The 230,686-nt window shown below is 55.1% G+C and carries 211 protein-coding genes, 6 tRNA genes and 2 riboswitches (2 of these 219 running past the window's edge); of the genes, 165 read left to right on the top strand and 52 right to left on the bottom strand.

The window, feature by feature from the left end; translation table 11 throughout:
- Window positions 1-237, top strand: the 3' portion of a protein-coding gene (locus BN4275_RS15895) for an MBL fold metallo-hydrolase (protein WP_066460002.1). Its footprint begins 645 nt before the window's first position; 237 of the gene's 882 nt are visible here — the last part of the coding sequence; the start codon falls outside the window, past its left edge; its stop codon occupies window positions 235-237.
- Between the two features lie 50 nt (window positions 238-287).
- Here BN4275_RS15895 and BN4275_RS15890 read toward each other — a convergent pair whose 3' ends face one another.
- From BN4275_RS15890 to dapF, 3 genes are all read right to left on the bottom strand, one after another.
- A complete protein-coding gene (locus tag BN4275_RS15890) occupies window positions 288-689 on the bottom strand; it encodes a PH domain-containing protein (protein WP_066460001.1) in 402 nt (133 codons plus the stop codon).
- Between the two features lie 21 nt (window positions 690-710).
- On the bottom strand, window positions 711-1,907 hold the full coding sequence (locus tag BN4275_RS15885; RefSeq protein ID WP_066460000.1) for an LL-diaminopimelate aminotransferase: 1,197 nt from the start codon (window positions 1,905-1,907) through the stop codon (window positions 711-713).
- A gap of 74 nt (window positions 1,908-1,981) precedes the next feature.
- Window positions 1,982-2,806, bottom strand: coding sequence for a diaminopimelate epimerase (gene dapF / locus BN4275_RS15880; protein WP_066460535.1), 825 nt, complete (start codon window positions 2,804-2,806; stop codon window positions 1,982-1,984).
- A gap of 244 nt (window positions 2,807-3,050) precedes the next feature.
- Between dapF and cimA the strand changes: the two genes are divergently transcribed.
- The 4 genes from cimA (at window position 3,051) to hflC (ending at window position 7,147) form a co-directional block, all read left to right on the top strand.
- Window positions 3,051-4,628 carry a citramalate synthase gene (cimA, locus tag BN4275_RS15875; RefSeq protein ID WP_066459999.1) on the top strand — a complete coding sequence of 526 codons (1,578 nt, stop codon included), beginning with the start codon at window positions 3,051-3,053 and terminating at the stop codon, window positions 4,626-4,628.
- Between the two features lie 12 nt (window positions 4,629-4,640).
- The gene (locus tag BN4275_RS15870; RefSeq protein ID WP_066459998.1) at window positions 4,641-5,069 is read left to right on the top strand and encodes an FmdB family zinc ribbon protein; all 429 of its coding nucleotides are present in this window, start codon (window positions 4,641-4,643) and stop codon (window positions 5,067-5,069) included.
- A 140-nt stretch (window positions 5,070-5,209) separates the two neighbouring features.
- Window positions 5,210-6,172: an FtsH protease activity modulator HflK gene (hflK, locus tag BN4275_RS15865; RefSeq protein ID WP_066459997.1), complete on the top strand. Its 963-nt coding sequence runs from the start codon at window positions 5,210-5,212 to the stop codon at window positions 6,170-6,172.
- Window positions 6,173-6,175: 3 nt separating this feature from the next.
- Window positions 6,176-7,147: a protease modulator HflC gene (hflC, locus tag BN4275_RS15860; RefSeq protein ID WP_341423457.1), complete on the top strand. Its 972-nt coding sequence runs from the start codon at window positions 6,176-6,178 to the stop codon at window positions 7,145-7,147.
- A 55-nt stretch (window positions 7,148-7,202) separates the two neighbouring features.
- On the opposite strand, the gene BN4275_RS15855 is transcribed toward hflC, so the two are convergent.
- Both BN4275_RS15855 and BN4275_RS15850 read right to left on the bottom strand, forming a co-directional pair.
- Window positions 7,203-8,582, bottom strand: a complete 1,380-nt coding sequence (locus BN4275_RS15855) for an NAD(P)/FAD-dependent oxidoreductase (protein WP_066459996.1) — start codon at window positions 8,580-8,582, stop codon at window positions 7,203-7,205.
- Complete coding sequence (locus tag BN4275_RS15850) at window positions 8,579-9,799, bottom strand: glycosyltransferase (RefSeq protein WP_066459995.1); 1,221 nt, start codon at window positions 9,797-9,799, stop codon at window positions 8,579-8,581. The genes BN4275_RS15855 and BN4275_RS15850 overlap by 4 nt, the downstream gene beginning before the upstream one ends.
- A gap of 179 nt (window positions 9,800-9,978) precedes the next feature.
- Between BN4275_RS15850 and BN4275_RS15845 the strand changes: the two genes are divergently transcribed.
- The 5 genes from BN4275_RS15845 to BN4275_RS15825 all read left to right on the top strand — a co-directional run bounded on the left by BN4275_RS15845 (window position 9,979) and on the right by BN4275_RS15825 (window position 17,933).
- A complete protein-coding gene (locus BN4275_RS15845) occupies window positions 9,979-11,433 on the top strand; it encodes a nicotinate phosphoribosyltransferase (protein ID WP_423719471.1) in 1,455 nt (484 codons plus the stop codon).
- Between the two features lie 272 nt (window positions 11,434-11,705).
- The gene (locus BN4275_RS15840) at window positions 11,706-12,920 is read left to right on the top strand and encodes a hypothetical protein (RefSeq protein WP_154018904.1); all 1,215 of its coding nucleotides are present in this window, start codon (window positions 11,706-11,708) and stop codon (window positions 12,918-12,920) included.
- 485 nt (window positions 12,921-13,405) lie between these two features.
- Window positions 13,406-15,073: an AMP-binding protein gene (locus BN4275_RS15835; RefSeq protein ID WP_066460530.1), complete on the top strand. Its 1,668-nt coding sequence runs from the start codon at window positions 13,406-13,408 to the stop codon at window positions 15,071-15,073.
- A 27-nt stretch (window positions 15,074-15,100) separates the two neighbouring features.
- Window positions 15,101-17,071 carry a PASTA domain-containing protein gene (locus BN4275_RS15830; protein ID WP_066459993.1) on the top strand — a complete coding sequence of 657 codons (1,971 nt, stop codon included), beginning with the start codon at window positions 15,101-15,103 and terminating at the stop codon, window positions 17,069-17,071.
- 46 nt (window positions 17,072-17,117) lie between these two features.
- A complete protein-coding gene (locus tag BN4275_RS15825) occupies window positions 17,118-17,933 on the top strand; it encodes a sugar phosphate isomerase/epimerase family protein (RefSeq protein ID WP_066459992.1) in 816 nt (271 codons plus the stop codon).
- 38 nt (window positions 17,934-17,971) lie between these two features.
- On the opposite strand, the gene BN4275_RS15820 is transcribed toward BN4275_RS15825, so the two are convergent.
- Together BN4275_RS15820 and BN4275_RS15815 are read right to left on the bottom strand one after the other, a co-directional pair.
- On the bottom strand, window positions 17,972-18,964 hold the full coding sequence (locus tag BN4275_RS15820) for an ATP-binding protein (protein ID WP_066459991.1): 993 nt from the start codon (window positions 18,962-18,964) through the stop codon (window positions 17,972-17,974).
- Window positions 18,965-18,984: 20 nt separating this feature from the next.
- Window positions 18,985-20,004, bottom strand: coding sequence for a DnaD domain protein (locus BN4275_RS15815; protein ID WP_066459990.1), 1,020 nt, complete (start codon window positions 20,002-20,004; stop codon window positions 18,985-18,987).
- 147 nt (window positions 20,005-20,151) lie between these two features.
- On the opposite strand from BN4275_RS15815, the gene BN4275_RS15810 reads away from it, so the two are divergent.
- From BN4275_RS15810 to BN4275_RS15795, 4 genes are read left to right on the top strand one after another with little or no spacing between them, the layout of a single operon-like run.
- Window positions 20,152-20,982, top strand: a complete 831-nt coding sequence (locus BN4275_RS15810) for a PHP domain-containing protein (RefSeq protein WP_066459989.1) — start codon at window positions 20,152-20,154, stop codon at window positions 20,980-20,982.
- Between the two features lie 39 nt (window positions 20,983-21,021).
- Complete coding sequence (locus tag BN4275_RS15805; protein WP_066459988.1) at window positions 21,022-22,206, top strand: NAD(P)-dependent malic enzyme; 1,185 nt, start codon at window positions 21,022-21,024, stop codon at window positions 22,204-22,206.
- Between the two features lie 15 nt (window positions 22,207-22,221).
- Window positions 22,222-22,470: a TIGR03905 family TSCPD domain-containing protein gene (locus BN4275_RS15800; protein ID WP_118478347.1), complete on the top strand. Its 249-nt coding sequence runs from the start codon at window positions 22,222-22,224 to the stop codon at window positions 22,468-22,470.
- Between the two features lie 35 nt (window positions 22,471-22,505).
- Entirely contained in the window at window positions 22,506-23,066 is a 561-nt protein-coding gene (locus tag BN4275_RS15795; protein WP_066459987.1) for a hypothetical protein, read from the top strand.
- Window positions 23,067-23,107: 41 nt separating this feature from the next.
- On the opposite strand, the gene BN4275_RS15790 is transcribed toward BN4275_RS15795, so the two are convergent.
- Window positions 23,108-23,827, bottom strand: coding sequence for a TVP38/TMEM64 family protein (locus tag BN4275_RS15790; RefSeq protein WP_066459986.1), 720 nt, complete (start codon window positions 23,825-23,827; stop codon window positions 23,108-23,110).
- A gap of 147 nt (window positions 23,828-23,974) precedes the next feature.
- Here BN4275_RS15790 and BN4275_RS15785 point away from each other — a divergent pair, with 147 nt between their 5' ends.
- The 5 genes from BN4275_RS15785 (at window position 23,975) to BN4275_RS15765 (ending at window position 27,330) form a co-directional block, all read left to right on the top strand.
- Window positions 23,975-24,580, top strand: coding sequence for a DUF4364 family protein (locus BN4275_RS15785; protein WP_066459985.1), 606 nt, complete (start codon window positions 23,975-23,977; stop codon window positions 24,578-24,580).
- Between the two features lie 100 nt (window positions 24,581-24,680).
- Complete coding sequence (locus BN4275_RS15780; protein ID WP_066459984.1) at window positions 24,681-25,073, top strand: hypothetical protein; 393 nt, start codon at window positions 24,681-24,683, stop codon at window positions 25,071-25,073.
- A 79-nt stretch (window positions 25,074-25,152) separates the two neighbouring features.
- Window positions 25,153-25,350, top strand: a complete 198-nt coding sequence (locus tag BN4275_RS17600) for a hypothetical protein (RefSeq protein WP_066459983.1) — start codon at window positions 25,153-25,155, stop codon at window positions 25,348-25,350.
- A 127-nt stretch (window positions 25,351-25,477) separates the two neighbouring features.
- Window positions 25,478-25,570 (top strand) — tRNA-Ser (locus BN4275_RS15770).
- 317 nt (window positions 25,571-25,887) lie between these two features.
- Window positions 25,888-27,330, top strand: coding sequence for a TrkH family potassium uptake protein (locus BN4275_RS15765; RefSeq protein ID WP_066459982.1), 1,443 nt, complete (start codon window positions 25,888-25,890; stop codon window positions 27,328-27,330).
- 67 nt (window positions 27,331-27,397) lie between these two features.
- On the opposite strand, the gene BN4275_RS15760 is transcribed toward BN4275_RS15765, so the two are convergent.
- The 11 genes from BN4275_RS15760 to BN4275_RS15710 all read right to left on the bottom strand — a co-directional run bounded on the left by BN4275_RS15760 (window position 27,398) and on the right by BN4275_RS15710 (window position 39,773).
- Window positions 27,398-28,744, bottom strand: a complete 1,347-nt coding sequence (locus BN4275_RS15760) for an MATE family efflux transporter (protein ID WP_066459981.1) — start codon at window positions 28,742-28,744, stop codon at window positions 27,398-27,400.
- Between the two features lie 210 nt (window positions 28,745-28,954).
- Window positions 28,955-30,862 carry a molecular chaperone HtpG gene (htpG, locus tag BN4275_RS15755; RefSeq protein WP_066459980.1) on the bottom strand — a complete coding sequence of 636 codons (1,908 nt, stop codon included), beginning with the start codon at window positions 30,860-30,862 and terminating at the stop codon, window positions 28,955-28,957.
- Window positions 30,863-31,043: 181 nt separating this feature from the next.
- Window positions 31,044-31,718, bottom strand: coding sequence for a V-type ATP synthase subunit D (locus tag BN4275_RS15750; protein WP_066459979.1), 675 nt, complete (start codon window positions 31,716-31,718; stop codon window positions 31,044-31,046).
- A 41-nt stretch (window positions 31,719-31,759) separates the two neighbouring features.
- Window positions 31,760-33,160, bottom strand: coding sequence for a V-type ATP synthase subunit B (locus BN4275_RS15745; RefSeq protein WP_066459978.1), 1,401 nt, complete (start codon window positions 33,158-33,160; stop codon window positions 31,760-31,762).
- Window positions 33,160-34,935: a V-type ATP synthase subunit A gene (locus BN4275_RS15740; RefSeq protein ID WP_066459977.1), complete on the bottom strand. Its 1,776-nt coding sequence runs from the start codon at window positions 34,933-34,935 to the stop codon at window positions 33,160-33,162. Before BN4275_RS15740 ends, BN4275_RS15745 begins: the two co-directional genes overlap by 1 nt.
- 23 nt (window positions 34,936-34,958) lie before the next feature.
- Window positions 34,959-35,282, bottom strand: coding sequence for a V-type ATP synthase subunit F (locus BN4275_RS15735; protein ID WP_066459976.1), 324 nt, complete (start codon window positions 35,280-35,282; stop codon window positions 34,959-34,961).
- Window positions 35,275-36,252 (bottom strand): V-type ATPase subunit, encoded by a 978-nt coding sequence (locus BN4275_RS15730; protein WP_066459975.1) that lies wholly within the window; start codon window positions 36,250-36,252, stop codon window positions 35,275-35,277. Before BN4275_RS15730 ends, BN4275_RS15735 begins: the two co-directional genes overlap by 8 nt.
- 35 nt (window positions 36,253-36,287) lie before the next feature.
- On the bottom strand, window positions 36,288-36,875 hold the full coding sequence (locus BN4275_RS15725; protein ID WP_066459974.1) for a V-type ATP synthase subunit E: 588 nt from the start codon (window positions 36,873-36,875) through the stop codon (window positions 36,288-36,290).
- Window positions 36,876-36,919: 44 nt separating this feature from the next.
- Window positions 36,920-37,414 (bottom strand): V-type ATP synthase subunit K, encoded by a 495-nt coding sequence (locus BN4275_RS15720; RefSeq protein ID WP_066459973.1) that lies wholly within the window; start codon window positions 37,412-37,414, stop codon window positions 36,920-36,922.
- Window positions 37,407-39,425, bottom strand: coding sequence for a V-type ATP synthase subunit I (locus BN4275_RS15715; RefSeq protein ID WP_066459972.1), 2,019 nt, complete (start codon window positions 39,423-39,425; stop codon window positions 37,407-37,409). Before BN4275_RS15715 ends, BN4275_RS15720 begins: the two co-directional genes overlap by 8 nt.
- Before the next feature lie 39 nt (window positions 39,426-39,464).
- On the bottom strand, window positions 39,465-39,773 hold the full coding sequence (locus BN4275_RS15710; protein WP_066459971.1) for a hypothetical protein: 309 nt from the start codon (window positions 39,771-39,773) through the stop codon (window positions 39,465-39,467).
- Window positions 39,774-40,427: 654 nt separating this feature from the next.
- Here BN4275_RS15710 and BN4275_RS15705 point away from each other — a divergent pair.
- The 5 genes from BN4275_RS15705 to fba all read left to right on the top strand — a co-directional run bounded on the left by BN4275_RS15705 (window position 40,428) and on the right by fba (window position 48,797).
- A complete protein-coding gene (locus BN4275_RS15705; protein WP_066459970.1) occupies window positions 40,428-43,457 on the top strand; it encodes an MBG domain-containing protein in 3,030 nt (1,009 codons plus the stop codon).
- A gap of 507 nt (window positions 43,458-43,964) precedes the next feature.
- The gene (locus tag BN4275_RS15700; RefSeq protein ID WP_066459969.1) at window positions 43,965-45,647 is read left to right on the top strand and encodes an efflux RND transporter periplasmic adaptor subunit; all 1,683 of its coding nucleotides are present in this window, start codon (window positions 43,965-43,967) and stop codon (window positions 45,645-45,647) included.
- Entirely contained in the window at window positions 45,644-46,375 is a 732-nt protein-coding gene (locus BN4275_RS15695; protein ID WP_278276527.1) for an ABC transporter ATP-binding protein, read from the top strand. The genes BN4275_RS15700 and BN4275_RS15695 overlap by 4 nt, the downstream gene beginning before the upstream one ends.
- Entirely contained in the window at window positions 46,368-47,651 is a 1,284-nt protein-coding gene (locus BN4275_RS15690) for an ABC transporter permease (RefSeq protein ID WP_066459967.1), read from the top strand. The genes BN4275_RS15695 and BN4275_RS15690 overlap by 8 nt, the downstream gene beginning before the upstream one ends.
- A gap of 207 nt (window positions 47,652-47,858) precedes the next feature.
- Window positions 47,859-48,797 carry a class II fructose-1,6-bisphosphate aldolase gene (gene fba, locus BN4275_RS15685; protein ID WP_066459966.1) on the top strand — a complete coding sequence of 313 codons (939 nt, stop codon included), beginning with the start codon at window positions 47,859-47,861 and terminating at the stop codon, window positions 48,795-48,797.
- A 56-nt stretch (window positions 48,798-48,853) separates the two neighbouring features.
- On the opposite strand, the gene hydG is transcribed toward fba, so the two are convergent.
- The 4 genes from hydG to BN4275_RS15665 all read right to left on the bottom strand — a co-directional run bounded on the left by hydG (window position 48,854) and on the right by BN4275_RS15665 (window position 52,763).
- Window positions 48,854-50,266 (bottom strand): [FeFe] hydrogenase H-cluster radical SAM maturase HydG, encoded by a 1,413-nt coding sequence (hydG, locus tag BN4275_RS15680; protein ID WP_066459965.1) that lies wholly within the window; start codon window positions 50,264-50,266, stop codon window positions 48,854-48,856.
- A 75-nt stretch (window positions 50,267-50,341) separates the two neighbouring features.
- Window positions 50,342-51,397: a [FeFe] hydrogenase H-cluster radical SAM maturase HydE gene (gene hydE, locus BN4275_RS15675; protein WP_066459964.1), complete on the bottom strand. Its 1,056-nt coding sequence runs from the start codon at window positions 51,395-51,397 to the stop codon at window positions 50,342-50,344.
- A complete protein-coding gene (locus BN4275_RS15670) occupies window positions 51,385-51,663 on the bottom strand; it encodes a TM1266 family iron-only hydrogenase system putative regulator (RefSeq protein ID WP_066459963.1) in 279 nt (92 codons plus the stop codon). Before BN4275_RS15670 ends, hydE begins: the two co-directional genes overlap by 13 nt.
- A 227-nt stretch (window positions 51,664-51,890) precedes the next feature.
- A complete protein-coding gene (locus BN4275_RS15665; RefSeq protein WP_242863734.1) occupies window positions 51,891-52,763 on the bottom strand; it encodes a polysaccharide deacetylase family protein in 873 nt (290 codons plus the stop codon).
- Between the two features lie 234 nt (window positions 52,764-52,997).
- Here BN4275_RS15665 and BN4275_RS15660 point away from each other — a divergent pair, with 234 nt between their 5' ends.
- Together BN4275_RS15660 and BN4275_RS15655 are read left to right on the top strand one after the other, a co-directional pair.
- A complete protein-coding gene (locus BN4275_RS15660; RefSeq protein WP_066459961.1) occupies window positions 52,998-54,353 on the top strand; it encodes an alanine/glycine:cation symporter family protein in 1,356 nt (451 codons plus the stop codon).
- A 102-nt stretch (window positions 54,354-54,455) separates the two neighbouring features.
- Window positions 54,456-55,214: a 4Fe-4S binding protein gene (locus BN4275_RS15655; protein WP_161940211.1), complete on the top strand. Its 759-nt coding sequence runs from the start codon at window positions 54,456-54,458 to the stop codon at window positions 55,212-55,214.
- A 42-nt stretch (window positions 55,215-55,256) separates the two neighbouring features.
- Here the strand turns inward: BN4275_RS15655 and BN4275_RS15650 are convergent, their stop codons facing one another.
- Window positions 55,257-55,469, bottom strand: coding sequence for a hypothetical protein (locus BN4275_RS15650; RefSeq protein ID WP_066459959.1), 213 nt, complete (start codon window positions 55,467-55,469; stop codon window positions 55,257-55,259).
- A gap of 222 nt (window positions 55,470-55,691) precedes the next feature.
- Here BN4275_RS15650 and BN4275_RS15645 point away from each other — a divergent pair.
- The 5 genes from BN4275_RS15645 (at window position 55,692) to BN4275_RS17595 (ending at window position 56,486) form a co-directional block, all read left to right on the top strand.
- Window positions 55,692-55,767, top strand: a tRNA-Val gene (locus BN4275_RS15645).
- Between the two features lie 5 nt (window positions 55,768-55,772).
- A tRNA-Asp gene (locus tag BN4275_RS15640) sits at window positions 55,773-55,849 on the top strand.
- 36 nt (window positions 55,850-55,885) lie between these two features.
- Window positions 55,886-55,961, top strand: a tRNA-Phe gene (locus BN4275_RS15635).
- Between the two features lie 3 nt (window positions 55,962-55,964).
- Window positions 55,965-56,040, top strand: a tRNA-Gly gene (locus BN4275_RS15630).
- 269 nt (window positions 56,041-56,309) lie between these two features.
- A complete protein-coding gene (locus tag BN4275_RS17595; protein WP_195376549.1) occupies window positions 56,310-56,486 on the top strand; it encodes a hypothetical protein in 177 nt (58 codons plus the stop codon).
- A gap of 60 nt (window positions 56,487-56,546) precedes the next feature.
- Here the strand turns inward: BN4275_RS17595 and BN4275_RS15625 are convergent, their stop codons facing one another.
- Window positions 56,547-56,924 carry a ComEA family DNA-binding protein gene (locus BN4275_RS15625; RefSeq protein WP_066459958.1) on the bottom strand — a complete coding sequence of 126 codons (378 nt, stop codon included), beginning with the start codon at window positions 56,922-56,924 and terminating at the stop codon, window positions 56,547-56,549.
- A gap of 63 nt (window positions 56,925-56,987) precedes the next feature.
- Window positions 56,988-57,641, bottom strand: a complete 654-nt coding sequence (trhA, locus tag BN4275_RS15620) for a PAQR family membrane homeostasis protein TrhA (protein WP_066459957.1) — start codon at window positions 57,639-57,641, stop codon at window positions 56,988-56,990.
- Window positions 57,642-57,783: 142 nt separating this feature from the next.
- On the opposite strand from trhA, the gene BN4275_RS15615 reads away from it, so the two are divergent.
- On the top strand, window positions 57,784-58,320 hold the full coding sequence (locus BN4275_RS15615) for a DUF1836 domain-containing protein (protein ID WP_066459956.1): 537 nt from the start codon (window positions 57,784-57,786) through the stop codon (window positions 58,318-58,320).
- Between the two features lie 59 nt (window positions 58,321-58,379).
- Here BN4275_RS15615 and BN4275_RS15610 read toward each other — a convergent pair whose 3' ends face one another.
- A complete protein-coding gene (locus BN4275_RS15610; RefSeq protein WP_066459954.1) occupies window positions 58,380-58,748 on the bottom strand; it encodes a zinc ribbon domain-containing protein in 369 nt (122 codons plus the stop codon).
- 146 nt (window positions 58,749-58,894) lie between these two features.
- Between BN4275_RS15610 and BN4275_RS15605 the strand changes: the two genes are divergently transcribed.
- From BN4275_RS15605 to hslO, 26 genes are all read left to right on the top strand, one after another.
- A complete protein-coding gene (locus tag BN4275_RS15605; protein ID WP_066459951.1) occupies window positions 58,895-60,217 on the top strand; it encodes a glycoside hydrolase family 10-like protein in 1,323 nt (440 codons plus the stop codon).
- Between the two features lie 81 nt (window positions 60,218-60,298).
- Window positions 60,299-64,420, top strand: coding sequence for an N-acetylmuramoyl-L-alanine amidase (locus BN4275_RS15600; RefSeq protein WP_066459949.1), 4,122 nt, complete (start codon window positions 60,299-60,301; stop codon window positions 64,418-64,420).
- Window positions 64,421-64,631: 211 nt separating this feature from the next.
- Window positions 64,632-65,480 carry a sulfide/dihydroorotate dehydrogenase-like FAD/NAD-binding protein gene (locus tag BN4275_RS15595; protein WP_066459947.1) on the top strand — a complete coding sequence of 283 codons (849 nt, stop codon included), beginning with the start codon at window positions 64,632-64,634 and terminating at the stop codon, window positions 65,478-65,480.
- On the top strand, window positions 65,473-66,861 hold the full coding sequence (gene gltA, locus BN4275_RS15590; protein ID WP_066459945.1) for an NADPH-dependent glutamate synthase: 1,389 nt from the start codon (window positions 65,473-65,475) through the stop codon (window positions 66,859-66,861). Before BN4275_RS15595 ends, gltA begins: the two co-directional genes overlap by 8 nt.
- A 185-nt stretch (window positions 66,862-67,046) precedes the next feature.
- Window positions 67,047-67,922 carry a M23 family metallopeptidase gene (locus BN4275_RS15585; protein WP_066459943.1) on the top strand — a complete coding sequence of 292 codons (876 nt, stop codon included), beginning with the start codon at window positions 67,047-67,049 and terminating at the stop codon, window positions 67,920-67,922.
- Window positions 67,912-68,478, top strand: a complete 567-nt coding sequence (locus BN4275_RS15580; protein WP_066459941.1) for a site-2 protease family protein — start codon at window positions 67,912-67,914, stop codon at window positions 68,476-68,478. Before BN4275_RS15585 ends, BN4275_RS15580 begins: the two co-directional genes overlap by 11 nt.
- Window positions 68,479-68,550: 72 nt before the next feature.
- Window positions 68,551-70,395 (top strand): TIGR03960 family B12-binding radical SAM protein, encoded by a 1,845-nt coding sequence (locus BN4275_RS15575; protein WP_066459939.1) that lies wholly within the window; start codon window positions 68,551-68,553, stop codon window positions 70,393-70,395.
- Window positions 70,388-71,065, top strand: coding sequence for a TIGR03936 family radical SAM-associated protein (locus tag BN4275_RS15570; protein WP_161940210.1), 678 nt, complete (start codon window positions 70,388-70,390; stop codon window positions 71,063-71,065). The genes BN4275_RS15575 and BN4275_RS15570 overlap by 8 nt, the downstream gene beginning before the upstream one ends.
- Before the next feature lie 30 nt (window positions 71,066-71,095).
- Window positions 71,096-71,443: a cupin domain-containing protein gene (locus BN4275_RS15565; RefSeq protein ID WP_066459936.1), complete on the top strand. Its 348-nt coding sequence runs from the start codon at window positions 71,096-71,098 to the stop codon at window positions 71,441-71,443.
- A 206-nt stretch (window positions 71,444-71,649) separates the two neighbouring features.
- Complete coding sequence (gene rplS / locus BN4275_RS15560; protein WP_066459934.1) at window positions 71,650-71,994, top strand: 50S ribosomal protein L19; 345 nt, start codon at window positions 71,650-71,652, stop codon at window positions 71,992-71,994.
- Window positions 71,995-72,136: 142 nt separating this feature from the next.
- On the top strand, window positions 72,137-72,766 hold the full coding sequence (lepB, locus tag BN4275_RS15555) for a signal peptidase I (RefSeq protein WP_079988318.1): 630 nt from the start codon (window positions 72,137-72,139) through the stop codon (window positions 72,764-72,766).
- A gap of 48 nt (window positions 72,767-72,814) precedes the next feature.
- A complete protein-coding gene (gene ylqF, locus BN4275_RS15550; protein ID WP_066460518.1) occupies window positions 72,815-73,687 on the top strand; it encodes a ribosome biogenesis GTPase YlqF in 873 nt (290 codons plus the stop codon).
- Between the two features lie 26 nt (window positions 73,688-73,713).
- Window positions 73,714-74,313, top strand: a complete 600-nt coding sequence (locus BN4275_RS15545) for a ribonuclease HII (protein WP_066459932.1) — start codon at window positions 73,714-73,716, stop codon at window positions 74,311-74,313.
- 5 nt (window positions 74,314-74,318) lie between these two features.
- The gene (locus tag BN4275_RS15540; RefSeq protein WP_066459925.1) at window positions 74,319-74,720 is read left to right on the top strand and encodes a YraN family protein; all 402 of its coding nucleotides are present in this window, start codon (window positions 74,319-74,321) and stop codon (window positions 74,718-74,720) included.
- Window positions 74,707-75,651 (top strand): dipeptidase, encoded by a 945-nt coding sequence (locus BN4275_RS15535; protein WP_066459924.1) that lies wholly within the window; start codon window positions 74,707-74,709, stop codon window positions 75,649-75,651. Before BN4275_RS15540 ends, BN4275_RS15535 begins: the two co-directional genes overlap by 14 nt.
- Window positions 75,652-75,687: 36 nt before the next feature.
- The gene (locus tag BN4275_RS15530) at window positions 75,688-76,380 is read left to right on the top strand and encodes a metallophosphoesterase (protein ID WP_079988317.1); all 693 of its coding nucleotides are present in this window, start codon (window positions 75,688-75,690) and stop codon (window positions 76,378-76,380) included.
- A gap of 156 nt (window positions 76,381-76,536) precedes the next feature.
- Entirely contained in the window at window positions 76,537-77,928 is a 1,392-nt protein-coding gene (gene tig / locus BN4275_RS15525; protein WP_066459920.1) for a trigger factor, read from the top strand.
- Between the two features lie 133 nt (window positions 77,929-78,061).
- Window positions 78,062-78,643 (top strand): ATP-dependent Clp endopeptidase proteolytic subunit ClpP, encoded by a 582-nt coding sequence (gene clpP / locus BN4275_RS15520; protein WP_066460517.1) that lies wholly within the window; start codon window positions 78,062-78,064, stop codon window positions 78,641-78,643.
- A gap of 78 nt (window positions 78,644-78,721) precedes the next feature.
- The gene (clpX, locus tag BN4275_RS15515; RefSeq protein WP_066459918.1) at window positions 78,722-80,035 is read left to right on the top strand and encodes an ATP-dependent Clp protease ATP-binding subunit ClpX; all 1,314 of its coding nucleotides are present in this window, start codon (window positions 78,722-78,724) and stop codon (window positions 80,033-80,035) included.
- Between the two features lie 254 nt (window positions 80,036-80,289).
- Entirely contained in the window at window positions 80,290-82,746 is a 2,457-nt protein-coding gene (gene lon / locus BN4275_RS15510) for an endopeptidase La (protein WP_066459916.1), read from the top strand.
- A 37-nt stretch (window positions 82,747-82,783) separates the two neighbouring features.
- On the top strand, window positions 82,784-83,389 hold the full coding sequence (gene yihA, locus BN4275_RS15505; protein ID WP_066459914.1) for a ribosome biogenesis GTP-binding protein YihA/YsxC: 606 nt from the start codon (window positions 82,784-82,786) through the stop codon (window positions 83,387-83,389).
- 81 nt (window positions 83,390-83,470) lie between these two features.
- Window positions 83,471-84,772 carry a diaminopimelate decarboxylase gene (gene lysA / locus BN4275_RS15500; protein WP_066459912.1) on the top strand — a complete coding sequence of 434 codons (1,302 nt, stop codon included), beginning with the start codon at window positions 83,471-83,473 and terminating at the stop codon, window positions 84,770-84,772.
- A 65-nt stretch (window positions 84,773-84,837) separates the two neighbouring features.
- The gene (locus BN4275_RS15495; protein ID WP_066459910.1) at window positions 84,838-85,602 is read left to right on the top strand and encodes an AAA family ATPase; all 765 of its coding nucleotides are present in this window, start codon (window positions 84,838-84,840) and stop codon (window positions 85,600-85,602) included.
- A 207-nt stretch (window positions 85,603-85,809) separates the two neighbouring features.
- Entirely contained in the window at window positions 85,810-86,097 is a 288-nt protein-coding gene (locus BN4275_RS15490; RefSeq protein ID WP_066459908.1) for a YerC/YecD family TrpR-related protein, read from the top strand.
- Window positions 86,097-86,849 carry a class I SAM-dependent DNA methyltransferase gene (locus BN4275_RS15485; RefSeq protein ID WP_066459906.1) on the top strand — a complete coding sequence of 251 codons (753 nt, stop codon included), beginning with the start codon at window positions 86,097-86,099 and terminating at the stop codon, window positions 86,847-86,849. The genes BN4275_RS15490 and BN4275_RS15485 overlap by 1 nt, the downstream gene beginning before the upstream one ends.
- Before the next feature lie 3 nt (window positions 86,850-86,852).
- Window positions 86,853-87,725: an Hsp33 family molecular chaperone HslO gene (gene hslO, locus BN4275_RS15480; RefSeq protein WP_066459904.1), complete on the top strand. Its 873-nt coding sequence runs from the start codon at window positions 86,853-86,855 to the stop codon at window positions 87,723-87,725.
- 39 nt (window positions 87,726-87,764) lie between these two features.
- Here the strand turns inward: hslO and nth are convergent, their stop codons facing one another.
- From nth to BN4275_RS15465, 3 genes are read right to left on the bottom strand one after another with little or no spacing between them, the layout of a single operon-like run.
- Window positions 87,765-88,409 (bottom strand): endonuclease III, encoded by a 645-nt coding sequence (gene nth / locus BN4275_RS15475; protein ID WP_066459902.1) that lies wholly within the window; start codon window positions 88,407-88,409, stop codon window positions 87,765-87,767.
- A gap of 13 nt (window positions 88,410-88,422) precedes the next feature.
- Window positions 88,423-89,010: a chromate transporter gene (locus BN4275_RS15470; protein WP_066459900.1), complete on the bottom strand. Its 588-nt coding sequence runs from the start codon at window positions 89,008-89,010 to the stop codon at window positions 88,423-88,425.
- Window positions 89,007-89,645 carry a chromate transporter gene (locus BN4275_RS15465; RefSeq protein ID WP_242863695.1) on the bottom strand — a complete coding sequence of 213 codons (639 nt, stop codon included), beginning with the start codon at window positions 89,643-89,645 and terminating at the stop codon, window positions 89,007-89,009. Before BN4275_RS15465 ends, BN4275_RS15470 begins: the two co-directional genes overlap by 4 nt.
- 327 nt (window positions 89,646-89,972) lie before the next feature.
- On the opposite strand from BN4275_RS15465, the gene BN4275_RS15460 reads away from it, so the two are divergent.
- The 4 genes from BN4275_RS15460 (at window position 89,973) to BN4275_RS15445 (ending at window position 95,452) form a co-directional block, all read left to right on the top strand.
- Window positions 89,973-90,449: a TspO/MBR family protein gene (locus tag BN4275_RS15460; RefSeq protein WP_066459897.1), complete on the top strand. Its 477-nt coding sequence runs from the start codon at window positions 89,973-89,975 to the stop codon at window positions 90,447-90,449.
- 326 nt (window positions 90,450-90,775) lie between these two features.
- Window positions 90,776-92,803 carry a hypothetical protein gene (locus BN4275_RS15455; RefSeq protein WP_202614998.1) on the top strand — a complete coding sequence of 676 codons (2,028 nt, stop codon included), beginning with the start codon at window positions 90,776-90,778 and terminating at the stop codon, window positions 92,801-92,803.
- 162 nt (window positions 92,804-92,965) lie between these two features.
- Window positions 92,966-94,627: a phosphoenolpyruvate--protein phosphotransferase gene (gene ptsP, locus BN4275_RS15450; RefSeq protein ID WP_066459895.1), complete on the top strand. Its 1,662-nt coding sequence runs from the start codon at window positions 92,966-92,968 to the stop codon at window positions 94,625-94,627.
- 73 nt (window positions 94,628-94,700) lie between these two features.
- Window positions 94,701-94,798, top strand: a riboswitch (THF riboswitch).
- Window positions 94,799-94,861: 63 nt separating this feature from the next.
- Entirely contained in the window at window positions 94,862-95,452 is a 591-nt protein-coding gene (locus BN4275_RS15445) for a folate family ECF transporter S component (protein WP_066459893.1), read from the top strand.
- An 83-nt stretch (window positions 95,453-95,535) separates the two neighbouring features.
- Here BN4275_RS15445 and BN4275_RS15440 read toward each other — a convergent pair whose 3' ends face one another.
- The gene (locus tag BN4275_RS15440; RefSeq protein WP_079988316.1) at window positions 95,536-96,006 is read right to left on the bottom strand and encodes a GNAT family N-acetyltransferase; all 471 of its coding nucleotides are present in this window, start codon (window positions 96,004-96,006) and stop codon (window positions 95,536-95,538) included.
- A gap of 248 nt (window positions 96,007-96,254) precedes the next feature.
- Between BN4275_RS15440 and BN4275_RS15435 the strand changes: the two genes are divergently transcribed.
- The 20 genes from BN4275_RS15435 to BN4275_RS15340 all read left to right on the top strand — a co-directional run bounded on the left by BN4275_RS15435 (window position 96,255) and on the right by BN4275_RS15340 (window position 117,551).
- Window positions 96,255-96,539: a co-chaperone GroES gene (locus BN4275_RS15435; protein WP_066459889.1), complete on the top strand. Its 285-nt coding sequence runs from the start codon at window positions 96,255-96,257 to the stop codon at window positions 96,537-96,539.
- A 48-nt stretch (window positions 96,540-96,587) separates the two neighbouring features.
- Window positions 96,588-98,210: a chaperonin GroEL gene (groL, locus tag BN4275_RS15430; RefSeq protein ID WP_066459886.1), complete on the top strand. Its 1,623-nt coding sequence runs from the start codon at window positions 96,588-96,590 to the stop codon at window positions 98,208-98,210.
- A 147-nt stretch (window positions 98,211-98,357) separates the two neighbouring features.
- Window positions 98,358-98,783, top strand: coding sequence for an RrF2 family transcriptional regulator (locus BN4275_RS15425; protein WP_066459884.1), 426 nt, complete (start codon window positions 98,358-98,360; stop codon window positions 98,781-98,783).
- A 166-nt stretch (window positions 98,784-98,949) separates the two neighbouring features.
- A complete protein-coding gene (cysK, locus tag BN4275_RS15420; protein WP_066459882.1) occupies window positions 98,950-99,882 on the top strand; it encodes a cysteine synthase A in 933 nt (310 codons plus the stop codon).
- 476 nt (window positions 99,883-100,358) lie between these two features.
- A complete protein-coding gene (gene purE / locus BN4275_RS15415; RefSeq protein WP_066459879.1) occupies window positions 100,359-100,856 on the top strand; it encodes a 5-(carboxyamino)imidazole ribonucleotide mutase in 498 nt (165 codons plus the stop codon).
- 58 nt (window positions 100,857-100,914) lie between these two features.
- Window positions 100,915-101,625 (top strand): phosphoribosylaminoimidazolesuccinocarboxamide synthase, encoded by a 711-nt coding sequence (gene purC / locus BN4275_RS15410; RefSeq protein ID WP_066459877.1) that lies wholly within the window; start codon window positions 100,915-100,917, stop codon window positions 101,623-101,625.
- Window positions 101,626-101,659: 34 nt separating this feature from the next.
- Window positions 101,660-103,093 (top strand): amidophosphoribosyltransferase, encoded by a 1,434-nt coding sequence (gene purF, locus BN4275_RS15405; RefSeq protein WP_066459875.1) that lies wholly within the window; start codon window positions 101,660-101,662, stop codon window positions 103,091-103,093.
- Window positions 103,094-103,109: 16 nt separating this feature from the next.
- Entirely contained in the window at window positions 103,110-104,150 is a 1,041-nt protein-coding gene (purM, locus tag BN4275_RS15400) for a phosphoribosylformylglycinamidine cyclo-ligase (protein WP_066459873.1), read from the top strand.
- Window positions 104,147-104,743, top strand: a complete 597-nt coding sequence (gene purN / locus BN4275_RS15395) for a phosphoribosylglycinamide formyltransferase (RefSeq protein ID WP_066460512.1) — start codon at window positions 104,147-104,149, stop codon at window positions 104,741-104,743. Before purM ends, purN begins: the two co-directional genes overlap by 4 nt.
- 20 nt (window positions 104,744-104,763) lie before the next feature.
- A complete protein-coding gene (locus BN4275_RS15390) occupies window positions 104,764-105,465 on the top strand; it encodes an IMP cyclohydrolase (RefSeq protein ID WP_066460514.1) in 702 nt (233 codons plus the stop codon).
- Window positions 105,466-105,477: 12 nt separating this feature from the next.
- Window positions 105,478-106,653 (top strand): phosphoribosylaminoimidazolecarboxamide formyltransferase, encoded by a 1,176-nt coding sequence (locus tag BN4275_RS15385; RefSeq protein WP_066459871.1) that lies wholly within the window; start codon window positions 105,478-105,480, stop codon window positions 106,651-106,653.
- Window positions 106,654-106,702: 49 nt separating this feature from the next.
- A complete protein-coding gene (gene purD / locus BN4275_RS15380) occupies window positions 106,703-107,974 on the top strand; it encodes a phosphoribosylamine--glycine ligase (RefSeq protein WP_066459869.1) in 1,272 nt (423 codons plus the stop codon).
- 28 nt (window positions 107,975-108,002) lie between these two features.
- Window positions 108,003-108,087, top strand: a riboswitch (ZMP/ZTP riboswitch).
- Window positions 108,088-108,168: 81 nt separating this feature from the next.
- Window positions 108,169-110,394: a formate C-acetyltransferase gene (gene pflB, locus BN4275_RS15375; protein WP_066459867.1), complete on the top strand. Its 2,226-nt coding sequence runs from the start codon at window positions 108,169-108,171 to the stop codon at window positions 110,392-110,394.
- Window positions 110,391-111,104: a pyruvate formate-lyase-activating protein gene (gene pflA, locus BN4275_RS15370; protein WP_066459866.1), complete on the top strand. Its 714-nt coding sequence runs from the start codon at window positions 110,391-110,393 to the stop codon at window positions 111,102-111,104. Before pflB ends, pflA begins: the two co-directional genes overlap by 4 nt.
- Window positions 111,105-111,169: 65 nt before the next feature.
- Complete coding sequence (locus BN4275_RS15365) at window positions 111,170-112,129, top strand: calcium/sodium antiporter (protein WP_066459864.1); 960 nt, start codon at window positions 111,170-111,172, stop codon at window positions 112,127-112,129.
- 105 nt (window positions 112,130-112,234) lie between these two features.
- Window positions 112,235-113,242: a PTS sugar transporter subunit IIC gene (locus BN4275_RS15360; RefSeq protein ID WP_066460511.1), complete on the top strand. Its 1,008-nt coding sequence runs from the start codon at window positions 112,235-112,237 to the stop codon at window positions 113,240-113,242.
- Window positions 113,243-113,290: 48 nt separating this feature from the next.
- On the top strand, window positions 113,291-113,608 hold the full coding sequence (locus BN4275_RS15355) for a hypothetical protein (RefSeq protein ID WP_066459862.1): 318 nt from the start codon (window positions 113,291-113,293) through the stop codon (window positions 113,606-113,608).
- Between the two features lie 166 nt (window positions 113,609-113,774).
- Window positions 113,775-114,302: an RNA polymerase sigma factor gene (locus BN4275_RS15350; protein WP_066459860.1), complete on the top strand. Its 528-nt coding sequence runs from the start codon at window positions 113,775-113,777 to the stop codon at window positions 114,300-114,302.
- 19 nt (window positions 114,303-114,321) lie between these two features.
- Window positions 114,322-117,036, top strand: a complete 2,715-nt coding sequence (locus BN4275_RS15345) for a beta-propeller domain-containing protein (protein ID WP_066459859.1) — start codon at window positions 114,322-114,324, stop codon at window positions 117,034-117,036.
- Window positions 117,037-117,098: 62 nt separating this feature from the next.
- Complete coding sequence (locus BN4275_RS15340; RefSeq protein WP_066459857.1) at window positions 117,099-117,551, top strand: YaiI/YqxD family protein; 453 nt, start codon at window positions 117,099-117,101, stop codon at window positions 117,549-117,551.
- Window positions 117,552-117,598: 47 nt separating this feature from the next.
- On the opposite strand, the gene rpsR is transcribed toward BN4275_RS15340, so the two are convergent.
- From rpsR to rpsF, 3 genes are all read right to left on the bottom strand, one after another.
- Window positions 117,599-117,859 (bottom strand): 30S ribosomal protein S18, encoded by a 261-nt coding sequence (gene rpsR, locus BN4275_RS15335; RefSeq protein ID WP_066459852.1) that lies wholly within the window; start codon window positions 117,857-117,859, stop codon window positions 117,599-117,601.
- 65 nt (window positions 117,860-117,924) lie between these two features.
- Complete coding sequence (locus BN4275_RS15330) at window positions 117,925-118,380, bottom strand: single-stranded DNA-binding protein (RefSeq protein WP_066459851.1); 456 nt, start codon at window positions 118,378-118,380, stop codon at window positions 117,925-117,927.
- 21 nt (window positions 118,381-118,401) lie between these two features.
- Window positions 118,402-118,719 carry a 30S ribosomal protein S6 gene (rpsF, locus tag BN4275_RS15325; protein ID WP_066459850.1) on the bottom strand — a complete coding sequence of 106 codons (318 nt, stop codon included), beginning with the start codon at window positions 118,717-118,719 and terminating at the stop codon, window positions 118,402-118,404.
- Window positions 118,720-118,941: 222 nt separating this feature from the next.
- Between rpsF and BN4275_RS15320 the strand changes: the two genes are divergently transcribed.
- The 4 genes from BN4275_RS15320 to BN4275_RS15305 all read left to right on the top strand — a co-directional run bounded on the left by BN4275_RS15320 (window position 118,942) and on the right by BN4275_RS15305 (window position 122,319).
- Window positions 118,942-120,477, top strand: coding sequence for an NAD(P)H-hydrate dehydratase (locus BN4275_RS15320; protein ID WP_079988314.1), 1,536 nt, complete (start codon window positions 118,942-118,944; stop codon window positions 120,475-120,477).
- 41 nt (window positions 120,478-120,518) lie between these two features.
- A complete protein-coding gene (locus BN4275_RS15315; RefSeq protein WP_066459849.1) occupies window positions 120,519-121,055 on the top strand; it encodes a hypothetical protein in 537 nt (178 codons plus the stop codon).
- A gap of 241 nt (window positions 121,056-121,296) precedes the next feature.
- Complete coding sequence (locus BN4275_RS15310) at window positions 121,297-121,674, top strand: type II toxin-antitoxin system PemK/MazF family toxin (protein WP_066459847.1); 378 nt, start codon at window positions 121,297-121,299, stop codon at window positions 121,672-121,674.
- A 162-nt stretch (window positions 121,675-121,836) separates the two neighbouring features.
- The gene (locus BN4275_RS15305) at window positions 121,837-122,319 is read left to right on the top strand and encodes an acyl-CoA thioesterase (protein WP_066459845.1); all 483 of its coding nucleotides are present in this window, start codon (window positions 121,837-121,839) and stop codon (window positions 122,317-122,319) included.
- Here BN4275_RS15305 and BN4275_RS15300 read toward each other — a convergent pair.
- A complete protein-coding gene (locus tag BN4275_RS15300; protein ID WP_066459843.1) occupies window positions 122,316-122,510 on the bottom strand; it encodes a hypothetical protein in 195 nt (64 codons plus the stop codon). The genes BN4275_RS15305 and BN4275_RS15300 overlap by 4 nt on opposite strands.
- A 139-nt stretch (window positions 122,511-122,649) precedes the next feature.
- Between BN4275_RS15300 and BN4275_RS15295 the strand changes: the two genes are divergently transcribed.
- The 8 genes from BN4275_RS15295 (at window position 122,650) to fucO (ending at window position 129,972) form a co-directional block, all read left to right on the top strand.
- A tRNA-Pro gene (locus BN4275_RS15295) sits at window positions 122,650-122,726 on the top strand.
- Window positions 122,727-122,983: 257 nt separating this feature from the next.
- The gene (locus BN4275_RS15290; protein WP_066459842.1) at window positions 122,984-123,670 is read left to right on the top strand and encodes a FadR/GntR family transcriptional regulator; all 687 of its coding nucleotides are present in this window, start codon (window positions 122,984-122,986) and stop codon (window positions 123,668-123,670) included.
- 52 nt (window positions 123,671-123,722) lie between these two features.
- Window positions 123,723-124,868: a mandelate racemase/muconate lactonizing enzyme family protein gene (locus BN4275_RS15285; RefSeq protein ID WP_066459841.1), complete on the top strand. Its 1,146-nt coding sequence runs from the start codon at window positions 123,723-123,725 to the stop codon at window positions 124,866-124,868.
- A 20-nt stretch (window positions 124,869-124,888) separates the two neighbouring features.
- Window positions 124,889-125,953 (top strand): TRAP transporter substrate-binding protein, encoded by a 1,065-nt coding sequence (locus BN4275_RS15280; RefSeq protein ID WP_066459839.1) that lies wholly within the window; start codon window positions 124,889-124,891, stop codon window positions 125,951-125,953.
- 53 nt (window positions 125,954-126,006) lie between these two features.
- Window positions 126,007-126,489 carry a TRAP transporter small permease gene (locus BN4275_RS15275; RefSeq protein WP_066459837.1) on the top strand — a complete coding sequence of 161 codons (483 nt, stop codon included), beginning with the start codon at window positions 126,007-126,009 and terminating at the stop codon, window positions 126,487-126,489.
- Window positions 126,486-127,784 carry a TRAP transporter large permease gene (locus BN4275_RS15270; protein WP_079988313.1) on the top strand — a complete coding sequence of 433 codons (1,299 nt, stop codon included), beginning with the start codon at window positions 126,486-126,488 and terminating at the stop codon, window positions 127,782-127,784. Before BN4275_RS15275 ends, BN4275_RS15270 begins: the two co-directional genes overlap by 4 nt.
- 300 nt (window positions 127,785-128,084) lie before the next feature.
- Window positions 128,085-128,669, top strand: a complete 585-nt coding sequence (locus tag BN4275_RS15265) for a TetR/AcrR family transcriptional regulator C-terminal domain-containing protein (RefSeq protein ID WP_066459834.1) — start codon at window positions 128,085-128,087, stop codon at window positions 128,667-128,669.
- Between the two features lie 157 nt (window positions 128,670-128,826).
- The gene (gene fucO, locus BN4275_RS15260) at window positions 128,827-129,972 is read left to right on the top strand and encodes a lactaldehyde reductase (protein WP_066459832.1); all 1,146 of its coding nucleotides are present in this window, start codon (window positions 128,827-128,829) and stop codon (window positions 129,970-129,972) included.
- A gap of 120 nt (window positions 129,973-130,092) precedes the next feature.
- Here the strand turns inward: fucO and BN4275_RS15255 are convergent, their stop codons facing one another.
- Entirely contained in the window at window positions 130,093-130,953 is an 861-nt protein-coding gene (locus BN4275_RS15255) for a MurR/RpiR family transcriptional regulator (RefSeq protein ID WP_066459830.1), read from the bottom strand.
- Between the two features lie 295 nt (window positions 130,954-131,248).
- Between BN4275_RS15255 and BN4275_RS15250 the strand changes: the two genes are divergently transcribed.
- From BN4275_RS15250 to BN4275_RS15205, 10 genes are all read left to right on the top strand, one after another.
- Window positions 131,249-132,673, top strand: coding sequence for an FAD-binding oxidoreductase (locus BN4275_RS15250; protein ID WP_066459828.1), 1,425 nt, complete (start codon window positions 131,249-131,251; stop codon window positions 132,671-132,673).
- 18 nt (window positions 132,674-132,691) lie between these two features.
- A complete protein-coding gene (locus BN4275_RS15245; protein ID WP_066459825.1) occupies window positions 132,692-133,798 on the top strand; it encodes a (Fe-S)-binding protein in 1,107 nt (368 codons plus the stop codon).
- A 14-nt stretch (window positions 133,799-133,812) separates the two neighbouring features.
- Window positions 133,813-135,321 carry a xylulokinase gene (locus BN4275_RS15240; RefSeq protein ID WP_066459820.1) on the top strand — a complete coding sequence of 503 codons (1,509 nt, stop codon included), beginning with the start codon at window positions 133,813-133,815 and terminating at the stop codon, window positions 135,319-135,321.
- A gap of 21 nt (window positions 135,322-135,342) precedes the next feature.
- Window positions 135,343-136,146, top strand: a complete 804-nt coding sequence (locus BN4275_RS15235; RefSeq protein ID WP_147349441.1) for an electron transfer flavoprotein subunit beta/FixA family protein — start codon at window positions 135,343-135,345, stop codon at window positions 136,144-136,146.
- Window positions 136,143-137,105 carry an electron transfer flavoprotein subunit alpha/FixB family protein gene (locus tag BN4275_RS15230; protein ID WP_066459816.1) on the top strand — a complete coding sequence of 321 codons (963 nt, stop codon included), beginning with the start codon at window positions 136,143-136,145 and terminating at the stop codon, window positions 137,103-137,105. The genes BN4275_RS15235 and BN4275_RS15230 overlap by 4 nt, the downstream gene beginning before the upstream one ends.
- A gap of 104 nt (window positions 137,106-137,209) precedes the next feature.
- On the top strand, window positions 137,210-138,283 hold the full coding sequence (locus BN4275_RS15225) for a TRAP transporter substrate-binding protein (RefSeq protein ID WP_066459815.1): 1,074 nt from the start codon (window positions 137,210-137,212) through the stop codon (window positions 138,281-138,283).
- A gap of 74 nt (window positions 138,284-138,357) precedes the next feature.
- A complete protein-coding gene (locus BN4275_RS15220) occupies window positions 138,358-139,197 on the top strand; it encodes an SDR family NAD(P)-dependent oxidoreductase (RefSeq protein ID WP_066459813.1) in 840 nt (279 codons plus the stop codon).
- Between the two features lie 15 nt (window positions 139,198-139,212).
- Window positions 139,213-139,710: a TRAP transporter small permease gene (locus BN4275_RS15215; protein WP_066459811.1), complete on the top strand. Its 498-nt coding sequence runs from the start codon at window positions 139,213-139,215 to the stop codon at window positions 139,708-139,710.
- On the top strand, window positions 139,707-140,993 hold the full coding sequence (locus BN4275_RS15210) for a TRAP transporter large permease (RefSeq protein ID WP_242863694.1): 1,287 nt from the start codon (window positions 139,707-139,709) through the stop codon (window positions 140,991-140,993). Before BN4275_RS15215 ends, BN4275_RS15210 begins: the two co-directional genes overlap by 4 nt.
- 28 nt (window positions 140,994-141,021) lie before the next feature.
- Window positions 141,022-142,137 (top strand): glycerol dehydrogenase, encoded by a 1,116-nt coding sequence (locus tag BN4275_RS15205; protein WP_066459808.1) that lies wholly within the window; start codon window positions 141,022-141,024, stop codon window positions 142,135-142,137.
- Window positions 142,138-142,247: 110 nt separating this feature from the next.
- Here BN4275_RS15205 and BN4275_RS15200 read toward each other — a convergent pair whose 3' ends face one another.
- On the bottom strand, window positions 142,248-144,668 hold the full coding sequence (locus BN4275_RS15200) for an ATP-binding protein (RefSeq protein WP_066459806.1): 2,421 nt from the start codon (window positions 144,666-144,668) through the stop codon (window positions 142,248-142,250).
- Window positions 144,669-145,069: 401 nt separating this feature from the next.
- A complete protein-coding gene (locus tag BN4275_RS15195) occupies window positions 145,070-145,723 on the bottom strand; it encodes a GntR family transcriptional regulator (RefSeq protein ID WP_066459804.1) in 654 nt (217 codons plus the stop codon).
- A 307-nt stretch (window positions 145,724-146,030) separates the two neighbouring features.
- On the opposite strand from BN4275_RS15195, the gene BN4275_RS15190 reads away from it, so the two are divergent.
- The 6 genes from BN4275_RS15190 (at window position 146,031) to BN4275_RS15165 (ending at window position 150,953) form a co-directional block, all read left to right on the top strand.
- On the top strand, window positions 146,031-147,050 hold the full coding sequence (locus BN4275_RS15190; RefSeq protein ID WP_066459803.1) for a zinc-binding alcohol dehydrogenase family protein: 1,020 nt from the start codon (window positions 146,031-146,033) through the stop codon (window positions 147,048-147,050).
- A gap of 46 nt (window positions 147,051-147,096) precedes the next feature.
- Entirely contained in the window at window positions 147,097-147,360 is a 264-nt protein-coding gene (locus BN4275_RS15185; RefSeq protein ID WP_066459802.1) for a glutaredoxin family protein, read from the top strand.
- A gap of 37 nt (window positions 147,361-147,397) precedes the next feature.
- Window positions 147,398-148,006, top strand: coding sequence for a glycerol-3-phosphate acyltransferase (locus BN4275_RS15180; protein WP_242863692.1), 609 nt, complete (start codon window positions 147,398-147,400; stop codon window positions 148,004-148,006).
- Between the two features lie 105 nt (window positions 148,007-148,111).
- Window positions 148,112-149,395: a LysM peptidoglycan-binding domain-containing protein gene (locus tag BN4275_RS15175; protein WP_066459798.1), complete on the top strand. Its 1,284-nt coding sequence runs from the start codon at window positions 148,112-148,114 to the stop codon at window positions 149,393-149,395.
- 224 nt (window positions 149,396-149,619) lie between these two features.
- Window positions 149,620-150,426 (top strand): amidohydrolase family protein, encoded by an 807-nt coding sequence (locus BN4275_RS15170; RefSeq protein WP_066459793.1) that lies wholly within the window; start codon window positions 149,620-149,622, stop codon window positions 150,424-150,426.
- A gap of 152 nt (window positions 150,427-150,578) precedes the next feature.
- Complete coding sequence (locus BN4275_RS15165; RefSeq protein WP_066459791.1) at window positions 150,579-150,953, top strand: helix-turn-helix domain-containing protein; 375 nt, start codon at window positions 150,579-150,581, stop codon at window positions 150,951-150,953.
- Window positions 150,954-151,027: 74 nt separating this feature from the next.
- On the opposite strand, the gene BN4275_RS15160 is transcribed toward BN4275_RS15165, so the two are convergent.
- The 3 genes from BN4275_RS15160 to BN4275_RS15150 all read right to left on the bottom strand — a co-directional run bounded on the left by BN4275_RS15160 (window position 151,028) and on the right by BN4275_RS15150 (window position 156,825).
- Complete coding sequence (locus tag BN4275_RS15160) at window positions 151,028-152,017, bottom strand: class B sortase (protein ID WP_154018897.1); 990 nt, start codon at window positions 152,015-152,017, stop codon at window positions 151,028-151,030.
- Window positions 151,987-155,301: an InlB B-repeat-containing protein gene (locus BN4275_RS15155; protein ID WP_066459786.1), complete on the bottom strand. Its 3,315-nt coding sequence runs from the start codon at window positions 155,299-155,301 to the stop codon at window positions 151,987-151,989. Before BN4275_RS15155 ends, BN4275_RS15160 begins: the two co-directional genes overlap by 31 nt.
- A gap of 81 nt (window positions 155,302-155,382) precedes the next feature.
- Window positions 155,383-156,825, bottom strand: a complete 1,443-nt coding sequence (locus BN4275_RS15150) for an Rrf2 family transcriptional regulator (protein ID WP_066459783.1) — start codon at window positions 156,823-156,825, stop codon at window positions 155,383-155,385.
- 405 nt (window positions 156,826-157,230) lie between these two features.
- Here BN4275_RS15150 and BN4275_RS15145 point away from each other — a divergent pair, with 405 nt between their 5' ends.
- The 6 genes from BN4275_RS15145 to BN4275_RS15120 all read left to right on the top strand — a co-directional run bounded on the left by BN4275_RS15145 (window position 157,231) and on the right by BN4275_RS15120 (window position 164,412).
- Entirely contained in the window at window positions 157,231-158,751 is a 1,521-nt protein-coding gene (locus BN4275_RS15145; protein ID WP_066459780.1) for a hypothetical protein, read from the top strand.
- 192 nt (window positions 158,752-158,943) lie between these two features.
- On the top strand, window positions 158,944-160,260 hold the full coding sequence (locus BN4275_RS15140; RefSeq protein WP_066459778.1) for a bifunctional diguanylate cyclase/phosphodiesterase: 1,317 nt from the start codon (window positions 158,944-158,946) through the stop codon (window positions 160,258-160,260).
- Window positions 160,261-160,503: 243 nt separating this feature from the next.
- Window positions 160,504-161,553, top strand: coding sequence for an ABC transporter ATP-binding protein (locus tag BN4275_RS15135; RefSeq protein WP_066459776.1), 1,050 nt, complete (start codon window positions 160,504-160,506; stop codon window positions 161,551-161,553).
- Window positions 161,550-162,362, top strand: a complete 813-nt coding sequence (locus BN4275_RS15130; protein ID WP_199719769.1) for an ABC transporter permease — start codon at window positions 161,550-161,552, stop codon at window positions 162,360-162,362. The genes BN4275_RS15135 and BN4275_RS15130 overlap by 4 nt, the downstream gene beginning before the upstream one ends.
- A complete protein-coding gene (locus tag BN4275_RS15125; RefSeq protein WP_066459774.1) occupies window positions 162,362-163,174 on the top strand; it encodes an ABC transporter permease in 813 nt (270 codons plus the stop codon). Before BN4275_RS15130 ends, BN4275_RS15125 begins: the two co-directional genes overlap by 1 nt.
- Window positions 163,171-164,412: an ABC transporter substrate-binding protein gene (locus BN4275_RS15120; RefSeq protein WP_066459772.1), complete on the top strand. Its 1,242-nt coding sequence runs from the start codon at window positions 163,171-163,173 to the stop codon at window positions 164,410-164,412. The genes BN4275_RS15125 and BN4275_RS15120 overlap by 4 nt, the downstream gene beginning before the upstream one ends.
- Before the next feature lie 76 nt (window positions 164,413-164,488).
- Here the strand turns inward: BN4275_RS15120 and BN4275_RS15115 are convergent, their stop codons facing one another.
- On the bottom strand, window positions 164,489-164,710 hold the full coding sequence (locus BN4275_RS15115) for a hypothetical protein (protein WP_066459771.1): 222 nt from the start codon (window positions 164,708-164,710) through the stop codon (window positions 164,489-164,491).
- Between the two features lie 183 nt (window positions 164,711-164,893).
- Between BN4275_RS15115 and BN4275_RS15110 the strand changes: the two genes are divergently transcribed.
- The 17 genes from BN4275_RS15110 (at window position 164,894) to BN4275_RS15030 (ending at window position 189,142) form a co-directional block, all read left to right on the top strand.
- Window positions 164,894-167,347: an ATP-dependent Clp protease ATP-binding subunit gene (locus BN4275_RS15110; RefSeq protein ID WP_066459770.1), complete on the top strand. Its 2,454-nt coding sequence runs from the start codon at window positions 164,894-164,896 to the stop codon at window positions 167,345-167,347.
- A 91-nt stretch (window positions 167,348-167,438) separates the two neighbouring features.
- Complete coding sequence (locus BN4275_RS15105) at window positions 167,439-168,107, top strand: HAD family hydrolase (RefSeq protein WP_202614997.1); 669 nt, start codon at window positions 167,439-167,441, stop codon at window positions 168,105-168,107.
- A 344-nt stretch (window positions 168,108-168,451) separates the two neighbouring features.
- Window positions 168,452-169,042, top strand: a complete 591-nt coding sequence (locus BN4275_RS15100; protein ID WP_066459769.1) for a helix-turn-helix domain-containing protein — start codon at window positions 168,452-168,454, stop codon at window positions 169,040-169,042.
- On the top strand, window positions 169,042-170,697 hold the full coding sequence (locus BN4275_RS15095; RefSeq protein WP_242863690.1) for an AMP-binding protein: 1,656 nt from the start codon (window positions 169,042-169,044) through the stop codon (window positions 170,695-170,697). The genes BN4275_RS15100 and BN4275_RS15095 overlap by 1 nt, the downstream gene beginning before the upstream one ends.
- Before the next feature lie 118 nt (window positions 170,698-170,815).
- On the top strand, window positions 170,816-171,544 hold the full coding sequence (gene yunB, locus BN4275_RS15090) for a sporulation protein YunB (RefSeq protein WP_066459767.1): 729 nt from the start codon (window positions 170,816-170,818) through the stop codon (window positions 171,542-171,544).
- Between the two features lie 95 nt (window positions 171,545-171,639).
- A complete protein-coding gene (gene ligA, locus BN4275_RS15085) occupies window positions 171,640-173,622 on the top strand; it encodes an NAD-dependent DNA ligase LigA (RefSeq protein ID WP_066459766.1) in 1,983 nt (660 codons plus the stop codon).
- Window positions 173,623-173,758: 136 nt separating this feature from the next.
- The gene (locus BN4275_RS17485; RefSeq protein ID WP_066459764.1) at window positions 173,759-175,948 is read left to right on the top strand and encodes a hypothetical protein; all 2,190 of its coding nucleotides are present in this window, start codon (window positions 173,759-173,761) and stop codon (window positions 175,946-175,948) included.
- Window positions 175,875-181,106 carry a GH36-type glycosyl hydrolase domain-containing protein gene (locus tag BN4275_RS15075; protein ID WP_066459763.1) on the top strand — a complete coding sequence of 1,744 codons (5,232 nt, stop codon included), beginning with the start codon at window positions 175,875-175,877 and terminating at the stop codon, window positions 181,104-181,106. Before BN4275_RS17485 ends, BN4275_RS15075 begins: the two co-directional genes overlap by 74 nt.
- 94 nt (window positions 181,107-181,200) lie before the next feature.
- A complete protein-coding gene (gene yfmF / locus BN4275_RS15070) occupies window positions 181,201-182,484 on the top strand; it encodes an EF-P 5-aminopentanol modification-associated protein YfmF (RefSeq protein WP_066459762.1) in 1,284 nt (427 codons plus the stop codon).
- Window positions 182,485-182,486: 2 nt separating this feature from the next.
- Window positions 182,487-183,773 carry an EF-P 5-aminopentanol modification-associated protein YfmH gene (gene yfmH, locus BN4275_RS15065; protein WP_066459761.1) on the top strand — a complete coding sequence of 429 codons (1,287 nt, stop codon included), beginning with the start codon at window positions 182,487-182,489 and terminating at the stop codon, window positions 183,771-183,773.
- A 40-nt stretch (window positions 183,774-183,813) separates the two neighbouring features.
- Window positions 183,814-184,893 carry a prolipoprotein diacylglyceryl transferase gene (gene lgt, locus BN4275_RS15060; RefSeq protein WP_066459759.1) on the top strand — a complete coding sequence of 360 codons (1,080 nt, stop codon included), beginning with the start codon at window positions 183,814-183,816 and terminating at the stop codon, window positions 184,891-184,893.
- A complete protein-coding gene (gene folD / locus BN4275_RS15055; RefSeq protein WP_066459757.1) occupies window positions 184,874-185,716 on the top strand; it encodes a bifunctional methylenetetrahydrofolate dehydrogenase/methenyltetrahydrofolate cyclohydrolase FolD in 843 nt (280 codons plus the stop codon). The genes lgt and folD overlap by 20 nt, the downstream gene beginning before the upstream one ends.
- Before the next feature lie 149 nt (window positions 185,717-185,865).
- On the top strand, window positions 185,866-186,162 hold the full coding sequence (rplU, locus tag BN4275_RS15050) for a 50S ribosomal protein L21 (protein ID WP_066459755.1): 297 nt from the start codon (window positions 185,866-185,868) through the stop codon (window positions 186,160-186,162).
- Window positions 186,163-186,192: 30 nt separating this feature from the next.
- Complete coding sequence (gene rpmA, locus BN4275_RS15045; RefSeq protein WP_066459753.1) at window positions 186,193-186,450, top strand: 50S ribosomal protein L27; 258 nt, start codon at window positions 186,193-186,195, stop codon at window positions 186,448-186,450.
- Between the two features lie 113 nt (window positions 186,451-186,563).
- On the top strand, window positions 186,564-187,835 hold the full coding sequence (gene obgE / locus BN4275_RS15040; protein WP_066459752.1) for a GTPase ObgE: 1,272 nt from the start codon (window positions 186,564-186,566) through the stop codon (window positions 187,833-187,835).
- A gap of 11 nt (window positions 187,836-187,846) precedes the next feature.
- Window positions 187,847-188,245 carry a Mini-ribonuclease 3 gene (locus BN4275_RS15035; protein ID WP_066459750.1) on the top strand — a complete coding sequence of 133 codons (399 nt, stop codon included), beginning with the start codon at window positions 187,847-187,849 and terminating at the stop codon, window positions 188,243-188,245.
- A 24-nt stretch (window positions 188,246-188,269) separates the two neighbouring features.
- Window positions 188,270-189,142: a YitT family protein gene (locus tag BN4275_RS15030; protein WP_066459748.1), complete on the top strand. Its 873-nt coding sequence runs from the start codon at window positions 188,270-188,272 to the stop codon at window positions 189,140-189,142.
- Window positions 189,143-189,216: 74 nt separating this feature from the next.
- On the opposite strand, the gene BN4275_RS15025 is transcribed toward BN4275_RS15030, so the two are convergent.
- Window positions 189,217-189,411, bottom strand: coding sequence for a hypothetical protein (locus BN4275_RS15025; protein WP_066459746.1), 195 nt, complete (start codon window positions 189,409-189,411; stop codon window positions 189,217-189,219).
- A 209-nt stretch (window positions 189,412-189,620) separates the two neighbouring features.
- Between BN4275_RS15025 and BN4275_RS15020 the strand changes: the two genes are divergently transcribed.
- From BN4275_RS15020 to BN4275_RS15005, 4 genes are all read left to right on the top strand, one after another.
- Complete coding sequence (locus BN4275_RS15020) at window positions 189,621-190,169, top strand: NADH peroxidase (protein ID WP_066459745.1); 549 nt, start codon at window positions 189,621-189,623, stop codon at window positions 190,167-190,169.
- 179 nt (window positions 190,170-190,348) lie between these two features.
- On the top strand, window positions 190,349-191,188 hold the full coding sequence (locus BN4275_RS15015; protein ID WP_066459743.1) for a MerR family transcriptional regulator: 840 nt from the start codon (window positions 190,349-190,351) through the stop codon (window positions 191,186-191,188).
- Window positions 191,189-191,247: 59 nt separating this feature from the next.
- Window positions 191,248-192,738, top strand: coding sequence for a UbiD family decarboxylase (locus tag BN4275_RS15010; protein WP_066459741.1), 1,491 nt, complete (start codon window positions 191,248-191,250; stop codon window positions 192,736-192,738).
- 17 nt (window positions 192,739-192,755) lie between these two features.
- Window positions 192,756-193,349, top strand: coding sequence for a UbiX family flavin prenyltransferase (locus BN4275_RS15005; protein ID WP_066459739.1), 594 nt, complete (start codon window positions 192,756-192,758; stop codon window positions 193,347-193,349).
- A gap of 75 nt (window positions 193,350-193,424) precedes the next feature.
- On the opposite strand, the gene BN4275_RS15000 is transcribed toward BN4275_RS15005, so the two are convergent.
- Genes BN4275_RS15000 through BN4275_RS14990 form a run of 3 tightly spaced genes read right to left on the bottom strand, consistent with a single transcriptional unit; the run spans window position 193,425 to window position 196,967 of the window.
- Window positions 193,425-194,810, bottom strand: a complete 1,386-nt coding sequence (locus BN4275_RS15000; protein WP_079988307.1) for a cytosine permease — start codon at window positions 194,808-194,810, stop codon at window positions 193,425-193,427.
- Window positions 194,811-194,856: 46 nt separating this feature from the next.
- Window positions 194,857-196,233 (bottom strand): dihydropyrimidinase, encoded by a 1,377-nt coding sequence (gene hydA, locus BN4275_RS14995; protein WP_079988306.1) that lies wholly within the window; start codon window positions 196,231-196,233, stop codon window positions 194,857-194,859.
- Window positions 196,234-196,256: 23 nt separating this feature from the next.
- Window positions 196,257-196,967: an aspartate/glutamate racemase family protein gene (locus BN4275_RS14990; RefSeq protein WP_066459737.1), complete on the bottom strand. Its 711-nt coding sequence runs from the start codon at window positions 196,965-196,967 to the stop codon at window positions 196,257-196,259.
- 227 nt (window positions 196,968-197,194) lie between these two features.
- Between BN4275_RS14990 and BN4275_RS14985 the strand changes: the two genes are divergently transcribed.
- From BN4275_RS14985 to BN4275_RS14935, 11 genes are all read left to right on the top strand, one after another.
- The gene (locus BN4275_RS14985; RefSeq protein WP_158572811.1) at window positions 197,195-197,758 is read left to right on the top strand and encodes a TetR/AcrR family transcriptional regulator; all 564 of its coding nucleotides are present in this window, start codon (window positions 197,195-197,197) and stop codon (window positions 197,756-197,758) included.
- Window positions 197,759-198,010: 252 nt separating this feature from the next.
- The gene (locus BN4275_RS14980; protein ID WP_066459733.1) at window positions 198,011-198,553 is read left to right on the top strand and encodes a 2-oxoacid:acceptor oxidoreductase family protein; all 543 of its coding nucleotides are present in this window, start codon (window positions 198,011-198,013) and stop codon (window positions 198,551-198,553) included.
- Window positions 198,507-198,812 carry a 4Fe-4S binding protein gene (locus tag BN4275_RS14975; RefSeq protein ID WP_066459731.1) on the top strand — a complete coding sequence of 102 codons (306 nt, stop codon included), beginning with the start codon at window positions 198,507-198,509 and terminating at the stop codon, window positions 198,810-198,812. The genes BN4275_RS14980 and BN4275_RS14975 overlap by 47 nt, the downstream gene beginning before the upstream one ends.
- 2 nt (window positions 198,813-198,814) lie before the next feature.
- Entirely contained in the window at window positions 198,815-200,029 is a 1,215-nt protein-coding gene (locus BN4275_RS14970; protein ID WP_066459729.1) for a transketolase C-terminal domain-containing protein, read from the top strand.
- A complete protein-coding gene (locus BN4275_RS14965) occupies window positions 200,029-200,907 on the top strand; it encodes a thiamine pyrophosphate-dependent enzyme (RefSeq protein ID WP_066459728.1) in 879 nt (292 codons plus the stop codon). Before BN4275_RS14970 ends, BN4275_RS14965 begins: the two co-directional genes overlap by 1 nt.
- Window positions 200,908-200,919: 12 nt before the next feature.
- Window positions 200,920-203,031 (top strand): acetate--CoA ligase family protein, encoded by a 2,112-nt coding sequence (locus tag BN4275_RS14960; protein ID WP_066459727.1) that lies wholly within the window; start codon window positions 200,920-200,922, stop codon window positions 203,029-203,031.
- 37 nt (window positions 203,032-203,068) lie between these two features.
- Window positions 203,069-204,127 (top strand): Leu/Phe/Val dehydrogenase, encoded by a 1,059-nt coding sequence (locus BN4275_RS14955; protein ID WP_066459726.1) that lies wholly within the window; start codon window positions 203,069-203,071, stop codon window positions 204,125-204,127.
- 49 nt (window positions 204,128-204,176) lie between these two features.
- On the top strand, window positions 204,177-205,370 hold the full coding sequence (locus tag BN4275_RS14950) for a M20 family metallopeptidase (RefSeq protein ID WP_066459724.1): 1,194 nt from the start codon (window positions 204,177-204,179) through the stop codon (window positions 205,368-205,370).
- Window positions 205,371-205,450: 80 nt separating this feature from the next.
- A complete protein-coding gene (locus BN4275_RS14945; RefSeq protein ID WP_066459722.1) occupies window positions 205,451-206,782 on the top strand; it encodes an NCS1 family transporter in 1,332 nt (443 codons plus the stop codon).
- Between the two features lie 69 nt (window positions 206,783-206,851).
- A complete protein-coding gene (hydA, locus tag BN4275_RS14940; protein ID WP_066459720.1) occupies window positions 206,852-208,285 on the top strand; it encodes a dihydropyrimidinase in 1,434 nt (477 codons plus the stop codon).
- A 150-nt stretch (window positions 208,286-208,435) separates the two neighbouring features.
- Entirely contained in the window at window positions 208,436-209,212 is a 777-nt protein-coding gene (locus BN4275_RS14935; protein WP_066459718.1) for an IclR family transcriptional regulator, read from the top strand.
- A 139-nt stretch (window positions 209,213-209,351) separates the two neighbouring features.
- Here BN4275_RS14935 and BN4275_RS14930 read toward each other — a convergent pair whose 3' ends face one another.
- Window positions 209,352-209,711: a molecular chaperone Hsp90 gene (locus BN4275_RS14930; protein WP_066459716.1), complete on the bottom strand. Its 360-nt coding sequence runs from the start codon at window positions 209,709-209,711 to the stop codon at window positions 209,352-209,354.
- A 127-nt stretch (window positions 209,712-209,838) separates the two neighbouring features.
- The gene (locus tag BN4275_RS14925) at window positions 209,839-210,219 is read right to left on the bottom strand and encodes a cell division protein SepF (protein WP_066459714.1); all 381 of its coding nucleotides are present in this window, start codon (window positions 210,217-210,219) and stop codon (window positions 209,839-209,841) included.
- Between the two features lie 244 nt (window positions 210,220-210,463).
- Here BN4275_RS14925 and BN4275_RS14920 point away from each other — a divergent pair, with 244 nt between their 5' ends.
- Both BN4275_RS14920 and uidA read left to right on the top strand, forming a co-directional pair.
- Entirely contained in the window at window positions 210,464-211,837 is a 1,374-nt protein-coding gene (locus BN4275_RS14920) for an MFS transporter (protein ID WP_066459712.1), read from the top strand.
- Window positions 211,838-211,849: 12 nt separating this feature from the next.
- Entirely contained in the window at window positions 211,850-213,664 is a 1,815-nt protein-coding gene (gene uidA / locus BN4275_RS14915; RefSeq protein WP_066459710.1) for a beta-glucuronidase, read from the top strand.
- A 41-nt stretch (window positions 213,665-213,705) separates the two neighbouring features.
- Here the strand turns inward: uidA and BN4275_RS14910 are convergent, their stop codons facing one another.
- The 4 genes from BN4275_RS14910 to hydF form a co-directional block, all read right to left on the bottom strand.
- Window positions 213,706-214,443 carry an amino acid ABC transporter ATP-binding protein gene (locus BN4275_RS14910; protein ID WP_066459709.1) on the bottom strand — a complete coding sequence of 246 codons (738 nt, stop codon included), beginning with the start codon at window positions 214,441-214,443 and terminating at the stop codon, window positions 213,706-213,708.
- A 12-nt stretch (window positions 214,444-214,455) separates the two neighbouring features.
- Window positions 214,456-215,211, bottom strand: a complete 756-nt coding sequence (locus BN4275_RS14905) for an amino acid ABC transporter permease (protein WP_066459707.1) — start codon at window positions 215,209-215,211, stop codon at window positions 214,456-214,458.
- Window positions 215,212-215,239: 28 nt separating this feature from the next.
- Window positions 215,240-216,139, bottom strand: coding sequence for a transporter substrate-binding domain-containing protein (locus tag BN4275_RS14900; protein ID WP_066460498.1), 900 nt, complete (start codon window positions 216,137-216,139; stop codon window positions 215,240-215,242).
- Between the two features lie 463 nt (window positions 216,140-216,602).
- On the bottom strand, window positions 216,603-217,796 hold the full coding sequence (gene hydF / locus BN4275_RS14895; protein WP_066459705.1) for a [FeFe] hydrogenase H-cluster maturation GTPase HydF: 1,194 nt from the start codon (window positions 217,794-217,796) through the stop codon (window positions 216,603-216,605).
- Between the two features lie 175 nt (window positions 217,797-217,971).
- Here hydF and BN4275_RS14890 point away from each other — a divergent pair, with 175 nt between their 5' ends.
- The 15 genes from BN4275_RS14890 to addA form a co-directional block, all read left to right on the top strand.
- Window positions 217,972-218,418: a GNAT family N-acetyltransferase gene (locus BN4275_RS14890; protein ID WP_066459703.1), complete on the top strand. Its 447-nt coding sequence runs from the start codon at window positions 217,972-217,974 to the stop codon at window positions 218,416-218,418.
- Window positions 218,419-218,584: 166 nt separating this feature from the next.
- Window positions 218,585-219,163, top strand: coding sequence for a LemA family protein (locus BN4275_RS14885; protein WP_066459701.1), 579 nt, complete (start codon window positions 218,585-218,587; stop codon window positions 219,161-219,163).
- 4 nt (window positions 219,164-219,167) lie between these two features.
- On the top strand, window positions 219,168-220,001 hold the full coding sequence (locus tag BN4275_RS17590) for a TPM domain-containing protein (RefSeq protein WP_079988302.1): 834 nt from the start codon (window positions 219,168-219,170) through the stop codon (window positions 219,999-220,001).
- 176 nt (window positions 220,002-220,177) lie between these two features.
- Window positions 220,178-220,843, top strand: a complete 666-nt coding sequence (locus BN4275_RS14875; RefSeq protein WP_066459697.1) for an HAD hydrolase-like protein — start codon at window positions 220,178-220,180, stop codon at window positions 220,841-220,843.
- A gap of 55 nt (window positions 220,844-220,898) precedes the next feature.
- The gene (locus BN4275_RS14870; protein ID WP_066459695.1) at window positions 220,899-221,531 is read left to right on the top strand and encodes a lactate utilization protein; all 633 of its coding nucleotides are present in this window, start codon (window positions 220,899-220,901) and stop codon (window positions 221,529-221,531) included.
- Between the two features lie 83 nt (window positions 221,532-221,614).
- On the top strand, window positions 221,615-222,523 hold the full coding sequence (locus tag BN4275_RS14865) for a DMT family transporter (RefSeq protein WP_066459693.1): 909 nt from the start codon (window positions 221,615-221,617) through the stop codon (window positions 222,521-222,523).
- Window positions 222,524-222,527: 4 nt separating this feature from the next.
- Window positions 222,528-223,259 (top strand): gamma-glutamyl-gamma-aminobutyrate hydrolase family protein, encoded by a 732-nt coding sequence (locus tag BN4275_RS14860; protein ID WP_066459691.1) that lies wholly within the window; start codon window positions 222,528-222,530, stop codon window positions 223,257-223,259.
- A gap of 35 nt (window positions 223,260-223,294) precedes the next feature.
- Window positions 223,295-223,495 (top strand): LPXTG cell wall anchor domain-containing protein, encoded by a 201-nt coding sequence (locus BN4275_RS14855; RefSeq protein ID WP_066459689.1) that lies wholly within the window; start codon window positions 223,295-223,297, stop codon window positions 223,493-223,495.
- A gap of 234 nt (window positions 223,496-223,729) precedes the next feature.
- On the top strand, window positions 223,730-224,410 hold the full coding sequence (locus BN4275_RS14850) for a cobalamin biosynthesis protein CobQ (RefSeq protein WP_242863687.1): 681 nt from the start codon (window positions 223,730-223,732) through the stop codon (window positions 224,408-224,410).
- A gap of 40 nt (window positions 224,411-224,450) precedes the next feature.
- The gene (locus BN4275_RS14845; RefSeq protein ID WP_066459687.1) at window positions 224,451-224,657 is read left to right on the top strand and encodes a 4Fe-4S dicluster domain-containing protein; all 207 of its coding nucleotides are present in this window, start codon (window positions 224,451-224,453) and stop codon (window positions 224,655-224,657) included.
- Between the two features lie 51 nt (window positions 224,658-224,708).
- On the top strand, window positions 224,709-225,755 hold the full coding sequence (locus BN4275_RS14840) for a 3-methyl-2-oxobutanoate dehydrogenase subunit VorB (protein ID WP_242863686.1): 1,047 nt from the start codon (window positions 224,709-224,711) through the stop codon (window positions 225,753-225,755).
- The gene (locus BN4275_RS14835) at window positions 225,755-226,510 is read left to right on the top strand and encodes a thiamine pyrophosphate-dependent enzyme (RefSeq protein WP_066459680.1); all 756 of its coding nucleotides are present in this window, start codon (window positions 225,755-225,757) and stop codon (window positions 226,508-226,510) included. Before BN4275_RS14840 ends, BN4275_RS14835 begins: the two co-directional genes overlap by 1 nt.
- Window positions 226,507-227,037 carry a 2-oxoacid:ferredoxin oxidoreductase subunit gamma family protein gene (locus tag BN4275_RS14830; RefSeq protein WP_066459678.1) on the top strand — a complete coding sequence of 177 codons (531 nt, stop codon included), beginning with the start codon at window positions 226,507-226,509 and terminating at the stop codon, window positions 227,035-227,037. The genes BN4275_RS14835 and BN4275_RS14830 overlap by 4 nt, the downstream gene beginning before the upstream one ends.
- A gap of 93 nt (window positions 227,038-227,130) precedes the next feature.
- Complete coding sequence (locus BN4275_RS14825; protein WP_066459676.1) at window positions 227,131-230,472, top strand: PD-(D/E)XK nuclease family protein; 3,342 nt, start codon at window positions 227,131-227,133, stop codon at window positions 230,470-230,472.
- Window positions 230,465-230,686 carry the 5' portion of a helicase-exonuclease AddAB subunit AddA gene (gene addA, locus BN4275_RS14820; RefSeq protein WP_066459675.1) on the top strand. It continues 3,345 nt past the right edge of the window, so only the first 222 of its 3,567 coding nucleotides appear in the window; the start codon lies at window positions 230,465-230,467; its stop codon lies beyond the right edge, outside the window. The genes BN4275_RS14825 and addA overlap by 8 nt, the downstream gene beginning before the upstream one ends.

Below are 230,686 nucleotides of genomic sequence, written 5' to 3'. Positions count from 1 at the left end.
GCAAACCGCCGCAAGGTGCACGAAAATATAGATATGCTGCTTGCTATCTGCCGTGAACCGCTTTGCTTTGAGGAAATTCTCAAACGTGTATTTGACCACTATGCGCTCACGATGGATTTTAATCAATATGTCCTGGTTGGAAGCACGGTGCGTTCCTACCTTTCGTACCTTTGCGACGAACAGAACCTTGAAACGCAGTTTACAGAGAACCGCCTTCTCTGGCGCGCTGTGCGGTAAGATATCAAAAAGGCTCCCGCGATTTTCCGCAGGAGCCTTTTTGATTGTATTTACAGAATGACGCTGTCAGCGCTGTCGTCGCCGTCAAAGTCGTGATCGCAGGTGTCGAGCACCTCGCCGACGCGCAGCTTACGGGCGATCTTCATCTCCTCGACCTGTTTGTGGATCAGTTCCTTAACCTCGCGGGGCCGCTTGATGTTTTTGAGCTCCAGGACAGGCAGGCTCTTGTCGGAGGACTGCAGCGTGACGGTGCCGACCCCGAAGATCCGCTGCCAAAGCGAGATGGAAAGGCTGATGTCCCGTACCCGGTAGAGGATGACCTCCTCCATTTTGATATTGAGAAGGCCGGTTTCCAAAAAGATCCGGTCGTCGGACATGGCGTACTTGGTAAAGGTGATGGGCATGCCCAGGATGCGTTTGCGATCCTTCCACAGGTAGTGCAGCTCGTCCATGATAGGTCCTCCTTGTTGAATTTAGAACAATTTCTGAAACCGTTCCATCGCTTCGGCCGTGTTGTCACGACCGCCGAATGCGGTGAGACGGAAATAGCCTTCTCCGTTCACGCCGAATCCTTCGCCGGGGGTGCCGACGACAGCGGCGTTTTCGAGCAGATAGTCGAAAAATTCCCAGGATTTCATCCCGTTTGGACACTCCATCCAGAGGTACGGCGAATGCACCCCGCCGAAGAACCGGATGCCTTTCCGGGTGAGCGTCTCGGCCATGATCTTTGCGTTCTGCTTGTAGTAGCCGATCGTTTCTTTGGCCTGCCGCATGCCTTCCTCGGTAAAGACCGCCGCCGCGCCGCGCTGCACGATGTACGGGACGCCGTTAAACTTGGTCGTCTGGCGGCGCAGCCACATCCGGTTGAGCGAAAGGACCCCGCCGCCCGCCGTCTTCGCGGTGAGCGCGTGAGGCACGACGGTGTAGCCGCAGCGGGTGCCGGTGAAGCCAGCGGTTTTCGAAAGCGAGCAGAGTTCGATCGCGCAGCTTTTCGCGCCTTCGATTTCATAGATGCTGCGCGGCAGGGCCGGATCGCTGATGAACGCCTCGTACGCCGCGTCGAATAAGATCACCGCTTCGTTGGCGAGCGCGTAGTCGACCCATCCTTTCAGTTGCTCCTTTGTGTAGACCGCGCCGGTCGGATTGTTCGGGGAGCAGAGGTAGATGAGGTCCACGTGAACAGATACGTCCGGCATCGGAAGAAAACCATTCTCCGCGTTCGCCGCGAGATAAATAATTTTGCGGCCGTTCATGAGGTTTGTGTCCACATAGACCGGATAAACCGGGTCGGGGATCAGTACGGTGTTGTCCGCGGCAAAAAGGTCGGTGAGATTTCCAAGATCGCTTTTCGCGCCGTCCGAGACGAAAATCTCGTCCGGTTCGAGCGCGGTGCCGATGTGGGCATAGTAGTCCCGAATCGCATCGCGCAGAAAGCCGTAGCCTTGTTCCGGGCCGTAGCCGTGGAAGGTGGCGGCCGATCCCATCTCGTCCACCGCGCCGCGCAGCGCTTCGATGACCCGCGGCATGAGCGGAAGGGTAACGTCGCCTATTCCGAGACGGATGATTTTCTTTTCCGGATGTGCCGCCGCGAACGCCGCGACCCGCTTGTTGATGTCCGAAAAGAGATAGCTGTCCTTAAGGTTTCGGTAATTTTCGTTGACGTGCGCCATAAATCGATCACTCCAATTATTTGTTGTCCAGCGATCTGCACGCCATTGTACAAACGCCATTAATACAGGCTGACTCAGCCAATCTCCACCACGCCGTCGAAGACGTGGGTAGCGGGGCCTTTCATCAGGATTTTATAGTCCTGAGAGCAGGTGATCTTGAGATCTCCGCCCAGAAGCCGGACGGTCACTTCAGTATCCGGATCGCAGTGCTCGTTGATCACCGCAGCCGCGACCGAAGCGCACGCGCCGGTGCCGCAGGCAAAGGTTTCTCCGCTGCCGCGTTCCCAAACGCGCATTTTAAGCGTCTGCCGGTCGACCAGCTCGATAAATTCGGTGTTGATCCGTTCCGGAAAATCCGCGTGGTTTTCAAAAAGCGGTCCGATCTCTTCGAGGTCGACGTTATCCACATCCTCGCAGAAGATGACCGCGTGGGGGTTGCCCATCGATACGCAGGTCACAAGGTAAACCTCGCCGCGCACCAGCATTGGCTGGCTGATGAACTCGTCGTATTCCGTTTCGACCGGCACGTCTTTCGCACGAAAGGATGCCTTGCCCATATCGACCGCCACCGTTGAAACGCTGCCGTCTTCGACCGTGAGGTCGAGCGTCTTGATCCCGCTTCTGGTTTCGATTGTGAGGTGTTTTTTTCCGGTCAGCCGTTTGTCATAGACAAACTTCCCGACACAGCGGATGCCGTTCCCGCACATGCTGCCCTCCGAGCCGTCCGCGTTGAACATACGCATTTCAAAATCGGCCCTGTCGGACGGGCAGATGAGGATCAGCCCGTCGGAACCGACGCCGAAATGACGGTCGCTCACGATCCGGGAGATTTCCTCCGGGTTTCTGAGCTTCTGTTCCAGACAGTTGACATAGACGTAATCGTTGCCCAGCCCGTGCATTTTGGTAAAGTGTAGCTTCAACTTGGTTCCTCCGTTTCAATCTGAAAAAGGTCAAGCGGCAACCCCATTGTTGCTGTACTTCATATTCGTCTTTTAGTTTAGCGCAAAACTTCATCCTTGTAAAGTGCAAGGCGCTAAAAACTTGCGGGAAATGCCGGAATTCGGGCGTTTTACGCGGACTTGTGAAAGCGGCGGGTTTGTGTTACAATCTTAATATTGCCGGAAGGAATGTGGCGGTGATAATATGAAACGGATTGAGATTTTCGATTCGACCCTGCGGGACGGCGCGCAAGGTGAAAGCGTCTCCTATTCGGTCGAGGACAAACTGAATATTGTGCGCTCTCTCGATAAGCTTGGGATCGACTATATCGAGGCCGGAAACCCGTTCAGCAACCCCAAGGATGCGGAATTCTTTGAGCGGGTGAAGGGAATTTCCCTTTCCCATGCGCGGATTGTGGCGTTCGGCTCGACCCGCCGCAGGGGCGTTCCGGTGACGGAGGATAAAAACTGCGCGGCGCTTCTGCGGGCGGGGACTGGCTGTGTGTCGGTGTTCGGCAAATCCTCCGACTGGCAGGTTCGCGAGGTTCTTGGCACCACGCCGGAGGAAAACCTGCGGATGATCTTCGATACGGTGGATTTTTTCGTAAGGGCGGGCAAACGCGTCTTTTTCGACGGCGAACACTTTTTCGACGGTTACAAGCAGAATCCGTATTACGCGGTGGAAACGCTGGAGGCGGCAGAGAAGGCAGGCGCCTGCAAGCTGGTACTTTGCGATACGAACGGCGGCTGTTTTCCGGATGAAATCGCGGCGGTCACCGCGGAAATGGAAAAGCGGTTCCCGGGAAAGATTGGCATCCACTGCCACAACGACACCGGCTGCGCGGTCGCGGCGACAATCGCGGCGGTGAAAGCGGGCGCGGACCATGTGCAGGGGACCTATATCGGCATTGGGGAGCGCTGCGGCAATGCGAACCTTGCGGCTGCAATCGCAAATTTGCAGCTTAAGCTCGGCTACCTGTGCATTCCGCCCGACCGGGTTTCACGGCTGACAAAGACCGCACGGTACATATCGGAGGTTTCAAACGTGCGGCTTCCGCATTCGATGCCGTATGTCGGAAAGAGCGCCTTTGCGCATAAGGGCGGCATGCACGTGGACGGGGTGATGAAAAATTCCGCCGCGTTCGAGCATATCAACCCGGAATCGGTCGGCAACCGGCGGCAGATCCTGCTTTCGGAGGTTTCCGGCCGCACGGCGCTGATGAGCAAGGTCGCCGAGTTCGTTCCAAACCTGCGCAAAGATTCGCCCGAACTGCAAAAGCTTGTGGACAAGCTCAAGGCGCTCGAATACGAGGGCTACCAGTTTGAAGCGGCAACCGCCAGCTTTGAAATGGTGGTGCTCAAGGAGCTTGGATATTTTAAGCCGTTCTTCGAGCTGGAACTCTTCCGGATCATCGGGGAACAGGACGCGGCCGACCGGCATATGGCTTCCGCAATGGTGAAGCTGCGGGTGGGCGACCGGTACGAGATCACCGCCGACGAGGGAGACGGACCGGTCCATGCGCTTGACCGCGCGCTGCGTAAGGCGCTGGAGGTTTTTTATCCGGGCCTTTCGGGTGTGCGGCTGATCGACTACAAGGTTCGCGTCATGGATACCGGCAAAGCGACTGCCGCGCTGGTGCGGGTTCTGATCGAAACGAGCGATGGGGAGAACATCTGGACAACCGTTGGCGTTTCAACCGATATCATCAACGCGTCCATCCACGCGCTGGTTGATTCGATGGAATATAAACTCTACCGGGATTCAATGGCAAACAATGAATAGGGGGATTTTGGAATGAAAAACTGGGATATGTTCAAATGGAGAAGGGTTTCGGTCTACTGTCTTTATATCGCGTGTGCGTTTATGATTTCCTGCGCGATCGCAACCCGCTTTTCCAAGCTTTTGGAGAATATCCTGCTCGGCGCGGGTATCGTCATGGTCTGCGCCTTTTTGTATATCAATCTGATGTACTGGCGCTGCCCCTCCTGCGGGCACCGGTTTGCGATGCGTAAGGGATCGATGGATGAAATCAGCCAGTGCCCTTACTGCTTTAAGCGCCTGCGTGAAAAGACCCCGCAGGAAATTGCTGATGAAGAGGCGCGCGCCAAGGCAAAAGCACAGGCAAAAGCCAAGGCCGAGCAGGAAGCGCTTGCCGCGGCTCAGCAGCAGAATGTTTCGGAACAGCCGGAAGATACCGGATCGGAGAAAACGCCCGCGCAATAAGCGCGGGCGTTTTCTCTTTGTAAAAAGTGTATGAATTCATGTGAATAATATGTGAATATTATGGCGATTCTTGTCGGAATATGATATACTACTTGTTACTTCCCTAACGAGCTTGAGATAAAAGAAGGAGGATTCCCGGCATGCCAAAAGAAAAGGGCACATTCCTATCCCTGGTCCCCAAAATTGTCATTGCGCTTGTGATTGTCGCGGTGCTGGCTTTTAATGCGGTCTACAGCATCAACGAACAGGAGCAGGCGGTAGTGACTACCTTCGGCACCCCGACGACTGTGAGTTCGCCAGGCTTGCATTACAAGATCCCGTTTTTGCAGCAGGTGACCAAAGTTTCCACCGTGATCAACGGTTTCCCAATTGGCTATAAACTCGACACAAAAGAGCCGATCGAGGCCGAATCACTGATGATCACTTCGGATTACAATTTCGTCAACGTAGATTTCTTCGTGGAATATAAGGTGTCCGATCCGATCAAGTTCCTGTATGCTTCGCAGGACCCGGTGCTGATCCTCAAAACGCTTGCGCAGAGCTATATCCGCGACACGATCGGCCTTTACCCGGTCGACAGCGTCATCACGACCGGAAAGAACGAAATCCAGGCTGAGATCAAGGAGAAACTGATTGAACGCCTGGAAAAGGAGGATCTCGGCGTGATGCTGGTGAATATCACCATCCAGGACGCCGAACCGCCGACGACCGAGGTGCTCGAAGCCTTCAAGGCGGTGGAAACTGCCAAACAGTCGAAGGAAACCTCCATCAATAACGCCAACAAATATAAGAGCGAGCAGGAGCCCGCCGCGGTCGCGAAGGTGGATGAGATTCTGAAAAAGGCGGAAGCCACCAAACAGGCGCGTATCAATGAGGCGGAAGGCCAGGTCGCGCGCTTCAACGCGATGTATGAGGAGTACACCAAAAACCCGCTGATCACCAAACAGAGGATGTTTTATGAGGCAATGGAGGAGATCCTGCCGGGTCTCAAGATCATCATCGACGACGGCGCGGGCGGTGTGAATAAGCTGCTGCCGCTTGAACCGTTTGCATCGGGCGGGAACGCATCGCCCGCCGCGGGCAGTTCGGAAGGAGGGGAATAAAAGATGAACAACAATTTTTATCAGAATAACCCCTTTGGGCAGGGCGGCCCACAGGTCGATCCGAAAACCGTCGACGCGATGAAAGAAATGGGCGGCAAGGTCAAAAAGGTGATGGGGCGCCTGCTGAAGGTACTGATCGTACTTGTCATCCTGTTTATCCTGATCTTCAACGTGCTGGTCGTCACCCGGACCAATGAATACAGCATCATCCAGCAGTTCGGCAAGATTGTCGCGGTGCGCGATACAGCCGGTCCAAGTCTCAAGGCGCCGTTTATCCAGACGGTTAAATCGATCCCCAAGACGGTGCTGCTTTATGACCTGCCGATTTCGGATGTCATCACCAAAGATAAAAAAACCATGGTGGCCGACAGCTTTGTGCTGTGGAAGGTGTCCGATCCGACCAAGTTCATCCAGACGCTCAACGGCAACGTCACCAACGCGGAGGCGCGTATCAGCACGATCGTCTATAACTCGATGAAGAACGTCATCTCGAGCCTGTCGCAGGCCGAGATCATCTCCGGCCGCGACGAGCTGGCCGGCGCGATCTTTGCAAATATCGGAAGCAGCCTCGATCAGTACGGTGTGACCCTCGTCGCGGTCGAGACCAAGCACCTCGACCTGCCGGACGACAACAAGAACGCCGTCTATGAGCGCATGATCTCCGAGCGCAACAATATTGCCGCTTCCTATCAGGCGGAAGGTGAATCGGAGGCGAAAAAGATCCGCACCGAAACCGACAAAACCATCTCGATCAAGGTTTCCGAAGCGCAGGCAAACGCGGAAAAAGTGATCGCGGAAGGCGAGGCGGAATACATGCGGATTCTTTCCGAAGCCTATGCCGATGCCGACCGGGCCGGTTTCTATTCGTTCGTCCGTTCGCTTGACGCGGCAAAAGCTTCCCTGAAGGGTGAGGACAACACCTTGATCCTGTCGAAAGATTCCCCGATCGCACAGATTTTCTACAACGCGGAATAACCGGAACATAGCAAAGCAGCCGTCCTTCCGGACGGCTGCTTTTTCAGTACATGGTTTATTTTTTGCGGGTGAGCAGGTCCGCCACATAAAGCCCATTGGCCGCCGCCTGCGAAAGCGAACGGGTGAAGCCCGCGCCGTCGCCGACCGCGTAGATGCCCGGACAGCCCTCGATCTCAAATTCATCGCATTTCGGGCGCGCGGAATAATATTTGCATTCGATGCCGTAAAGCAGCGTATCGTAATTGGCGGTGCCGGGAGAAACCTGGTCGAGCGCCTGGAGCGTCTCAACGATGTTGTCGAGCTGACGCTTGGGCATACAGAGGCTCAGGTCGCCGGGGACAGCGGACAAGGTCGGCCGGACGGTGCCCTGCCGGAGGCGTTTTTCATCGGTGCGCCGGCCGTTCATCAGGTCGCCCAGCCGCTGTACCAGCACGCTGCCGCCGCTGATGAGGTTCGCAAGGCTTGCCACATACCTGGCGTATTCGATCGGCTCTTTGAATGGCTGGGTGAAGTTGGTGGTCGAAAGCAGCGCGAAGTTGCTGTTCTGGGTTTTGCGGCTTTCGTCGCGGTAGCTGTGGCCATTGACAGTAAGTACGCCGTTGGTGTTTTCGGTGACCACCTGGCCGCGGTCGTTGAAGCAGAACATGCGGGTGGTGTCCCCGTAACGTTTGGAACGGTACCAGATTTTCGGTTCGTAAATCTTTTTGGAGAAGTCCTCCCAGACGATCGACGGCAGCTCGACCCGCACGCCGATATCGACCTGGTTATTGTGCAGCGGCACATTGTTTTTTTCGCACCAGTCGGAGAAAAACATGCTTCCGGCGCGCCCGACCGCGAAGATGATCCGGTCGGCGGTGAGGGTGTGCTCGCCGCCGGCATCCTGCACCGTGAGTGCGCGTGATGTCCGTTCGACATTCGACACATTGGTCTTGGTGTGGATTTCAACCCGCCCCTCGAGCGAATTGATGAGATGCATCATCGTGTCGAAATTGGAGTCGGTTCCCAGATGCTTGAGCTGTGCCTGCGCCATATGCAGGTCGTAGCCGATGCAGAGCTTTTTGAGGTCATTGTTGGGCTGGAAGCGTTCGGTGGTTGCGCCGAAGTTCACAAGAATCTTGTCCGCCTGTTCGATATAATCGATGACCGTTTCATCCGGCAAAAACTCGGTAAGCCAGCCGCCGTATTCGGTGCTGATGACATATTTGCCGTCGGAAAAGGCACCGGCGCCAGCCAGCCCTTCCATGATAGCGCAGGATTTGCATTTGATGCAGGTTTTCACCTGTTTGGTGATGATTGGGCAGATGCGTTTTCCGAGCGGATTTCCTTTTTCGAACAGGACGATCGAAAGGGAGGGGTCGTTTTCACTCAGGCGGTAAGCCGCCATCAGCCCGCCGATCCCGCCGCCGATAATTGCAATGTCATAATGGTTTTTCATTGTTTGCGCTCCCTTCGCAGATGCAGATTCATTCTAAAATGCAGATGCCGTTTTTTCTCTCGCAGCGCCTTATTATAGACATTCAGAACATATTGCGCCAGGTTGACCGCGCCGCTGTTTTCCACCGATTGGCGCACGGACAGGCGGAGCTTGTCCAGTTCATCCTGGGGCATTTTGCGCAGCAGATGGATCTTCCCGGACATCTCCTGCGCGTCCTGAAAGATGAAGCCGTTGATCCCGTCGACTACCTGGCCTTCGTTGAGCGGATCGACGATCTGCAAAACGGGCAGGCCGGTGGCCATGCCTTCCAGCATCGAAATGGAATTTGTGTCCGAAGTGGAAGCGGTAATATAAAAGTCGCAGGAGGCATAATAGGGCGGGATCTCCTCGTGCAGCACCTTGCCCGCAAAGGTCACCATATCCGCGATGCCGAGTTCGCGCGCCTGCTGTTCGAGCTCCTCCTTGCAGGGACCGTCCCCAATGACGAGCAGCTTGATGTCCTCCTCGGGACGGATAGCCTCTTTCCAGTAATCGAGCAGCACATCCACGCTTTTTTCGCGCCCGAGCCGCCCGACAAACACGCCGATCATCGTATTTTCCCCGTAGCCGAACTTTTGCCGGAAAGCGGCCTTCTTATCTTCATCGATATTGTCGATGCTGAACGCATCGAGATCGACCGGGTTGGGGATCACGTTGACCGGCTTATAGACGCCGGTCTTGCGAAAATATTCTTCACATTTGCGCGAAGGGCCGGTGATCTCCTGGGCGGAGCGGGCAAACATCTTGGTGTACTGATGGGAGAACTTTTTGGTCATGGGTACAAGCGGCCGCGGCGCGACATAATAGATGTATTCGTCATACATTGTGTGCAGGGTGTAAACAAGCGCGATCCCCAGGACTTTGGCAATCATCATGCCGGAAAGCCCGATGCCAAACTCCTGGTGCACATGGATGACGTCGGGCTTGAATTTGCTGATGTATTTGAGCCGGGTGGTGGAAAGCGGCATCGCGATGCCGTAGCCGTAAAAACGCTGGGAGGTGTGCGCGGGGCAATGCAGGATGCCGTTCGAGATGTAATGCCTGCGCGCGGAAGCATCGGCCGTGACGATCAGGACCTCATGGCCGAGCTGCTCCAGCCCGTCTTTGAGGGACTTGACGTGAGTCACAACACCGTTGATATGAGGCAGGTAAGTTTCTGTAAATAATGCGATGCGCATCGACAACGCTCCTGTCTTTTTTGAGTAAATTATACATATTTTAGTATAACACAAATGCTGGATAAATCAAGCAAACCGAAGTGTGCAAAGGAAATCATACAAAAACCGATTGCCATTCTTGTCAGAATGGTGTAAACTAAGGATAAAATTCCCTAGGAACGTTTAACGAGGTGACAAGAATGATCCCAATGGATATGAAACGGAACCTGACCATGCTGACCGACTTTTATGAGATTACCATGTCAAACGGATATTTTGAATACGGATTCGAGGACAAAATCGCCGTTTTTGATATGTTCTTCCGTAAAATCCCGGACGACGGCGGATTTGCGCTGTTTGCCGGGCTCGAGCAGCTGATTGATTATCTGAAAGGGCTGAAATTCACAGAGGAGGATATTGCCTATCTGCGGGAAAAAGGCCAGTTCAGTGAAAAGTTTCTCGATTATCTTGCCCATTTTCAGTTTCAATGCGACATCTGGTCAGTGCGGGAAGGCACGCCGGTCTTTCCGAACGAGCCGGTCGTGGTTGTCTGCGGCCCGATCATCCAGGCGCAGCTCATCGAGACGATGGTGCTTTTGACCGTGAATTTCCAGTCGCTCGTAGCCACAAAAGCCAACCGGATTGTGCGCGCCGCCGAAGGCCGTCCGATTTCTGAATTCGGCTCCCGCCGCGCGCAAAGCTACGACGCGGCCATCCTTGGCGCGCGAGCGGCTTATATCGGCGGCTGCGCCGCGACAGCCTGTGTGATTGCGGATCGCGACCACAATATCCCGGCGGTCGGAACGATGGCCCACAGCTGGGTGCAGGTGTTCGACAGCGAATATGAGGCGTTTAAGAAATACGCCGAACTGTATCCGGACAATTCCGTTTTCCTGGTGGATACCTACAATGTCATCAAATCCGGCGTCCCGAATACCATTCGGGTCGCCGAAGAGGTGCTCGCGCCGCTCGGCTGCCGTCCAAAGGCCATCCGCATCGACAGCGGCGACATCGCCTATCTTTCGAAAAAAGCGCGCCAGATGCTGGATGACGCGGGTTATCCCGACTGTAAGATCATGGCTTCCAATTCGCTTGATGAATACATCATCCGCGACCTGATCATCCAGGGCGCTCAGCTCGATATGTTCGGTGTGGGCGAGAACCTCATCACCAGCAAGTCCGATCCGGTATTCGGCGGTGTCTATAAACTGGCCGCGGTCGAACAGGACGGCGTATTTGTGCCGAAGATCAAGGTCAGCGAGAGCATCGAAAAGATCACGGTACCCTGCTTCAAGGACCTCTACCGTTTTTATAACCGGGAAACCGGACAGGCCATCGCCGACTATGTGACGGTGCGGGGAGAAAAAGTGGACGATTCGATGCCGATCACCATTTTCGATCCGGTCGCAACCTGGAAGAAAAAGGTGATCACCAACTATCGCGCGGAAAGCCTTCTGGTACAGGTTTTTGACAAAGGCAGATGCGTTTATACGCCGCGTCCGCTCGAAGAGATCAAGAAATACTGTGCCGAACAGGTGGCGCGCCTTTGGGAAGAGGTCCGGCGTTTTGAGCATCCGCACCGCTACTATGTGGATCTGTCCGACCGGCTGTGGAATGAGCGCAACGATTTGTTGGAACGGATCAACCTTGATTAATAACGAATAGAAAGCCCCCGGATCTTCAAGATCCGGGGGCTTTCTATGTAAAGGACGGGAGTGTATCCCTTCCTTACAGGGTAGGCTGCCCACGCAGAAAGCGTGTTATTCAATCATCGGCAGAACCCTGCCGCATATAGTATGACACTTGCACTATAGTATATACGTCGTTGGAACTATAGGGAATTGTCCAATTATTTACAATTTGTTATACTGAAATTTACAAAAAATATGTCGAATCCTGTCGAAAACAGACCGGGAGGAAGATGCGCGTGAGAAGATGGAAAGCTGCGGCCCTGGGTGGAATACTGGCTGCGTCCTGCCTGTGCACACAGGTTTTTGCACAGACCTATACGGATGAATGCGCCGCGTCTGCTTCAGACAGCATCTGCGTTTATCAGAATTTCTCAAAACGGATCGAAGATTTCGGTTCGTTCAGCGGGTGGGCGAATTGTCCCGACCAATCGGTTCTTTCCATGTCTGGAACCGAAGCGCAGGCGGTTTACCAGGTTGTCGGAGCGCAGGAGGTGCGGGTGGAAATCTGTTCCGCGAACGGCAGCTTTGCCGTACCCGGTTCAGCAGGGGCGTATTGGCTGGGACTTTACCATACGGATTCGGTAAGCGGCGCAAAACGCTGCTTTTATGACAGCGGGAAGGATGAGGTATTCATCAATACTTCCGGCGGCGTCAGAAGTCTGCGGGTTACAATGGATGGGTATGCTTTCCTGCCGGATTCCCGTCCCTTGGAAACGGCGGGTTTCTATGGGCTGAACATTTCTTCTTCAGTGGATGGCGGGAGCTTCGGGGCGCTTTCACCACGGCTTTCCGATGCGCGCAGGCAATCCGGAGGTCCATACCATTGGGAGGCATATACGGCGAAAGTTCCAGCCGGCGCGGGCTGGATCAAGGTTCGGCTGGCCAGAAACCGGATCTTTCGCGGGGATGGCCGCATGCCCGATTTCCCAGCCACTGAAAACGAATTTTTTCTGGCGCGGGTGATTTTTACAGGTCCCGCCTTAATCCTCGGATCAGGTGGGGATTCGTCTTCGAGTACGCCGGACAGTTCCAGCACGCCGGACTCTTCTTCACAGGATTCGAGCAGTTCGGAAATTTCGAGCGGTTCCAAAAAGAAATCCTCCTCGGAAGAGGATGAGGAGGATTCTTCCTCTGAAGGGCAGTACGGCGTCCCGAATAAAAGCGGCTGGTCAAATCGGTCTGGAGGGCAAGAGGGACCTTCGATCGGCGGGACTCTGCCGACACAGATTGTCGGTTCAGCCAAACATGAACAGACCCTCTATGACGACGCGATTGTGGAACCGGCGGATGAGGAGGACGGGAGGGGTCCGATTACGATTCACACCAGTCTGCGCGGGAATGCACAAAATGAAAACGGAGCCGCGCACAGATCCGAGGCCGCCTGGACGGCGGCGATCGCGGCAGTGGTCGGAGCGGCCGCTGTGGCAGCCCGGCGGTTTAAAAACCGCTGAAGATAAATCGTTTCAGGCGCGTCCGCCCAGAAGGGTCGGGCGCGCCTCCTTTTTGCCGTAACCGCCCAAGCCAAGATAAAAAAGTTGAACCGCCGTATTGTTTTATGGTATAATAGCCGCAAAGCGGCTATTATACCTTTTTATGCGCAGGACGATTCGCGCCTTTGGCGCTTCTGTCCCAATGCGCCATTATCCCACTGCGCGCTTCGCGCTTGTGGTATAATAGCTGCAAAGCGGCTATTATATCGACTTATGGCCAGGCAGATGCGCCGGCTCTGCCGGTTTTCTGCCGCAGCCAATCGGTCCAAAGCCGATTGTGGCCGCCGAAGGACGGCCAAACGTTTTGCTTTATGGCGGCGGCGCACGGCGCATGCTGCTTTATCGCCTGAAAGCCGGCTGGAGGCTCTTTTTTGGTACGGCTTGTTGCATGCGGGCGGATCAGCAAACTTCAAGAAAGAAAAGGACGAATTTGGGAGGACGGTAAGGTGAACGAATTAATGTCGATTACGGTTGGGAATCTGCTCGAGCAGGTTGCCGACCGGTATCCGGACGACCAGGCGGTGAAATATACCGACCGGCCGTTCGACATGACCTGGCGTGAATTTGATGATGAGGTTAACCGGATTGCCAAGGGCTTTCTGGCATTGGGGATTGGAAAAGGCGATCATGTGGCGATCTGGGCGACCAATGTGCCCGAATGGCTGCTGACGCTGTTTGCCTCGGCCAAGATTGGTGCGGTGCTCGTGACGGTCAACACGAACTACAAGGTGTTCGAGCTTGAGTACCTTTTGCGCCAGTCGGATTCGAAAGCGCTGGTCATGATCCGCAATTTTAAAGAGAATAATTACGTTGACACGATCAATGAGCTGTGTCCCACCTTAAAGGACGCAAAGCCCGGCGATTTCTCCGATCCGAAGCTGCCGTTTCTCAAGGATATCATCTTCGTGGGAGAGGATACCCCGGCTGGGATGATCGCCTGGAACGACCTGCATGAATTGGGCAAGTCGGTGCCGGAGGAAAGCTTCCGTGCGATCTTCGACAGCATCGATCCGCACGATGTGACCAATATGCAGTACACCTCGGGTACCACTGGATTCCCAAAAGGGGTCATGCTGACCCATTATAACATTGTCAACAACGGCAAATCGATCGGGGACTGCATGAAATTTACCCACGACGACAAGCTCTGTATCTGCGTGCCGTTTTTCCACTGCTTCGGGCTGGTGCTCGCGGTCATGGCGAGCCTGACCCACGCGACCGCGATGGTGCCGATCCCGTATTACCGCCCGACAGCGGTCATGCAGGCGCTCCAGAATGAACAGTGCACCGCGGTGCACGGCGTGCCGACCATGTTCATCGCCATGCTCGAGCACCCGACCTTCCACGACTACAAATTCCCGCGGCTGCGCACCGGCATCATGGCGGGCTCGCCTTGCCCGATCAAGGTGATGCAGCTGGTCGTCGACAAGATGGGGATGCGGGAGATCACGATTACATACGGCCAGACCGAGGCCTCTCCGGCAACCACCATGACCACCACGGAGGACAGCCTTGAACTGCGGGTTACTACCGTGGGCAAATCGATGCCGTTCGTCGAGACGAAGATTGTCGACCCGGAGACGGGCGAAACGCTTCCGCCAAACACCCCGGGTGAATTCTGCGCGCGTGGTTACAACATTATGAAGGGCTACTATAAGATGGAGGAGGCCACCCGCCAGGCGATCGATGCGGACGGCTGGCTGCATTCAGGCGACCTTGCGATGGTGGATGAGAACGGCTATTATAAGATCACCGGCCGCATCAAGGATATGATCATCCGCGGCGGCGAAAATATCTATCCCAAGGAGATTGAAGAGTTCCTCTATACCCATCCCGAGGTGCGGGACGTGCAGGTCATCGGCGTGCCGGATAAACAGTACGGTGAAGAGGTCTGTGCCTGCATCATTCCGCGCGCATGGGAGGACTGTACCAGCGCCGAAGCGATCCAGGAAGCAGTGCGCGCCAATATGGCGCGGCATAAAGTGCCGAAATATGTGCTCTTTATGGACAGTTTTCCAATGACCGCAAGCGGAAAAATCCAGAAGTTCAAGCTGCGCGAATATGCGACCGAAAAGCTCGGGCTTCAGGACGACGCGGCGATTGAGACCGCGTAACCAAACCGATTGGAGTGTTGTGCCAGTATGGCAGTCAATGAACACAAGCTTTGTATGGGCTGTATGTCCCCGCTTTTTGAGGAGGGGGAGCCCTGCCGCGCCTGCGGTTATGACGGCGCGGCGGAACCAGACCTGAATTATCTTCCGCCGCGGTCCCGTATTGGCGGCGGGAGATACCTTGTGGGAAAACGTTATGCCAGCGACCCGGAAGGCGTATGGTATGTCGGATATGACTGCGAGGAGGAGATGCGGGTCTGGCTGCGCGAATATGCGCCGCACAGCATCACCCGCCGTGACCATGAGACCTTTGCGGTACAGCCGCTCGCCAGTTCGGAGGCGCAGTACAAGGCGCTGATGTCCGATTTTGAGGATTTGTGCCGTTCGGTGATGAATCTTTCACCCGGTGAAAAGGTCACGCCGCTCATCGATCTGTGCTATGAGAACAACACCATCTACGCGGTCTACCGCTATATCAAGACCATCACCCTCGAATCTTTCCTGGAGCGCAGCGGCGGAAAGCTCAGCTGGCGGCATACGAAAAAGCTGCTGATGCCGCTCTACCATACGGTGGAAAACGTCCATAAAGCGGGGCTCATTCATCGCGGCCTCTCCCCAAAGACCATCCAGCTCGACCAGTCGGGCGCGCTGTGGCTCAGCTGTTTTTCAGTGGCGGCCGCGCGCACCAACAAAAGCGAGCTCGGCGCACAGCTCTTTGCGGGTTACTCCGCGCCGGAGCAGTATTCGCTGAACAGCTGGCAGGGCACTTGGACCGACGTCTATGCGCTCGGCGCGATCACCTATCGCACGTTGACCGGCGAGATTCCGCCCGCTGCGATTGACCGCATCTATGGGGATGACCTGCTCGACAGCCAGGTGATCGGCCCGCAGATGACCGAGAGCGCTGTCAACGCGATCAACCATGCGCTGGCGGTCGAGATTGAGGACCGCACCCAGACGGCAGAAGCATTTATCGCGGAGCTGCTCGCGACCGACGGCTCAAATACGGCGGTGTATACGGCGCCGGTTCCGCGCAGAAGCTACGAAACGCCGGAGGACAGCCTTTACCGGCAGGAGCTGCGTCAGACGGTGGCCGAACAGGAACGCCGGGCGAATCTCCCGCCGCATACCGACGGCCGGTTTGCCACAAGCATTGACCTGGTGCCGCCGAAGCCGCCCGTAAATTCCAGGCAGGTCCGCGGCGGCGCGGGCGCGGTGGGGCCGGTGGATGAACGAAAGACAGTGAAGCGCCGCAGACGGCAGAAAAAGTCGCATCCGGTGCTGGCGTGGCTTTTGTCCGCGCTGGTTGCGACCGCCGCGCTTGCCGGTGCGATGTATTACATCTCCACGACCTATCTTGGCGACCTGCTCACGCCGGGCAGCTCACAGAGCTCCTCCAGCCAGAACGCCTCCGCCATGGCGGGCGTGGACTTCTCGGAGGATGAGGAAATCGATGAAACCGTCGTACCAAAATTTGTGGGCATCACAGCGGACACAATCGACTACAATAAGGTGCCGATTGAAATAGAAGAAAAATTTAATGACGATTATGAACGGGGCGTTGTGTTCGAGCAGCAGCCGGTGGAAGGCACGCCGCTCGACGATATCTCAAAGATCACCCTGTTCGTTTCCAAGGGTGTAGAAAAGGTCGAGATGCCCGAGGTGGTCGATCTGACGGTCGAGGAGGCAATGGGCCTGTTGCAGGGACTTGGGATCAACTATGACGTGATTGATGTCTTCAACAAGGATTACGAGCCGGGCATCGTGGCCCGGACCGATACCGAACCGGGCACCGAGCTTGATAAGAATAAGAGCCGGGTGATCCTTTATACCCGGATGATGCCGGAATCGAGTGAAGAAGACGAGGAAGATGAGGATGAAGAAGAATCCTCATCCAAAAAATCCTCCAAGAAATCTTCCTCCTCTAAAAAATCTTCCTCTTCCAAGAAATCCAGCTCCTCGAAGAGCTCTTCGAGCAGGCTTATCAATTCCAAGGATTAAGAAACCGAGAAATAATGGCCGGAATCGGCAGATGGGTGGTATGACGATGAAAATCGCTTTTTCGACTTTGGGATGCCCAGGCTGGTCGTGGGATGAAATTTTCGCCACGGCAAAGGACCTCGGGCTGGACGGGATCGAGGTTCGCGGCATCGAAAACCAGATGTACGCGCCGAAGATCAAGGCGTTTGGGGCGGAGAACGCGCGGATGACGATGGAGCGGCTCAAAAAGGCCGGCATGGAAATCCCAATGCTCACCTCGGGCGCCTGCCTGGGCGCGCCGGGCGACACGGAATGCTTTGTGCAGGAGGCGAAGGATTATATCGACCTGGCGGCGCGGCTTTCGGTGCCGTTTGTGCGGGTGATGATTTCTAGCTACCCCGACCCGCGCCCGGAGGACAATGTTTTGCAGGCGAAGGGCCTCTATGACAAGCTCTGCTCCTATGCCAAGGGGACCGGTGTTTCGGTGCTGATTGAAACGAGCGGCTCGCTTGCCGACAGTAAATCGCTGCGGAATTTTATGAACGGCACCGACCCCGAGACGGCGGGCGTGTTGTGGGATTTGCATCATCCGTTCCGTTTTTATCATGAAAATCCGGCCGAGACTTATGCGAATATCGGCCAATGGGTCAAGTATATGCACGTCAAAGATTCGGTTATCCAAAATGGACAGGTGGCCTATCGGATGATGGGCTACGGCGACGTGCCGGTTTTCGACGCGCTGCGGCTGCTTGAGGACAACGGCTATCAGGGCTATGTCACGCTCGAATGGGTCAAACGCTGGTGTCCTGACCTGCAGGAGCCGGGTATTGTGTTCGCGCACTTCGCAAATTATATGACCTTCCTCAAAAACCAGCTCAAATAAAAAAGGCCGCGCATTCGGTGGAATGCGCGGCCTTTGGTCTACTTTGCACAAGCGAAACGTTTGATCATCCGGATGTCCTCGCCGTAAAATTGGAGCGGCCGGTAAGCACAGAGCAGCCGGGAAAGGATCCGGTCGCCGTAGCGTTCGCGCAGGCCATTTTCGTCGAGATTGGTACTGATGACGCAGGGACGGTTTTCAATGATCCGAGAGTTGATAAGGTTATAGAGCGCGGCCACCGTGAAGGCTGTGGAAAATTCCGCGCCGAGGTCGTCGATGATGAGCAGGTCGCAGGAAAGCGCCATCTGCTGATAATCCTCGGTGATATCCCGGCTGAACTGCTGCTGGGAAAGCCTGTCGAGCAGCCGTTGGGAAGAGGTGTAGACCACGCCGAAACCCCGGTTTGTCACCTCGCCGGCGATGGCGAGCGAAAGATGGGTTTTGCCAAGCCCGGTGCCGCCGCAAAGCAGCAGGCTGTCGCTGCGCGGGGTAAAGTTGCGGGCATAGGCGCGGCAGGCGTTCAGTACCTTGTCCATCGCGCGGCGCGGAACGATTCCATAAGGACCGCTGGGTTCGTCCGGGTAGTAACTGAGGCTGAAATTTTCAAAACGGCAGTCGGAGGCGCCGCTGACCGTATCGCTGAGCTTGCCGTAAGCGAGCTGGCGCAGAAGCTTTGCCAAACAGGCGCATCGATCCTGTCCGACATAACCGGTATCGCCGCAGTCCGGGCAGACGTAGTGTACCGCCAGAAAGTCCTCCGGCAGCCCCGCGTCCCGCAGAATCTGCGCGCGCTCCTTTTGCAGTGCGAGATTCTGTTGCTTGAGCCGTTCGATTTGTTCCTGCGCGCCGCCGCCCGCGAGCGCCGCTTGCGCAGCCGCGATGCCGGTGCGTGCGAGCATCCGTTCGATTTCCGAAAGGCGCGGCAGCTCGCGGTAAAGCTCCGTGCGGCGCTGTTCGGCGCGCATTTGCGCTTTCTGCCTGCGTTCATCCAGGATCTGGCGCGCCTGGCTGTAGATTTCCTTTGCGTATCCCATTGTTTCCTCCAGGGCTGTGGCTAGCCTTCGGTCTGGCCGTGCAGCAGCCGGTGTATTTTATCCATGTCAAGCGAGCTGTCGCCGGTCTGTGCGGATTTGTTCTGTTTTTGTTTGGCGGGATTTCCCGCCGACAGATCGTCGAGCGCGGCCTTGACGGAAACGATGCCTTTTTGCTTCCAGGATTGAATAATCCGGTCAGCGTAGGCGAACGAAACCTTGCCGGTGTTTTCAGCGGCGCGTTCGCAGGCGAGGCAGATGAGTTTTTCATCGAGCCCAAGCAAAAACCAGCTGCCGACGAACTCCCGTTCCCGCGGGGTAAGCCCGCGGCTGTGAAGACCGAACGCTTTTACGACTTTCGATTCATTTTCGTTGTGCTGCATCAGCCGCAGGATTTCCTGCTCGACCTTTTCATGCGTGTCGATGCCCCGTTCGAGCCAGGAAGCAGCGGTTTTCTCAACGTAATTCATGCTTTTATGGCCGGTGGAAACGCAGTATTGCAGCAACATCAGCGTGACATCGCAGCGCATCCCGTAATAGGTGGAAAGCGCGATCAGAATTTCACTTTCCACCGGTGTGAGCGGCGCGCCAAGGATGCTCTGCGCCTCCCGCAGCAGTTGGGAGAGGGAAGGGTCAGCGTTTGCCATTTCGACGATGTCCTCCCGCGCGATTTTGGGCCGCGCGGATATGGTGACGATCCTCTGTCCGGTGGGGGCATGTTCCTCCCGCACTGCCGCAGCCGCGGCGGAGGGAGCAGCCGCGGCAGGTTCCGCCATACGGGCGGGCGCGGCAACAGGCGGCGCATCCGTCCGGCGGACGATGCCGGTCTCGACCCAGTAGCCAAGCGCGTCGGAAATGTCGGCGGGGGAGATATTGAGCTGTTCGGAAAGCCAGGAAGCGTCGACCGGGATCCCCCCGTGGCGCAGCATGACCAGCAGGATTTTTAGGGAAAGCGGGGAACACATCTTGATATGCTCGTCCACAACCGCGGCCGGGACGGCAAAAACAGAGGACCAGATCCCCGCGTCAATACAATAAGACATAGCAGACTCCATTTCCAGGAAAAATAGTTTTTCAACCTGTCTCAGTATAGCATATCCGCGCAGCAAATTCAAAATATAAGTTGCGCATGATGTATAAAACGTTGTATAATATATTATTAGAATTTTTATTATGGGAGGCGTAGAAGAATGATCGGAGATTTACATTGTCATTCACGGTTTTCAGACGGCTCTATGGGCATAGATGATCTGATCTTCTACGCCAAAAGGGCGGGGCTCGATTTTATTGCGCTGACCGACCACGATACCCTGTCCGGCAACAACCGCGCGGAACAGCTGGGAAAACGGTTTGGCATCGGGGTGATCCCGGGCGTGGAAATTTCCGCCTTTGATCGGAGCCGCGGCCGCAAGGTGCATCTTCTCTGCTATCAGCCCAAAACCCCGGACCGGCTAGAAGGTTTGCTGAAACGCACACTGGAAAACCGCGACAAATGCGTGCGTGAGAGCATGCGCAAGGTGATGCAGCTTTTCCCTGTGACCGAGGAGCACATCCTGCGCAACGCGAAAGGTTCCGCGTCGCTTTATTACGCGCACATTATGAATGCGCTGATCGACCTCGGCTACACCAATGAGATTTACGGAAAGCTTTTCAAAGAGCTGCTTGGCCCGCAGGGAAGCTGTTATGTGCGTCATGAATATCCCGACGTGTGGGAAGCTGCAAAACTCATCCGCAGCGCGGGCGGGATCTGCGTGGTGGCGCATCCGTCCTCCTACCGTTCGATCGAGCTTGCCGGGGAGCTTGCGCGGGAGGGCCTGTGCGACGGCCTGGAGCGGTTCCACCCGAACAACCGTCCGGAGGACGATGCCGCGCTCGACGCGCTCATTGAAACCTATCACCTGATCCCAACCGGCGGCACCGATTTCCATGGGGGCTTTACCTCGCGCCCAAACCCCATCGGCACCTGCCTGACCGAAAAAAATTCGCTCGAACGGATTTTTAAGCTGTCCAAGAGCCGTTAGCACGGCTGCAACATAGATTATGATGACGGAGGCTTTCTAATGGATCTGAAAGAAAAAGCGCTGCAAAAGCATTACGAATGGCAGGGGAAGATCGAAGTGGTTTCCCGCGCCCCGCTCAATACAAGGGAGGATCTTTCGCTGGCGTACACGCCGGGCGTTGCTCAGGCGAGCCTGGCGGTCGCGGAGGATGAGGACCTTTCCTACACACTCACCCGCCGCGGCAATATGGTGGCGGTCATCACCGACGGCACCGCCGTGCTTGGACTGGGTGATATTGGACCGGCGGCAGCCATGCCGGTTATGGAGGGAAAGTGCGCCCTGTTTAAGGCGTTTGCGGATGTGGATGCGTTCCCGATCTGTATCAACAGCAAAGATGTGGATACCATTGTAAACACCGTCAAGCTCATTGAGAAGAGCTTCGGCGGCATTAACTTGGAGGATATCGGCGCGCCGCGCTGCTTTGAGGTCGAACGCCGGCTCAAGGAGGAGTGTGACATCCCGGTATTCCATGACGATCAGCATGGCACGGCCATCATTGCGAGCGCCGCGATCATTAATGCGATCAAGGTCACCGGACGCGAGATGGGGAAACTGAAAATCGTTGTAAACGGCGCTGGCGCGGCTGGAATTTCCATTGCGAAGCTGCTTCTTAAAATGGGCTTTGGCGAGGTCACCATGTGCGATATCGGCGGCATCATCTATGAGGGCGCGGACTGGCTGACCGGTCCGCAGGCGGAAATGGCCAAGGTTACCAATCCCGCCAAACAGCAGGGTAAGCTGGCGGATGCGCTGGTTGGCGCGGATTTGTTTATCGGCGTTTCCCGTCCGGGCCTTGTGACCCGGGAGATGGTCGCCACCATGGCGAAGGACCCGATTATCTTTGCGATGGCCAATCCCACGCCAGAGATCATGCCGGACGAAGCAAAGGCCGGTGGAGCGGCTGTGGTTGGGACCGGACGAAGCGACTTCCCGAACCAGATCAACAATGTGCTCGCCTTTCCGGGCATCTTTAAGGGGGCCTTGGCGGTACGCGCGCGCGGCATCACCGAGGAGATGAAGGTTGCGGCCGCCAAGGCGATCGCCGCGATGGTTTCGGAAAGCGAGCTTTGCGCGGACTTTATCCTTCCGGACCCGCTCAACAAAAAGGTGGCCGATGCGGTTGCCAAAGCCGTGGCGGATGAAGCGGTGCGCACCGGGACCGCGCGCGTCAATCTGAAGAAGTAAAGGGAGAATCATCAGTTGGAAATCCATTACAAAACGAAAGGCGTCTGTTCACGGGAAATGAATATCGATGTGGAGGACGGCATTATCAGGGACATAGAAATCATCGGAGGCTGCAACGGAAATCTGCAGGGAATCTGCGCGCTGGTCAAGGGCCAGAAAGCGAAGGACGTGATTGAACTGTTAAAGGGCATCAAATGCGGGGGGAAAAGCACCTCTTGCCCGGATCAGCTTTCGATCGCGCTCACGCAGGCAATCGATCCCTGAATGGGGAATATCCGCCGGAAAGGAGGGAAAGACCGATGCCGGTATTTGACGACAGTGATATGAAGATTGTGCCGGACGACCCGTCCGAAGTGTTTGACACCGGGGAAGGCGCGGCCAACGCGTTCGCGCGGGAGAAGGCCAACGGGAATATGGAAAAGGCGAAATGTCTCGGGCAGGACTTCGCCGCCGAGATTACCGCGGGAGAAAAGGGGATCGTCTGGTTTGGCTGCGGGGAATATGACGACGAACTGACGATCGCGCAGCGGCAGGTGATGTTTGCCTATATTATAAACAAGGTCATCGAAGACATGGCACCCAATTCAATTGTGGCGCAGTCGGCGCTTTCCTCGTTTTATGAAACGGTGCAGTCGGCGCTTCCAGAGGTCTATGAGCGGATCACTGACTCGGCGGCCTTTTCAATGTATATCCTTTCGGACCGTGCCGCTCCGGACGATCCCTGTGCCATCGGACGGGTGTTCGCGCGGCTGTGCGGACATGGGAAAGAGGCTCTGTTTGAACGGTATGGATGTGAGCTGGCGGAATATTTTACGATGTATTGTACCCAGCTGCTCCTGCGGATTCATCTGATCCGCTAAAGTATGTACCCCAGAATGAACGTAAAAAGGGCCTGATTTGCTCAGGCCCTTTTTTTTCTGCTGTGGCGGTGCAGGGATTCCATGATTTTCTTTTTATAAAAAATGCCGAAGAAACCGATGGCAGCGGTGAGCAGGAAGGCAACCAGTGCGAGCTTCCAGTTGCCGCGGCTGACTGTTGCGCCCATCATGGTGGAAGTGATAATAGAAGGGATGCGTGCGAAGGTGGAGATGAATAGAAAATCAGCGGCTTTGATCCGGCTGACTCCGGCGAGATAGGTGAGCATGTCCTTTGGAGTGCCGGGTATGAGGAACAGGACAAAGGTGACAGCCTCGACTTTTTCGGTATTGCTCAGGAAATCAAACTCTTTGAGCTTGTCCTCTCCGAAAAGGCGGCGGATCAGCTTGTAGCCGAATCTGCGCACGGAAAAAAAGATGGTGGAAGAGGCCAGCAGCACGCCAAGCAGGCAGGTGGCAAGCCCGCCCCAGGTGCCATAGAGCACACCAGCAAGCAGTTCGACCGGTTCGCCAGGGATAAAAGCGACAATGATTTGCAGTATCTGGATGCATAGCGTAAAAAGCCAGCCGGCCATACCAAGCGAATGGATCCATTCCTGAAGCGCCTGCTGCGCGGCCGGATCTGATAGCTGTCTGAACCAGGGCATGAGCAGGAGTGTGCAGCCGCCGATCAAAAGGAAGCCGATACCGAATGCCAGCCCGAGCAAAAAAAATTGTTTTTTATTTTGTGAGGATTGATCTTTCATGTACATCTCTCTTTTGCTGATTTCATTTATACTATAGCATATTTTGGGCGGGATAGAGCCTGTTTTGAGCGAATATTTTAGGTTTTGCATTTTTTTCAGGAATCATGTAGAATAGAACTGGTAAATGTTTGGCATGGAGGTGGAAGCATGTATGACGTGTTTCGCGCGGGCGTTGAACCAGGCGGTTTGACAGCCGATTATGAAATAAAGATCCTGATCTGTTACATCCTGAAAAAGCTTGAGAAACCGATGCCGGTTTCCGCTTTGATTGAGGTTTTTGTGGCGGAAGGAATCGGGAATTATTTTGAGGTGGCCAGCGCCGCATCCGGACTTGTTCGAAGCGGACATATTGAAATCGTCTGCGCGGCGGAAGGGGAAAAATGCTATCAGGCCGCCAATCTGGGCGTGCGCACCGCGGAGATGTTTGAAAAGAATCTCCCGCTGAGTGTGCGGGAGAAATCCGTGCAGGCAGCGCAGCGTCATCTGCTCATGAAAGAACGGCGGGCGCATAATAAAACTGCTGTCCAAAAAGTGGAGGACGGATATCTTTTGACGCTGACGATCACCGATGTGGGCAGCGACCTGCTTTCCGTGACCATCCTGCTGCCTGATGAGGCGTGCTGCGGACAGGTGCAGGAACGTTTTCTGGAGGACCCAGTGGTGGTTTACAAAGGGATTGTGGCGCTGCTTACGGGCAGTTTTGAGAATATGGGTGCCCTTGTGGACGGCGAAAACAGGCCGCAAAAGGGGTAAAACTTGACAGAATCCTGAAAATCCGATACAATTAAGTTCTACGTAAAATCTGTATATTATCCGGATTTACGTGTGATTTGAATGGATTGGAGGGTTGTGTTTGCTAAAGAAGGTAATGCTGTACCTGATGATGCTGGAAACAGCCGTAAAGTTTCTGGCGCTGACATTTTTGTTTTCGACAGATTTTGAACGCCTTCCGGTTGCCGTTTATGTGTCAGCTGGAGTGACCGTTGCGGTCGGTATCATTTTAATCTGTAAAAATATTATCAAGTCTGTTACCAAGAAAGAATTGGCTGTCTATTATGGAACGATCTTGTGCTCAATTATCTTCAACTTGATCTATATGAAAGTATTCAGCCGCGCCGAGGTCAGTATGTTGGAGCTCGCGGTCATCGGAACCGTGATGGATATCCTGGTTGCCGCGGTCCTGGTTATTCTGACAATACGGGAAAGCAAATACGTCCGTGTGCATGTAAATTCAGAACATTCTTAAAACAAAAGCCCGCTTCAGCGGGCTTTTTTCATGGATAATCAACGTGTTTTTCTACATACTATCCGTGAGGTGATTTACATTGGAAAATTACGTGAACGGTCCGCAGATGCCGATGGGGCTTGGAATGGCCCTGGTCGAGAATATGCAGGCGATGCAGTATTTTGCAGCCCTTCCCGATCAGAAAAAGCAGGCGGTTATTGACCATACGCATCAGATCCAATCCAAACAGGAGATGCGTCAATTCGTCCAGGAGCTGCCGTCCGGCAGGCTGTTCTAAAGCCTGCCGGGAGTTTTGGCAATGGAAGCGCTGGGAATATTTTGGCAGAAAAAATTGAAAAAAGACTTGATTTTTATCTTCCAGTGTTATATAATAACATGGTGTCAAGAAACAGACAACAAAATATGGAGATGTCGCCTAGCTTGGTCGAGGGCGCACGACTGGAAATCGTGTAGGGGTCAAAAGCTCCTCGAGAGTTCGAATCTCTCCATCTCCGCCAAAACAGTCTCTGAGGATAACGCCTTGGAGACTGTTTTTTTGTTATGAAGAAAAGCGGCCGGCAGCCGGCAATTGTGATTTAAACCGTACTTATCAAAAATAGAAAACTATGCGGCAAGCGAGGATACAGATCCCTCCAAAACCCGCATTTTAAACCGGGCTGATGGCATCTTTATGCACAATCTTAATAAGCTGTGAGCATAAACGCTGTTGTTTCATCTTTATTTCAGGGCTTGTTTTAGGCGTCTCTTTGTGTTAATATTTCGTTAAGATTCCATTAGGGAATCGGGGGAAAAGGACGATGGGGGAAAACAAAGTATGAACTTCCGGATGATTTATTATCTGATTGGAAATATCCTGCGGCTGGAAGCCGCATTTATGCTGCCGGCGTTGGCCATATCGTTTGCGCACCATGAAAAGGCCTCCTTCTGGGCTTTTTTTGGGTCTGTGGTGTTTTTGCTTGCAATCAGCCTGCCCGCGCGCAAACCGCAAAAAACGGCCTTTTATGCCCAGGAGGGCTTTTTGGTGGTTGGGTTGGCGTGGATTGTAATTTCTCTGCTGGGTTCGCTGCCGTTTTATCTGAGCGGAGCCATTCCGGGGCTGGCCAACTGTATTTTTGAAGGGATCAGTGGTTTCAGCACCACTGGGGCCAGCATTCTCCAAGATATTGAATCGCTTCCAATGGGGATTCTGTACTGGAGAAGCTTTTCGCATTGGCTGGGCGGCGTGGGGGTGCTGATCTTTGTGCTAGCGATTCTCCCGATGGCCAAGGGATCCGGTCATTCGATGCATCTGCTGCGGGCGGAAGGCCCCGGCCCGCGCGCGCATAAAATTTTACCGCGGATGCATGAGAGCGCTAAAAAAATTTATGGGATCTATATCTTTTTCACCCTTCTTTTGATGGTGCTGCTGCTGGTGGGCGGCATGCCCGTGTTCGATGCGGTAACGACGGCTTTCAGTACGGCGGGCACCGGCGGATTCCACATTAAAAACGACAGTATGATCTCATACAGCCCGTTCCTGCAGGGCACGGTGACATTTTTTATGGCTTTGTTCGGGGTTAATTTTTACGTGCTGCATCTTATTTTGCTGCGCCAATTCTCGAAAGCATTCGCCAATGAAGAATTCCGGGTATATCTGCTGGTATTGCTCAGCGCAACGATGATTATTTCCGCCAATGTCCTCTATCATCAGGGCGGAAATCTGTTGAATACCCTTCATCATGTCGCGTTCCAGGTGGCTTCGGTCATCACAGGCACCGGATTTGCAACGCTGGATTATAATTATTGGCCCGAGCTTTCCAAGTGGATTCTGGTGGTGCTGATGATGCTGGGAGCTTCGGCGGGCTCCACTTGCTGCGGAATCAAGATTTCCCGTGCGGTGATCTTTTCCAAAGCAGCCGGATGCGGTATCAGCAAGATGCTCCGGCCGCGGCTGGTGCGGCTGGTGCGGATGGATGGGGAAGTGGTCGACGATCAGGTGGTCAACGGTGTTTTCACCTTTTTGACCTATTACGCGCTCATCACGATTCTTTCAGTCGTCCTTGTATCGCTGGACAATTTCTCTTTCGAAACGACGGTTACCGCGGTGCTGGCCTGCTTTAACAATGTGGGGCCAGGGCTGGGAATGGTTGGCCCGGTTGGGAATTATCACGCTTTTTCAGATTTCAGTAAGCTGGTGCTCAGCGCGGATATGCTGATTGGAAGGCTGGAGATCTTCCCGATGCTGATGTTGTTCATGCCATCCGCTTGGAAGCGCTGAGACGTCTTACATAAAAGAAAAAAGGCCGGCGCCATTCTCAATGGAATGGCGCCGGCCTTTTGGAACCTCAGTCGATCAGATGCTTGGAACGCCATTTCCCGCTTCTCCAGCGCAGATACGAAACCAGAGCGCGGAAAACCTCGTCGCAGGTCATCGCGATCCAGATGCCAGGCAGTCCCCATCCGAGAACAATCCCGAGCAGATAGCCCCCGCCGACCGCGACGGTCCAGACAGTCGTGACATTGAGGCAGATGGGGAAGCGGATGTCGCCCGCGGTTTGCAATGCGCGAAACAGCACAATGTTTCCAGCGCGGCCGAGCTCCAGCAGGATCTCGATCCCCATGATCGTCTTGCACAGGTCGAGCACCTGCGGATCGTTGGTGAAGAGCCCAAAAAGCGGCTTGCAGAAAACCCACAACAGCAGCGAGACCAGAAAAGAAACGAGCATCGACCAACGAAGTGTGGAATTGACCCGCTTGTCGGTTTCCTCGGCCATGCGCGCGCCCATGAGGTAGCCCACGATGATTTGGGTCGCCTGCGCGATCGAGTTGACATAGAGGTAAGAGAGGGTCGCGAACATATTCGAGTAGACTCGGGCGGTAATCACGTAGATGGGCAGCGTGTTGCACATCGTCTGGATGACGATTTGGGTGAGGTTGTAGGAGACGCTTTCCCCGCCGGACGGAATGCCGATTTTGAGCAGCCGCCAGAGATGCTCCCACGGAAATGGCCGCAGGTGCCGCAGCGACATAGGCGTGCGGATCTGACGGCGGAAAAGCCACGCGATGACCATGACGCCGACCAGGCGGGAGAGGTCGCTCGAGACGGCCGCGCCCGCCACGCCGAGCATTGGGATGGGGCCCAGGCCGTTGATGAGAATGAAGTTACCAAGGATATTCAGAAGATTCATCACGATCGAGATGAACATCGTCTGGCGGGTGAGCCCGTGCGCCCGGAAGAAAGCCACGAAGGTGAGGTGAATCGCCTGCAGCGGCATGCCGAAGCCGATGATCCGCAGGTAGCCGCAGGCTTCGCGCATCAGCTCCTCCGGCACGCCCATGAGCCCGAAGATCTGCCGGGGAAACCCAATGAGAAAGAACGCGATCACCAGGGAAAAGAGCACATTCACGAGCATCGAGACGGTATAGGTCTGCGCGACCCGCTCGGTGCTGCCCGCGCCGAGGTATTGGGTGATCAGAATGGTGGCTGCCATACAGATCACTGAGAAGGAGATGATGAGCAGATTGGTGATGAGATTGGCGTTTCCGATGGCCGCGACCGCTGTGCCGGAGGTCTTTGCCACCATGATCTGGTCGACATTGCTGACCAGCATCTGTAAAACCAGCTCGACGAAGATCGGCCAGGTCAGCCCGACCAGATAGCCGCGCGAGTTGATCTTTTTAAAATCTTCCATAGAGAAGCTCCCATTCCGCATAATGATTTCATAAAGCATTATATGCTTTGCACAGTTTTTGTCAATGGGTTTTTCACATGTTATACAAGAAAATGCAGGGGCGCGGCGTGCACTCCTGCATTTTTAGCAAATATAACAGCGTCCACGCTTTGGGAAGCGCGGGCCGGGGCTAAACCCCGGCGATCCGCAATTGATGGAAAATTTTTAGTCTTAATGAGACATCAGGTCGCAGATGGCGTTCGAAAAAGCGACCGGGTCCTCGATCGGCATCCCTTCGATCAGCATCGCCTGATTATAAAGAAGCCCCGCATACTGCTTGAGTTTCTCTTCATTGCCGTCTTTGGAAAGCGCCTGTAGTGCCGCAAAGACCGGGTGCGCGGCGTTTACCTCCAAAATCCGCTGCGCCTTGACAGGAGCATTGTCCGGGGTGCTGTTTGGCATTGAATTGAGCACCTTTTCCATCTCGAGCGAAAGCGCGCCTTCACTTGAAATGCAGACAGGGTGGCTCTTGAGCTTTCCAGACAGGCGCACCGACGCAACCTTGCCGGAGAGCGCGGAAGAGAGCGTGTCAAGGAGTCCCTTGTTCTCTTCGCCAAGCTTCTTGAGCTCCTCCTTTTCCTCCTCGTTTTCAAGGCCGAGGTCGCTGTCCGAAACCGAACGAAACTCCTTGTCCTCAAATTTGAAGAGCATCTTGAGCGCGAACTCATCAATGTCGTCGGTCAGATAGAGGATTTCGCGTCCAGCGTCGCGGATGCGTTCGGTCTGCGGAAGAAGATCGATCTTTTCGATTGTTTCACCGCAGGCGTAATAGATGTATTTCTGATCCTCCGGCATCCGGCTGACGTATTCATGCAGGGTGACAGGCTTCTTCTCCTGTGAGGAGTAGAACATCAACAAATCCTGCAGAAGCTCCTTCTTTGCGCCGTAATCGCTGTAGACGCCATATTTGAGCTGCAAGCCAAAGTTTTTATAAAACGCTTCGTATTTGTCACGGTCGTTTTCAAGCATTGCGAGCAGTTCGGAGTGGATCTTCTTTTCGAGCCGCCCGGCGATGAGTTTAAGCTGCCGGTCGTGCTGAAGCATCTCACGGGAGATGTTGAGCGAAAGGTCCTGCGAATCGACCAGGCCTTTGACAAAGCTAAAGCAGTCGGGAAGCAAGTCGGCGCATTTGTCCATGATCAGGACGCCGGAAGCGTAGAGCTGCAGCCCCTTTTCATAATCGCGGCTGTAGTAATTAAACGGCGCGCGCGCCGGAATAAACAGCAGGGCGTTGTAGGTGGCGGAGCCTTCGGTGCTCGAGTGGATGACGCGCAGCGGGTCCTGGTAGTCGAAGAATTTCTCTTTGTAGAAATTGTTGTAATCCTCGTCGGTGACCTCGGATTTTTGCTTTTTCCAGATGGGAACCATGCTGTTGAGCGTTTCATTGACCGTATAGGTCTCATATTCCGGCTTTTCCTCAGGGCAGCCCTCCTTGAGACGGGAAGCTTCCATATCCATTTTGATGGGGTAGCGGATGTAGTCGGAATATTTTTTCACCAGAGCGGAGATCCGGTGGCTGTCGAGAAACTCGTCGTAGTTTTCCTCTTCGGAGTTTGGTTTGATGTGCAGGGTGATCACGGTGCCATGGTCCGGTTTTGCGCATTCCTCAATCGTGTAGCCCTCGACCCCGTGGCTTTCCCATTTCCAGGCTTCCTCCGAACCGAAGGCGCGGCTTTCGACCGTCACATCGTCCGAAACCATGAAAGCGGAATAGAAACCGACGCCGAACTGTCCGATGATGTCGACATCCTCCTTCTGTTCATTCTCCTGCTTAAAGGCGAGCGAACCGCTCTTGGCGATGGTGCCGAGGTTCTGCTCGAGCTCGTCTTTGGTCATGCCGCAGCCGTTGTCGGTGATGGTCAGCGTGCGTGCGTCCTTGTCGACCGCAAGGCTGATTGCGAAATCTCCGCGGGAAAGACCGGTCGCACCGTCCGAAAGCGAATGGTAATAGAGCTTGTCGATCGCGTCGCTGGCGTTGGAGATCAGCTCCCGCAGGAAAATCTCCTTGTGGGTGTAAATCGAGTTGATCATCAGGTCGAGCAAACGCTTCGATTCGGCCTTGAACTGTTTGGTTCTCATGATGAACAAGCATCCCTTTCAATCTGAAATAATGACAAACAAGAAGTTAGCACTCAAATATATCGAGTGCTAACTTAAATATACCCGATTCCTGCCAAAAAATCAAGTATAAATTGTGAACAAACCGAGAATGCGCAAAAAAAGGGCCGCCCGACGGGCGGCCCCAACAGTGGTATGGATTCTATTCGGACCAGCCTTGTTCGCGCTCCTTGTAGTGGTGCGCTTCCTGTAGCATCATGTCCTTGACCTTCATCAGGCGGATCTGAGTGGAACGCTCGTTCTCATCCAGCTTCATCGTGATGTACTTGATGTTCTCCTGTGTCTCCGGGATCATAACATGCTCGAGCGCGTTGACGCGACGGCGGGTCTTTTCGATCTCAGCCGCCATCAGCTGACAGGATTTTTCGCATTCGGCCAGCCGCAGCATGTCGGGCAGGACATCGGCCAAGGATTTGACCGCGTCGTCCAGATCGGAGGAGGTGAACGCAAAACCGTAGGAATAGATGTTGTTCGCGTCGGAGGAGCGGGTCTTATATTCGAACACGGGGATCTCAACGCTCATGACGTTCTTTTGGGAAGCCTCCAAAAAGACCTCCTGCATCGGAGCCATCAGGGCAACGTTGAGCACCTCGTCGTCCATCCCCGCGCGCGCAAGCACGAAGTTTTTATTTGCGGCGGCAATACCTGCCTCAACCTTTTCGCGCAGCGCTTTATTTTCCCGGACGAGATCCAAAAACTGCCGCATCAATTCGTCGCGCTTATCCTTGAGCAGCTTGTGGCCGCGGCGAGCGGTAGACAGCTTCTTTTTGAGGCGGGTCAGCTCCATACGCGTTGGATTTACATGGGTAGATGCCAAGGGTCAATCACCCCTTTCCCATAAATTGAATCGCGGCGTCATCAGGCTTCTTCCTCTGCAAGGATATCGCCGTATTTGCCGTAATGCTCGTCGAGGAATTCGTCCTTGATACGTTTGAGCTCACTTCTCGGCAGGATCGAAAGCAGCTGCCAGCCGATCCGCAGGGTCTCTTCAATGTCGCGGTTGGCGGTGTAGCCCTGCGAGACGAAGTGGCGCTCAAACGCGTCGGCAAACTTCGCATAGAGCAGGTCGATGTCGGTCAGAGCCGCTTCGCCAAGGATGACCATGAGTTCCTTCGCGTCCTTGCCGCGCGCGTACGCCGCAAACAGCTGATTTAAGACGTTCGAATGGTCGGCGCGGGTTTTGCCTTCGCCGATGCCCTTGTCCTTAAGCCTCGAGAGGGAAGGCAGCACGTCGATCGGCGGGGTGACGCCCTTGCGGTACAGGTCACGGGAGAGGATGATCTGACCTTCGGTGATGTAACCGGTGAGGTCTGGGATTGGGTGGGTTTTGTCGTCCTCCGGCATCGTCAGAATCGGGATCATGGTGATTGAGCCGTTCCTGCCGCGCTGGCGTCCGGCGCGCTCGTAGATCGACGCGAGGTCGGTGTACATGTAGCCAGGGTAGCCGCGGCGTCCGGGGACTTCCTTGCGGGCCGCGGAAACCTCACGCAGCGCGTCGGCGTAGTTGGTGATGTCGGTGAGGATGACCAGCACGTGCATGCCCTTTTCAAAGGCGAGAAATTCAGCGGCGGTCAGCGCCATACGCGGGGTTGCGATACGTTCGACAGCCGGGTCGTTTGCGAGGTTGATGAAGAGTACCGTGCGGTCGAGCGCGCCGGTTTCCCTAAACGAGTTGATGAAGAAGTTCGATTCCTCGAAGGTGATGCCCATCGCGGCAAAGACGACCGCGAACGGTTCGGTGGTGCCGCGCACCTTCGCCTGGCGCGCGATCTGCGCGGCGAGGTTCGCGTGCGGCAGGCCGGACGCCGAGAAGATCGGCAGCTTTTGGCCGCGGACCAGGGTGTTCAGGCCGTCGATGGCCGAAACGCCGGTCTGGATGAACTCCTGCGGGTAATTGCGGGCGGTCGGGTTCATCGGCAGGCCGTTGATGTCCATGCGTTTTTCCGGCAGGATTTCCGGGCCGTTATCGATCGGACGGCCGAGTCCGTCAAATACGCGGGAAAGCATATCTTCAGAAACGCCCAGCTCCATCGTGCGGCCGAGAAACCGCACGCGGGAATTGGAAAGGTTGATACCAGTGGAGGATTCGAACAGCTGAACCAGCGCATTGCTGCCATCGATCTCCAGCACCTTGCAGCGGCGTTTCTCGCCGGAAGCGAGTTCGATCTCACCGAGTTCGTCGTAGGTGACGCCTTCAACGCCACGCACCAGCATCAGAGGACCCGCAACCTCCTGGATTGTCCTGTATTCCTTGGGCATTAGTCTTCCTCCTTCTGCGCGAGAAGCGCTGCGGCTTCATCGGACAAAGTCTTTTTGATCTGCTCGTACTCTGCCTGGACTTTATCGTCCTCGATGTATTTGAAACGGCCGATCCGCTCGCGCACTGGCAGTTTGACCAGTGCGTCAATCGAAGCACCTTTTTTGAGCGCGTCGAGGGTGGTGTCATAGAATTCGAGCACAAGCTTCATCATCAGGTACTGTTTCTCGAGCGGCGTGTAGGTATCCGTCTCGTGGAAGGCGTTCTGATGCAGGAAGTCCTCACGGATCGAACGGGCCGTCTCAAGCTTCAGACGGTCGGGCGCGGAGAGCGCGTCCATACCGACCAGCTTGACAATCTCGTCGAGCTCGGCCTCGTCCTGCAGCATCCGCATGAGGCGCGCGCGCAGGTCGGACCAGTCCGGATGGACATTTGCGTTAAACCAGACAGAGGTGTTGTCGGAATAGAGCGAATAACTGGTCAGCCAGTTGATCGCGGGGAAATGGCGCTGATACGCCAGGTCGGAGTCGAGGCTCCAGAAGACCTTGACGATACGCAGCGTCGCCTGGGTGACCGGCTCGGAGATATCGCCGCCGGCCGGGGAAACCGCGCCGATGACCGACAGGGCGCCCTCGCGGCCCTCCCTGCCAAGGGTGTGCACGCGGCCCGCGCGCTCATAGAACTGCGCCAGACGGCTTCCGAGATAAGCGGGGTAACCTTCCTCGCCGGGCATCTCTTCGAGGCGGCCGGACATCTCGCGCAGCGCTTCCGCCCAGCGGGAGGTCGAGTCGGCCATCAGCGCGACCGAGTAGCCCATGTCGCGGAAATATTCCGCGATGGTGATGCCGGTGTAGATCGAAGCCTCACGCGCCGCAACCGGCATATCCGAGGTATTCGCGATCAGCACGGTGCGCTCCATCAGGGAGTAACCGGTTTTTGGGTCTTTCAGCTCGGGGAATTCGTTCAGAACGTCGGTCATCTCGTTACCGCGCTCACCGCAGCCGATGTAGACGACGATATCCGCTTCTGCCCATTTCGCCAGCTGGTGCTGGACGACCGTCTTGCCGGAACCGAACGGGCCCGGGACAGCCGCGACGCCGCCCTTGGCGATCGGGAACAGGGCGTCGATGACACGCTGGCCGGTGACAAGCGGCATATCGGGCGGGAGTTTTTCTGCATACGGCCTGCCGCGGCGGACCGGCCAGCGCTGCATCAGGGTGAGGGACTTTTCTTCGCCGGAATCGGTTTCGACTGTTGCAACCACGTCGACGACGGTGTAATCACCCTCGCTGATGGTCTTGATCTTTCCGGAGATGCCATAAGGGACCATGATCTTATGCAGGACGATCTTGGTCTCCTGGACGGCGCCAATGATATCGCCGGCCTCAACCGCGTCGCCCGCCTTGACGGACGGAACAAAATGCCATTTATTTTCGCGGTTCAGGGAGGGGACTTCGATGCCGCGCTCGAGGTTGTTGTGCCCGGTCGCTTCCATGATGGCGTCCAGCGGGCGCTGAATGCCGTCGTAGATGCTCTGGATCAGTCCTGGTCCAAGTTCGACGCTCATCGGGGCGCCGGTGGATTCTACCGGTTCGCCCGGGCCGAGGCCGGAGGTCTCCTCATAGACCTGGACGGAAGCCTGGTCTCCGTGAATCTCGATGATTTCACCGATCAGGCGCTGGTCACTGACGCGCACAACGTCAAACATGTTGGCGTCGCGCATCCCTTCAGCGATAACCAGCGGGCCGGCGACCTTTTTTATCGTACCTTTGCTCATTTTTTCAACTCACCTGCTTACACTTAGTTATCATTATTGAAAATGATGTCGGAGCCAACTGCCTGCTCCACCGATTTTTTCACATTTCGGATACCCATCCCGGTATTTCCGGAAACGCCGGGGATGGGTATGATTGCGGGGAGGGGAGCGCTGCGGTATATTTCCAGCTGTTCCGCAAGGGCCTCGGCGAGCGCTTCGGTGATATAAATCACGGCGTATTCGCCTTCCGCGAGGTCCTTGAGCTGCCTGGCTGCCTGGTCGGGCTCGGTGACGGGATAGGTATCCAGTCCGAGCGCCGCGAAGCCATAGATGCTGTCGCGATCCCCGATGACTGCTACTTTATACATACATATCCCTTACCCTTTCCCGGACCACGCTGTCCGGCAGGCCGTTGAGCTTGCCCGAAAGGATGATCCGAACTGTTTTGATCTCGTTTTCACGGCCAAGGATATAGGCGGCCAGCGGGCCGACGCCGTGGGCCACATACTGCTGCGACTGGATCATCTCGATGATCGCGTTGTCACAGTACCGCTCAAACGCCGCAGAGGACTGCTCCAGGATCGGGGCGCCTGCGGCAAATTCGGTTGAGGAAAGGCAATTGCCGATCGAATCAACCCCTTCCATCGCGGCGCGCGCGAGGCGGGTTACATCGAGACTGTCGCATGGGCACAGTGCCCGGCGGATGAATTCGAGGGGTTTGCCGGTGCGGTGGCAACGCACCGCGATCTTCACATCCGCCGCCACGACGGTCATCTCGGCATACTTGCGGATCAGCTCGTTTTCCGAATCCTTGCCCGCTTTGTAAATCGCTTCGAGCGCCGCGCGGTCGATGATGATGTCGCACAGCTGGCCGTCATGGGTGCGAGCGAGCGCGTTGTAGCCCTCTTCGGCCGCGGCGCGCATGCCTTCAGGCAGCATGGCGAAATTCCGGTCGCGCAGGCAGGTGAGGATCAGGTCCACATCCACCGTGCCGTTTTTCATGTAGATGCCGAAATCCTCGTCGCCGGTACAGACCTGCTTGATGGCCGCTTTGAGATTGTGGTAGTCGTTCGCGTAGAGGAACACGTCGAACACCGACATGTCGTCTACCACTTCGCGGATCACTTCCCAAGTCTTTTCCCGTTCCATCGCGAGCAGCTCTTCAGCGGTGGGGTTCGCGACCGCAAGGTCGCCCCAGCCTTTGTCCATGAGCAGACGCATGCATTCGCTGTAGCTTTTGGTCGCAAGGAGCTGTTCGATCGTCTGGCTGGAAAAGAGGGTCAGTTCATTGGAGCGGATGCGCGCAACCGCATAGATATATGACAAATCAGAAGACATTGCTTAAACCTCCTTTATCTGGGATTACGCGCATCTTATGCAAAGAGGAGCTCCTGTACCTTATCCTGCAGGTCTTCGCGCGCGGCGTAGAAGAGGGCTTCGATCGAGCAGTTTTCCTCGATGCCGCCGTACACCAGCACGAAACCGCCGTCAATGTCGCGGGTCTCTTTGGAAATGGTGAGCTTTTCGCCCGAAATCACCTTGCCAAGGCTTTCCGCAAAGCCGGCGGGCAGGCGCGCCAAGTCGCGGGGGGAGAAAAGGATCTCGCCGTCCTGCGCGAGCGCAAATTTTCCGGCCATTTTCAGAATCAGGGCGAAGTAGTCCGCATCCGGCAGGGAATAGATCGACTGCTGCGCGTCCGCGATGGCCGCGCCGATGATCTCCTGCTTTGCGGTGAGGATCGCGCGCCGACGCGCAAGGTCGGCGGCGGATTTGGTGGAAGCAATGTAGTTCTGCACCGCCGTTTCGGACTGCTCGTCGATATAGCCGCACTGGATCTTCGCTTCCGCTTTGGCATTCTCAACGATCTGGGCCGCTTCGGTTTTGGCCTGCGCGATGACCTCGTCCGCCTTCTGCTGGGCTTCGTCGTGAATCTGCTTTAAGATTTTTTCGAGTCCTGTCATAGCAGAGTTCTCCTAACTAAAATAAGTACGGTCATCATCCGCCATTAAATGTTCATGCCAGCAACGCCGTTGATGGACAGCAGGGAGATGAGCAGCGCGAGGATCGCGTAGGTTTCGACCATTGCCGGGAAGATCATCGCTTTACCAAACTGGTCCGGCTTTTTCGCAACGAGGTTGATCGAACCGACCGAAGCGCGGCCCTGGTAGCAGGCGCTCTGATAACCGGCGATCGCCATCGGCAGGCAGGCGCACATATACATAATGCCCTTTGCGGTGGAGATCTCAACCGGGGTGCCGATGACGCCCGCGTTTGACAGGCAGATAAATGCGATCAGCAGGCCGTAGATGCCCTGGGTGCCGGGGAGCAGCTGAAGGATCAGGACCTTGGAGAATTTACTGGGGTCTCCGGTGACGACGCCAGCGGCCGCCTGGCCGGCAATACCGGTGCCGACCGCGCTTCCGGCGCCGGCGAAACCGGCCGCGAGCGCGGCTCCGAGAATTGCGAATGCGATACCGAGGTTCGAGAAGATACTAGACATTATGGGTGTCCTCCTTGATTTTGTAATATTTTGTATGCACTGCGAACGGGTCAAACTTCCGTCCGCCACCCTCATAAAATTTACCGAAGAACTCGACATACTGGAGACGGTTGGTATGCACATATGCGCCCAGAAGCTCGATGCCGAAGTTTAAAAGGTGCCCGAAACAGAACACCAGGATAAACACGATCGCGCCCACGAGGCTGCCGCCCATCATGGAACCCATCTGGTTGATGACGGTGCCCACAACACCGGTTGCGAGTCCCAGCGCCAGCAGGCGGGAGTAGGAAAGTACATCGCTCAGGTAGCTGGTCACGCCGTACAGCTCGTAAAGGCCCTGGATGAATTTGACGACCGGGTTTTTCGAGTCGCCGTTCGTGAGGGTGATGCCGACCGCGCCGATAATCGTGACCCAGGTCGAAACGGTTCCCACTGTGGCGGGCAGCTTCTGGACCTGGAGGATATTTGCGATCATGTCGGTTGAAAGCAGCAGCAGGATACCGCCGCCGACGAGCATGTACCAGAAGACGACCTTGGTAACAGCTTCATAGTAGCGCTTCGCTTTGAGATGCTGGTAAAGCTGAATGCCCAGGCCGATGAACAGGTGGATGACGCCAAGCCCCATACAGAAAACGAGCAGGCGCATCGGTTCATTGAGCGGGATGAACCAGAGCGGCGGGATGGTGATATCGACCCCGAAGAAAACCCGCCCAATCACGTCGACCACATCGCCGAAGTAGCTGGAGAACATGATGCCCCAGAACATGGTGGAGATTCCACAGTAGAGGAACATTTTCATCATGTTGCGCATTCCGTCCTCCATGTTCTTAAACTTCCACAGGACAAACCCGCAGCCGAGCGTGACCATCGCGCCGTAGCCGGTGTCGGAGAACATGAGCCCGAACATCAGATAATAGAAACAGGCAACAATCATGGTCGGGTCGATTTCGCCCTTGGTTGGCAGCGCATAGGATTCCACGACGCTTTCAACCGGTTTGGCGAAGCCGTTGTTTTTCAGAAGCACCGGGACATCCTCATCCTCGCCGGGATCGGATATCGAAACGCAGATGTCGTAGCTGTTTTCGAGCTTCGGCACCAGCGCGGCCGCTTCGACCTGCGGGATGTAGCCGGTAAGGAAGAAGGTGGATTTCGACTGCATCGAGCGGCCAACCGCGTCATACTTTTCGATTCTGATGTTGCAGTAATCGATGAGGAAACGCAGGTCGTCGCGAGCGCCGAAGAATTCGCGGATATTTTCCTCCGCGGCGTCGATGATCGTCAGCGCGGCTTCGAGCGCGGCTTCGATCTCCTTTTTATGTTCCGCCGGGGAGAGTTTGGAAGGGGAAGCGGGACGGACAAAACCCATTGTGCGCAGCGCGGCTTCCACAGCCGGGCCGTCCGGACGCGCGCAGAGGATCAGCACGCAGGTCTGGTCGGCGCTGTGGCTGATGATGTCCACATTCACCGCGCCGGCGTTGGGGGCGTTTTCGGCCAGCCCCGCGTAGATGGCTTCGAGCGGGAGGTCGTCGGAGAAAGATCCAACAAAGCCCGCGGTGGAGCGGGTGCCGTCGAAGCGCATTGAAACGCCCAGCCCCATCCAGGGCTCAAGCGAATCGAGCTGTGCCTGCAATTTCAGGATTTCGGCCTTGTTTTCGGCAATCTTTCGGGAGAGGGCCGTCAGAGTCTGCGCCTGATTGAGCACCTGCTCATATTTGGATTCAAAGCTCTGATAATCCGCAGCGGACACCGGTTTTCTACCCTCCAGGGAGGAAAGCATGGAGCTTTTTACCGGATTGTAGGTATCGAGCACTTCAAGCGCCTGATTTGCAGCGGTGATCGCTTTTTCAAACTGCGATTTTGAAGCGGACGTATCCACTTTTTCAAAACCGGGGTCCTGCGCAGAGAGATCTGAAATCTCGACCACGCCGCACCGCTGCAGGGTATCCAGAATTTTTTTGCGGTCTTTTTTCAGCGCGCATATGCTGATGCGTTGCATCTGCAGCACCGCCATAGAACGGATGCCTCCTTTTTGGTGGAATGGGGGAACGCGCTAGATCAGTTCGGTCAGGATCAGATTGCGGACCTCGCCAGCCTTGGCCTTCGCGCGCTCGTGAAGTTCCGCGATTTCCTGTTTGGAAGCAGCCACTGCATCGGTCTGCAGGGACTTGCTGTTTTCGCGGGCCGCGTCAAGCGCCGCGGCCGCCCTGGCTTTTGCCTCGGCGGTCATCTGCGAAATCGTCTGCGAAGCCTCCGCCTGCGCCTTTGCCAGAATGTTTTTGCGCTCTTGCGTAGCAGCTTTCTCGATCTGCTCGGCTTCAAGTTCAGCCTCCCGGACAGCCCGGATGGTCTCTTGCTCCATTTTCTCACCACCAATTCCTATAAAATTTATATAATAGTTCCTATTTGGGTCAAATAAAGTTACCCGGTTTTAGACCTATTGAATAATATTGTATAACAATTCTGGTAAACAATCAATATAAGCGATTGATTATTTTTAGACGAAGAATAATAATTTCTCAACAAAAAATTGGGATTAAATATAAAAATAACCTCCAATTTTTATGCGATTCCGCTGTAAAAACCGGTCAAAATTTTAAGACAACAGCTATATTGTACTATAAGTTTTTGATAATATCAAGAAAAAATAGTGAACATATGGAAATTTTATGATAACTTTTTATTAACGCAATCTTAACACGGATTTTTGCAACTTTAAAAGGGCTGAGGTGCAAAATGGCAGTTTTTCCAAGGATATGCTGTTGAATTTGACGATATATAGGAGTAAAATGTAAGTATCAGGCAGACAATCCCTGAGATTTTGTTATTTTATGAAAATTGTGAAGTAAATTTCAGAAATTCTGTTACTATTATTATAGGAAATATCCACGGCGTTTCTATGGGCATTTCCAAGTATCTGCCCAAATTTTAAGCAGATCTTCGGATTTGTCCAACCAGAGTTTGAAAAGCAGATACATATATATAGGAAGGAACCTGTTTTTAAGGGGGATTCAGTATGAAAAATGCAAACCGGCCGCTTTTCTGGCTGCTTATTTTAACCGCCGTTTTGACAGTGGCGCTGTCCGGAATGAGCGTTTTTGCACAGGAGGACCCGATTCTGCCAGGCAGCAGTTCATCGGCGGATTTGGGATCATCGGAAGGGGTGCCGGCGAACTCTACTCCGGTGACGACCAGTATTGCGCTGAGCTACGAAAATATGCAGGCGTCGGGGATCACCTACGGACAGGCGCTTTCGGAATCAAAGCTGACCGGCACCGCCAAAGCCGGAAGCGAGACGGTTGCGGGGTCCTTCAGTTGGTCGGACACCGACAAGACCGCCAAACCGGACGCGGGCACACACACCTATCAGGCGACCTTTAGACCGACGACGACTCCGGCCGATACGGAATATACGAATCTGACAGTCAGCGTTTCGGTTGATGTGGCCAAGCGGACGGTCACCGTCACACCGAAAAGCGGACAGGGAAAGGTTTACGGCGCCACAGACCCGGCGCTGACGTATGACTATTCGGTCGCGGAGGGAATGCCACAAGCGCCTCAGTTTACCGGTACACTTTCCCGCGACCCGGGGGAAAATGCGGGCAACTATGCAATCGAGCAAGGAAGCCTGACCGTCTCCGAGGATTACACGATCCATTTTACCAGTGGCGTGAATTTCACAATTTCGCGGCTGCCTATCACGGTGTCGCCCACCGCCGGCCTTGCCAAGACCTACCGTCCTGGGACACCGGACCCTGATCCGGCGCTCACCTTCCGTGTCCTGCGCAATTCGGACGGCGCCGACCTGGGGAACGTTCTGACCGGAAGCCTTTCGCGCGCTGCGGGCGAAAATGCGGGGAGTTATCCGATCGGGCTCGGCACGGTGACGAATGCGGGGAACCCGAACTACGATATCTCCATCTCCGCCGCGCAGTTCACAATCAACGCGCTGCCGGTTACGGTGACGCCGAAAGAGGGTCAGTGGCGTTACTATGTGCCGGGCAGTACTGCGGCGGAAACGATCCCTGTGGAATACGACGTTTCGGTCTCGGCTGGATACGATGCGGCCGCGGTCAAGAAGGAACTGGGCAATCTTTCGTGCAGCGTCGGGCCGGGCGCTGGAAGCTATGCCATCACGAAGGACGGTTTTGCGGCAAATGCCAATTATACGGTCGATTTTGTGGGGAAAAACTACGAAGTTCAAGCGCTGCCGGTGACTGTCACGCCAAACGCGAACCAGAAGAAAACATACGGGGACGCAGACCCTGCGGCATATGGCTACAGCGTGTCGGCGGACCTGTCCGCCGATCTGCTGGCAAAGGCTGAAGCCGAACTGGGAAGCGGGCTTCTGACCCGCGAAAGCGGGAATACGGTGAAAACTTATCCGTTCAAATTGAATGGCAGTTATCCCAATTATGTCATTAGTTTGCAGAGCGGGAGTTTTGAGATCGTTAAGCGGGAGGTTACGCTCAACCTGCTTTCGGCGAGCAAGCCCTATGACGGCACAACCTCCCTTTCGCTTTCGCATCTCAGCTACAGCTTTAACAATATGGCCGGCGGGGATACTTTGCGGCTTGGTGCCGTGAGCGGGCATTTCAGCAGCGCCGGATCGGCGTTTCAGGACACGCAGGTAACTGCGACGCTCACATCGGCTTCGCTCGACAGCGCGGCAGCGGTAAACTATACGCTTAAAAATCAATTCCCGCTGACCGTGAACAATTCCAGCACCAAGATCACAAAAAAATCCTCCGTCGGTACGCCGACCGCATCGCAGATCAACCAGTGGATGGCGGACAATGCGGTTGCGGCGAACGATATGGATACGATCGATGAGATCGTTAGGGCGGTTCGCAACATGAGCGCGTCCGAAAAGAAGCGGCTGAACGCCACTGCGGTCACCCGGCTCGGCAACCTGTATGCCAATGTGCATGGGGTGCGGGAACGCGTTCGTGTCTCCTACGACACCTCCTTCTCTTCAAGCAGAAGAATGCCGGACGATGCGGATAATTATGCTTACGGCGCGGCAATGGCTTCCCAGCTCAGCTATGGTACCGCCACGGTCGAAATTTCCCAGCAGAGTCCTTCCGGGAAGGCCAAGCTGCAATTCACGGCGCGCCTGTGGGATGGAAGTTCATATGTGACCGCCCGCACGCCGGTCCGGCTGAAGGTCGCGCTGCCCAGTGGCTTTGACCGTTCGGAGGACTATTATGTACGCACCAGCGGCGGGGATGAACTTGGCGTTTCGATCTACCGCAGCGGCAGCTATTATTATGCGGAATTCACCGCCACAACAATGACAACCTTCCGGTTTATGGTGGACGATTCGGATGACGACGATGATGACGATGATGACGATGACGACGATTATGAGGTTTCCGAATTTTGGGAGGATGTGATCGACCGCATCAGCGATGCGGACCGTGGAGATACCGTGCGGGTCAGCGTTGGGTCGCGCACCTCGATGGCGGCGGATGTCCTGCGCGAGCTGGAAGGCCGCTCGGTTACGCTGGTGCTGCGCCGTTCCAACGGGGAGACAATCACCATCTATGGACGGGACATCGACCGCATCCCTTCCTCCCGTGACAGCTATACGATGAAGACGCTGGCTTCGCTTTATGATTCGTCCAGCTCCTCCTCGAAATCTTCCTCCAGTTCAAAAAGCAGCAGTAGCAGCAAGGCGAGCAGCTCCGGCAACTACGCGCCGGTGATTTCCTCTTCGACGGCCTGGACGCCTCCTTCAGCCTGGACGCCCGCCGCCCCGACGTGGACGCCGTCCTCTTCGACGAGCTCCGCTTCGTCAAAAGAGGAGCCCATGAGCGAGCCGGAAGATTCCGAAGAGGAGGAACCGGATATTGTGATCAAGGCGGAAGAGGATGAGGATTCCTCCTCGGAGGAGTCCTCCGGAGCGCGGCCGGTTGGCGGCGAACCGATGGATTCCAAACGATTTGGGTTGTTTGCGGTGCTTGTAGTGGCAGCGGCCGCGCTGGCGGCGGGCGGCATTACGCTCGGCGTATGGCTTTATCGCAGGAATCAGGAAGATGATTGACGCAGATTGCTATCAAAACGGTGTTTCGAGCGCCTTCCATGGCATTTTTGCCATGGAAGGCGCTCGTTTCTGCATGATTTCTTCAATTTTGCAGGGAGGGTGGGAATTGCGGTTGCACACACCTGGCAAGTATGGTATATTGAGACTATAAAGTTGTAAATATGAGGCGGCTGTGAAAGCCACGTAAAAGATATCTTCACACCCTCACCCCCCTATAGATTGGAACGGTTTGCGAGATGTAGTTGCAGGCCGTTCCATCTTTTTTTGCCAAATTTGAAGTTGAATGGGGTGCATGCTCGTTTTTTTGTTTGGAGAGGCCGGAAAGCCTTGACTTTCCAGCTGGTGGAAGGTGTATCTTTACAATGCGACGGCAAAGCCATACATTTCCACACATTTTTTTCACCCAGCTGTTCTGTTTATTAAAATCCAGTTCATATTCCGACTGTATGATAGTCGGTGTGACACCAAGGAGAAATATCGCATTATGCGAATAAAGGAGCGAACAAGATGACGGAGACTACCGACAAAAAACCTCAGGCCGAGGGGCAGGAGACCGCAATCGACCTGCTGCCTGAGCCGGATGTTCAAATCCAGCAGGAGATCAGCCGGTTTACCCGTAAAAAGCCCAAAAAGAAATGGATTATCCTGGCGGTGATTCTTGTGGTTGTGGGCGGGTTTGGAGCCTTTCAGGTTTTTGGGCCGAAGGATACGGCGCTGCCAATTTCCACCACCACACTGGAAAAGACCGATCTCGTCAACCAGATCAGCCTTTCCGGCACGATCGAAAGCGCCGATTCCGCCAAGGTATATTCCAAGGTGAGCGGCGGAGGCCTCATCCAGACCGTGAACGTCAAGGTGGGGGACTGGGTGGAAGCGGGCGATGTGCTCGCGCAGTTTGACACCGAGGACCTCGAGCTTTCCATTGCAAAGCAGCAGGCGTCGATCGCCCAGGCCGCGAAACTCAATGAACATAACATTGAAGTCAACCGCAAAAAGCTGGAAAACGCCCAGAATAATATCGATACCGGGCTTGACGCGGAACTGCTCGCGGCGGAAAACGCCCTGCGCAACGCGCAGCAGGAGCTGAACGATGCGCGCAGTGAGTATAATGACGCCGAGGATCTACATACCAGCGCGGACGATGACCTGACCAAGGCGGAAAAAGCCTTCTACAAGGCGGAGCGGGAGCGCGATGACGCGGAAAAGGCATATAACAATGCGCTCAAAGACCCAGACGCGACCGACGAGGAGAAGAAGGACCTCAACGATGCGCTCAAAGCCAAAGAGGACGCTTATGACGAAGCGCGCCGGGTGCTGCTTAACGCGGAGGGCGCGGTCGACGAGCTTTCCGCCGAGCGCCGGTCCTACCGCCGCGCGCGGATCGCGTATGAAAACGCGCTCGCCAGCAAAAACTCCATCGAGAATTCGGTGAACCAGAGCCTCGACAGCTATGAGGACAGCATCAAGGGCAGCGAACTTGAAGCGGATCAGACGGTCAGCCAGCTCGAATTGAAGCAGCTGCAGAAGGATCTTGCCGAATCGACCGTCGTCGCGCCGATTTCCGGTACGGTCACCGCGGTCTACGCCAAAGAAGGCGCGCCCGCGAGTGGTTCGCTGTTGTTTGTCATCGAGAATACCGACAGCCTGGTCGTCAAGACCTTTGTCAAGGAATATGATGTGGCAACCGTAAAGGAAGGCATGAAAACCGAAATCAAAGCGGATGCGACCGGGGAACAGGTCTTTGACGGCGAAGTGCAGAAGATCTATCCGGCCGCGGTCAAGGCAGAGGACGGCTCGACCAAAAGCGACAGCAGTTCGGTCGAGTTTGAAACCGACGTTTCGCTGTTGTCACAGGATTCCGGCCTGCGTGTCGGCATGAATGTGCGTCTCAATGTGATCGCGGCTGAAAAGGCGGGCGTCTATGCCGTGCCGTTCGAGGCGGTTGCAACAAACCAGGAAGGGCAGGAGGTCGTTTATACCACTACGACCGACGGGGAAGGCCGGACCATCGCCAAATCCATCCCGGTACAGGCGGGGATGGAGACCGACTTTTACCTTGAAATTTCCGCACCGGAGCTCACCGACGGCATGCCGATTATTTCAAGCCCCGCCGGTATCACCGACGGAACCGAAGTAAGGCCGCTGCCGGCAGGCATGGCGGCGATGAATGGGGTGGCTGTGGCCGGATGAGTGACATGAAGCAAAACGCCGCGCAGCGTCCGATTATTGACATGCGCGGAATCATTAAGCGCTTTTACATCGGCCAGCCGAATGAGCTCACCATTCTGAAGGGCATCGACCTCACGGTGCGCAAAGGGGAATTTGTCTCGATCGTGGGGCAGTCCGGCTCAGGCAAGTCGACACTGATGAACATCGTCGGCGCGCTTGACCGCCCTACGCTGGGCGATTATACCCTCGATGGCGTCCCGATGCGGGATGTCCCGGACGATATGCTTTCTGAAATCCGAAACTGCAAAATCGGGTTCGTTTTTCAGACCTTTAACCTCATCCCGCGCACCAGCGCGCTTTCAAATGTCGCGCTGCCGATGCTCTATGCGGGTGTCCCGGCGGGCAGGCGCAACGCGCGCGCTAAAGAGCTGCTTGAGCAGGTGGGGATGGCCGACCGGATGAAACACCAGCCAAACGAGCTTTCCGGCGGTCAGAAACAGCGTGTGGCGATTGCACGCGCCATGGCAAACGACCCGTCGATCATCCTCGCGGACGAACCGACCGGCGCGCTTGACAGTGAAACCGGACGGCTGGTCATGGATCTTTTCCACCGGCTGCATCAGGAACAGGGCAAGACGATCGTGCTCATTACCCATAACCCGGAGCTGGCCGCGGAAACCGAGCGGATCGTCACCATCAGCGACGGGCAGATTACCGGTGTGCGGCAGGGAGGTGCGGTGCATGCTTAACCTGAGGGAAAACATCCAGCTCGCCGTCAACGGCCTGCGGTCAAATAAGATGCGCGCGCTCTTAACCATGCTGGGCATCATCATCGGCATCTCGTCGGTCATCACGATCGTCACAGTGGGTGATTCGATGACAGCGTCGGTCACCAGTGTTTTTGCGGACATGGGCGCGAACAGCTTTCAGCTCAGGATCACTGATAAGCCGGATGAAAACGGCAATACCAACTGGAACCGCCAGTACGAAAAGGAAGATTACATCAGCGACGAAATGCTTGCAATCTACAACGAACAGTTCGGAGATGAAATTGACGTCTGGGGCGCCACCGTGAATGTCGGCCCCGGGCAGGTTCAGGTGGGCCGCAAACAGGAAGATATCAATATGCTTGGCATCAACGCGAACGCCCTTGGCATTCAGAACATTGAAATCGTTGCCGGGCATGATATCTCCGAACGGGAGGTCAGCGGCGACAAACAGGTGGCGGTCATCTCGGAAAAGATGGCGGAGAAGCTCTTCCCCGGCGTCCCCCAACAGCAGGCGCTTGGTCAGGAGATCAAGGTGCGCGCCTCCCAGGGGCTTTACACTTTCACTATTGTGGGCCTCTATCATTATGAGGTCACGGGTATGATGGCGGGGATGGTGGGGGATACCAACAATCTGGTGATTGTGCCCACCGGAGTGGCCAAGCAGATCGCTCTGGACGGCGGCGCGAGCGATACGATTGAGAACTACTACGGTATCCAAGTCAAGGCAAAACCCGGTGTGGACGTGGAGGACTTCGCACAGCGAAGCGAAGCATTCTTTAACAAGGCTTTCTACCGCGGCAACAAGTACGTGGAGGTCTTCGCGGAAAATATGGACAGCATGATCGGCAGCATGACCTCCATGATGGATACCATGAAGCTGGCCATCTCGGTGATCGCGGCGATTTCGCTGTTGGTTGGCGGAATCGGCGTCATGAACATCATGCTTGTCTCGGTCACCGAACGCACCCGGGAAATCGGCACCAGAAAGGCGCTCGGCGCGAAAAACAGCGCCATCCGCGTGCAGTTTATCGTCGAATCGATGATCATCTGCCTCATCGGCGGGGCGATCGGCGTGCTGCTCGGCACGACGCTCGGCCGGCTGGGTTCGGTCGCGCTCGGCGCGCCGGGCTGGCCTTCGCTTTCGATCGTGCTGGTCGCGGTGGCTTTTTCAATGGGAATCGGCGTGTTCTTCGGGTATTATCCGGCGAACAAAGCGGCAAAACTTGATCCGATCGAGGCGCTGCGCTACGAATAAACAGGTTCCCTTTCCGGCCCGGCGCCAAAACAAAGGTTTTGGCGCCGGGCTTTTTGTGCATTTACAACGCATCTTTGGGATGGAATCCGGACTTTTCGGAACAATTGAGCAAAAGTGACCAAATCAGCTTGTATTTTCCCGTGAAAATGTTATAATCAAAACGGTCACAGAATAGTAACCCGAATGAGGAAAAGGAGTTGTGTTTACATGCCGTTGGTAACTACTACCGAGATGTTCAAAAAAGCCTATGATGGCGGTTATGCAGTTGGCGCGTTCAACGTCAACAACATGGAAATCGTCCAGGGGATCACCGAAGCTGCTTCCGAATTGAAAGCGCCGGTTATCCTGCAGGTATCCGCTGGGGCGCGTAAGTACGCAAAGCACGTTTACCTGATCAAGCTGGTGGAAGCGGCTGTTGCGGACAGCGGTGACATCCCGATCGCCCTGCATCTGGATCACGGCCCGGATTTTGAAACCTGCAAATCCTGCATTGACGGCGGTTTCACCTCGGTTATGATTGACGGCAGCTCCCGCAGCTTCCAGGAGAATATAGAGGTCACCAAAAGGGTGGTCGATTACGCGCATGCCCGCGGCGTGGTCGTCGAGGCGGAGCTTGGGAAGCTTGCCGGAATCGAGGACGCGGTCAACGTGAGCGCGGAGGACGCCTCCTACACGAACCCGGCCGAAGTCGAGGAATTCGTTTCCAAGACCGGCGTTGACTCGCTTGCCATCGCCATTGGCACCAGCCACGGCGCATATAAGTTCAAACCCGGCCAGAAACCGCAGCTGCGTTTTGATATCCTCGAAGAGGTTTCCCGCCGTCTGCCGGGCTTCCCAATCGTGCTGCACGGCGCTTCCTCGGTCATGCAGGACCAGGTTGCGATTGTCAATCAGTTCGGCGGCAAGATGCCGGACGCCATCGGCATCCCGGAGGAGATGCTGCGGGATGCGGCGCGTTCCGCCGTCTGCAAAATCAACATCGACTCGGACATCCGCCTTGCGATGACCGCTGCGATCCGCAAACACATGGCGGAGCATCCGGATCACTTCGATCCGCGCCAGTACCTGACCCCGGCCCGCGACGCGGTGCGGGAGATGGTCGCGCACAAGATCAATGAAGTGCTCGGCTGCGCCGGAAAAGCGTGAACTGATAGGAATAGGAAAGCCCCGCCGCATAATGCGGCGGGGCTTTTTGCATCTTTTTAAAACCGAAAATCCCGTTTTCCAATTTCGATGTCAGCGAGGCGCTCTGCCGTAAGGCGGCGCACTTTCTCGTTCGGGATGAGCGGGATGGTCTGGGCGATCATTTTTTCGCCTTTTGCGCGGGTCTCGGGCGAGGCATAGTCCATCAGATATTCCTTGAGGGTCATCAGCGCGTTGGGCTGGCAGCAGTTGCCGATCTGCTGCGTTTTCACAAGGCTCATGAACCGGTCCCCGGTGCGGCCTTCGCGGTAGCAGGCGGTGCAGAAGCTCGGGATGTGCCCCAGATCCATCAGCCAGGAGACAACCTCGTCGAGGGTGCGGTTGTCGCTGACGTCGAACTGGGCGGAGTTCTCCTCCTCCTTTTCGGCATAGCCGCCGACACTGGTGCGGGACGCGCCGGAGATCTGCGAAATGCCAAGATGCAGGACCTTTTCCCGGGTGGTCTGGGATTCACGGGTGGAGATGATCATGCCGGTGTAGGGGACCGCCACACGCAGGACGGCCACAATTTTCTGAAAAATCTCATCCGAGATGGCGTTATTGAATTCGTCCGGATCGATGTCATCGGCGGTGCGCACGCGCGGGACGCTGATGGTATGCGGCCCCACGCCGAACACCGCCTCCAGATGCTCTGCGTGCATCAGAAGGCCTACAAAGTCGTATTTATAAAGATTGAGGCCGAACAGCACCCCGCAGCCCACGTCGTCGATGCCCGCCTGCATCGCGCGGTCCATCGCTTCGGTGTGGTAGGCATAGTTGCTCTTTGGGCCCGCCGGATGCAGGTATTCATAGCTCTCCCTGTTATAGGTCTCCTGGAAGAGGATATAGGTTCCGATGCCCGCGTCCTTGAGTTTTTTGTAGTTTTCGACGGTGGTCGCGGCGATATTCACATTCACCCGGCGGATCGAGCCGTTTTTGTGCTTGACGCTGTAGATGGTTTTGATGCTTTCGAGCACATATTCGATCGGGCAGTTGACCGGATCTTCGCCGGTTTCAAGTGCGAGGCGTTTATGCCCCATGTCCTGCAAAGCGGTGACTTCGCGGACAATGTCCTCCTGCGAAAGCTGCTTGCGGGCGATGTGCTTGTTGTGATGGTGGTATGGGCAGTAGCGGCATTCGTTGACGCAGTAGTTGGAAAGGTAGAGCGGCGCGAACATCACGATGCGGTTGCCGTAATTTTTCTCCTTGATGTCCATTGCAAGGGAGAAAATCTTCTGGAGGTAGGCCGGGTCGTCGCATTCGAGCAGCACGGCGGCCTCCCGGTGGGAAAGGCCCCTGAGGGTGGCGGCTTTCGTGAGGATTTCGTCGATCAGCGGGAAGTTATCCTTGTTTTTTTCCGCGTAGGCGAGGGTTTCCTTGATCTCAGTATCGTCGATAAATTCGGTCGCGATCTTCGACTTCGGATTGTACATGGTGCAGGACTCCTATCATATCATTTTTCTCTATCGCAGGCGGGGAATCCCTTTGGAGCAGCGTGCGCTTTGCCATCAGGATTCCGGGCTGTTCAGACGCCGGTAATCGCCGCGCTCGGCGGTGAGGGTGTAGCCGATGGACTCCATCTTCGCCTGCAGTCGGGCGCGGCTTTCAGCCGCTTCATCGCCGGTGCAGAGCTTGCCGTTATATAAGGTGTATTTTTCGCGTACGCCGGTGGGAGAGAGGTTTGGCATCACCACATTCGCACCGGCGAGAATCCCACGTTCACGCCCGTCCAAAGCGATGGTGGCGAGCGCCGTGGTGGCGGGAAGCAGCACGTCCGGAAGCATCAGCCGCACGAGCCCGAGCAGAAACAGCGTCAGCTCCAGCCCGCCAGTAGGGAAATCTTTGAAAGGCGTGTCCGCGTGCGGAATGAACGGCCCGATTCCCACCATCTGCGGGTCAAAATCGTGCAGGAACCGCAGATCCGCGGCAAGGGTTTCCGGCGTCTGCCAGGGCGAGCCGACCATAAATCCGGCGCCGGTTTGAAAGCCAAGTTGTTTGAGAGTGTTAAGGCAGGCCATACGGCTTGTGAGCGTCTGCGTGGGCGGGTGCAGGCGCGCGAAATGTTCCGGATCAGCGGTTTCATGCCGCAGCAGATATCGGTCGGCGCCCGCTTCCCGCAGCAGATGGTAGCTTCTTTCGGTTTTTTCCCCCACGGAAAGAGTTACGGCGCAGTCCGGCCAGGAGCGTTTCATCTGCCGTACGATTTCACAGAGTCGTTCGTCGGTGAAATACGGGTCCTCGCCGCCCTGCAGCACAAAAGTGCGAAACCCGAGCGCGTAGCCGTTTTCGCAGCAGGAAAGGATTTCCGGCAGGGTGAGCCGGTAACGCCGGGCTTTTTGGTTGCTGCGCCGGATACCGCAGTATAGGCAATCACATTTGCAGTGGTTGGTGAACTCGATCAGCCCGCGGATATACACCCGGTTCCCGAAGCGCTCCCGCGCGGCGCGGCGGGATTTTTCAAAGAGGTAGTCGCAAAGCTGCCGGTCAAAGCCGGTGAGCAGCCGGACAAAGTCCCCGGGTGGCAGGGTGCGCTCGGCTTCGAGCCGGTCGATCAGTTCCCGCAAGCTGTGCCATCCTTTCCGGTGGAAAGCTTCGAATAGACCGTTTTAATGTTGACGCCGGGGACCATCCCCAGCTTGCCGGAGAGCGAGCTGATGACGTCGTTTGGAGCGTCGATCACCACGCTGATGATGCTGACGCACTTCTGGTGGTAGGGGATGCCCATCCGTCCGACAATGTATTGGTTATAATCGTGCAGGATGGCGTTGAGCCGCCCGACGGCATCCATGTCTTCCACAATGATGCCTATAAGTGCAATCCTGGTTTCCATCTTTTTGCTTCCTTTCAAAATTAAAATAAAAGACGTACCGCGCAAAAAGGCGCGGTACGTCGAAAAAACCGATTCTATCCGCCTTTGTGTTCGGGTCGAACCCTCTGCGCGCAGGTCAATCTCGATTCTGTTTTGCAGCCCTCCTCCGCGGTTTGCTCCCTTGGGGTCGGGTCAAATTGATGTTGCTTATGACTTATTATACCAGCACGGGCGGCATAAAACAAGGGTCATTTTCCCTGTGCTTTTTCGAAAATCGTCTGGATTGAGGTGCCGTGCGGCCGGTTGAACCGGCGCAGGTGGTAAAGCTGTTCCGGGTCGCCGGTGATGTAATTGAGCTTTTCCTCGCAGGTGAGGGCGGCTTTAAAACCCAGCTGCTTAATAACGGGGAGCGCCTCCTTGCTGATCTGCCCAAACGGATAGGTGAAGCAGGACGGCTGGTAGCCGTCGAGATGTTCGGCGCATTCAGCCTGAAGCCTGCCAAGGTCCTCCAACAGCATATTCTGGTAGGTCAGCGCGCTTTCTCCCGATTTCATTTTGGAGCCGTGGCGGCCCTTGTCGTTTATATGCAGGTTGTAAGAATGATTCTGGATTTCGACAAGGCCGCTTTCATGCAGAAGGCCGAGCTGGTTCCAGGTGCAGTGGGAATAACGGATGTGGTGGTCGTCGACCTCGCTGTACTGGTCGGCGAGGGTTCCCACGACTGAAAAGACCGATTTGAAGCCAAATTCCTTTAAGATGGGGAAGGCATATTCATGGAAGCTTTCGTATCCGTCGTCGAAGGTGATCATCACCGGCTTTTCAGGCAGCGGGACGCCGTCCTGCACATAGTTGAGAAGGTCCTGTATGACGATTGGCGTGTAGCCGCTGTCCTTGAGATACTGCATATCGCTGCGGAATTCATCGGGGGAGATGGTATATTTATTGAGGCGCGCTTCCTCTTTCAGAATATGGTGATACATTGCGACCGGCAGCTCGATCCCTTCCGGCTGCGGCTGAGCGGCGGTTGGGACAGCAATGCGCACCGCGAGCCCGGCGATCGAAACGACCAGTGCGAGCGCGAGCGGGAAAATAATCTTGTCAAGGATTTTCAATCGAATCACTTCCATCTGTTACTTCGGTCTATATCTATGCCTTGCACGGTGCGGAATATGTTTCCCGGAGGATCCACTCCGGTAGTGGACAGTCGTTTTTTTTCTTTTTTTGTTGAAAGCGGACAGAAAGGCGAAAAGATACTTGTGCAACAAGACTTTTTATGCTATCATATACAAGTTGCATGTACAACTGTGCGCCAATGGCGGACGGTTGCGCAAAATGATGCATAGGAGTGTTGTGTTTTGGATTTTGTGGCAGAGATCGTAAAGAATGTAAACCACTTTTTGTGGGATTTCGCACTGCTGTTTTTGCTGTGCGGAACCGGAATCTGGTTTACCATCCGGCTCAGATTTGTGCAGATCCGTAAATTCCCGCAGGCGTTCAAGGCGGTGTTCGGAAATATCAAGCTGCGCGGCGCAAAAGCAGATCATGAGGGGATGAGCTCGTTCCAGTCGCTTGCGACAGCGGTCGCGGCGCAGGTGGGAACCGGAAATATCGCAGGCGCGGCGACTGCGATCGCTTCGGGCGGACCTGGCGCGATCTTTTGGATGTGGTTGTCGGCTTTCTTCGGCATGGCCACCATCTACGGTGAGGCGACCCTTGCCCAGAAGTATAAAACCCGCATTGACGGCCATGTAACCGGCGGCCCGGTCTACTACATAAAAGCAGCGTTTAAAGGTACCTTTGGAAAGATCCTTGCAGCTACCTTTTCGGTGCTCATCATCTTTGCGCTTGGGTTCATGGGAAATATGGTGCAGTCAAACTCGATCGGTGTGGCGTTTGAATCGGCTTTCGGCGTCAACAAACTGCTGGTCGGCGTGATTGTCGCGGTTGTTGCGGGATTCATCTTCCTCGGCGGCGTGAAGCGCATCGCTTCGGTCACCGAGAAGATTGTCCCGATCATGGCGGTTTTCTATGTGCTCGGTTCGCTCATCATCATCCTTGCCAATTTCAGAAATATCGGCCATGCGTTTGCGCAGATTTTTATCGGCGCGTTTGACCCGCAGGCGGTTATGGGCGGCGCGGTTGGCATCACTGTGAAAACGGCCGTCCGTTACGGCGTGGCGCGCGGACTCTTCTCGAATGAGGCCGGTATGGGTTCCACCCCGCATGCGCATGCGATGGCGAAGGTCGACCATCCCTGCGAACAGGGTTTGGTTGCGATGATGGGCGTCTTTATCGACACATTTGTCGTTTTGACGATGACCGCGCTGGTTGTGGTTATCACCGGCGTGTTCAATAACGGCCTTGACGGCGTCGAACTTGCGCAGAGTGCGTTCACCAGTTTCTATGGGCATCTTGGCAATGTATTCATTGCAATCTGCCTGCTGTTCTTCGCATTTTCCACCATCATTGGCTGGTACTTCTTTGGGGAACAGAACGTCAAATACTTGTTCGGCAATAAGGCGGTCAAGATCTACGCGGCGCTGGTCGTGCTCTTCGTGATTGTCGGTTCCACCCTCAAAGTCAAGCTTGTATGGGATATGTCGGATATGTTCAACGGCCTCATGGTCATCCCGAACCTTTTGGGCCTGCTCGCGCTTACCGGCGTGGTGGTGCTTGCGAACAAGGAGTTCGAGGGACGCAAGAAAAAATAAGGCTTTCCGGAGGGCCCGATGCGTTTTCGCATCGGGCTTTTTGCTTTTTGGACGGGTTTGCGTTACAATGAAAAAAGAAGTATTTTGGAAGGAGCGGTCAAGATGACGAATTTTCAGGTGAAAGCGGCCTTTTTCAGCCCGACAGGCGGAACAAAGCGGGCGGTTGGGCTGCTTGCAAAGAAACTGGACATGGACGCGGAGATGATCGATCTGACAACCCCGGCGGGCCGGGAACAGCAATATGCCTTTGGCGGAGAAGATTTGCTGCTTGCCGCCTGCCCGGTTTATTCCGGACAGATTCCGCCGGTGGACGGATTGCTGGAAAACCTGAAAGGGGAGGGGACACCCTGCGTCGTTATGGCGGCCTATGGCAACCGGCATTACGACGATGCGCTCGCGCAGATGAAACGCCTCCTGGAAGCGCGGGGATTTCGCTGTATCGGTGGGATTGCCTGTATTATCCCGCATATTTATTCAGAGAAGCTGGGAAGTGGAAGGCCGGACGCCGCCGATATGGAGGCGTTTGACCGGTACGCGCAGAAGGTACGGGAAAAGCTGGCGAAGGGAGATTTTTCTCCCGCAAAGTTTCCGGGAGACGAAAATCCGAAAAAGAAATTCCCGGCCCAAAAGGAGATGACTTTGGATGATTCCCGCTGCAGCCGCTGCGGTACCTGCGCGGCGGGCTGTCCGACTGGGGCGATCGATCCCGAGACGCTTGCGATCGACGAGGCAAAGTGCATTTCCTGCATGCGCTGCGTCAGGATCTGCCCGGCAAAAGCGCGGGATTTCAATGCGAACAAAATCAGGCTGTTGCTGGAAACAATGTATAAAGCGCGCAAAGAAGTGGAATGCTTCCTGTGATAAAAACCGGGCCTGTCCAGCTGGACAGGCCCGGTTTGGGTTTCATTTTTTGCTTTCGCTGACCCAGTCGCGCGTATGGGCCACATTCTGTTCGCTTGTGTGTGGGACGCCGTCGGCAGAACCATCCACCTGGCTGATTGCCTGGTTGATGAACGCGCTCGTGATCTCGGCATTTGGATCGATCCGCGCGTAGTTTCCATGAAGGACCTTTTTCGATTTTCGGTTCGGGTTGATAAATTTATTTTTTTCGAGCATATCGCTCACCTCCCTGTTTTTATAGTTTTTACCGCGTGCATAAAATTATCAGGATGGTTCATCCTAAAATTGTTGTCAAAAGGGATGGATGAGCCGGTTGCGCGGACTTGCGCGAGCGGGATAAATTTTTCTCGTTTTTGGCAAAAAAATGGGTTGACATTTTAAATCCGACATAGTATAATAATTTTCGTCGCTTGTGGGTGACTCCACCGGCAGAGTTTTGGGAGCTTAGCTCAGCTGGGAGAGCACCTGCCTTACAAGCAGGGGGTCACAGGTTCGAGCCCTGTAGTTCCCACCATATGTGGCCCGGTAGTTCAGTTGGTTAGAACGCTAGCCTGTCACGCTAGAGGTCGTGGGTTCGAGCCCCATCCGGGTCGCCATTTTCTTTTTCCGCCTCTGCTGGGCATTGCAGATGTGCCTTTGTAGCTCAGTTGGTAGAGCAGAGGACTGAAAATCCTCGTGTCGTTGGTTCGATTCCGACCGAAGGCACCATTCGCGGGTTTAGCTCATTTGGTAGAGCGCCACCTTGCCAAGGTGGAGGTAGCGAGTTCGAACCTCGTAACCCGCTCCAACAAAAAGAACGTCTCGGAAGAGACGTTCTTTTGCATTTTGCGAAGAACTCGCTGCCTCCACCGATTTTTTATTCGGAGGTTCGGGGTCCCCGCGAAAGCGCAGCTTTTGTGGGGTGGGGAAGCGAGTTCGAACCTCGTAACCCGCTCCAACAAAAGCGGACGCTTCTGACGAAGCGTCCGTTTTTGTTATCTTAATTTATTCAAAATACACTTGACTTTAGAATTTCTTATGTGATATACTTTGGAAGTTCCAAAGTGGGGTGATAAATTGGGAACGAAAAAAATGGGCCGTCCAACCGACAACCCCAAACCGCACCAGATGACGATAAAGTTCGATGACGAATGCAAAAGCATTATCGACAGCTACAGCGGACAGGAGCATGTTTCAAAAATGGAAACGGTGAGGCGGGGGGTTAAGAAGTTAAAGGACGACCTCAAAAAATGAAGGAAGCGGCAAAGTTTCCGGCGAATAGGCGAAAATCCGATAAAAAAGGGCAGCCATATTTTATGGCTGCCCTTTTTTATCGGGAGGGGAAATGGTCAGATACGGTTGGATATTCCGCAGCGTCTTTTCGCCGATACCCTCGACATCGAGCAGCTGACGGAAACTTTTGATCCCGCCGCAGGCCTGTACATAATCGTAAATCGCCTGCGCCTTTGTTTCGCCGATTCCGGGAAGCTGCTGCAGCTCCTCGACAGTGGCGCGGTTGATATTGATGTGGACGCCTTCCAATTCCGGATATGGATTGATCACAGCGGGTTCGGAAAAGGAAATGCTTGGCGGCACCTCCCGTGGGGCGTTCTGAATATTGTACCAGACGAGCCCTCCCGTAAGGATCAGCGCAATCAGCCCTACCGAACCGAAACTCAGCTTCCAATCCAAACAATCCGCCCCTTTCCGCGAAAGTTACAGGAAAAGGATATCATAACCGGATGTTTTGCGCAACTATGCGATGTAAAGCAGCACCATAAAATAGTGGCAGAGGCTGCCTAGAATGACAAACAGATGGAAGAACTCATGAAACCCGAAGCGGTCGGAAAAATTTGGATGTTTCACCATGTAGATAATCCCGCCGGCTGTATAGGAAAGGCCGCCGGCAACCAGCAGGACAATCCCGAAAACGGGGAGTTGTCCAAGGGCGGGCAGGTCGACGACAATTGCCCATCCCATGAGGATGTAGAGCGTGGTGCCAAGCCAGCGCGGAGCATTCATCCACAATAGTTTCATCCCAATGCCCGCGGCGGCGATCCCCCACATCACCGTGGTGAAGATCACATTGCCGGGTTTAGGCAGCAGGTTGAGCAGCAGCGGGGTATAGGTTCCGGCGATCAGAACATAGATCATGGCATGGTCCAGCTTGCGCAGGACGAGGAGCACCTTTTCAGAGGCCATCGAAAAATGATAGATTCCGCTGGCACAGTAAAGCGCGATCAGCGAAAGGCAGAAAAGCAGGCAGGATATGACGAGCTGCGGGGTGGGGGCTGGTTTCAGCGCGAGATGGACAGCCATCACAATCAGCCCGACGAGCGAAAGCCCCGCGCCAATAAAATGCGAATAGCTGCTGATCGGATCGCGGGCACGCAGGAAAATACGCGGCATAAGATCACTTCCAGTCTATAATATAGAGTTAAAAACTACTTTATATAATTATAATATCACATAAAAAAGAAAATACAACCGTATCTTGCAAAAGTTCACAATCTGTTATAGAATAGACCTATCTGGAAAAAGAGGTGTTCGCATGAAAAAGCTGGAAAATTATCTGGAAAAAGCGTTGGACGACGCGGATTTGACGCCCGCCCGCCTGCCGGGACTTGATCTCTATATGGATCAGATCCTTACCCTGTTCGATGAGGGGCTTGCTGCAAACAAGCGTCGTCCGGACGACAAGCTGCTGACAAAAACAATGGTGAATAACTACAGCAAGGAACGCCTTATTTTACCCGTCAAAGGTAAAAAGTATTCCCGCGCGCAGCTCATGCAGCTGCTCTGTATCCTGAACCTCAAACAGAACCTTTCGCTTGCGGACATCCGCGTGCTGATGCAAAATGTGTCGGAACCTGCGGATTTCGAGGCGGCCTACAGCGAATCGCTGCGGCTCAAGGAAAAGCTGCGTGAGCAGCTTCCGGCGCTTCTGCTGGGCTGGATCGGCGCGGATGGGGACTTTTCCAGCGCATCGCACTCGCTGGCGGTTGTGCTGGCGCTTTCGAGCGGCTCTAACTATCTGCGCCGGGTCTGCGAGGGAATTGTGGACGGACAGGCGGAAACGAAAAAATAAAAAGGAAAACCGCCCTGCCAATCTTTGGCAGGGCGGTTTTTGTCGTTTTCCGGCAGCAATCAGAGCTTTGCGCCGCACTTATTGCAAAAGAGGCTGTCCTCCGACTGGGCCGCGCCACAGGCCGGGCAGCGCGGAACGAGGTTGCTGCGCAGCAGTTTCAAGTCGCCGGGCCGGGCCTCTGCAAGGCCGCCGTGCTGGATCTGCTTGCCGGTTTCGGCAGACAGCTCGAAAACGCTCGCGCATTGCGGGCAGGTGGCAATGTAGACCGAATGGTATTTGATAACCGGGATGAAGAAAAAATGGATGTAACTGTAACTGCGGCAGACGCTCATTGAGACGGTCTTGCCGCAGACGGGACAAACCACGCCGGAAATCTGCCCGACCGGTACTACTTTGGAATCGGAACCGAATATACCTATAAAGAACATGGAAACCTCCGAAGGCCTTTTTCTTTAGTTTATACCAAAAGTTGAAAAAGTCAATTCCCGGCGGATAAGATTGTCCAAAACGATTGACTAAAATCGTCGAAACGTGTAATATGAAGATGAGTTTTCACGCAGAAAGGGAAAATTTTATGAAGAGGATTTTATCTGTTATACTGTCGGTATTCCTGCTTGCCGGCGCGGCGGGCTGCCAGCGGACAAGCGGGGAACCGTCCGATAGAAATGACACGCGGGAGGACGTCTATCTGACCCGGACAAACTCCAAGACCGTCTATGGCGTGGAGGTCCCGTCCGCTTTGGACGAGCGGCTGCCGGGTGAGCTGGTGCAGCTTTCCGCCTCCGCGGATGCGGCGCAGCAGACTCCCGACAACCAACCGGATGAAATGCGTGGGGTATGGCTTTCCTATCTGAACCTCGACGCGATGATCAAGGGCCAAAATGAGGCGCAGTTCACCGCGAATATCGACGCCGCTTTCCAAAAGATCGCGGACTTCGGATTCAACACTGTGTTCGCGCAGGTGCGTCCATTTGGTGACGCTTATTATGATTCTGATTATTTCCCTTGGTCGGCCCGCATCACTGGCACCGAGGGGAAGAATCCGGGTTACGATCCGCTCGCGGTGATGTGCGCGGCGGCGGACAAATATGACCTGCGTATCGAGGCGTGGCTCAATCCTTACCGGGTGCGGGTTTCGGCGACGCCTGAGATGGCTTCCTCCAACCAGGCGAAGAAATGGCTGAACGCGGGTAATGACGCGGCGCTTTCCTGGAACGGCGGGGTCTACTACAATCCCGGAAGCGCCGACGCGCGCAAGCTGATTGTAAACGGTGTAAAGGAAATTGTGAAAAATTACGATGTGGATGGCATCCACTTCGACGACTATTTCTATCCGACCAGCGATCTTTCCTTCGACCGGGCCTCCTATCAGAAATCGGGCAGTAAGCTGGGCCATGCCGACTGGAGAAGGGAAAACGTCAACACCCTGGTGCGGGAGGTCTACGCGGCGGTCAAGGAGCTTGACCCGGACTGCATTTTCGGCATCAGCCCGCAGGGCAACACCAAGATCAATTACGAAAGCCAGTTTGCCGACGTGGGCAAATGGCTCGCGAATCCCGGTTATGTCGATTATATCCTGCCGCAGGTTTACTACGGCTACCAGAATGATACCTGTCCATATGAAGAAACGGTCGCCAAATGGAACGGGATGATCAAGACGGACGGGGTCCGGCTTTATGTCGGTTTGGCGGGCTATAAGGTCGGCGTGGTTGACGAATGGGCCGGAGCCGGCAAAAATGAGTGGATCGGCACCACCGACCTGCTCGCGCGGATGGTCAAAACCGCGCGTCAGAATTCGCATTACGGCGGGATCGCGGTCTATAGCTACGATTCGCTGTTCGGGCAGGGCGGCGCGCAGATCGAAGCTGAATGCCAGAACCTGCAAAACCTGTTTTGATCCGGCGGGCGCGCGGAAAATTCTCCGCGCGCCCTGACAAAATGAACGCGTCGGGTTTTCCGGCGCCGGGGAGGAAACCGCGTGGCAAAAAAAGCCCCAAACCCGAATAAAATCACGATCGTCCTGGTGGCCGCGTTTCTTGTGGTGACGCTGCTGACGGGCGTTTTGGCTTTTGTTGGGAAAGATTATTTTTCCGGCGCGGACAAGCCGTCCTCCTCGGATGTGGAAGCGATGGCTTCGGCGGACGAGGACGAAAGCGAACCTCAGGACGAGTCCTCAGAGCCGGACAGCAGCTTTGGCGACGAATCCTCCGAGCAAAAAGAGGAAGAAGAACCGGAAGAAGAACCCACGGATGAGCCGGTTTACTTCAACGTTCCGGATGAGATGAAAGGCGTTATGCTGGTGGCGGGACGGGACTACCTGACCGGCGACGACGTTTCGAAGGCGACGCTGGCGTCGCAGATCGACCAGGCACTCGCCGCGGCGAAGGACCTGACGATGAACAGCATCATCATCGATACCAAGTATGAAAACAGCGTGCTGTTTGATTCCTCCGCCCTGCAGATGAAGGAATCCGAGCTCGACTGCACCGATTACATAACAACCAAAGCCAAAGACATGGGCTTTTATGTCTATGCGACCTACGATGTGAGCGACCTTGCCAATGAGGATGGCAGCTACCGCCGCGCGGCCAGCGCGGACGGCGACACGCTCGACGAGATTATCGACAACATCGGGGAGTTCGCCGAGAAGTACAAATTTGACGGCATCCTGCTGAGCAACTACTACAACACCGCCGCCGCGGACAGTTACGCCCAGTACCTGCGGGCAGGCGGCGGCATCGGTTATTATAACTATCTCCGCCAGGTCCCGCGCGCCATGGTCGCGGCGGCAGCCGCTTCGGTCCGGGAGCATGCGCCGGGTACCCAGGTGGGGCTTCTGGCCGACGCGGTGTGGGAAAACAATACCGCAAATGCGGACGGCTCCGAAACATCGGCGGATTTCACCGCGCTCGGCAGCGGGAACGCGGATACCAAAGCCTGGGTGGAAAGCGGTATGTTCGATTTTGTGCTGCTCAGGAACCTCGATTCCACTACCGACCCCAAAGCACCGTTCCGCACGGTTGCGCAATGGTGGTCGAATGTGGCCGGAACGTCCGGCACCACCCTGTACACGCTGCACGCGAACGAAAAGCTCGGCGTGGAATCCTACGGCTGGCAGGTCATGGAGCAGCTTTCAAAACAGCTTATCGACCTTGAGAACATGGGTGTTGGGCAGGGCAGCGTATTCAATTCCCTCAAAGCGCTGCGCGCCGACAGCGGCGGCACCACCACCCAGATGATTCAGTACATGAATAACCAGATCGACGAGACTTACGTTTTGCAGCAGCTGTCGATCAGCAAGCCCGCGCAGCTCACCTATAAGACGCAGGAGCCGACTGTGACCTTCCAGGGCGCGAGCGACCCGCGCGAGCCGGTCACGATCAACGGGGAGGACGTTCCGCGCAATGAGAGCGGCTACTTCACTATCCGGGAGGATTTGAAGGAAGGGCTAAATACCTTTGCCATTTCGCACAAGAACAAGACCTTCACCTACAATATCACCCGCGAGATCATCGTCCTCAAGGAGGTGCAGCCGGTTGGCAGCCTGAATGTGGACGGCGGCATGGCGGTCACGGTCAGCGCGCTTGCGTACGAGGGTTCGACCGTCACAGCCTCGATCGGCGGACAGAACGTGACTTTGTCTGTTTCGGACACCGAGGACGACGAGACCGACCGGGATTCCGGCTACAAGCTCTACACCGGTGTGTTCACCGCGCCCAACGCTTCCGAATCCGCGACGAAAATGGGCACCATTTCGTTCACGGCGGTAAGTGCGGACGGGCATAAAAAGACGCTCGAAGGCGCTGCGGTCACGGTCAATAAAAAGGCGAAGATGGGCGACGGCGTCGTGGTGCAGGTGGTGGCAGATCAGGCCGAGACCTTCCCAACCAACACCCTGAACGACAACTCCAGCGCGAACTATTTCCCGCTGCCCAAAGGCACGGTGGATAAGACCTACGGAGACGAGGTTATCTATAAAAACGGCAAAAATACCTACAGTTACTGGAAGCTCGAGAGCGGCGTGCGGGTCTATTCGAAGGACATCACGACCGGCGGCCAGATGCCGGACAACAATTCCATCTCGAACATGAGCGTCAAATCGTCGGGCGACTACACGACCGTCACCCTCACGACTGCCAGTAAGATGCCGTTTACCGTCGCGTACGATGGGAACAAGCTGGTGTTCGACTTCCAATACACCGCCACTGTCCCGCAGTCGGAAACCTTCGGCAAATCGAACGCGCTGTTCACATCAGCCGACTGGTCCGGCTCGAAGCTGACCCTGAATCTCAAGAAAACCGGCGGTTTCCTGGGCTACAAGGCCTACTATGACGATCAGAACAAACTGGTCCTGCGCTTCAACAATTCTCCCGGTGCGCTCTCCGGCGCGCGCATCGTGGTCGATCCCGGACACGGCGGCAACGATCCGGGCGCGCTCGGATTCTATCCGGACAAGGATGAAGCGGATATCAACCTTGAGGTTGCCAAGAAGCTCACAGCTGAGCTCAAGAGCCGCGGCGCGAACGTCCTGCAGCTCACGCCGGGCACGACGATGGCTTCCCGGATGGCTTCGGCCGCCGCGTTTAACCCGCAGGTGCTGGTGAGCGTTCACTGCAATACTTCTGCCAATTCAAAGGCCAAGGGCACCGAGGTCTACTATTTTTACCCGTTCCAGAAGCAGCTTGCAGCGAATATCTCTTCCAATGTCGCTTCGGCGCTTTCGACCGAGAACCGCGGCGCAAAGTCGGGGCTTTACTACATGACCAGGCAGTCGCAGTTTGCCTGTGTGCTGGCCGAGCTCGGGTTCCTTTCGAACGAGAGCGAGTACACCAAGATGATCGCCTCGAAGTATCAAAACCGTATCGCACAGGGAATTGCCAATGGGATCAACAGTTACCTCGGCGGCACCAACTCAGGCGGAGGCACCGACAATGGCGACGAAGATGAGGAAGATGAAGAGGACGACGAAGACGAAGATGAGGATGCCGATGAGCTGACCCTCAATAGGAAATCGCTCGACCTCGAAGTGGATGATACCTATACCCTCAAAGCCACGATCGGCGGAAAAACTGCCAGTGTGAGCTGGGAATCGGACGACGAGGACGTCGCGACGGTGTCTTCGTCTGGTAAGGTGACTGCGGTGGGCGGCGGTATCGCCTATATCACCGCGGAAACCAGAGACGGTGAATCGGTTGAGTGCGAAGTGAACGTCGAGGAAGCCTCCGGCGGCGGAGACGTGACCGGCGTGAAGCTCAACAAGGAGGAGATCGAAATCGGCGTGGGACAGACTTACCAGCTTTCCGCGACGGTCAGGCCCTCCAATGCCTCCAACAAGAACCTCAAATGGGAATCGGATGACAAGGATACCGCAAAGGTCGATTCAAATGGAAAGGTGACTGGCGTTTCAAAAGGTACCGCTTACATCACCGTCACCACCAAGGACGGCGATTACACAGCCGAATGCGAAGTTACGGTCGGCAAGGCGAACACCTCCGGCGGGCTGATCACCAAGATTGTGATCGATGGAGACGACCATGTCGCGGTTGGTTCCCGCATCGAACTCACCGCGACGGTCACCCCGTGGAACGCGGAGGACACCGGCGTCAAGTGGAAGTCGAGCAACCCGGATGTGGCGTACATCGGCTCAAACACGACAACCGATTCGTCCTGTAAGGTCGAGGGCAGAAAAAACGGCACCGCCACCATCACTGCGACAGCCTACGACGACGGGAAAAAGAGCGCGAGCTTTAAGATTACGGTCGGAAACGGCAAAAATTCCGGTTCCAGCAGCAAGGACGACGATGAGGACGAGCCGGATCCGAAAGACGGTGTGATGCCCAAGTCGGTGAAGATTGAGGGCGATTCGAACCTCAAGGTCGGGAACCGGAAGGAATATAAGGGCACCGTCTATCCGCTCAACTGCGAAGACCCAGGCGTCAAGTGGGAGGTCAGCAGCAGCAGTATTCTGGAACTCTACGAAACCGACGATGAGAATATTGTGAAGGTTTACGGCAAGAAGGCGGGAACCGCTTACCTGATCGGACGGTCGTATTTGGACAAAGATGTTTACTATAAATTCAAGATTACTGTAACAAAATAAAAAAAATTTCCCAATAACAAATGATTGACGCAAAATTAACAAACCTTTCGAAAAATCTTTGAAAGGTTTGTTATATTTTTGAGTTGCATGTTGCGTGAAAAATTGATATAATTGTTAGCGGTAATAAAAATTTATTAATTGGTAATAAATTTTTATTTAGTTTTTATACAGAAGCGCCGCGCAATCCGTGGCCTGAAATAGGAGTGAGAGCATGTATAAAATTGTGCAAAAGCGAAGGCTGAACGACTCGGTGACGCTCATGAAGGTGCAGGCGCCGCACATTGCGAAGAAAGCAAAGGCGGGCCAGTTCATCATCTTCCGCGTGGACGAGCAGGGGGAGCGGGTTCCGCTGACCATTGCTGACTACGACCGTGAGGAAGGCACCGTGACGATCATCTTCCAGATCGTCGGCGCTTCCACCAGGCTGCTTGACAACCTGGAAGAAGGCGACAGCATCCTCGATTTCGTCGGACCGCTCGGCGTCCCAACTCACATTGATCCCCAGGCCAAGCGCGTCTGCGTTATCGGCGGCGGCGTGGGCAACGCAATTGCCTATCCGCAGGCGAAGGCGCTGCACAACGCGGGCATCCAGGTCGATATGATCGCCGGTTTCCGTTCCAAGGATATTGTCATCCTCGAGGACGAGATGAACGCGGTCAGCGACAATCTCTATATGATGACCGACGACGGCACCTATGGGGAAAAAGGGCTTGTCACCAACAAGCTGAAGGAACTGCTCGACGCGGGCAACAAATACGATGAGGTCATCGCCATCGGGCCGATTATCATGATGAAGTTTGTGGCGGCGACCACCAAACCGTACGGCGTCAAAACGCTCGTATCCTTAAATCCGATCATGGTCGATGGAACCGGTATGTGCGGCGGCTGCCGCGTCAAGGTCGGCGGCCAGATGAAGTTCGCCTGCGTGGATGGGCCGGACTTTGACGGGCACCAGGTCGACTTCGATGAACTGATGAAGCGCAACGCGTTCTATAAAGAGCGGGAAGCGCAGGATCGAGAGCATGTATGCCGCTTAACGGGAGGAAAACGCAATGCCTAATATGTCTTTGAAAAAGGTTCCAATGCCGGAGCAGGAACCGAATGTCCGCAATAAAAACTTTGAAGAGGTCGCGCTTGGCTATACCGCTGAGATGGCGATGGAGGAGGCTGCCCGCTGCCTGCACTGCAAAAACCAGCCGTGCGTGTCCGGCTGCCCGGTCAACGTACATATCCCGGAATTCATTGCCAAGGTCGCCGCGGGCGATTTCCAGGGCGCTTACGATGAGATTGCGCTGACAAACGCCCTGCCCGCGATCTGTGGACGTGTCTGCCCGCAGGAGAACCAGTGCGAAGGAAAATGTGTGCGCGGTATCAAGGGAGAACCGGTTGCGATCGGCCGGCTGGAGCGATTTGTCGCTGACTGGCAGATGGAAAACGGTTCCGATAAGGTGGAAAAGCCGGTGTCGAACGGCCATAGGGTGGCTGTGGTCGGCGCGGGCCCGGCGGGACTTACCTGTGCGGGCGACCTCGCGAAGATGGGGTATCAGGTCTCAATTTTTGAGGCGCTGCAGACCCCTGGCGGCGTGCTTGTTTACGGTATCCCGCAGTTCCGTCTCCCGAAGGAAATTGTGGCCAAGGAAGTCGGCAAACTTGTGCAGATGGGCGTCGACATCGAACCGGACATGGTCATCGGCAAGGTCGACTCGGTCGACGAGCTGTTCGAAGCGGGCTATGAGGCGGTCTTTATCGGCTCCGGCGCGGGCCTGCCAAGCTTTATGAATATCCCGGGCGAGGATCTGCTGGGCGTCTATTCCGCGAACGAATACCTCACCCGCATCAACCTGATGAAAGCTTACCGGGAAGGCTACGACACCCCGATTGCCAAGTCGAAGGCAGTCGTGGTTGTCGGCGGTGGAAACGTTGCAATGGACGCGGCCCGCTGCGCCAAACGTATGGGCGCCGAAACGGTCTATATCGTCTACCGCCGCTCGATGGAGGAACTCCCGGCTCGTGCCGAAGAGGTCCATCATGCGAAAGAGGAAGGCATTATCTTCAAGCTCCTCAATAACCCGGTCAAAATTCTGGGCGGGGAGGACGGACGCGTGAACGGCATCGAATGCCTGGAGATGCAGCTCGGCGAGCCGGACGCCTCCGGACGCCGCCGTCCGCTGCCGGTTGAGGGCAGCAATTTCGTACTCGATGTTGACACGGTGATCATGGCGATCGGAACCAGCCCGAATCCGCTGATCCGTTCGACCACTACCGGCCTGGAAGCAAACCGGCATGGCTGCCTTGTGGCGGACGATGCCGGAGCGACCACCAAGGAAGGTGTTTTCGCCGGCGGAGACGCGGTCACCGGCGCGGCGACAGTCATTCTGGCGATGGGCGCAGGCAAAACCGCGGCTGAGTCGATCGACGCTTACATCAAATCGAAGAACTGATCATACAATAGGACGAAGCGGCCGGGAACCTTTGTTCCCGGCCGCTTCGTTCTATTTTACGGAAGATCCTTTAGGGATGCTGGCGCTGCGGACGGCTCTAACTTGCCCCAAAACCGCCCGCATATTCCTCACCCGCTGCCGCATAGACTTGTCTTAAGAAGTCTATCTGCAAAGGAGCGGGAAAAATGATGACAAGGCGGCGGGCCAATAAAGCATCTGCGCGCAGGTATCCGGATCTGCATAGTACGCGCAGGGAAGAACAGCGCGATCCGAATCTTTTCGTCCTGACGGCACAGCTTGCGTTTTGCGCACTGCTGGTACTGCTTTCCTATGTGACGGTGGACGCGAATCCGCCGTTTCTGGCGGAACTCACACGCCAGTACCAGCAGCTGATTACCGCGCAGGAGGTGGAGATCCCCACCAATGTGACGCTGCCGGCAATCCCGTATGAATACGGTCAGCTGCGCGACGCCGCAGCCGATGCGGCGGGAAAGATGATCAGCGGCCTGCTTGCAAAGCGCCCGCAGCAGGAGGAAACTGAGTCGATGCAGCCTGGAGCAGAACTGGAGGGGATGGGCGGCTGGATGGGTGTGCCGGAAGAAACCGGGACGCGTCAGCCTCCCGAAAGCTGTGCGGATGAACCGATTCTGGTTTCCGCGCGGGTCGACCCGCCGGCGGGCGGGAAAGTGACCTCCGCTTTTGGTTACCGGACGCACCCGATCACCGATTCGGACGATTTTCATCGCGGCGTGGACATCGCGGCTGCACAGGGAACGGCGATCCGTGCGGCGTTGCCGGGGCGTGTGGCGGAGATTGGGTCATCACAGATTTACGGGAACTTCATCACGCTTGATCACGGGGACGGGCTTACCACTACCTACTGTCACTGCGAATTGATCATCGCGCCGCAGGACGCAAACCTGCGGCAGGGCGAACTGGTGGCGACAGTTGGCAGCACCGGTATCTCGACCGGGCCGCACGTTCACTTTGAAATCAGTAAGGACGGCACCTATTATGATCCGGCATGGGTACTTGACGGGATGCGGGCCGATGGAATTTAAGTTCGGCGGCGCCCGCTTTTCATTTTCTTTTGGTTTTTTTGCGGTGGTCGCGCTCTATATGCTCTTTGACCGCACCGGAATCGGCGTCCCAGCAATCGCGGCTGTGCTGCTGCACGAGGGCGGGCATATCCTCATGATGAAGCTGACCGGCGCGAAAATCGATGCGATGGAATTCTGCCCGTTCGGCGTGCGGCTGCAAAAGCGCGGGATGCTCGGCTACGGGAGCGAGGCCGCCGTCTATCTGGGCGGTGTGCTGACAAATGCCCTCGCTCTGCTGTTGGCGTTGCCGTGGGGCGGCTGGAACCTGTTTGCGCTTTCCAATCTGGCGCTCATCATCTTTAATCTTCTTCCGGTCGGCAGGCTTGACGGAGGCCAGCTGCTGCGGCTGCTGCTTTTGCGCCGCCTTTCACCCGATCATGCCGACCTTGTCCGAAAATGGATCGGTTTTTTGCTGCTGACACCGCTTTTTGGGGCGGCGTTCCTGTTGCTGCCCGCTGGAAACTATACGCTGCTGTTTACAGCGGGATATCTTGCGCTCACCCTGTTGCGGGAATAAACTTCCTTGCAAAACGGGTTATTCTATTGTAGAATAGATTCGTTATTGGACGCATGGGAGGAAGTAAAGAATTTGAAGAATGTGAAAAAGGCGCTCGAACGGGTACTTTTGCAGGTGCAGAAACCGGCGCGCTACATTGGCGGAGAGCTTGGAAGCATTGTGAAAGACCCGACCAAGGTGGATGTGCGGTTTGCTTTCTGCTTTCCGGATCTTTACGAGGTCGGCATGTCGCACCTCGGGATGAAAATCCTCTACGCCTTGCAGAACGAGCGGGAGGACTGCTGGTGCGAGCGGGTGTTTGCGCCGGACGCGGATTTTGAAAAGATCATGCGGGAGAATGAAATCCCGCTTTTCGGCTTGGAAAGCCTTGATGCGATCACCGAGTTCGATCTTATTGGCTTTACCCTGCAATATGAGCTGAGTTTCACCGCGATCCTCAACATGCTCGACCTCGCGGGACTGGAGGTGCGCGCAAAGGATCGGAAAAATCTTTGGCCGGTGGTGGTCGCGGGCGGCCCTTGTGCCTGCAATCCGGAACCGATCGCGGACTTCATCGATCTGTTTATCCTGGGCGAAGGCGAGGAGGTCAATCTGGAACTGATCGATCTCTATAAGGCCTGCAAGGCCGAAGGCTGCACCAAGACGGAATTTTTGCGCCGCGCGGCGCAGGTGGAGGGCATCTACGTCCCGTCGCTCTACGACGTTTCCTATCATGCCGACGGTACGATTGAAGCGGTCACGCCAAAGGACGGTGCGCCCGCCGTCGTGCACAAGCGGATCATCAAGGACCTGGACAAGGTCTATTATCCGGAAAATTTTGTTGTGCCGTTCACGGAAGCGGTGCACGACCGCGCGATGGTGGAAGTGCTGCGCGGCTGCATCCGCGGCTGCCGGTTTTGCCAGGCGGGATTTATTTACCGGCCGTTCCGGGAAAAAAGCCCGGAAACGCTCGATAAAAACGCCCACGATCTCTGCAATAACACCGGCTACGATGAAGTTTCGCTCACCTCGCTTTCGACAAGCGACCTTTCGACGCTCGAGCCGCTGCTCAATAAGATGCTTACCTGGACCGAGCCGGATGCGGTGAACATCGCGCTGCCGTCGCTGCGGGTCGACAACTTCTCGAAGGAGCTGATGGACCGGATCGCCGGCGTGCGCAAGTCGTCGCTGACTTTTGCGCCTGAGGCCGGCACCCAGCGGCTGCGGGACGTCATCAACAAAAATGTCACCGAGGAAGAGGTCCTGCGCACCTGCCGGACGGCGTTTTTGGGCGGTTACACGAATGTGAAGCTCTACTTCATGCTGGGGCTGCCGACCGAGACCGACGAAGATGTCGCGGGGATCATCCATCTGGCACAGAAGGTGGTGGACGAATTCTACCATATGCCGGAAAAGCCAAAAGGCAAGGGCGTGAATGTGACCGTTTCGGTCGCCTGTTTTGTGCCGAAACCTTTCACGCCATTTGAATTCGAGCCGCAGGATACGACCGAAATGCTCCGCCGTAAGCAGAAGATCCTGCTCGAAACGGTGAAGAGCAAAAAGATATCGGTCAAATATCACGACAGCCCGACCAGTTTTCTCGAGGCCGCGCTCGCACGCGGCGACCGGCGGCTTGGCCCGGTGGTCGAATACGCCTGGCGAAGCGGCTCGAAGCTTGACGGCTGGACCGATTACTTCTCGATGGAACGCTGGGAGGACGCTGCCGAAGTCTGCGGCGTGGACTATGCGTTCTATGCGAACCGGACCCGTTCCTACGACGAGGTGATGCCGTGGGACCATCTCGATTATGGGGTGAGCAAGGCATACCTCGTCCGGGAGAACAAGCTGGCCCACTGCGATACGACCACGCCGCACTGTCGCAATCACTGCTCGGGATGCGGCGCGAATAAACTGCTGGGAGGTGCCTGCTTTGGGTAACGGAGGGACTTTCTATCCGGTGCGCGTCTTTTTCGAAAAGCGCGGGCGGATCAAATATATTTCCCATCTTGACCTCACCCGGTGCATCACCCGCGCGCTGGGGCGTTCCAGGTTGCCGGTCTGGCATACGCAGGGTTTTCATCCGCACATCTATGTGACCTTCGCGCTGCCGCTTTCGCTTGGTTACGAAGGGGTCTGTGAAACGATGGATTTCCGTCTGACCGAGTGCCTGCCGATGGAGGAGGTCATCAGCAGGCTCAACGGCGTCTTTCCCGAAGGGCTGCGCGCCAGCAGGGCGCAGCCGCCGGTGAATCTGCCCGGCGTGATCGCCTCGGCGGACTATGAGATCACGATGGAGTTTGACCATGTGGACGGCGAAACCGTAAAAACGGCGTTTGAAGCTTTCTGCGCGCGGCCGGAAATCCCGGTGGTGAAGCGCACCAAGAAGGGGGAGCGTTCCCTTGACGTGAAACCGCACTTTTTGGTGCGCGGTTTGCAGGCGGGGGAAAACGCTGTGCGCATGACCATGCGTACAGCCGCGGGCGAGACGCTCAACATCAATCCGTCGCTCGTGCTCGATGCGTTCGCGCAGGCGGGCGGTTACCAGGCGGATTGGATGCAGGTGGTACGGACCGCAATCCTTGATGGGGACGGAATGAATTTCGTATAGGGATGGACAGGCATGGAAGGAGGATTTTAAATGGTTACAAAGGCAAACGACCAGAAGATCACCGTGAATGAACATATGCGGGACGGCAAAGGCTCTGTGAAGCTGCGGCAGCTCATCACACCGGAGCAATTCTGCGGACATGGCCGGCTTTTCAGTGTCATCACCCTCGAACCGGGCTGTTCGATCGGGTGGCACGTGCATACCGGCGAGAGCGAAACCTTTTATATTATGCAGGGGACTGCGAAACTCAATGACAACGGCGTGGAAAAGACCCTTTCCCCGGGAGACTGCTCCTACACCGCCTCTGGGGAGGGGCACAGCATCGAAAACACCGGCACGGACACCCTCAGTCTGGCCGCGCTGATCGTGAAAGCCTGAGAAACGGCTGAAATCTGCAAATAATGTAAAAAAGTGCTTGCAATTTTCAGGCGATTGTGGTATCCTATTTTAGCATGTGAAGAACGTTGTATATCCACAACGGTCTTTGTGCCCAATCCGGAGGTCCGGGTTGAACATTAAAGCGGACAGTCCTCTGCCATACAGTTTATGGGAATGAATGTCTGAAAAAATAAGGAGGAAGCACGATGGATGCTTTAAAGCACATTGCCAGCGACTGCATCAAAGCAGAGCCGCCCAAGGTCGAGATCGGTGACACCGTCAAGGTTCACGTCTGGGTCAAAGAGGGCGAGAAGAAGAGAATTCAGATTTTTGAGGGAACGGTTATCGCCAAAAAACACGGCGGCATCTCCGAAACCTTCACCGTCCGCCGCGTGGCCCATGGCTGCGGTGTGGAGAGGGTTTTCCCGGTTCATTCCCCCAATATTGACAAGGTTGAGCTGGTCCGCAACGGTCGTGTCCGCCGCAGCAAGCTCTACTATCTGCGTGACCGCGTCGGTAAAGCCGCCAAGGTCAGAGAGTCGATCCGGTAATAGATTGCTCAGATTTGCAGGCCGCCAGAGGGCGGCCTGTTTTTCGTTTGTTCACAGGTTCTCGGTTGTATCGCCGGCAAAGATATGATATACTATATCTTGTTTTTGTATGGAAAAAACCGTTAGATAGGGTGATAATAGAATGAATCTCGACAATGATATGGAACAGGAGCGGCAGGAGGGGTCCGACGATTTCCGTTACGACATCCAGAATTCGCTCAATGCTTCCGAAAAACGCAAAAATGCGATGAATGAGCTTTATGAATGGATTGAATCAAGCGTTTTCGCGGTGATTTTGATCCTGCTTGTATTCACCTTTTTTGTGCGAACCGCGTTTGTCTCCGGGTCGTCGATGGTGCCCACGCTGCATGACGGAGAACGGCTGATTTTGCAGCAGATCGGATATACCGATCCGCAGTACGGGGATATCATCGTCATCGACCGCACGCAGAGCGACGAGCCGCCGATCATCAAGCGGGTGATCGGCAAAGAGGGCGACCTCATCGACATCGACTTTGAAAATGGGGTTGTGGTGCGAAACGGCAAGGTCTTGGACGAGCCTTATGTCAACGAGCCGACCCTCACCGAACGGGATGTGGAATTCCCGGTGGAGGTGCCGGAGGGGACCCTGTTCGTCCTGGGGGACAACCGCAACCATTCGGCGGACAGCCGCACGCAAGACATCGGAATGATCGATCTGCACCGGGTGATGGGCAAGGCCGTATTCCGGTTCTTCCCGCTTGGAAACGCGGGCGCGATCACCCATCAGTAACGGAGGAGAATAATGCCTTTTGAAGAAGATAGCCAGATGATGCAGCCGATGGCCCCGGTGCCCTCGATCCAGTGGTTCCCGGGCCACATGACCAAGACCCGCCGGATGATGGAAAAGGATCTGAAGCTGGTCGATCTTGTGGTGGAACTGGTAGACGCGCGGATCCCGGCTTCGAGCCGCAACCCGGAGATCGATAAGCTCGTCGGCAAAAAGCCGCGCGTCATCCTGCTCAACAAATGCGATTCCGCGGATGAAGCGGCGACCAAACGTTGGATCGAATATTATGCGCGCGAGGGCGTCCCGGCGCTCGCGGCCGACTGCCGCAGCGGAAAAGGACTTGGCGCTTTTCTGCCGCTCGTGCGCAAAACGCTTTCGGAGCTGCTTGAGCGCCGCGCCGCCAAAGGGATGGCTGGCCAGCCGATTCGCATGATGATCGTCGGCGTGCCGAACGCGGGAAAGTCCTCGTTTATCAACCGGATGGCGGGTTCCCGCCGCGCCAAGGTGGAGGACCGTCCGGGCGTGACGCGTGGCCGGCAGTGGGTGTCGCTCGAGGGCGGCATCGAACTGCTCGACATGCCGGGCGTGCTCTGGCCGAAATTCGACGACCCGCTGGTGGGCGAACGCCTCGCGTTCACCGGCGCGGTCAAGGACGACGTGCTTGATATCGAGCTGCTTGCAATGCGGCTGCTTTGGCTTTTGCGGGAGGAATACCCGCAGATGCTTTCGCAGCGCTACAATCTGAAGGACGGCGAATTGGACGGGCCTGACGCATATGGACTGCTTGAACTGGTTGGCCGCAAACGCGGGATGCTTATTTCCGGCGGGGAAGTCAACACCGAACGCGCCGCAATCACTGTTTTGGACGAATTTCGCAGCGGCAGGATCGGCCGTATCACCCTGGAACAGCCCCCGGAAGGCTGAAGCTTTCCAAGAAGGGAGTCCGACAGATGTACGAATATGAGCTGATCGCATACGACCAGGGCTTCACCGCTGTTTGCGGTGTGGACGAGGCTGGCCGCGGGCCGCTCGCTGGGGACGTTTACGCGGCGGCGGTGATCCTGCCGCGCGGCGTGAAGATTGCGGGCGTCAACGATTCCAAAAAGCTCACCGAAAAAAAGCGTGAAGCGCTTTTCGACCTAATTCGAGAAAAAGCGGCCGCATACTGTATTTCGGCCGCCACGGTGGCCGAAATCGATTCCCTCAACATCCTGCAGGCGTCGCTTCTGGCGATGCGGCGGGCGGTTGGGGGCCTTTCGGTGCGGCCGGATCTGGCGCTGGTGGACGGAAATCAGGACCCTCATCTGGAGATTCCCACCCAGACGATCGTCAAAGGGGACGGCAAAAGCGCCTCGATCGCGGCCGCTTCGATCCTCGCAAAGGTGGCGCGGGACCGGTATATGAAAAAACTGGACGAGCAGTATCCGCAGTACTGTTTCGCGAAACATAAAGGCTACGGGACCAAGCTGCACTATGAGATGCTCGAACAGTACGGCATTTCGCCGGTGCACCGGAAAACCTTCCTCAAGAAAATCCTGCAAAGCGGGTGACGCAAATGGCGACAACACGGGCCCGTGGGACGCTGGGAGAGGACTTTGCCTGCGCGTGCCTGCAAAAGGACGGCTATGAAATCCTCGAACGCAACTGGCGAAATGGACATCACGAAATCGACCTGATCGTGAAACGCGGGGACGTGGTTGCTTTCGTGGAGGTTAAGACCCGTGCGGAGGGCAGCTTTGCAACGCCCGCCGAAAGCGTCACAAAAGCGCAGCGGCGGCGGATCGTGCTGGCCGCGGTGGCATATCTGAAAAGCCATGGCATATACAATACAGGGGCGGTCTTGCCGCGGTTCGACCTCTTTGAAGTGGTCACCGGCCGGACGGATTCGCCTGAGATTGTACGGTACGCGCACCTGCCTGCCGCGTACGATACGGGGGATTTGGATGTATTTCTTTGACCTGCACTGCGATACAGTGACCGAAGCGAACCAGCAGGGCAGGGGCCTTGCAAACGCGGAACTGCAGCTTTCCATCGACCGGCTTCCCGGCGCCGTCTGGACCCAGTGCTTTGCGATTTTCATGCCCGACCATCTGCGGGGCCGGGCCGCCGTGGACTACTATGAGGACAACTTTCATTTTTTCTGCCGGCAGCTGCAAAAGCATGCGGATCGGATGGCGCAGGCCCGCACTGTGCGGGAAATTTCTGCGGCGAATGCGGCGGGCAGGCTCGCGGCGGTGCTGACCGTCGAGGGCGGATCGGCGCTGGCCGGGGAACTGTCCCGGGTGCGTCGGCTGCGGGAATGCGGCGTGCGGATGCTGACGCTGACCTGGAACGGCGCGAACGAGCTCGCGGGCGGCACAGCGGCCGATCCGATGGCGCAGGGGTTTACCCCGTTCGGCAGGAAAGCTGTGGCGGCGCTGGAGGACGCGGGAATCATCGTGGACGTTTCCCATCTGAGCGACAAAGCTTTCTGGGAGCTTTCCGACTTTGCCCGGCGGCCGTTTGTGGCGTCGCATTCGAACCTGCGCAGCGTCTGCGACCACCCGCGCAACCTGACCGATGACCAGTTCCGGCGGATTGTGGAGCTTGGCGGGCTGGTTGGGGTGAATTTTTACATCCGGTTCCTGGCGCCGGAGGGGGAGCCGTCTTTTGACGGCCTTGCCGCGCATATCGAACGGATGCTCCTGCTCGGCGGGGAGGACGCCGTCGCGCTCGGCAGCGATTTCGACGGGGCGGATATGCCTTTATGGCTCGCGTCGGTGGGATGGATTCCCCAGCTATATGAAAGGCTCTGCCGCCGTTTCGGAAACGGGATCACTGAAAAGCTGTTCTACCGCAATGCGATGCGGTTTTTTGCGCGTTACGAGCAAATGGGGATTTGCTGGTAGGGGCGTTCAAACCATAGGGAAAGCGAGGGGGCCAATATAGCGGTCTATACAATGGGCGATCTGCACCTGTCCCTTTCGGGGGATCACGCGATGGATGTCTTTGAAGGATGGCGCGGCTATGTTGCCCGCATCGAGGAAAACTGGCGCGCGAAGGTGACGGAAAAGGATACGGTGGTACTGCCGGGCGACACGTCATGGGGGCTTTCGTTGGAAGAGGCGCTCGCGGATTTTCAGTTTCTGGAGGCGCTGCCGGGAAAAAAGATCCTGCTCAAAGGGAACCATGACTACTGGTGGTGCACCATGAAAAAGATGGAGGACTTTTTTACCGCGCACGGATTAAATTCGCTGCGGATTCTCCATAATAACTGCGTCGTGTCCGAGGAGCTCGCGCTGTGCGGCTCGCGCGGGTGGCTTTTTGAGACAGGGCAGGCTTCTGACCAGAAGGTCATCAACCGGGAGGCGATGCGGCTGGAGGCTTCGATCCGCGAAGCCGAAAAGACCGGGTTCACGCCGGTGGTGTTTCTGCACTATCCGCCGGTTTATGGAGAGAACGAGTCGCCGCAGATTTTGGATGTGCTCGTCCGTCATAAGATCAAACGGTGCTACTACGGTCATATCCATGCGTCCGGCTGCCGTTATGCGATCGACGGGACCTATCTGGGAATCCGGTTCTTCCTTTGCAGCAGCGACTATCTGCGTTTCGATCCGCTTTTGGTGGAAAAGACGTAAAAACTTCTAAAAATCTGGTTTTCATTCACAATTTATCTATTGGCAATCGGAAAGATATTTGCTATAATATCATGATAGCGGGCTTATGGCCAACCGTTCCTCCATGAGAAGTGGCAGGAGCAAAATGTAAAGTAACTTTTTCAGGAGGAAGTAGAAATGACAGTCAATTCCGTCAAGACCAATGAAGACAAACGCGTGGAGCTTGAAATCGCCGTGAGTGCGGAGGATTTCGGCAAGGCGCTCGATGAAGCGTTTAAGAAAAATTCCAAAAAAATGCAGGTCCCTGGTTTCCGCCGTGGACATGCGCCCCGCAAGATGATCGAAAAGATGTATGGGGAAGGCATCTTCTTTGAGGATGCGATCAACGCCACCTATCCAGCAGCTTATGAAGCAGCCGTTGAGGAAAAGGGCATCGAGCCGGTCGACCGCGCTGACATTGAAGTGATGGAAGCCACCAAAGAAAGCGGCTACACCTTCAAGGCGACCGTGACTGTCAAGCCGGAAGTTGCGCTCGACGGATACAAGGGCCTCGAAGTTGAGAAGAAACTCTATGAGGTTTCCGACGAGGAAATCGGTAAGGAAATCGACCGGATGCGCGAGCAGAACGCCCGCGTGATTGCGGTCGAGGGCCGCGCCGCTGTAAACGGCGACATTGCGACCATCGATTTTGAAGGCTTTGTGGATGGCGCCGCGTTTGAGGGCGGCAAGGGCACCGATTACCCGCTCGAGCTCGGCTCGAACAGCTTCATTCCCGGTTTTGAGGATCAGGTCGCGGGCCACAACGCCGGCGAGGAATTCGAAGTGAATGTTTCCTTCCCGGAGAATTACCATGCTGAAGAGCTCAAGGGCAAACCGGCCGTGTTCAAATGCACGCTCAAAGAGCTCAAGACCAAAGAACTGCCCGCGCTGGATGACGAGTTTGCAAAGGATGTCAGCGAGTTCGATACCCTCGATGAGCTGAAGGGCGATCTGCGCGCCAAAGCCCAGGAACGCAAGGACGAGCAGAGCAAGGCCGAGGTGGAAAATAAGCTGATGGAAGCGGTCGTCGCCAAGATGCAGGCCGATATCCCGCAGTGCATGTATGACCACCGTGTGGATGAGATGATCCGCGATTTCGATTACCGTCTGCAGTCGCAGGGCATGAACCTGCAGACCTACCTGCAGTACACCGGAATGGAGCTTGCCTCCTTCCGCAAGACCTTCGCAGACCAGGCCGAGGCGCAGGTCAAGACCCGGCTTGCGCTCGAGAAGATCGTCGCGCTGGAAGGCATTGAGCCGACTGCGGAAGAGTATGACGCGGAGATCGAGAAGATCGCGAAAAATTATAACATGAAGGCCGATGAAGTCAAGCAGTACATCCCGGAAAAGGAGATCAAGCTGGAGCTCGCGCTCAACAAGGCGATCGACCTGGTGCGTGACGCGGCCGTGATCAAGGAAGTCAAAGACGAACCCGTGAAGGAAGCGGCGGCGGAGGAGAAGCCGAAAAAGGCCTCGAAACCCAGAGCAAAAAAAGCAAAAGCGGCGGAAGCTCCTGCCGAGGCGGAATAATCAGCATTTTACATACCGGCGCGGCAGGCGGAGGGCCTGCCGCATCGGTATCTTGGAGATAGAGCGATTGGTTTGCGGCAAAACCAACCAACAGGAGGTAATTTCTATGAGCCTGGAGATCGGACGCACGGCGATGAGCCTTGTGCCAATGGTAGTGGAACAGACGAACCGCGGTGAGCGGTCGTATGACATCTTTTCCCGCCTGCTCAACGACCGTATTGTGATGCTCTGCGAGGAGGTCAATGACACTTCCGCGAGCCTGGTGGTCGCGCAGCTGCTCTATCTGGAAGGGCAGGACCCCGATAAGGATATCCACCTTTACATCAACAGCCCGGGCGGTTCGGTGACCGCCGGCATGGCGATCTATGACACCATGAACTATATCAAATGCGACGTGTCCACCATCTGTATGGGGCTTGCCGCCTCGATGGGAGCGTTTCTGCTTTCCTCCGGCGCAAAGGGCAAGCGTCTGGCGCTGCCGAACGCGGAGGTCATGATCCATCAGCCGTCGGGCGGCGCGCGCGGGCAGGCAAGCGACATGAAGATCCACACCGATTGGATCATCCGCACCCGCGAGAAACTAAATAAAATCCTTTCGGAACAGACCGGTCAGCCGCTTGAAGTGATCGAGCGGGACACTGAGCGCGACAATTTCATGACCGCGCAGCAGGCCTGTGATTACGGCCTGGTCGACAAGGTCATTGCACACCGGTAAAGAAGATGTGCAACGCCCGTTTGGGGCGCTGCACATTTGTGCTGTTTAAAGTCAGATACCAGGTAGGAGGTTTCCCACATGGCAAAGATGGAAGATCAAAGGGAATTGCGCTGTTCCTTCTGCGGAAAGATGCAAAACCAGGTCCAGCGGCTGATCGCCGGGCCGGGGGTATGCATCTGCAACGAGTGCGTCGAGCTCTGTCAGAGCGTGTTGGAGGACGACATGCCCGCTTCGCGTTCCTCCCGGCCGCAGCGGCAGGAGCAGCAGATCAACGTGTTGAAACCCCGCGAAATCAAGGAACATCTGGATGAATATGTGATCGGGCAGGATCGTGCCAAGCAATCGCTGGCTGTCGCGGTCTATAACCACTATAAACGGATCTATTTTGGCGATGCGGGGGATGTGGACCTCAACAAAACCAATATCTTGATGCTCGGGCCAACCGGCGTCGGCAAGACGCTGCTCGCACAGACGCTGGCCAAAATGCTCAATGTCCCGTTTGCCATCGCGGACGCCACGACGCTGACCGAGGCGGGCTATGTGGGCGAGGATGTCGAGAACATTTTGCTGCGGCTTCTACAGGCGGCAGATTATGACGTGGAGCGCGCCCAGAAGGGCATCATTTACATCGATGAGATTGACAAGATCACCCGCAAGAGCGAGAACCCGTCGATCACCCGCGACGTTTCGGGCGAGGGTGTGCAGCAGGCGCTTCTGAAAATCCTCGAAGGTACTGTTGCAAACGTCCCGCCGCAGGGGGGGCGCAAGCATCCGCAGCAGGAGTTCATTCAGATCGACACAAAGGACATCCTGTTTATCTGCGGCGGCGCGTTTGAGGGCATCGACAAGATCATTGAACGGCGCGTCGACAAAAGCTCGCTTGGATTCGGTTCGACGCTCAAGGACGCGAAGGCGAAAGACAAGCTGATTGAGCAGGTTATCCCGCAGGATCTCATCCGGTTTGGGCTGATCCCGGAGCTCATCGGCCGTGTGCCGGTGGTCACCGTGCTTGAACAGCTTGACCGCGACGCGCTGGTCACCATTCTCACCGAACCGAAAAACTCGCTGGTGAAACAGTATCAGCAGCTTTTCAATCTGGATGGGATTGAACTTTCCTTCACGCCGGAAGCCCTGACCGCAATTGCGGACAAGGCGATCAACCGCAAAACCGGTGCGCGCGGCCTGCGTGCGATCATGGAAGAGGTGCTCGGAGAATTGATGTTTGAAGCGCCATCCGACTGTACGATCGAGAAGGTTACGATCACCAAGGATTGCGTGGATAAGACCGGCAAGCCGGAACTGGTGCTCAATCCCGAACGCAAGCCGCAGCGGCTGCAGATCAATACTGCCCGTCGGGCGCAGGTCCGTCCTCGCAGGGAAGCGGCAGGCTGATTTTATCTTGGATTATTTCTGGTCAAAACCGCCCGGACGGGCGGTTTTGCTTGTATATGGGAAAGATAGCGGAAAGATTCACAAGGTTTACACCCGCTTTATCTTATGTTATAATAAACGCAAAACGGGCGCGGCCCGTTTTCTTCCGCGTTTTGCGCGGGAATGCCGCCCAAGTCGGCGCTGAATCCCGGGCAATTTGCATTTTGCCCCGCAATGGGGTTTTAGATAGATCCCTTAGAAATGGAGGTCGCGAAATGAGCGAACTTAACGATAAAAAGAAAGCAGAAGTATTGGCACAGGAGAAAAAAGAACCTGTACAGATGCCAGTGCTGGTGCTGCGGGGGCTGGTGCTCTATCCGCAGATGGTGCTGCATTTCGACGTGGGACGGGAGAAATCGATCCTTGCGCTCAATAAGGTGATGAGCGGGGACCGCAAGATTTTCCTCGTTGCCCAGAAGAACATCCGGGAGGATGAGCCTCATGCCGACGGCATTTACAAGGTCGGCGTCGTGGCGCAGGTCAAACAGATTATCAAATCCCAGGGCGGCACCTGGCGGGTGCTGGTGGAAGGGATGTACCGTGCAAAATGCATGGAGATCGTGAGCGAGGCCCCTTATTTTGAGGGGATGGTCGAACCGTTCCCGCTGAAAATCACCCGCAGCGTAAAATCTGCGATGTGCGACGCACTGATGCGTACCGTCAAGGATCTGTTCGAGGAATATTGCTTTCTCACGCCGCGCATGCCGAAGGAGCTGGTGATCAACGCGCTTGTGAGCGAAGATCCGGTGCACCTGGCGGAATACATAGCCGGGAACATGTCGATGGAGGTGGAGGACAAGCAGACCATCCTCTCCCAGTCCGACCCGCTCAAACGGCTGGAAATCCTTGCGCGCATCCTCGAAGAGGAAAACGATATCCTCTCGCTTGAGGCGGATATCCAGGAGAAGGTCAAGGGCCAGATCGACAAAAACCAGCGGGAATATTACCTGCGTGAGCAGCTCAAGGCGATTTCGGGCGAGCTGGGCGAGGAGGACCCGCAGGAGGAACAGAACGAATACTACGCAAAGATCGAGAAGCTCAAACTTGACGCGGAGACCACCGAAAAGCTCAATAAGGAGGTTGACCGGCTCTCGAAGATGCCGTCCAACTCGAATGAGGCGGGTGTTATCCGCGGTTATCTCGACACGGTTCTGGAGCTTCCATGGAATAAACGGACCGCCGACAAAATAGATATCAAAAAGGCGCGTGCGCTGCTCGACCGCGAGCATTACGGCTTGCAGAAGGTCAAGGAACGCATCCTCGAGCTGCTTGCCGTGCGCAAGCTTGCTCCGGAGATCAAGGGACAGATCATCTGCCTCGTAGGCCCTCCGGGCGTCGGAAAGACTTCGATCGCGCGCTCGATTGCCAAGGCGATGGGGCGTAAATACGTGCGCATCTCGCTCGGCGGTGTGCGCGATGAGAGCGACATCCGCGGCCATCGCAAAACCTATATCGGATCGATGCCCGGCCGTATCATGAACGCGATGAAGCTCGCGGGCAGCCAGAACCCGCTGATGCTGCTCGACGAGGTGGATAAGCTCGGAAACGACTACCGCGGCGACCCCTCCGCGGCGCTGCTGGAGGTGCTCGATTCCGAACAGAACCACGCCTTCCGCGACCACTTCATCGAGGTGCCGTTCGATCTTTCGGACGTGCTGTTTATCGCAACGGCCAACACGCTCGACACCGTCCCGACACCGCTTCTCGACCGCATGGAGGTCATCGAGCTTTCGAGTTATACCCGGGAAGAGAAATTCCATATTGCAAAAAGTCATCTGCTGCAAAAGCAGATGAAGCGCCATGGGCTGACCGCTTCGAAGGCGAAGATCGCGGACGACGCGATCTATGCGCTGATCGATAACTATACCCGCGAAGCAGGCGTGCGCAACCTCGAGCGCGAGCTGGCGTCGCTTTTGCGCAAAGCGGCCAGACAGATCGTCGCGGGCGAGCGGAAAAAGGTAGTTATTACAAACGATAACATCGTCGAATATCTGGGTCCGCGTAAATTTAAGCCGGAATTGATTCAGCCTTATAATGAGGTCGGCCTGGTCAACGGGCTCGCCTGGACTTCTGTCGGCGGTGAAATGCTGCAGGTGGAGGTTGCGATCCTCGATGGCGCCGGCAAGGTGGAGCTCACCGGCTCGCTCGGTGACGTGATGAAAGAATCCGCTCACGCCGCGATCAGCTATATCCGTGCCCACAGCGACAAATACGGAGTGGAGCACGATTTCTACAAGACGAAGGATATCCACATCCATGTGCCGGAAGGCGCCGTCCCGAAGGACGGACCGTCCGCGGGCGTAACCATCTGCACGGCGCTCATCTCAGCGCTGTCGGATACGCCGGTGCACCGTGACGTCGCGATGACCGGAGAGATCACTCTGCGCGGCCGCGTACTGCCGATCGGCGGTCTCAAGGAAAAGACAATGGCCGCCTATCGCGCGGGCATCAAGACAGTGGCTATCCCGGCCGACAATGAGCCGGATCTCGCTGAGATCGATCCGATGGTGCGCGACAGCCTCAAGTTTATCACCGCGGAACGGATTGACACCGTGCTCGACGCGGCGCTGGTGAAAAAACCGCACAAGGTGGCAAACGCGCCGGTGCTCGACGCGTTGCCGGTCGAATCCGCGCAGGAGATCCCGAAGGCGCAGACCCCGATCCCGCAGTGAGGTGATTTCCGGCGCGCGGATTTGAAAGGAAACAGCCATGAATTATCATAACGTACAATTTGAACGCAGTTTCGGGACCTCCGACCAGCTGCCGCCGTCCGACCTGCCTGAGATTGCATTCGCGGGCAGGTCAAACGTGGGGAAAAGCTCGATGATCAACAAGCTTTTCAACCGTAAGCAGCTTGCGCGGGTCTCGGCGGTGCCGGGCAAAACGGCAACCATCAATTTTTTCCACGCGGACGGTATCCGATTCGCGGATCTGCCCGGCTATGGCTACGCGAAGGTTTCCAAAGGGGAGAAGCGCCGCTGGAGCGAACTGATTGAGGGCTACTTTGCGCAGGAGCGCAACCTCCAGCTGGTGTTCCAACTGGTCGATATGCGCCATCCGCCGACGGCGGACGACCTTACGATGGTCAACTTCCTGATTGACCGTGAGATCCCGTTTGTGGTGATCCTGACCAAGAAGGATAAACTCAGTGCGAAGCAGCAGCAGGACCGCTTAAACGCTTTACGGGAAGAATTGCCGTACGCCGATCAGATTACGATGATCCCGTTTTCAGCGGAAAAGGGAGACGGCGTCACAGAGGTCAAAGCGATCATCGCGGAGATTGAAGCGGACTGCGCCGGAGACTTCCCCGAATGACCACAGTATAACGCGATGCGCGGATGCCAAAGGAGTCATTCGAGCAGCCGGTTAGATATACACACAAAAGGATGGATGACAATGTTTGTTTCTGACTGCCTGGGAGTCAATTCCCTTGGACACCTGACCATCGGCGGGCGCGACACAGTTGAGCTTGCGCAGACCTATGGGACGCCGCTCTACGTGATGGATGAAAATGAGATCCGCCGTGCCTGCGAGAGCTATCGCGAGTCGATCAACAAATATTACAGCGGCCGTGGGCTTGTGACCTACGCGAGCAAGGCATTCTGCTGCAAAGCGGTCTGCAAAGTCGCAATGGAGGAGCAGCTCGGCTTGGACGTCGTTTCCATTGGGGAGCTTTATACCGCGCAAAGCGTGGGATTCCCCGCCGAACGGATTTTTTTCCACGGAAATAATAAGACGGTGCAGGAACTGCAGGCTGCGATCGAATACGGCGTGGGCCAGATCGTGGTGGATAACCTGACCGAGCTGGAGCTTTTGAACCAGCTGGCTGTCAGCCAGGGAAAAATGGCAAAGATCCTTTTCCGCATTAAGCCCGGCATCGATGCGCATACCCACGATTTTGTCCGCACCGGGCAGATCGACAGCAAGTTTGGCTTCGCCCTGGAAACAGGCGAGGCAATGCAGGCTGTCAAAGAGGCTGCTGGGATGAAGGGCGTGCATCTTCTGGGGATGCACTGCCATATTGGTTCGCAGATTTTCGATATCGAGCCGTTTGAACATGCCGCTGAGGTGATGATCAGCTTCATGGCCGATGTGAAGGCCGAAACAGGGCTGGAGCTGGAGATGCTCGACCTGGGCGGGGGATTCGGCATCAAATATCTGCCGGAGCATGATCCGGTCGCCTACGACCAATACATGCAGCGTGTTTCCGAAACCGTCAAAAAAGCCTGCGCGGCGCGTTCGTTTAAAACCCCGTTCATCGTCATCGAACCAGGCCGTTCGATCGCCGGCCCGGCAGGCATCACTCTTTACACGGTCGGCGCAATCAAGGAGATTCCAAACGTCCGCACCTATGTTTCGATCGACGGCGGCATGGGGGACAATCCGCGCTATGCCCTTTATAAGTCCGAATATGAAGCACTCGTCGCGAACAAGGCTTCCCAGCCAAAGACCCATACGGTTACCATCGCGGGCAAGTGCTGTGAGAGCGGCGACCTGATTGGAGAGAACATGCCGCTGCAGGATGTGCGGGTCGGGGATATCATCGCGGTGCTCGCGACCGGCGCTTATAACTATTCGATGGCGTCAAATTATAATCGCATTCCCAAGCCGCCGGTCGTTATGCTCAAAGACGGTGAGGCGCGGGTTGTGGTAAAGCGTGAGACGCTGGAGGATATTGTCCGCAACGATATGCTGTAAACAGGCTGAAACGCTTCGGCGGGCCGGACGCGGATGCGTCCGGCCCGCTTTTGGGAGGGGCCGGGATGAACGACCTTTATATCCGCAGGATTTTTCTGGACGGGCCGCTTTCAGAGAGCGGCTATCTCGAAAAGCTCCCGCTGGTGAAAAACCTTCTCCGGCAGGGTGGGATTGATTTTACACAGCGGGTGACTTTTTTTGTCGGGGAGAATGGAACGGGAAAATCGACTTTGCTCGAAGCGCTGGCGGTCGTCTGGGGTTTTAACCCCGAGGGTGGCAGCCGCAATTTTGCGTTTTCCACAGCGGATTCGCATTCGGCGCTCTGCAAAAATTTGCGTATCTGGCGCGGGCCGGTGCGTCCGAGGGACGGGTTCTTTCTGCGGGCCGAGAGTTTCTACAATGTCGCGAGCTACATCGATGAACTTGACCGCGCGCCGGGCCTTTCCCCAAAACTTATCGACAGCTACGGCGGCAGATCGCTGCACGGACAGAGCCACGGGGAGAGCTTCCTGTCTCTGGTGATGAACCGCTTCGGCGGGAACGGGCTCTATATTCTCGATGAACCGGAAGCCGCTCTTTCGCCGTCACGGCAGATGGCCCTGCTCGCGCGGATCGTTTCGCTCGCGGAGGACGGTTCGCAGCTTCTCATCGCGACCCATTCACCGATCCTGCTTGCCTGCCCAAAGGCGCAGATCCTGGAACTCAGCGCGGAAGGCATCACCACTATGCCGTACGAACAAACAGAACATTATCAGCTCACAAAAGCCTTCCTTAACAATCCCGAGCGGATGCTCCGCTACCTTTTGGAGGATGATCCCGCGAAGCAATAAAATAGCCGTTTTGCGGCTGCTTTTTTACATATCGGCCTTTGGCTGACGCATAAAAATTTAAAATGGCCGCGGCAGAGCCGCATGGCCAATTTTTGATTGCTAAGCAATAAAAAATGTTGCGCTTTCGCACACAAAAGCCTTTACTTTCGCGCTCTAAAATGATAAAATCAAATACAATGAACATTTCATTTTTGGAGGCGGTTTTTCATGAACACAAAACTGAAAGACATGAACGTGGATTACCTGTTTAAAGCAATCCTTTCGCTGGAAACGATGGAGGAATGCTATAACTTTTTTGAGGATCTGTGCACCGTTCCGGAACTCAAAGCGCTCTCTCAGCGGCTCGAAGTGGCCCGGATGCTTTCGGAAGGCCGCGTTTACAGCGACATTGTGGCGAAAACCGGTGCGTCCACCGCGACCATCAGCCGTGTAAACCGTTCGCTCAACTACGGCAGTGACGGTTACAAGGTTGTATTTGAACGGGTGCGTGACTGATGCCCTACAGCGTTTTTGCCGCTTATTACGACCGCCTCACCGGGGAGATCGATTATAAACGGCGCGCGGAATATTTTGACCGCTTGATCAGGCAGCATATCGAGGTGACCGGCGAGACGATCCTGCTCGACCTTGGGTGCGGGACAGGCAGCCTTACGGTCGAGCTTGCCGCTTTGGGTTACGATGTGATCGGTGTGGACGGCAGCGCGGATATGCTGTCTGAAGCTGTGTCCAAGCAGGGGGACAGGCCGGTCCTTTATCTTTGCCAGAAGTTCGATGCGCTTGACCTGTTTGGAACAATCGACGTTGCGGTCTGCGCGCTCGACAGCCTCAACCACCTGCCGGATACGGCAGCGCTTGAACGGGCATTTGCCAGGGTGTCCCTCTTTACTGTGCCGGGAGGGCTCTTCCTGTTCGATGTGAATACCGAATATAAGCACCGGGAGGTGCTGGGCCAGAACACCTTTGTCTATGATTTGGACGATCTTTACTGCGTGTGGCAGAACACCACCGACAAGGCGCTTCGCACCCGGATCTCGCTTGACTTTTTCGTGCGTGAGGGGAAAACCTATACCCGGCAGAGCGAAAGCTTCTGCGAACGGGCTTTTACGCATGCGCAGATTCTGGACGTGCTGTCCCGCACCGGATATGAGCTGCTTGCGGTGTACGCGGGAGATACCACCGGCCCGGTGGGAGAAACGACTCAGCGCGCGGTCTATGTGGCGCGCAAAAAAGAAACAGAAGGAATTTAAGCTATGGGAAAACTGATACGTACGATCGCGGCGGACGGCTCGGCAGTCTGCACCGCGATCGATTCCACCGATATCGTGGCGGAACTCGAACGAATCCATCGTCCGAGCGCGACCGTTACGGCGGCGCTCGGACGGCTGGTCACAGCTGCTTCGATCATGGGGCAGATGCTGAAAAACGAAACCGACAGCGTCACCATCCGGGTGGCGGGCAGCGGCCCCGCCGGGTCGCTCATCGCTGTTTCGGACAGTCTGGGGAACCCGCGCGGCTATGTCGCCAATCCGATTGTCGAGATCCCGCTCAACCGTTACGGAAAGCTTGACGTGGCGGGCGCGGTCGGCACTGACGGAACCCTTTCGGTCATCAAGGACGTGGGCCTGCCGGAACCGTCGATCGGCTCGGTTCCGCTGGTTTCGGGCGAGATCGCGGAGGATATCACCAGCTACTTTGCCGTAAGCGAACAGACGCCGACCGTCTGCGCGCTTGGCGTTCTGGTGAACCCGGATCTTTCGGTGCGGGCGGCGGGCGGATACCTGATCCAGCTGCTGCCCGGCGCGGACGACGCGGTGATTGGCCGCGTTGAAGAGAACCTGCAAAATGTCCAGCCGATCACTGCGATGATCGATTCCGGGATGACGCCTTGGGACGTTATCCAAACGGTGTTCGCGGGGTTTGAACCACAGGTGCTCGACGAGGCCGAGCCGGTTTACCGCTGTAACTGCTCGAAGCAGCGGGTGGAACGGGCGCTTCTGAGCATCGGCCGCGAGGAGCTGGAAAAGCTCGCGGACGAACAGGATGTAACCGAGGTGGAATGCCATTTCTGTGACAAGAAGTATTCTTTCACACGTGAGGATTTGCAGATGCTGTTAAAGCGCTGATCAGAAAATAAGAAAGAGGCCCGCGCGCGGGCCTCTTTCTTATTTGAGCTTATAGGTATCCTTGTAGTGCTTGCAACAGACGTTCAGGACGCATTTGTCGCACTGCGGCCGCCGCGCCACGCAGACCGCGCGGCCATGCAACACCAGCCGGTGGCAAAAGTCGTTCGATTCCTCCGGCGGGAGGATTTTGCGCAGCTGATCCTCAATTTTCACCGGATCTTTGCCTTCGGTGAGGCCGAGCAGGTTGGTCAGCCGGATACAATGGGTATCTACCACAATGGCGGGCTTCCCGAAGATGTCGCCAACCATGAGGTTGGCGGTCTTGCGGCCGATACCGGGGAGCTTTACGAGCTCCTCGACCGTATCCGGCATCACACCGCCGTAAACGTCGCGGAGCATGATGCACATATTGATGATATCTTTGGCCTTGATCTTGTAAAACCCGCAGGAACGGATCATATTTTCAATATCGGAAAGCTGTGCGTCTGCAAAATCCTCAATGGTCTGATATTTGGCGAACAGGTCTTTGCAGACGATGTTGACCCGTGCGTCGGTGCATTGGGCCGCCAGCCGGGTTGCGATGAGCAGCTCATGTGGCTTGCGGTATTCAAGCGAACAGATCGCGTCGGGATATTCCTGCTTCAACAGTTCGATTGCTTTTAGCGCGATGTCTTTTTTCTTCATAATACGAAACCTCCTAAGGAATCATGGGCAGCAGCGTATGGAACAGAAAACCGAGCGCGCCGGAAAACAGGATGAGCCAGATGGGGTGGAGCTTCTTTTTCCAGCGGCTGAAAAGGAACACCAAGACGACGATGAGGATCGCCCGCCAGCTCACCGCGGGCATATGTCCAAAGACGGCGGTAAGCGAGGAGACCCCCATGACGTTCGCAAGGAAGATCGAAAACGCGGCCGCGCCGATGAGCCCGACCACTGCGGGGCGCAGGCCGTAGAGAGCGGCTTTGACACAGGAGTTGTCCTGGAAGCTTGTGAACCATTTGGCAATGAGCAGGAGGATGAGGAAAGACGGCAGAATCACGCCAAGTGTTGCGCAGGCCGCGCCCAGCAGCCCGCCTTTTTCCATGCCGACAAAAGTTGCGATATTGACCGCGAAGGGACCGGGCGTGGATTCGCTGATGGCGATAAAATCGATCAGCTGATCCTGTGCGAGCCAGCCGTGGGAGAGGATGTCCTGCTGGATCATCGGGATCATGGCATAGCCGCCACCGATGGTAAAGAGGCCAATTTTAAAAAAGGTCAGAAAGAGGGCGGGGAAAATGCTCATTGTTCACCCTCCTTTGCGGCGCCTTTTTTAGAGAGGAGGACCTCACGGACGATGCCCGCGATCGCGGCCAGAATGAGCATACCGATGACCGGCAGATTAAACACCGCCGCACCGATAAAGGCAAGCATTATAACCACGCCCACAAAGACATTTTTCGGGCACTGTTTACCAAGTTTGATGGCAGCGTTGAAGATGAGCACCACCACGCCGGCCCGGATGCCATCGAACACCCAGTTGAGCCATTGGATTTTTTTATACTCCATGATGAAGAGGGAAAGGATCGAGATGACAATAAACGATGGGAGCGCCACGCCGAAGGTGGCGATCAGAGCACCCCAGAAACCCGCGACCCGGTAGCCGACGAAAGTGGCGGAGTTGACTGCGACAACGCCGGGGGTGGATTCCGCGATGGCGAGCATATCAAGGATATCGTCGTCGGTGATCCAGTGATGGTTTTCCACAGTTTCTCTCTGGATGAGTGGGATCATGGCGTAGCCGCCGCCGAAGGTAAACGCGCCGATCTTGAAAAACGACACGAACAGCTTGGGTAATTGTGAAAGGTCTTTCATAGCTGGGGATGGATGCTCCTTCCGAACCAGCGCGTCCACGCCGGCTTCTGATTGTCTTTTTAACATATACGGCGATTCTGTTACAAGCACATGGTGATGGAATTGGCCATCGGGCAGGGAACCGGCCGCGCCGACGAATCTGCCTGTCCATAAAGAGGGTATAATAGCCGTACTGGGGCTATTATATCACAAGCGCGAAGCGCGCGGTGGGATAATTGCGCATCGGGACGGAAACGCCAAGGGCGCGGATCGTCCTGCGCATAAAAAGGTATAATAGCCGCTCTGCGGCTATTATACCGCGAAGGATCTGCCTGCGTCAATAAATTCACGCATAGCGCAGGGCTTTTTTTCATAAGCTAAACAAGATCCGTTCAGAATGAAAGGGTGGCCAATATGAATGCAACAATCCGTTTAAAACCATTGATGGTTTCGATTGCAATTCCGTTGTTGGGCGGCTTTCTCAGCAGCCTGCTTTCCAAAGACATGAAAAGCGTCTACCAGTCTCTGACGCTGCCGTCCTTTGCGCCGCCGTCCTGGGTATTCGGCGTAGCCTGGCCGGTGCTTTACCTGCTCATTGGGATCGCCGCTTACCTGATATGGACATCGGACGCCCCAGAAGCGAACCGCATACAGGCGCTCACCTTTTATGATGTGCAGCTGGCGCTCAATTTCCTGTGGAGTCCGCTGTTTTTCCGATTTGGGCTTTTTCAGATTGCGTTTTGGGAGCTTTGCGCCATATTGGTGTTGACGGTCATTACAACAGCCTGTTTCGGCATGATCCGGAAAAGCGCCGCATGGCTGATGGCGCCCTATCTCTTATGGCTGGCCTATGCGGCGGCGCTGAACCGTGCGGTTGTCGCACTCAACTGACATGTTTTCTATGACGGAACTGTGAACAGGTGTAAAGCTTTTATTAATTTCTGTCAAAACTTTCTCCATGTGAGAAATCTGTGATATAATAACCGCAGGGCGGTTATTATATCGATTTATGGCCAGGCAGATGCGCCGGCGCTGCCGGCTCCCTGCCCGATGGCCAATTATCCCACCGCGCGTTTCGCGCTTGTGGCATAATAACCGCAGGGCAGTTATTATGTCGATTTATGGCCAGGCAGATGCGCCGGCGCTGCCGGCTCGATGCGCAATGATACCACAGTGCGTTTTTTATCATTTTAAGATCGGTTTAGGAGTGTGGCAAAGTGAATCTCAAAAAGTACAAGCTGTTTACCTTCCTGGGGATCATCCTGCTGATTGGCGTGTATATCTTTGTGGAGGCGCCGAACCTGAACCCGTTCTTTTATTCGGAGGGCGCGTTTTTCTGGGCGGTCGTCATCACGATCTTTATCGGGGTTTGGGCGCTGTTCCGCTTTGGAGAGATCACCATCCAGTTTTCCGGCAACGGGGAAGAGGCGCGGCCGTTCAATTATGTGCCGAACCGCAAATTCCCCAAATGGACCAAGGTTCTGCTGGCCTTGCCATGGGTATTCTTTGTGGTGATGCTCATCGCATCCTCTTTCATCTTCAACTGGAAAGCCTATCGCGACCAGCTCGGCACCGAGCGGCCAGTCGAATTTTCCAGCGAAATGCAGGCGGTGGATATGTCGCAAGTGCCGATCGTCGATCAGGAACTTGCAAATATCCTCGCGGACAAAAAACTGGGCGAACGAGCGGGACTTGGCAGCCAGGTGGTCATCGGCGCGAATGACGCGACCATCCAGAAGATCAACGGCAAGCTTGTCTGGGCGGTGCCGCTCTATCATTCGGGTGTTTTCAAGTGGCTGACCAATCTTTCCGGTACGCCGGGTTATATCCTCGTATCCGCGACCGATGTCAACGATGTGCAGTATATCGAAACCCATAAGCTCAAATATCAGCCGAACAACTACCTGCTGCATGACCTCAAACGGCATACCCGATTTGGCGGCGCATGGTTTGACGGCATCACCGACCCTTCCTTTGAAGTGGATGATGAAGGACAGCCCTATTGGGTCTATACCACTTACCGGAATAAACGGTTCTTCAACCTTCCGGAAGCGACCGGCGCGTGGATCGTCAATGCAACCACCGGCGAGATGAACAAATACAGCATCGCGGACATCCCGGAATGGGTCGACCGGGTGCAGCCGGAAAACTTTATCCTGCAGCAGATCAACAATAAGGGTGAATTTGTACGCGGCTGGCTCAATTTCGCGGATAAAGACAAATTCCGTGCTTCGCAGGGGCATATGATCGTATATAACAACGATCGATGCTATCTGTTTACCGGTTTCACCAGCGTGGGCGGGGACAACAGCGCTATCGGTTTCTTTATGGTGGATATGGTCACCAAGGATACGCTGGTCTACCAGATGCCCGGCGCCACCGAGCTGGCCGCGCAGGGTTCCGCCGAAGGCAAGGTGCAGCATCTCGGATACCGGGCGGATTTCCCGCTGATCCTCAATATTGACGGGCAGCCGACCTATTTTATGCCGCTCAAGGACGCGAGCCGTCTCATCAAACAATACGCGTTTGTTTCGGTCGAAAACTATTCGATCGTCGGTACCGGCGAAACGATGGAACTTGCGATGCGCGACTACCGGCAGGGGCTTAAGAACGCGGGCGTCGGGACGGCTGTCGTTCCAGCCGACGGGGAAGAGGAGCTGACCGGGACGGTTCTGCGGTTTGCATCGGAGATTACCGAAGGACAGACGCTCTATAAGCTGATCCTTTCCGAAGCGCCTGACCGTATTTTCCTGCTGCCTGCGGTGCTCAGCGATGAACTTGCCCTGACCCAGGAAGGGGATCGCGTATGGATCGAATATGCCGATGTGAGCGGGCAGATCGTGACTGCCGCAGCCTTCGACAACCTGATGTTCCCGGCGGGCGGCGCGCCTGAGACTGAAAAGCCTGTATCGGGACCGGTTTATGCCACCGCGCAGCAGGCTTGCGACGCGTTTGTGTCCGCGATGCGCGCGGGCGACGCGGAAGGGATGAATGCGCTCTGGCTGCATCCAAACGCCACGGACTTTGCCGCATGGAATGGGATGCGGATGGAAGTTGTGGTCGACGGCTTGATCTCTTCAGGTGAAAACGACGCGGTCTACGAGCTGACCCTTTCACCCGTCGCCAGCAGCGAGGCGGCGTTCGCGCAGATCTTTGAAAACGAGGGGCGCGTCACGCGCTTTCTCGGCGTGCGCAGGACGGAAAGCGAAGGCTGGAAGGCCGACACGCTCGCCGCAATTGGATGATCAACAGCTGGATGCTGGCATCCGCCCGGAAGTTTACTGAATTTCCGGGCGGATTTTCTGTCTGTCCACGGTTGACGTGTCGTAGCGGGCAGTCTATAATAGGGATTAATTTCTGACGGAACGTATTCCAAGGGTTCCCGGGGCGGGAAAAGGAGGAACGACATGCGGATTTTAAAAGGCGTCGGTGCGTCGCGCGGAATCGCGATCGGCCGAATCTTCTTTTTTGACAATGCGAATCATCGGGTGCAGCGCCGCACCGTGACCGATGCGGAGGAACAGCTCGCCCGGTTTGAATCCGCGCGCCGCGAAGCGGTGCGGATGCTCGCGCTACTGGAAAAAAAGGCGCTCGGGCAGGTGGGCCCGGAGGAATCCGCGATTTTTGAAATCCATCAGATGCTGATAGAGGACTGTGACTATACCGAACGGGTGACCAGCCTGATTCGTACAGAAGGTTATACGGCGGAATATGCCGTACAGGTGGCCGGCGAACAGCTGGAAGAGCTGTTCAAAGGCCTTGACGATCCGTATATGCAGGCCCGCGGCGCGGATATGGAGGATGTCACTGTTCGGATTGTGCGTACCCTGACTGGGGAGAGTGACTGCGCGCTCCCGGACAGCGCGCACCCGGCGGTTGTGGCCGCGCGAGACCTTCTGCCGAGTGAAACCATCCGCCTTGGTCACACCGGGACGCTGGCCTATCTGACAAGCGGCGGATCGGGAATTTCGCATTCCGCGATCCTTGCGCGCACGATGGAAATCCCAGCGGTGGTGGGCCTTGGGGAACAGATCGCCGATGTGCGTGAACAGGAGCTTGCCATTGTGGACGGTTTCACCGGGACGGTGGTGCTTTCGCCGGATGATACGACCCTTGCGGAATACACGAAGAAACAGGCGGAATACCGGGCGCGGCGTGAACGTTTGAAGCTTTATAAGGGCACACCCAACCGGACTGCGGATGGGATCACCATCCAAGTCGACGCGAACCTCGGCCACACCGCCGATCTCGGCGCCGCGCTCGAAAACGACGCGGACGGCGTTGGCCTTCTGCGCACCGAATTCCTGTTTCGGGAGGAAACCGGATACGCGGACGAGCAGACGCAGTTTGCGGCCTACCGCGCTGTCGCGGAAGGGATGGACGGCGGCCGGGTGGTGGTACGCACCTTTGACCCGGACCCTGGAAAAATGGGGGAGATGCTCGGTCTGCCAAAGGAGGAAAACCCCGCGCTTGGATGCAGGGGAATCCGTTTCCTGCTGCGGAGGACCGACCTGCTGTATCCACAGCTGCGGGCGCTGCTGCGCGCCTCGGCCTATGGGAACCTTGCGGTTCTGCTGCCGATGGTTTCGTCGGTGGCGCAGGTGCGGCAGGTGAAGGAAATGCTCGCTGCGTGCAGGCGGGAACTTGCCGGAAAGCAGATTCCTTTTTCGGACAAGCTGGAAGTCGGTGTGCTGATCGAAACGCCGGCCGCGGCGCTTTTGAGCGGGCAGCTGGCCAGAGAAGCGGATTTCTTTTCCATTGGGACGAACGATCTCATCCAGTATACACTGGCTGTGGGCCGGCAGGACAACAGCCTGCGGGAGCTTTATGATCCAAGTCATCCGGCGGTATTGCATCTGGTTGAAATGGCAGCCGCAGCTGCGGCCGAAAATGGGATCTGGTGTGGGATTTGCGGCGAAGCAGCCGCGGACCCGGGGATGACTGAGACCTTTTTGGCCCTTGGCGTCACCGAGCTTTCGGTCACCCCGCAGGCGATCCTGGAGATCCGCGAAAAGCTTCAGTCGGTCGACCTTTCCGAAGCGCGAAGGCGGGTCCGCGCTGCGCATTGAACCGCTGGTCTGTGAATTTTACTGGCGGGGGTTGCATTTTGAAAAAAATATGATATTATGGTTGCATACCCAAAGCAGAGTAGAAGCCAGTGCGTTAAGTGCCGCCCGGACGGGGAGTTGCCGGGTGGACGAAAAGGGTTCCTTGCGGTATTGGCTTCGCATCCCGCTGCTGCATCCAAAGAGATCTCCCTCTTTTCATGTAGCAAACGATGTTACATGAAAGGAGGTTTTTTTATGCTGGAAAAATCCAAATACCTTGCCGCGGAATTCATTGGCCTGCCGCGGCTGGTGAGTGATTCCGCGGCGGAGCTCAAAAATCTGCGGTCGCTCACTGGCTCCGGGCTGCTGTCCGCCCTGAGCGTGATCTTGAACCAGTTCACCATCTTTTTCAGCCAGGTCCTGCGGGTGAGTTTCACCTTCCTGCCGATTGCGCTTTCCGGGATGCTTTACGGCCCGGTGTTGACCGGCTCGCTCGGCGCGGTGGTTGACATCCTCAAATATTTCACCCGAAATGACGGCGGAGCCTTTTTCCCTGGCTTTACGATCAGCGAATTCATCGTTGGATTTCTGTATGGGCTGTTCCTTTACCGCAAACGGGTCACCCTTCCCCGGGTATTTATGGCCAGGCTGACGGTCACGGTGGTCAACAATCTGTTTTTGACCCCGCTGTGGCTTTCGATGCTGTATGGCGACGCGTTTGTGGCGCTGGTTGCGGCGCGTATTGTGAAAAATATCATCATGCTCCCCATCGAGACGGCGCTGCTCTACGTGATTCTCAAACAGGTCAGCGCCCTGCGGCTGCCCAGCCGCAATTATTCCGCCTGAGGACGCTCTGGGTATGCGTTCCTGCCGGGCACAGAGGAAAAACAAAAAACCGGCGGCTTTTTTGCCGCCGGTTTTTTCCATTTTCAGAGCTTTTTTCGCATGACGCGCATGGTGGGGGAAAATCCATAGGATTCGTACAGGCTGGCAGCCCGAATATTTTCTTCCAGGACGTTGAGTTCGAGATAGTCGAGCCCGCGCTGCCGCGCCCAGCTTTCCGACGCGGCGATGAGCGCGGAGCCGATCCCTTCGCCGCGCCGCGCGGCATGGACGGCCAGGTCCATGAGGTAGGCGTACCGATGCGGAACCAGGCAGCCGTAAGACGGGGTGGACTGTTCCTGCAGGAGCGCGAAGCCGACGGCCATTTTGCCGTCGCGCGCGACCAATAGGTCGGAACGGCTCCCGGTGATCACTGCCCGCAGGAAGGCCGGATCCTGCTGCGCGTGCCGGAAACTGTCAGGCTGCAGGTCAGCCATGGCCGAAAAAAGTTCCTTATAAAGCCCGCAGACTGTATCAATATCGGTTTCCGACGCGGGGATAATTTGGATGGGAGGCATAATAAAACCGCTTCCTTTTGCGCCGGGGATTCTTGAATGGACCGGCAGATACCTATACTCTAGCAAATTGGCAGGACAAATGCAACAGAAAAGTTTTCGTAAACTTTGTGACCAAAATGTTAATATTAAAAAAAGGGCTTGATTTTTGAAAATAATGTATTACAATAGTCTTAGCACTCAAAGATAAAGAGTGCTAAGAATTCTTCATTTGTCAATATTAATTATTATAACACGGGAGGAATTGAATCATGACGATTAAACCATTGGCAGACAGAGTTGTCACAAAGATGGTGGAAGCGGAAGAAACCACCAAGAGCGGCATCATCCTGGCCGGCTCCGCGAAAGAGAAACCTGAAATCGCGGAAGTGCTCGCGGTTGGCCCGGGCGGGCTGGTTGACGGAAAAGAGGTCAAGATGACCGTAAAGGTTGGCGACAAGGTCCTGATGAGCAAGTATAGCGGAACTCAGGTCAAGGTGGACGGCACCGAATATACCATCCTGCGCCAGGGCGATATCCTTGCAATCGTTGAATAAGTTCCAAACCCATTGATCCAGAAAGAAAATTGATAGGAGAGATACATCATGGCAAAGGTAATTTGTTACGGCGAGGAAGCCAGAAAATCGCTTCAGACCGGTATCGATAAACTTGCGGATACCGTTAAGATCACCCTCGGCCCGAAGGGCCGCAACGTCGTGCTCGACAAGAAGTTCGGCGCTCCGCTCATCACTAACGACGGCGTGACCATCGCCAAGGAGATCGAGCTTTCCGACGCTTACGAGAACATGGGCGCGCAGCTCGTCAAAGAGGTCGCTACCAAGACCAACGACGCTGCGGGCGACGGCACCACCACCGCGACCCTGCTGGCGCAGGCGCTGGTGCGCGAGGGCATGAAGAACGTCACCTCCGGCGCAAACCCGATGGCGATCAAAAAGGGCATCCAGAAGGCTGTCGACACCGCCGTTGACGCGATCAAGGACAATTCCAAGAAGATCAAGGGCAGCGAGGACATCGCCCGCGTCGCTTCGGTTTCTTCCGGCGACGAGTTTATCGGCAGCCTGATTTCCGAAGCCATGGAAAAGGTCACCGCTGACGGCGTCATCACCATTGAAGAATCCAAAACCGCCGAGACCTATATCGATGTTGTGGAAGGCATGCAGTTCGACCGCGGCTACATCACCCCGTATATGGTCACCGACACCGAGAAGATGGAAGCGATCCTCGACGATCCTTACATCCTCATCACCGATAAGAAGATCTCCTCCATCCAGGAAATTCTCCCGCTGCTCGAGCAGATTGTCCAGTCCGGCAAAAAGCTGCTGATCATCGCGGAGGATGTCGAAGGCGAAGCGCTTTCGACCCTGATTGTCAACCGCCTGCGCGGTACCTTCACCTGCGTCGCGGTCAAAGCACCGGGCTTCGGCGACCGCCGCAAAGAGATGCTGCGTGACATCGCGACCCTGACCGGCGGCGAAGTCATCAGTGAAGAGATCGGCCTCGAGCTGAAAGAAACCCAGGTTCCGCAGCTTGGCCGTGCGCGCCAGGTTGTTGTCCAGAAGGAAAACACCATCATCGTCGACGGTGCGGGTGAGAGCAAAGCGATCAAGGATCGTATCGCCCAGATCCGCGCCCAGATTGAAACCACCACCAGCGAATATGACAAAGAGAAACTCCAGGAACGCCTGGCGAAACTTTCCGGCGGCGTAGCGGTCATCAAGGTTGGCGCTGCGACCGAAGTCGAAATGAAAGAAAAGAAACTGCGCATTGAAGACGCGCTCTCCGCGACCAAAGCCGCGGTCGAGGAAGGCATCGTCGCCGGCGGCGGCGTGGCTCCACTCAATGCGATTCCGGCTGTTGAGAAGTTGCTTCCGTCGCTCGAAGGCGACGAGCGCACCGGTGCGAAGATTGTCCTGCGCGCACTGGAGGAGCCGATCCGCCAGATTGCGACCAATGCCGGTCTGGAAGGTTCGGTCATCATTGACAAGATCAAACGTTCCCGCAAGGTCGGCTACGGCTTTGATTTCCGCAAGGAGGCCTATGGCGATATGATCGAGCTCGGCATTGTCGACCCGACCAAGGTCACCAGAAGCGCTATCCAGAACGCGGCTTCGGTTGCGGCGATGGTACTGACAACCGAGAGCCTGGTCGCGGACGAGAAGGAAGAGACTCCTCCGGCGCCCCCGATGCCGCAGGGCGGAATGTACTAATCCCCAATCATATCCACGTAATGGCTTGGGAGCCGCTGCATGCAGATGCTGCGGCTCCTTTTCTATGTTCGATTTGAGTGGAATTTTAGAAAAGATGCTTGAACCCCTATTTTTCCCATGGTATATTATAGAAAAGGAGGCGGGCGCATGAAGATTTCAACAAAAGGACGCTACGCACTGCGGCTGATGATCGATCTTGCCCAGCATGATGCGGGGGAATATATTTCTTTGAAAGAAATTTCCGGCCGGCAGGAGATTTCGGTCAAATATTTGGAGCAGATTGTAATTCTGCTGGCAAAGGCCGGTTTTTTACGCAGTGTGCGCGGACCGCAGGGTGGATATAAGCTGGCTAAGCCGCCGCAGGAATACAAAGTGGGGGATATCCTGCGTCTCACGGAAGGAAGTCTTGCGCCGGTCGCCTGCCTGGAACATGAACCGAATGAATGCGCGCGCTATGGAGAATGCCCGACGATAGCGTTTTGGCAGGGGCTTGCGAAGGTTGTTAACAATTATGTGGACGGCATTACCCTGCAGGATCTCGTACCGAGCAGCCAGGATAACTATATGATCTGAATGCGAATATGATGGGAGCGGCGTTTTTGCCGCTTCCATTTTTTATAGAAAACGGGTTGACAAATTCTACAGTCCACGTTATAATGTAAATCATATTAAACATATATGAAATATAATGATTAAAAACGAAGCGATTCACAATAGCTGACCTGAAAGGAAGAGTGTGATGTCCAGAATCTATCACAGCGCAACAGAACTGATCGGCGGTACACCGCTGCTGGAACTTGCGAATTATGAAAAAACAAACGGCTTGAAAGCCACGATCCTCGCAAAGCTGGAATATTTCAATCCCGCTGGGAGCGTCAAGGACCGTATTGCAAAGGCAATGATCGATGACGCGGAGCAAAAAGGGTTTTTGAAGCCCGGCTCGGTGATCATCGAACCGACTTCCGGGAATACCGGCATCGGGCTTGCGTCGGTGGCTGCGGCGCGTGGATATCGGGTGATCCTCACCATGCCGGAGACGATGAGCGTCGAACGGCGCAATCTGCTGAAAGCGTATGGTGCCGAATTGATCCTTACCGACGGCGCGCTTGGCATGAAGGGCGCGATTGCGAAGGCGCGGGAGCTTGCTGAGGAAACCGAAGGCGGCTTTCTTCCAGGGCAGTTTGAAAACATGGCAAACCCGGCGGTGCATCGGGCAACCACTGGGCCGGAGATTTGGAACGACACCGACGGGAAGGTGGATTTCTTTGTTGCGGGCGTTGGCACCGGCGGAACGGTCACAGGAGTCGGCAGCTATTTGAAAGGAAAAAATCCCAACATCCGGGTGGTCGCGGTTGAGCCGGCCGGTTCGCCGCTTCTCTCGGAAGGCAAGGCCGGGCCGCACAAGATCCAGGGTATCGGCGCGGGTTTTGTCCCGGACGTGCTCGATACCGGGATTTACGACGAGGTCATCCGCGTGACCGACGATCAGGCGTTTGAGACTGGCCGGGCAATCGCGCGGAGGGAGGGCGTGCTGGTTGGCATCTCCTCCGGCGCGGCGGTTTATGCGGCGGCCGAGCTTGCAAAACGGCCTGAAAATGCCGGAAAGGTGATCGTGGCGCTTCTGCCAGACACTGGGGACAGATATCTCTCCACGCCGCTTTTTTCCGAATAAATCCTGCTTGTGCGAAACGCGCCGCAGGGGACACGACTGTTGTCCAGCCGTGTCCCCTGCAGTTTTTTTGTCGGAAAGCTGCATTTTTCGCAGCTTTTCCTGCGCGGCGGCAGCGCGCTTAGTCATACCATTCGGAGGAATCGACAAAAAGCAGGTGAGGGTTTCGTACCTTTTCAATCATCCATCCAATCTTTTTGAAAACAATGTTTACCGATTGAAAAATGACAAAAAATCCTGTAAACTTTAAGTAAGTAATCACAAAGGAGTGCGGCAGGAATGGCGTTGTTCTTGATCTTTTCACGGGCGCAGGGCGGCCTTGGCGCTCCGAATAGCCGGATCTCAGGGCAGGGGAACTGCTCTGGAATTGGTGTACCTGGAATCAAATAGAGGGGTTTTTGCAGGTTGCGGACGGTCGCAGCCTGTTTTCGTTTTTCCATAAGAAATAAGAATTGAAAGATAGAAAAGGAAGTGTCGACATGGCAGAAAGAAAAGTGGCTGTCATCATGGGCAGCGACAGCGATTTACCCATTGTGAAAGGCGCAATCAGCGCACTCAAGGAGTTTGGCATCGCAGTGGAAGTTCATGTGATGAGCGCTCACCGCACACCGGAGGCGGCCTGTGATTTCGCGGCGAATGCCCGCGACAACGGCTTTGCCGTGATTATCGCGGCGGCCGGCAAAGCGGCGCACCTGGCAGGTGTGCTCGCGGCGCATACCACCCTGCCGGTCATTGGAATCCCGGTCAAATCTTCCACGCTGGACGGCCTCGATTCTTTGCTTTCCACCGTGCAGATGCCTTCGGGTATCCCGGTCGCGACAGTCGCGATTGACGGCGCGCGCAATGCGGGCATCCTTGCCGCGCAGATGATCGGTATCTTTGACGCTGAGGTTGCCTTCAAGCTTTCCAAGAAGAAGCTTGAGATGAAGCAGGCGGTTCTCGAAAAGGATGCGAAGCTGCAGGAAGAGGAACTCTGAGCGTTACAGCCGGTAAAAAACACATTGAGATAAAAATGAAGAAGGAGACAGAACAGAAATGAAAAAGCTTGAACAACTCTATGAAGGCAAAGCGAAAAAAGTTTTCAAAACAGACGATCCGAACGCCTATATTGTGGAATACAAAGACGACGCGACCGCTTTTAACGGCCTGAAAAAGGGCACCATCGCGGGAAAGGGCGCCATCAACAACCGCGTTTCCAATCACCTGATGAAGATGCTTGAGAAAAACGGTATCCCGACCCACCTGATCGAAGAACTCTCCGAGCGTGAGACGCTGGTCAAAAAGGTCACAATCGTCCCGATCGAAGTGATTGTCCGCAATATTGCGGCCGGTTCGCTTTCGAAACGGCTGGGCCTTCCCGAGGGGCAAAAGCTGGCCAAGACAGTGCTTGAGTACAGCTACAAGGACGACGCGCTTGGCGACCCGATGATCAACGACTACCATGTCTTTGCCATGGAGCTCGCCACCCCGGAGGAGCTCAAGCTCATCGCTGATTACTCCTTCAGGATCAACGACCTGCTCGCGGCTTATCTCAAAGACCTGAACATCGAGCTGATCGACTTCAAACTCGAATACGGCAAGACTCCGGACGGCCAGATCATCCTCGCGGATGAAATTTCGCCCGATACCTGCCGCTTCTGGGACAGCACCACCGGTGAGAAGCTTGACAAAGACCGTTTTCGCCGCGATATGGGCGGTGTGGAGGATGCCTACCACGAGGTCATGAAACGCCTGCTCGGCGAATAAGCAGCCCTATTTTACCCGTTGGGAGTGAAAAAATTTGTTCGATCAACTGCATGAAGAATGCGGCGTTTTTGGTATCTATGAGGACAAACCCACCGATGTCGCATCCAGTGCTTATTTCGCGCTTTATGCCCTGCAGCACCGTGGACAGGAGAGCTGCGGCATCGCGGTCAACGACGACGGCGTGATTACCTGCCACAAGGATGTCGGGCTGGTTCCCGAGGTTTTTGACCGCGACACGCTTGAAAAGCTTGGGAAAGGCAGCATGGCGGTTGGCCACTGCCGCTATTCCACCACCGGCAATTCGAGCGCAATCAACGCACAGCCGCTGGTGGTGCGCCACTGCAAGGGTGCGATGGCGCTCGCCCACAACGGCAACCTGGTCAACGCCCAGCAGCTGCGCCACCAGCTGGAATTAAACGGCGCTATCTTCCACACAACCAACGACACCGAAGTCATCAGCTATATCATTACGCGGGAGCGCCTGATGGCCGGCAGCATTGAGGAAGCGGTCGAAAAGGCGATGCTCACCATCAAAGGGGCCTATTCGCTGATTGTGATGAGCCCCAAAAAACTGATTGCGGCGCGCGATCCGAACGGCTTTAGGCCGCTCTGCCTAGGCAGGACCGACGGCGGCTATGTGATCGCTTCGGAGAGCTGTGCGCTCGATTCGATCGGCGCGCACCTGGTCCGCGACGTGGAGCCGGGCGAGATCATCGTGATTGAAAATGGTGAGCTGCGCAGCATCCGCACCCACTGCGGTGGGAAGTCGAGCTTCTGCGTCTTTGAATACGTCTACTTCGCACGCCCCGATTCGGTGATTGAAGGGGTCAGCGTGCATGAGGCGCGCCAGAATGCCGGCCGTATCCTTTATCGGGAGCATCCGGTCGAGGCGGATGTCGTCATCGGCGTGCCGGATTCCGGCCTTGATGCGGCGCTCGGTTTTTCGAAGGAGTCCGGAATCCCCTATGGGGTTGGTTTCATCAAGAACAGATACATCGGCCGCACCTTTATCCAGCCCACCCAGGGCCAGCGGGAAAACTCGGTGCGCATCAAGCTCAATGTCATCGCGGAAACGGTGAAGGACAAACGGGTCGTGCTTATCGACGATTCGATCGTCCGCGGGACCACCTGTGCGCGTATCGTAAAACTTCTGCGGGAAGCAGGCGCGAAGGAAGTACATTTCGTGGTTTCCGCGCCGCCGTTTGTGAATCCGTGCTATTTTGGCACCGATATCGACAGCCGCGACAAGCTGATTGCCTGCCGGATGAGCATCCCGGAGATTGAAAAGCAGATCGGGGTCGATTCGCTCCATTATCTGAGCGTTGACGGCGTGCAGAAGATTGCAAAGGGAGCCAACTGCGACTTCTGCGTCGGCTGTTTCACCGGGGAATATCCGGTGCAGGTCCCGGGCGAGATGCCGAAGGACAAATTTGAATACAAGATCAGTGAAAAACAGAATCGTAAATAAGCAGGAGGAAGCAGGCATGAAAAACAGCTTTTCCGAATCCTATAAAGCCGCTGGCGTCGACGTAACCGCCGGATATAAGGCGGTCGAATTGATGAAAGCCCATGTCGCGCGTACCATGACCGGTGGCGTGATGGGCGCGATCGGCGGTTTTGGCGGGCTTTTTGAACTGGATCTCACCGGGATGCCGCACCCGGTGCTCTGTGCGGGGACCGATGGCGTGGGAACCAAGCTGAAGCTGGCGTTTTTGATGGATAAGCACGACACGGTGGGCATCGACTGCGTGGCGATGTGCGTCAACGATATCGTTTGCTGCGGGGCAAAGCCGCTCGTCTTTCTCGATTACATCGCCTGCGGAAAGAATTTTCCGGAGAAGGTCGCTTCGATCGTTTCCGGCGTGGCGGAGGGCTGCGTCCAGGCCGGCTGTGCGCTCACCGGCGGCGAAACCGCCGAGATGCCCGGTTTTTATCCGGAGGACGAGTACGACCTCGCAGGCTTCTCGGTCGGCGCGGTGGACCGGGATAAAATCCTTGACCCCGCAAAGGTCGAAAACGGCGATGTGCTGATTGGCCTTCGCTCGAGCGGCGTGCATTCGAACGGTTTCTCGCTTGTGCGCAAGGTGTTCGATGTCGAAAATTCAAACTGCCTCAACAAATATTACGGGGAGCTGGGCATGACGCTGGGTGAAGCGCTGCTTGCACCGACCAGGATCTATGTCAAGCCAGTGCTCGCCGTGATGGACGCGGTCAAGGTCAAATCGATCTCCCACATCACCGGCGGCGGCTTTTATGAGAATATCCCGCGCGCGCTTCCGGAAGGCAAACGCGCGGTGATCAGCCAGAAGGCGGTAGAGCCTCTTCCGATCTTCGATGTTATCCAAAAGACCGGGAAGATTCCCGAACGCGATATGTACAACACCTTCAATATGGGCACCGGAATGATGCTCATCGTCGGCAAAGACGACGCACAGCGCGCGGTTGAACTCCTCAACGCGCAAGGTGAGCAGGCAAAAGTGCTCGGTTACATCGAGGACGGCGAGAAGGGGATCGAGCTATGCTGAAAAATGTCGTCGTGCTCGTGTCAGGCGGCGGTACCAACCTGCAGGCCCTGATCGATGCTGAACAGCGCGGGGAGATCCGCGGCGGAAAAATTTCCCGCGTCATCTCCTCGAACCCGCAAGCCTACGCGCTGGAACGGGCGAAGAAGGCTGGCATCCTTACGGAGGTGCTCGCGCGCAGGCAGTATCAGTCGCGCGAGGACTACGATTCCGCGCTGATGGCGGCCTTGGAACGGGCGCAGGCCGATCTCATTGTACTGGCGGGATTCATGTATGTGCTGGGGCCCGATTTGGTACAGGCGTATGAGCGCCGGATCATCAACGTACATCCCTCGCTGATCCCGTCTTTCTGTGGGGACGGCTTTTATGGGCTGCGTGTCCATGAGGCGGCGCTCGCCTACGGCGTAAAAGTCACCGGCGCGACGGTGCATTTTGTGAACGAAGTGACTGACGGCGGCCAGATCATCCTGCAAAAAGCGGTTGATGTGCGCGAAGGCGACACGCCCGAAGTCCTGCAGAAGCGGGTCATGGAAGAAGCGGAGTGGAAGCTGCTGCCCGAGGCGGTTTCCCTTTTCTGCGAAGGAAAGATTCAATGACAGGAAGGGAAGGAAAGAAGATGAAAGCGTTACCGATTGGCGGACTGCTCAGAAACAATGCGTACCCCGGCCGCGGCATCATCCTGGGAAAGAGCGCGGACGGGCGTTCGGCCGTGATTGCGTACTTTATCATGGGCCGCAGCGAGAACAGCCGCAACCGTGTCTTTGTGGCGGACGGAGAGGGTATCCGTACAGAGGCGTTCGATCCCGCGAAGCTTCGTGACCCGTCCCTTATCATCTATTCGCCGGTGCGGGTATTGGACACCACCACCATTGTCACAAACGGTGACCAGACCGATACGGTCTATGACTTTATGACCGAGGGCAAATCCTTTGTCAAGGCGCTGCGTACCCGTACCTTTGAGCCGGACGCGCCGAACTTCACCCCGCGCATCTCCGGCGTGGTGAACGGCTTCGATTACCGCCTTTCGATTCTTAAAAGCGGGAACGGCGACCCTGCGGTCACCGAACGCCAGTTCTTTGAATACACGGATACTCCCGCCGGAACCGGACATTTCATCCATACCTACAAAGGCGACGGCGATCCGATCCCGTCGTTTGAAGGCGAGCCGGAATATGTGACGGTCGAGGGCGATATCGAGGAATACACCAATCTGCTGTGGGAAAGCCTCAACCCGGACAACAAGGTCTCGCTCTTTGTGCGCTTCATCAATCAGGAGACCGGTGAATATGATACCCGGATCGTCAATAAGAACGTTTAAGGAGGCAGGGAAATGGCAAAGGAACTCGAACTGAAATATGGCTGCAACCCCAATCAGAAGCCCGCGCGCATCTTCATGCGGGAGGGCGATCTGCCAGTTACCGTTTTAAACGGCAAACCGGGCTTCATAAACTTCCTTGACGCGTTCAACTCCTGGCAGCTTGTGAAGGAGCTGAAAGCGGCCACGGGACTGCCGAGCGCGGCATCCTTTAAGCATGTGAGCCCGGCGGGCGCGGCGGTCGGTCTGCCGCTTTCCGACACCCTCAAAAAGATCTACTTCACCGGGGACGGGGAGCTTTCTCCGATCGCCTGTGCTTACGCGCGCGCGCGCGGCGCCGACCGCATGTCCTCCTACGGCGACTGGGTCGCGCTTTCGGATGTCTGCGACGCGGACACCGCGAACCTGCTCAAGGTGGAGGTTTCGGACGGCGTCATCGCGCCGGGCTACACCGACGAAGCGCTTGCCATCCTGAAAACCAAGCGCAAAGGCGGTTACAACGTCGTGCAGATCGATCCGGATTATGTCCCGGCTGCGGTAGAGCACAAGGATGTTTTCGGCGTGACCTTTGAGCAGGGCCGCAATGATCTCAAGATTGATGCAAAAATGCTGGAAAACGTTGTCACCAATACCAAAGAAATCCCGGAAGGCGCGCAGCGCGACCTGGTGATTGCGCTGATCGCCCTCAAATACACCCAGTCGAACTCGGTCTGCTACGCGAAGGACGGCCAGTGCATCGGCATCGGCGCGGGACAGCAGTCCCGTATCCATTGCACCCGGCTCGCGGGCAACAAGGCGGACATCTGGTGGCTGCGCCAGCACGAAAAGGTGCTCTCCCTGCCGTTTAAGGCGGATATTCGCCGTCCCGACCGCGACAATACGATCGATGTGTACATCTCCGAGGACTACATGGACGTGCTGGCGGATGGCATGTGGCAGCAGTTCTTCACCGAACAGCCCGCCCCGCTCACCCGGGAAGAGAAACGCGCCTGGCTCGACCGGATGACCGGCGTGGCGCTTGGTTCGGACGCGTTCTTCCCGTTTGGCGATAATATCGAGCGTGCCAATCGTTCGGGCGTCAAATTCATCGCGCAGCCGGGCGGTTCGATCCGCGACGACAATGTGATCGAAACCTGCGACAAATACGGTATCGCAATGGCCTTCACCGGCATCCGCCTCTTCCACCATTAATAGGTGCGCTGTTCAGACGCGCTGAATAATCCGATAGGGAGAATCATCTATGAAAATATTGGTAGTCGGCGGCGGCGGGCGTGAGCATGCGATCGTCCGCAAGCTGAAAGAAAATCCCAAGGCAACCGAAATCTTCTGCGCACCCGGAAACGGCGGCATCTCCGCCGACGCCGTCTGTGTGCCGATCAAGGCGACCAACGTGGACGGGATGGCCTCCTTTGCAAAGGAGAATCAAATCGATTTCGTGGTGGTCGCGCCGGATGATCCGCTTGTGCTCGGCATGGTCGATGCGATGAATGCCGCGGGGATCGATACCTTTGGTCCGACCAGGGCCGCCGCGCGCATCGAAGGCAGCAAGGTCTTTTCCAAAGATCTCATGAAGAAATACGGCATCCCAACCGCCGGTTATGAGACCTTCGACGATCCGGCGAAGGTGATCGATTACATCAAGGCGCAGAGCACCTTCCCGGCGGTCATCAAGGCGGACGGGCTTGCGCTCGGCAAGGGCGTCATTATCGCGCAGAACCTGCAGGAGGCGGAGGACGCGGTCCATTCGATCATGCAGGATAAGATCTTCGGCGCGTCCGGAAGCCGGGTCGTGGTCGAGGAATTCCTCACCGGCCCGGAAGTGAGCGTGCTCGCGTTCTGTGACGGTGAAACGGTCGTGCCGATGGTTTCCTCGATGGATCACAAACGCGCGCTCGACGGCGATCAGGGCCTCAACACCGGCGGTATGGGAACCGTCGCGCCGAACCTCTGTTACACGGCGGAGATTGCGGAAGTATGTATGAAGGAGATCTTCCGCCCCACGATGGACGCAATGAAGGCGGAGGGCTGCCCGTTCTCCGGCTGCCTCTTCTTCGGCCTGATGCTGACGCCGGACGGCCCGAAGGTGATCGAATATAACTGCCGGTTCGGGGACCCGGAAACGCAGGTGGTCCTGCCGCTTCTGGAGACAGATCTGCTCGAGATCATGCTCGCCATCCGTGACCGGCGGCTTCATGAGATCGAGGTCCGGTTCGCAGGCCGCCATGCGGCCTGCGTGGTCATGGCGAGCGGCGGCTACCCGGTTAAATACCAGACCGGCTGCCTGATCGAGGGACTTGACGAAAACGGTCAACGTCCGGACGCGACCGTCTACCACGCCGGCACCAAGCGGGACGCGGAGGGCTATAAGACCGCCGGCGGGCGGGTTCTGGGTGTGACCTGCACCGGCGACACCGCCAAGGAAGCGCTCGAAAAAGCATACGCGGCCGTGGAGAAGATCCATTTTCAGGATGCGCATTACCGCCGCGACATCGGCGCGAAAAACACGCTTTGACAGCGAGGGAAACCCGCAAAAGATAAAAATACCCTTCCGTAACTGACGGTACGATGTGGGCAACCACAGGGGAGCGGAATGGGATAACCGAGCCGACCGTCTGGGCACACCTGTGAATAAATTGCAGGGGTGCCCTTTTTGTTTCCCGTAAGGGGCAAAAAGGGCGCCGGGTGAAAAAGAAAGGAAGGTTTACCATGAACGCATGGGAAGGATTCAAAAAGGGCAGCTGGTGCGAAGCGATCAATGTGCGGGATTTTATCCAGCGCAACTACCAGCCATATGATGGTGATGAACATTTTCTTGCCGGGCCGACCGAACGTACCAAAAAGCTGATGGAGAAATTAAACGGGCTGTTCGCCAGAGAACGGGAAAAGGGCGGGGTGCTCGATGTAGATGTTTCGACCGTCTCGTCGCTGCTCCATTACCAGCCGGGCTACCTCGACCAGGAAAACGAGCTGATCGTGGGTTTACAGACCGACGCTCCGCTCAAGCGCGGGGTCAACCCATTCGGCGGCATCCGGATGGTCAAATCCTCCTGCGAGGCCTATGGTTATGCGCTTTCGCCGCGCATTCTCGACGAATTCCAGTACCGTACCACCCACAACGACGGGGTCTTTCGGGTCTATTCGGACGAGATGAAAGCCGCCCGCCACACGGGGCTCATCACCGGCCTGCCGGACGCCTACGGCCGCGGCAGGATCATAGGAGACTACCGGCGGGTTGCGCTTTATGGCGTCAACCGCCTGATTGCGGAAAAACAGAAGGACAAGGCGAAGCTCGCAGAGGGCCTGATGGACACCGATTCGATCCGCCAGAGCGAGGAGCTCTATCAGCAGATCAGCTTTTTGGAGAAACTCAAGGGCATGGCGGAGCTTTACGGCATCGATATCTCAAACCCCGCGGAAAACGCGCGCGAAGCGATCCAGTGGACCTATTTTGGATATCTCGGCGCAATCAAGGAGCAAAACGGCGCGGCGATGTCGCTTGGACGGGTATCCACCTTCTTTGACATCTATCTCGAACGGGATATCGCACGCGGCCTGCTCGACGAAAGCGGCGCACAGGAGCTGCTCGACGACTTTGTGATGAAACTGCGTATGGCGCGCCATCTGCGCACACCGGAATATAACGCGCTCTTCGGCGGCGACCCGATGTGGATCACCGAAAGCGTGGGCGGCATGGGCGAAGATGGCCGGACCCTTGTCACCAGAAGCTCCTACCGGATGCTCCACACCCTTTACACGCTCGGCCCTTCCCCGGAGCCAAACCTCACCGTCCTGTGGTCGCTGGCGCTGCCGGAGGCGTTCAAGCGCTTCTGCGCGCAGGTTTCAATCGACACCGATTCGATCCAGTACGAGAACGACGACCTCATGCGGCCCATCTACGGCGACGACTATGGCATCGCCTGCTGTGTCTCGGCGATGAAAATCGGTAAACAGATGCAATTTTTTGGCGCGCGCTGCAACCTTCCGAAACTCCTGCTGCTCGCCCTGAACGGCGGCGTTGACGAGATGAAGGGCACGCGTGTCGGCCCGCAGATGGCGCCTTACAAGGAGGAGTACCTCGATTACACGGCGGTCATGGGCCGCTTTGAGGCATATCGCACCTGGCTTTGCAGGCTCTATGTCAACACCCTCAACGTCATCCATTACATGCACGACAAATATGCTTACGAGAAAACGCAGATGGCGCTGCATGACACCGAAGTCGAGCGGTTCATGGCGTTTGGCGTGGCAGGGCTTTCGGTGCTGGCCGACTCTTTCTCCGCCATTAAATATGCGAAGGTGAAAGTGCTGCGCGGCGAAAACGGGCTGATCACCGGCTTTGAAACCGAAGGGGATTTTCCGAAGTACGGCAACGACGATGACCGCGTGGACGAAATTGCCCAAAAGATTGTATCGGATTTCTCCGCCGAACTCTGTAAAACCCCGGCTTACCGCGGCGCAAAGCACACCCTTTCGGTGCTGACCATCACCTCGAACGTGGTTTACGGCAAAAAGACCGGATCCACCCCGGATGGACGGAAAACAGGCGAACCCTTCGCTCCTGGAGCGAATCCGATGCACAACCGGGAGCAGAATGGCGCCCTCGCGTCGCTTAATTCGGTGGCGAAGCTTCCGTATGCGGTCTGCCGCGACGGCATTTCGAACACTTTCTCGATCGTTCCGCAGGCGCTTGGCGAGGACAGCAAAACCCGCGCCGCAAATCTGACGAGCATCCTGGACGGCTATTTTGCGCAGATGGCGCACCACATCAATGTGAACGTATTGAATCGGGAAATGCTGGTCGAAGCGATGGAACATCCCGACCGCTATCCCAACCTGACCATCCGGGTGTCCGGCTATGCGGTCAACTTCCATAAGCTCACGCGCGAGCAGCAGAGGGAAGTGATCAGCCGCACCTTCCACGAGCGGGTATGACCGGGCGGATCGCAAAGCTCGAAACGCTCGGCGCGGTGGACGGGCCGGGCGTGCGGGCGGTGGCCTTTTTGCAGGGATGTCCGCTGCGGTGCGCCTGCTGCCACAATCCGGAAACCTGGGATGTGGCTGGTGGAGAGGAGATAGACGCAGAAACGCTTGCGGCGCGCCTTCTGCGTTACCGGCCGTATTTCGGGCGGGATGGCGGGGTGACCCTTTCGGGCGGCGAACCGCTTTTGCAGGCGGCATTTGCCGCCGAGACGTTCCAACTCTGCCGTGCCGCAGGGGCCGGTACCGTCCTCGACACCTCCGGATGTTTGCTGAACAGGGAGGTGGAGCGAGCTCTTTCCGAAACCGATCTCGTGCTGCTCGACCTCAAATACACCGATGAAGCGGACTACCGTGCCCATACTGGCGGCAGCCTTGCCGACACGTTGCGCTTTCTTGCCCATCTGCAAAAGCGGGATATCCCGGTCTGGCTGCGGCAGGTGAGCATTCCGGGTCTCACCGACGGGGAAGAAAACCTGAAACGGCTGGCGGAGATTGCAAAAGCGCATTCCTGCGTGAAGAAGGTGCAGCTTCTGCCGTTTCGGACCCTCTGCGCCGAAAAATATGAACGGCTCGGCATGCCGTTCCCGTTGGCGGGCACGCCGCAGCCGGACGCGGCCAAAATGCGGCGGCTCAACCAAATTCTGCAAACCCATCTCAAATAACGCATGTACCGCTCCCTTTTCGTCATACACTTTACAGACATGACGAAAAGGGAGCGGATCTGGTTTTGGAACTGTGGATGCCGGTATTGTTATTTGCCGTTGGAGTTGCGGCATTGGTCTGGGGAGGGGATACTTTTGTCGGCGCGGCCTCATGGATCGCGGAAAAGACCGGAATTCCCAAATTTGTCATCGGCGCGACGGTGGTGAGCTTTGCGACAACGCTGCCGGAATTGATCGTTTCGCTGATGGCTACGCTGGACGGATCAATCGACATGGCGGTGGGCAATGCGATCGGTTCGGTTTCCGCGAACATCGGGCTCATCATGGGTATCTCGCTGCTGGTACTGCCCGCGAAACTCGACGATGTGAGCTTCTGGGCCAAGGGCGCGGTGATGATCATTTCGACAGCGTTTCTGGGCGCGTTTGTGATCGACGGGGCGATCGGGGTGCTCGAAAGCCTTGTGCTGCTGACGCTCCTGTTCATTTTCCTCTTTTTGAACCTCAATTCCATGAAGATGGCGAGCATGTTCCCAGACCCGCGCCAGCCGCGGAAACGGCCGGGCGCTGGGGAAATCTTTGCGCATCTGATGAAGTTCATCCTGGGGCTGTCAGGTATCCTGCTCGGCGCGGACCTGTTGGTCGATAATGGGGAACGGCTTGCACGCATGATGGGGGTGCCGGAAGCGCTCGTAGGGCTCACCTTTGTGGCGATCGGAACTTCGCTGCCCGAGCTCATCACCACCATTTCGGCAATTGTACGGCGGGAATCCTCCCTTTCGGTTGGCAACATTGTGGGAGCGAATATCATCGACATCACGATGATTCTTGCCTCCTGTGCCTTTGTTTCGGAGGGCCGCCTGCGGGTCAACGCGCAGACGGCATCACTCGATGTGCCGGTGACACTGGTGCTGATGGTGATTGCGGTGGTACCGGCGGTTTTGCATCGCCGCTTTGCGCGTTGGCAGGGGATTTTGCTGTTGGCGGTTTACGGCGGATATATCTGCCATATCGCGCTGACTATGTGATAAAGATTTTCCCGAAATTCTATGGACATTTCTGAACGGATGCGGTATAATGCAATGCAGTGCTGTATTGACAGATGTATTGACATGTTTGAGGGGATGTTCATCATGGATCTTTTGCGGAAATTTTTCAAACGTTATTTTATCGATGCGATGAGCGCGATGGCGCTCGGCCTGTTTTCCTCGCTCATCATCGGGCTGGTGATCTCTCAGATCGCGAAGATTCCGGGCCTTTCATTTTTGGCGCAGCTTTCCGAAGTGCTTGGCGCGTCCTCGCCGGTGGTTGGCGCGGCGATCGGCACCGCGGTGGCTTGGGGACTCAAATCAAAGCCGCTCGTGACTTTTTCGTGCGTGGCCTGTGGTGCGATCGGCTATGCGGCGGGCGGCCCGGTGGGCGCGTATATCGCCGCCGTGGTCGGCAGCGAGATCGGCTCGCTTGTTGCGGGCAAGACCGGTGTGGATATCATCCTCACCCCAATTGTAACGATTATCTCGGGCGGATTTGTCGGGCAGTTCGCGGGCGGTTATGTCCAGAATTTCATGACCTTCCTGGGAAGCGTTATCAACACAGCCACCGAGATGTCGCCGGTACCGATGGGAATTATCATTTCGGTGATCGTCGGCATGGCTCTGACAGCGCCGATCTCTTCGGCGGCGCTGTGCATTATGCTCGACCTGTCCGGTATCGCGGCGGGCGCCGCGACAGTCGGCTGCTGCGCGCAGATGGTTGGATTCGCGGTGATGGGCTTTAAGGACAACGGATTCGGCGGGCTCATCAGCGTGGGTATCGGCACGTCGATGCTGCAGTTTTCAAACATCATGCGCCGTCCACAGCTCTGGATCCCGCCGACGGTTGCGGGCGCAATTCTGGGTCCCATCTCCACCCGCGTTCTGCGTATGACCAACACAGCGTCCGGCGCTGGCATGGGGACGAGCGGCCTGGTTGGGCAGTTTGGAACGCTGGCCGCAATGGAGGGAACCTCCGGCACGGTGCTTTTCGCGGAGATCCTGATCATGCATTTTATCCTGCCTGCCGTGCTTACGCTTCTCATCTACGGCGCGCTGTGCAAGTTTGGATGGATCAAGAAGGGCGATCTTAAAATTTCGGTGGGTTAAGTCGCGTCGGAAGCCTCCTGCATAGAATGGCAGGGGGAGGTGGCGCAAATGGCGACAGATTCGACCGGTGTGGTCGGCGCATCAGGGCTTTCAGGAGAACTGGTAGCCGATGCGCAGGCACGTGAGGCCGCACAGGCTGCCGGATCACAGCCCTCTGGCCAGCCGAAGCGGCAGCAGCCCACACAGCAGCAGATGACCGGCGAAGGCGCACAGTTTGTCTATGCTGCCGCCACGGTGGCCAATATCCTCTGCGACAACCTGTCACAGACGCAGATCAACCTGCTGGCGAACTTCCTGTCGGTGATCACCACCTGCGTTTATGCAATCCTGACAGTCGAGAATCCAAATGAGCTTTTGAGCGACTGAACAGATGTTTGCGGCGTTATAAAAACTGTGGTATAATGAATGCCAGTCCGAAAAGGACCGGCATTCATTCTTTTTTGCAGAAAATTTTCCGTATATGCAGTAATTTGCAGGTTTGCATTCACTATATGTATGAACCGTTTGGTGGAAAAAATGGTGGTTAGTAAAAATGGTTGTTGACGTAAATGCCGTCAGGCAGGCGCGACTAGGGGACAAGGATAGCTTTGCCGAGGTTTATCAGCAGATTGCTGATGACCTTTATAAAGTTGCGCTCTATTCACTGGGCAATTCCCACGATGCGCAGGATGTCGTCAGCGAAACCTTTATAGAGGCTTTTAAGGGCATCAAGAACCTGCGCGATGACAACAGTTTCAAACCATGGATCATGCGGATTCTCTCCATCCGCTGCAAACGGAAGATCGGGCAGTACATAAGCGGCCGCAATGAAATGGATATCGATGATTTCCTGGATTTGCAGGATGAGCGGGACGGCGTGGAGGAACAATCCACCCGTAAGCTCGCGCTTCTCAACGCATTGGATACCCTCACCGCCCAGGAGCGGCAGATTGTCGCGCTTGCGGTGATTCAGGGCTATACCGTGCGTGAGACGGCCGAAATCCTGGGCGCGCCGCAGGGAACAGTCAGCTCGAAATTGCACCGCACGCTCAAAAAGCTGCGGGCGCAGCTGGAGAAATAAGCGAAGGGAGTGAATGTGTATGAATCGGAAGAAACAGCAGGAATTGCAGAACGATCTGGAATTTCTCCGCGAACGTTTTGGCGAACTTGACGGGGAAATCCAGCTGCCGCATTCGCTCAGCGCGGAAATGCTGCGGTATAAATTGGAAAATATTGATCTGATAGCGGAAAAGCCCAAAAGAAAATATCCTGTCTGGTTGAAACCGATTGCCGGTGTTTGCGCCTGTTTTGTACTGATGCTGGGCGTTTACCAGGTCTTTAACAGTCAGGCGGTCAAATCGGGCGGCGCGCTGGAGGCGCCTGCGCCGATGATGGTTTCAGACATGGCGGCGGCCCCCGCTGCGGCTGAGAAAAACGAAAAGATGGCGGCGCCGGAAATGGCCGCGCAGGCGCCGTCTGAGGAAGATTCGGTCCCGATGGTTGCTGCGGGAACGCCGGAATCAAAACCTCTTGAGTGGAACCCCGCCGCTGGCGGTGCGGATGAGGCCACAAGCGCTTCTTCATCGGACAGCGCGGCGTCTGTCCAGCCGGATGAAGCATCCGAAGATGACGGTTTGATGTTGCCGAAGCAGGTGAGCGGTCGGGACGAAGATACAGGCAGCAAAGATAAGGGGACGGGCGGCAAAAAGACCGAAAGCCGCAACCCCGATACCGCCGGTTCCGGCAGGCCGGACGATATGGAAAGCAGCGATGCCGCACAGGACGATGAGGATGACGGGCTGGCGATTACGAAACCGCAGGGTGCGGGCATTTCCTCCGCGGAAAAGAATGACACAGCCCCGAAATCTGTTGTAACTGATGGGATAGAGGACACGGAGGTGGAAGATGCTGCCGAAGCGGTTATGGAAGAATCTGTAGCAGAGGCAGCGGATGTCGCGGACGAAGCATTGGCGGTCTCCCCGCGTGTTGCGCAGCCCCGCGCGGCAGCCTTTGCGCTGGGCGCGTCCGACGCGCAGGCAAAAGCCGCGCAGGACTATGCCCAGGTACGCGACGCGGTTTATCAAATGTCCGGCGGCGTTCAAAGTTATACGGACACGAACGATACGGCGGATGGCTCTGCGAAATATAACCCGGCAACTGCCGGCGCAGGGGATGCGCAGCCCGGTACCGGGGGGAGATTTTCCGGGACCAATACCCAGGAAGCGGGCGTGGATGAAGGCGATATTGTCAAGACCGACGGCGAGTACCTTTACAGTTATGTGGCAAAAAACGCCACCTCAAAATATCCCGCGATTTTTATCACCGACGCGGACGATCTGGAGGTGACTTCCAAGATCGAGCTGAAAGCGGGACGGATTGAGGAGTTTTATGTCACGAAAAATCGTCTGATCACGGTCCAGTCGTCTAATTTCACCCTGAACGCCAAGGTGCCGGACGATACAGTTATTGAAAGCACTGGCGAAGACCTCTATGAGGAAATCCAGGAGCAAAATTCTAGAAAGCGCATGCCGAATACCGACGATCCGCGGGATCGCCGGATGGCGCAGGCGGTCGTTTATGATATTTCCGATCCGGAAGATCCGGAGCAGATCAGAACTTTCTCACAGGATGGCGGGTATGTGTCCTCCCGGATGGTGGACGGCGTGCTGTATCTCGTGAGCAACCGGTATGTGAGCCCGGATTTCGCCCGCAAGGATACCAGAATGGAGGAACTCGTCCCGGTCGTCTATGACAGCGTGGAGGGCTCCGCACGGCTGCTCAAACCAAAGGAGATCGCAATCGCGCCGGACAGCAGGAGCGCCAGTTACGCGGTGGTGTCTGCGGTGAATGTCCGCAGCGGCCGCGCGGAGACCAAAGCGGTGCTCGGCGGCGGTGACGGAGTCTACATGTCAGAGGATAACCTCTACGTCTACTACCAGACCGCAAACAGCGATCTTCAGTCGGGCGTTTCGAGCTACACGACCACCAACATTGTCAAGATCGGCGCAAACGGGGCTGACCTGAGTCTTGGCCGCACTGGCCATGTGGACGGTTATGTCTACGGGCAGTTCGCGTTCAGTGAGTATAAAGGCAACCTGCGGGTTGCAACAACCGCGGATTACCCGAGCGGGAAAAGTTCCAACAATGTTTATGTCCTCGATAAGAACATGCGGCAGGTGGGTGCGCTTACAGGGTTGGCGCCCGGCGAATCGATCTATTCGGTTCGTTATATGGATGATAGGGCTTATCTCGTGACCTTCCGGCAGGTTGACCCACTCTTTGCGATCGACCTGAGCAACCCTGAAAAGCCCAGGCTGCTCGGCCAGCTCAAGATCCCGGGCTTCTCGGAGTATCTGCATCCGGTTGACAAGAATACCTTGATCGGTATCGGCCAGAGCGCGGACAACAACGGGCAGACCGATGGGCTCAAGCTCAGCATGTTTGACGTCTCAAATCCGGCCTCACCGAAGGAACTGCATGTCTATAACTTGGGCGGGCAGGGAAGCTGGTCCGAGGCGCTCGATAACCACCGGGCGGTGCTTTTCGACGCGCGCAGCAATCTGATTGCTTTTCCGGCGGACATTCGGTCGGCTGGAACGAACGAACAGACCTACTTTGTGTTCCGTTTCAGCAAGTCGGACGGCTTTACCTTGGAAAAAGAGATTATTCATGGCGACGACGAGCGGGTCGACAGCTTCGAAGAAGTTCAGCGCGGGCTTTACATCGGTGATACGCTTTACACCTTCTCGCCGAGCTATATTGTGAGTTATGATCTTGGTACCTTTGAGAGGAAGGATTCAGTTAAACTGAAATAAACCAGCAATCCCCGCCGTGAAAACCACGGCGGGGATTTTATGCCAAAAAGAGGAGGGACCTCATGCGGATTTTAGTGGACGCGGACGCCTGCCCGGTCAAAAAACAGATCGTGGAGCTTGCCAAATACCGTCGCCTGCCGGTCATCATGCTGATCGACACCAGTCATGTAATAAACGACGGCTACAGCGAGGTCATCACAGTGGATAAAGCGCGCGATAGTGTGGACATCAAGCTCATCAATCTTCTGAAAAAGGATGACATCGTTGTGACACAGGATTATGGCGTGGCGGCAATGGCGCTGGGGAAGGGAGCAAAAGCCCTCAACCAAAACGGCATGGTTTACGATGCGGACAATATGGACCGTCTGCTGTTTGAGCGGTATTTGGGCGCGAAGGTGCGCCGCGCGGGAGGCCGCACCGCAAATATCAGAAAGCGTTCCCCCGCGGATGATGAATCCTTTTCCGCAGCGCTTGCGCAGCTGCTGGATGCGACGGAAACAGGTTCAGCGCAGTAAAAAACGCCCCGATCTTCCGATCGGGGCGTTTTTGAACATTTTTTCAATCAGTCGCTGATATAAGGCAGCAGGCCGATGTGGCGCGCGCGTTTGATCGCGATGGTCAGTTCGCGCTGATGACGGGCGCAGGTGCCGGTCACGCGGCGGGGAACGATCTTCGCGCGCTCGCTGAGATATCTCCGCAGGCGGGGGACATCCTTGTAATCGATGGGGCCGAGCTTATCGACGCAGAATGAGCAAACTTTTTTTCTGCCTTTTCTGTTTCCGCGCGGGCCTCTATTTTCTCTTTCGGATCTCTCGAAAGCCATGATACAAACCTCCTTCAATGGTATTCATTCAATATGCCGGATTGGACGGGGATGTGTTCTGTCAATCAGAACGGCAGGTCGTCGGAATCGGCGGCCATTTCGGAGAAGTCGCCCACATCGCCGCTCGCATAGGAAACGGCGGGCTCGGGAGGCGCCTGGGTCGGCGCGGGCGCGGAATAGCTCTGGGAAGAGCTGGACGCGCTTTTGCTTTCACCGAACTGGACGTTGTCGGCTACAACTTCGACTGCGGTGCGCTTATTGCCGCTTTTGTCCTCATAGCTGCGGGTCTGGATCGAACCTTCCACAATGATCATCTTGCCCTTGTTGAAGTATTTCGAAACGAACTCGGCGCTTTGACGCCACGCGACAATATCGATAAAATCGGCCTGGCGTTCGCCGCCGCGGGAGCTGTAATTGCGGTCAACCGCGATCCGGAAAGAACAGACCGAAACGCCGTTGGGCGTTTGGCGCAGCTCGGGGTCAGCCACAAGGCGGCCCATCAAAATTGCCCGATTCAACATAACACTTGCACCATCCTTGTCTTACGCTTCCTGCTTGACTTCCGCAGGCTCTTTGGTTACGATCAGGGTACGCAGAACGCCGTCCGTGATTTTGTAGATACGATCCAGCTCAGCGGGGAACTCAGGGGTCGAAGTGAATTCGACGACCACATAATAACCCACAGTTTCATCGTTGATCGGATACGCAAGGGCTCTCTGTCCCCAGGTATCGACGTTGACGATGGTCGCATTCTCGCTGATGAGCTTGTTGAATTTCTCAACCAGAGCGGTTACGCTCTCCTCACCATTTTTCATGCTGAATACCATTACGGTTTCGTAGTTGGCTTTTACCTGTGCCATTTGAACACCTCCTTTTGGACTTTTGGCCCCGGGTCGATGCCCGGAGCAAGGATGTTTGGGCCAGCAGGGCAGAATTGTCCTGAGACTTAACTCATAAATTATACCAGCGCGGCGGCGAATAGTCAAGCCCCGATCTTCGATTATTTGTACAAGTTTTCGCTGTTTTCTGCTTCTCAACTGTGCTATAATTTTTTTAGAATATGGCAAGGGGTGACAAAATCCATGTTGATCGTAACTTCTCAGCAGATGAAAACGATTGAAGCGAACGCTTTAAACTATTCGCTCAGCTATGAACGGCTGATGGAAAACGCTGGCTCCGCGGCCGCGGCCGTGATCCGCCGCACCATGGAGGTGGACGGGCGTTTCGCGACCATCTTCTGCGGGCGCGGGAACAACGGCGGCGACGGCTTTGTTGTGGCGCGCAAACTCTGCGAGGCGGGTGCGAACGTCGCGGTGGTGCTCACCGACGGCGAGCCGCGCACCGAGGAAGCGAAAGCCATGCTCCGGCTGATCGGCGTGATGGAGGTGGCGGTTGTCGAATACGGCGACGACCCGCAGTATCTGGCCGAACGTCTTGCGGAAACCGACCTTCTGGTGGATGCGGTTTACGGGACAGGTTTCCATGGGGAGCTGGATGAGCGCCACCGCGACATCTGCCGGCTGATAAACGGAGTGGAGGTCGAAACCTTCGCGCTTGATATCCCGAGCGGTGTGAGCGCAAACAGTGGGTTTGCGGACGCATGTGCCGTTCGGGCGGATGTGACGATTGTGTTTGACAGCGACAAGCCTGCCTCTGTGATGCCCTGTGCGCAGAAATACTGCGGCAAGGTGGTGGTGGCGGACATCGGTATCCCGCCCGAGGCGCATGCGGATATCATTTCCAACTATACGCTTGTGGACGGCGGTTTTGTTTTCGACCGCCTCCCAATGCGTATGCGTGAGAGTCACAAAGGCGATTACGGAAGGCTTTTAAATATTGCGGGTTCACAGAAATACATGGGGGCGGCAACCCTTTCTTCGCTCGCGGCGCTGCGCGCCGGGGCGGGCTATGTGACGCTTGCCTCCACCAAGGAGGTCTGCCGCACCACGCTGCCGATGCTTTTGGAAGCGGTGATGCTTCCGCTCAGGCAGACTCCGGACGGTTCGATTTCCGCGCAATCGATCGATGAAATTCTTGCGGCTGTGCCTAAGAGCGATGCTGTCCTGATTGGCAATGGGATCGGCACCGGTGAAGATGCCTGCCGCATCGTCTACGAGGTGATCCGCGCGGCAAAATGTCCGCTGATTATCGACGCGGATGGTATAAATGTGGTTTCGCGGAATATAGATATCTTAAAGGAAGCAAACTGCAAAATTGTACTGACCCCGCACATCGGGGAACTTTCCCGGCTGACCACACTCCCCATCCCGCAGCTCAAGCAGGATATTACCGGCTGTGGGCTTGCTTTTGCCAAAGAATATGGTGTGACGGTGGTGCTCAAGGACGCCTACACCTGCACCGTGACCGCCGCGGGCCATGTCTACATCAATACGACCGGAAACGCTGGGCTTGCCCGCGCGGGCAGCGGCGACGTGCTGGCGGGACTGATTGGAGCGTTTGCCGCGCAGGGAAGGGAACCGGAACTGGCAGCGGCCTGCGGCGTGTGGCTGCATGGAATGGCTGGGGACTATGCGGCGGAAGAGTTTTCCCAGTATGGGATGCTCCCACGTGATGTCATCGATATGCTCCCGCGCGTTTTTTGTGACCACGAACGGTGATCGCGGGGCGGATACAAATCGCAGTTTCGGAGGTGCAAACGATGCGTAATAAACTGTTGTGTATCCTGCTGGCGGTGGTTTTGGCACTAAGCTTTTTCGGATGCGGCGGCAAAGAAAATTCCCAGGCGGCATCCGAACAGGTGAAGAAGGCGGCGGAATCCTTCCAGACGACCGCGAAGGTGAAATACCGGGAACTGGAAACGGTGATGACCATCTATAAAAAGCCGATGAACTGCGCGGTGGTGGGATTTGAAAGCCCTGACAGCCTGCGGGATATGAAGATGACTTTTTATCCGGATAAAGTCGCCCTGCAATATAAAGAGATGTCCTTCGACTTCGCGCCGGACAGCCTGCCCGGACAGGCGGCGGCAAAAATGGTGCTGTCAGCGTTAAATGCCGCATTGGCGGATGAAGGGATCACAGTCGAGCAGCAGGATAAAAAGCTCCTGGTCAGCGGTACGATTGACGAGGGGGCCTTTTCACTCGTGATCGATGCGGAAAATGGAAATATTTTAAAGCTTGTGATTCCTGAGAAAGAGCTTGAGCTGGAGGTCTTAAATTTTAAAATCCTTGAATAATAAAACGATATGGGAGAGGCCCGTGCATTTTAGCACGGGCCTTTTTGCTGTCAAAATGCGGTGGCGGACAATATGATGTAATACCCGGCTTTGTTTACTGGAGAAACTTTTGTACTCTGCCGGGAGCTGCCGGACGTACGGAAACTTTTCCCCTAAGGGCTGTTTAAACGGCGTCCGGATGGTTCAGAATATCTGTGGACGTAAAACGTGCCATATGAAAAATCCACGGAGTGTGATATACGTGACCGTTAAAAGGGGAGAGATCTACTACGCCGACCTGAGCCCGGTGATCGGGTCCGAACAGGGCGGCGTGCGGCCGGTGCTGATTGTACAAAACGATGTTGGAAACCGTTACAGCCCCACTGTGATTGCGGCCGCAATCACAAGCCAGAAGGAAAAATCCAAGCTGCCGACCCACATCGAGATCAATTCGCAGGTGTGTGGACTTTCACGGGATTCGGTGGTGCTGCTCGAGCAGATCCGCACCATCGATAAAAAGCGGCTGAAAGAAAAAATGGGCCGCTTGGATGATGGTTCCATGGGGCAGGTGAACCATGCGTTGTCAATCAGTTTCGGCTTGGGAGACAATCCACAAGGCAGCCAAGGCGCACTTACATAAGTGTGCGAAAGCCGCCTATGACAGTAAAGTACGACATCTGTAGCAGATTTGACGCCACATCCAAAGCACTCGTTGGATGTGGCGTTTTCATATGGAATTGCATTTTAGAATATGAACCATTATAATAGAAAAAGATATAGAAAATACATGGAAGGAATCTTTATGGAAAAGTACAATAAAACCAAACGGGTATCAGAGTCCCGCACCGAACAAATCCAAATCATCATGCCGGAACACATAAACGGGTTCGACCGGCTTTTCGGCGGTCAGCTTGTGGAATGGATCGATGTGGTCGCAGCAGTGGTGGCGCGCCGCCATTCAAACTGCAATGTGACCACCGTATCGATCGACAATCTGCACTTTAAAGCTGCCGCCCATGTAAACAATACGGTTGTACTGATCGGACAGATGACCTATGTGGGGACAACGTCGATGGAAGTGCGGGTGGATACCTTTGTCGAACGGATTGACGGCAGCAAAAAGCTGGTCAACCGCGCCTACCTCACGCTGGTTGCACTGGACGACAGTGAGAAACCCACGCCGGTTCCGCGCCTGCAATTGGAGACAGAAGAAGAGCGCGCCGAATGGGAGGCCGGCGTCAAACGGGCGGCGCTGCGAAAACAACGCCGGATCGAACAGTTTTAATCCGACGTGTTTGTCCCATTAGAAGGGGAATCCGGCTTGGGCTTTGTGTCAACGGTCATTGTGTCCGGACAGCCTGCGCACATGCTGCCGGGCACGTAGTGCCCTTTTTTGCGCATCCGGTTGACTGCTATGCAAGCGCCAATCCCGATCACAAAGATGATTGCGAGGAGGATCCATTCAAGTGGACTCATAGACGCACCTCCGGCTTTTTCTTTCATTATACGGGTCAGATGGATGCGGTGCAATCCAAAGATTAAAGCAGATTTTTTACAAAAAATCCTCTTGATTTTATTGGGCATATATGCTAATATAATATAGCTGTTTGGATATCCGGATATGGCGCAGTTTGGTAGCGCGCTACCTTGGGGTGGTAGAGGCCGTGGGTTCAAGTCCCGCTATTCGGACCACAGCATAAGCTACATTTTGACCTTGCGATGCAGGGCCGAAATGTAGCTTTATTTTTTAACAAAACCTTCATGATATACTGATTTTTAGTAACGATTGTGGAGGTTTTGCCATATTCAAATCTGATATGAGTCATGAGCAGCTGTTGAATCTGCCCAAAATTACAGAGAAAAGTTTTTCATAAAAAAGAAGCATTTGTATTGAAATAAAATAACATATATGATATCTTATATGTGAAAAAACAAAAAAGGGTGCTTACATGAATCTGTTAGAACAAACGCAGCAGCAAATTGAAAAAATGATTCTGAATAAGGAATATGACGAGAACAATTATCTGCCTAGTGAAGGGGAGCTTTGCAAAAAATTTGAAGTAAGCCGTGCCACCGTCCGCGAAGCGGTGCGATCCATGGAAGTGCGCGGTTTTCTCAAGCGGGTGCATGGCAAAGGACTCCAAGTGATTGACAACAGTGTAAAAGTAATGACACGTTCAATTGCCGACATGATTTCACTCCGGGATTGCGATTTGTCAGAACTCATCGAAGTGCGTAGGATCATAGAGGTGGAAGCAGCGCGGCTCGCGGCGGATCGGGCGGACGAACAGGATTTGGAACAGCTTCGTAAGTCGCTTGCAGTGATGGAAAACACCGAAGTGATGGACGACAACTACTACCACAATGACCTGGAGTTCCATGTCAATCTGGTAAAAGCGTCCAAAAATAATATGCTCAGTGCCATTGTCAGCGCCTATACGCCGCTGCTGTGGGATGTCGTCGTCGCGTCTTCGCAAACGAATTATTGTATTGAGCGGCGGCATCATTTTCATCGGGACGTCTACGACTGCATTGTAAAGCGTGAGCCGGACGCGGCTGCTGAGAAAATGCGGATTCACCTGCGTGCCACCAGTGAAAATGTCGAGACCTATCAGAAAAACGGAGAAAGGAAGTGATTCATTTTAATATTAGTTATATGATATCATATAAGTTGGAGGGCGTTAATCATTGAAAATACGTGAAGTCAAGGCGCACATTATTCAGGCGCCGCTGGAAGAACCTTTCGCGTTTTCGCAGGGATGGGTTTATAATCGCAGTTCGATGATTGTGGAGGTTATCTGCGCGGACGGAGAAAGCGGTTTTGGGGAATGCCTCTGTCATGGAATGCAGCCTCCACAGATTGCGGCGGCATTTATCCAAAACTGTTTTGCCCCCCGCATGGTCGGGCGAGATCTCTTTGACGTGGAGGTCCTTTGGGAGGAGCTTTACAACATATCCCGGCCGTTTGGCCAGCAGGGAGCAGCTGTCAACGCGCTGAGCGGAGTTGATATTGCCCTGTGGGATGCGATCGGTAAACAACTGGGGCAGCCGGTTTGCAATCTGATCGGCGGAAAGTTCCGCGATAAGGTTCAGGCATACGCAACCGGATTCTACCGCAAACAGGGCCGCAGCTATCCGGAGGAGGCCATCCGCGAAGCCGCTGGGTACATCGAAAAGGGATTTCGCGGGATGAAGCTCAAGACCGGGTTCGGCGCGCAGGAGGATATCGGCTATATCCGCGCGGTTCGGGAAGCGGTGGGGAATGAGATTCTGCTGATGGCGGATTTCAACTGCGCCTATAACCAGGCGGTTGCGCGCAGAATCCTTTTAGAACTGCAGGAAAGCAGGCTGGAATTCTTTGAAGAGCTGCTCGCGCCGGAAGATATGGAGGGCTATGCAGCAATCCGGAATTTGACCCCTTCGTATATCGCGGCGGGGGAGAATATTTTTGGGAAGATCGCATATAAGCAGTGGCTCGAGAAAGGTGCGCTGGATATTTACCAGCCGGACCTGTGCTCAAGCGGCGGCTTCACCGAATGCAAAAAGATCGCAGCACTCACCCAGGCCTATAATGCAATGCTGATTCCGCACGTATGGGGTTCCGGCGTTGGACTGGCGGCATCCTTACAGTTTATCGCGACGCTTCCGGCGGCCCCCCTGTGCATGAAGCCGAAAGAGCCAATGCTTGAATACGACCAGTCGAGCCATCCTTTCCGCTTGGATCTGATCAATGACGGGGTTGTTTTCAGGAATGGGTTTGTGGAGGTCCCCAATGCTCCGGGAATCGGTGTTGAAATAAATCGGGAAGTCCTCAAGAAATACCGCATCAACTGAGAGAAAAGGAGAAGTTTACTATGAAAAAACTGACAGCGTTTATTATGTCGGCAGTCATGATTTTGACTTTTGCAGCCTGCTCCGGCGCAGCGCCCGCGTCGTCCGCTCCACAGCAAGGTAATACGGCGGCGCCAGCCTCCTCATCGCAGCAATCGGAATCCACAGGCGCAAAGATCACCCTGAAAATCGGCAACAACCAACCGGATACCCATCCCTGGAACCAGGGAATTGCGGATTTGACGAAACTTGCGGCGGAATATTCCGGCGGCAGAATCGAGATTATCAACTATCCGAATGCCACCTTGGGAACCGAACCGGATATGCTGGAAAGCGTCCGGGAAGGATCGCTTGATATGGTGATCAGCGACCCGACTGTGGGGACCACCTTCTGTAAGGAGCTGGAGCTGTTCTCGCTGCCATTCCTTTTCCGCGATTATGACCATTGGCAGAAAGCGCTGGACGGTGAGCCTGGACAAAAATATGCGGACCTGATTGAAGAGAAGTCCGGAGGCTTGAAGATCCTTGGTTATTGGGGCGGATCCACCCGCAATGTGATCGCGGTGAAGGGGCCGGTTAAGAGTGTTGACGATCTGCAGGGCTTTAAACTGCGCCTTGCGCCATCCGATCTGAAGTTTAAGGTTTGGGAAGCCGTTGGCACGCTCCCGGTCACAATCGCTTTTGGCGAAACTTATTCCGCAATGGCATCCGGACTCTGTGATGGCATGGAGAATGAGATGCCGTCGATCTTGTCGGCCAAATTCTACGAGCCGGCGCCTTATTTCACGTTGACCGGGCACGAAATCACAGTGCGCCCGCTTTTCGTAAACGCGGAAAAATATAACGCTATGGAACCGGAAATGCAGCAAGCGCTTGCGAAAGCCGTTGCCGAGGCCACCGCGCTCGCCCGCCAGTATGAAAAAGAAGCTGGGGAAGCCGCACAGAAACAGATGGTTGAGGAATTCGGCGTGGAACTGTATGAGATTGATAAAACCCCGATTATGGAACGGACAAAGCCTGTGTTTGAGGAATTCGGAAACACGTCCGGACTCAATGACCTGATTGCAGAGATCCAGGAAGTTCAGTAAATTGAGAATCGCAGGCGGCGGAAGCCGCCTGCGCGTTTGGGAGGGAACACTTATTGAAACGGATTTCTGATGGACTTGAAAAAATAATCAGTGTCGTCCTGTTCTTTATTATGACGGTGCTTGTGGTGATCACCTTTTTACAGGTGTTCAGCCGTTTTATCCTGCATATCCCGATCGCCTGGAGCGAAGAAGTGATCCGGATGAGCTTTGTATGGATGATTTCCCTGGGATCAGCGGTTGCCATAAAAGAAAACAGCCATTTGGTTATGGATATGCTCACATCTGCCGTTTCCGAGAAGATGCGCAAGGTTTTACGCATGATTGTTCTGGTGCTGATACTGGGGGTCAGTGTGATCCTTTTGGTGGCGGGCGCAAACTACGTGGTCCGAAGCATGGGGAAAACCGCTGTGACAATGCCGATCCCCTCCAACTGCGTCTACATAGCCATCCCGGTTTCAGCAGTTGTCATGATATTTTATACAGTGGAACAGGCCATCTTGGAACTGAACCGTAATCGAAAGGAGGCAGCTTCGTGAGCCCATTGCCCATTCTTATTCTGATCGTGGGTATGATCCTGCTGATGCTGCTGGGTCTGCCGCTTGCTTTTTCCATTCTGGCAATTTCCACGGCGGTGCTTGTTGGATTCACGGATCTGCCGTTTTGGCAGATCGTCCAACGTTTCTTTGCCGGAATTGACAGCTTTGTCCTGACAGCAATCCCATTTTTCCTGCTGGCGGGAAATCTGATGAATTCAGGGAAAATTACGGATAAGCTGATAGACCTTTCTTCCGCAGCGGTGGGACATATCCGTGGCGGACTGGCCCATATTAATGTCCTTGTCAGCTTGTTGTTTGGTCACCTGTCGGGCTCGGCGGTCGCGGATACTTCGGGCATTGGAACCATCCTGATCCCGGCAATGATCCGCAAAGGGTATACCAAATCGTTCACGGTCGCGGTCACTGCAACCTCATCCGTATTGGGTCAGATCATTCCGCCCAGCCTGATTATGATTATCTATTCCGCCACAGCCGGTGCAAGCGTTCAAGCGCTGTTCGTGGCTGGGATGGTTCCAGGCCTGATGCTGGCGCTCACGATGATGGTGGTTTCTCTGGGATATGCCATCAAATTCCATTATCCGAAAGAGGCGAAGTGCACCTTCCGAGAGTTCCTGATCACATTTCGGAAGGCCGCTTTGGTGCTTGTCATGCCGCTTATTATCATCGGCGGCGTGCTCACCGGTGTTTGTACTGCCACCGAAAGTGCGGTGCTGGCTGTTGTTTACAGTCTGATCATCACAATTTTTGTTGATAAGACCCTGACGCCCAAGGATTTGCTCCCCATCTTTGTGAAGTCTGCGAAGGGGGCGGCGACGAGTCTTTTCTGTATTGGAGCGGCGAGTGTCTTCGGTTACCTGCTGGCTTATTTCCGTACAAATGAATATGTCATGCAGCTGATGACCGATCTTAATCTGTCGAAGGCAGGATTCATGCTGTTCACTATCATCCTGTTTTTTGTTCTTGGTGCATTTATGGATGCGACCCCGGCGATCTGCATCTTTGTTCCGATTGTCGTTCCGGCCGGCTTGGCCCTTGGGCTGCATCCGGTGCATCTGGGCATGATCATTTGCTTGGTTCTGTCCTTTGGCCTCGTGACGCCACCGTACGGGTTGTGCCTGTTGCTGGCCTGCCAAATTGCAAAGATCGAACCGCAAAAGACCTTCCGGGATTTGTTTGTTATGCTTGGCGCGGTGGTCATAACGCTTCTGATCATCATCTTCTTCCCGGATTTCATCTTGGCCCTGCCGCGGCTGGTCGTTCCCAAATACATGTAGGATAGCCAGGAAATCTCTGACTTTGATTAAACAGAGGAGCCGCCTCCAAACTGGGGGCGGCTCCTCTGTACTTTGAAAGCTGTTCCGGAAAATTGGATAGGCCCGAATGAGAAAATCTGCTGGCGGTAGCCTGACAGCGGGGCTCTGCATCGTCGGGGCGGCTGCCGGTACTTATGCAGGGGGACTTGCGCGCAGCACCTGCGATTTGACGGAGTGAAACCGTATCAGTTAAAAGGGAGTTGTAAAACCCTCCGGCAGTCTGTTACAATGGAGGTGACCAAATTGAGAGGAAGGATGCGCATGCTGAAACCGGAGACCCGGCAGGAAAACACAAAATACCGCCTTGCCGAGGCGATCAAAGCCTGTATGAAGAACACGCCGGTGGACCGTATCACCGTCCAGCAGATTGTGGATGCCTGTGGGGTGACCCGCCAGACGTTTTACCGCAATTTTCTGGATAAGTACGACCTCATCAACTGGTATTTTGATAAGCTGCTGCTCGAATCCTTTGCACATATGGGCAGCGGCCGGACGGTGCTGGAAGGACTCGAACGCAAGTTCGAATACATCCGGGAGGAGAGGGTCTTTTTTACCGGGGCGTTTAGTTCGGACGATCAGAACTCCCTCAAGGAACATGATTTTGCACTGATCCTGGAGTTTTATACCCAGCAGATCAGACAGAAGACCGGACAGTTTCCGGATGAGGAGATCCGCTTTCTGCTGGAGATGTACTGCCGCGGCTCCATTTACATGACGGTGAAATGGGTGCTTGGCGGGATGCCAGAGCCGCCGGAAAAGATGGCAAAAAGTCTCGTGGATGCGATGCCGGCAAAGCTGGCCGACCTGTTTATCCATTTGGGCCTTTTGCCTAAATCGCATACATAATACCTTGTTTTTCGTGCGGATTAAAAAAATTTTTGTGGGATGTTACATCTTTGACAGATTGTAACTTTACTTTTCTCCGGATTCTGGTTTACAATAATGATAATAAATTGTCAAACTTGACCGCAGCCAGTATTTCAGAAAAAGGAGAAGATTATTTATGGCGAACAGAATTATGCTCAATCAGACTTCCTATCACGGCTCCGGCGCGATTCAGGAAATCGCCAATGAAGCCAAGGCGCACGGCTTCAAAAAAGCATTCGTGTGTTCCGACCCCGATCTGATCAAATTTAAGGTGGCCTCCAAGGTGACCGATATTCTGGACAAGGAAGGCCTCGCTTACGAGGTGTATTCGGATATTAAAGCCAATCCGACCATCCAGAATGTCCAGAACGGTGTGCAGGCGTTCAAGGCGTCAGGCGCGGACTATATCGTTGCCATTGGCGGCGGTTCCTCGATGGATACCGCCAAGGCGATCGGTATCATCATTGCAAACCCGGAATTTGAGGATGTGCGCAGCCTGGAAGGCGTCGCGCCGACCAAAAAGCCCTGTGTCCCGATCATTGCCGTTCCCACCACCGCCGGCACCGCCGCTGAGGTCACCATCAACTATGTTATCACCGACGTGGAGAGAAAACGTAAATTTGTCTGTGTCGATCCGCACGACATGCCGATCATCGCGGTTGTCGATCCGGATATGATGGCTTCGATGCCGAAGGGTCTGACCGCCTCCACCGGTATGGATGCGCTGACTCATGCGATTGAAGGCTACACCACCAAGGCTGCTTGGGAAATGACCGATATGTTCCACATCAAGGCGATCGAGATCATTGCAAAATCGCTGCGCGGCGCGGTCGCAAACACAAAGGAAGGCCGTGACGGAATGGCGCTTGGCCAGTATATTGCCGGTATGGGCTTCTCGAATGTTGGCCTTGGCATTGCGCATTCGATGGCGCACACCCTCGGCGCGGTTTATGACACCCCGCACGGTGTTGCCTGCGCGATGATGCTCCCGATCGTCATGGAGTACAATGCCGAGTGCACTGGCGAAAAATATCGTGAAATTGCGCGCGTAATGGGTGTGGAAGGCGTGGACGGGATGTCTCAGTCCGAATACCGGAAGGCCGCTGTGGATGCTGTCAAGAAACTTTCCGCTGACGTTGGGATTCCGGCCAAGCTGGAAGCGCTCAAGGAAGAGGATCTGCAGTTCCTTGCGGAATCCGCGTTTGCCGATGCCTGCTGCCCGGGGAATCCGAAGGATACCAATGTGGAAGACCTGAAAGCACTGTTCCGCAAACTGATGTAAGCTTTTCAAACAGAAGATTTTCGAAATCGCAATTCCGGCCCGCCGAGATCGGCTGGCCAGTAATATATCCGCGCCAAAACAGGACAGACAGCCAGATTCATGGCTGTCTGTCCTGTTTTTTCAGTATTTCTTCTGTTCGAGCGCGCGCTCAATCGCACGGAAGTTGGTGACCGAGGAATCCTTCTTTTTCAGCGCGATCATCGTATGCAGGGTATCGATAATTGCCATCTGCGCAATACGCGAAGAAAGCGCAAAAATCCGGTAGCGGGTTTCGTTCGATGCGGTGCAGAGCCGGATATCAGCGATGTCGTAAAGCGGAGACCGCCCAATATTGGTCAGCGAGATGATCGAAGCCCCTTTGCTTTTGGCGAGCGCCGAGGCGTCGACAATATCTTTTGAGCTCCCAGAATGGCTGATTGCAAAGACGGTGTCGCCCTTTTTGAGGTTGGTGGCCACGATGCTCTGGATGTGGGTGTCGGTGTAGGCGGTCGCGTCAACTGCGACGCGCAGCAGCTTATGCTGTAAGTCGAGCGCGATCGAGTGGGAGTTGCCCAATCCGAAAATGGCCACCCGGTTGGAGGCGATGATCCGGTCGGCCGCCGCGTCGAGATCCTTTCCGCGCAGCACATCGTGGGTGTACCGGATGGTGTGGATGGTGGACTGAAAAACCTTATCCATAATGGTGTCAGGGGGATCTCCCTCGGAAATTTCCTCGTGGATATTCTGCAGCGGTGTGACGATCGCTTGGGCAAGGGTGAGCTTGAGCTCCTGATAGCCGCTCATCCCAAGTTTGCGGCAGGTGCGAATCACCGTTGCGTCGCTCGCGTTGCTGCGCTCGGCAAGGCCGGCTACCGAAAGGTAGATCACCTCCTCGGGATGTTCAAGGATATAGTTGGCCACCTGTTCCTCTGTTTTGCTCAGGGAGCTGCGCAGGGCGCGCACTTTCATCAGAAGGGCGGATGATTCATTTTTTTCTGACATAGCAAAGGTCCTTTCAGAAGCCATTTAGCGGCTGAGTGATGAAATGAAACTTCAAATGTAGCAAAACTTCATAATTATTATACCGGATAAAATGAAAAAAAACAACACTATTCTTTATCGTAAAATAAAATATGATTAATTTGAACAATATCTATAATTTTGTAGTAATATTCCACAATTATAACAAATAAAATTTCACTACTCCAAAAAATAAAATGTATTGAAGTTTTACTTCGCTGATGATACAATGAAATCAGCCGGAAAGTAACAGAGTCGAAAGGAGTGTACAGAAACGATGCAAATACAGAGCTTCATGATCGATATGGTGCGCAGTGAACTGGAAGACGCGGTCGGGGCTGAAAATGTCAGCATCCGGCGCAGCGATAAGGTTGCGCATTGTATTGATTATTTTTGGCTGGCACGTCTTTGGGCGGACCGGGGGCTGGAACCCCCTATGCCGGATTTCATTGTCTCCCCGGGCAGTACGGAAGAGGTTTCCAAGGTACTTGTCATTGCCAATTATTATAAAATCCCGGTCTTCCCATGGGGCGGCGGCGCCGGTTCACAGGGCGGTGCGCTCGCGGTCTGCGGCGGGATTATGCTGGACATGAAGCGGATGGACAAAGTACTCGAAATTGACGAGCAGTCCCGTACCATCACCGCGCAGTGCGGCATCGTTTTTCAGCAGCTCGAATGGGCAGCGAATGAACGGGGCTATTCGTTGATGCACTATCCGAGCTCCCTCACCTGCAGCACGGTTGGCGGTTTTTTAGCGCACAATGGCATCGGTGTGCTTTCCACTAAATACGGCAAAATCGACGACCAGTGCCTGAATGTTGAAATGGTTATCCCGAACGGGCAGGTGCTCCGTTCCGCACCGGTCCCGAAACACTCCTCAGGACCGGACCTGAAGCACATTTTCATCGGTTCGGAAGGGACGCTAGGGGTCATGACCAAAGCTACCTTCAAGCTGTTTGAAATGCCCAAGGTGCGGCGGTTTCACGCCTACCTCTTCCAGGATATCGCAAGCGGCATCGCCGCCGCGCGCGACATGCTCCAGAAATTCAAACCTTCCATCATCCGCCTGTATGACGAGGCGGAGACCGTTTCGATCATCAAAAAGATTCTCGGCGTCGAGAAACAGGGCGCATTCATGAACTTGGCGCTCGAAGGCGAGGACGAGGTGGTCGCGATCGAAGAGCGCAAGATGCGGGAAATCTGTGCCAAATACCATGCGATGGACCTCGGCAGCGACTACGGCGAAAAGTGGTGGGACAGCCGGATCAAATTCTTCTATCCGGATTACGCGCTCGACTTTCCGAAGATGTTCGGCACAATGGACACCGTCGCCACCTATAAGGATATCGAGAAGGTCTACTGGGCGATGAAACACGCAGTGGAGGATCATTTCGAAGGGGTGCGGTTCATCGCGCATTTCTCCCACTGGTACGAGTGGGGCTGTATGTGCTACGACCGGTTTATCATGGACCAGCCGCCAAAGGACCCCGAAGAAGCGCTGCGGCTGCATAACCAGATCTGGAATGCGGGCGTGCGCGCCGCAATTGCAAACGGCGGTGCGGTCAATGATCACCACGGCGTCGGCATGAAACTGGGGCGGCTGATGAAGGAACAGTACGGTCCAGGCATGGTCGTGTTCGAAGGGCTCAAAAAAGCGCTCGACCCGAACGGGATCATGAACCCCTATAAGCTTGGAATCTAGCAAAAGGAGAGATGCGTGATGTTCTCGGAGAAAGGCGATAAAACAGTCAATGCCTGCCGGTTCTGCTGGATGTGCCGGCATATCTGTCCGGTCGGGCTTGCCACCGGAAAGGAATCGAACACGCCGCGCGCCAAAGCGCTGATGATCTCGATGACCGAGAAAGGGATCGACCTCAAACAGGACATGATGGAGGACATGTACGAATGCTGCCTGTGCAACGCCTGCGCACACGACTGCCAGAGCGGATATGAGCCAGCCGTTTTTATCCGGGAGGCCCGAACCTGCGCCGTCGCAAATGGCCTGCTGCCCGCGAAGGCGCAGCCGGTCGTCGACCGGTTGCTCGCGGATGGGAACCTCTTCGGTGAAAGCCCCGAAAGCAAGTTCGACGCGCTGGGCGATTCCATCGCCGGACTGCCGGAAACGGCGCCGGTACTCGTCTATATTGGGGAGACGGCCGCGCGCCGTGCGCCGCGGATCGCAAAGGCGTTTCTAAACCTCCTGCGCAAGGCGGGCGTCGAATTCACCGTGCGAAAGGACGAAGCGCCTTGCGGCGCGGAAAGCTATGATCTGATCGGGCTGGTATCGGAAGTGCAGGACGAGGCGAAAGCCTGCGCCGCGCAGATCGCCGCGTCGGGCGCGCGGACGGTGATCGTGCTCGACCCGGCCTGCGCCCGGGTCATGAAACAGGAGTACCCCGTCTGGGGCTGCCAGTTACAGGCGGAGGTCGTAACCGCGACCGTGTTTGTGGCGCAGCTTCTCCGGGAGGGCAGGCTGCATCCGCAAAAGAAGGAACTCGGCCCGGTCACCTTCCAGGACCCCTGCCGGCTGGCGCGGGATCTTGAGGAGACGGAACCGGCGCGCGAGATTCTCAGGGCAATGGGCGCCGACCTGCGCGAGATGTTCCTGCACGGCCAGATGACCAAATGCTGCGGCAACGAGATTTTAAATTCCCACTCTCCGCATCTGGCCGAGCGCACCGCAAAGGCGCGCGCCGCCGATGCGAAACGCACCGGAGCAAAGCTGCTTGTGACCGCCTGCCCGGGCTGCAGGGACATTCTCGAAAAGGGCGCGGACGAAGCGCTTGCGGTGGAAGATCTGTTTGTACTGCTCGACCGCTGTTGCTGACAGGAGGAATACATATGAGATATCTACTGGGCGTGGATTTTGGCGGCGGCGCGAGCAAGGCGACGCTGCTTGCGGAGGACGGCAGGGTGATTGCTACCTCCACGAAGGAATACCCCACCTATTACCCGCAGAGCGGATGGACTGAGCAAGACCCGGAGGACTCCTACCGGGCGCTGGTTTTCAATGTGCGGGCCGTTATCGAAAAGAGCGGGATCGATCCGGCAGACATCGCGGCTATGTGCCTTGACGCGGCGACTCACACCGCGGTGTTGCTCGATGAAGCGGACCGGGTGATCCGTCCGGCAATCTACTGGACCGACAAACGCAGCACCAAGCAGTCTGCGTGGCTCAAGGAGCATTATTACGACCGGATCTATGCGCTCTGCTGCAATATGCCGGACGTGATGTGGACCCTCCCGCAGATTATGTGGGTGCGGGAGAACGAACCGGAAAACTTCAAACGGATCGGCAAGATCCTCTTTATGAAGGACTATGTCCGCTACCGCCTGACCGGCGACTTCGTGACCGACTCGATCGACGCGATGGGCTCGATGCTACTGGACGTGCCGCAAAACTGCTGGTCGCAGGAGCTCTGCGCGCTCGCGGGGATCTCCCTCTCCATGCTGCCGCGCATCGTGGACCCGACCGAGATTTTAAGCCCGCTCTCCGCGAAAGCCTGTGCGGAAACCGGGCTCTCCCCCAAGACGAAGGTGATCGCGGGCGCGACCGACACGGTGCTGGAGGTCTACGCGAACGGCGCGATCGAACCGGGCCAGATGACCGTGAAGCTTGCGACAGCCGGCCGTATCTGCCCGATCGTGCCGCACGCGCTCGAGAATCCCTTGCTCTGCAACTATAAGCATGTCGTGCCGGGGCTCTGGTATCCGGGAACTGGTACAAAATCCTGCGCGGCCTCCTACCGCTGGTACCGCGACACCCTTTGCGAAGCGGAGAAATCGCAGGCGCAGGAACAGGGAGCGGACCCGTATTTCCTGATGGATCGGGCGGCCGCAGGGATTCCGCCGGGCAGCGACAACCTCTTTTTTCAGCCGTATCTACAGGGCGAATTGACCCCGTATTTCGACCCGGCCCTGCGCGGATGCTTTGTTGGGATTCTCTCGTCGCACACCAAGGCGCATTTTAACCGCGCCCTGCTCGAAGGGGTCGCCTTTTCGCTCAAAGACTGCTATCAGGTGGTTCAGGCGATGAATCTGCAGATCAACCAGGCACGGATCATCGGCGGCGGCGCAAAGAGCCCGCTCTGGCGGCAAATTCTCTGCGATATGCTCGGCATCGAGTTGGTCAAGACCGAAAACAACGATTCTTCGCTTGGCGCCGCGATGCTGGCCGGCGTGGCGACCGGGGCGTTCTCCTCCTTTGCGGAAAGCGTCGAACGCTGCGTGCGGATTGAACAGGTCGTGAAGCCCGATCCGGAAAACTTCAAGATCTACGAAAAACAGTTTACGCTCTATAAACAGATCCACGATGCGCTCGCGCCGGTCTATCACGCGATGGAGGGCTGAGCGGGACAGGAGCTGATTGATGTGCGGATTGCCGTATGTATGAAACAGATCCCCAGCAGCGCAACGCAGGGGTTCGATCCGGATACGAATACCCTCATCCGGGAGCAGGGAACCCTGATGACCAATCTGGCGGATGTCTACGCGTTGGAAAGCGCGCTGACGCTCGCGGGCCAGGATGGAACGGCGGATGTGTTCACGATGGGAAAGTCCTCTGCCTGCGCATTGCTGCGCGACGCGTGCGCGCTCGGAGCAAAAGGACTTTTTCTGATCAATGACCCGCTTTTTGCAGGATCGGATACCTTTGTCACCGCGAAAATTCTTGCGGCGGCGATCAAACACGAAGGTTCCTATGATCTGATCCTCTGCGGCAGGCGCACGCTCGACGGGGAAACGGGGCAGGTCGGCGGCCAACTGGCTGCGGTGCTCGAAGTCCCCTGTGTCACCAATGTGATCCGGCTGGAGCAAAGCGGGGAAAGAGCCATTCGGTGTACCCGGCTGCTCGAAGAAACCAGGCAGATGGTCGAGACAGACTTTCCGGCAGTCGTAACCGTTTGCGAAGGGGTAGAAGAGGTTGGACATCCGCGCCTGCCGAGCTTGCGTGGGATACGCGCCGCCGGGCATGCGCAGATCAAGCGGATCACCAATGAAACGCTCCAGCTTAATCCAGGCTCGGTGGGGCTTGCGGGATCGTTTACACGAGTGGAACAGACCTTTCTCCTTGCGGCTGGAAGACGCCGCTGCAAGCCGGAGCCGAACCTCGAAAACGGAGTCGCCCGTCTGCTCACATTGATCGAAAGCATGCGGATCGGCGGTGAGGAAAGATGAATGGAGAAATCTGGGTTGTGTGTGATGCGGAAGGAACCGGACTGTCCGGCTGTTCGTGCGAATTGCTGGGGAAAGCCCAGGCGCTTTCTGAAAAGGGCGCGGGGACAGTCTGCGCGGTGTGGTTTTCCGAGATACCGCCACCCGCACAGGAACTTGCATCCTTCGGTGCGGTTAGGGCTTATGCGGCGTGCTTATCTGACGCGGACGAATATGGAAAGGCGCGGCTGCTCGCACGCCTTGTGAAAATCCATTGCCCACGGATACTGCTGTTGCCGGCAACCGTGCAGGGCCGCTCGGTCGCGGCGCAGGCCGCCGCGCTCATCGGCACTGGCCTCACGGCCGACTGCACCGGGCTGGAAATCGGACCGGATGGGAAGCTCGTGCAAATCCGACCGGCATACGGAGGCAATTTGATGGCGCGGGTGACCTGCCCTGGTTCTCTGCCGCAGATGGCAACTGTACGTCCGGGCGCATTTTCCCGATGCAGACCATTTAACAGAGGCTGTTGCGCGGTGATGGACTGCACATCCGAAAAGTCGTTGGAGAACCCGGTACGGCTGCTGGAGACCATCCATCTGGCTGGTGCGCAAACGGCGCTCGGCGAAGCGGAGATTGTGGTGGCTGGCGGCGCGGGCATCGGCTCGGCCAGGGCATTCGATCAAATCTGCCTGCTGGCCGAACGGCTCGGCGGGGCGCCCGCGGCTTCCCGCGCGGCGGTCAACGCGGGTTATGCGCCCTACAGCAGTCAAGTTGGCCAGACCGGTGTCTGTATCCACCCGAAACTTTATATCGCTTTCGGTATTTCGGGCGCGGTGCAGCATCTGGCGGGAATTCAGGGAGCAAAGCGGATTGCGGCGGTCAATACCGATCCGAAAGCGCCGATTTTTGATTATGCGGATTATGGGATTGTGGGCGATCTGCATCGTGCGATCGACCTGATCCTGTGGCACACATCATAAAAGAATAGGAGAAAAAGATGGGAGGCGGTTGGAGGGAAACGGTAGGAATTGGCAAGTATGGAAAGAAAAGTAGAAATCTTTATAAACCTGAAGGGGGATCTGTCATGAAAAAGGTTATCAGCATCTTGTTAAGTATCGCGATGATTCTTGCGTTCTGCGCGGGCTGCGGAGGAAACACTGCTCCCGCCTCTTCCGCGGCCCCCGCGGCCTCCGCATTGCCTGCTGAATCGAAAGATGCCGCTCCTTCCGGCGAATCTGTCAAAATCACGTTGGGACATATCTATAACCCGAATCACAACGAAGCGATCGCCCTGGAAAAACTTAAAGAATTGCTTGCGGAGAAATCGAACGGCCGGATCGAGCTTGTAATTTATCCGAGCAGCCAGATGGGGTCCGAGCGCGAGATGGCGGAACAGGTCATGCTGGGTACGCTCGATATGGGCCTTTCGGATGGCCCTACCTGGTCGAACGCGCTGCAGGTCCCCGAAATCGCGGTTTTCGGTTTGCCGTTTCTCTATAAGGACATCGATGGGCAGAAGGCGGTTATCAACGAAATTCTGATCGACTCGGCAGGAGAGATGATGATCGGTAAGGGCGTACGCCCCTTGTTTGGCTTCTCGGCTTCGATTCGCGGTGCAATTCTCGCGACCAAGCCAATCGTTACCGCGGCTGATATCGACGGCGTCAAGATGCGTGTGCCGGAGATCACCATGTATGTCGATACCTGGCGCTGTCTCGGCGCGAACCCGACCACCACGCCATGGGGAGAGGCGTACACCTCGATTGCACAGGGTGTTGTTGACGGTGCGGAGGTCGACCCCTCCACCATCGTCGACGCAAACCTCCAGGAGGTCACCAAATACTTCTCCAAGACCGCCCATATGGGCACTATTCACATTGTGTCGATGAACGAAGCAAAATGGCAGAGCATTCCGGAAGACCTGCGGAAAATTTTCCTTGAATGTGCTGCGGAAGCTTCCGCATGGCAGATAGAAGACCGCAAAACCACCGACGAGGCCGCAGTCCAGAAGATGGTTGACGCGGGTGTTACGGTGAATGAAGTCTCGGACGAGGAGCGAGCAAAGATGGCCGAACGCTGCAAGCCAATCTATGACCAGTACGACGCGGACTACGGCCTTGGCGATCTGATCAGCCAGCTGCAGGAGATCGGCGGCTGAATCTGCAAAGAAAATGTCACAGTTGACCGGGGGTGGGTATGCGCTCCCGGTCTGAAAGGGAAGGGGGGCTTTGTATGCAGGAAATCGACGTCATGGGAATCAAGACAGTGATCACCGGTGCTTCCGGGGTGATCGGCATAGCGTTTGCAGAAGCATTTTTGGAACATGGAGCGTATGTTGCCAACTGGGATCTCCAGGAGAGTGATCCGGCCAAGAGGCTGGCACAGCGTTTTCCGCAGCGGTATCTCTTCTGCGAAACCGACGTTTGCAGAGAAGACAGCATCGAAAAAGCCGCCCGGGAAACGGCGGCACAATTCGGGGGGATCGACGCGCTTTGCAATATCGCGGGGATCATTGCCAAACAGCAGATAGGCGAACTGGAAACAGATACGCTCGATCGGCTTTACAAGGTGAACGTGCGTGGATTGATGCTGGTGACCAAGCGTCTCGTCCCGATGCTGAAAAAAAGCGGGCGCGGACGGATCATCAACATATCCTCCATTCAGGCGGCGGTCGGCATGGAGACCTACTCGCCCTACACCTTTACAAAAGCGGCTGTTTCCGGTGTTACAAGGGTGTGGGCGCTCGAGCTGGCCCCCTATGGAGTCACCGTCAATGCGATCTGCCCGGGCTGGGCAAAGACTGCGATGGCGGACCAGATGGTCGAGCGGCTGGGCGACCTGCATGGGATATCGACCGAAGAAGCGCGGGAGCTCATCCTGTCCTATGTCCCGCAGCGCCGGTTCATCGACCCGCAGGAGATCGCATTCACCGGCCTGTTTCTGGCAAGCAGCGCCGCGGGCGCGATCAGCGCGAATGAGATTTTTGTGGATGCGGGGATGGCCCACTGCGCCAAGCCGGGGCTCAATCTGCCGGTTCCCGAAACGGATGATCATCGCGGGCGAAAACCTTGAAAAAGGAGAACGGCTATGAAAATTTTCCACAAGATAGATCATTTTATTGAAATGCTGCAGGTGTGGGCCTGTGCGATTCTGTTCGGGGCGATCGTGGTCCTCGGCACGATCCAGGTCTGTGGCCGATACGTTTTCAACTATTCGATCCCGTGGTCGGAGGAGACGATGCGGTTCTGCTGCATCTGGATGGTGTTCATTGGCGCCGCGCTTACGGTGCGCAGCGACGGCCATGTTTCCATCGATATCCTGCAAGGATTTCTCAAGAACAACAAAACCAAGGCGGTTCTATATCTGATTGGAAGACTGATGTGCGTGGTGTTCCTAGTGTGGATCTTTCCGGCTTCGATCGAACTGATCAACAGGACCAAGAGCTCGATGGCTGCGACCCTGCCGCTGTCCTTCTCGTTTGTCTATGCCTCTTTTGCTGTGGGGGCGGTGATGATGCTGCTTTCTTATATTGCAACGCTTCCCAAAACGACAGCTGCGATCTGGAAGGGGGAGAAAGACGAATGAGTATGCTTGCAATCGCAGTCGTACTGCTGCTGATTTTTATTGCAATCGGTGTGCCGGTCTGTTTCGCAATCGGGCTTTCCGGATTGTGCGCGGTCGCATTTGGCGGCGATGCGCCGCTTTTTATGGTGGTGCAGCAGATTGTGCGCGGACTCAATTCTTTTCCGCTGATGGCCTGCCCGTTCTTTATCCTGGCGGGCGAAATCATGGGGGCGGCAAAACTCTCAGACCGGATTCTGGATTTCTGCCGGGCGTGCGTTTCCTGGATGAAAGGCGGCCTCGGCGCGGTGTGCGTTCTGGCCAATATGATCTTTGCGGCCATCTCCGGCTCCGGCGCGGCTTCGATCAGCGCGATCGGTTCGCTGACCACCCCGCAGCTGAAAAAGACCGGCTACAACCGCGGCTTCGTCGCGGCGCTGATTGCGGGCGGCGGCGCGCTCGGCCCGATCATCCCGCCGAGCATGAACATGATCATCTATGGCTCGCTCACTGGTGACTCGGTCGGCAAGCTGTTTTTGGGCGGCGTGCTGCCGGGTATCCTGATCGGCGGCGCAATGATGTTGATGTGTTTTTACTACGCGAAAAAGCATCATGTCGATCAGGGAACCGGAACCTTCAGCATAAAGGATCTGCTGACCACCCTGCGCAAATCCTTTTTTGCGCTGATCACACCGCTTATTATCATTGGCGGCGTCATCTCCGGCGTGTTCACCCCGACCGAAGCGGGGATTGTGGCTTGTGTCTACGGGCTCATCTGCGGATTTTTCATCTATCGAACCATCAAGGTGAAGGAACTGCTCAGCATCTTCCGCCGCGCGACCGAATCCTCGGCCATGATCATGATGATCATGGGCATCGCGACCATCTACAGCTACATCTTCGCGGTGGAGAATGTCGGTGACATGATCAGCAATTTCCTGCTTTCAATCTCGACCAACCCAATCATCATCATGTTGATTATCACGGTGATCATGATGATCATCGGCTGCTTCATGGAGACGATCGCCGCCATGGTCGTGCTGTTGCCGGTCATCTATCCGGTGGTCATGGGGCTCGGCGTGGACCCGGTCCAGTTCGGCGTGCTGTTCTGCATCTCGACGGTGCTTGGCGGCGTCACACCACCGGTCGGCGTCTATCTGTTCCTTTCCATGAGTATTGCCGGTGCGAATATCAAGGAGGTTGCGCGCTATATCATTCCGATTGTCATTTTTATCGTCACCACAATGATTCTAATTATTTTCATTCCTGGTGTTGCGACCCTGGTTCCAAATGTGCTGATGCGCTGAACAAACGAATAATAGGAGGGGAAGTCTTATGGTACAAACCACTGGCCGGGCCTTTGGTAGTCCACTCAAATATATCCAGGGACCTGGAGAATTCAACAATCTTCAGAAATACACCTCCATTTATGGTGAAAAGGCATATTTTTTGATCGATGGTTTTCTCCATACCGAGCTGAACGCGCGATTAAAGGAAATTTATGCAGAAACCGGTTCGTGCTATGAAACTGCGAAATTCGGCGGTGAATGCTGCCAAAGCGAGATCGACCGCGTAACCGAAGCCGCGAAGGCCTTCGGGGCTCAGATTTTTGTCGGTGTGGGCGGCGGGAAGACGCTCGATACCGCGAAGTTTGTGGCTAACGGGCTGGAAACGCCGCTCATCATTATGCCGACCGCGGCATCGACCGACGCGCCGGTGAGCGAGCTTGGCATCCTCTACACCGAAAAGGGGGAGCACCGCGCGGCCGTCAAGATGAAGCGCAACTCGGAAATTGTCCTAATGGATACCGAAATCATCCTCAAAGCGCCGAAACGCCTGTTTATAGCGGGTATTGCGGACGCGCTGGCCACCTGGTTTGAAGCGCGGGCAAACGACGCTTCCGATCACGAAAATTATATCGGTACCGGTTATCGACGCTGCAAAGCGGGTATGGCGATTGCGAAGATGGCGTATGACATCCTGATGGCGGACGGTCTCAGGGCGGTACAGGCGCTTGAACGAGGCGCGCTGACCGAAGCGGTCGAAAACGTCATCGAAGCGAACACCCTCCTTTCCGGCCTCGGGTTCCAGAACACCGGCTGTTCGACCGCGCACGGCATCCACTCGGGCCTGACCGAGCTGCCCTGTACCCACAAATATCTGCACGGCGAAAAGGTCGCGTTCGGCATCGTGGTGCAGATGGTGCTGGAGAACACCCCAGCCGAAGAGCTCGACCGGATCATGCGGTTTCTGGTAAAGCTGGGACTGCCGGTGACCCTTGGGCAGATGGACATTGATCCAACGCCGGAAAATGTTTCTGCCGTCGCGCATAAGACCACAAAAGGCAACAGCCTGATCTATTCCGAACCTTTTTTGATCACTGAAGACCTCGTGTATAACGCGATCATCGCGGCGGACGAGATCGGAAGAAGCTATCTTGCGGAAAATTAGATAGAAATCCCACGGCAAAGAGCCGGCTGACTTTCGTCAGCCGGCTCTTTGCCGAAATGCAGCAGTCCTATACGGTGCGATTGACCATCCCTAAAAAGCTGTTTTCCCCGCTAATGAGCGGTATCTTCCCAAGCCGCTCGGTCCGGCCGGTTGCGCTGTTTCCAGAGCAGGCAGTTGGAAAGGGCGCTTTTCAGCTGGTCAATGGAAATCGGCTTGGCAAGATGCCCGTCCATCCCAGCCAGCCGCGCCTGTCTGGCGTCTTCGGCAAAAGCGTCGGCTGTCATTGCGACGATCGGGAGTTCGTCGATCCGCTCCAAGCCTGACTCCCGGATCTCGCGGGTAGCATTGTAACCGTTCAGGACCGGCATCTGGATATCCATAAAAACCATATCATAATACAGCGGGGGATGGGAAAAAATCGCATCCACCGCCTGCCTGCCGTTTTCGGCAATTTCAACACTCACTCCCAACAGCCCAAGCATCTCGGCGGCAATCTGCCGGTTGAGTTCATTATCTTCCACCAGCAAGATCCGCAGGCCGGGAAAAGAATCCCTCACCCGATGCTTTTCCGGCGGCGTCATGACGGTTGGAACGTCACATTTTGACAGACAGATTGTAATCTGGAATCGGGAGCCCTTCCCGTACGCACTTTCCACTTGGATGTCGCCGCCCATCATCGCAACAATGCTCTGCACGATCGTCATTCCCAGGCCGGTCCCGGTGATTTTGCTGGTGCGGCTGTCATCAGCCCGGCTAAACGGCTCAAAAATATGCTCCAGATATTCCGGTTTCATCCCAATCCCATTATCCGCTACCGCAAACCGGTAGGTGCCGGCCAGCCGTTCGCCCTTTTTGAGCTCCTCCAGCGAGAAGGAGATCTGCCCATGTTCGCCAGAATATTTTGAAGCGTTTTCAAGGATATTGACCAGCACCTGTTTGAGCCGCCGCGCATCCCCAACCACCCGGGAATGGAGGCCTTCGTCAAGCTTCACTGTCAGTTCCTGCTGTTTTTTTTCGATGGGGATACGGACCAGCTCCACTGTGTCCCGAACCAGGTCGCGAAGGTCAAATTCGGCTTCTTCCAGCCCCACCGCTCCGCTTTCAATCTTGCTGACATCCAGCACTTCGTTGATAAGACCGAGCAGATGCGCGCCGGAGCTTGCGATCTTTTGCAGGTAGTCCCGCAGCTTTTCTTCGCTGCCGAGATGAAGCTGTGCAAGTTCGGTCATCCCCATGATCGCATTCATGGGGGTGCGGATATCATGGCTCATCCTCGAAAGGAAATCGCTTTTGGCCTGGCTGGCTCTTTCCGCTTTCTGCAACGCTTCCTCAAGCAGCACCTTGGTCCGGCGTTCCTTTTCGAGCAGCTCTTCCTGTATCCGGCGTTCGTCGTCGATGTTCCGCGAAAGGGTAATTTCAATCAAATCGTCGGTGTAGGGACTTTCGACCCGGACGACCTGGGTAAAGTTCCAGTGATAAATGCCGTCTGCGCCAAGGTGGGGCACCTTCATTGTCACAATGCGTTCGCCGCCGGAAAAAGCGGCGGTCAAAGCGCCACGCGAAAATTTACCGATGAATTCCGGGCGGTGATCCGGATGGACAGTGGCAAGCTCGGCTTCGATGAGGTCATCGAAGCTGCCCGCGTCGCCGGGCTTTTTGACGGGAAAACGCTCATACTCAAGCATGTGATAGGTGTTTTGGGTCAGGTTTACGGCAATCAGCATCTGATAGGCAATTTTTGCGGCAGTCGCAAGCTGGCTGATTTCCACATTGCGCTGCTGTTCCAGCAGAAATTCATCCTGGACATCACGGAAAACCAGTACACACCAGCATTCCGCGTCTCCGAGCGCTTGAATTTTTGCCGCATGGAAATCCACCATGTGATAGGTTCCGTCTGAAGTCAAACGACGCAGCCTCTTGGATATTTGTTTTTTTCCTTCTCCAAACAGCCGAAGCATCGCCTGTCGGGAAAAATGGTGGTTGAAGGCCTCCAGATCGTCGGGATGCAGCACTTTCTTTGCATATTTGTAGTTTTCCATCTCGAAGTTTCCCTGTTCCGGGATGTCTGTCCAGAGGGAATCCTTCTGGCAGTTGACGTAATAATCAGCTGTAAGATTGGCGATAATACACTCGCCAAAAACCGTTACAAGGCTTTTGGCATACATCTGTTCAATTTTTTGCAGACCCTGTTCTTCCTCAAAGTCCAATTTGTGCGGGGAGGCGGTCACGACCACCGCCGGGATCTGCCCATCCCAGAAAATCCGGTTTGCGGTGACGTCGACAGTGGACCGCAGGAGCGGATCATAACAGACAAGCCGGCCGGACTGTTTATCTCCAAGCAGATTAAGCGGACAGTTTGCGCAGACCTCGGGCCAGACTTCGTGGCATTTTGTTCCGAGCGCAGCCTTTCCGCGGCCGGTATCCTGACAGCGCCGATTAAAATACAGCAGCTTGTGAGTCGACTCCTCAATCACATAGACGCTGATATCAGCCAACGCATCCAGCAGATTTTTCAAATTTTCAGCAGACATGGTTTCCGCTCCTCATCCAGTGGGGTATTCTACGCCTGACATCCTTTGGGGTTTGACGCGCAGAAGACGCGCAGAAATAGTGTAATTTTATTATATGCCTGTCGTAGGAAAATAGAAAGCGTTTTGGCAGGTTTTTCCGCTGATATCCGGGACATTTTATAGAAGTTAGGTCACGAAATATATTTTAAATCCTGAATAGGGGATATTTTTATGACAAACGTGAAGACGCGCGCTTTCGGACAGAAAAAGGCATCCCCGCTGAAGTTTTGCGTGGATGCCTTTTCTCCGATTCTGAAAAGAAGCCGCGAAGCGATGCTAGAGTGTGAGACAGGCGATCTGAAGTCTTGTTTCTTATGACTGGCTTATGATGTATACAACATCTAAAAATTTTTCGATCCTACCTATCGGATCGAAAAATTCTGATTTTTGAGAAGCAAGTCGAAGGTGGCGTTTTTGGACTGGATCAGATGGCGGCGCAGCTCTCCGGCGGCGAGCGCCCAGTCCTTTTTCAGACAGGCTTTCGCAATCGCGATATGTTCGCTGACCGTGTTCTCGATACGCTCAGCCTGCTCCTGTCCGGTCATCACCCGAAACCGGAGGTTTTGGGTGTGGATTCCCTCGTAAGTGTTGAGCAGGAACCGGTTCGGCATCGCTCCCACAATGGTGTGATGGAATTCGTCGTCCAGCTCAAAATAACGGTCCGGCGGGGATTCCTGTTGGTTGGAAAATTGAGAATAAAATCCGAGAAAAACCTCGTCGCTCAGCGTGCGGCCATAGGTTTCAAGGGCGTAGGGTTCCACAAGCATGCGTACCTCAAAAATCATATTGACTTCGCTGATCGAAAGGCCGGAAACCATAATCCCTTTCTTTGGAAGGATAACGATGAGGCCTTCCTGTTCCAGGCGGCTGAGCGCGTCCCGGATAGGGGTACGGCTGGCGTTGATTTCCTCGCGTAGCTTTTCCTCGTTGAGCAGGGTATTGGGCGCATATTCGCAGTTGACGATTTTTTCTTTGATAATGTTGTAAGCTTGTAGTTTCAGGCTTTCTTTTTTCATTTCCGATTTCCTTTCCTGAGAAAACGTCGCGTAAAGTCGAAAATATATGTGAAGTATCCCAAACGGGATGATTTAAGGAGTCTACCGTTTATTTTAATACATTGCAGAACGATTGTATATTATAAAAAATTCACATAAAATAGGAGTGATCATTGGATAAAATAAATAAGATTTATAAAAAATATAAAATATCAATTGACAATCAGTGAATCATCCAGTATCTTTTGTTGTATACAAGACGTGCTTTGGATCGGGAACGGTCGGAAGTCACATGCAAAAAATCTATAGAAATCTGGAGGAATTTTTGATGAAAGCAATCCGAATCAATGCACCGGGCCAGGTCGAAATCTGCGAAGTGGAAAAGCCTGCCCTCAAAGAAGGCGAAGCGCTGCTGAAACTCCTGTACGGCGGAATCTGCGGCAGCGATTTGGGTACATACCGCGGAACGATGGCATACGCCTCCTATCCGCTTATCCCGGGTCATGAGTTTTCCGCTGAGATCGTAGAGGTCGGCCCGAACGACAAAGGACTCAAACCCGGCATGGTCGTTACCGCGAACCCCTACTTCAACTGTGGCCACTGCTATTCCTGCCAGCGCGGGCTGGTCAACTGCTGCACCGGCAACCAGACGATGGGTGTGCAGCGGGAAGGCGCTTTCGCCGAATACATTGCCATGCCCATTGAGCGCATCTATGACGGCAAGGGGCTGCCTGCGAAAACCCTTGCGCTGATCGAACCATTCTGCATCAGCTACCACGGCGTATCCCGCGCGAATATTCAGCCGGGGGACAAGGCGCTGGTCATCGGTGCTGGCACCATCGGCGTTCTGGCGGCGGTGGCCGCGAAGTCCAAAGGCGCCAAGGTATACCTGGCTGACGTTGCCGAGGGCAAGCTCGCGTATGCCGAGGGCTTTGGGATTGACGGCACCATCCTCAACGACGGGCCAGACGCGCTTGCGAAAGCGGTCAATGGGATCACTGGCGGCAACGGCTTTGATGTCACAATCGAGGCGGTCGGCTTACCATCCACCTTCCAGAACTGCATTGATGCGGTGGCGTTCGGCGGGCGGATGGTCCTCATCGGCGTCGGCAAGAAAAATCTTGACTTCAACTTTACCATGATCCAAAAGAAGGAACTGAACATCTTTGGTTCCCGCAACGCCTACAAGAAAGATTTTCTTGAATTGATCGATTTGGTGAAAAGCGGCAAGGTGGACATCGACCGGATTGTCACCAACACCTATAAATGGACCGATGCCCCCCGGGCTTTTGAGGAGTTCAGCAACAACGCGGGACAGATGCTGAAGGTTGTCTTTGATTTTACCTGATCAGGCCAAACGGCACAGCTTATGATCGAGGAAAGGAGTGATAAGAATGCCAAAGCATGTAAAGATGATGATTTTGGAGGACTGCCCATACTGCAAACAGGCGTTTGAGATGATGGAAGAACTGAAAACGGTCCATCCCGAATACCGGGCGGTTGATATCGAAGTGATTGAAGAGAACCGGGAGCCGGAAAAGATCAAAGGTTATCAGTACTGGTATGTGCCCACCTTTTTTGTGGACGATGTGAAGGTGATGGAGGGAGTTCCTTCGATCGAGCTTGTTGAGAAGATGTTCACCGAAGCACTGGGGTGACAGGCCGTCCGCAGTTTGACCGGAGAGGAGGCTTTTGATGGAACGTTTGGGATGTTTTCTTGCAGGCTATCTGCTCGGCTGCATTTTGACAGCCGAACTGCTCGCCTATTATAAGACCGGAAAAAGCGCCCGGACGATGGGGTCGGGGAACCCTGGAACAGCCAATATGACACGCCTGTTCGGGAAAAGAGCGGGTGCGCTGGTGCTTTGCGGAGACGTTATGAAAACCGCGGCTGCCTGCCTTCTGTGCAGGCTCGCGTTTTTCCCGCAGCTGGGAAGAATCGCGGTTCTTTATGCGGGAATCGGCGCCGCGTGCGGTCACAATTTCCCATTTTGGAATGGGTTTCGCGGCGGCAAAGGAGTTGCGGTGACCTGCACCTTCTTGGTGCTGTATTCCCCCATGTGGGGGACGGCAAGTTGTCTGGCGGGGCTTGGATTGGTGTTTCTGACCGGCTACCTTGCTGTTGGTGCGACAGCGATCCCAATCGTGTTTCTGCCGTTTGCGGCCTCGCTTTCCGGGTGGGAAGCGGGACTGCTCGTCCTTGCGGCCGCGGGCATGATGGCGGCGCGCAATTTCGGATCTTTCCGGCGGATTGCCGCGGGAAGTGAAAAAAAAGCCGGCTTCCTGCATCGGTTCCGGCGCTGAAAAAGCCCTCCGGGAAATGCTTCCCGGAGGGCTTTTCTGCATCCAGCTTCAATTTTAAGCATAAAGATAGGATGGAATGTATTTTTCAGAAATGGAGAGGGTAATATGGTCATCCATACGGTGGAGCGCGGGGACACGCTCTTTTCGATTGCGCGCCGGTATCAGGTGCCGGTACAGCAGCTCATCCAATATAATGGCCTGCAGAACGCCGACCGCCTGGTGGTGGGACAGACGATCGTGATCCTATATCCAAAAAACCTTTATACGGTGCAGGCGGGGGATTCCCTTTATGGGATCGCGCAGAAATACAAAATCCCACTCAACGAGCTCTACCGCAACAATCCGGGGTTAATTGAACGGGCCTACATCTATCCCGGCCAGCAGTTGGTGATTTCCTTCAGCCAACAAAAGCTTGGAAATATGGATGTGCTCGGTTATGCATATCCGGACGTCAACCGGCGGCTTTTAAAAAACATGCTTCCGTTTATGAGCTATCTGATGCCGTTTACCTATGAAATTGAGGAGGACGGGGAGCTCTCTGAAATGGAGGATGAGGAGCTCATCGAGATGGCAAAGGAAACAGATGTGGCCCCGCTGATGCACCTTTCCAATCTCCGGGAACCAATTGGGTTTGACAGTGACCTGGCGCATCTGGTGCTGACGAATCGCCGGATTCAGGAACGGCTGATTGAAGAGACGCTTGAAACCATCCAGGAGAAGGGCTATGTTGGGCTGGATATTGATTTTGAAAACCTTTATGCCGCGGATAAAAAGCTTTTTGCGGACTTTGTAGGCCGGATGCGCGGGCAGCTGAACCCGGCCGGATACGAAGTCTTTGCGGCGTTGGCGGCCAAGACTTCCGATGATCAGAAGGGGCTGCTTCTGGAAGGGCACGATTACCAGGCGGTTGGGGAAGCGGCAAACGGTGTTTTGCTGATGACCTATGAATGGGGGTACCGGTATGGCCCGCCGATGGCGGTTGCGCCGGTGGGGAATGTCCGGGAGGTGCTTGATTACGCGGTCACGCGCATCCAGCCGGAAAAGATTTTCATGGGCATCCCGAATTACGGTTACGACTGGCCGCTTCCATATGTGCAGGGCGTGACTGCTGCGAAGTCGATATCAAACGTCCGGGCTGTACAGATTGCCGCGGAATACGGCGTGCAGATCGAGTACAGCAGTACCGCGCAGGCGCCCCATTTCCGTTATCAGGATGGATCGGCCGAGCACGAGGTCTGGTTCGAAGATGCCAAAAGCATCCGTACAAAACTGGAACTGGTGGCTGAATACGGTCTGCGCGGAGCGGGCTACTGGAACCTGATGCGTCCATTCCCGGAAAACTGGAGCGTTCTGAACGCGCTATACAGGATCGAACAGCCTGGTTTTTAAACAGCGTGGATTTTCACTTTTCATGGAAGGTTGCAGGCGGACAAAAAAGTGCTATAATAAGCGCGGGCAATTTGAAAAAATGCCAAATTGCGTCCGCCTTGGGCGGGACTGAAGCGGTTGCGGCCGTGTGCTGTGCTTTAATATCACAAAACGCTTCGCGCTGGTGATATAATATAGTACGTTGCTGCTTACGAAAACCTGTCTGTGAAAGGAGATCTTCTCTTTTGAAAATAATTGATGCACACCTTCATTTTTGCAGGGCGGAATATTTCGACGGCATCGCTGCCGCCGCCGGGCATGAAAATACGGCGGAACATCTGAGCGAACAGTATGGAAAACTGGGGATCGTTCATGGTGTTGTGATGGGGAACCGCGGCTTGTCTGCACAGGGGGATTATCCGCCATTTCTCAGCTACTGTGTCGGTTTGGATGAAGAGCGTCTGCGGGAGGAAAGCTACCAGCAGACCGTGGAACAGGTGCAACTGCATCTGCAGCGGAAAAACTGTGTGGGGATCAAATTGTATCCGGGTTACAACAGCACTTATGTGACCGATCAGATTTATGCCCCCTTTTATGAGCTTGCCGCGCGCTATCAAAAACCGGTGGCAATCCACACGGGCGCGACCGCCGGGAAAGGCGCGCTGCTCAAATATAGTCATCCGCTGACACTGGACGAATTGGCGGTGCGGTATCCGCAGGTGCAGTTTGTCATGTGCCATTTTGGGAATCCATGGCTGGTGGATGCGGCGGCGGTGCTCGAGAAAAACGATAACGTTGCGGTTGACCTGTCCGGACTATTGGAGGGCCGGGTCAACCCCTGCGCCTTTTTTGCGGAAAACGGCGGCTATGTCGAACAGCTGCGGATCTGGATGAAATATGCGGACTGCTACGACCGGGTCATGTTCGGCACCGATTGGCCGCTTGTGAACCTCAAGGAATATATTGCTTTTATCGGGCGCCTGGTGCCGGAACGATTCCAGGAAGATATCTTTTTTGGCAACGCCAACCGGATCTATCAGCTCGGCTTATGAATCCTGCGAAGGCCTCCGTCTGTTTTGGGACGGAGGTCTTTTGATTACAATTTGTATAAAATATAAGGACTATTGTATCGATTTGCTTAGGTACAAAAAGAAGATTTTTGCCGATAAATTCCTGTATCATCATAATCAAGGGGGTATTTATTATGGAGATCGGCAAGATCGTTGGTAAAAAAATCAAAAAGTATAGGGAACGGACAGGCAAAACGCAGCTGCATTTTGCCCTCGACACCTATATGAGCCCCTCCTATATCAGTCGGTTTGAACGTGGGATTGTAACAAACCCTACCAAGGCGACGCTGGAACACATCGCGAAATCTCTGGGCACGACGTTGGAGGAGCTGATCCATGAAGAGGAAGAACAGCATGCAGGGACGAAGGGGGAAGCGCGGCAGGAAGACTACCGGCCATTATCTTATGACGACTACCTGAAATTCCAGGAGCAGTATCGCAAAATGCCGGCGGGAAGGCAGCGACAGCTCAGGATTATCCTTAACGCGCTCTTTATGGACATCCAGTAAGCAATGGAGAAAAGATTTATGGCGTGCGCAAAATTTAGATTGCGCACACCATAAAATCCGCCTTGCCTGTTTTATCACACAGCAGAACGATGTTTTAAGGGATTGGGGCAAAATGCCGTTGCCCGCCCGTTTGATTGCGAAGCAGTATCATTCGTCATTTTTAGTCTTGCGACTACCACAAATCTCCCATTTTCACTGTAAAAGTTGCAGGTGGTAAGGGTGATTAATTCATCCCCATATGATGCGGTTACTCCGGTGTCATACAGCGATAATTCTTTACAGGTATCTACGAATGTATAAAATTCTTCTTCGTTTTCAGCATCGGTAAAATTATAAAATGCAAAGTGGCCGTTTCCCGCATCCGCCGTCACATGAAAAACCGCCACGATATCATATTTGCCTGTTTCGTACAGGGTGTCAAATTGGATGACGGGGTGCTCCCGCCAAAAAGATTGTTCCTGATAGGAGAGGAGGGGCGTGAACATGGTGTCCCCGCTTTTCATGTTGTGGCCGTACAAGAGCAGATTGTCACTGCGGGGATCCAATGTGCAGTCGTATCCGATAAAAGGCGTTCCGGCTATGGAATCATTTTTGTAGAAGTCTTTTCTAAGGTAATATTCCACATCATCGGGGGTATACATCACCGGGTAGCTCAGATTTGTTCCTTCGATTTTAATCCAGCCGGCCATATCCGGATTTTGTTCATGCAGCTTTGCATATTGCGGGAGAACCCGCGGTTCAGCCATATCTTCTTGTATTTCTGCCGGTGGATCGCTCGGCGCTTTTTCATGAGAAGCGGCCGCCTGAACCTGATCCCGAAGCTGCTCAAACGCAGCTTTATCTTTCTCATTCTTGAGAACAATACCGACCCAACATGCAGTGGAGATCAAGAATACTGCAGCCAAAGCTCCGCTTATCATCTGTTTTTTCGTCATTTCATCCCTCCGGCTCAATACAGTATCTTTGGCAGATGGAATACCCAAAGAGACAGAAAGAATTTTCTTTCTGTCTCTTTGGCTTAATATTGCTCCGCTTACCGGCAGCGTTTCTTTCTGTTTATCCAAACCAACCCTGCTCCTGAGAGAACGCTCACCGCCAGCCAAAGGCCGGACATGGAGGAAGCGCCCGTATCCGGCAGGGGTTTTGGATTCGGTGCGGCGCCCGGGCCGGCTGGCGTTCCGGGTTTTGCCGGATCAGCCGGACGGTTGGGATCAAGCGGGAAAGTCGTGCCCTGCGTCCATTTGGCATAGACCGTTTTATCCCGGTCCATATACACAGAGGAGATTTTTTGGGTCAACGCCTGATCTGCATACCAGCCTTCAAAGGTGTAGCTATCCTTTGTGGGGCGTTGTGTCAGCCGTACGGTCGTATATTCCGTCACCCTTCTGCTGGAAATAGGGGATCCGCCATTGGTCCGGAAGATCAGAGTATAGTAGGTGTCGTCGTCACCGCCGCCGCCACTGTTTCCACCGCCACCGTTTCCGCCGTTGCTGCTTCCGCCGCCACCGCCACCGCTGTTGGATTCCCATTGGGCGAACAGGGCTACATCCTTCGCCGGCATCGTAAAGGTAGAACCGACTGTGTAGTCGTTGCCTTCGCCGTCCTTCCAGCCGGTGAATGACATACCCTCATAGGTAAAGGTGTTTTCAAAAACCGTTACGATTTCACCTTCCGCATATTCGGCTGGCTCAGCCGGAGCTGTGCCGCTGCCGCCGTTGGCGTCATAGGCGACCGTGTATTTAGGAGTATCTATTTCATAATAAACCTTAAACACGCTGCCGGCGGGCATTGGATTTGTCAATTCCAGGCTAAGCACATTGTTTGCGTTTGTTTGGTCAAAGGAATATTGGACGCCATCGTATGTAACAACCTCTTCCGGGGTTATGGTGTACATGCCCAGCGGTCCGGAGAAGGTCTTCGTCTCTGTGGGAAGTGCAGCGTAGCTTCCATCCGACGACTGGTAATAATACTCCACCTGATATTTGACGCCCTGTGCCAATTCCAAAACCGGAACAACAGGGCTCTGCTGTTCGGCGTCTGTTTCCGTATAGACCGCAGTGAAGTCTCCCTTTGTGCGGACATCAAATTTTTGCAGATCCGCTGGGGAAACATCTGCGAGATAGGTTTCAACCAGGTTTCTCCCGACCTGTTCCGCTGTTTTATCGGCGTCTTTAGAGGTTGAGTAAAGGGTGACCGGCAATCTGCCTGCAAAGGTAAAATCTCCGGCCTTGCTGATGGTGGTTTTATATCGTAGACCATACTTATAGTGATAATAATCGACCAGGGCGATGTCGTCGTCCTCGCCCCACACCGGCGCGCTGGATAAGCCCAAGTTCCCATCTTGATAGATGCCGCTTCCGGCTTTGGTTGCGGTATTGCCGGAGATCGTTCCGCCGGCGATATGAACCGTTTGCTCGTTGCCGATTCCGCCGCCGGTCTCGGCAGTGTTGCCGCGGATTTCTCCGCCAGTGAGATTGAGCGTGCCGCTTTCTGAAGAGCTGCTATGTCCTTGATTGGCAATACCGCCGCCGCAGTACGCTTTGTTGCCGCTGATCACTCCGCCTTCGACATTGAGCGTGCCGCAGTTATAAATACCGCCGCCGCCGCGCATAGCGCTTGTCTGATCATTTGCGCCGGCAGTATTGTTGATGATCTTCGCGTCGCCGGTGATCGTCAAGATGGCCTCTCCAGTGTAACCGTCCGTGGGGGTAAATCCGCCGCCGCTGGAACAGGAAATTCCGCCGCCGCAGGTGGACGCTTCGTTAGAAGAAATTGTTCCGCCCGAGATCACTCCCGTTGCGTTACGGATGGCAACGCCGCCGCCGTAGCAATCTCCCGATCCGTTTTCTACCTTGTTCTTCGTAATAGTACCGCCAGTCATTTCAAAGGCGGCTCCATCACAAATATAAACCCCGCCACCGGCGCCTACGGGACCGTCTCCGTCATTGGCGGTATTTCCCTGGATCAATGCATTGCCGGATAATTGCAAGGAGCCCTTTTCACCATCGACATAGACTCCGCCGCCTTTTTCATTATTGCGCGGATTATTGTTATCGATAATTTTTCCGCCGCTCATCTTGAATATTCCGTTTCTAACAGCAACTCCGCCGCCCTGTTCTGCGGAACTATTTGAAACTTCTCCGCCATTCATCACAAATGAACCGTCTTCAGCAACATAAATTCCTCCGCCATAGCAGATGTCGGAGCTTGTATCATAGAACCCCCGGGTTACTGCCGAGCCGTCTTCCATGACAAGGGTTCCTTCAACATAGACCAGCTGGCCATATGTATTTTCTCCGTCGATGGTCAGGGTATTTGTGCCGGAACCCGCCAGGGTGAGCGTCGCACCGCTGGCAATGGTGATCATCTTGTGACCCTTGCTGATCAGACAGCTGTCCTCTCCGTCAGCAGGCATTAAGGCGACCTGTTTTCCGGCAGGGATGGAAATGGGGCTCATTTCAATGGTTCCTTTTACACGAATTACAACATTTGTCTCGCTGTTTCCCAGGATGTCCTTCATTTCAGCCTCTGACGAAACCAAATGTTCTGCTCCGTTGTTGCCGCCGATAGGGTTAATTAGTGCAGCAGGTATACCTGCTGCACTGCACACATGTGTGCAGTCGGCGCCCTCTGCGGGCGCCACATATCCGCAGTTTTCGTCGTGAACGTGGTTGCAGGGCGTGCCCTCCCCGGGGATATATCCGCAGGCGGCGTCGTGCTCGTGGGGACAGGCGAGCTCTTTCGCGATACAGCCGTTTTCCTCGGTGCATTCGTGGGTGCACTCTGTGGGTTCCGGGGCCGCTCCTTCGTCATTGAGGACAGAGATTGCTTCCTCTTCGTCCTCGGGAGCGGACGGGGTTTCCACGCCTTCCTCTACGGGGAGGGACAGGGTTTCTCCCGCTGCATCGCCTTCCACCGGGGTTTCTGCTGCTTCCGCGTCCCCCGAAGCAGTATCCATAGGTGCTTCCATTTCACCTTCATCGCCGGGCGCTGTGTCTGCAGGCGCTTGCGTATCTACCGAATCCAGAACGGGATAGCATGCGTCTGTGTGTTCATGGACACAATTGGTCACCAGCTGATAGCATTCCTCAGTATGTTCATGGCTGCACGGGATACTCTGCGCGCCTTCTGTAAACCCGCAGGCGTCATCATGTATATGGGAGCAGGGTACGCCCTCCACAGAGGCGATGTAGCCACAGTTTTCATCGTGGATATGCCCGCAAAGCTCGCAGGCAGCTTGCGGGATTTCTTTTTCGTTTTCTTCTGTTTCGGCAGCCAATGCTACGGAGTTAAACACCGTGGCTACCATCACTGCCGCCAGCAAAAGAGACAACAGTTTTCGTTTCATGATCAGATAGCTCCTTTTGATTTATTGTTAAACGAATTAAAAATATCCGTTTTTCATCCATAAATTAGATAATCTTCTGTTTTAGTGGTTGTCCACCACCATATGCCAGTCGATCTTTTGGGTGGCGGCAAGAAAGCTGTATTTAATTCGCGGAGAAAATACGCCGCATTCGTCCCGCATAATCATGTTTACAGCCTCCTCATGGGAATAACGCGAATTGTATACCCGATCATTGGTCAATGCGTCGTAGCAATCCACAATACCCACCACCTGAGCGCACAAGGGGATCTCCTCACCGGCCAGCCCGTCCGGATAACCGCGTCCGTCGTACCGCTCATGATGAAATCGGCAGATGTTGTAAACAAATACAGACCATTCCGGATTGTCCGTCAAGGTGGGAATCTTTTGTGCCAATTCAGCTCCTTGGGTAGTATGGGCCTGCATCAGCTTTCGCTCCTCCGGAGTTAAGGCTCCGGGCTTTGCCAAGATATCCCTGGGGATGGTCAGCTTGCCGATATCATGCAGCGCCGCCAGCCTGGAGATTGCACAGATTTCCTCTACAGGCAGCGCGGCGTCGGGATACAACTCTCTCATCGCCCACAACAGCTTTCCGGTTCGATGCACCACTCCACGGCTGTGGCCCTTGCCCTCTGGCGAAATATTATCCAGCACAAACTGAAACATAGCAATGAGATCCCAATAGCTGTGTTGAAGCTCCTGCCGTTTTTGAATCACCGCCTCGTCCAGAGCGTTCAGTTCAAACTGGACTGTGGCGGCATTGTTAATGGTCAGCATCAAAGTTTGCGCTCCGCTTACCCAGCCGCGAAAAAGGATCATTTCCATCCAGAGGTAACCGTTACTCGTTTTAAAGCGGTAATAGATACGTTCTTTGGTGTAAGATTCATCTTGAGATCGAACTTCGGCGCCTTTCTTCATAAAGGCTTCCACCCCTTTCCTGTCATCGGGATGGATAAAGCCTGTAGTGTACTCCACAATGAGCTGCGAGTAACGCCCGCTGGAAGGGAGAATCTGACTGATGCCGTCATCGTGTATGTACTGGGTAAAATAGGTGTCCGCCTGAACATCCACCATTATATTCATTAAATGAGTTCGGATCTTGCAGCCCTGTGAGTCCATCAGCGCAGCAATGGTAGTTCCGCCGAACCGGTCTTCAATCTCCCATTGGGCTTGCTCATACGCCCGGCGCAGGTAGTCCGGCATGTCAGAAGATGCACTGCCTGGTTCTGACGTTAAAAATAGGTCTGCTTTCATACTTTTTTCCGTACAGCTGAGAATTTCCAGCATCGTAATGCTTTCAGGCGGCTTGGCCAGACGGTACCCCCCACGGCTGCCCTTGACAGCATCAATCAGGCCGGCCTGCTTCAGCAGCCTGATTACTTTGGGCACGTAGCTTGGGGGAATCCCCAGGCTTGTAGACAGCTGGACAGTGTTACAAATCTGTCCTTCCGCAGCCAGATAATACACAAGGCTCATTGCGTAATTTGTGGTTTTGGCAAACTGCATTTGTACCCTCCAATTCTATTTTTAAGCAAACGATATTCTCCAAGGGTCGTTAAAATTGGACAACCAATATTTTTAAAATGGCATTCACTTTACACCACCTTTTCTGAATTCGGACAAAAAAGGGACAAGTTCACTGCAAATAAAAAACGGTTCCCGCATCGCTGCTTTTACCGCGTTTCCTTACAGGCATAATTTATGTCATTTTTAATATGCCTATTGTGCAGCAAATCAAGGCCTCTTTTTAATCCTTGCAATAATTCCTGCATAATATATCATTTTATGGATGTTTTTGCGGATACTCAAGAGGGTATGACTTTTTGGCATTGCCAATTTTGTCATAAATATTGCCGTTTTGGCTTGAGATGGAATTTAGAATCTGATATACTGTTCATATGAGGTGAGAACATGACTTTTAGTAAAAAATTATCAGCACTGCTTGCCTTGACTATGACAAAGAATTCAGATCTTGCAAGAGCCATTCATATAGACCAGTCACAGATCAGCCGCATGAAAACCGGTGCCAGGGAACAGCCGCGTAAACCGCAGCTCTGCCGCTTGATGGCAGACTATTTTGCAAAATGCTGCAGCGATGAATACCGCCTGTCCGCCCTTGCCGATTTGACAGGGAACTTTCGGATTCAGGCGGATATCACCGAGCGCCATTTATCGAATATTCTGTTTGAGTGGTTAAGTACCAAAGATGAAGACCGGCCCAAAACCAGGGCGGAACATTTTTTATACAATATTAGCCAATACAAAGCAGATAAATCGAAGGATTATATTTTCGAAGCGAAAAACTGGCATCCGCAGGAAAATGATTTTGCCATCTATTATGGCAATGAGGGAAAACGCCAGGCGATCGCGGACTTTGCCCGGCTGCTGTTTGATTCAGGAAAACCCTACCATATACTGATTGCATCCGATGAATGTCAGGACTGGATATGTGAAGACGCCAGATTTGAGGAGGAAGCTTCTCGGATATTGCGTTCCTCTGTACAGTCCGGATGTACTTTCACGCATATTGTCGCGCCCACCGCCAATATTGACGAAGCTCTCATAATAATACAAAGATGGCTTTCCGCGTATGTTGCCGGTGCAATCCGCGCGTATTATTATCCTTGGCTAAGGGACAAGCTGTTTCGCCGTACCATGCTCGTTGTGCCTGGTTTGGGCGCGCTCTATTCCGAATCAATCGGCGATACAGTACCAAGCCGTATGACAACGCTCACCACGGTTCCGGAAGTAGTAGATGCCTATGCGCAAAAATTCGACGATTATTTGGCGCTCTGTAAGCCAATGATGGAAATTTTTACAGAAGGAACCATCGACAAACTGTATCCTTACATTTCGTCGATTACAGACGATTTCGCAGACAGACTCCACAAATTTGCCTCTCTGTCCACATATATGCTTCCTGCTGAAATCATGGAGAATATATGCAGGCAAGAGGGCACAAAAATGGCGGAACAGTGCTATGGGCTTCATTTGCTCAGCATTGAAGCAATGGAAAAAACGTTAAAAAACCATAGAATAGAGAATATGATCTGCCTTGCATTACCCGAAGCGGTGAGAAATGGAGAGGTTCCAATCCCAAACACGTTGCTTTTTAGCAAACCGTACTTTTATACAGTGGACGAATATAAAGCGCATCTGCAAAATATTATAGATAAATTGGAATCTACGGAAATGTACAATGTGATTATCACAGATAAAGCGGCGGAAAATTCGCTGATTATGTTTGTTCAGGGCAACGGGCGGGCGATGCTTATCAGAGCAGAGAACCCCTTTACGGTGGTCAACGTTATTGAGGCGCGGTTGGCCTCTGCATTCTGTGATTATTTAAGGCTAATGGCCGATGAGGAACGGCACAAATGCAGCCGGCAGAGAACCATCGCGTGTTTAAAAGAGTATATTGCGCATTTGTAGTAAACTAAGCATGAGGGATTGGGCTGCGGGAATACGGGAAAGGTTTTTCCGGATGCGACCGGTCCATTCTCGCCGGGGTTTTACCATAAATATCAAAAAAGAAAGAATTTTCAAATAACTAAAGACATTTCTGCCGGAATCTGCTAAAATTGGTCTATACGGAATCCATCGAGAATTAGGAAGGTGCAGGATATGTTTTTTAATCGGAAAGATACAAAGACTGTAAATGCGGCGTTACCGGCAGCCTATTTTGAGAGTCCGAACCGTCCGCTTTGCTTGGAAAAAATGGAAGAAGCGATACGCGGCGAAGGGAAAAAGAAAAAGGGCGCGATCATAAAACTTTATATTGAAAATTTTAAATTGTTCAATGATACCTTCGGTTATGATTATGGTGGACTTCTGTTGGAGGAAATTGCCCGTTTCATGGCGGGGACGCTCAATGCCGACGTCTACCGGTATGCAGGCGTAGAGTTCATTTCCATTATGGAAGGAGCGAGCTTCACCCAGGCTTCGGAGGCGGTGGAGCGGGTCTTGGAGCGCTTTGAAAGCACCTGGCGGATCAACGACCTTGACTGCATGTGCGCAGTCGATATGGGCGTCGTGCTCTATCCGGAGCGCGCGCAGTCCGCTGAGGAAGCCGCCAAACATCTCGACCTCGCGGTCAGCGAATCGGCGAGCAAGGGACAAAATCAGTACACCTTTTATAATCAGGAGCTGGAGGACAAGATCTGCCGCAAGCAGATCATCGCCCAGAATATTAAAAATGCAATCAAAAGCGGAGAAGGCATCGAGGTGCGCTACCGCCCGACTTTTAACCTCGAACGCCAGCAGTTCACCCGCGCGGAAGGATATCTTCGGCTGTTTTCTCCGGAATTGGGCGTGCTGAGCGCGCAGGAGTTTTTGCCTGTCGCGGAGGAACTGGGCCTCATCTGCGCGGTCAATGAGTTTGAACTGCGGCGTGCCTGCAAGCTGATCAAAGAGCTGCTTGCGGAGAAAAAGGATTTTGAAACGATTGCCGTGCTGATTTCCCCAATCATGTTTCTGCAGGAACATTTTCCGGACGATGTGCGCGCAATGCTCAAGGAATATGATATCCCGGCCAACAAGCTGGCGTTTGAAATTACAGAAAGCGTGCTGATCGATTCGTTCGCGCGGGTGAACATTGTCATGCAGGAACTGTCCGACATGGAGATTGAATTCGTGCTCAACGAATTCGGCACCGGCTATTCGGGCATCAACAACATCCTCTCGCTGCCGATTGACGTGCTCAAACTCGAGCGGCTGTTCGTCTGGCAGCTGGAGGAGAATCCGCGCAGCGGCTACATCATCCAGGGACTCATCCAAATTGCCCATAACCTGGGCCTCAAACTGATCGCCGAAGGCGTGGAAACCGAAAATCAGATCCAGAGGCTGGCGGAGTACGGCTGCCGTTACGAGCAGGGCTTTTACTACTCGCCTACGGTGGATGTATTGGGTCTAAAGGAACTGTTGAATCCGATTCAGGAATAGATCGCTGTAATTGTCAAAGCCCGGGCAGAGTCGCTGCCCGGGCTTTTTTGTGTGGCTGTATTCCACAGCATAAACGAGTATTTTTCAGGAAACTGGAGACAATTTAGGATGGATTCCCAAAAATCGCGGAATATGCGGAAAAACAGCAAAAATCCGCGAAAACAAGCTTGACTTTTTACGGTCTTATGCTATATTGGGTATTGCAGTTTTTGCGGCTGTATGCGTAGTAAGGGGGATGCATCGATGGGAGAACACAACATTGTAAGCCTGCGGGATATTTCGGTGGATTTTGATGGGGAACCGATCCTGGTCGGGCTTGACCTTGAAATTCACGATAAAGAATTCGTTACCCTTTTGGGGCCGTCCGGCTGCGGCAAGACCACCACCCTGCGCACGATCGGCGGTTTTGTCATCCCCAAAAGCGGTGACGTTTTTTTTGACGGCGTGCGCATCAACGACCTGCCGCCCCACAAACGGCAGGTGAACACCGTATTCCAGCGTTACGCGCTGTTTCCGCATCTGAACGTCTTTGAAAATGTCGAATTTGGGCTCAAGCTCAAAAAGATCCCGGAGAATGAACGCCGCGCCCGCGTGCGGGAGATGCTCGACCTTGTGAACCTCTCCGGGTTTGACCGCCGCAATATCGACCAGCTTTCAGGCGGGCAGCAGCAGCGGATCGCGATTGCACGCGCGTTGGTGAACCATCCGCGCGTCCTGCTCCTTGACGAGCCGCTGGGTGCCTTGGATCTCAAACTGCGCAAAGAGATGCAGATCGAGCTCAAACGGATGCAGCAGGCGCTCGAAATTACCTTCATCTATGTCACCCACGACCAGGAGGAGGCCCTCACCATGTCAGACACGGTCGTGGTCATGAAGGACGGCGACATCTTGCAGGTCGGCACGCCGCAGGATATCTACAATGAACCAAAAAACGCCTTCGTGGCGGATTTCATTGGGGAGAGCAACATCCTGGACGGCGTGATGCACCGGGACCGTCTGGTGGAGTTCGCGGGCAAGCAGTTCGACTGCGTCGATGTCGGCTTCGGCACCCTCGAACGGGTGGACGTTGTCATCCGGCCGGAGGACATCCGCATCATCGACCCCAAGGAGGCGCCGGTGACCGGCGTGGTGGAGTCGGTGATTTTCAAGGGCGTACATTATGAAATGATCGTCGACGCGCACGGCTACAAATGGATGATCCATTCCACCCGAGCCGAAGAACCCGGCGCTTTCATCGGCATGACGGTCGATCCGTTCGATATCCATATCATGCACAAGATGGAGGCGGAATGATGAGGTCGAAGGCAACCGCGTTTCCCTATCTCATCTGGATGGTCATTTTCATCGTCGCGCCGCTCCTGCTGGTGGCGTATTATGCGGTGACCACGCCGGAAGGGGAATTTACGATTGATTACATCTCCCAGGTCGGGGAATATACGCCGGTGCTGGTGCGTTCGGTCTGGCTGGCCGCCGTTGCGACGGTCCTCTGCCTGCTGATCGCCTATCCGCTCGCGTTCATCATCTCCCGCCGCAGTGGAAACGGGCAGCGCACGATGATTATGCTGGTGATGCTGCCGATGTGGATGAATTTTCTGCTGCGCACCTATGCCTGGATGACCATTCTCGAAAAGAACGGCCTCATCAACCGGTTCCTGGCAAACTTCGGGATCGGGCCGCTCGAAATGATCAATACACAGGGCGCGGTCGTGCTCGGCATGGTGTATAACTACCTGCCGTTCATGATCCTGCCGCTCTATTCGATCATGACCAAGATCCCCCAGAACGTCATAGAGGCGGCTCAGGACCTTGGCTGCAGCAGCTTTCAGGTGCTGGGCAAGGTGCTTTTGCCGCTGACCGTACCGGGCATCTCGACCGGGGTCATCATGGTGTTCGTGCCGTCGGTCTCCACCTTTATCATATCCCGGATGCTCGGCGGCGGCGGGAACCTCTTAATCGGCGATCTCATCGATCTGCAGTTTCTCGGCAACGCCTACAACCCGAACCTCGGCGCGGCGATTTCGCTCGTGCTGATGGTGCTGATCCTGCTGTGCATGAGCATCACTAACCAGTTTGGCGATGAGGAAAAGGAGGGCGTGATCTGATGAAATGGCTCTCCAAATCCTATGTCGGCGTGGTGATGGCGTTTCTTTACGCGCCGATCGCGGTGCTGATCGTCTTTTCCTTTAACCAGTCGAAATCCCGCGGCGCGTGGACCGGTTTCACCTTCGCATGGTATCAAAAGCTCTTCACCAATGAGGTGATTCTGCAGTCGCTCATGAACACGCTTGTCATCGCGGTCGTCTCGTCGATCGTCGCGACCGTGCTTGGGACGCTGGCCGCCATCGGCATTTCAAATATGAAGCGGCTGACCCGTGGGATCGTCATGAACATCACCTACATGCCGGTGGTCAATCCGGAGATCGTCACCGGCGTTTCGCTGATGCTGCTGTTCGTCTGGGTGAAGTCGGTCGGAATCCATATCGAGTTTGGCTTCCTCACCCTGATCCTGGCGCATATCACCTTCAATGTCCCGTATGTGATTTTAAACGTCCTGCCAAAGCTGCGCCAGATGGACGTATTCGTCTACGAAGCGGCACAGGATCTCGGCTGCAGTCCGGCGCAGGCCTTCTTCAAGGTTGTGATCCCGGAGATCCTGCCGGGCATCCTCTCCGGCTTTTTGATGGCGTTTACCTATTCACTCGACGATTTCATCATCAGCTACTTTGTCGCGGGCGCGACCTCCCAGACGCTGCCGATCACCATCTTTTCGATGACCCGGCGCAAGGTGAGCCCGGAGATCAACGCCCTGTCCGCGATCATCTTCGCGGTGGTGCTGACCGTGCTGCTCATCGTCAATGCGCATGACGCGCGCCGCGAGCGGGAAAACCGCCAGAAAGCGAGGGCGCGTGCATGAAAAAGCTGTTTTTGCTTTCTTTGACCGTGGCTTTTGCGGTATTGCTGGCAGTCCCGGCAAGCGCAGCAGTCGAAGTGGTCGATCCCGGTTATTATGCCCGGTTTCGTGGGAAGGGAAAATCGATCAATGTCCACAACTGGGGCGAATACATTGCCGACGGTTCGGACGGCGGGATGGATGTCATTGCGGAGTTTGAGAAGCTGACCGGCATCAAGGTCAACTACACCACCTTCTCGACCAACGAGGAGGTCTACGCCCGCCTGCGGGGCGGCAGTGCGAATTATGATGTCATCATCCCGAGCGACTATATGATCGCGCGGATGATCCGGGAGGGGATGCTCGAAAAGCTCGACCTTTCAAACATTCCGAACGCGGCGTTCATTTCGGAGGAGTTCCGGCATAACGCCTTCGATCCAACCGCGGAATATTCGGTTCCGTACACCTGGGGAACGGTTGGCGTCATCTACAACACCCAGATGGTTGACGAGGCGGATCTCGGCAGCTGGGATTTGCTCTGGAACGAAAAATACATGGGCAACATTCTGATGTTTTCCAATCCTCGGGATGCTTTTGGCATCTCGCTCAAACGACTCGGCTATACGATCAACCCGGAAAATGAAGAACAGCTTTCTGAATCGCTCGCGGAGCTGAAAAAGCAGAAGATGCTTGTCCAGGCGTATGTCATGGACGAAATTTTCGACAAAATGATCGGCGGGGAAGCCGCGATCGCGCCCTACTATGCGGGCGATGCGCTCACGATGATGGCGGACAACCCGGATCTTGGCTACTTTGCGCCGTCAGAGGGGACTAATCTCTTTGTCGACGCGACCGTCATCCCCAAAGGCAGCCGGGAGAAGGAATGTGCTGAGATGTTCATCAACTTCCTGCAGGAGCCAAAGGTTGGCGCGGCGAATATTGGATATATCGGCTATTCCTCCCCGAACGACGCAGTGCTGGCCGAACTGCCGGTCGAAGTGATCGAAAATCCGGTCGCGTATCCGCCGCGGGAGGTTCTCGCAAAAACCGACTTCTGGAAGGATCTGCCGCCTGAACTTAATAAGGCCGTTGACGCGGCGTGGACTGAACTTCTTTCCTCGGATGAGCAGTACAGCAAATGGCTGATCCCGATGATGATGGCTGCCGGTATCGCAGCTTCGGTCACGATTAACCTGGCGCGCGCTTATCGCCGCCGCCGCGACCGGGAATATACCGACAGCTTCCCGAAAAAACGAATGTAAAGGATATTGTCATTAGGAAGAACTGGGGCCGGGATGCAAAGCATCCCGGCCCCAGTTGGATTACATCCTTTGTGGATTAGCAACCGCAGCCGCAACCGCAGCCGTTGTTGTAGCATCCGCAGTCGTTCGCGGTGTTGCCGCAATCGCATCCGCATCCACAGTTGTTGTTGCAGCCGCAGCCACAGCCACTGTTGGCAACCGAGCCGCCCCAGCCAAAGCCATTGCCGCCCCAACCAAAGATGATGATGATCAGGATGATGATCCAGAAGTAGTTTCCGCCAAAGTTATTGCATCCCATGAAAAGTAACCTCCTAATTGTGATTTCAACTCATACTATGTTGTACGGCACGGTTCGGTTACAGAGCAAAATACTTTTTGACGAATATCGAAAGCCCGCTCTGACCATATTACAGATGGAAGCCGCATAAAGATTATGTGGTTGGATTCTCTATTTCCCAACAAGTTCATTTGAGGTGGTTATTTGTTTAAATTCAACGGTTTTACGCCGAAGGCGAACGCCGCGATCAACTGCGCGATCGAGGAAGCGTCCGCGCTGGGGCATACCTATATCGGGAGTGAACACCTGCTGCTGGGCCTACTGCTGGAGGGCAGCGGCGTGGCTTTCACTGTCCTGCAGAAAGCGGGCGTCACGGTTGAAAAGGTGCGGGAAATGCTCATCAAAACGGTGGGCCGCGGCATCCAGTCGGTTTTGAACCCGTCGGATATCACTCCGCGCTGCAAGCGGATTTTGGAGCTTTCGCTCATGCAGACGCGCATGAGCGGCATTCCGCTCGCGGGTACGGAACACATCCTTGTAAACCTGCTCAAAGAGAACGAAAGCTACGGGGTACGCTTTTTACGCCAGCTGCTGGTTGACCCGGAACAGGTGCAGAAGCAGCTTTCCGACATGACCTGCAGCATGGGCCCGGCGGATCTGCCGGGCGGCGTGAAAAAAGTTTCCCCGTCGCGCACCAAAACGGCGGCCCGCACGCCGCTCATTGATAAATATAGCCGGGACCTTACCGAACTGGCGCGGCAGGGCAAGCTCGACCCGGTGATCGGAAGGGAAAAAGAGGTGGAACGGGTTTTGCAGATCCTGACCCGCCGGACCAAAAATAACCCCTGTCTGATTGGCGAGGCCGGGGTTGGAAAGACTGCGATTGCGGAAGGGATCGCGCGACGGATTGTCGATATGGATGTCCCGCAGCAGCTCAAGGATAAACGCTTCGTTGCCCTCGACCTGACCGGTATGGTCGCCGGGACAAAGTATCGCGGTGACTTTGAAGAACGGATCAAGAACACGATTGAGGAGGTGGTTGCCGCCGGGAATATCATCATGTTTATTGACGAACTGCACACGATCATCGGGACAGGAGCGGCCGAAGGCGCTGTCGACGCGGCCAACATCCTGAAACCCCAGCTTGCGCGTGGGGAATTTCAGCTGGTGGGCGCAACGACAATCGACGAATACCGCAAGTTCATCGAAAAGGATAGCGCTTTGGAACGGCGCTTCCAGAGCGTGATGGTGGAGGAACCCAGCGAGAAGGACACTATTGAAATTATCCGGGGCCTGCGGGAAAAATACGAGGCGCACCACAAACTGAAGATCGCTGACGATGCGATCTCCGCCGCGGTGGGGCTTTCCGCGCGCTATATTGCCGACCGCCATCTCCCGGACAAGGCGATCGACCTGATCGATGAAGCTTGCTCGCGTGTAAAGATGAATACCATTACAGTTCCGAATTGTATTAAAGATTTGGAAAATAAGCTGAACGCCCTGAAAATTGATAAGGAAAACGCAATCTCATCCCAGGATTTTGAATTCGCGGCGAGCATCCGGGACCGGGAAGCCGAACTCAAGGCGAAACTTGAAAAGGCGCAGGGAGAATGGGAACTTTCGGGCGACGCGGATGGCCAAAAGGTCACCGGGGAGGATATTGCAAAGCTTGTGGCGGACATCACCCGCATTGACGTGACCCGGATTACCGAGGCGCAGAGCGACCAGCTTCTGCATCTGGAAGAATCGCTGCACGAGATGCTTATAGGGCAGGAACAGGCAGTACATGCCGTGGCAAACGCCATACGGCGTTCCCGTGTCGGACTGCATGACCCTGCGCGGCCGCTTGGCTCGTTCATCTTTCTGGGACCGACCGGCGTGGGCAAAACCGAGCTCTGTAAAGCGCTTGCCAAGTGCATGTTCGGTGATCCGCACGCGATGATCCGGCTCGACATGTCGGAATATATGGAGCGGCACGCGGTTTCGAAGCTGGTGGGTTCGCCGCCCGGATATGTCGGTTTCGAGGAAGGCGGACAGCTCACCGAAAAAATCCGGCGCCGCCCATATTCGGTACTGCTTTTTGATGAAATTGAAAAGGCACATCCGGATTTTTTCAACCTGCTTTTACAGATTCTGGAGGATGGCATTCTGACCGACGCGCAGGGCCGGACGGTCAGTTTCAAAAACGCCATCATCATCATGACCTCCAATGTTGGAGCGCGGCTTATCACCGAACAGGCTAACCTTGGATTTTCACTTGGGGATGAAACCGACTTCGACCGGCAGCAGGAAAACATCCGCAAGATGATGCTTGCCGAACTCAAAAAGGAGTTCAAGCCGGAATTTTTAAACCGTGTGGATGAAATTATCGTTTTCCATAAGCTCACCCAGGAGGAAGTGCGCAGGATTGCGGAAAATATGCTTGATGCGCTCAAAACCCGTCTGGCCGGGCTTTCGATTGAAATCAGCTTTGATGAAACCGCGACAAAGCAGATTTCTACTGATGGGTTCGATCCGCTCTATGGCGCGCGCCCGCTGCGTCGCGCGATCCAAAGCCGTATCGAGGATAAGCTGGCGGACGAAATGCTTCACGGCAGGATCAAAGCCGGGGATAAAATCCGCTGTACCTATGCGGACGAACAGTTTTTGTTCTCTTGATAGGTCTTTGTTTTGTCAGATACGCGAATAGCATTTTACACAAAGATGTGATACAATGCTTGTGACGAATAACGATCCCGGAGGCGTCACAATGCGGATAATAAAGCGGCTTGCGATCTTTGATATGGACGGGACCCTGCTCAATACGCTGGATGACCTGGCAAACGCATGCAATTACGCGCTGCGGGAGAACGGTTTTCCCGCGCATCCGAACGAGGCCTACCGATATTTCGTGGGGGACGGGATCCACAAGCTCGTGGAGCGCAGCCTGCCGCTGTGGGTGAAAAATGACGAAACGGTTCACGCGAGGGTAAAAGAAGCTTTCGATGTATATTATGGGGCGCACAGCGAGGATCTGACGAAACCCTATGACGGCGTGCTCGAGACGCTCGACGCAATGCGCGCGCAGGGCACCTGCCTCGCGGTGCTCTCGAATAAGCCGCATGAATTCGTGACCGTACTCGCCAAAAAATATTTTGGGGAACGGTTTGCCGTGGCGCATGGGCAGCGCGCCGGCTACCCAAGAAAGCCCGATGCGTCGCTCGTCAAAGAAATTTTGGAATTGACCGGGACAGGCCAGGGAGACTGCATCTACTGCGGGGATTCCGGGGTGGATATGCAGACGGCCAAAAATGGCGGCGTCTATGCCATCGGCGCGCTGTGGGGGTTCCGGGATGGGGAGGAACTGCTTAAAAATGGGGCGGATGCCCTGGCGGAGTCGTTCCCGGATCTTTTAAAATTTTCCCATGGAACCTATTGACAAATGGTTTCGGATCGTGTATATTAAACCACAATGATATTTGAAAGACGATGACAGGGACTGCGGAAAACATGGGTCTGTCCACAGAGAGCCGGCGTTTGGTGAAAGCCGGCGGCAGATAGTTTCCTGCTGATCACCCTTGAGTCGGGTGCCAAAAGCCGGCTGGCGAGTAGGTTCCCCCGCTGGACAGCGTTAAAGGTCGGAAGCTTGTTGGAGCTTTGCTAAGTGGTGCGTTTGCACAATGTGGGTGGTACCGCGGATTTGTTTATACAGACCCGTCCCTATTGAGTTAGGGATGGGTCTTTTTGTTTTATCGAAAATGAATTTGATATGGAGGTCATCATATGCAGGATCAGCTCAAAGAGATTGCCCAGAGAATTAAGGCGCTTCGTGAAATTATGGAAATTCCGGTGGGAGAACTGGCGCGGGAAAATGGAGTCACCGCAGAGGAGTATCTGGAATACGAATCCGGTGAAAAAGATTTTACCTTCACCTTCCTTTATAACTGCGCACAGCTTTTTGGAGTGGACATCATCGAGCTTTTGACCGGCGAAAAGCCGCGGCTTTCCTTCTATTCGATCGTCCGCAAGGATGCGGGGCTCAAGATCAACCGCCGCAAGGGCTTTACCTATAACCATCTTGCCTATCGCTTTTCCGACAAGACCGCCGAGCCGTTTTTGGTCACCGCGCCTTTCTTTGAGGAGGAGCAGGATCAGCCGATCCACCTTTCGACCCACGACGGCCAGGAATTTGACTACGTCCTCAAGGGCCAGCTCAAGGTACAGATGGAGGACCATGTCGAATACCTGGAAGCGGGCGACGCGATTTATTACGACAGCGGCCACGGCCACGGGATGATCGCGACCGGCGGCGAGGAGTGCGTTTTTTTAGCAATTGTAATGCGGGATCAGCATGAGAGAGGGGAAAGAGACTGATGGAGATGGAGAATTTTTATCAGCGCTTCTGTAAGGAGCGCTTTGACGAGAAAGGCGTGCTTACTTACTTCGAACCGGTGATTGCCGATAACTTCAACTTTGCTTATGACGTGGTCGATGAGATCGCCCGTCTGGAACCGGGCCGCCGGGCGATGGTCTGGTGCAATGTCGCCGGGGAAGAACGAACCTTCACTTTCCGTGAAATGAAGCTCTATTCGGACAAATGCGCCCAGATGCTTACCGATCACGGCATCAAAAAAGGCGACATGGTCATGCTGGTGCTCAAGCGTCACTATGAGTTCTGGTTCACTGTGCTCGCCCTGCATAAGATCGGCGCGGTCGGCGTTCCGGCGACCAATCTGCTCACCGTGAAGGATATCCTCTACCGCTTTGAGGCCGCAAGCATCACCGCCTGCGTCTGTTCGGGCGAATGCAACATCACCGAATATGTTGACGAGGCCTGCAAAAAGTATCCTGACATCCGCGCGAAGTTCATCGTGCGCGGCAAGCGGGAAGGATGGATCGATTACGCCGCCGAGCTTAAAAAGTACGATGGAAACTGGCAGCGTGTGGAAAATTCCAAAGAGGACCCGCTGCTGCTTTATTTTACCTCCGGCACGACCGGATTCCCAAAGATGGTCGTCCACAATCATGCCTATCCGGCGGCGCACATTCTGACAGCCCGTTACTGGCACAATGTCCATGCGGACGATCTGCACCTGACCGTTTCCGAGACTGGCTGGATGAAGGCGGTTTGGGGAAAACTTTACGGTCAGTGGTTTGCGGCGGCGTCAATCTTCGTCTATGACTTTGACAAATTCGTCCCGGGCGACCTGCTTCATGTAATGGAAAAGTACGGCGTTACGACCTTCTGCGCGCCGCCGACCATCTACCGTTTCTTCATCAAGGAAGGGCTTGGAGGCTACAATTTGAAAAATCTGCGCTACTCGACCACCGCGGGCGAGGCGCTCAACCCTGAGGTCTATAACCGCTGGCTTGAATTTACCGGGCTCAAACTTATGGAATGCTACGGTCAGACCGAGACGGTCGTGCAGTGCGTCAACCTGGCTGGGACTACGCCGAAACCCGGCTCGATGGGCAAACCTTCCCCGCAGTATCATCTGCGGCTGGTGGATGAGGAAGGAAATGATGTTCCGCGCGGCGAAGTCGGTGAAATCTGCGTCGATACGCAGAAACCGTATTTCGGACTCTTCAATGGGTACTACCGCAACGAGGAAGCCACCAGAGCCGCCTGGCATGACGGTCTCTACCATACCGGCGACACGGCGTGGATGGACGAGGACGGCTACCTCTGGTATGTTGGGCGCACTGACGATGTGATCAAGGCGTCCGGCTACCGCATCGGGCCGTTTGAGATTGAGAGTGTGCTGATGGAGCACCCCGCCGTGCTGGAATGCGCGGTCACCGGCGCACCCGACCCGATCCGCGGTACTGTCGTCAAGGCGACCATTGTGTTGACCAAGGCCTACCAGCCGTCCGACGAATTGAAAAAGGAACTGCAGACCTATGTGAAAAGACAGACCGCACCTTATAAATATCCCCGTATCGTCGAGTTCGTGGAAGAACTGCCCAAGACCATCTCCGGCAAAATCCGCCGCACCGAGATCCGTGCGAAGGATGGCCAGAAAGACTGATCCTTTATTTTCGTTTCAAAGCGCGCCGCTTGAAAAAGCGGCGCGCTTTCTTTGTTTTTTGCACATTTTCAGCCCCTTGTACATACATTTGTAGAATGAAAGGGATGGGGGCGATGGCATGAGGCCGGTGACAATCCGGGTGAACAAACGCAAGCTGCGCGGGATCAAAATGCTGGCGGTCGGGCTGGCCCTCCTGATGGTGATTGTGGTGATCGACGGGCGGGTACGGCCGATCATCACCACGATCTCCTCCTACCAGGCGAAGCTGGAGGCGACCAAATCGATCAACGACGCGGTCATCGAGGTGATTTCAGAAGAAGATGTCGTCTACAACAGCATCATCAGCATCACCCAGGGGAAAAACGGGGAAGTCTCTTCGATCTCGACCGATATGATCTCGATGAACCGGCTCAAAGCGGAGATCACCAACAAGGTTTCCGACTTCCTCAGCGACAACTCGACCCGGCCGGTCGGCATCCCGATCGGTACCCTGATGGGCGGGCAGATCCTTTCCGGCCGTGGCCCGGAGGTGGAATTCCGGGTCATCCCGGCCGGTTATGTCCACACTGAAATCTATAACCAGTTCCAGTCGGCGGGCATCAACCAGACGCTGCATCAGATCATGCTGAAGGTCGACGCGACGGTCAGCGCCGTTATGCCGATCTATACGGTCACCACCGAGGTCACCACCAACATCTGCATCGCGGAAACGATCATTGTCGGGCAGGTGCCGGAGGCGTACAGCGAGATCAACGGCGATCACTCCGACCCGATCAATATGTATAACGACTACAAGGCGGACAATTTCGACCTCTCCGGGGATACCTCCCGCTTGCGCGATTCCTGAACAAACTGAAAAATAACGGCATCAAAAGTTCATACGAAAGATCCGGCGTGATATAATATAATACCTTAGAATCTATCAAACCGGAGGACAGGAAAATGGATTTTGCCGCGGCAGAGAAACGCGTTCAGGAACTGCGTAAAATGATAGAAAAGCACAGCTACCAGTATTATGTTCTGGATAATCCGTCGATCAGCGATTTTGAATACGATAAACTCCTGCATGAGCTGCTCGACCTTGAAACGGAATTCCCAGCGCTCGATTCAGAAAATTCCCCCACCCGCCGTGTCGGCGGGATGGCGCTCAACACCTTTGCGCCGGTGCGCCATGAGGTGCAGATGGGCTCGCTGCAGGATGTTTTCAGCACAGAAGATCTTGTCGCTTTCGACGAGCGGGTGCGTGAAAAGATCGAACACCCCGTCTACATCGTCGAGCCGAAGATCGACGGGCTTTCGGTTTCGCTCGAATACCGGGACGGCGGCTTCGTACGCGGTTCGACCCGCGGAGACGGTATCACCGGAGAGGATGTTTCGGAAAATCTCAAAACGGTGCGCTCAATCCCGCTGACGCTTCGGGAAAAGCTCCCGTTTATCGAGGTGCGCGGCGAGGTCTATATGCCGCGCGCGAGTTTTGAAAAGGTGGTCACGCGCCAGATTGAGAACGAAGAGGAGCCTTTCAAGAACCCGCGCAATGCGGCGGCGGGCTCTTTGCGGCAGAAGGACAGCAAAGTGACTGCCCAGCGCGGGTTGGACATCTTCGTTTTCAATATTCAGCAGGTCGAAGGCAAGACCCTCACCGCGCATAAGCAGTCGCTGGAATATCTCCAGGCGCTTGGCTTCAAGGTGATTCCTTCCTTCAAAGCATTTGACAACATCGCGGACGCAATCGAAGAAGTGGAGCGGATCGGCCAAAACCGTTACGCATTCCCGTTTGATATCGACGGCGCGGTCATCAAGGTGGACGATTTTGCCCAGCGGGAAACGCTCGGCGCGACCTCGAAATTCCCCAAATGGGCGGTTGCCTTCAAATATCCGCCGGAGGAGAAGGAAAGTACCCTTCTCGACATCGAGATCAAGGTCGGTCGCACCGGCGCGCTCACCCCCACGGCGGTATTTGAGCCCATTACGCTGGCAGGCACGACAGTGAGCCGCGCGGTGCTGCATAACCAGGATTTTATCAACGAAAAAGGCATCTCGGTCGGCGACCGGATTGTGGTGCGCAAGGCTGGGGATATCATCCCGGAAGTGGTGGCTGTCGCACAGCACCAGGAGGGAAAAGCTCCCTACCAGATCCCGCATCTCTGCCCGTCCTGCGGCAGCGTGGCGGAACGGGAGGAAGGGGAAGCGGTCCTGCGGTGCGTCAATATGGCCTGCCCGGCGCAGGTGGCCCGCAATCTGACACATTTTGCGAGCCGCGACGCGATGGACATCGACGGGCTGGGTCCGGCGATTGTGCATCAACTCCTGGAGGCAGGGCTGGTGCACTCGGCGGCGGATCTTTATGAGCTGAAAGCGGAGGCGCTTGCAAAGCTCGACCGAATGGGGGAAAAGAGCGCCCAGAACCTTGTGGATGCGCTGGCAAAATCAAAGACGCGCGATCTTTCCCGGCTGATCTTCGCCCTCGGGATTCGCGGCATTGGGCAGCGGGCTTCCCAGTTGCTGGCACAACGCTTTGGGGATATCGACGCGATCCTTGCGGCCACAGCGGAGGAGATTGCAACGATCGATGGCTATGGGGACATCATGGCCGAAAGCGCGGCTGATTTCTTCGCACTCGAGCAGAACCGCCAACTGATCGAACGGCTGCGCGCGTTGGGACTCAACATGAAGTGTGAAATCGCGCCTGCGGAAGATACCTTGGCGGGCAAGACCTTTGTTCTGACCGGTACGCTCCCGACAATGGCGCGCAGCGAAGCGAAAGCGCTTATTGAAGCTGCGGGCGGCAAGGTGAGCGGCAGCGTCTCGAAAAAGACCGATTACGTGGTGGCCGGCGAGGAAGCGGGCAGTAAGCTCACAAAGGCGAATGAACTTGGTGTCGCGGTAATTGATGAAGCGGAGCTTTTAAAATTGCTCGGGAAATAAAATGGCAAAGCGACAGGCGTTCCTGCAAAATGCAGGGACGCCTGTTTTTTGACTATTTCTGCCGCGCCGGCTATAATTCACCCGCCTTTTGCCAAACATAAAAGGGAATACAAAATGGGGAAATGGCGGTTTACCGATGAAAGAGATCGAAAAAGTTACCATTACAGAGAAGGTCGAAGGGTTGTTTTCGCAGCTCTCCGAACATCGCAATACAGTCGCCGGAATACGCCGGGAGTTGTGCAAAAACCTGGATGTTCTGCGTGAAAGTTTCGCCGCACTGCGGGAAACAGAGGCTGCCGCCGGTTGGCAGCAATGGCTTTCGGACAATTTCTATGCGCTGGAGGGGCACGCAAAGCAGTCGATGAACGATCTGCGGGGATACCGCAAAAACAGCGTTCCGCTTGCTTCCCTCTATTTTATCCTGCGCGGGGTCTTTGCAGATGCGGTCGTCCCGCTGACGCAAGAAAACACCGCCGAAGCGCTCGGCGCTGCCAACCGCCTGCAGGAACTGGGGGAGCGTCAGTTTGGATTTGTCTATCCGGCGCTTAAATGTACCCTGATCGCGGCTGCGGCGATGGCCTGTTCGCCAAATCTTGCAGACGAGGAACGTGAACGCAGAATTGCCTTTGCGGTGGTTGGACTCTCGCAGCTTTATGAAATTGACTTTGCCGAACTGACCGAACAGTGCAGCACAGCGGAAGAGATCCTTTTGGAAGACCCATCAGGCGTCTATCCAAAAATGGCACGTCAGTCGAAACGATATTACCGTGAAATTGCCGCCCGTATCGCAAAAAAATCCGGCACGGCGGAAAGCGCCGTCGCCCGGGACGTGGTGGAATACGCAAAAAAATCCGATGGTGAACGCACTTCCCATGTCGGTTATTACCTGCTTGAAAAAGATCCGCAGGCAAAGAAGGGGAAACTGCACGGCGCGGCGGCACTGGCCGCCACCTGGATTGTGCCGGTTTTTCTTTGCGCACTCTGCGGATTTTGCTGGGACAGGATTTTTTTGCCGGTCCTGCTTTACCTGCCGCTGGTGGAGATCGTGCGGATTTTTGCCTGCGACCTTGCGATGCGGGGCATTCCGGCGCGCCATATTCCACGTATGCGCCTTGGCGGGGAAGCCCCCAGAACGGTGGTGGTGATTTCAACTTTACTGCCCGCTCCGGAAAAAGCGCGGGACCTGGCCAAACGTCTGGAACAGCTCTACTTTTCCAATAAAGGGGAGCATCTGCGCTTTTGCGTGCTGGCGGATTTCAAGGAGGACCGCAGGCCGTACCACCCACAGGACGCGGTGCAGATCGGCGCGGCCAAAAAAGTGGTGGAAGAGCTCAACGCATGCTATGGGAATCGTTTCATGCTGTTTGTGCGCAGACGGAGTTTTTGCCCGACGCAGGATCGTTACTGCGGCTGGGAACGCAAACGCGGCGCGATCACCGAATTTGTACGCTTTTTAAATGGCAGCGAGACTTCGGTAAGCTGTTTTGTGGGCGACAGGGCGGCGCTTTCTGAAGCACGGTTCCTGATTGCGCTCGACAGTGACACAAACCTGCTCTTCGACACGGCCGATGTGCTAATCTCCGCCGCGATGCATCCGCTCAACCGGCCGGTGGTCGGAAAAAACCAAGTCGTTACAGCCGGTTATGGGATTTTTGTACCCGCGATTGGCACCGAACTCGATTCTGCCAAGGAAACAGACTTTACACGCATCATGGCGGGGGCGGGCGGCATCTCCACCTATGAACAGGAAAGCAACGATTTTTATCAGGACCTGTTCGGAGAGGCGATTTTTTCCGGCAAGGGACTGATTGACATTGAGGCGTTTCGCACGGTGGTTGGCCACCGGTTTCCGGAGAATGCGCTGCTCAGCCATGATATTTTGGAAGGGGCCTATCTGCGTACAGCGCTCATTTCCGATGTCGAGATGACCGACGGGATGCCTGCAAGCGCACTCTCCTGGTTTTCCCGGCTGCACCGCTGGATCCGGGGCGACTGGCAGAACCTGCGTTTTATCGGGAAACGCTTTTCGGTGAATGGTATAAAACGGGTAAACCCTATCGGCGGGCTCTCCCGGTACAAGATGCTCGACAACCTGCGCCGCTCGCTTACGCCGGTGGCGGCGGTGCTCCTGGTGGCGGCGGCGGGATTGGCCCGCCCGGATGAAGCGCTCTGGCTGTGTGCTGCGGCGTTTCTTTCGGTTTCGCTCGCGCCGCTGCTTGCCGCATTGCGCGCGTTCCTGGCGGGCGGACGGTTTGCGCTCACCCGCGGGCGGACGGTTTGCGCTCACCCGCCGCTATTTCGCCCGGACGCTGCCGCGCGTTTTTGAGCTGGCCGGGCAGGCGCTGCTGTCCTTCGTAATGGCGGCCCAACAGGCGGTTGTGACGCTCGACGCGGTTTTTCGCACCCTCTGGCGAATGCTTGTCTCACGGAAAAACCTCCTGCAATGGACAACTGCCGCGCAGGGAGAACTGAGGGAAGTTTCATTTTCGGATGCGGCGCGGCGCAGCTGGATTTCTGAACTATTGGGGCTTCTTCTGCTCATATTTGCGCCGAGAACACATCTGATCGTCAAACTCTGCGGCGGGCTATTCCTGCTCTACGCGCCGTTGGCCGTCATGACGGCGCGGCGTACAGTGGAGCGGCACCCAGTGCCTGATCCTGTTCAGCGTGAACGGATCCTTTCCTGGTGCGCGCAGATGTTCCGGTTCTACGAGGATTATGCAAACGAAGAAAATCATTTCCTGCCGCCAGACAATGTCCAATTTTCTCCGAAAAAGACAGTGGCGCGGCGCACCTCGCCGACCAATATCGGAATGATGCTTCTGTCTCTGCTGGCGGCGCGGGATTTTCACCTGCTCGACAGCAGGGAACTTTATCTTCGACTTGACCGAACCTTTGAAACGGTTGAGTCCCTCGAAACCTTCCATGGAAACCTCTATAACTGGTATGCGACCGATGACCTGCGGGTACTGCCGGACGGGTTTATTTCGGCGGTGGACAGCGGAAACTACCTCTGCGCGCTTGTCGCGCTCAGACAAGGCGTCCTTGAATATGCGCCGCAGGAGCCGCTGCTGCGTGAAATTGCGCAGCGGATCGAAAAGATCCTACAGGGAACCGACCTTTCGATCTTCTATAACCGCAGACGGCGGCTTTTTTCGATCGGCGTGGATCAAAACGGGAACCAGGTGGGTTCTCATTACGATTTCCTGATGAGCGAAGCACGGACTCTTAGTTATTATGCGATCGCAACCCGGCAGGCCTCCCGCAAACATTGGCGGGCGCTGAACCGTACAATGAGCCGCAGCGGAGTTTACGCCGGGCCAGTCTCCTGGACCGGGACCATGTTTGAATATTTCATGCCGCATCTGCTGCTGCCTGTATACGAGGGCTCGCTGCTCGGAGAGGCGATGCAGTATGCGATCTACTGTCAGAAAAAGCGGGCCCGGCAGGCGGGCGTCCCATGGGGCATCAGCGAAAGCGGATATTTTGCCTTTGACGAGGCGCTCAACTATCAGTATAAAGCGCATGGCGTTCAGAAGCTCGGAGTGAAGCAGGGACTCGACCGCGAGTTGGTTGTTGCACCATATGCAAGCTTCCTGACCCTGCCGTTCGACCCGGATGCGAGCATGCAAAACCTCGAGCGGCTTGAAAGGATGGGGATCACCGGGCAATATGGATTTTATGAGGCGGCTGACTTTACGCCGGTGCGGGTGCCGCAAGGAGAACGGTATGCAATCGTGCGTTCCTATATGGCGCATCATGTTGGGATGAGTATGATCGCCTGCGCGAACGCGCTGCTCGGAAATGTGATGCAGAAACGTTTCATGCGTGACCATGCAATGGCGGCGGCACGGGACTTTCTGCAGGAAAAAATTGCAAAGGATGCGGTGGTGTATGACCAGATGAAACCGGAAAACAATGAGCGGACAAAATCCGCGCCAAAGGAAAACGAAACAATCAGCCCGCCGGTTTCGGCACTTTCGCCAAAGGCGGCGCTGCTTGCGAACGGCGTGATGTCCCATGCCTTTTCGAGTACTGGAGTGAGCTTTCTGCGGTATGGAGACAATGACGTTACCCGGCGTTCGCGGGACGCGCTCCTGTATGGGCAGGGAATCCTTTCAGTTCTGCGGATGAACGGAGAAACGGTTGCCGCGTCAGAAGCGCCGTTTTATCAAAGCGGTGTGGAAAGGCACTGCACCTTCGGACCGGAGTTTGTTTCCTTTTCGGCCAAGGCTGGGATGGCGGAGCTCGAACAGCGCTTTACGCTCGATGGGATTTTACCAGTGGCGCGGTGTGACGCGACCGTACGCAACCACACAGGAAACAAGGCGGTGGCCGAGTTGCTTTTCTATTTTGAACCGGTCCTTTCGCGGGAGAGTGAATATGCCGCGCATCCGGCTTTTTCAAAGCTGTTCGTGCTGGGGGAGCGGGATGCCGCGACCGATACGATCCACTTTCTGCGCCGCCACCGCGACTGTACCGATGGGCTGCATCTTTCAGTGGGTTTTGAGCAGACGGTGGAGTACAACTTCTCCTTGCGGCGGGAAGAAGTGACACCCTATCCAGACGGGCTTGCGCATCTGCTGCGCTTCGATACCGCGCCGCTTACCGGGAAAACTGCTACGCCGGACGGCTGCTGCGCTTTGCGTGTCACGCTGGTGGTGCCGGCACATGGGGAGGAGACGGTTGGTTTACTGCTTTCCTGCGCACCGACCCAAGCGGAAAGCATCGGGAATCTGCTCACCATCCGGGACGGCGGCAGGACGGCCGCACAGTCACTTTTTCTCAACCGTTCGATCACCGGGCGCATCGGGATGGAAGTCTTGCCGGATCTGCTTTTTGGTGCAGAAGCGGACGAAACGCAGCAGAAAGCACTTGCGGAAAATAGCCGTGGACAGGATGCGCTCTGGTCGCTTGGAATTTCGGGAGACCTGCCGATTGTGGTGTTTGACTGGGAGAAGAAACCGGATGAAGCGTGCCTTTTGGCCTACGCTGAATTCTGGCAGGCTATGAAACTGCACCGGTTGGATTTTGATCTTTGTGTGCTCGGCAGACCGGAGCTCGCACTGCCGCAAGGTGTGCGAAAAATCGATCCGGCTGCTTATGAACCGGAACTGGTCACGGCTCTGCGCGCCGCGGCATGCCATACGGCGGGAGCGGAAAGAAACGCCGGAACAATAAAAGGTTTCTCGCCGATGGCCGTCCTGCATACGAGTCCGCTTCCAATCCCACAGGAGGAGGGCCGATTCGATCTGGTCGGCGGCGCATATGTAAAGGGTCGTTTTTATGTGGAACGAGTGACGCCGCTTCCATTCTCACACATCCTTGCGAACCGCAATTTCGGGACACTGCTGCATGACTGCGGATTGGGAAACACCTGGTGGCAGAATGCCCGTGAGTGCAGGCTGACCCCTTGGCAGAACGATATTGCAACAGGAAATGACGGAGAACGGATACTGCTGCGCATTGGGGAAGAAATTTATGATCTCTGCTGCGGCGCACGCGCATCTTTTTCTCCGGCAGGCGCCTGGTATGACGGGATGGCAGGAGGAATCCGCACCAAATTGCAGGTGCAGGTGGCAGAAACGGAAAGCCTGAAAATAATGGACGTGACGCTGCAAAATGATACTGATGAGGAGGTGGAGATTATCTGTGCCTATGTGATTGAGCCGGTGCTTGGTGTGAGCAGACTCACAGCGAAATATACCCAGTTCACACAGGAGAACGGCTGCCTTACCCTGCATAATCCCTATACAATGGAACTGCCTGCATATGCGGCGGTTTGTACACCGGGCGAGCATCCCAGTTATACAGTAGACCGCACTGCGTTTTGGTCAGGCGACTGGTCGGCCAGGGAACTGCTCCCCAACAATGATCCGATCGCCGGGACGGTTGTGCGCAAACGCCTGCCGCCGCGCCGCAGGGAAAAGATTCGCTTTATCTTCGCTGCTGCCGCAAAACGTGATGCCGCCGTTAAACTTGCAACCGGGGCGCTGCCGCCATCCGGCGGCGTCCGCCCCGGTATTTCGATCGCCACGCCCGATCTTGCGCTCAATCACTTTGTAAACGGATTTTTGCCGCATCAAGTGGTAGCGGGCAGATTGTTCGGACGGTGTGCGTTCTATCAGTGTTCCGGTGCGTATGGTTTTCGTGACCAGCTGCAGGATGCGGCGGCCTGCCTGCTGATCGATCCGGAACTGACAAAAGAGCAGATCCTGCGCTGCTGCGCGGCGCAGTTCCCCGAAGGGGATGTACTGCATTGGTGGCACGACCTGCCAGGCGGGGTCAGGGGGGTGCGCACAACCTTTTCGGACGATCTTGTCTGGCTGCCGCTTGTGGTCTGTGACTATCTGAAGGCCACGGGGGATGAAAGCATCCTGTCAATCCCGGTTGCGTATTGCGAAGGGGAGCCGCTCGGCCCGGGCGAACAGGAACGATACCAGCGGGTGCATGCGTCCGCCATGAAGGAGGAGGTTTTTTTTCACTGCGTACGTGCGATCGAGCACGCCTGCAATTTGGGCGACAAGGGGATCCCAAAGATCGGCTGTGGAGACTGGAACGACGGATTTTCGAACATCGGGACCCAGGGAAAGGGTCAAAGCGTCTGGCTCGGGATGTTCCTTGCGATTGTTTTTGACCGGTTTGCGCCAATTCTGGAGGCGCGCGGCGACAGCTACCGGGCGAGTGTTTTCCGCGGGAACGCGGAGAATCTGCGCGGAAGCATCGATCAGAACTGCTGGGACGGCGGATGGTATCTGCGCGCCTTTTTTGATGATGGGACACCGGTCGGAAGCCGGGAGAACAGCGAATGCAGAATCGATCTGCTTGCCCAGAGTTTTTCGGTATTCTGCGGAATGCCGGACAATGCCCGCGTAATGGAATCCCTTGATGCGGCGCGAAAGCGGCTTGTGGATGACCGGGGACAAATCATAAAACTGTTCACACCGCCATTTGACCAGTCGACGAATAATCCTGGCTATATCAAGGCGTACCCCACCGGAATCCGGGAAAATGGCGGTCAATACACTCATGGAGCCATCTGGTTTGCGATGGCGATGCTGGAAGCCGGGCGTACAGACGAAGGTTACCGCCTGCTCAGTTATCTGAATCCCGCCGGGCGCTGTACCGACGCGGGACTGGCGCAGGCATTCAAAACAGAACCGTATTATATGCCAGCGGATATCTATACCCATCGGGACTGTTATGGACATGGCGGCTGGAGCATCTACACCGGCGCAGCGGGATGGTACTACCGCGCCGTGGTGGAAACGCTTCTGGGGATCCGTTTCTGTGGGGATCATTTGGAGGTTTTCCCGCGGCTGCCGGAAGGCTGGACACGTTTTTCCGCGCAGGTGCGCAGGAGCGGGTATGAAATTGAGCTGGAAGTCATGAAAACCGGGGTGGAAAGCATCACTGTGGACGGCACCCCAGCGGGAAAAATTCCGCTGGATGGGAAAAATCATAATGTTCTGTTAACATTCTGAAAAAGATGGTACAGGCAAGTCAAAATGTGCTATAATATTACTCTATAAAAAACCAAAATAGATTCTACTGAATTTTCAGACAGGAGATCATTGCATGGAGAATCAGTTCCTACGTGAGAAGATCGGTGACGGCGTTCATTTTTACCAGGTTACCGATCCCAAATTCAAACACAACCGCATAACGGTAAACCTGATCCTTCCGCTTTGCCGTGAAAGCGTCACCGTCAATGCGGTGCTCCCGTTCCTGCTGCGCAAGGGATGCAAAAGCTGTCCGGACTTTACAAAGCTCAATCAGAAGCTTTGTGAGCTCTATGGCGCTTCGCTTTCCTGCGATGTGAGCAAGTTTGGCGCTTACCAGGTGCTGGAGCTTTCCATTTATGGGATTGACGACCGTTTCACTCTCGGCGGAGAAACGATGGCCGCTGAATGCGCGGGCCTGCTCACCGATGTCCTGCTCGCGCCGAACTTCGGCGCGGACGGCCTTTTCCCTGAAACGGATGTCGAAACAGAACGCCAGCAGCTGATGGATACGATTGAAGGCCAGATCAATGACAAACGTGTTTACGCGCTCAGCAGATGCAAGGCGCTGATGTGTGAAGGGGAGCCGCTCGCTATTGAGAAGTACGGCTATATCGACGACGCGAAAAAGATTACGCCGGAGAGCGCGACGGCTGCTTATGAAAAGGCGATTGAAACGGCGCAGGTGGAGATTTCGTTTGTTGGTTGCGGAAATCCCGCTACCGCGAAGAAAATTTTCACAGACGCGTTCGCAAAGGTCAGGCGCAGCCCTGCCCGGATGGAAAAGTACGTCACCCGTCCGCAGGCGGACCAGCCGAAGGAGACAAAAGAGGAGCTCGATGTCGCTCAGTCGAAGCTGGTGCTGGGTTTCCGAACAGGGGCAATCCGCGACCAGGAGACTTTCGGCGCGATGCGCATGATGGTGGCGCTTTTTGGCGGCACGCCGAATTCACGGCTTTTCACCTATGTGCGCGAGAAGCTGAGCCTCTGTTACTACTGCGCGGCGCGCTTCGACCGGCTGACCGGCCTGATGATGGTCGACAGCGGTGTGGAAAAAGTCAACAAGCAAAAGGCGCAGGACGAAATTCTAAACCAGCTTGGAGTGATGCAGCGCGGCGAATTTACCGATGACGAGCTCACCGCGACAAAACTGCTTTTGCAAAACGCCCTGCGTTCGGTGACCGATTCGCTCGGCGCGACCGAGGAGTGGTACCTGACTCAGGTGATGGATGGCGGAAGCAGCTCCCCAGCGGATGAGATTGCCCTGATCGATACGGTTACCCGCGAAGCGATTATAAAAGCCGCGAACCAGGTCACGCTGGACACGGTTTACTTCCTGACTGGAAAGGGGGATGCGTGACCATGGAAAGAGAAACCATCCATTCGGAACGGCTTGGCGAGCAGATGATCCGATTGAGGCATCGTTCCGGCCTCACCATGCTGCTCTGCCCAATGAAGGGCTATTCCACCGCTTATGCGACTTTTACCGCCAACGTCGGCTCGGTCGACACCGGGTTTAAAACGCAGGACGACGCGGACTTTGTGGATGTTCCGGAGGGAATCGCCCATTTTCTGGAACACAAAATGTTTGAAAATGAAGATGGGGACGCCTTTTTGAAATATGCAAAAACCGGCGCCTCCGCCAACGCGTATACTTCTTTTGACCGCACCGCGTATCTTTTCTCCTGCACCGATAACTTTGCGGAGTCGCTTGAGATCCTGCTTGACTTCGTGCGCCGTCCCTACTTCACCAAGGAGTCGGTCCAAAAGGAACAGGGGATCATCGGACAGGAGATCCGGATGTATGACGACGATCCGGACTGGCGTGTGATGTTCAACTTGCTCGGCGCGCTCTATCAAAACCATCCAGTGCGCATCGATATCGCGGGTACGGTCGGATCGATTGCAAAGATTGATCACGAACTGCTCTATCGCTGTTATCGCACCTTCTATAACCTGAATAACATGGTGCTTTCAATTGCCGGAAATTTTGACGTGGATACGGTGCTTGAAGTGGCTGACCGCGTGCTGAAGCCCGATGAAAAGCCGATCGAGATCACCCGCCGCACCTTTGCTGAGCCGGAAGGGGTTTATAAGCCGCGCGTGGAACAGAAACTCGCGGTTGCGATCCCGCTCTTTCAGCTCGGTTTCAAAGGCAAAAACTATGGGATGCCGGGCAACCTCCAAAACCAGGTGCTCGATGAAATTCTGATCGATGTGATCGCAGGGGAAGCGAGTCCGCTTTATCGCCGGCTTTACGACGCGGGGCTCATCAATGCGACCTTTGCGACCGAAGCCACTACCGGCCGCGATTATATGTACACCATCTTCGCGGGCGAAAGTCACGATCCCGATAAGGTTGCCGAAGAGATCAAAGCGGAAATCCGCCGCATGCGAAAAGACGGCGTGGATGAGCGGTTGTTCGAGCTTACCCGCCGCGCCACCTATGGGCGTTATCTTGGCATGTACAGCCGTACAGAATCGGTCGCGGGCTTGATGACCACCTCTTATTTTGGTGGGATGGACAACATCTATGTGTTCCTTGACATCGTGGCAAACGCGACCATCGAGCAGATGAACGAACGGCTGGCGGTCGCGTTCGACCCGGAGAAATCCGCTCTTTCGATCGTATACCCGCAGGAAGGCTGATAATTGACCGAAAAACTGGCAATAGTGAGGAGCTGACAATATGGAACAGGTCGTTTCTTTTCCCGGCCTTGGCATCGGGGAGATCACCCTCAACCGGGTGGCTTTTACGATCGGCGGCATGAACATTTACTGGTACGGCATCATCTTTGCGGCGGCTTTCCTGGCCGCGATCTGCTATATCCTTTGGCGGGTGCGCGATTTTGGGCTTGACTCGGACCGGGCGCTCGATGTGATTATCGGCGCGGTGATCGGCGGCATCATCGGCGCGCGGCTCTACTATGTAATCTTTTCCTGGGAGATGTACGCCGACAACTGGCTCAAAATCTTTGACATCCGCGAAGGCGGCATCGCCATCTACGGCGGCGTGATCGGCGGATTCCTTGTGGGAATCCTGATGTGCCGCTGGCGGCGGGTAAAGCTTCTGCCAATGGCTGACGTTGCGATGACCGGCCTCATCCTTGCACAGGCGATCGGGCGCTGGGGCAACTTTATCAATGTGGAAGCGTTCGGTTCGAATACAGCGATGCCATGGGGCATGGCGAGTCCGTCGATCACCGCTTACCTCACCAACCATCAGGCGGCTCTTGCCGCCGTCGGCGTGACGGTCGATCCGTCGATGCCGGTGCATCCCACCTTTTTCTATGAGTCGGTCTGGTGCCTGATCGGGTTTCTCATCCTCGCGCTCTATACCAAGCACCGCCGCTTCGACGGCGAGCTGGTGCTCATCTATGGCGCGTGGTACGGCCTTGGGCGCGCATTTATTGAGGGGCTGCGCACCGACAGCCTGATGCTTGGGAATGTGCGCGTCTCTCAGGCGCTGGCCGCTGTCCTTACGCTGGCGTCACTGCTCGTGCTGCTATACGTTCGCAATAAGATTAAAACTGTGAACGATCCGGAATATCTGAAACTTTATGTCCACACCGAAGAAGGACAAGCTGTTCTGAGCGGGCAGTTTTACCGCAAACGTCATCCGGATGAGGACGGCCCGAAGGAGAGCACCATCTTTGAAGGAGAGACGGTCTCTGAGGCGGAGAAAGCACAGAGCCCGGAAAACGAAATAGCGGAAGGCACCGATACGGCCGATGAGGAGGAACCAAAGGATGAAAGCAAAACTGATTGACGGCAAGGCGGTGAGCGCCGCGCTGCGTGAGAATTTGAAGGCAGAAGTGGCAGCTCTTGCGGAGGACGGGATCACGCCGGGACTTGCGGTGGTGATCGTGGGAGAGGATCCCGCGTCAAAGGTCTATGTCCGAAACAAAAAGAAGGCCTGCGAGGAACTTGGGATGTATTCGGAGGAATACGCGCTGCAGGAGGAGACAACCCAGGAGGAGCTGCTCGCATTGGTGGACAAGCTCAATAAAAAACCGGATATCGACGGTATTCTGGTGCAGCTCCCGCTGCCGAAGCATTTGGACGAAAAGCAGGTGATTGCGGCGATTTCGCCGGACAAGGATGTGGACGCGTTCCACGCGGCGAACGTCGGCAAAATCATGATCGGGGACTACAAGTTCCTGCCCTGCACACCGGCGGGCGTGATGGAGCTCATTCATTCCGCGGGTATCGTGGTGGAAGGCAAGGAGTGTGTTGTGATCGGGCGCAGCAACATCGTGGGCAAACCGATGGCAATGCTGCTGATGCACGAAAACGGCACCGTGACCATCTGTCACAGCCGTACAAAGAATCTCGCGGAAGTCTGCCGCCGTGCGGATATTCTGGTCGCGGCGATCGGCAAGGCGAAATTTGTCACAGCCGACATGGTGAAGGAAGGCGCGACGGTGATCGACGTGGGCATGAACCGTGACGAGAACGGCAAGCTCTGCGGCGACGTGGACTTCGATTCGGTCTGTGAGGTCGCCGGCGCGATTACGCCGGTGCCGGGCGGCGTCGGCCCGATGACCATCACCATGCTGATGAAAAACACCATCAATGCCGCGAAGCGGTAAACCCGCCTCTAAAAACACAAAAGTCTTGGGAAGATATTGACAGGCCCTCTGCGTTGTGATAAAATAATTCATGCCGCATGTTCCAGGCTAAAAGTGCGCCCAGTCGGTGCCGCCTGTTGACAGCGAGTCTGATGAAATGAGGAAACAGTATGTACGCAATCATTCGCACCGGCGGAAAACAGTACCGCGTATCGGAAGGCGACGTCATCTACGTCGAGAAGCTCGATGCTGAAGCTGACGCGACCGTCAACTTTGACGTTCTTGCGGTCGGCAAGGACGACGGATTTGAGATCGGCGGTGCCGCCACCGTCACCGGAAAGGTAATCAAAACCGGAAAGGGCAAAAAGGTCACCGTTTTCACCTACCGCCCGAAAAAGGGTTCCGCCCGCAAGCTGGGCCACAGACAGCCCTATACAAAAGTTGAAATCCAGTCGATTCAGGCTTAATCCAAACGAAGAAAGCAGAGGTGTTTATTCATGGCACATAAGAAAGGTGTAGGTTCCACTAAGAACGGCCGCGATTCCGAAGCGAAACGCCTTGGCGTGAAGCGTGCGGACGGCCAGTTTGTCCTCGCCGGCAACATTCTCGTCCGGCAGAGAGGTACACACATCCATCCGGGCACCAATGTTGGTATTGGTTCCGACGATACTCTCTTCGCGCTGGCTGACGGCAAAGTCCGTTTTGAGCGCATGGGACGCGACCGCAAAAAGGTCTCGATCGTTCCGGTTCAGTAACCCATAAAGGTAAAATCCCGAGTGGTATCCACTCGGGATTTTTGTTCGTTACGGGCATATTGCCCAAACGGGAAGGAACACTATTTTTAACCCGTATGATAAAGGAGAGCAGCATGTTTGTTGACAAGGTAAAAATCCGCATCAAAGCCGGCGACGGCGGCAACGGCGCGGTCAGCTTCCACCGGGAAAAATATGTGGCGGCGGGCGGCCCGGACGGCGGCGACGGCGGCCGCGGTGGAGACGTGGTATTCGTGGCAGACACCAACCTTTCCACGCTGGTGGATTTTAAATATAAGAAACGTTATTTTGCACAGAATGGCCAGCCGGGCAGCAACAAGCGCAGCAGCGGAAAAAGCGCATCAGACCTGGTGATCAAAGTGCCGAAGGGGACGGTTGTGCGGCACGCGGAAAGCGGCCGCGTCATGGCAGACCTTTCGACCGATGAGCCGGTTGTGGTTGCGCGGGGCGGCAAAGGCGGCTGGGGCAATATGCATTTTGCCACCGCGACCCGGCAGGTTCCGCGCTTCTCGAAGCCCGGCCTTCCGGGCGAGGAGTATGAGGTTGTGCTGGAATTGAAACTGCTGGCTGACGTGGGACTGGTCGGTTACCCGAACGTGGGAAAATCCACGCTGATTTCAGTTGTAAGCGCGGCAAAGCCGGAGATTGCGAACTACCATTTCACCACACTGACGCCGGTATTGGGGGTCGTGTCGGTGGAGGAGGGGAAATCCTTTGTCATGGCTGATATCCCAGGCCTCATCGAAGGCGCGAGCGAAGGCGTCGGGTTGGGGCATGAGTTCCTGCGTCACGTTGAGCGCTGCCGCCTGATCGTGCATGTGGTCGACGTCTCCGGCTCGGAAGGACGCGATCCCATTGATGACTTCAAAAAGATCAACGAGGAACTCGCAAATTTCAATGAGGATCTGGCATCCCGCCCGCAGATTGTCGCGGCGAACAAATGTGACATGGCGACAGAGGAGCAGCTCGCGGGATTCCGCGCTTTTGTAGAGGCGCAGGGCTACGAGATGTATGAAATCTGTGCGCCGATCGCGCAGGGGACAAAGGAGCTGATCTATGCCGTATCCCGAAGGCTCGACACGCTGCCGCCGATCAAGCAATATGAGATTGAACATGTCCCGCTCGCGGAAACTGAACGGTTTGCGCGCAATGTCTTCGACATCCGGGTGGAGGATGGCGTCTATATTGTGGAGGCCGACTGGCTGATGCCTACATTGGGCATGGTCGATATGGATGACTATGAAAGCCTGCAGTACTTTCAGCGCGTCCTGCGGCAGAGCGGCATCATCGACAGGCTCGATGAGATGGGAATTCAGGAGGGGGATACGGTCAGCATCCTGAACTTTGAATTTGAATACATCCGATAAGGAGGGATTGCATGGATCTTTCGATCGAGACACAAAGCAATCCGAAGTTGTTGAGCCCGCTCACGCTGGCCTTTCTTGGTGATGCGGTGTACGAGCTGCTGGTGCGCAGGCTGGTCGTGGAAGAGGCGAATATGCCGGTAGGACAGCTGCATCAGAAGGCGGTTTCACTTGTAAATGCCGCCGCGCAGTCGGATGCCTTCGGCCGGATTGAAAAGATGCTCACCGAGGAGGAGCTTGCGATCTTTAAACGTGGACGCAATGCGAGCGCGTCAAGCACGCCGAAACATGCGGATATTGCACAGTACCGGCGCGCAACCGGAGTGGAAGCGCTGTTTGGCTATCTTTATCTGAAAGAGGAACAGGAGCGGATTGAGGAGCTGTTCCGGATGATCATGGAGACGATGCGGTAAATCGGGATGAAAGAAGGGGTGCGGATGGCTGCAAAGATGCCGGATCAGTTTTTTGATACATTGCTGGACCTTTTATTTGTGACGCTGGGCTGCGCGTCAGTAGCGTCAGGCATTCAGGCATTTATCGCGCCGAACCACATTGCTTTAGGCGGGGTGAGCGGCCTTTCGATCCTGTTCAACTATCTGAGCGGAGCGCCGATCGGCGCACTTTCGCTCCTCATGAACATCCCGCTGCTCCTGCTTGGCTGGAAATTTCTCGGCCGCGCCTTCACTGCCAAAACTTTGGCCGCGGTACTGATCTCCTCTTTCCTGCTTGATTATGTGGCGGTACTGGTGCCAAAGTATGAGGGGGACGCGCTGCTCGCGGCACTGTTCGGCGGTGCGCTCGTGGGGTTCGGGTTGGCGCTTGTCTTTATGCGCGGCGCAACCACCGGCGGAAGCGACATTGTCTCGCGGCTTCTGCAGCTGAAGATGCCGCACATCCAGCTGGGGCGCCTGCTGCTGGGGCTCGATGTTGTGGTAATCCTGATCTCGGCGGCAGTTTTTGGGCGAATAGAAACGGCGCTCTATGGAATGGTAGCCGTATTTACCTCTTCGCGGGTGATCGATGGGGTACTGTACGGCCGTGATACTGGGAAACTGGTTTACATCATGTCGAAAAAGGCAGGGGAGATCTCCGGCAGGGTGATGCTGGACCTGCAGCGGGGCTGCACGCTGCTCAAATCAACCGGCGCGTTCACCCAGAGCGATTCGCAGGTCATCCTGGTGGCGGTGCGCCGCCAGCAGTATTTCCAGCTGAAAAAGATTGTACAGCGGATCGATCCCGCCGCGTTTATCATTGTGACCGATTCGACCGAAGTGATAGGTCACGGATTCAAGCAGTTAAATGAAAAATAAGCAGAAAGAACCGCCGGACAGAGCCGGCGGTTCTTTTTCGATCGCGGATGTCCGTGATCAGGGTTAACGATTATTTATCGGCCGCAGTCGGTCGCGTTATTCTGCTTCTTTGCCTGGGTATTCTTCTGCTTGTGGCAATCGGTGGCATTGTTGGAAGCCGAATTGCTGAAGCTGTTGGAATTCTGGCTGCTGAAATTGTTGGAATTCTGTTCGTTGGTCAGGCTGTTCTGGTTCTTGCGGTTCTGTGCTTTGTTGGTTTCTCTGGACATTACCGTTTCACCTCTTTTCAAATATAGCGGTGATCCTAGTATTTGACCATGTTCAAAAAATATTCGTATCTTTTTCCTCTGAAACTGAAAGAAAAGATGTAAATTTTAGAAAAAAGGGCTTGACTAAACTATACAAATGTTGTATAGTTATAACCGTAGTAAACAAGTGAGACAGCTTGTGATTAAACATTTTAAGGAGGACTATTCTGATGAAAAAGTTTGTTTGCACAATTTGTGGATATGTTCATGAAGGAGATACCCCGCCGGAGTTTTGCCCGCAGTGCAAAGCGCCTGCTTCCAAATTTGAAGAGCAGGCTTCCAGTGGGCTGACCTGGGCGGATGAGCACAGAATCGGTGTTGCAGCTGGTGTCGATGCGGAGATCGTCGAAGGACTGCGCATGAACTTCACCGGTGAGTGCACCGAAGTGGGTATGTATCTTGCAATGGCGCGTCAGGCACATCGTGAAGGTTATCCGGAGATCGGCCTCTATTACGAAAAGGCTGCTTATGAAGAGGCGGAGCATGCCGCGAAATTTGCCGAGCTGCTTGGCGAGGTTGTCTTTGCGGACACCAAGAAAAATCTCGAGCTGCGTGTTGCGGCAGAGAACGGCGCGACCGCGGGTAAAAAGCAGATCGCGACCCGAGCCAAAGAATTGGGGCTTGATGCAATCCATGATACCGTTCACGAGATGTGCAAAGACGAGGCCCGCCATGGCTGTGCGTTCCAGGGGTTGCTGAACCGTTATTTCGGTAAATAAAACTGAAATCTGAATTGCCTATTTTAGCACGAAACAGAAATCTTTCTGTTTCGTGCTTTTTCATCCTTATGGACTTAAAGATACGGGAGATTTATAGTATAATAAAATCATAACTTTTCCCCCGCGGCTGGCGGCCAAAACTGGCCGGATAAGGGCATATCAGCAATAAGGAGCGCTTTATGAAGGAGTATCTGTCAATTACGGAAATGGCTTCGCTGCATCAGATTTCGCGCCAGACACTGATCTACTACGACCGCATCGGTCTGTTTTCACCGGCCTGCACCGGGGAAAACGGGTACCGCTGCTACAGTGCTTCTCAGATCCCGTTTCTGAGGGAAATCTGCTTTCTCAAATCGATCGGGGTAAAGCTCGCGGAGATTAAACGGCATATGAAAAATCGTGACCCGGCGGATGAGATCGCTCTCCTCGAAGGGCAGGAGAAGGCGCTTACCCGGGAAATCGAGGCGCTGTCCCGCACGCGGGTTTTGATCCGCGAACGGATCGCCCAGTATAAAAGTGTCTGCAGCGCAGCAGACGAGCGCTTTATACCGGCAATCCGGCATTTGGAGGAGCGGCGGATCGTGTTTATGCCCTGGCCTGACAATTCGGCGGACCGAAAGACGCTGCATCTTTCGGTGATGAAGCTGTGGGGGGTGTTGGCGGCATATGATATCCCGCCATCCCAGCGGTTCGGATCGATTCTGAAAAAAGACGGGTTCAGGTCGCTTGATCCGCTTGTGGGCGCGGGTTGCTATCTGGAAATTCCTGCCGGATTTGACGCGCCCGGACAAACCCGGCTGCTTGCGGCAGAGGATTATGCCTGTATGAACAAATACGGCATGCCCTATGATACACAAGGCCTCACCAGATTGCTTTGCTGGATTTCAGAAAACGGTTACGAACCGGTGGGGGATGCGGTCGACGCCTGCCTTCTGGATACCACATTTTATAAAGCGGAGCGGGATGTTGATTTCTGCCAGCTTCAGATTCCGGTCAAAAAAACCAAAGGAAGCACTTGACTGTATAGCCGCTATATACCTTAGAATAAAGACACAAAAAATGTCTCAGGAGGTATTTTATGTCTTGCGCTTATGAAGTCAACGATTTGCGCAGTGCGCTGAATTTGCTGAAAACCGTTCCCGGCCAGCTCACCGAATGTGACGAACCGGTGGAGCCGCTTGCGGAACTATGCGGGGTATATCGTTATGTCGGCGCTGGCGGAACAGTGAAGCGTCCGACAAAAATCGGTCCGGCAATGATTTTTAATCGGGTAAAAGGACATCCGGACGCGCGTGTTGCCATTGGTGTGCTGGCCAGCCGCAGACGGGTTGGACTCTTGCTTGGCGAAGCGCCCGAAAAGCTTGGCTATCTGCTCAACCGCGCGGTGAATCACCCGGTTGACCCGGTTGTAATATCCGCGGAAAAAGCGTCCTGCCGTGAAGTGGTGCATTACGCGTCGGATCCGGATTTTGATGTGCGCAGGCTGGTTCCCGCGCCGACCAATACCGAGGAGGATGCGGGGCCATATATCACGATGGGGATGTGTTACGCCACCGATCCGGAGACTGGGGAGGGAGACGTGACGATCCACCGCCTCTGCCTGCAGGGGAAGGACGAAATTTCGATGTATTTTGTGCCGGGTGCCCGGCATCTGGATGTTTTTCGCAAAAAGGCGGAGGATGCAGGCAAGCCGCTGCCCATTTCGATCAGCATCGGCGTGGACCCTGCGATTGAGATTGCAGCCTGCTTCGAGCCTCCAACGACCCCGCTCGGCTTCAACGAGCTTTCGGTGGCAGGCGGCATCCGCGGCAGAGCGGTGGAACTTGCGCCATGTGTGACGATTGCGGAAAAGGCGATCGCCAACGCGGAATATGTGATTGAAGGCGAACTGCTACCAGGTGTGCGGGTAGCGGAGGATCAGAATTCCCACACGGGAAAGGCTATGCCGGAATTTCCGGGCTATACCGGCCCTGCGAACCCATCGATTCCCCTTATTAAGGTAAAGGCGGTTACCCACCGAAAAAATCCGATTATGCAGACCTGCATCGGTCCGAGCGAAGAGCATGTGAACATGGCGGGGATCCCGACAGAAGCGAGCATCATACAGATGGTCGATCGCGCTATGCCGGGCAGGCTGCAAAATGTTTACTGCCATTCTTCGGGCGGCGGCAAATATATGGCGGTGCTCCAATTTAAAAAGCTGATGCCGAGTGACGAGGGCAGGCAGCGACAGGCGGCTTTGCTGGCTTTTTCTGCCTTTTCAGAGCTCAAACACGTTTTTCTGGTGGATGAGGATGTTGACCCGTTCGATTCGAATGACGTTCTCTGGGCGCTCAACACCCGGTACCAGGGCGACGTTGATACCGTCTTCCTGCCCGGCGTGCGCTGTCATCCGCTCGACCCTTCCCAAAATCCGGACTTCAGCCCGTCAATCCGGGATAACGGCATCTCCTGCAAGGTGATCTTTGACTGTACGGTTCCCTATGCGCAGAAGGAGCGCTTTCAACGCGCTAAATTTATGGAGCTTGATCCCAAACGTTTTGTTCCGGAGCTTTTCCCGGAGGATTGAACCGAAGGAGGCCGAAGATGAAAGAAAGGAAGAATCTGGTAATCGGCGTGAGCGGCGCGAGCGGCGCTCCGCTCGCCGCCGCGCTTTTGCAGACGCTGCGGGACTGTCCTAGCTGGTGCACACATTTGGTGATCACGCGGGGAGGCGAACTGACGATCGAGGCGGAAACCGGTATGACCGCGGCACAGGTAAAGGAGCTTGCGGACCGGGTTTACGACCCGTCGGAGCTTGGCGCGCCGATTGCGAGCGGTTCTTTTCGCACCGCGGGCATGGTGGTTGTGCCGTGCAGCATGAAAACGGTCGCCGGCATCGCGAACGGCTATTCGGAGAACCTTTTGCTGCGCGCAGCGGATGTAGATCTCAAAGAACGGCGCAAATTGGTGCTCGTCGCACGCGAAACGCCGCTTTCGGCAATTCACCTGCGCAATATGTTGACCGTGACCGAGGCGGGTGCGGTGGTGCTTCCACCGGTGCTGACCTATTACCACAATCCCCAGGGCCTCGACGGAATGACCCTTCAGATCGTGGGAAAGATTCTGGATCAGTTTGGGATTGATGCACCTTTTTACAGCCGGTGGGGCGTACGGACGGACCGTTCCGGAACCTTTTGAGATAATAAAAAAGCGCAGAAGAGAACAGGCCCTGCTTTCGCAGAGCCTGTTCTTTCTTAAGAGGAGTTAAAGTGGTTAGTCTGTAATTTCAGACTGTGGATATTTTTTGAGAATCCAGAATTTCATCATCAGGTAATAACAGATTCCGCCGACGATGATTCCGACAAAGAATGCGTAATCCGGAATGAGGAAGCCGCTGAGGGCGCCCGGAATCCAGACGATGAACGCTGCCGGGTTAAAGCCGTTGACATAGTTATACTGGCCGGAGGTGTCATAGAGCGCTTTGATATTGAGCTGACGGTGACGCAGCATGTGATAGTCTGCGATCATGATGCCGACGACCGGTCCAAGCAGACAGCCAACGACCAGCAGGATGATGTTGACATGTGCTTCAAACCGCCAGGGCATCATCGCCATGCCGACACATCCGCAGATCACAACGGCGGTTGAGTATTTCAGTTTGCCCGGGAAGAGGTTAGAGAGGACGTATCCCGGAGGCATCAGGTTCTGAGCGGTATTTGTGGCGATCTGTGCAAAGACGACGAACGCCGAAAGTGCAAGAACGAGGATGACGGGATTATCCGCGAATACGACGGTCATAACCGTGATCGGATTATATTCGCCCGTGGCGATTCCGCTGGTCATGCCGATCAGCACGAACATGGTGATGACCGGAACCATGCCGAAGAACTGCGCGCACATAGCGCCTTTATTCTGTTCAAAAAACCCGCCGGATTCCTTGCGTTTGATAAACCGGGTCAGGTCGCATACGCTGACCGCCATGGTCGTCTGCGGGCCGGCCATGATTGCAATGCCCATCAACACGCTCATGCTGCCGTCTCCCGGCGCATTGATCACATCCCAGGTGATGTTGTAGTTTTTGATCAGGAAGTATTCGATATAGATACCGACAACGAGCAGAATGGGAGTGGCAACCCAGTCAAATTTTGCCATTGCGTTGACACCCATCGCACAGTTGACAACTTGTGCCGCAGCGAACAGGAAAACGATAATCCAGAGATTTGATTTTCCGAAAATGAGCTTGACGATCTCGTGGATTGCCATCGACCCCAGATAGGTCTGGAACCCAAACCAGAACATCGCGGGGATAGCGCGCACAAGCCCGGGCGCCTGGGAGCCTTTATAACCGAACGGGGCGCGCAGATAAATGGCGTAAGGCAGGCCATGCTTGATACCGATATCGCCGGTGAGGGTTAGCAGCAGCCAGACGAGGCCGTTTCCTGCAAGGCAGGCGAAGATGATCATTTTCGGAGAAAGTCCGGGATAAAGCTGTGCGCCGTTGATAAATGAAAGCAGCTGTACGTACATGCCGACGCACATTACGAAGAAGGTTACCGAAGTGATGGTCCGTTTTTCAGGCGGGGTTGGCATAAGGTCTTCATGGGTGGTAGAGCTGTCAAGCTCCTGCACGGCGGTGCTTTTCTCCATTTGGTCGCTCATGATGCTCCTCCTTTTCACACACAGTTATGAGGTGGATGATTTCTGTTCAGCCGAGAATTGGCACACCGCGGCGCACCATCCGGCCTTTGAACCGGTCGCCCACAAATTTTCCATCCTCCACGATGATATTGCCGCGAATCAAAGTGTGAGTGAGCTTTCCGGTGATATGGAAATCCTCGAATGGCGTATAGTCGGTTCCCATATGCAGATCCCCGGCATGCAGGACATAGGAGGCGTTCGGGTCCCAGAGGACAATGTCCGCATCCGAGCCGGCTGCCAGAATTCCTTTTTGCGGGAACATGCCCATCAGCTTTGCGTCGTTTGTCGAAAGCATCCGGACAAAATCGTTTTCGGTGATGCGTCCCTTTGCGACACCTTCTGAAAAGATGATCGCGGCGCGGGTTTCAATACCGGGCAGACCGTTCGGTTCTTTGGTGAAATCGTCCTTGTGGCTTGCTTTTTGCGCGAGATCAAAACAGCTGTGATCGCTGTTGATGACGTCGCAGAGACCTTCCGAAACCATTTTCCACAGGCCGTCCTGATCTGCCTGGGCGCGCATCGGCGGATTGCACATATAGTTCTGCGCGTCTGGACGACTGTAGACCTGCTCGGTCAGCGTCAGATAATGCGGGCAGAATTCGGTGAATACCGGCATTCGTTTTTTTGCCCAGCGGATGTAATCACAGACCTGCGAGGTGGTCATATGTACGAACACCGTTGCCGCGTCCGTTTCTTCGATCATTGGAAGCAGATTCGCAACTGCGGTAACTTCGGTGACCGGAGGGCGGGTGAGCGGATGATAGTAGGGGGTGGTAAGCCCGCGGCGTACATATTCCGCAACGTTTGCCTCGATCATATCAGCGTTTTCCGCATGGATTTTAGCAACGCCGCAATGTTTTCCGATCAGCTGAAGAACTTTATAGATGCCGAGCTGTTCGAGCATGACCTCCCCGCGGTAGACGGTAAACATCTTGATGGAGGGAAATCCACCCGTCAGGATGTCCCGGACATCCGCCAGCGACTGATCATTCAGATGTGTGATCGCGCCATGGAAGGAATAATCGATGACCGACACATCCTTTGCCGCATGCATCCGTTTTTCAAGCGCCTGTATCGGGCGTTCATCCCCCACGGGTATGGCGAACTGCACCATTGTAGTGGTTCCGCCATAGGCGGCGGCAATCGTGCCGGTTTCCACCTGGTCCTTGGTGAAAAATTCTCCCTGCGCATCGTCAATATGGACATGGGAATCGATCAGTCCCGGCATCACAAGCTTTCCGGAGGCGTCAATGGTTTTAACTGCCTGGCCGAAATCCGATTTTCTGCCGATGCAGGCGATTTTTCCGTCTTTGATGCCGATATCCGCATCAACCGACCCGTCTGCATTTACAATGTGACCGCCGCTGATAATGAGGTCAAGCACAGGAAATCCTCCCCCCGGAACTTTTAGTTGTAGACCTTTTCGGTTGGCGTTTGATAGGTGTTAGATTTGCTTGTCTTAAGACCGAGATCAACAAGGCTTTCAGCAACCTTGACCGCGCACATCACGGTATCCAGAACCGGTACGCCAATCTCCTTCGAGACGATATCCGCAAAACCGCTCATCCCGGCGCATCCGAGGATGATGAGCTCCGCAAGATCCTGCTCGACAGCTTCGCGCGCCGCTTCGATCAGGGTCCGCCGCGCGTTTTCGAGATCATCGTGGAAGGCGAGAACCGGCAGATCCGGAGTGCGGATGATGGCGACACGGTCGATCACACCATGGTGGCGCAGCCGGTCCTCCATGTTTTTGCGTACCCGCGGAAGGGTGCTGACGATTGCAAACTTCCCACAGAGGAAGGTTGCGAGATGGAATGCGGCTTCCGCAACGCCGACAACAGGCTTATCGGTGATCTCACGCAACGCGTCAACCGCAGGATCCCCGAAACAGGCAACCACATAGGCATCGTAACCGCCTTCGGCCTCCGCTTGGCGAACCACTTCTACCAGGTTGTAGGAGACCATCACTTCGTCGAGCGCGCCTTCGGCGCACGCGGGCCCATGCAGCGGATTGGTGCAGACGATCTCGGTATCCGGACGGGCGGAAGCCCTGGCGGAAGCGCCGATGTCCCTGGTCATATCCTCTGAGGTGTTTGGGTTGATAACCAAAATTTTCATGTGTTACAACCTCCAATTTTTCCTGGAAATTGTTGTTTTGAGTAAACTACCTACCGGTCGGTAGCTTAAAGATATCATCAGAATTCAACAATGTCAATATAAATTATTAAAAATATACAAATAATTTTCCGGTGTGAAATTTAAAAAGCTTGACATAAGAAGTGGGAAAGCTTAGAATAAAAACAATCAAGATGGTTTATTCGATCAAAAAGGTTTGGAAATTTTTCATGACAAGAGATAAACTGATTGCGGTGGCTGAGAAGCTTTTTGCAAAATATGGCTATGATTATACCTCGCTTTCCCAGATTGCGGAGGAAACCGGAATCCGCAAAGCTTCCGTCTATGCGCATTTTGCGAGTAAGGCGGAATTGTTTTTAATGATCTACCAACAGACGCATGACCGCACACTCGCGCAGATTCGGGAGACTTACGAAGACGACCGGCTGAAATGCTCGGAGAAGATGAAAAAGATATTCAAGTGCATCTGCAGAAGCGAGTCGCTGGGTTTCTTCCGGGCGACGATGTTTCCACCAAGCGAGCTCAAGAGCGAAACGCTGCCGATCTTTTTTGATTTTGAAAACGACGTCAAAAAGATGCTTTCTGCGACGATCCTGGAAGCGCAGCAGAATGGGGAGCTGCGCGGCTATCCGGTGGAAAACATCATAGACATGTTTTTCTATGTACTGGATGGGCTGATGGCAAAAAGTCTGTTCTATACGGTCACCGAATACCGGCAGAAGGTGGAGATGGCCTGGTCGATGTTCTGGGAAAGCATTGCGGCGCCAGAGTGAATGGGGAAGGCGGAAGCCTTCTCTTTTTGCCATACAAAACAGAATATAAGCGGCCCTGGCAGGAAAATTCCTGTCAGGGCCGCTTTTTGTAGCATTGCACAAATTTATCAAAAATAAACCTGTCATAACGGAAAAAATTAGCAAAATAAAAAAAATCTATTGACTTTGCCAGCCTGAAAGAATAACATGAAAGCACAAAATGCCATATAAAAGAATGATGTTCCGTATAAAAGAACAAAAGGAGGAAGCAAATTGATTCAGGTAAAAATTTATGGATTGGGAGGACAGGGTGTTGTGACCTGCGGAAAGATCATGGCGTATGCCTATGCGATCAACCAGGGAAAGTTCGCGCAGACCATCCCCGCATACGGACATGAACGCAGAGGCGCCCCGGTGAACACCAGCTTGATCCTCAGCGATGAAGCAATCCCCACAAAGTCGTTTGTATATGAGCCGGACTATGTCATGGTGTTCGACGTTTCGCTGCCGGAACGGCATGTGGATCTGTTTGAGGGCGTGGACGACGATACCGTCTTTGTCTTTAACGCGCCTGAGATCCCGGATTACATGAAAGGTCGCCCGAATAAAACCTATATCGTGGACGCTGAACACGCCGCGCTTCGCAATATTGGGCGTGACATTCCCAATACTGCGATGGCGGGTGCCTTTGCCGCGCTGGGGATCGTGGAGATCGGCGCTGTGGAAAAATCCATTCAGGAATTCTTCAAGGAAGGGGAGGACGGCAGAAATGTTAAAGCAGCAAGAGAATGCCACGACGCAGTCCGTGAAGCGTAAGATTTATTTTGGACCGGTTGCCACCCATGTCACAGATGTGGACACTGGGGCATGGAGAATCCTGACACCGGTGGCAGATGATGAAAAATGTATCCGCTGCGGCATCTGCCAGAAACATTGCCCGCTGGCGATCATCCAGGTCGACCGGGAAACGCCGTTCACAGTGGATCTGCGGTTCTGCAAGGGCTGCGGGATCTGTTCTCAGGTCTGCCCGAAGGACTGCATCGCAATGACAGAGATTGGCAAAGGGGGGGAATAAGGATGGATGCACGTAAATTACTCGATGGAAATATGGCGATGGTGGAAGCCATGAAACGCGCCAGGGTCGGTGTGATTTCTGCCTATCCGATCACGCCGCAGAGCCCGGTCGCGGAAAAACTGAGCGAATATGTCGCGGATGATTCCCTCAAAGCGGAATACATTCGCGTGGAATCGGAACATACGGCCCTTTCCTGCGCAATCGGCGCACAGCTGACCGGTGTGCGTGCATGCACCGCGACTTCATCGGTCGGCCTGGCGCTGATGCACGAAGTCCTCGGCATTGCGGCGGGCTGCCGCGTACCGATTGTCATGGGCATCATCAATCGTGCGCTGGTCGCCCCGTGGAGCCTCTGGTGCGATCATCAGGACGCGATGGCAGAACGCGATTCGGGCTGGATTCAGATTTATGCGGAAAGTGTCCAGGAAGTTTTCGATTACATGATCTACGCCTACAAGCTTGCGGAACACGAGGATGTCCTGCTTCCCGCAATGGTATGCCAGGACGGATTTTTCCTCTCGCATACAGCGGAAATCGCAATGATCCCGGATCAGGAAACGGTGGATTCCTTCCTGCCCGCCTATATCAGCAAAAATACCTATCTCGATGTGAACAATCCCATGTTCATCAACAATCTGACTCCCTCCTCGGAGTTCGGGGAGATGCGCCGTCAGCAGAAGGATGGATTTGATGCGGCCAAGGCGGTGGCTCCCGCGATCATGGAGGAATTTGAGCAGGCGTTCGGCCGCAAGCTTCATATAGTGGAAGCTTACCGCTGCGATGACGCGGATGTGGCGCTGGTGACCATCGGCTCGATGTCTGGAACAGCTAAACATACGGTTGATATGCTGCGCGAAGAAGGCAAAAAAGTCGGCGTGCTGCGGTTGATATTTTTCCGACCGTTCCCGCATGAGATGGTGCGGGAGGCGCTGAAAAATGTTCCCACCATCGGTGTTCTCGACAGGAGCGCGGGCCTTGGTGCACAGGGCGCGCCGGTCTATGTGGAAGTGAAGGCTGCGGCCGGGGATTGCGGTGGAAGCATCACTTCGCTGGTTGGCGGTCTCGGAGGCCGCGATATTTCGGTCGCGACGATCAAAAAGGCGTTTGATCATCTTTATGCGGTCCATGAAGGCAGAGCCGATGCGGATGAGCAGGTATGGGTCGACGTACGGGCGGATTACAACGAGCTGCGCCGCAAGATTGGAGGAAATGACTGATGTATCAAATAGAGACAGTATCGAAGGGCCTGGTAGCGCATGGCGTCAGCACCTGTCATGGATGCGGCCTTGAATTTGTTATCCGCACGGTGGTTGAAGAGCTTGGCCCGCGCACCATTATCGTAATCCCGCCGGGATGTTCCGCCGTTTTTTCCGGATGTTCCTATGAAACGGCCCTCAAAATTCCAGGTTTCCAGGGGAATTTGGAAAACACAGCGGCCTATGCGGCGGGCATCAGCCGCGGCTTGCGCGTGCAGGGGATCGAGGATGTCCATGTGCTTGGTTTCGCGGGTGACGGCGCCACGGTCGATATCGGGCTGCAGGCACTTTCCGGCGCGATGGAACGCAATGAAAATATTATCTATGTCTGTTATGACAACGAGGCGTACATGAATACCGGTATCCAGGGATCGGGGTCCACTTCCTATCACGCATGGACTACCACGACCCCAGCGGGTAAAAAAGGAATGCCCAAGGATATGATGATGATTGCGAAAGCGCATAAGATCCCATATGCGGCAAGTGCGTCGGTCGGCTATCTGGACGACCTGAAACGAAAGGTGAAGAAGGCCAAGAACGTCAAAGGAATGGCTTATCTGCATGTCTGCGCTCCCTGCCCGACCGGATGGGGCTATAAACCCGAGGATACCGTCAAGATCGCGAAGCTCGCAGTTGATACCGGCGCATGGGCCCTTTATGAAATTGAGGACGGAAAGGTTCATATCACAAAGAATGTCGCAAACCGCAAGCCGATCGAGGAATACCTGAAGATCCAAAAGAGGTTCAGGGGCATGTCGGATGACGACATCCGTTATCTCGGAGAACAGGTCGCAAAAAATTGCGACGAGCTGGAACGTCTGGAAAAACTCTATCAGTAAGAGGAGGATTGGATGAGAGCGCATGATTTGGATTGCCTCTTTTACCCGGATTCAGTCGCGGTGGTCGGCGCGTCCAACCATCCGAGCAAAGCGTCCTACCATGTAATACATAACATGCTGAAAGACGGGTACAAAGGCAGAATTTATCCGATAAACCCCAAGGAGAGCGAAGTTCAGGGCCTCAAATGTTATCCGGCGCTGAAGGATATTCACGAGAAGGTCGACCTTCTGGTCATCGGCATTGGGGCTAAATTTGTACGCGAAGTGTTCTATCAGGCCCAGGAGCGGGACGATATCAAAGGCGCGATTATCATTTCCGCCGGCTTTGCCGAAACTGCGATCCCTGAACGGGTCGCATGGCAAAAGGAGATCGCGGAAATTTGCAGGGAGAAGGGCATTCGTCTGTTCGGGCCGAACTGCAATGGCATTATGAACGCGGAAAACGGGATCAACACCTCGTTTGCGCCAGGCGTGAAAATGCGGCTTGGGAATGCCGCCTATTTTTCCCAGTCGGGCGCGCTGGGCGGAACGCTGGTCGTCTTTGCGGGCGAGCAGCCGGTCCCGATGGGCTTTAACAAATGGGCTCATATGGGCAATATGTCCGACGTGACCAACATCGAAGTGCTGCGGTATTTCGGATCAGACGACGCGATCGATGCGATTGCAGGTTATATGGAGAGTGTGCGGGATGGGCGTGAGCTCATGGAAACCGCCGCCCAGATCACTTGTAAAAAGCCGGTCCTGGTTCTCAAGGTGGGCCGCACCGAACTCGGCTCCCGCGCGGCACAGTCGCATACTGGTAGCCTGGCAGGGTCGGATGCCATCTACGAAAGCGCCTTTAAACAGTGCGGTATCGTACGTGTGCAGGATGTGGAGGAGCTTACCAATGCGATGAAAGCGATCTCTTTCTGCAAGAAGATGAAGGGCAACCGTGTGGCGGTCCTGACCGAAGCGGGGGGACCGGGAATCATCTGTATGGACGCGCTGGTTGCGGGCGGCGTGGCCGAACTGGCCCCGATGTCCGAGGCGACCCGCGACCGGCTGGTGGAGTGTCTGCCGGAGATGGCGATGGTCTGCAAACCCAACGGCTATGTCGACATGTCGGCCGCCGCGATGGAAAAGGAGCACGAGGAGGCGCTGCGCGCCGTGCTCGAGGACGATCAGACTGACGGCGTGATCATGATTTCGCTCCCGCCGACCTTTTTGCCCGCCCTCGAAGTGGTCAAAGGGCTTGTCCCAGTCATCAAAGCGTATCAAAAACCAGTATTCCTCTGCCTGTTCAAGGGAGAAGCGATGGCTGAGGCCCGCGCTTACCTGGAGGAGAACGGCATTCCGACGTTTGACACGCCGAATCAGGCGGCACAGGCGATGGGCGACCTGATCCGTGCTTCCCGAAATCTGGGTGAGGTGCGTTTTACCCGCGGCAGCGAAGCGGAAAATCCGCATCCGCTGGTAAAACAGGCGCATGAAGAGGGCCGCAACCTGCTTGAGCCGGAAGCGATGAATCTGCTTCGGGATTACGGGATTCCGGTCGGAAAGTTTGGATGGGCGAAGAGCCGTGCGGAGGCTGGAAAACTGGCCGATGAAATTGGATATCCGCTCGTCATGAAGATTGTTTCTCCACAGATCATCCATAAGAGCGATTACGGCGCGGTGAAGCTCAACCTGCAAAACCGCACGCAGGTCGAGGAGGAATACGATAAACTGATTGCCCATGTGCTCTCGCTTAAGCCGGACGCTGAAATGAAAGGGGTCATCCTTGCGCCAATGGTGAATGGCGGCGTGGAGGTGATCGCGGGCATGGTGAAGGACCCGCAGTTCGGCCCGTCGATCATGTTTGGCAGCGGCGGCATCCTGGTTGAACTGCTCAAGGACGTGAGCTTCCGCATCGCGCCGCTGCGGGAGCAGGACGCGGAGGATATGATCCGCGAGACCAAAGCCTACAAGATGCTTTGCGGTATGCGCGGGGATAGCCCGAAGGATATCGGCGCAATGGTAAACCTGCTGGTGAGCCTCGGCCGGCTTGCTGCGGAGAACCCGATGATCCAGGAGATCGATCTCAATCCGGTCAAAGCGCAGGAGCAGGGGATCAATATATTGGATGCGCGCATCATCATCGGATGATAAAAAGAATACTTTTATATAGTCGGAGGAAGAAATTATGTTTGATACCATTGCCGAATACGGCCATGAAAAAATTGTGTATTGCTACGAGCCCGATGTCAATCTGCGTGCAATCATCGGTGTCCACAGCACCGCGCTGGGTCCTGCGGTAGGAGGCTGCCGGATGCGCAAATACGCAACCGACGAGGAGGCGCTGTTCGATGTGATGCGTCTGTCCCGCGGCATGAGCCTGAAAAACGCGGCGGCGAACCTCGGTGTGGGCGGCGGAAAAAGCGTGATCATCGCCGACCCCTTCACGGAGAAAACCCCGGAACTGCTGATCGCTTTTGCGGAGGCAATCGAATCGCTCGGCGGCATCTACTGGACTGCGGAGGATGTGGGCATGTCGGTAGACGACCTCAACCTCATCTGCCGGCACACCAAATATGCCATGGGCGGGACCGAAAACCCCTATGGCCTCGGCGACCCGTCTCTGCCGACCGCCTACGGCGCTTTCTTGGGAATCAAGGCCGGCGCGGAGATCAAAATGGGCATTACCGACCTCTCTGGCGTGAAGGTTGCGCTACAGGGCGTTGGGAACGTCGGCACCCAGCTGTGCGGGCTTCTGACCAAGGCGGGCGCGGATGTCACCGTTACCGACGTAAACACCGCCCGTGTTGAAAACGCGGTGAAGGAATACGGCGTCAAGGCGGTTGCGCCGGACGACATCTACGACGTCGACTGTGACATCTTTACGCCTGCGGCCTTCGGCGGTTCGATCAATGAAAATACCATCCCCCGCCTGACGGCGAAGCTTGTGGTCGGCCCGGCCAACAACCAGCTGCTCAAGGACTCCGACGCGGTGCTGCTTGCGAAACGGGATATCTATTTCATTCCGGACTTTATCGTCTCCTGTGGCGGCGTTACGATGGGAACGGCGGAAATGTTCCATCTGACCTATGATGAGGCGTTCAAAAAAATCGAGATCGTTACCAGCAATGTCCACGAGGTCGACCAGATCGCCCGCACCAGGGGAATCACAACCAACGAAGCGGCGCTCGAAATGTCCTGGGGCCGCATCCGCGCGACAAAGGCAGCCAAAAAAACCGCGAAATAAAAGGCTGCAGCCGTAACCGACGGATCGAATCTGAGAATGGGGTGACAAGATGAACGGCAAAGAAAAACAGGTGTGCGATTATCTGGAGGAAAAACGGGACGATATCATCCGGCTTCTGCAGGACCTTGTCTCAAAGGAGAGCGTCAATCCGCCGGGAGACACCCGCGGCGCGGCGCAGGTGATTCTTGATAAGCTGGGCGAATACCGGATTCCCTGTCTGGAGATCGTTTCGAACGAAGTGCATAAAAGTCTCCTTGCGACCATCGGTGAAGGCAAACAGAACCTGCTGTTCAATGCGCACATTGACACGGTGCCGGTTGGAGACCTGCAAAAATGGACGACTGACCCCTTCAACGAGCCGCTGCATGGGAACATCATGTATGGCCGCGGCTGCGCGGACGACAAGGGCGGCGTGGCTGCAATGGTCATGGCGATGTGCGCGCTCAGGCGCTGCGGTATCGATCTGAAGGGGCGGATGACCGTGAACCCGGTGGCGGACGAGGAGACCGGCGGGGAGAACGGCGCGAAGTATCTGCTCGAAAACGGCTATCTCAAGCCGGATATGGTGGTTGTCGGGGAAATCACAACCAACGAGGTTGCGATCGTACACAAGGGACTGGTTTGGTTCAAGATCACTTCGAAAGGCAAAACCGCGCATGCCAGCACCCCTTGGGACGGCGTGAACGCCATCAGCAAAATGGTGGGCTTCCTCCATAAAGTGGAACAATATTATAAGGAAGAACTCCCCCGGCACATCGATCCGCTGACCCCGCCAGCCACCTATAATATTGGTACGATTGAAGGCGGCCCCAAGGTGAACGTCGTTTCTGACATCTGCACAGTGATGCTCGACCGCAGGATGCTTGCGGAAGAGAGCCTGGAATTTGTGGAGAATGAACTGCAAAAATTGCTGGATGAATACAAAGCGGAGGACCCGGAAGCGGACATCACTTTTGAATGCGTAAACTATTCGCCGTCCCTGCGCACAAGCCCGGATGAGGAGCTGGTGAAAAAATCACTCGCGGTGGTCTCAGAATTCGGTAGAAATGATCAGCCGGTCGGCTATAAGCAGTCGAGCGACGGACGGTATTTCTCCGTGCGCGGCATTCCCACTGTACTCATCGGCCCAGGCGTCGCTTCGGTGGGGCACACTCCGGATGAAAACATTGATGTCAGGGAAGTGGTTGAGTGCGCAAAAATCTATGCTGTGCTGGCGATGCGCCTGCTCGGATATAAGGAGTGACCCAACCCCGGCTCCGTATGCCGGAAAACAGATCGGACAAACGGAAAAGAGGCACTGACAAATGTAGAGGAGGCATTGGAATGAGCAAACAGGCGGAACACAAGGTAGACCTAACCAGAGTCCCCGATGACAGGCGGTTATTTGGAACCGTCAGCTATATGCTGATGTGGTGGTCGTCGGTCATTGTCATCCAGGGATTCATGCTCGGACAGAGCATGCTTCCGCCGGTGGGCGGGCTGAATATCTTTCAGGCGCTGACCGCGATGGTTGTCGCAAGCCTTACCCTGGCAATTTTCTTCTCGCTGAACGGTTCGGCTGGGCTCAAATACGGCATTCCCTTTGCGATCCATTCCCGTTCATCCTTTGGCGTCAAAGGGAGCAAGATCGCGACCCTCCTGCGCGGAGTTCCAGCTCTGTTCTGGTTCGGCATCGCCACCTGGATTGGGGCGGATGCGATCGCAATGGTCACCCAGACAATGTTCGGATTTGGAAACACCATGGTTTACTTCTTTATTTTCCAGATTCTCCAGGTGATTCTGGCGGCCTCCGGTATTCAGTCGATCAAATGGTTCGAAAGCTCAATGGCGATTATCATCGTTCTGATCATGGGCTATATGATGATCAGCATTTCCCAGAATTTCGGCGATCAGCTCACCGCAAATTGGACCTCGGCAGGAAGCTGGGGCATGCCGTTCATCACTTCGGTTGTCGCGCTGGTCGGCGCGGTGTTCACCAGTTCGGTAAACAACTCGGATCTGACCCGTTATCTCAAAAACAGCCAGAAGGTCAACTGGATCGGCCATCTCGCAGGTATTCCGATTTCAAACGCTTTCCTCGTTGGCTTGGGCATCATGTCCGGCGCGGCGGTTGGCGAGTGGGACCCGGTCAAAGCCCTGGTCAAGATCGCCCCGAACACCGCTACCGCGATGCTGATTCTGATCTTTATCGCGCTCGCGCAGATTACCACAAACCTGACGATGAATGTTCTGCCTCCAGCGCTCACGCTGATGGATTTTGTCCCGAAGATCGGATGGAAAACCTCCTGTGTGATCGTCGGCGTGCTTGGCGTCGTCACCTGTCCGTGGCTGCTCTTCAACAGCCAGGGGTTCTTCGGGCTCATCAACGCATATTCCGCATTCCTTGGTCCGGTGCTTGGCGTCATGCTGGCGGATTATTTCTTCATCCGTAAACAGACCCTCGATATCGACGAGCTCTATAAAGAAAATAACACCAAATACCGCTTTACAAACGGCTGGAATCTCGCGGCGCTTATCGCGGTCGGTATTGGCGGAATCTTCGGCATTATCTTTAACAGCCTTTCCTGGCTGGTTGCCATGCCGATCGGTCTGGTCGTTTACATGATCCTGTATCCGATCATCTATAAAAACCATGACGCGAAGGTTAAGGCGTAAGTTCGGTTCGTAGCGCTGCCATCGGAAGATGACATCACATTAATTAATAAGGACAAGGGAGGATGAATCATGGATCTCATTATCAGAAACGGCACGGTCGTATCCCACAAAGGCAGGCAGATTGCAGATGTCGCCGTTAAAGACGGAAAAATTTTCGCGGTCGGTTATCTGGGCGATATGAAGGGCAACAAGGAGATCGACGCGAAGGGAAAATTTGTGATTCCCGGCGGCATCGACACGCACACCCATCATGAAAATCCGTTCCAGGGCTGCTGCGGCGGCGATGATTTCTACACCGGTTCGATTGCGGCCGCTTGCGGTGGAACCACTACCATGATGGACTTCTCGATCACTGACCCGGGCAGCCTGCCGTACGAGTTTGCACAGGGCCGCATCAAAAAAGCGCTTGACCGCGGCATCGTCATCGATTTCAGCTTCCACTGCTGCCTCAAAGAGATGAGCGATGCGATCCTCGAGCAGGTCAAAGATGTGATCGATCTGGGCCTTGCGTCGTTTAAGGTGTACATGGTTTACGCGAAAGAGAAGATGATGATGGACGACGGTATGCTTCTCGACCTCATCAAGGAAGCTACAAAATATGGCGGCCTTGTGGGCGTCCATGCCGAAAACTGTGCGATCGCGGACTATAACGTTGCAAAAGCGATCGAGCGGGGCGATGTCGACTGGATGGCGCACGCCACAACAAAACCGAATCTTGTGGAATATGAGGCAATCCAGCGCGCAATCACACTGGCGCGCAGCTGTGACACCGCAATGTATATCTATCACATGTCCACCAAGGAAGGCGCCCAGATGCTGATGGACGCACAGGCGGAGGGACGCCCGGTCTATGCTGAGACCTGCGCGCATTATCTGCGCCTGACAGACGAGATCTTCACGGGCGACGACGGATATCTCAACCTGCTCAGCCCGCCGCTGCGCAAAAAAGAGGACCAGAACAAGCTGTGGGAAGCGCTCAGCAAAAAGGCGATTTACTGTACTGGTTCCGACCATGCGCCTTTTACCATCGCGGAAAAATCTATGCGGCTTGAAAAAGGCCCTGATGGAAAGTTTATCCATGACTTTACCAAGGTTTGCAACGGCGCGCCCGGCATCGAGCTCAAGCTGCCGACCCTGATAAACGGCGTTAGCGAAGGGAAGATTACCTGGGAGCAGCTGGTCTTTGCAAACAGCTACGGCGCGGCAAAGATTTTCGGCATGATGGGTAAAAAGGGCGAGCTTACCCCGGGAGCGGACGCGGACATCGTCATCGTTGACCCGAACAAGGAAAAGACCATCACCGGTCCGGAAGTGCTGCATATGCACTGCGACCACACCCCGTACAAAGGCCTGCATTTCCAGGGCTGGCCGGAGATGACCATCCTGCGCGGCAAAATTATCGTCAAGGATGACGAGTGGGTCGGCGACAAAGGCGACGGCGAGTTCGTCAAACGCAGGATCGAGCCGGAAGTGCTCAAGACTTCTTCCTGGTACAAAGACTGATATCCCACGTCACATTTCATCAACATACTGCCCAATGGGCGTGCGCGTCATACGTGGTACGCGCACGCCCATTTCTTTTTTTCAGAAAATATGATAAAATAAGACACGGTAAAATGAATTTGTGCCCGCAGGGCAGATCGGATGTGCAGTATGATCGATCATGAAAAAAAACCGGTCTTGCAGTCGGTTGCAAATGCGCTCGATATATTGAAGCTTTACAGCGACAGCGAACCGGAGCTGGGGATCAGTGAGATCAGCAAACGCATGCAAATTGGAAAGTCGACCGCTTTCCGGCTGGTTTCCACCTTGATGTATGCGGGATTTTTGGAACAAAATCCGGAGAATTCCAAATATTACCTTGGGACTGCGCTGCTGCAGCTGAGCAGACTGGTGATGAATCGTATGAACATTATCCGGGATGCGCACCCGTACCTTGTAAAGCTGTCCGGCAAGATTGGGGAAACCGTACACCTTGTGGTGCTAAATGGATATAATGCCATGTTTGCCGATAAGGTGAAAGGTACCAGCATTGCCAATATGGGTTCCTCTATCGGGGTGACGATCCCGGCGCACGGGACCGCGAGCGGAAAGGTCCTGCTCAGCTATAAGAGCGACGAGGAGATTGAGGACTATCTGCTCCATGTAAAACTCGAACAATATACCCTGCATTCCCTGACCCGTCCGGAACAGGTCAGGGAAGCGATTGCGAACGCCCGCATAAACGGGTATGCGGAGGACCTTGAGGAAACGGAGGAGGGACTGCGGTGCCTCGCGGTTCCCATCTTCAACTTCAATGGGAACCCAGCGGGTTCAATCAGTATTTCGGGAGCGTCTTCCCGCATGGAGCGCAACTGGAGCGTTTACTTGGAGGAGATCCGTGCGGCAGCGGCAGAAATCTCTCAGAAGTTGGGCTACCGGCAGCCCTGAAGATAAAAGGACGCCGATCCTTTATTAAAAGTGAAACCGCGGCTGGCATTTTGCCAGCCGCGGTTTGGTTCTTTAGCAGTTGTAATACTGCCTTGCAGACGAACTGCTTCAGTTGGATATTCCTTTTTCCTTCCCGCAATTATTTGAGAAGGAGCTCCTTTTTTTCGAGAATCGCAGCCACAGCGATACACGCCGGACAATCGCAGAAATTTGCACCGGCGGCCTTGATGTCCTTTGCATGGGCGGCAATGTTTTTTGCGGCGTCCGCGCCAAAATACCGGGAGCCGGCATCGGATTCTGCAAAACCGATCAAATTGTCAATGGGCATAATATCTGCTTCCAGCTCATCGATATATTTTTTCGTTTCCGCCGCTTCCTTTTCGGTTCCAACGGCATCCAGCCAGTCCTGCGCCGCAGCTTTGGTTTCTCTGCTGCATGTGGGGGCGTTTATGAGTTCGTGCGTCTTTTCAATCACAAAATCCAATGCGCTTTTATCCATATTGCTGCTCCTTCTTTCCCTGGAATTTGTCTATATAGTACCATATTTATTCCGTTTTCGCAAATTTTGTTTGGAACAGAAAAGGCAAGGGCCGTGTCCGGTCCTTGCCGCTTTGTTTCAGAAAAGGTCAAAAGAAAAACTCGGGGTCCTGTGTAAAACTGCACTGGAAATCTGCATAATAAGGGAGGAGCAGATAAGTGGTGCGGGCGATCCGCTCCAATTTTGCATTTTTCGCGTATGCTGCTCCGGCGAGGAAATCGAGCAGGCGTCGGGTGTCCTCCGCAGGCATGTCCGTAAGGTTGAGGACAACCGCGCGGTTGGCGCCCAGATGATCAGCGGCCTTGAGGGATTCCTGATAGGTCGTTGGCCTCATAAGGACAGTTTGAAAGGGATCCGCGCTTGCCGTGGTTTTGCATGCGGATTCCGCGGCTGGCTCGCTGGGAACATCCTCATAAAAATCGTCTTCCGGATAACCGATCCATGATTTCCATTTTTTTGCAAGGCCCATAATAACCTCCATCAATCAAAACAGCGTACAAAAATCTTTCTATATTATAGCGCAAGATACGCTCTATTTCAAGTGACAGCGGCGTTTTACCAAAATTGACCATCCAAAAAGTTCCTAAAACGGAAGATTTCCCCCCAAAGACCTGTATGCGGATGGAAAGCAATTTACATCCTCCTGTAATAGAACGCGTCCGATTACGCAATAATAGTACCATCCTGCTGAAAACGAATAAAGGATTGGGACTATGAAAAAAATAACATTTCGCAATAAACTTGGCTATATGCTTGGCGATGTGGCCAACAATATGACATTTGCAATGTCAGCGACCTTCCTGCTGTCCTTTTACACTGATGTGGCGGGGATTTCCGCGGCAGCGGCCGGCACGCTTTTTCTGGTGGCGCGGTTTTGGGACGCGGTAAATGACCCGGTCATGGGCGCGATTACCGACAAGCTGTTTGCACGCCGGCTGCGCAGAAACAAAGGAAAACAGGTGGATAAATTTAAACCGTTCCTGCTGCATGGATCCTGGATTGTCGTGGCGGCGGCAATCCTGATGTTTTTCATGCCGTCCGGTTTTTCTACGGTTCAGCGGCTCGTATGGGCGTATGCGACCTATATTGTCTGGGGAATGGCGTACACCTTCGTCAACATCCCATACGGTTCGCTTGCGGCCGTCATGACCCAGGATACTGCCGAACGCGCCTCGCTTTCAGTGGCGCGCGGGATCGGCGGCACAGTCGGAAACCTGGTGCCGCGTATGCTTGTGCCGCTCATCCTGAGCGCCTTCGCGGACGAAGCGCGCGGTTATCTGGTTTCGATGGTTGTGATGGGCGCGATTGGGATCGTATCCTATCTGATCGCTTACTTTTCAGTCGACGAAAACATCAAATCCGCTGTTCCGGCGCACCGTCCGGAGGAGGACGGCATCCACTTGCTCGCCTACCTGAAGGTGCTTATGCATAACCGACCATTTATCGCGGTTTCAGTTGCTTCGATTTCAATGATCTTCGGCATCATGATCAACGGCTCGATGTTGATTTTTTACTTCAAAAATAACCTCAACGCATTCGAACTGATGGGTGTGACCACCATTATCAGCATGGTGCCTTCGCTGCTCATCGCCCCGTTCCTTTCAAAACTGGTGCGTAAATTCGGCTTGCAGAAGACCGCTTCGGTGGGAAGTTTGATTGCCGGGATCGTATTCGGCGCAATGTTTCTGCTGCCGGACAATATCTGGATCTATATTGTGCTTTCATTCCTGTCGGCAATCTTTATGAATGTACCGAATTCTCTTGTCTGGGGGATGGTGTCGGACTGCATCGATTATAACCAGTACCTGACAGGCAACCGGCAGGAGGGTGTGATATACGGTTCTTACAGCTTTGTGCGCAAGATGGGTCAGGCACTTGCGGGCTTTCTGGCGGGGGTGGGGCTGGAACTGGTCGGTTACAATGCAAAGCTGCTGGAGCAGACCTTTGGGACGCTGCTGGGCATCAAATTCCTGACGCTGGGATTTCCCGCGATCGGTATGCTGATCGCATTTGTGGCATATCAGTTTATCTGGAATCTTACACCAGAAAAACAGGATGAGATTTTGAAAAAAATCAATGAAGAATAAGGAGTTTCAACGATGACAAATTCATTTTTATATCCAATTGAGAGCAAAACGCGGCAGGTAAAGGACCTTTGCGGTCTGTGGAAATTCAAACTTGACAAGCATAACGAGGGCCGTGCGGCTGGCTGGAAGGACGGGCTTGCCGGGACCATCCCGATGGCGGTGCCGTCGAGCTACAACGACATCTTCACCCAGAAGGAGCTGCGGGAGCATGTCGGAGACGTCTGGTATCAGACCGAAACCTACATCCCCAAAGAATGGAAGGACCGCGAAGTGGTCCTACGGTTTGGTTCAGCCACTCACAGCGCAGTGGTTTGGGTGAACGGCGTGCAGGTCGCGCAGCATCAGGGCGGCTATATGCCATTTTCGGCGCGTCTCAATGAAGTTGTGACTTTTGGAGAAAGATGCAGGATCGTCGTTGTGGTCAACAACGAATTGAGCTACACCACCATCCCGACTGGTGTGCAGAAAACCCTGCCGAACGGGCGAAAAGTGCAGTCCCCGTTCTTTGATTTTTTCAATTACGCGGGCCTGCACCGTCCGGTCAAACTGCTGGCGCTGCCGAAGGAGCATATCCATGATATCACGGTGAGTACCGACTTTGCAGATGGTGAAGGGAAGATCCGTTATGATATCACAGCTGCAGGCGAACACAGCGTAAATGTTGAAGTGTTCGACGAAGCCGGAAATCAGGTTGCCAGCGCACATGGGAAAACTGGTGAAGTCGCGATCAAGGACGTGCGTCTCTGGGAACCCGGCAACGCTTATCTTTACGATTTTAAGGTCACGCTGGCCGAAGGGGAGGAGCTGCTTGACGAATATGTCCTGCCGGTTGGTATCCGTTCGGTCGAAGTAAAAGGTAACCGTTTCTTTATCAACAAAAAGCCATTCTACTTTAAAGGATTCGGCAAGCATGAGGACTGCGCGATGCACGGCCGGGGATATGACCCGGTGGTCATGCTGCGCGATTTCGAGTTGCTGCGGTGGATTCATGCCAATTCGGTCCGCACAGCACATTATCCCTATTCGGAGGAGTTTATGCGCCTGTGCGACCGGGAAGGGCTGGTCGTTATCGATGAGACGCCCGCTGTGGGGCTTTTCGACCAGCTGATGAACTTTCTTGGCGCGGGCACCGGCAAACAATCCCGTTTCTTCGAGCGGGAGATTGTTCACACTGAGACAATCGAAAACCATAAAGATGCGATCCGGGAACTTGTTCTGCGGGATAAGAACCATCCCAGCGTGGTGATGTGGTGCCTTGCGAATGAGCCGGACTCCTCACTTGCGCAAGCGGAGGATTACTTTGAGAAGATTTTTTCCTATGCGCGTACGCTCGACGTACAGAAGCGCCCGATGACCTTTACCAATATCATGGTGGCACCATATGGAAGCTGTAAAGTCAGTCACCTTTCTGATGTGATCTGCCTCAATCGGTATTACGGCTGGTATGTGAATGGCGGCCCGGACATTGACATTGCCCGGGAAAACTTTGAAAAGGAGCTCGAACAGTGGTCCTCCACCGGCAAACCGATCATCCTCACCGAATATGGCGCGGACACGATGCCTGGACTCCATAAGCTTCCAAGCGTTATGTGGTCGGAGGAGTATCAGGAGGAATACCTCAAAATGCAGCATGAGGTATTCGACAGCTGCGACAGCGTGGTTGGCGAGCAGATGTGGAACTTCGCCGATTTCCAGACATCTGAGGGGATCATGCGGGTTGACGGAAACAAGAAAGGTGCCTTTACACGTGATCGTCAGCCAAAGGCGGCGGCGTATCTCCTGCGCGAGCGCTGGAAAAAGATCGACAGCAGAAACTACAAAGCATAAAAAAGGCCCGCATCCCGATGGATGCGGGCCTTTTTTCAATTTTACGAAAGGTACCGGGAAAGAAACTCCCTGGTACGTTCATTTTTCGGATTTTTGAAGACCTGCTCGGGAGGGCCTTCCTCTACGATTACGCCTTTGTCCATAAAGACCACGCGGGAAGCGACATCCTTGGCAAAGCCCATCTCGTGCGTGACGACGATCATCGTCAGCCCTTCACGCGCAAGCTGTTTCATGACGTCCAGCACGTCGCCGACCATCTCCGGATCGAGCGCCGAAGTCGGCTCGTCGAACAGCAGAATTTCAGGGTCCATACAGAGTGCGCGCGCAATCGCGACGCGCTGGCGCTGTCCTCCTGAAAGCTGCGCTGGGGAAGCGCCGGCAAAATCGCTCATTCCAACCTTATTGAGGTAGAATTCCGCTTTCTTCTGGCTTTCCTCCTTGGAGCGTTTGAGCACGGTCATCTGGCCGATCATGCAGTTTTTCAGAACGCTCATATTATTAAAGAGATTGAACGACTGAAAAACCATACCGACTTTGACGCGGTGCTTATTGACGTCGATCTCACCGGTAAGGATATCCCTGCCATGCAGCAGGATCTGACCGCCATCCGGCGTTTCGAGCACATTGATGCAGCGCAGCAGGGTGGATTTCCCGCTGCCCGACGCGCCGATCAGGCAGATGACGTCGCCCTTATCGATGCAAAACTGGATGTCATTTAAAACTTCCAGCTTTCCGAAATGCTTTTTCAGGTTTTTGATTTCCATCAAATGTTCTGACATCGTGGCGCCTCCTTAAGCGTGCTTATGCTTGATTCGTGCTTCCGGAACCGTCTGTGAGGTGGGGTAGCTGGCCGGTGGACGGTTCATACGGATTTCGATCAGGCGTAGAATCCGGGTGGTGGTAAAGGTGAGCACCAGATAGATCAGAGCGGTGACAAGGAATGTGTCGGTATATTTGAAAATACTGCCCGCGATCTTGTTTGACTGGAAAAACAACTCGGTTACCGAGATCGCGTTAAGTACCGACGAATCCTTGATGTTGACAACGAATTCATTGCCGATGGCGGGGAAAGCGTTTTTAATCGCCTGGGGCAAAACCACGTGGAACATCGTCTGTCCCGAGGTCATGCCGATACTGCGGGCGGCTTCGATCTGTCCCACATCGACGGCCTGGATGCCGGCACGCAGGATTTCCGCCATGTATGCGCCGGTGTTGATCGAAATGATGCAGATACCGGCGGTGATGGGGTTCCAGTTGAAGACCGGTTTAAGGCCGTAATAGAGGAAAACAGCCTGTACCATCATCGGCGTGCCGCGGAAAAATTCCACATAGATGCTGGTGATGAGAAAGATAACCCGCTTGGAAAGGCGTGTCATAAAGGTATCGCGCGGTTCGATCTTTGCGGAGATCGAGCGGATGCTTCCAACAAACAGGCCGATCACCAAACCGATGATGGTACCGGTCAGAGAGATGAGCAGGGTCGTTTCGATGCCGGCCCAGAACATCGGCCAGTACTTTTCTGCGATTTTAATTGCCGAGGCGATCATATCACAACAATCCTATCTTTTTATGTTCTTATTCCTGGGAAGGCTGACGGTTGGTGGCGTCGATCATCCACTGCTGGCGGGTTTCCTCGTCGGCAGAATCAAGCGCGCCCTGGACTGCTTCAAGCAGTGCGGAATTGCCTTTCTTCACGGCAATCGAAACGGAAGTGTCAGCCTGGAAGCCCTTGTCGGGTTCAAATTCGACATATTTGAGATCCGGGTTGCTGGTTACAACGCCCACGGCGACCGGAAGCTCCGCAGTCAGCGCGTCCACTTCTTTGTTCTGCAGCGCGGCGACCATCAGCGGGTAGGTGGCCAGGGAAGTGACATGGTCGACGCCTTCAATCTGATCGATGACCGTGTCATAGAGAGTATTGGTCTGGCCCTGCACCTTTTTGCCGGAGAGCTCCTGAATGTCGGTGACATTCACAAGATCACTGTCCCCGCGCACGATGATGACCATCTTGCTCTCATAATACGGGGTGGTGAAGTCGACGTTTTCAGCCCGTTCGGGAGTGGCGGTCATACCGGCGATGATCGCGTCGATTTCGCCATTGTTGACAGCCGGCTCAAGACCTTCCCACGCGATCGGTTTGACGACCAGTTCAAGTCCGAGCTTGTCCGCGATATATTTGCCGACAACAACGTCGTAGCCATCCGCGAAGGAGGCGCTGCCGATGTCGACCGCAGTTTCAGTCTGTTCAAGCTGGGTCCAGTTGAAAGGCGCGTAGGCGCACTCCATACCGACGGTGAATTTGCCTTCAGTAACGGTGGTGAAAGTGCCGTCCGCATCCGCCGGTTCAGAAGCTGTGCCGGACGGGGCGGCGGAGGCCGCCGGCGCGGGTGCGCTGGAGCCGGAGTCGGAGGAACCGCAGGCGGCAAGCGCCAGGGTCATCATCAAAGCGAGTGTGAGTGCAATGACTTTTTTCATTTTACATTCTCTCCCAAATACAATTTTCAGTTTCAAATTCGGACAAAGCGGAAAAATCTGCATAATACTCCATCTTTGTCTATGTGTTACAGTTTATGTTGTCGAAGCGGTAAAGTCAAGGGCTTTTCCCGGTTTCTATACGGAATCTTTATAATTTCTATGTGAATTTATACGAAAATTCAACATGCAGGAATGCCTGCATTCCTGCATCCTGTGACACGCTCAAAATGCCTGTGCAGCGCGGAATAGGCTGTCCGCGTATCGGGAAAGGGCCGCGCTGTTTATGCCCTGTTTTTGGGGGCTTTGCACCGATTTGGAAAGATGGACGCCGCGGAAGAATTCTCCTGCTGGGTTGTCCGCCGCAGAAAAACAGTCCGCAGAAAAAGAACTTCGTCTGCAAGCGGCTTTTTTATTGAAAATGCATAAAAGCAGGCCGCTTGCTGCAAACGGCCTGCCAGGATGATTAAAAATAGGAGATGTTGTCGAGGATACCGGTGAGCTTTGCGAGCGCCACGCCGTAATTGGTGATCGGAACGCCCTGAGCGCGGGCTTTTTCAATGCGCGAGAGGACATAACGGCGGTTGAACATGCAGGCGCCGCAATGGATGATCAAACTGTAACAGGACAGGTCCTCCGGAAAGTCCGGGCCGCTCACCACGTCGACTCCCAGCTGTTCGCCAACTTTTTTGCGCAGCATCCGCGGAATTTTCACCCGGCCGATATCTTCGGCGAGCGGCGCGTGGGTGCAGGCCTCTGCAATCAGCACGCGGGAGTCCGGCGTGAGCGAATCGATCGCGGCCGAACCGTCCACAAAGGCGTGGATGTCCCCTTTGACCGCGGCCATCAGAACCGAGAAGGAGGTCAGCAGGCTTTCGGGGGGCTTTTTTTCGTACACGGTCTGAAAAGCTTGGGAGTCGGTGATAATCAGCTTTGGCGGTTTTGCGAGCGCCGCGAGGCCCGCGTCGAGCTCGCTGGTGGCGACGCTCATGATGAGGCAGTGGTTGTCGAGCAGATCGCGGATGGTCTGCACCTGCGGCAGGATGAGGCGCCCTTTCGGCGCTTGAATGTCCTGCGGCATCACGAGCAGCACAAGGTCGCCCGGCCCGACCAGCCCGCCGGTGATGCTTTTGCGTTCGTAATCCTCCGGAAGCTGACGGATGACGGCTTCGACAACGTTTTTGATCCCGCTGTGCTCCTTGGCAGAAACGACAACCGGGAAGAGAGAAAAATGCTCGTGTATCGTCTTTGCAATCTCCGAAACGTTGGTCAGGATGTCCGACTTGTTGACGACCGCGATAACGGGAATCCCGTGTTCCCGCAGCATCGAAATCCAGGCGGATTCCTGTTCAATGTCGGTGTCGCAGAAGACGACGATCGCAACGTCGGTCTTTTTGACCGCGTCCTGGGTGCGCTCGACGCGCAGCCGGCCAAGCTCGCCCTCGTCGTCAAAGCCGGCGGTGTCGATCAGCATGCAGGGGCCGATCCCATTGATTTCCATCGCTTTGTAGACCGGGTCGGTGGTGGTGCCGGGAATATCCGAGATGACCGCGGTGTGCTGATTGGTGATCGCATTGATCAGCGAGGACTTCCCGCTGTTTCGTTTGCCGTAGATGCCGATATGAAGCCGGTTCGCACTGGGCGTATTGGTTAAGCTCAAACAGATCACATCCTTCATGTCATGCAAAACGCAAAATCACGTTTTGCAAGCATTAACTATAGCATATCCGCTTGTATTTCGCAATATAAAAAGTTTTAGAAAAACCTGCCCGGCTTGCAAAAAAAAGTGGTTGCGGATATAATAACAGCATCATTTAATAAAGGAGAATCAGAAATTGATCAGAAAAGTGACCGCAGAGGATCGGGAAGTCTTTTTGCCCATGCTCCGTGAATTCTACCATTCACCGGCTGTGCTGCATCCGATCCCCGGGGATCATTTCGAACGCACCTTCGCACAGATCGCGGCGGGCAGCCCGCTTCTGGAGGCGTATCTTTTTGTGGAGGAAGGCGGGATCGCGGGCTATGCGCAGATTTCCTATACCTGGTCGAATGAAGCGGGGGGCCTGTGCGCTTGGATTGAAGAAATCTATGTGCGGCCGCAGTTTCAGGGGAAAGGGATCGGCGCGCGCTTTTTTCGGGAATTCGAAGAAAAGTCCCAGGGAAAGATTTCCCGTATCCGGCTTGAGGTCGAAGCGGATAACACTGGCGCGTCCCGGCTTTATGAACGGCTGGGCTTTGAAAAGATGCCATACCTGCAGATGTATAAGGAACTGGATGTTTGAGGGTGCGCGGCTGGGAAACCAGCCGCGTTTTTATCCTTCATGAAATTTTCTGAAATAAATCGCAACCGATTTGTGAACTCTAAGAGTATAACCTTGTAAACAAAAATCCGGCATGCTAGAATGATGCTGGCTTATCAAAATTTTATCAAAGGGGACGAACTGTAGCATGAAAAAATTGTCCGGTGGGATGATTGCCTTAATTGTAATCGTTGTCTTGCTTGTGATTGCCGTGTTTACGCTTGTGGGGGCATACAATGGCATGGCAACCCTGCGGGAAAACGTCGATACCCAGCAGTCGGCCATCCAGACCCAGCTGCAGCGCCGGTCGGATTTGATCCCGAACCTGGTGAATACTGTGAAGGGACTTGCGGCCCAGGAGCAGGCGGTGATTGACAGCGTGACAGAGGCGCGCGCCCAGCTTTCCGGCGCGCAGGGGATGCAGGAGCTGGCCGCTGCCAATGACAACCTTTCGAGTGCGCTCTCACGGCTTTTAATGGTGGTGGAGAACTACCCGGAAATCCAGTCGAGCCAGGGATATATCTCCCTGATGGACGAGCTGGCCGGGACCGAAAACCGTATCTCGGTGGCGCGCGTCGATTATAACGAGGCCGTCAAGAGCTACAACAGCAAAATTATCACCTTTCCCAATAACCTGCTTGCGGGGATGTTTGGCTTTGTGAAGGCGGAATACTTCGAGGCGCCCGAATCGGCCCAGTCAGCGCCGAGCGTCGATTTCACGGCTTAACGGGATGAAACAGCGGATAAAAAGGATATTCCCGGCTGCTGCCGCCCTGCTTTTGACGCTTGGACTTTTCTGTGGGGCGTCCTATCCAGCTCCAACACGGGATTTCTTCGTAAACGACTACGCGAATGTGCTCTCCCAGTCCACGAAGGATTATATTATGGACAGATCCGCTTCGCTTGACCAACAGACCGGCGCCCAGCTTGTGGTGCTGACGGTCGCTTCGCTCGACGGGCAGGATCGGGACAGCTATGCGCTCGGCGTGGCGCGTGCGTGGGGGATTGGCAGCAAGGAAAAGAATAATGGAGTGCTCTTGCTGCTCGCGCCGGATGACGGTGAAATCAAGGTCGAAGTTGGTCGCGGGCTTGAGGGCGCGCTCAACGACGCGAAAGTTGGCCGGCTGATCGACACCTATGCGATCAGCTCCTATAAAGAAGGGGATTTTGACACCGGTACGCGGGAACTCTATAACGGGCTGCTTTCGGAGATCCTGGTCGAATACGGGTTGGATGCGCTTCCGGGATATGAAGCGATCCCGGAGGAATCGGAGGAAAGCGATTTTGGAGATCTGCTCGTCATCCTGGTTGTCATTCTGGTGTTCGTTTCAATCTTTTCGCGCGGGCGGCGCGGCAGAAACCGGCGGAAAGGCCCGTGGGACGACGATGACGACGATCACCATTTTGGCGGCCCATTCTTCTTTGGCGGATTCGGCGGCTTTGGGAGAGGCGGCGGAGGCGGCTTTGGCGGAGGAGGATTCTCCGGCGGAGGCGGCTTTGGCGGAGGAGGATTCTCCGGCGGAGGCGGAAGTTTTGGCGGGGGAGGCTCCGGGAGAAGTTTCTGACCTGGCTAAAAGAACGGCGGACGCCGCGCAAAATATGCGCGGCGTCCGTTTCGTTTTGATGCACCGCCAGAGGCCGCTTGTGCAAAAAATAGCCGCAAAGCGGCTGTTTTTAGTTGAGTGCGGCCCTGCGCCGTGTTATAATCTGTTTTGCACAATTTGAAAAGAGGGAATACCAGATGAAGTATGAAGTGGTGCTTTGGGATTTCGACGGAACGATGGTGGATACTTCCGAAGGGATTTTTCAGTCGTTGCGATACGCGTTTGACAAGATGCGCTTACCGGCGCCGTCAGGCGAAATCCTCAGCAAGTTTATCGGTCCGCCGCTGACCAGGATCTTTCGGGAATGTGTCGGCCTGGATGACCGGCAGGCCGCGGATGCGGTCCGCTTTTTCCGGGAAGATTACCGGGAGCGTGGGATTTTTGTTGCAAAGGTCTATGGCGGGATTCATGAGCTGGTTCTGAAATTAAAGGCAGCCGGAGTCCGCAACGCGGTTTCCACTCTGAAGCCGGAACGGATGGCGCGCCAGCTCCTGGAGAAATACGGCATGCTGGATGCGCTGGAAACCTGCTGTGGGACGGTGGAAAGCCGGTCGGAGAACATTGACAAGTCGGAAATCATTTCACGCACGCTTGACCGGATGGGTTATACGGACCTTGCGAAGGTGGTTATGATCGGGGACACCGGCCATGACGCCTCCGGCGCGTGCAAGGCAGGTGTGGACTTCATCAGCGCGGCGTACGGCTATGGGTTTCGGTTTGCCGGAGAAAAGCTTCCGGCAGGCCTTCCGGCCGCAGGCAGCGTCGCTGAACTGGAACAGATTTTGTTGGCGGATACATTGTAAAACGAAAAGAAACATTGTAAAATAAAGAAAATGACTGCAAACGGAGGGAAGAGACATGGACGCCAATTTACATACCATCATCGAAAAGCGGATCAACCGGACAATCGGGAACCTGCAGAACAATAAAATGGACGCCTACTATGTAAAGACCTGTGCCGAAGCGGTAAAGCTTTGTGAAGAGCTCTGCCCGGAAGGCCAAACGGTTTCCTGCGGCGGTTCCGCGACGCTGGATCAGTCCGGGATAAAGGCGCTTCTGCGCTCTGGAAAATATCAGTTCCTCGACCGGGAGGCAAAGGGGGCGGACCCGGCGCAGATCATGCACCAGGCTTTTTCGTGCGACACCTATTTTACCAGTACGAACGCCGTGACCGAAAATGGGGAGCTTTACAATGTGGACGGGGTCGGAAACCGTACAGCGGCAATGCTCTACGGCCCGAAAAGCGTGATCGTTGTCGCGGGTTACAATAAGATTGTCACCGATCTCGATGCCGCGCGCGACCGCGTGCGCAGCATTGCCGCGCCCGCGAACGCCGTGCGGCTTGACCGCAAAGTTCCCTGTAAGGTGCTGGGCAACTGCCGGGACTGCCGCAGCGATGAACGTCTCTGCTGCGGTTTTGTGGTGCTTGCGCAGCAGCAGTTCAAAGGGAGGATCAAGGTGATCCTCGTCGGCGAAGAGCTGGGCTTCTGAGCGAAGGCGATGCCGGAGCTGTACCGGCCGGGAAAACGGCCGGTACAGGCTCCTTTTCTTTCTATACGCAGAAAATAAAAGGGATGGATGATTTGAAAGCGCGATACTACCTTTACATTGTCACGGCGGCATTTCTATGGGGAATGATCGCCCTGCTATACAATGAGCTTGCCGCCGGTGGGCTCAGCCAGATGCAGGTGGTTGCGGTGCGCGCGCTGGTTTCTGGCGTACTGCTTACGGGCTATCTGGCGATTTTTGACCGTGGAGCGCTTCGGATCAACTGGAAGGACTGCTGGATCTTTGCCGGGACCGGGATGCTCAGTTTTGTGCTTTTCAACTACTGCTACTTTATGTCGATCGATCTGGTTTCCGTATCGGTATCGGTTGTGTTGCTCAATACCGCGCCGATCTTCATCATGATCATCTCCGCAATCTGCTTTCATGACCGGATCACCCGCAAAAAACTGGTGGCGCTGGTCATCACCATCACCGGCTGTATTTTGGTGACGGGCGTGCTGAACGCGGACCCGGCGGCCTTCTCTCCAGCGGGAATCCTATACGGAGTGGCGTCCGGTTTTTGTTATGGGCTTTACAGCGTCTTTGGAAGCCTCGCCGTGCGGAAAGGTTACAGCAGCATCACAATCACTGCCTATACGTTCCTGTTTGCGGCGCTCGGTTCGCTGCCGCTTTGTTCGCCCGCGAAACTTTTCCCACTGCTGCATGGAAAAACTTTGCTCGCGGCGCTGGCAATCGGCGCGCTGGTGACGCTGCTGCCGTTTTTGCTTTTTACGAAAGGGCTCACCCGGATCGATTCCGGAACCGCTTCGATCATTGCGACAATGGAACTGGTCTTCGCGTCTCTGGTTGGACTGCTTATCTTGGGGGATTCCTTCACTTGGGGGAAGCTCGTGGGCGACCTGCTCATCATTTTTTCGGTCATTACGCTCAACACAAAACTGTTTGATAAAAATACTGTGCAAACTGGGGGTTGATCCGATGCGTAAACCTGTAATTGGAGTGACGCCGCTTTATGACGACGCGATGGCAAGCGTCTGGATGCTGCCGGAATATCTTGACGGCGTGACGGAAGCGGGAGGAATTCCTGTTATTCTGCCGCTCGAAGGTGATCCGCAGACAATTTCCCAGCTGGCGGGGGAATGCGACGGATTTCTGTTCACCGGCGGGCATGACATTGACCCGATCCTTTACGGGGAACAGCCGCGGCCCTACTGCGGCAACTGCCACGCTGTCCGCGACCGGATGGAAACACTTTTGTTTCAGAGGGTATTGGAGGCGGATAAACCGGTGCTCGGCATCTGCCGTGGGCTGCAGTTTTTAAACGTCGCGCTCGGCGGGAATCTCTACCAGGATCTGGAGGAGCAGCACCTGTCGATCATCCGTCATAAGCAGCAGAAACCTTACGAGAAACCATCTCATGCAGTGCAGATCCTGCCGGATACACCGCTTTTTGAAATCTATGGCCGCGATCGGATCATGGTCAACAGCATCCACCATCAGGCGGTACAGGAGCTGGCCCCGGCGCTGAGCGCGGCGGCGCTCTCGGAAGATGGGCTCGTTGAGGCCGCTTACATGCCTGGCCGGGAGTTTGTGCTGGGGGTACAGTGGCATCCGGAATACCTGCTGCGCGGGGATGAAAATCAGTATAAGCTTTTCAGTGCGTTCGTGCGCACCTGTGTTGACAGTTCGCGGGAAACCGCTATAATATAAAGAAATGTTCTGATATTTTACAGGGGGATCTATTGATGCAGCTTTTTTTCAAACGTTTTGCCGTGCTTCTGCTGGCGGTTGCCACCTTTGTGCTGGTATCGGTTCCATCTTTTGCGCTGCTGCCCGAAACAGGAGACGGCTCCGGTTCGACAATGGTGCTGATCGGCGGGCTGCTGATTCTTGCGGTGGTGCTGGTGATCGTATATGTGATCCTCTCCAAAAAAAGGGGCCGTTAGGCGTTACCGAAGGATAAAAGAGCCTCTGCCGGTAACGGGAGAGGTTTTTTGTTGGATTTGCACTTTATCGGTGCAATAACGAAAAGCGTGCTTGTGGAAAAACTGGAATTTTGCCCAACCTGTTGTGCGTTTCCTTGACAGATGTTATAATAAACGAATAGCCAGAAGCAAAATGGGCAGCGGCCTGTTCGCACTGGCTGTGATCGAAAAGGATTTTGGAAGGGAGGCGGCCGTTTGCTGGAACAATTGAAGCGGATTGTCGTTGTCGTGGGGCACTACGGCAGCGGGAAAACCAACCTGGCGGTAAACCTCGCGCTGGACTATAAAAAAATGGGTCAAAATGTGACGCTTGTGGATCTGGACATCGTGAACCCTTACTTCCGCAGCGCAGATTTCGCAGGGCTCATGGAGGAACAGGGGATAGGGATGATCGCGCCTGTTTACGCGGGATCAAACCTTGACATCCCCGCGCTGACGGCGCATCTCGACGTGGAGATCGAAACCGAGCGTCAGCTCATTATCGACGTCGGCGGCGACGATGCGGGCGCCGCCGCTCTTGGACGCTACAGCGGCAAAATCAAAGCTTCTGGCGGCTGTGACATGCTCTATGTCGTAAACGGCTACCGGTATCTGACCCGGACCGCCGAAGATGCATCCGAGGTGCTCGACGATATCCAGGCGGTGTCGCGGCTTTCGGTGACCGGCGTGGTGAACTGCTCGAACCTGGCGGATGAGACCACCGCGCGGGATGTGGCGGATACGGCGGATTTTGCTGCGCGTACAGCCCAAAAGTACGGCGTGCCGGTACTTTTCACCGCCGCTGACGAAAGGATCGCCCCGGAGCTGGAGGGCCTGATGCCCGCCGGGATGGTGTATCCGGTTAAAATCTATGTAAAAAAGCCGTGGGAGGCATAAAACTCCTGACGACTCCGAAATTAAGGAGGTGCTAGAAAGAATGGCGAAGATGACAGTAAATAACAACACCTGCAAAGGCTGCGGACTTTGTGTGGACGTCTGCCCGAAGAAGATTATTTTTCTGGACAAAGCGGTCCTGAATGCAAAAGGCTATCATCCCGCGACCGTTTCCGATATGGAAAAATGTATCGGATGCGCGATGTGCGCGATTATGTGCCCGGACTGCGCAATTACTGTAGAGAAATAGACGTGTGGGAAAGAAGGTATTGAAATCATGGCTTCTAATCAGAAGGTCCTTATGAAAGGAAATGAGGCGCTCGCTGAGGCCGCAATCCAGGCCGGCTGCCGTCATTTCTTCGGCTATCCGATCACGCCGCAGACCGAAGTCGCGGCGTATATGGCCAAACGCATGCCCAAAATCGGCGGTACATATCTGCAGGCGGAATCCGAAGTTGCCGCAATCAATATGATCTACGGCGCGGCGTCCGCGGGCGTGCGGGCGATGACCTCGTCCTCTTCGCCGGGCATCTCGCTCAAAACCGAGGGTATTTCGTATCTGGCCGGTTCCGACCTGCCCTGCCTCATCATCAACGTGCAGCGCGGCGGCCCGGGCCTTGGCGGCATTCAGCCCTCCCAGGCAGACTACTGGCAGGCAACACGCGCCCCCGGCCACGGCGACCTGCATGTGCTGGTTTTTGCACCGTCCACCATCCAGGAGATGGTCGACATGGTGTTCGATGCCTATGAGCTGGCCGACACCTACCGGATGCCTGCGATGATTCTTGCGGACGGTATGCTCGGACAGATGATGGAGCCGGTCGTTTTTCCGGAAAAGGAGATCAAGAAGATCGATAAGAGCGGCTGGGCCACCGATGGACATCAGCACAAACGCCTGCACCACATCACCAATTCGCTTTACCTGCAGCCGGATGAGCTGGAGCACAACATCGTAGAGCGGTTCAAACGCTACGAGATCGTGAAGGCGAATCATGCGAAGGCGGAGGAATATCTTGTGGACGACGCGCAGTTCGTTGTCGTCGCATACGGTGCGACCGCGCGTATTGTGCGCAGCGCGGTCAATTCCGCCCGTGAAAAGGGGATCAGGGCCGGCATGATCCGCCCGCTGACCCTTTGGCCATATCCCGTCGCGCCGATCGCGAAAGCGGCGGAGCACGCAAAGGCATTCCTCTGCGTTGAAATGAGCATGGGCCAGATGGTGGACGACGTGCGCCTTGCCGTGAACGGAAAAGCCCCGGTAGAGTTCTTCGGACGCACCGGCGGCATCATCCCAACCCCGGCAGAAGTGCTTGAGGTTCTTGAAAAAATGGCAGGAGGTGACCGGTAATGGCAATTGTTTACGAGAGGCCGCACGCCCTTCTGGACGTTTCGACCCATTATTGTCCCGGCTGCACCCACGGCGTAATCCATAAACTGGTCGCCGAGGTGCTGGACGAACTGGATGTGGAGGGCAAAGCCATTGGCGTCGCGCCGGTTGGCTGTTCGGTGCTTGCATATAATTATTTTGGCTGTGACATGATCGAAGCCGCGCATGGCCGCGCCCCGGCTGTTGCGACCGGTGTGAAGCGTTCGCTGCCGGACAATGTGGTGTTTACCTACCAGGGCGACGGCGACCTTGCCGCAATCGGCACTGCGGAGACGGTCCATTCGGCAACCCGCGGCGAGAACATCACCATCATCTTCGTCAATAACGCGATCTACGGCATGACCGGCGGTCAGATGGCGCCGACCACCCTGCCGGGCCAGGTCACCCAGACCACGCCGTACGGACGTGATGTGTCGATGGCGGGCTTCCCGGTGCGTGTCTGTGAGATGCTCTCCACCCTAAGCGGCGTGGCATATGCCGAACGTGTGGCGGTGGACAGCGTCCCGAATATCCGCAAGGCGAAAGCCGCGATCAAAAAAGCGTTTACCTGCCAGGTGGAGAAAAAAGGTTTCTCAATTGTCGAAATCCTTTCGACCTGTCCGACCAACTGGGGCCTCACCCCGAGCGAAGCGCTCCAGTGGCTGCGTGACAACATGATGCCTTACTATCCGCTAGGTGTCTATGCGGACAGGACGGATAAGGGGGTAAGAGCATGACTCAAAATATGCTGCTGGCCGGTTTCGGTGGACAGGGTGTCCTGTTTGCCGGTAAGATCATCGCTTATTCCGGCCTGATCGAGGAAAAATATGTCTCCTGGCTGCCTTCTTACGGCCCGGAGATGCGCGGCGGCACCGCGAACTGTTCGGTGTGCCTTTCGGACGACCCGATCGGTTCTCCGCTGGTGCTGACCCCGGACCTGCTCGTCGCGATGAACCTGCCTTCCTATGATAAATTTATTGACAAGGTTGCCCCCGGCGGCATCGCTGTGATTGACAGCGCGCTCATCGATAAAAAATGTGAGCGTGACGATATCAAATGTTTCTATGTCCCGGCCACTTCGCTGGCCGATTCGGAGGGACTCAAGGGACTTGCAAACATGATTATTCTGGGTAAAGCGCTCAAGGAGAGCGGTTTCGCTTCCCTGGAAACGGTGGAACAGGCGATCCTCAAATGCGTCCCGCCGAAGAAACAGCATCTTGCGGAGCCGAATGCAAGAGCGGTCAAACTCGGCATGAGCTTATAATGAGAAGGTGCGCACTGTGAAAACGGTGTGCACTTTTTTTCCGTTTGTGGTAGAATAGATCTCGTACTTGAAAAATCGAAAGCTGGTGAACGAATGCTGGATCTGATTCTTGGAATTGCCGGGACGGGCAAGACGACGCTGCTGCATGAGCGGATCGGGCAGGCTGTGAAAAATGGCAGGAAAGCGATTCTGATCGTGCCGGAACAGTATTCGTTTGAAAGCGAAAAGATGCTCTATCGCAGACTCGGCGCGAAGGATGCCCTATCTGTGGAGGTGCTCAGCTTTACACGCCTTTGCGACCGCATTTTCCGAGAGTTTGGAGGACTTGCGGGCGTTCATCTGGATGAAACGGCAAAATATCTGCTCATGAGCGTGGCGCTGGGGGAACTGCGGGACGGGCTGTCGGTTTACCGAAGGAACGCGGAAGACGCGGCGCTGGTCGCTTCGATGTGCGAAACCGTCAGTGAACTGAAAACCGCCGGCGTGGAACCGGAAATTTTGCGTGCGGTTGCGCGGGATGCTTCCGGGGGACTTTCGGACAAGCTCGGAGACATCGCGCTGATTTTTGAGACCTATCAGGCGCTCATTGAACAGGGTTACACCGACCCGGACGACAACCTGTGGCGCGCCTGCAAAAAACTGGAGGAACATCCGGACTTCCTGGAGGATTACGAAGTCTTTATCGATGGGTTTATGGCCTTTATGGGCGCGGAATGGAGGATGCTTGCGCTGCTGCTCGAGTTCTGCCCGCGTGTGACCGTGACGCTCACCTGCGAGGGGCCGCAGGCGCCGGGCGCCACGGGCGCACTCAGTGCGCCCGCGCGTACCGCGCACCGTTTGACCGAAATGGCCAAACGGTGCGGCGCCCGGGTTAGTCCGCCGGTCGTGATGCGGGAGCCGCACCGGTTTCAAAACCCCGCGTTGGCTGCCGTGGCGAGGGAATATCCGAAACTGCGGCCGGAGATATCTGCGGATACGCGGGATGTTTTTGCCATATCATGCGAAGACCTTTACGATGAGTTGGAGTATATTGCAGCGCAGATCGCTCTGCTTGTGCGGGAAAAAGGATACCGTTACCGGGATATTGTGGTGATTGGAAGGAGCCTTGAGCGGTATCTTGTACCGCTTGAAACGGTCTTTTCGCGGTATGATATCCCGTTTTTTGCCGACCAGCGGGAGGATATCCAGGTGTATCCCCTGGTGAGCGGCGTGCTTGGCGCGCTCGAAGCGGTGCGCGGGAACTTCTCCACCGACGCGGTGCTTTCGCTTGCAAAAAACTGCATCACCGGAGTGGATCAGGTGGACGCGGGACTTTTGGAAAATTACTGCTTCACCTGGGGAATCAGCGGATTTACCTGGGTTGCGGATTTTGTCAATAATCCGGATGGCATGGTGGAAGGCTTTACAGAGGAGCAGACTGCCGCGCTTTCCCGGATCAACGCGGCGCGTGAAAAATTGGCGGGACCGCTGCGCAAATTGATGAACCGGCTGGAAAATTGTGATGGACGTGGATTTGCGGGCGCGGTATTCCAATATCTTGCCGACTGCAAAGCGGCGGAGCACCTCCAGGAGAGCGCACAGGAGATGGATCTGGAGGAGCAGAAGCGCTTTTTGGAAACCGGCGCGCAGGTCTGGGATCTGTTGGTCGGGATTCTGGATGTGTTCGGAGGCGCGTTGGGCGGGACAAGCTTCAAGCTTTCGCGTTATATCGATCTTTTGCGCATGAGCCTCGCCGCTTCGGACATTGGCTCGCTGCCGCAGACGCTTGATCAGGTGATTGCCGGCACAGCGGACCGCATCCGGCCGAATGGTCCGCGCGCGGCCTTTATAATTGGGCTCAACGAGGGGGCGTTCCCGCTGTGGGACGCGCCTGGGGGCATCTTTTCCCCGGCGGAGCGCAACCTTCTCAAAGAGCGCGGCGTGGATCTTCTGCGTACGCCGGAGCAGTACGCCCTCTTTGAGCGTTACTTCGTCTATTTCGCCTTGACCCAGGCGTCTGAACGCCTTTATATGACCTGGCCGATGCGGGACACCGCGGGGGGCGCGCTCGCGCCGTCCGGCGCGCTCGCACAGCTGCGCGGAATCCTGGGGGACAAAATCTTCGGCGCGCCTTCTTTTTACGACGCGCTTGGGCGCGCCGTAAACGAAAAAACCGCGTTTGACGCGATGACCCGGTGCTGGCGGGAGGATTCCGTCCGGGAGGCGACGCTGAAGGCGTATTTTGCGGAGAACGCACCGCGGCGGATGGCGCAGCTCGAAAGCTGCAGCGGCGCGCGGGAGTTCGCCCTGTACGACCGCGCGGCGGCGCGGAGGCTCTTTGGACGTGAAATGCGCATTTCGCCGTCCAAGGTCGAGCGGTACTACAGCTGCCCGTTTTCGTATTTCTGCCAGGTGGGGCTGCGGCTCAACACCCGCCGCAAAGCGGAATTTAATCCGATCGAATCGGGCTCGCTCATCCACTTGGTGCTCGAAAAGATGGTGAAAAAACATGGCGGCAGGGGACTTTTCGTCCTTCCGGACGCGCAGCTGCGTGCGGAGATTTCCGAACTCATTGAAGCGGACCTCGGCGCGAAGATCCAGAATCTTGAAGAGATGCCCGCGCGCTTCAAATATCTCTTCCGGCGGCTGGTGAACACGCTTGTCCGGCTGCTCCGGCGGCTGGGGCTGGAGTTTTCGCAGAGCGAATTTGAGCCGGAAGCGTTCGAGCTGCCGATCAACCTGGATGCGCAGATAAAGCCGCTCGACCTGATCGCGGCGGATGGCACCAAGGTGATCGTCGAAGGGATCGTCGACCGCGTGGACGTTCTGCGGCGCGGGCAGAAACGATATGTGCGGGTGGTGGACTACAAGTCCGGCCGCAAGACCTTCAATCTGTCCGACGTCTATTACGGACTCAACCTGCAGATGCTGATCTACCTTTTTTCAATCTGTGAGAATCCTTTGCCGGACGGGGCGGAACCGGTCCCCGCGGGTGTGCTCTACATGCCCGCGCGGGACAGCGTGATTTCGGCCGGGCGGCATGCTTCCGACGAGGAAATACGCGCCGAGCAGCTCAAGCGGCTCAAGATGAACGGCATCCTGATTGAGGACAGGGAGGTCCTCTCCGCGATGGAGCCGGACCTTGCCGGGGTGTTCATCCCAGCAAAGGCCAAGAAAGACGGCAGCTTCGATGTACACAGCTCGCTTGCGAACCTCACGCAGATGGCACAGATCCGCAGGCAGGTTGAAAAGCTGCTCACTGAAATCTCCAGCGACCTGTACGGCGGGAAGATCGGCGCCAAACCAGCCGACGGACTGTCGGATTATTCGCCCTGCCTCTGGTGCGATTATCATGCGGTCTGCGGGCATGAGGAGGGGGACCCGGTACGAAAGCTCTGCGAGATTGACAAGGAGCGCATCTATGAACTGATGGGGAAGGAGGACTCCGATGGCTGAAAAACGCTGGACGCCCGAACAGCAGAATGCAATTTCGGCGCGCGGCGGGACAGTATTGGTATCGGCGGCCGCCGGCAGCGGCAAGACCGCTGTGCTGGTGGAACGGGTTGTGGGGCTGCTGCTCGACGAAGATCATCCCGTCGATGCCGACCGCCTGCTGGTCATGACCTTTTCGAATGCCGCCGCGCTCGAGATGAAACAGCGGATCATGGCG

Source organism: Anaerotruncus rubiinfantis, assembly GCF_900078395.1.
GTDB lineage: Bacteria > Bacillota > Clostridia > Oscillospirales > Ruminococcaceae > Anaerotruncus > Anaerotruncus rubiinfantis.
The sequence above is the reverse complement of the archived record's forward strand: the minus strand, read 5'-3'. Positions and strand labels throughout refer to the sequence as shown.

Coding starts and splice junctions, on each gene's coding strand:
- BN4275_RS15890 (WP_066460001.1), bottom strand. CDS start 689: ATGGACGAGCTGCACTACCTGTGGAAGGATCGCAAACGCATCCTGGGC.
- BN4275_RS15885 (WP_066460000.1), bottom strand. CDS start 1,907: ATGGCGCACGTCAACGAAAATTACCGAAACCTTAAGGACAGCTATCTC.
- dapF (WP_066460535.1), bottom strand. CDS start 2,806: ATGCACGGGCTGGGCAACGATTACGTCTATGTCAACTGTCTGGAACAG.
- cimA (WP_066459999.1), top strand. CDS start 3,051: ATGAAACGGATTGAGATTTTCGATTCGACCCTGCGGGACGGCGCGCAA.
- BN4275_RS15870 (WP_066459998.1), top strand. CDS start 4,641: ATGAAAAACTGGGATATGTTCAAATGGAGAAGGGTTTCGGTCTACTGT.
- hflK (WP_066459997.1), top strand. CDS start 5,210: ATGCCAAAAGAAAAGGGCACATTCCTATCCCTGGTCCCCAAAATTGTC.
- hflC (WP_341423457.1), top strand. CDS start 6,176: ATGAACAACAATTTTTATCAGAATAACCCCTTTGGGCAGGGCGGCCCA.
- BN4275_RS15855 (WP_066459996.1), bottom strand. CDS start 8,582: ATGAAAAACCATTATGACATTGCAATTATCGGCGGCGGGATCGGCGGG.
- BN4275_RS15850 (WP_066459995.1), bottom strand. CDS start 9,799: ATGCGCATCGCATTATTTACAGAAACTTACCTGCCTCATATCAACGGT.
- BN4275_RS15845 (WP_423719471.1), top strand. CDS start 9,979: ATGATCCCAATGGATATGAAACGGAACCTGACCATGCTGACCGACTTT.
- BN4275_RS15830 (WP_066459993.1), top strand. CDS start 15,101: ATGGCAGTCAATGAACACAAGCTTTGTATGGGCTGTATGTCCCCGCTT.
- BN4275_RS15825 (WP_066459992.1), top strand. CDS start 17,118: ATGAAAATCGCTTTTTCGACTTTGGGATGCCCAGGCTGGTCGTGGGAT.
- BN4275_RS15820 (WP_066459991.1), bottom strand. CDS start 18,964: ATGGGATACGCAAAGGAAATCTACAGCCAGGCGCGCCAGATCCTGGAT.
- BN4275_RS15815 (WP_066459990.1), bottom strand. CDS start 20,004: ATGTCTTATTGTATTGACGCGGGGATCTGGTCCTCTGTTTTTGCCGTC.
- BN4275_RS15810 (WP_066459989.1), top strand. CDS start 20,152: ATGATCGGAGATTTACATTGTCATTCACGGTTTTCAGACGGCTCTATG.
- BN4275_RS15805 (WP_066459988.1), top strand. CDS start 21,022: ATGGATCTGAAAGAAAAAGCGCTGCAAAAGCATTACGAATGGCAGGGG.
- BN4275_RS15795 (WP_066459987.1), top strand. CDS start 22,506: ATGCCGGTATTTGACGACAGTGATATGAAGATTGTGCCGGACGACCCG.
- BN4275_RS15790 (WP_066459986.1), bottom strand. CDS start 23,827: ATGAAAGATCAATCCTCACAAAATAAAAAACAATTTTTTTTGCTCGGG.
- BN4275_RS15785 (WP_066459985.1), top strand. CDS start 23,975: ATGTATGACGTGTTTCGCGCGGGCGTTGAACCAGGCGGTTTGACAGCC.
- BN4275_RS15765 (WP_066459982.1), top strand. CDS start 25,888: ATGAACTTCCGGATGATTTATTATCTGATTGGAAATATCCTGCGGCTG.
- BN4275_RS15760 (WP_066459981.1), bottom strand. CDS start 28,744: ATGGAAGATTTTAAAAAGATCAACTCGCGCGGCTATCTGGTCGGGCTG.
- htpG (WP_066459980.1), bottom strand. CDS start 30,862: ATGAGAACCAAACAGTTCAAGGCCGAATCGAAGCGTTTGCTCGACCTG.
- BN4275_RS15745 (WP_066459978.1), bottom strand. CDS start 33,160: ATGCCCAAGGAATACAGGACAATCCAGGAGGTTGCGGGTCCTCTGATG.
- BN4275_RS15740 (WP_066459977.1), bottom strand. CDS start 34,935: ATGAGCAAAGGTACGATAAAAAAGGTCGCCGGCCCGCTGGTTATCGCT.
- BN4275_RS15735 (WP_066459976.1), bottom strand. CDS start 35,282: ATGTATAAAGTAGCAGTCATCGGGGATCGCGACAGCATCTATGGCTTC.
- BN4275_RS15730 (WP_066459975.1), bottom strand. CDS start 36,252: ATGTCTTCTGATTTGTCATATATCTATGCGGTTGCGCGCATCCGCTCC.
- BN4275_RS15725 (WP_066459974.1), bottom strand. CDS start 36,875: ATGACAGGACTCGAAAAAATCTTAAAGCAGATTCACGACGAAGCCCAG.
- BN4275_RS15720 (WP_066459973.1), bottom strand. CDS start 37,414: ATGTCTAGTATCTTCTCGAACCTCGGTATCGCATTCGCAATTCTCGGA.
- BN4275_RS15715 (WP_066459972.1), bottom strand. CDS start 39,425: ATGGCGGTGCTGCAGATGCAACGCATCAGCATATGCGCGCTGAAAAAA.
- BN4275_RS15710 (WP_066459971.1), bottom strand. CDS start 39,773: ATGGAGCAAGAGACCATCCGGGCTGTCCGGGAGGCTGAACTTGAAGCC.
- BN4275_RS15705 (WP_066459970.1), top strand. CDS start 40,428: ATGAAAAATGCAAACCGGCCGCTTTTCTGGCTGCTTATTTTAACCGCC.
- BN4275_RS15700 (WP_066459969.1), top strand. CDS start 43,965: ATGACGGAGACTACCGACAAAAAACCTCAGGCCGAGGGGCAGGAGACC.
- BN4275_RS15695 (WP_278276527.1), top strand. CDS start 45,644: ATGAGTGACATGAAGCAAAACGCCGCGCAGCGTCCGATTATTGACATG.
- BN4275_RS15690 (WP_066459967.1), top strand. CDS start 46,368: ATGCTTAACCTGAGGGAAAACATCCAGCTCGCCGTCAACGGCCTGCGG.
- fba (WP_066459966.1), top strand. CDS start 47,859: ATGCCGTTGGTAACTACTACCGAGATGTTCAAAAAAGCCTATGATGGC.
- hydG (WP_066459965.1), bottom strand. CDS start 50,266: ATGTACAATCCGAAGTCGAAGATCGCGACCGAATTTATCGACGATACT.
- BN4275_RS15670 (WP_066459963.1), bottom strand. CDS start 51,663: ATGGAAACCAGGATTGCACTTATAGGCATCATTGTGGAAGACATGGAT.
- BN4275_RS15655 (WP_161940211.1), top strand. CDS start 54,456: ATGACGAATTTTCAGGTGAAAGCGGCCTTTTTCAGCCCGACAGGCGGA.
- BN4275_RS15650 (WP_066459959.1), bottom strand. CDS start 55,469: ATGCTCGAAAAAAATAAATTTATCAACCCGAACCGAAAATCGAAAAAG.
- trhA (WP_066459957.1), bottom strand. CDS start 57,641: ATGCCGCGTATTTTCCTGCGTGCCCGCGATCCGATCAGCAGCTATTCG.
- BN4275_RS15615 (WP_066459956.1), top strand. CDS start 57,784: ATGAAAAAGCTGGAAAATTATCTGGAAAAAGCGTTGGACGACGCGGAT.
- BN4275_RS15610 (WP_066459954.1), bottom strand. CDS start 58,748: ATGTTCTTTATAGGTATATTCGGTTCCGATTCCAAAGTAGTACCGGTC.
- BN4275_RS15605 (WP_066459951.1), top strand. CDS start 58,895: ATGAAGAGGATTTTATCTGTTATACTGTCGGTATTCCTGCTTGCCGGC.
- BN4275_RS15595 (WP_066459947.1), top strand. CDS start 64,632: ATGTATAAAATTGTGCAAAAGCGAAGGCTGAACGACTCGGTGACGCTC.
- gltA (WP_066459945.1), top strand. CDS start 65,473: ATGCCTAATATGTCTTTGAAAAAGGTTCCAATGCCGGAGCAGGAACCG.
- BN4275_RS15585 (WP_066459943.1), top strand. CDS start 67,047: ATGATGACAAGGCGGCGGGCCAATAAAGCATCTGCGCGCAGGTATCCG.
- BN4275_RS15580 (WP_066459941.1), top strand. CDS start 67,912: ATGGAATTTAAGTTCGGCGGCGCCCGCTTTTCATTTTCTTTTGGTTTT.
- BN4275_RS15565 (WP_066459936.1), top strand. CDS start 71,096: ATGGTTACAAAGGCAAACGACCAGAAGATCACCGTGAATGAACATATG.
- rplS (WP_066459934.1), top strand. CDS start 71,650: ATGGATGCTTTAAAGCACATTGCCAGCGACTGCATCAAAGCAGAGCCG.
- lepB (WP_079988318.1), top strand. CDS start 72,137: ATGAATCTCGACAATGATATGGAACAGGAGCGGCAGGAGGGGTCCGAC.
- ylqF (WP_066460518.1), top strand. CDS start 72,815: ATGGCCCCGGTGCCCTCGATCCAGTGGTTCCCGGGCCACATGACCAAG.
- BN4275_RS15545 (WP_066459932.1), top strand. CDS start 73,714: ATGTACGAATATGAGCTGATCGCATACGACCAGGGCTTCACCGCTGTT.
- BN4275_RS15540 (WP_066459925.1), top strand. CDS start 74,319: ATGGCGACAACACGGGCCCGTGGGACGCTGGGAGAGGACTTTGCCTGC.
- BN4275_RS15535 (WP_066459924.1), top strand. CDS start 74,707: ATGTATTTCTTTGACCTGCACTGCGATACAGTGACCGAAGCGAACCAG.
- tig (WP_066459920.1), top strand. CDS start 76,537: ATGACAGTCAATTCCGTCAAGACCAATGAAGACAAACGCGTGGAGCTT.
- clpP (WP_066460517.1), top strand. CDS start 78,062: ATGAGCCTTGTGCCAATGGTAGTGGAACAGACGAACCGCGGTGAGCGG.
- clpX (WP_066459918.1), top strand. CDS start 78,722: ATGGCAAAGATGGAAGATCAAAGGGAATTGCGCTGTTCCTTCTGCGGA.
- lon (WP_066459916.1), top strand. CDS start 80,290: ATGAGCGAACTTAACGATAAAAAGAAAGCAGAAGTATTGGCACAGGAG.
- yihA (WP_066459914.1), top strand. CDS start 82,784: ATGAATTATCATAACGTACAATTTGAACGCAGTTTCGGGACCTCCGAC.
- lysA (WP_066459912.1), top strand. CDS start 83,471: ATGTTTGTTTCTGACTGCCTGGGAGTCAATTCCCTTGGACACCTGACC.
- BN4275_RS15495 (WP_066459910.1), top strand. CDS start 84,838: ATGAACGACCTTTATATCCGCAGGATTTTTCTGGACGGGCCGCTTTCA.
- BN4275_RS15490 (WP_066459908.1), top strand. CDS start 85,810: ATGAACACAAAACTGAAAGACATGAACGTGGATTACCTGTTTAAAGCA.
- BN4275_RS15485 (WP_066459906.1), top strand. CDS start 86,097: ATGCCCTACAGCGTTTTTGCCGCTTATTACGACCGCCTCACCGGGGAG.
- hslO (WP_066459904.1), top strand. CDS start 86,853: ATGGGAAAACTGATACGTACGATCGCGGCGGACGGCTCGGCAGTCTGC.
- nth (WP_066459902.1), bottom strand. CDS start 88,409: ATGAAGAAAAAAGACATCGCGCTAAAAGCAATCGAACTGTTGAAGCAG.
- BN4275_RS15470 (WP_066459900.1), bottom strand. CDS start 89,010: ATGAGCATTTTCCCCGCCCTCTTTCTGACCTTTTTTAAAATTGGCCTC.
- BN4275_RS15465 (WP_242863695.1), bottom strand. CDS start 89,645: ATGTTAAAAAGACAATCAGAAGCCGGCGTGGACGCGCTGGTTCGGAAG.
- BN4275_RS15460 (WP_066459897.1), top strand. CDS start 89,973: ATGAATGCAACAATCCGTTTAAAACCATTGATGGTTTCGATTGCAATT.
- ptsP (WP_066459895.1), top strand. CDS start 92,966: ATGCGGATTTTAAAAGGCGTCGGTGCGTCGCGCGGAATCGCGATCGGC.
- BN4275_RS15445 (WP_066459893.1), top strand. CDS start 94,862: ATGCTGGAAAAATCCAAATACCTTGCCGCGGAATTCATTGGCCTGCCG.
- BN4275_RS15440 (WP_079988316.1), bottom strand. CDS start 96,006: ATGCCTCCCATCCAAATTATCCCCGCGTCGGAAACCGATATTGATACA.
- BN4275_RS15435 (WP_066459889.1), top strand. CDS start 96,255: ATGACGATTAAACCATTGGCAGACAGAGTTGTCACAAAGATGGTGGAA.
- groL (WP_066459886.1), top strand. CDS start 96,588: ATGGCAAAGGTAATTTGTTACGGCGAGGAAGCCAGAAAATCGCTTCAG.
- BN4275_RS15425 (WP_066459884.1), top strand. CDS start 98,358: ATGAAGATTTCAACAAAAGGACGCTACGCACTGCGGCTGATGATCGAT.
- cysK (WP_066459882.1), top strand. CDS start 98,950: ATGTCCAGAATCTATCACAGCGCAACAGAACTGATCGGCGGTACACCG.
- purE (WP_066459879.1), top strand. CDS start 100,359: ATGGCAGAAAGAAAAGTGGCTGTCATCATGGGCAGCGACAGCGATTTA.
- purC (WP_066459877.1), top strand. CDS start 100,915: ATGAAAAAGCTTGAACAACTCTATGAAGGCAAAGCGAAAAAAGTTTTC.
- purM (WP_066459873.1), top strand. CDS start 103,110: ATGAAAAACAGCTTTTCCGAATCCTATAAAGCCGCTGGCGTCGACGTA.
- BN4275_RS15390 (WP_066460514.1), top strand. CDS start 104,764: ATGAAAGCGTTACCGATTGGCGGACTGCTCAGAAACAATGCGTACCCC.
- BN4275_RS15385 (WP_066459871.1), top strand. CDS start 105,478: ATGGCAAAGGAACTCGAACTGAAATATGGCTGCAACCCCAATCAGAAG.
- purD (WP_066459869.1), top strand. CDS start 106,703: ATGAAAATATTGGTAGTCGGCGGCGGCGGGCGTGAGCATGCGATCGTC.
- pflB (WP_066459867.1), top strand. CDS start 108,169: ATGAACGCATGGGAAGGATTCAAAAAGGGCAGCTGGTGCGAAGCGATC.
- pflA (WP_066459866.1), top strand. CDS start 110,391: ATGACCGGGCGGATCGCAAAGCTCGAAACGCTCGGCGCGGTGGACGGG.
- BN4275_RS15360 (WP_066460511.1), top strand. CDS start 112,235: ATGGATCTTTTGCGGAAATTTTTCAAACGTTATTTTATCGATGCGATG.
- BN4275_RS15355 (WP_066459862.1), top strand. CDS start 113,291: ATGGCGACAGATTCGACCGGTGTGGTCGGCGCATCAGGGCTTTCAGGA.
- BN4275_RS15350 (WP_066459860.1), top strand. CDS start 113,775: ATGGTTGTTGACGTAAATGCCGTCAGGCAGGCGCGACTAGGGGACAAG.
- BN4275_RS15345 (WP_066459859.1), top strand. CDS start 114,322: ATGAATCGGAAGAAACAGCAGGAATTGCAGAACGATCTGGAATTTCTC.
- BN4275_RS15340 (WP_066459857.1), top strand. CDS start 117,099: ATGCGGATTTTAGTGGACGCGGACGCCTGCCCGGTCAAAAAACAGATC.
- rpsR (WP_066459852.1), bottom strand. CDS start 117,859: ATGGCTTTCGAGAGATCCGAAAGAGAAAATAGAGGCCCGCGCGGAAAC.
- BN4275_RS15330 (WP_066459851.1), bottom strand. CDS start 118,380: ATGTTGAATCGGGCAATTTTGATGGGCCGCCTTGTGGCTGACCCCGAG.
- rpsF (WP_066459850.1), bottom strand. CDS start 118,719: ATGGCACAGGTAAAAGCCAACTACGAAACCGTAATGGTATTCAGCATG.
- BN4275_RS15320 (WP_079988314.1), top strand. CDS start 118,942: ATGTTGATCGTAACTTCTCAGCAGATGAAAACGATTGAAGCGAACGCT.
- BN4275_RS15315 (WP_066459849.1), top strand. CDS start 120,519: ATGCGTAATAAACTGTTGTGTATCCTGCTGGCGGTGGTTTTGGCACTA.
- BN4275_RS15305 (WP_066459845.1), top strand. CDS start 121,837: ATGGAAAAGTACAATAAAACCAAACGGGTATCAGAGTCCCGCACCGAA.
- BN4275_RS15300 (WP_066459843.1), bottom strand. CDS start 122,510: ATGAGTCCACTTGAATGGATCCTCCTCGCAATCATCTTTGTGATCGGG.
- BN4275_RS15290 (WP_066459842.1), top strand. CDS start 122,984: ATGAATCTGTTAGAACAAACGCAGCAGCAAATTGAAAAAATGATTCTG.
- BN4275_RS15280 (WP_066459839.1), top strand. CDS start 124,889: ATGAAAAAACTGACAGCGTTTATTATGTCGGCAGTCATGATTTTGACT.
- BN4275_RS15265 (WP_066459834.1), top strand. CDS start 128,085: ATGCTGAAACCGGAGACCCGGCAGGAAAACACAAAATACCGCCTTGCC.
- fucO (WP_066459832.1), top strand. CDS start 128,827: ATGGCGAACAGAATTATGCTCAATCAGACTTCCTATCACGGCTCCGGC.
- BN4275_RS15255 (WP_066459830.1), bottom strand. CDS start 130,953: ATGTCAGAAAAAAATGAATCATCCGCCCTTCTGATGAAAGTGCGCGCC.
- BN4275_RS15250 (WP_066459828.1), top strand. CDS start 131,249: ATGCAAATACAGAGCTTCATGATCGATATGGTGCGCAGTGAACTGGAA.
- BN4275_RS15245 (WP_066459825.1), top strand. CDS start 132,692: ATGTTCTCGGAGAAAGGCGATAAAACAGTCAATGCCTGCCGGTTCTGC.
- BN4275_RS15240 (WP_066459820.1), top strand. CDS start 133,813: ATGAGATATCTACTGGGCGTGGATTTTGGCGGCGGCGCGAGCAAGGCG.
- BN4275_RS15230 (WP_066459816.1), top strand. CDS start 136,143: ATGAATGGAGAAATCTGGGTTGTGTGTGATGCGGAAGGAACCGGACTG.
- BN4275_RS15225 (WP_066459815.1), top strand. CDS start 137,210: ATGAAAAAGGTTATCAGCATCTTGTTAAGTATCGCGATGATTCTTGCG.
- BN4275_RS15220 (WP_066459813.1), top strand. CDS start 138,358: ATGCAGGAAATCGACGTCATGGGAATCAAGACAGTGATCACCGGTGCT.
- BN4275_RS15215 (WP_066459811.1), top strand. CDS start 139,213: ATGAAAATTTTCCACAAGATAGATCATTTTATTGAAATGCTGCAGGTG.
- BN4275_RS15210 (WP_242863694.1), top strand. CDS start 139,707: ATGAGTATGCTTGCAATCGCAGTCGTACTGCTGCTGATTTTTATTGCA.
- BN4275_RS15205 (WP_066459808.1), top strand. CDS start 141,022: ATGGTACAAACCACTGGCCGGGCCTTTGGTAGTCCACTCAAATATATC.
- BN4275_RS15200 (WP_066459806.1), bottom strand. CDS start 144,668: ATGTCTGCTGAAAATTTGAAAAATCTGCTGGATGCGTTGGCTGATATC.
- BN4275_RS15195 (WP_066459804.1), bottom strand. CDS start 145,723: ATGAAAAAAGAAAGCCTGAAACTACAAGCTTACAACATTATCAAAGAA.
- BN4275_RS15190 (WP_066459803.1), top strand. CDS start 146,031: ATGAAAGCAATCCGAATCAATGCACCGGGCCAGGTCGAAATCTGCGAA.
- BN4275_RS15185 (WP_066459802.1), top strand. CDS start 147,097: ATGCCAAAGCATGTAAAGATGATGATTTTGGAGGACTGCCCATACTGC.
- BN4275_RS15180 (WP_242863692.1), top strand. CDS start 147,398: ATGGAACGTTTGGGATGTTTTCTTGCAGGCTATCTGCTCGGCTGCATT.
- BN4275_RS15175 (WP_066459798.1), top strand. CDS start 148,112: ATGGTCATCCATACGGTGGAGCGCGGGGACACGCTCTTTTCGATTGCG.
- BN4275_RS15165 (WP_066459791.1), top strand. CDS start 150,579: ATGGAGATCGGCAAGATCGTTGGTAAAAAAATCAAAAAGTATAGGGAA.
- BN4275_RS15155 (WP_066459786.1), bottom strand. CDS start 155,301: ATGAAACGAAAACTGTTGTCTCTTTTGCTGGCGGCAGTGATGGTAGCC.
- BN4275_RS15150 (WP_066459783.1), bottom strand. CDS start 156,825: ATGCAGTTTGCCAAAACCACAAATTACGCAATGAGCCTTGTGTATTAT.
- BN4275_RS15145 (WP_066459780.1), top strand. CDS start 157,231: ATGACTTTTAGTAAAAAATTATCAGCACTGCTTGCCTTGACTATGACA.
- BN4275_RS15140 (WP_066459778.1), top strand. CDS start 158,944: ATGTTTTTTAATCGGAAAGATACAAAGACTGTAAATGCGGCGTTACCG.
- BN4275_RS15135 (WP_066459776.1), top strand. CDS start 160,504: ATGGGAGAACACAACATTGTAAGCCTGCGGGATATTTCGGTGGATTTT.
- BN4275_RS15130 (WP_199719769.1), top strand. CDS start 161,550: ATGATGAGGTCGAAGGCAACCGCGTTTCCCTATCTCATCTGGATGGTC.
- BN4275_RS15125 (WP_066459774.1), top strand. CDS start 162,362: ATGAAATGGCTCTCCAAATCCTATGTCGGCGTGGTGATGGCGTTTCTT.
- BN4275_RS15120 (WP_066459772.1), top strand. CDS start 163,171: ATGAAAAAGCTGTTTTTGCTTTCTTTGACCGTGGCTTTTGCGGTATTG.
- BN4275_RS15115 (WP_066459771.1), bottom strand. CDS start 164,710: ATGGGATGCAATAACTTTGGCGGAAACTACTTCTGGATCATCATCCTG.
- BN4275_RS15105 (WP_202614997.1), top strand. CDS start 167,439: ATGCGGATAATAAAGCGGCTTGCGATCTTTGATATGGACGGGACCCTG.
- BN4275_RS15100 (WP_066459769.1), top strand. CDS start 168,452: ATGCAGGATCAGCTCAAAGAGATTGCCCAGAGAATTAAGGCGCTTCGT.
- BN4275_RS15095 (WP_242863690.1), top strand. CDS start 169,042: ATGGAGATGGAGAATTTTTATCAGCGCTTCTGTAAGGAGCGCTTTGAC.
- yunB (WP_066459767.1), top strand. CDS start 170,816: ATGAGGCCGGTGACAATCCGGGTGAACAAACGCAAGCTGCGCGGGATC.
- ligA (WP_066459766.1), top strand. CDS start 171,640: ATGGATTTTGCCGCGGCAGAGAAACGCGTTCAGGAACTGCGTAAAATG.
- BN4275_RS17485 (WP_066459764.1), top strand. CDS start 173,759: ATGAAAGAGATCGAAAAAGTTACCATTACAGAGAAGGTCGAAGGGTTG.
- yfmF (WP_066459762.1), top strand. CDS start 181,201: ATGGAGAATCAGTTCCTACGTGAGAAGATCGGTGACGGCGTTCATTTT.
- yfmH (WP_066459761.1), top strand. CDS start 182,487: ATGGAAAGAGAAACCATCCATTCGGAACGGCTTGGCGAGCAGATGATC.
- lgt (WP_066459759.1), top strand. CDS start 183,814: ATGGAACAGGTCGTTTCTTTTCCCGGCCTTGGCATCGGGGAGATCACC.
- folD (WP_066459757.1), top strand. CDS start 184,874: ATGAAAGCAAAACTGATTGACGGCAAGGCGGTGAGCGCCGCGCTGCGT.
- rplU (WP_066459755.1), top strand. CDS start 185,866: ATGTACGCAATCATTCGCACCGGCGGAAAACAGTACCGCGTATCGGAA.
- rpmA (WP_066459753.1), top strand. CDS start 186,193: ATGGCACATAAGAAAGGTGTAGGTTCCACTAAGAACGGCCGCGATTCC.
- obgE (WP_066459752.1), top strand. CDS start 186,564: ATGTTTGTTGACAAGGTAAAAATCCGCATCAAAGCCGGCGACGGCGGC.
- BN4275_RS15035 (WP_066459750.1), top strand. CDS start 187,847: ATGGATCTTTCGATCGAGACACAAAGCAATCCGAAGTTGTTGAGCCCG.
- BN4275_RS15030 (WP_066459748.1), top strand. CDS start 188,270: ATGGCTGCAAAGATGCCGGATCAGTTTTTTGATACATTGCTGGACCTT.
- BN4275_RS15025 (WP_066459746.1), bottom strand. CDS start 189,411: ATGTCCAGAGAAACCAACAAAGCACAGAACCGCAAGAACCAGAACAGC.
- BN4275_RS15020 (WP_066459745.1), top strand. CDS start 189,621: ATGAAAAAGTTTGTTTGCACAATTTGTGGATATGTTCATGAAGGAGAT.
- BN4275_RS15015 (WP_066459743.1), top strand. CDS start 190,349: ATGAAGGAGTATCTGTCAATTACGGAAATGGCTTCGCTGCATCAGATT.
- BN4275_RS15010 (WP_066459741.1), top strand. CDS start 191,248: ATGTCTTGCGCTTATGAAGTCAACGATTTGCGCAGTGCGCTGAATTTG.
- BN4275_RS15005 (WP_066459739.1), top strand. CDS start 192,756: ATGAAAGAAAGGAAGAATCTGGTAATCGGCGTGAGCGGCGCGAGCGGC.
- BN4275_RS15000 (WP_079988307.1), bottom strand. CDS start 194,810: ATGAGCGACCAAATGGAGAAAAGCACCGCCGTGCAGGAGCTTGACAGC.
- BN4275_RS14990 (WP_066459737.1), bottom strand. CDS start 196,967: ATGAAAATTTTGGTTATCAACCCAAACACCTCAGAGGATATGACCAGG.
- BN4275_RS14985 (WP_158572811.1), top strand. CDS start 197,195: ATGACAAGAGATAAACTGATTGCGGTGGCTGAGAAGCTTTTTGCAAAA.
- BN4275_RS14975 (WP_066459731.1), top strand. CDS start 198,507: ATGTTAAAGCAGCAAGAGAATGCCACGACGCAGTCCGTGAAGCGTAAG.
- BN4275_RS14970 (WP_066459729.1), top strand. CDS start 198,815: ATGGATGCACGTAAATTACTCGATGGAAATATGGCGATGGTGGAAGCC.
- BN4275_RS14965 (WP_066459728.1), top strand. CDS start 200,029: ATGTATCAAATAGAGACAGTATCGAAGGGCCTGGTAGCGCATGGCGTC.
- BN4275_RS14960 (WP_066459727.1), top strand. CDS start 200,920: ATGAGAGCGCATGATTTGGATTGCCTCTTTTACCCGGATTCAGTCGCG.
- BN4275_RS14955 (WP_066459726.1), top strand. CDS start 203,069: ATGTTTGATACCATTGCCGAATACGGCCATGAAAAAATTGTGTATTGC.
- BN4275_RS14950 (WP_066459724.1), top strand. CDS start 204,177: ATGAACGGCAAAGAAAAACAGGTGTGCGATTATCTGGAGGAAAAACGG.
- BN4275_RS14945 (WP_066459722.1), top strand. CDS start 205,451: ATGAGCAAACAGGCGGAACACAAGGTAGACCTAACCAGAGTCCCCGAT.
- hydA (WP_066459720.1), top strand. CDS start 206,852: ATGGATCTCATTATCAGAAACGGCACGGTCGTATCCCACAAAGGCAGG.
- BN4275_RS14935 (WP_066459718.1), top strand. CDS start 208,436: ATGATCGATCATGAAAAAAAACCGGTCTTGCAGTCGGTTGCAAATGCG.
- BN4275_RS14930 (WP_066459716.1), bottom strand. CDS start 209,711: ATGGATAAAAGCGCATTGGATTTTGTGATTGAAAAGACGCACGAACTC.
- BN4275_RS14925 (WP_066459714.1), bottom strand. CDS start 210,219: ATGGGCCTTGCAAAAAAATGGAAATCATGGATCGGTTATCCGGAAGAC.
- BN4275_RS14920 (WP_066459712.1), top strand. CDS start 210,464: ATGAAAAAAATAACATTTCGCAATAAACTTGGCTATATGCTTGGCGAT.
- uidA (WP_066459710.1), top strand. CDS start 211,850: ATGACAAATTCATTTTTATATCCAATTGAGAGCAAAACGCGGCAGGTA.
- BN4275_RS14910 (WP_066459709.1), bottom strand. CDS start 214,443: ATGTCAGAACATTTGATGGAAATCAAAAACCTGAAAAAGCATTTCGGA.
- BN4275_RS14905 (WP_066459707.1), bottom strand. CDS start 215,211: ATGATCGCCTCGGCAATTAAAATCGCAGAAAAGTACTGGCCGATGTTC.
- BN4275_RS14900 (WP_066460498.1), bottom strand. CDS start 216,139: ATGAAAAAAGTCATTGCACTCACACTCGCTTTGATGATGACCCTGGCG.
- BN4275_RS14885 (WP_066459701.1), top strand. CDS start 218,585: ATGAAAAAATTGTCCGGTGGGATGATTGCCTTAATTGTAATCGTTGTC.
- BN4275_RS17590 (WP_079988302.1), top strand. CDS start 219,168: ATGAAACAGCGGATAAAAAGGATATTCCCGGCTGCTGCCGCCCTGCTT.
- BN4275_RS14875 (WP_066459697.1), top strand. CDS start 220,178: ATGAAGTATGAAGTGGTGCTTTGGGATTTCGACGGAACGATGGTGGAT.
- BN4275_RS14870 (WP_066459695.1), top strand. CDS start 220,899: ATGGACGCCAATTTACATACCATCATCGAAAAGCGGATCAACCGGACA.
- BN4275_RS14865 (WP_066459693.1), top strand. CDS start 221,615: ATGGATGATTTGAAAGCGCGATACTACCTTTACATTGTCACGGCGGCA.
- BN4275_RS14860 (WP_066459691.1), top strand. CDS start 222,528: ATGCGTAAACCTGTAATTGGAGTGACGCCGCTTTATGACGACGCGATG.
- BN4275_RS14855 (WP_066459689.1), top strand. CDS start 223,295: ATGCAGCTTTTTTTCAAACGTTTTGCCGTGCTTCTGCTGGCGGTTGCC.
- BN4275_RS14845 (WP_066459687.1), top strand. CDS start 224,451: ATGGCGAAGATGACAGTAAATAACAACACCTGCAAAGGCTGCGGACTT.
- BN4275_RS14840 (WP_242863686.1), top strand. CDS start 224,709: ATGAAAGGAAATGAGGCGCTCGCTGAGGCCGCAATCCAGGCCGGCTGC.
- BN4275_RS14835 (WP_066459680.1), top strand. CDS start 225,755: ATGGCAATTGTTTACGAGAGGCCGCACGCCCTTCTGGACGTTTCGACC.
- BN4275_RS14830 (WP_066459678.1), top strand. CDS start 226,507: ATGACTCAAAATATGCTGCTGGCCGGTTTCGGTGGACAGGGTGTCCTG.
- BN4275_RS14825 (WP_066459676.1), top strand. CDS start 227,131: ATGCTGGATCTGATTCTTGGAATTGCCGGGACGGGCAAGACGACGCTG.